This window comes from Luteipulveratus halotolerans, from assembly GCF_001247745.1.
Lineage (GTDB): Bacteria > Actinomycetota > Actinomycetes > Actinomycetales > Dermatophilaceae > Luteipulveratus > Luteipulveratus halotolerans.
In genome coordinates this window covers 3669614-3896792 of record NZ_LAIR01000002.1, presented here as the reverse complement: position 1 = coordinate 3896792, position 227179 = coordinate 3669614, and the positions used below count along the sequence as shown (strand labels likewise).

Genomic DNA, 227179 nt, shown 5'->3' with positions numbered 1-227179 from the left:
CGAGTTCGCGACGGCCACCGCGCCCGACGACCTCAAGGACTCGGAGTGGCGCGGGTTCACCCTCTCGACCTTCCGCGAACGCCGATCGCCCGAGCTCGCGTACGACGAACCGCCTCAGGTCTGCCCGGTCCACTTCGTCACGCTGCCGGCGTCCGGCGTGTGCGACGACTGCGGCTGACCGCGTTCGGTCACGGAGCGGGCCAGCGCAGGCCGAGCGCCTCCCACCACGGGAACGGGGCCGCCACCGTCCCGATCCGCTGGTACGCCGACGCGGAGCCCGCCTCGGCCTGCACCATCGGCCCGGTCGGCTGCCCGAACAGCACGGCCGCCTCACCGGCAGCGTCCGGTCCGGCGATGTCCTCGGCACGCGGGTCCTCGCCCAGCTCGTCGATCGCCGCGGTGACAGCGGCCGTATCAGTGGGGTCGGCGTTCAGGACGTAGCGGCGATGAACCTCGCGCACCACGCCGCCGTCGGCACTCGCCACCAGCCACAGCGCGCCGTACTCGTCGAAGTCTGCCGCGACCACCAGCCGGGCCCGACCGGCGTCCGCGACCGCCGGCAGGAGCAGGTCCCAGTCATCCGGCGCATCGGCGTACGCCGCGTGCCGACTCCACCCGCCGGCGAGGTGCTCGTCGTACAAGTACCTCGTCACCGCAGCGATCGTCGCCGGTGCAGCGAACGTGCTGCCAGGCTCGATGTCGACGACGTACGCCAGCGCGTGGGTGCCCATGCGACCTCATCGTGGCAGCCCGGACACGACCTCGTGATGCCTGCGCTGTCAGTGGTCGACCGTAGTTTGCTATCGCGCTGCAGCCGGCAGCCGCCAGGGCCGACCAGGGGGTAGCCCATGAACACGTTCGTCTGGCCCACACTCTCGGGCGTTGTCAGCGGTGTCATCGTCTTCTTCATCACCCGCTTCGCCACGCACAGTGGTCCGCCACCTGACCGTGGTCGCGGGAACTTCACCGTCGTTGGTGACGGCAACACGATTGATGCCAGCACCCACACCTCGCTCACCCAGCAGATCCAGCACGTGAAGTATGTCCAGCAGTCGCCGAGCGCATCCGGGCCGAGCAGCGATGACGAGACCTGGGCGCTGATGATTCTGACCGCCGTCGGCGCTGTGGTTGCCGCCATCCTGTTCCTGCTCGTGTGGCCGATCGCGCTCGGTGCGCTGCTCGGGGCAGCCATCGGCCTGCTGTTCGCAACGTGGTCAATGCACCGCATCACCGCTGCCGGCATCGGTGCGCGGTGGACTACCCTCGCGGCATCAGCCGTGTCCGCACTGACCGTGGCCGCGGTCGCCTACCTCACCCCGCGAACGCCTTGGGGGTCCTCGCCAGGTGAGATCACGAAGCGCGTGGCCATCCAGTATCCCGACTTCGGCGACGGAATCTCCGGCCGTTGGTCCGTGATTCGTGCGCACTCTTCGGAGGTTGTGCAGCTGCTCGGATGGGGTGACATCACCAGTCTCGCGGCTCAGGCCGTCGCGGTTGCGCTGTGCCTCGTGCTCCTCGGCCTCGATCTCTACCGGCTCCTGCAGTGGTGGTCCTTCCGCAGAGTCGGCTACGGCATGTCGACTTCGCCAAGAACCGTCGTCCGTGCTGCTGACGTCATGCGCATGTCACCCCGGGTGCTCATCGGAGCTCTCTTCCTTGGGGCGATCGCTGCTGGGCTCGCTTCTGGGGCGCCGACGACCTGGATGAACGACAAGGCACACCAGCCGATCGTGCCTATCGACGGTGCGACCGGCCCGTAGCAGCGCCACCGGGTAGGAGGAGTCGGTGGCGGGGCGGCGTACGGCGGAGGATCCTGGAGGCAGTGAAGGGAGCCGGCCATGCGCGCAGCCGTGTTCGACACCTACGGCCCACCCGACGTCGTCCGCGTCGAGGAGGTCCCGTCGCCACGACCGCACGCCTCGCAGGTGCTCGTCCGCGTCGTGGCGACCACCGTGTCGGTCGGCGACGCCCGCATCCGAGGGTCCCGCTTTCCCCGTGGCATGACCGCGCCCGCCCGCGCGATGTTCGGCGTACGCCGGCCGCGCCGTCACGTGCTCGGCGGCCCGTTCTCGGGTGTGGTCGAGGCCGTCGGGACCGACGTCGACGACTACGCGGTGGGTGACGAGGTGTGTGGCATCAGCCCGTTCAGGTCGATGGGCGCACACGCCGAACTCGTTGCAGTACAAGCGAATCGGCTGGCACGAAAGCCCGACGATGTTAGCCACGACGATGCGGCCGGCGTGCTGTTCGGGGGTACGACCGCGCTCACCTACCTGCGCGACAAGGCGTCCGTACGCCGCGGCCAGCACGTCCTCGTCAACGGCGCGTCGGGGGCGGTGGGCAGCAACGTCGTCCAGCTCGCGAAGTACTACGGCGCGACCGTCACCGCGATCACCAGCGCCACCAACCTCGACCTGGTCACGAGCCTCGGCGCGGACACCGTCGTCGACTACACCCAGACACCGCCGACGCAGATCGAGGGCGAGTACGACGTCGTGGTCGACACCGTCGGCAACGTCCCGGCCGCGACGTGGAAGCGCCTCCTCACCCCGGGCAGCGGCCTGCTCCTGCTCGTCGTCGCCGACCTGGCCACCACGATCCGCGCCACCGGCAACGTCAAGACCGGCCCGGCGTCCGAGCGCCGCGAGGACGTCGAGATGCTGCTGCGCCTGCTGGAGGCCGGGCGGCTGCAGGTCGTCATCGACAGCACCTACGACCTCGACCAGGTCGCCGAAGCGCACGCCCGCGTCGACACCGGCCACAAGGTCGGCAACGTGATGCTCCGTCCATGACGCACGCGGCCGGCGGAGCCCGGCGGTCGGCGTACACGCGACGAATCCCGTCTGTTCGGCAGCGCATGGACTGCCGGACAGACGGGACTCGTACGCAGGTCGCCTTGGTTTCGACACGGCCCTCGGTCAGCGCCTCGGACCGGCTCAACCCAGCGGGGTGCGGCTCAGCGGAGTGACCGGTCAGGACAGGAGTCGCTTCCAGGTCTCGGGGCCGGGGTAGCCGTCGGCGTCCTTACCGCGCCAGCCCTGAGCCTTCTGGAACGCCTGCACGTTGCGCCGGGTGTACTCGGTGAACAGCGTGCCCGCCTGGTAGCCGTCACCGTCGTTGTACTTGGTGTAGCCCTTGCGGATCAGACCCTGGTCGAGCGTCTTGACGGCCGGGTGCTTCTTGCCGATCTTGAACGCCGACCGGCCCGGGTACGCCGGCACGGTCGGGCCCCCGCCGCCACCGCCGAGCTTCTTGGCCATCTCGCGGTAGAGCTCCTGCCCACGCCCGTCGACCCAGCGGCCGAGCGGCCCGCCCGGGCACGCGGTGGCCGTGTGGTCCTGGTGGCCGGTGATCTTCAGCGCCTTCTTCTTGCCCATCGCGCCGTGCGAGTGGCGGTACAGCCACTCCAGCGACGCGAGCGCGGCGGCCGACGGCTTCTGGTTGCCGCTGATGTGCAGCTGGACGCCGATCGAGAAGTCGTTGGCGCCGTACGTCGCACCGGACTTGTAGTCGTACCCGCGGGCCTGAAAGATCTCGCCCTTCTGGGTGATGATGAAGTTGTAGAGGATGCCGGCGTTCTTGGGGTCGGCCTTGTGGTCGCGATCGATGCTGCGCGGCACCTGAGGTCCGCTGTCGCCGCCGCCCGTGGCGCCGTGGTAGTGCACGACGAAGTGGGTGATGGCGGCCTTGTTCAGCCGCGGCGGACCGCCGGCCTGCCAGCCGGCGAAGCCCCAGGCTGAGCGGCTGATGATCTTGTGGCTCGGCGCTGCGGACGACCACACGGCCGGTCCGGCGACAGCGGTGGCGGCCGCGCCGACCGTCCCGATGCCGGCGATCTGCAGCAGCCGACGACGGCTCAGCTGGGTGTTCTCGGTGGTGCTCATGACGTGCCCTCTCGTGGAAGTGGTGGGGCGCGGTGCCGCAGACCCTGACGTCCGCGGCACCGCGCTGCTGCGGGGTGGATCACTCGCGGGGGAGACCCTTGACGCCCTTGCTCTGCAGGAAGTCGTGGCCGTCGATCTGCTTGCCGCTGCGCTCCACCTGGAAGTGCAGGTGCTGACCGCTGGAGTTGCCCTGGTTGCCGACGTTGACCAGGTTCTGACCGGCCTTGACCTTCGTACCGCGCTTGAGCGAGGACGGCAGGTCCTTGGCGTACCAGTGGGCGTAACCCATCCGGATGCCGCCGCCGCAGTTGACCCACAGGTAGTTGGTGGAGCCGGTGACGCCGTACGCGTTGCGGTTGGCGTAGGTGCGGTTGATCGCGATGCTGTCGATGGTGCCGTTGCACGCCGAGCGGAACTTGCCGTTGAAGCCGGAGTAGTCGACGGCACCGTGGTAGCGGCCACTCGAGTAGTACGCCCGCGCCGTGATGACGGCCGACGACGGGACGGGCGAGGCCCACTTGCCGGACGGCGCCGGGTTGTGGCCACCGCCGCCGCCCTTGCCGATGCGGTGCGAGGCGTTGTTGTTGTAGACCGCGGCGGGCAGCTTGCCCTTGGCGCCGGGCTTCACGGTGACGGACCGACCGGCGTACCCGGAGTTGAAGTAGATGGTGACCGGCTTGTTGGTCTTGTTCCAGAAGCCGCCCGCGTCGTTCTTGATGCACTTGCCGTGGCCCTTGGCCTTGCCCTTGAAGTCGTAGCAGCTCGGCTGGGTCGTGCCGTAGTCGCCGACCGAGGAGGTGAAGTCGGACCAGGCGCCCTTGAGGTCGGAGTTGAAGTTGTAGCAAAACTCGCCCTTCTCACACTTGCCGTTGCGGTCGGCGGCCTGTGCGGCGGAGTGGCCCGACACCGCGGCGAAGCCGCCTGCCGTGAGAGCGAGAACGCCGAGGCCGGTGAGTGTGCGGTGCTTCATCGAACGCATGGGGTGGTTCCTTTCGGGTCGAGCCCGTCCGTGGCGGTCACGTCGAGCGGCTGGCAGGAACACTGACGACGGCCGGAGCCCGTCCGGCACCACCGAATGCGGTTCGGACGACAGCGGACGACGTCAGACCGCGTCATCTCGCGGGGAACACCACCGCTGTCAGATGCGTCAGACGCCAGGAATCCCGCCGATCTGACAGACGAGGTACGACGATGAGCAGCCCCAGCGCCGCCCGCACCGCCGCGATCGAGGAGTTCGTCGCGCGCCTGGTCCAGCTGCGCGAGGACGCCGGCCGACCGTCGTTCCGGACCATGGCTGTCCGCTCGGGCGCCATCTCGCACGCGACGATGCACGACGCGGTTCGAGGCGCCCGGATGCCCTCGTGGGAGACGACGGTCGAGTTCGCCAAGGCATGCGGAGCCGACCCGCGCACCCTGCGCGCCGACTGGAAGCGGATGGACTCCGTCGTACGCGCCGCGCAGGTCCGCAGCGGCCCTCAGTCCGTGGTCGTCCCCGAGCCGCAGGTGGGCGACCCGGCACCCGCCGCGCCTGCAGACATCGAGCCGGCACCCGCCGACCCCGCGCCCGACACCACGGCTTCGGGCACCGCGGCACCGGAGGCGCCCAGCGAGCCGGCCGGTCGGCGTTCGGTCTGGACGCTGGTCGGCGTCGCGCTCCTGGCCGCCGCGCTCACGCTCGTGGCATCGCTCGGCGTCTCGGCGCTCACGCGCGGCGACGGCCCGGCGCCCGCGGCGGCGTACATCGCACCGACCGCAGTGCCGACGGCCACGCTCGCAGGCGGCTGTCCCGGCAACGGTCGCACGACGGGCGCGCACATGCCGCGGGTCGCGGGTGACAAGGGCGCGTTCGTCAGTGATGTGACCGTGCCCGACTGCTCGACCCAGCCGCGTGGCCGGTCGATCGTGAAGACGTGGCGCCTCAAGAACGCGGGCTCGGTCGCGTGGACGGGCCGGTTCCTGCAGCGCATCAACTCCGGCGAGGGCTCACGCTCGTGCCGTGCCCCCGACCGCGTCGCGATCCCCGACACCGTCCCCGGCGCGACCGTCGACGTGTCGGTCACCGTCGCGACGCCACACCAGAGCGCCACCTGCTTCGCGCGGTGGATGCAGACCGACAGCCACGGCAACTTCACCTTCCCCGACCAGCGGCCGTACTACTACTCCTTCTTCGTGCGCTGAATCTCCCTCGCGGTCACCGGGTCTCGATACGGCTCGCCCGGGGGGCTCGCCTACTCGACCAGCGACATCGCTGGCGGAGGCCGTATCGAGACCTGCGCAGACCCCGCCGGTCGAGTAGGCCGGAGCGCTAGCGGAGGCCGTATCGAGACCCGCAAAATTCTTTCCGCGCGGGTGTCGAGAACGCGAGGATGGCTCCGTCCCCGGTACGAGATGCGGCACCGCGTCGCACCGGACACCAGGAGGAAGTCATGGCCAAGTACCTGCTGCTCAAGCACTACCGCGGCGCCCCGGCCGCCGTGAACGACGCCCCGATGCACGAGTGGACGCCCGAGGAGATCGACGCCCACATGCAGTACATGGCCGACTTCGCCCAGCGCCTGCAGGGCACCGGCGAGTTCGTCGAGGAGCACGCGCTCGCGATGGCCGGCACGTTCGTCCGCTACGACGGTGAGGGCAAGCCGCCGGTCACCGACGGGCCGTTCGCCGAGACCAAGGACCTCATCGCGGGGTGGATGGTCATCGACGTCGACTCCCAGGAGCGCGCGTACGCCCTGGCCGGTGAGCTGTCCGCCGCGCCCGGCAAGGACGGCAAGCCGATCCACGAGTGGCTCGAGGTGCGGCCGCTGCTCAGCGAGCAGCTCGTCAGCACCGACTGACGCATGGACGCCGACCGGCTGCGTGACCTGATCCCGCAGGTGATCGCCGTCGTCGTACGCCGGGGCGCCGACTTCGCGTCCGCCGAGGACGCCGTGCAGGACGCGCTCGTCCAGCTGCTGCGCACCGATGACGAGCCGCGCGACCCCAAGGGCTGGCTCGTCACGGTCGCGTGGCGCAAGTTCCTCGACGCGACCCGGTCGGAGTCGGCCCGGCAGGCGCGCGAGCTGCGGGTGCACACCGAGCCGCCGCCGGGTCAGGCCGTCGACGTGGACGACACGCTGCCGTTGTACTTCCTGTGCGCGCACCCGTCGCTCACGCCCGCGTCAGCGGTCGCACTGACGCTGCGTGCGGTCGGCGGTCTCACGACGAAGCAGATCGCCGAGGCCTACCTCGTGCCGGAATCGACCATGGCACAACGGATCTCGCGTGCGAAGCGCACGATCGGCGACCACCGCCTCGACGAGCCCGGCGACGTCGGTGTCGTGCTGCGCGTGCTCTACCTGGTGTTCAACGAGGGCTACTCCGGTGACGTCGACCTCGCGGCCGAGGCGATCCGGCTGACCCGTCGCCTGGCCGCGCAGCCCTCGCTCGCGGGTGAGCCCGAGGTGCGCGGCCTGCTCGCGCTGATGCTGCTGCACCACGCGAGGCGGGCGGCGCGTACGACGGCCGCGGGCGCGCTCGTACCCCTCGCCGAGCAGGACCGCACCCGCTGGGACACCGCGCTCATCGCCGAGGGCGTCGTCGTGCTGCGGGGCGCGCTCAGCCAGGGCAGGCCCGGTGAGTATCAGGCACAGGCGGCGATCGCGGCGCTGCACGCCGACGCGCAGACGGCGGACGAGACGGACTGGCCTCAGATCGTCGAGTGGTACGACGAGCTCGCCGCCCACACCGACAGCCCGGTGGTGCGGCTCAACCGGGCGGTCGCGATCGGCGAGGCCGACGGACCGGACGCCGGTCTGGCGGCGCTGGCCGAGGTCGACGAGGCGACACCGCGGCGGACGGCTGCGGCGGCGTACCTCACCGAGAAGGCGGGCGATCGGCGTACGGCTGCGCGGTTGTACGCCGAGGCCGCGGCTGCCGCGACCAGCGTCGCCGAGCGCGACCACCTCACGAAGCAGGCGGCCCGCCTGCGCCACCGCGCGGACTGAAGGCCGCTGCGCGCGTCAGCTGTCGGTCTGTGGAGCGCCGAGCGCAGAGCGCTCAAGCGCGGCCATACCGAGCGGCAGGCCGAGGACGAAGAGTGTGTTGAGTGCGATCACGAGCAGGCAAACCCCCAGGTTCATGACACCAGCGTGACAGGGGGAGGTGTCCAGGAGAAGAACAGCGGGCTATGGCAGTTCTCGCATCGAGAACGGCGACACGATCGCCCGGTTGCGTCGTCTCATCAGCCGTGGGGCACAGCCACGGGGCGTGCCGGGATGCGCTCGGCGGTCAGCTGGGGGAAGGCTGTTCGCCGGGCGTGCGCCCGGTCGCTCGGTGCTCGGTCAGGCGGCGGCCGAGCGATGTGCGCCAGCGGCGATGGCCGGCTCGGCGGCCGTGGTGATCTCGGTGGTGGTCGGCACCTCGGCGTCACGCGGACGCTCCTGAGGTGGCGACAGCGCGGTGCGTTCGAGCGCGGCCAGCCCCAACGGCAGCGCCATCATCACCGCGGTGTTGAGACCGATCAGCAGAAGACTTTCCCCCAGACTCATGCGCTTTAGCATGCCACCAGAGTGTCGACTTGAAAATACCTTAAATGTGACTTGAATCACTTTCTTCACGCCGGAGCGACCAGGTGTCGAGGGGTCAACGCCTCGGCCTTGAACGCGCGGTGAAGCGCGTACGAAACCTGTCTGGCCGGCAGTGCATGGAGTGCCGGACAGACAGGTTTCGTACGACGGGGCCGGCTCAGTCGGTCAGGCGGGCTGCCGCCGCGGCACGAGCATCACGATGACCGCAGCCGCGACCGACGCCAGGGCACACACCGCGAACAGCTCGCGGTACGCCGTCAGCGACGGCACCGCGAAGTGGCCGAGGATGACCGTGTCGGCGGCGAGGATGCTGCCGCCGATCGCACTGGCGAGCGAGCTGCCGAGGCTGCGGAACAGCGAGTTGAGCCCGTTGGCCGCCGCGATCTCGGACGGCGGCGTGTAGGCGTTGATCAGCGACGGGATCGCGGCGTAGCCGATGCCCGTACCGATGCCGACCACCGTCGCGCCGACGATGACCTGCCACAACGCGTCGGACAGCACGATGCGCATCAGCCAACCTGCCGCGACGATCACGGCACCGAGCGCCAGGGTGAACGGCGCACCGCGCACCTCGATCAGCCGGGCCGCGACGGGCGACAGCGCGAGCATCGCCAGACCGGAGGGCAGCAGCGCGAGCCCGCCGACGAGCAGGCTCGACCCGAACCCGTAGCCGCTCGACCCGGGCGCCTCGATGAACGACGCCGTGCCGATGAACGACGCGAACAGCGCGAACCCGAACAGGACCGACGCGAGGTTGGTCAGGATGATCGGGCGGCTGCGCAGCGCGGTGAGGTCGACGAGCGGGTCGGTGATGCGCAGCTGGGTCCAGCCGAACACGAGCAGGACGACCGCGGCGGCGGCGATCAGACCCCAGACGCGCAGCGAGCCCCAGCCCCCCTCGGCGCTCTGCGCGAGCGGGAGCATCAGGCAGACCAGACCGACCGCGAGCAGACCGGCACCGACGAGGTCGACCCGACCACCCGTACGGACCGTCGACTCGGGGACGACCGCGAGGATGCCGACGAACGTCGCGGCTCCTGCGGCCGTCGTGATCCAGAACAGCGCGTGGAAGTCGGCGTGCTCGGCGACGAAGCCCGCGAGCGGCAGGCCGAGAGCGCCGCCGACCCCGAGCATCGCGCTGATGAGCGCGACCGACGAGCCGACGCGCTCCTTGGGCATCAGGGTCGCGAGCAGGCTGATGCCCAGCGGGATCGCCGCGGCCGACGCGCCCTGGACGGCGCGGCCGACGATGAGCAGGGCGACGTTGTCGGTGAGCGCCGTGATCAGTGAGCCCACGGTGAGCGCGCCGATCGCGACGAGCAGCATCAGCCGCTTGCCGAACATGTCGCCCAGTCGCCCGAGGATCGGCACGGTCACCGCAGCGACGAGCAGGGTCGAGGTGAGCAGCCAGCTGACGGTGCTGGCGCTGGTGTCGAGCTCGGCCGGCAGCGTGCCGAGCACGGGCACCTCGACCAAGCCATGGGAGCCGTCTCGCCGCTGGACTGACGCGCTGGTCTAGGCTCGCCGCGGGTCCAGGACGTCCGTCCCCCTCGTGCGTGCGGGCCTGCCAGAGTCGGGGGACACGGCGAAGTTCTGGCGTCCCACCTGCTCTCCTGTCCCACGGGCGCGACCTGCTCAGGAGACCTCGGCCATGCGCGTACGCGTCCTCGGACCAGTCGCGGTGTACGACGGCACGGCCTGGCAGCGTCTCGGCGGCACCAAGCTCGGAGCCGTCCTGTCCCGGCTCACCGCAGCGCAGGGCGGTGTCGTCTCGGTCGACCAGCTGATCGCCGACACCTGGGGTGACCGCGCGCCGCGCAGTGCGACGACCCAGATCCACGGCTACGTGCTGCGCCTGCGCCGGATGCTCGACGACCGCGAGGGGCGGCTGCTCGCGACGGTCCCGCCCGGTTACCGGCTCGACCTCACCGCCGACGACGTGGACGCTGCGGCGTTCCGGGTCCTGGCCGAGCGGGGCACGAGAGGCTGCGCGGCGGCGATCACGTCGAGGCCGCCCGGCTGCTCGCCGAGGCCCTCGACCTGTGGGACGGCGCATCGGCGTACGACGACGTGCCCGCGCGGGACGCCGTCCGTGCCGAGGTCGACCAGCTCGCCGAGGTGCGACTGACCGCGCTGGAGGCACGCGTCGAGGCCGACATCCGGTGCGGGCGCCATCGTGAGCTGGTGAGCGAGCTGCGCCGCCACATCACCGAGACGCCGTTGCGCGAAGAGCTGTGGCGCCAGCTGATGGTGACCCTGTGCCTGAGCGAGCGGCCGGCGGAGGCGCTGCAGGAGTACCAGCGACTGCGCACCACGCTCGTCGACGAGCTCGGCATCGAGCCGGGCCCGACCCTGCAAGAGCTGCACCGGCAGGTCCTCGCCGGCGAGGCGCTGGTCGTGACGCCCGCTCCCGCCGACCAGGTGCCCGCGCCGCTCTCGCCGACCTCGCCGCCCGAACCCCCGCCGCCGCTGTCGGTCCAGGTGCACCCCGTCCACCAGCTGCCCGCCGACGTCCCCGACTTCACCGGTCGGTCCGGACAGCTCGACCTCGTCCTGCACCAGCTGCGCCGTTCGGAGGCCGATGACCGTGCGCGGGTCGTCGTCATCCATGGCGCGCCCGGCACGGGCAAGTCAACGCTCGCGGTCCGCTGCGGACGTGCGCTCGCCGACGACTACCCCGACGGCCAGCTCTACCTCGACCTGTCGGGTACGGCGGCGTGCCCGCGGCGGCCGGAGGATCTGCTGGCCGAGGTGCTCAGCGCGTTCGGGGTGACCGGCACGGCCGTACCGCCGGGGCTCGAGGCGCGCGCCGCGCTCTACCGCTCGCTGATGACGCAGCGTCAGCTGCTGCTCGTGCTCGACGACGCGGGCTGCTCCGAGCAGGTCGAGCCGCTCATGCCGCCGCCCGGTCACGGCGCGCTGCTCGTGACGACGCGCTGGCAGCTGGCCGACCTCGTGGGTTCGCACACCGTCGACCTGCACCACCTGTCCGAGGCCGAGTCCATCGACCTGCTCGGGCGCATGATCGGCACCGAGCGCGTCGAGCGCGAGCCCGACGAGGCCGCCGCGATCGCCCGGGCCTGCGACCACCTGCCACTCGCCCTGCGCATCGCCGGCGGCCGGCTCGCGAGCCGCCCGTCGTGGTCGCTGCGGGTGCTGCGTACCCGTCTGGAGGACGAGTCCGGTCGCCTCACCGAGCTGCGGCTCGGCAGCCTCGGCGTACGGGCCAGCCTCGAGCTGAGCGTGCGCCAGCTGCCCGCCGACGCCCTCCGCGCGTTCAGGCTGCTCGGCCTCATCGGCCCGCACACCGTCCCCGGCTGGGTCGTGGGTGCGCTGCTCGGCCGCCGCCCCGACCACGTCGTCGACCAGCTCGTCGACGCCAACCTGCTGCGCCTCATGAGCTCGGACGTCAACGGCCAGCCGCGCTACCGCCTGCACGACCTGGTGCGCGCGTACGCCGTCGAGGACGCCGAGCACATCCCTCTGGCCGACCGACGTGCGGCCGTCGAACGGCTGCTCGCCACCTGGCTGGACATCGTCGACCGTGTCGTCGAACGCCTGCCTCCGAGCCTGGCGCAGCCGCCGTGCGGTGTCGCGCCTCGGATGTCTCTGCCGGGGGACGAGGTCGAGACGCTGTTCGACGACCCGGTCCACTGGTTCGACGCCGAGCGGCTCGCACTCCTGGGCGCCATCGAGCTCGCGGCCGAGTGGCAGCTCGGCGACGCGTGCTGCGAGCTCGCCGCCAGCGCCGCTCCCTACTTCGACCACCGCGCCCTCCTGGAGGACTGGACGCGCAGCCACGAGATCGCGCTGCGGGTGTCGCAGGACCACGTCGTCGGGCAGGCGATGCTGCGCCGCGGCCTGGCCCAGGTGCAGATCTACCGCGACGACTTCCCCGACGCGATCGCCAACCTGCGCCGAGCCGCGACGCTGTTCACAGCCGCGGACGACACCCTCGGCATGGCTCTGTCCGTCGCCGGCCTCGCCACCATCGACCGGTTCCTCGGCCGCTACGACACCGCCGAGACCTACCTGCGTGAGGCACTCGACCTCGCGATCGCCGCTGACGACGGCCGGCACCTGGAGGCGCAGCTGCGCAGTGCGTACGGGATGCTCCTGCTCGCGCAGGGCCGACCGGTCGAGGCCAGGCCGTGGTTCGACCAGGCCCTGATGATGTGCGTCGACCTCGGTGACGAGCACCGCGAGGCCGTCGTGCTGCGCGAGGTCAGCCGGCTGCACCACCAGCTCGACGACTCCGACACGGCCCTCGCCTGCCTCGACCGGGCGCTGGAGATCCTCACGGTCCTGCGCGACGACCGCTGCATCGCCTACACCCTCGTCCGTGCCGGGCAGATCCACGTCGACCGACGTGATGTCGTCCGCGCCCAGATGAGTCTGACGGGCGCGGCGCGGCTGTTCCGTCGCCACAGCACCCGCGGTGACGAGGCCGAGTGCTGGCGCCTGCTCGCCCAGCTGGAGGCCGACACCGGCGACGTGGCCGCGGCGTCGTCGTACCTCACCCGCACCGCCGAGCTGTGGCGTTCGATCGGTGCGGACGAGCAGGCCGACGAGGCCGAGGCGGCGTTGCACGCGTTGCCCTGACCGGCGGCCCGCCTCCCGGCCAGGGAGCACGGGAGGCGGCCCTCGTGCCGCCGGTCAGGAGTCAGTGGTCAGCCGCAGTGCGTGTCACGCGCGATGAAGCGGCTGCCCGAGATCTCGCCGCCCCAGTCGATGCAGTGACCGGCCGACGGGTCGGAGTAGACCGGGCCGGCGTACGACGAGTACGAGCCCTCGTCGTCCCCGTCCCACGTGCTGTGCGACGACAGCCCGACGACCGCGACCATCCAGACCTTGGCGCCGGCCGTGTTGCGCACGGTGACCACACAGTTCCTGGTGCCGTTGTAGGTCAGGAAGACCGTGCCGCCCGTGACGGCGTGCTGGTCGACGACCCGATAGCCGCTTCCGCAGACGCCGTTGTAGGTCGCGGCCGACGCCGACTCGGCGCCCAGACCGACCATGCCCGCACCGATCGCGCCCGCTGCGAACAGCGTCGCCCCGGCCTTCTTCATCCGTGAACCCATCGTGCCCTCCCGAGTGTGTGTTCCCCTGCCCGCCGGACCGTCCCCTCAGGCAGTCCGGCGGGTCGGCTGTGAACCGATGGGACCACCGTGGCGGGCAGGGCTACATCGGCACGACATCCGAGATCGCTCTCAGGAGGGGTGACCCTTGCCAGCACGAATGCGCTTGGAACGCAACGGAATTCGTCGTACGACGGTCAGCGCCGCCAGGTCACGTGGGTGACCTCCGGCGTCGTACGGCTCGACACCGGCTTCAGCTCGATCTCGCCGACGCCGTCGAAGATGCGCACGCCGTCGCCGACCGTGATCGGCAGGATGTGCAGGCTGAGCTCGTCGATCAGGCCGGCCCTGAGGTACTGGTTGATCGTCGTCGCGCCACCCATGACCGCGACGTCGCGGTCGCCCGCTGCCTCACGCGCCCGAGCGAGCGCAGACTCGATGCCGTCGGTGACGAAGTGGAACGTCGTACCGCCCTCCGTCTCGATCGGCGCGCGCTCACGGTGGGCGAGCACGAAGACGGGAGCGTGGTACGGCGGGTCGTCTCCCCACCAGCCTTTCCAGTCCAGGTCCCAGTCACCGCGATCGGGCCCGAACATGTTGCGGCCCATCACGAAAGCACCCGCGTCGACGATCGCGTCGACCTCGGCCTGATGGTCGGCGGTGCGCTCGAACATCCAGACGTCCATGCGCTCGCCGATCTGGTTGCCGAACGGACGCTCCTTCGTCTGGTGATGGCCCGCAGCAATGCCGTCGAGCGAGACCGACAGGTTGGCGCACACGCGTTGACTCATGGACCTACCTCCACAGACCGGGCGGCCGGGCGCCGCCCCTCATGATCACCACGAACGGCGGTCGCCGGTTGCGACAACGCGGACATGGCCGTTCTCGCGGGGTTCGGGGCCGCGGACGCGGCAACGGGTGTCGAAATGCGCGGTATGGCGCGCATTCCGACACCCGCGGTGAGGGAAGGACTGCCCCCGCGTCAGGCCTCGGGCGACGGCGAGCAGCTGTCGCCCCGGTCGCGCACGCGTCGTTCGATGGCGGTCGCCAGCTCGACGAACGCCGTCTGGTCCTCGGAGGTCATGCCCTCGGTCGTACGCCGGTCCAGCTCGGCCCACGCCTGCTCGACGCGTTGCTCGAGAGCTCGGCCCGCATCGGTGAGCGTGACGACGGTGACCCGGCCGTCCTGCGCGCTGCGAGCCCGCGTGACCAGGCCGGCGTCCTCGAGCCGCCGGACGGACTTGGCGATCGTGGAGTGGTCGACCGCGAGCGCCTCGCCGAGCTGACGCTGAGAGCGACCGTCGTGGTCCCACAGCTCCATGAGCAGGATCTCCTGACCGGGGTGCAGGCCGAGGTCACGCAGCAGGCAGGCCATCATCGCCCGGTGCGCGCGAGCGACCACGAAGATCGCGTTGCTGACCGGGTGCCGGTCGCAGACGCGCTCGCCGTCGCTCATGGCAGGTCCTCTCAGCTGGTGGTCAGCGCAGGGTAGTCGACGTAGCCCTCGTCGCCGCCGCCGAAGAAGCTCGCGCGGTCGGGTTCGTTGAGGTCGGCCCCTGTGCGCAGCCGGTGTGCCAGATCGGGGTTCGCGAGAGCGCGAGCGCCGATGCTCACCACGTCGGCCAGGCCCGCGTCGACGTCGTCGGCGATGGTGTCGCGGTCACGGCCGGGACGGTTGACGATCAGCGTGGTGGGCCACAGCTCACGGATCTCCTTGAGGAAGGCGTCGTCACCGTGGTGCATCACGTGCAAGTACGCCGGTCGCAGCGGTGCGATGCCGGCGATCAGGTGCCGGTAGACCTCGCGGCTCGTCTCGCCCTCGTCGATGCCGGCGTGGTCGACGCCACCCTCAGCCGGGGCCGGCGAGATGCGGATCGCGGTGCGGGCGGCGCCGATCTCGTCAACGACCGCACGGACCACCTGGATCGCGAACTGCGCTCGTGCTGAAGGAGATCCGCCGTACTCGTCGGTGCGCGCATTGGACGCCTCGGCGAGGAACTGCTGCACGAGATATCCGTTGGCCCCGTGGATCTCGACCGCGTCGATGCCGGCGTCGACGGCCCGTCGGGCGGCCTGTCGGAAGTCGTCGACGGTCGCCCGGACCTCGTCGGTGGTGAGGGCACGCGGTTCGGGGGCGTCCTTCATCCCCTCGGCCGTGAACATCTGAGTACCGGACGCGATCGCCGACGGCGCGACGGACTGGCGGCCGTGCGGGGTGTTGTCCGGGTGCGAGAGCCGGCCGGCGTGCATCAGCTGGACGACGAGGTGGCCGCCCTCGGCGTGCACGGCATCGGCGACCTCGCGCCAGCCGCGGACGTGCTCGTCGGTGTGCAGTCCGGGCGTGAGGAGGTAGCCCTGACCGTCCTCGCTGGGCTGTGTGCCCTCGGTGATGAGCAGGCCCAGCGATGCGCGCTGGGCGTAGTAGCGGGCTGCCGACGGGCCGGGTGTGCCGTCGGGGAGTGCGCGGTCGCGGGTCATCGGAGCCATCGCGAGGCGGTGCGGCAGCTGCATCGCTCCCACGGTCGTCGGGGTCCAGAGGAGGGTCATCGGCCAGTCCTTCCATAGATGTGTTGCCAGCCACCAGATATATCTGTGGTCGGCCACCTTTTATTCCAGGACCCTGCGACCCGCCCTCCGACGACGGGCGTACTCTCGCCTCCGGCCACACCTGTAGGGAGGAATCGTGCCCGTCGAGGCGAAGCGAGATCACGCCGTGCTCCGTGCGATCCAGGAGCGCATCCGGGCCGGCAGCACACCCACCGCACGCACCGACGGGATGCGGGTCGTGCTCTCCATCGAGGGCGGCGGCAACCGCGGCGTCATCGCCGGCGGCATGGCTGCCGTGCTCGACGAGGCCGGGCTGCTGCCGGCGTTCGACGCGGTCTACGGCTCGTCCGCGGGCACGCTCACCGCGGCGTGGCTGCTCAGCGGCCACATCGACGCCGGGCTGGAGGCGTGGACCGACCCACCGTCGTACGCCCGTGCGACCCGGCGCACCAACGTCCTGCACGGCCGCCCGCCGTACGACGTCGAGTGGCTGATCGAGACCTACTACGACCAGACGCTGGGCCTGGACGCCGACGCGATCCTCGCCAACCCGATCAGCCTGCACCCGCTCGCCACCGACGCCGCCACGGGCGCGTCGTGCGACCTCGGCCCGCTCGTCCACGACAAGGCGTCGCTGCACCTCGCGATGCGCGCGAGCTCCGGACTGCCGATCCTCGCCGGGCGACCGCTGGCGTTCGGCGGTCGCCGCTTCCTGGACGCCGGCCTGTCCGAGTCGATCCCGCTCGACACCCCGATCGCGGCCGGCGCCACCCACGTGCTCGCGCTCGCGACGCGTCCGCGCGGCAGCCTGTCCAACGACTCACGTGCGGTGCAGTGGATCACCGACCGGTGGATGCGCCGGCACGCGCCCGGAGCCCGAGAAGCCTTCTTGCAGCGCAACTCTCGCGCCGGAGAGGTCGCCGCACGCCTCGAGCAGTACGCCGTCGACGCCTCGACCGACCCGGCCGTCCTCACGGTGCGACCGGGCGAGCAGTCACCGCACGTCGGTCGCGGCGAGACCGACCCGGCTGCGATGCGCGGTGGCGCCGACGCCGGGGTCGACGCGATGCGACGGGTCATCGCCCACCTCGGCTGACCCGGTCCGCCCGGACACCTCGCCTGTCCTGACGGACATCTGCGCAGGAACGGAGATGAGTCCGGGCGCGCGGTGCGCCACGCTGGAGGCACTCTTCGGCGAAGGAGCCTTCCGTGGTGGATCTGCTGCAGCCCGACGACGCCGGGTACGACGACGCCCGCCAGGTCTGGAACACCATGGTCGACCGTCGGCCGGCGGTGATCGCCCGGTGCGGTGGCGTCGACGACGTGCGTGCCGCGCTGGCGTACGCCCGCGAGCGCGGCCTCGAGGTGGGCGTGCGCTGCGGAGGACACAGCATCGTCGGCCACGCCGTTCCTGACGGCGGCGTGATGCTCGATCTGACGCCGATGGGCTCCGTGCGCGTCGACCCCGAGCGCCGTCGGGCGTGGGTCCAGGGCGGTGCGCTGCTCGGGGCTCTCGACGCCGCGACGCAGCCTCACGGTCTCGCCACGACGGCCGGCAACGTCTCGCACACGGGTGTCGGCGGGCTCACGTTGGGCGGCGGAATGGGTTGGCTCGCAAGGAGATTCGGGCTCTCGTGCGACAACGTGGTCGCATTCGAGATGGTGACCGCGTCGGGTGAGGTGGTGCGGGCCTCGACCGACGACAACGCCGAGCTCGCCTGGGGTCTGCGTGGTGGCGGAGGCAACTTCGGCGTGGTCACCGAGTTCGAGTTCGCTCTCCACGACACGGGCACGCAGGCCTTGAGCGTCGAGCTGGACTTCGCCGCCGAGGCCGCGACCGGCGTACTCCGCACCTGGCGCGACCTCAGCGCCGAGGCGCCACGCGAGGCGACGTACGCCGCCACCGTCGCCGGCGGTGTGGCGACCCTCGGGTTCGTGTGGGTGGGCGACGTCGACGCCGGGCAGGCACACGTCGAGCGGCTGCGGGCGCTGGGGACGCCGACCGCCCGGAGGGTCGTGCCGCAGTCGTACGTCGACCTGCAGCGTCGTGACGACATGACGCGCGGCCACACGTTCCGGCGCTACTGGAAGGGCCACTACTTCCGCGAGCTGTCCGACGGGGTGATCGACGCGTTCGTCGCCCATCACCCCGAGGTGGGCGCGAGCCTGCAGCAGTACGGCGGTGCGATCGCTGACGTGGCCGACGACGCGACGGCGTTCAGCCAGCGCGATGCGGCGTTCGAGTACGTCGGTGCCGCGCGCTGGACCGACCCCGCCGAGGACGAGCAGCGCATCGCCGACGCGCGCGAGTCCGCGGCACGATTGTCGCCGTACGCGTCCGGGGTCTATGTCAACGCGCTCGCCGACGAGGGCGCGGCCGGCCTGACGCGGGCGTACCCGCCGGCCAATCTCGACCGGCTGCGCGCGCTCAAGACGCAGTGGGACCCGGACAACGTGTTCCACCTCAACCAGAACATCCCGCCCGCCGCCGGCTGAGCCGCCGAGCCCAGCGTCCCTTTGAGGAAGCGTGAGCTGGTGATCACGCTTCCTCATATTGAGCTGCACAGGACAGCCGGTCGCGGGGGTCTGGTCCGGGCCGCGGTCGCGTGGTTAGGCTCGGGCGCATGGTGTGGAGTCCTCTGGAGTGGCCGGTGCTCCGGCAGCTGCGCTCCGGTGACCGCTACGGCCGAGGACCAGCCGTGCAGTCCGCGCACACCCGCGCGACGCAGCCGCGTACGGCCACCGCCGACCGGGCCGTGCAGAGCATCTGCCCGTTCTGCGCCGTCGGGTGCGGGCAGAAGGTCTACGTCAAGGACGAGAAGGTCGTCCAGATCGAGGGCGACCCCGACTCGCCGATCTCGCGCGGACGCCTGTGCCCCAAGGGCTCGGCGAGCGAGCAGCTGGTCAACTCGCCCGGGCGCCAGACACAGGTCCTCTACCGCGCGCCGGGTGCGAGCGACTGGGAGCGCCTCGACCTCGACACCGCGACCGACATGATCGCCGACCGCTTCGTCGAGTCGCGTCGCCGCACCTGGCAGGACCACGACGAGCACGGTCGGCCGCTGCGCCGCACGATGGGCATCGCCTCGCTCGGGGGAGCCACCCTCGACAACGAGGAGAACTACCTCATCAAGAAGCTGTTCACGGCGGCCGGCGCGATCCAGATCGAGAACCAGGCGCGTATTTGACACTCCGCCACAGTCCCCGGTCTGGGGGCTTCCTTCGGACGCGGTGGAGCCACACAGCCGCTGCAGGACATGGCCAACGCCGACTGCATCGTCCTCCAGGGCGGCAACATGGCCGAGGCGCATCCTGTGGGATTCCAATGGGTTTCGGAAGCCAAGGCGCGCGGGGCCCGCGTCATCCACGTCGACCCGCGCTTCACGCGTACGGGCGCCGTCGCTGACAAGCACGTCCCGATCCGCGTCGGCACCGACGTCGCACTGCTCGGTGGGCTGATCAACTACGTCCTCACCCACGACAAGTGGTTCCACGACTACGTCGTCGCCTACACCAACGCGGCCACGATCATCAGCGAGGACTTCCGCGACACCGAGGACCTGGGCGGCCTGTTCTCCGGCTTCGACCTCGAGACCGGCCAGTACGACCACAGCACCTGGTCGTACGCCGACGGCGACTCCACGCCCGATCCCAGCTCAGAGCACGGCGCCAGCAAGGCGGCGCGCGCGGCAGGTGACACCCACGGCAGCGGCGGCCCGCCGATCGGCCAGGGGCACGTGCACCGCGACGAGACGTTGCAGCACCCGCGCACGGTGTTCCAGATCCTCAAGCGGCACTACTCGCGCTACACGCCCGAGATGGTCCGCGACCTGTGCGGCATCAGCCTCGACGACTTCGACTACCTCGCGCGCTCGGTCACCGACAACTCCGGCCGCGAGCGGACGACGTGCTTCGCGTACGCCACCGGCTGGACCCAGCACACGCTCGGCGCGCAGTTCATCCGCACCGCCTCGATCCTGCAGCTGCTGCTCGGCAACATCGGGCGCCCGGGCGGCGGCATCATGGCGCTGCGCGGCCACGCCAGCATCCAGGGCTCCACCGACATCCCGACGCTGTTCAACCTGCTGCCCGGCTACCTGCCGATGCCCAAGGCGGGCGAGCACGACACGGTCGAGGACTACCTCACCAAGGTGCACTCCAAGCAGGAGAAGGGCTTCTGGGCCCACGCCGACGCCTACACCGTGAGCCTGCTCAAGGCCTGGTGGGGCGACGCCGCCACCGCCGAGACCGGTTGGGCGTACGACTACCTGCCGCGCCTGTCCGGTCCGCACGGCACCTATCAGACCGCGATGGGCATGCTCGCCGACGAGGTCGAGGGCTACTTCGTGCTCGGCCAGAACCCCGCGGTCGGCTCGGCCAACGGGCGGATGCAGCGGCTCGGTATGTCCCACCTGAAGTGGCTGGTCGTGCGCGACCTCAACATGATCGAGTCCGCCACCTGGTGGAAGGACGGCCCCGAGATCGCCTCGGGCGAGCTGCGCACCGAGGACATCGACACCGAGGTGTTCTTCCTGCCGGCGGCCACGCACGTCGAGAAGGCCGGCTCGTTCACGCAGACGCAGCGGCTCGTGCAGTGGCGCCACCAGGCGGTCGAGCCGCCGGGCGAGTGCCAGAGCGAGCTCGACTTCTTCTACGAGCTGGGCCGACGCATCCGCGCGCGCCTCGCCGACTCCACCGACCCGCGCGACCGGCCGCTGCTCGACCTCACCTGGGACTACCCGACCGACGACCTCGGTCGCCCCGACCCCGAGTCGGTGCTCGCCGAGATCAGCGGCCGCCACATCAGCGGGCCGGACGCCGGCAAGCCGCTGTCGTCGTACACCGAGATGAAGGCCGACGGCTCGACCATCGGCGGGTGCTGGATCTACACCGGTGTCTACGCCGACGGCCACAACCAGGCGGCCAACCGCGAGCCGAACGGTGGCCCCAATCCTGTTGCGCCGCAATGGGGTTGGGCGTGGCCGGCCAACCGTCGCCTCATCTACAACCGCGCGTCGGCCGACCCCGAGGGCCGGCCGTGGAGCGAGCGCAAGAAGTACGTGTGGTGGGACGACGAGCAGTCGAGGTGGGTCGGCGACGACGTGCCCGACTTCCCCGAGACGCTCGCACCGTCGGCGCGGCCGGAGCCGGGCATCGGTGGGCCAGAAGGACTTTCGGGCGACGACCCGTTCATCATGCAGTCCGACGGCAAGGGCTGGCTGTACGCCCCGACCGGCCTGGTCGACGGTCCGCTGCCCACGCACTACGAGGCGCAGGAGTCTCCGGTCACCAACCTGCTCTACCCGCAGCAGCAGAACCCGGCCCGCCTGGTCTACCCGCGCGAGGACAACCTCGGAGCCCCGAGTGGTGACGAGTTCGGTTCTGACGTCTACCCGTTCGTGTTCACGACCTACCGGCTGACCGAGCACCACACGGCCGGCGGCATGAGCCGGTGGCTGCCCTACCTGTCCGAGCTGCAGCCCGAGCTGTTCTGCGAGGTGTCGCCGGCGCTGGCCGCCGAGCGCGGTCTGGAGCACGAGGGCTGGGCGACGATCATCTCGCCGCGAGCGGCCATCGAGACGCGGGTGCTCGTGACCGACCGGATGCGCCCGCTGCCCGTCGGCGGGCACACGGTGCACCAGATCGGCCTGCCCTACCACTGGGGTGTCGGCAACGACGCGATCGTCACCGGTGACGCCGTCAACGACCTGATCGGCGTCGCGCTCGACCCCAACGTGCAGATCCAGGAGTCCAAGGTCGGCTCGTGCGACATCGTCCCCGGCCGTCGCCCGCGCGGTGCCGCGCTGGAGCAGCTGGTCGAGTCGTACCGTGAACGCGCCCGCGTCACCGTCCGCACCGGCAGCAAGCACGTGACCGACCCGGAGCGTGAGGGTGTCGCTGAGCCGGGCGACCGTCGTACGGACGGGGCCGGTCGTACGGACGGGAAGGAGTAGCGCATGGGACATCTGTCCGGACCGTCGAACCCGAGCGCCGACGCCCACTGGCCGGCGTACGAGGCGCGCAAGGGGTTCTTCACCGACACCTCGATCTGCATCGGCTGCAAGGCGTGCGAGGTCGCGTGCAAGGAGTGGAACAAGAACCCGCGCGACGGCGACCTCGACCTGACCGGCATGTCGTACGACAACACGGTCGCGCTGGGTGCGAGCACCTGGCGGCACGTCGCGTTCATCGAGCAGGACCAGGCGCGCATCGAGACCGCTCGGGCATCAGGAAGAGCGTTGGTGGACCTCGGCATGCCGCAGGTACGCGAAACCGCTGGTCGAGCAGGCGAGCCCCCCAGGGCGAGCCGTATCGAGACCACCGCAACCGCGAGTGCCGAGTCTCCCTCTGTCGCACCGGGTTTCGACACGTCCTCGGCTAGCGCCTCGGACCGCTCAACCAGCGTGGTGATGGACACGCCGGAGTTCCGGTGGCTGATGGCCTCGGACGTGTGCAAGCACTGCACCCACGCGGGCTGCCTCGACGTGTGCCCGACCGGCGCGCTGTTCCGCACCGAGTTCGGCACGGTCGTCGTGCAGGACGACGTCTGCAACGGCTGCGGCACCTGCGTCGCGGGTTGCCCGTTCGGTGTCGTCGAGCGCCGCAGCGACGGCACGGCCGCACCGACCACCCGCCAGGGCGAGCGCAAGGGCGAGCAGCCCGACGTACCCAAGCGTGGTGTCGCTCAGAAGTGCACGCTCTGCTACGACCGACTGCTCGACGACGAGACACCCGCGTGTGCCAAGACCTGCCCGACGACGTCGATCAAGTTCGGCGACCACAACGATCTCGTTGCTGCTGCTCGTGATCGGGTCGCCGAGCTGCACGCGCAGGGCATGACCGAGGCGCGCCTCTACGGCGCCAACGAGCGCGACGGCGTCGGCGGCACCGGCTCGGTGTTCCTGCTGCTCGACGAGCCCGAGGTCTACGGCCTGCCGCCCGACCCGCGTGCCTGCACCGCCGACCTGCCCACGATGTACAAGCGCGCAGGTATGGCTGCGGCGGGCATGGTGGCCGCAGCAGCGCTGTCGTTCATAGGGATTCGTTGATGAGCACGTCCGAGTACGACTCGCTCCGCCCGCCCGAGCCGCCCCGGCGCAAGCGCCGCCCGGGTGGCCCCGGCCGTCGACGCCGCCCCGGTCGCCACGCCGGCGGCGACGGCAGCCGCGAGATGCTGATGGTGCCGGAGGCCGAGTTCACCTCGTACTACGGCAAACCCGTCGTCAAGCCGCCGCCGTGGGAGAAGGAGGTCGCTGCGTACCTCTTCCTCGGTGGCGTCGCCGGCGGCTCAGGTCTGCTCGGTGCAGGTGGCCAGCTGACCGGGCGACCGACGCTGGCGCGCAACGCCCGCTTGTCCGCCCTGGCCGCGGTGTCGCTCGGTGGCGCCGCGCTGGTCAAGGACCTCGGCCGGCCCGACCGCTTCTACAACATGCTGCGCACGTTCAAGGTGACCTCGCCGATGAGCGTCGGCTCCTGGATCCTGACCGCGTTCAGCGGTGGTGCGGGCATCGCGGCGGTGTCCGAGCTCGACCGACTCACCGGTTCGCGGGCGCCGCTCGGTCCGCTGCGCACCGTGCTGCGCGTCGCCGAGGGGCCGGCCGGGCTGGGAGCCGCGGTCTTCGCGGGGCCGCTGGCGGCGTACACCGCGGTGCTGCTCGCCGACACCGCCGTGCCGACCTGGAACCACACGCACCGCGACCTGCCGTTCGTGTTCGTCAGCTCGGCGAGCCTGGCGTCGGCGGGGCTGGCGATGGTCACGACGCCCGTCGCCGAGACCGGGCCGGCGCAGCGGATGGCCGCGCTCGGCGTCGTCGGTGACGTGGTCGCGACCCGGCTGATGGAGCGGCGCATGGACCCGGTCGCCGCCGAACCGCTGCACCACGGCCGACCCGGCGCGATGCTGCGCTGGTCGGAGCGGCTGGCCGTGCTCGGCGGGGTCGGAGCGGTGCTCGGCGGACGGTCGCGGGCCATGGCTGCTGCGTCGGGGGCGGCGCTGATGGCGGCGTCGGCGCTGACGCGGTTCGGGGTGTTCGAGGCGGGCATCGCCTCGGCCAAGGACCCGCGCTACACGATCGAGCCGCAGCGTCGCCGCCTCGAGGCCCGCCGCGCGGCCGGCATCACCGACGACTCGATCACCACCGGCCCGACCGCTGGTTGAGCCGAGTCGCTGGTTGAGCCGGTCGAGCCCCCAAGGGCGAGACCGTGTCGAAACCGCGGTGCGGCGCGGGGAGACTCTCCCTCGCGGTTGCCGTGGTTTCGACACGGTCTCGGCTAGCGCCTCGACCGGCTCAACCAGCGGGGGCGGCTCAACCAGCGGGGCGGCTCGACCGGCTCAACCAGCGGGGGGGGGGGCGATAACCGGGTGCGGTTGCGCGTCGACCGGAGTTACATCGAGGGCATGCCCATCACGCTGCACACACCCACGCCGGCCTCTTTGGCCGACGTCGTCGATGCCGTCGCGACCTGGCAGGTCGAGGGCGCGCCCGTCCAGCTGCACTCGGGCGACCTCGGCTGGGCATGGCGCTTCGGCGCGGACAAGCTCGCCGGCGAGCTGCGCGTCTGGCGGCGCGACGGCGAGGTCCTCGCGGCCGGCATGGTCGACCACGACGACGGCGTCATGCGCCTGGCGATCTCGCCCGCCGTCGACGCTGACGAGGAGTTCGCGGCGCAAGTGGTGGACGACCTGACCGACCCGGCCCGCGGCGTACTCCCCGAGGGCCGCGCGTCCGTCGAGGCCCGCGCCGGCACCGCCCTGCGAGCGCGGCTCGACAGCGAGGGCTGGACGGCCGACGAGCCGTGGACTCCGTTGCACCGCAGCCTGGCCACCCCCGTCGAGGACTGCGGGCTGCGCATCGCGTCGCTCGACGCCGATCATGCCGACGAGCAGGTCGTCCAGGACCGGGTCGCGGTGAACCTCGCGTCGTTCCCGACCTCGACGTTCACGGTCGAGCGCTGGCGCACGATGGCGGCCACACCGGCGTACCGCAGCGCGCGCTGCCTCGTCGCGTACGACGATGCCGACCACGCGGTCGCCATGACCACGGTGTGGTCGGCCGGGCGCGGACGGCCCGGCCTGATCGAACCGCTCGGCGCCCACCGCGACTTCCGCGGCCACGGGCACGGTCGCGCCATCACGATCGCCGCGGCCGCCGCGCTGCGGGAGATGGGTGCCTCCAGCGCCACGGTCTGTACGCCGGCCGCCAACGTCGGCGGTGTCGCGGCGTACGTGTCGGCCGGGTTCACCCGCCAGCCCGACTCGACCGACTTCCGCCGACCGGCCTGACCTGCCTGCCGCGGTCGACAGAGTCGGTCGCGGGCTCGATGGGGGTCCTCCGGAGAAGCGCACCATGGTTGCGCGTTTCCGCAACGTGGTTGCGCATCGTGGGGAGCGTCTCCCGCTCGGTCACGGGGTTTCGACACGGTCCTCGGCTAGCGCCTCGAACCGGCTCAACCAGCGGGTTGGGCGCCCGCGCTCGCCTCCTCGACCAGCGGGTGGCCGAGGTCAGTGGATCTGGATGCCGGAGCCTTCGACCGTGTGGCCGATCACGGGGTGACCGGGCAGCTCGCCGACGACCAGGAGCCCGCCCGAGGTCTGCGCGTCGGCCAGCAGCAGCAGGTCGTCCTCGGTGACGTCGTCCGCCGTACGCAGGTGCGGGCGTACCCAGTCGAGGTTGCGCTGCGTGCCGCCGGACACAAAACCTCCGGCGAGCGCGTCGAGCGCACCCTCGACCACGGGCACCGCCGACCGGTCGATCACAGCACCGACGCCCGACGCGCGGCACATCTTGTGCAGGTGACCGAGCAGCCCGAACCCGGTCACATCAGTCGCAGCACGGACGCCGGCTGCGAGCGCCGCCTCGGACGCGGCGCGGTTGAGCGTGGTCATCAACTCGACGGCCTGCGGGAAGACGGCGCCCGTGCTCTTGTGCCGGTTGTTGAGCAGACCGACGCCGATCGGCTTGGTGAGCGTGATGGGCAGCCCCGGCAGGGCCGCGTCGTTGCGTAGCAACCGGTCGGGTGCGGCGATGCCGGTGACGGCCATGCCGTACTTCGGCTCGGGGTCGTCGACGGTGTGGCCGCCGATCACAGGACAGCCCGCCTCACCCGCGACCGCGAGGCCGCCGCGCAGCACCTCGGTCATCAGCTCCATCGGCAGCACACCGCGCGGCCAGCCCATCAGGTTGATCGCGACGACCGGCCGGCCGCCCATCGCGTAGACGTCGGAGAGCGCGTTGGCCGCGGCGATGCGGCCCCAGTCGTAGGCGTCGTCGACGACCGGCGTGAAGAAGTCGGCGGTCGACAGCACGGCCAGGTCGCCCACGCGCACGGCCGCTGCGTCGTCGCCGTCGTCGAGGCCGACCAGGATGTCGTCGCCGACCTGACCGGTCAGGCCCGCGACCGCGTCCTCGAGCTCGCCCGGCGGGATCTTGCAGGCGCACCCGCCACCGTGCGCGTACGACGTCAGCCGGCCCAGCTCGCTCGTCACCGTCATGGGCCCACGCTAGACACGAGCCGCCGCACCGGCGTACACCCGTGTCGAGAAACGAGACCCGGCTCCGACGTACCCATGACACCGCCACCGCGAAGGAGCACGGCGTGAGCACCTGGTGGGCGCAGAAGCTGATCGTCGAGTACGAGCAGGCCCGCGGCGTGCGCGGCGCCGGAGCCCGGCCTGACGGCACGTTCAGCGGTGGCGCGAGCAAGCGCGTCGGCGCCCCGGTCGCCGAGCTGTTCCGTGCGGTCACCGAGGCGAGCGAGCGCGAGCGCTGGCTGCCGGGCGTACAGCTCACCGAACGCACGGCCACCGCGGGCAGGTCGGCCCGGTACGACGTGTCGGACGGCTCACGGATCGCGTTCACGATGCGGGCCCTCGGCGACGACCGCGCGGAGATCGCGGCCGAGCACGAGCGGCTGCCCGACGCCGAGGCCGCCGCACACGCGTGTCAGGCGTGGAAGGACCGCCTCGCCACGCTCAAGGCCGTGGTCGAGAGCTGAACCTCACCTCGTCGTCCACCACGCCGCCCGTTAGTTTGGGTCGCGGAGGCGTCAGGGTTCCTGGTGGGCCCCCCGGTCTTCAACACCGGTGAGGCCGAGTATCTCGGCCTGGCGGGTTCGATTCCCGTCCGCCTCCGCCAGCTCTTCCCCGTACGCCGCCGAGGAGGTCCCGTGACCGAGGTCGACCCACGGCGGCTCATCCCGCGCACCGACCAGCTGCTCGCGCACGACGAGGTGCAAGCAGCGCGACAACGCTTGGGCGACAACGCCGTTCGCCAGATGGTGCGCGAGGTCCAGGAGCGGGCCCGCCTGGGCGAGCTGCCGCCGCACGAGGTCGAACCGGTCGTGCTCGCGGCGGTGAGCGCGCGGCGTACGACGTCGCTGCGGCCCGTCCTCAACGCCACCGGTGTCGTCGTCCACACCAACCTCGGCCGAGCTCCGTTGTCGGATGCGGCGGTCGAGGCGCTGGTCGCGGCGGCGGGCTACGTCGACGTCGAGCTCGACCTCGCCACCGGCACGCGGTCGAAGCGCGGCGTGGCTGCGCGCGCAGCGGTGCTCGCCGCCTGCCCGGCGGCCGAGGACGCCCTGGTCGTCAACAACGGCGCGGCGGCGCTGGTGCTCGCGACGACCGCGTACGCCGCGGGCCGCGAGGTCGTCGTCAGCCGCGGTGAGCTGATCGAGATCGGCGCGGGGTTCAGGCTGCCCGACCTGATCGCGTCGACGGGCGCGCGGCTGCGTGAGGTCGGCGCCACCAACCGCACCCACGTGCGCGACTACGCCGACGCGCTCGGCCCCGACACCGGCTGCATCCTCAAGGTGCACCCCAGCAACTTCCGGGTCGAGGGGTTCACGGCCGAGGCGACGATCGCGCAGCTGCGACCGCTGGCCGACGAGGCCCAGGTGCCGCTGATCGCCGACCTCGGCAGCGGCCTGCTCGCGCCCGACCCGCTGCTGCCCGACGAACCCGACGCCGCGAGCGCGCTCGCCGCCGGTGCCGACCTGGTGATCGCGAGTGGTGACAAGCTGCTCGGCGGCCCGCAGGCCGGGCTCGCGATCGGCCGGGCGGACGTCGTCCAGCAGCTCGCCAAGCACCCGCTCGCGCGTGCCGTGCGCGCGGACAAGCTGGCCCTGGCCGCGCTCGAGGCGACGCTCACGGCCGGGCCGCCACCCGTCGTACGCGCCCTGCACGCCTCCAGCGCGTCGCTGCGTGAGCGCACCGCGCGCCTTGCCAGCGCGCTCGACGCACCCCTCGTCGAGCACGACGGGCGGGTCGGCGGAGGCGGGGCACCCGGCGTACCCCTGCACGGCTGGGCCGTCCGACTGCCGGCGTCACTGGCCGCGCCCCTGCGGCTGGGCGATCCCGCGGTCGTCGCCCGTACGCACGACGGTGCCTGCCTGGTCGACCTGCGCTGCGTGCCCGAGGCCGACGACGAGCGCGTGCTCGCGGCGGTCCGCGCGGCTCTCGACGTATGACCTCGTACGTCGTCGCCACCGCCGGCCACGTCGACCACGGCAAGAGCACGCTGGTGCGCGCGCTCACGGGGATGGAGCCCGATCGCTGGGAGGAGGAACGCCGACGCGGCCTGACCATCGACCTCGGCTTCGCGTGGACGACGCTGCCGTCAGGGCGGGACGTGGCGTTCGTCGACGTGCCGGGGCACGAGCGGTTCCTCGGCAACATGCTCGCGGGCCTCGGGCCGGCGCCGGTCGTGCTGTTCGTGGTCGCTGCTGACGAGGGCTGGCAGGCGCAGTCGAGCGACCACCGAGACGCGGTGGCCGCGCTCGGCATCGAGCACGGGCTGGTCGTCATCACGCGCGCCGACCGGGTCGCCGACGATGGCGCGAGCGCGCTGGCGCAGGCTCGGGTCGAGCTCGCCGAGACCGGTCTGCGCGACGCGGCGGCGGTCGTCGTGTCGGCGGTCGCCGGTGCCGGTCTGGACGACCTGCGGTCAGCGCTCGACCGCGTACTCGCTTCTCTCCCCACGGTTTCCGCGACCGGTCGCGTCCGACTCTGGGTCGACCGCGCGTTCACGATCACGGGCAGCGGCACGGTCCTCACCGGCACCCTGACCGGCGGCACGCTCGCGGTGGGCGAGCGGCTCGACGTGCTCGGTGCGGACGGCCCGACGCCGCTCACGGTGCGCGGTCTGCAGAGCCGCGGCTCGGCGTACCCGTCGCTCGGCCCGACCAGCCGCGTCGGTCTCAACGTGCGGGGCGTGGCGGCCGATGACGTGCACCGCGGTGACGCGCTCGTCACGCCCGACGCCTGGCCGGTGACGCTGGTGGTCGACGTACGCAGGGTGGCTGGGTTCACGTGGAACGACGCGCCCGAGCACTTGACGGTGCACGTCGGGACGGCGGCCGTTCCGGCGCGGCTGCGACCGTTCGGCGACGACCACGGGCGGCTGACGCTCGACCGGGCGCTGCCGCTCGTGCTCGGCGACCGCCTGGTGCTGATGGACCCGGGCCGCCGCGCCGTCGTCGGGGGAGCGCTGGTGCTCGACGCCGACCCGCCCGCGCTGACCCGCCGGGGTGACGGCGTACGCCGGACGACCGCGCTGGCCGACCTGCGACCCGAGGGCGACGTGCTCGCCGAGGTCGCGCGGCGCGGCGTGGTCGAGGTGACGACGCTGAGCCGGCTCGGACTCGCGACCGACGTCTGCCCGGCGGACGTCATCGCCGTCGACGGCTGGTGGGCGCACCGACCGGCGTACGACGCCTGGGCCGCCCGGCTGCACACCGCGCTCGACCGCCTGCACACCGACGACCCGCTCGCGCCCGGCCTGTCCCGCGGTGCCGTACGCGACCTGCTGGGTCTCCCGTCCGACGCGTTCGTCGATGCCCTGGTGCGCGACGGAGGACTGGAGCAGGAGGGCGGTCACGTCCGGCTGCCGGGACGGGCCGGCGGGCTGGGCGCGGCGTCGTCGGCCGTCGCAGCGGTGGAGTCGCGGCTGCGCGACGAGCCGTTCGCGGCGCCCGAGGCCGACGACCTGACGTCGCTCGGACTGGGTGCGCGCGAGCTGGCAGCGGCCGAACGCCTCGGACGTCTGCTGCGCCTGGACGGCGGGGTCGTGCTGCTGCCGAACGCGCCCGCCCTGGCGATGCGGACGCTCGCCACGCTGCCGCAGCCGTTCACCACCAGCGGCGCCCGGCAGGCGCTCGGCACGACCCGTCGGGTGGTGATCCCGCTGCTGGAGCACCTCGACGGCCGCGGCTGGACCCGTCGCATCGACGCCGGCCACCGCGAGATCGTGCGCTGATCGGGCGGGCGCTGCTGTGCGCGCGGCGCTCCGGTTGGACTCGGCGTGCTCGGCGGAGGCGCGCGTCAGGGTGGGGGCCGCCGAGCGGTGTGCACTGGTTCGCGACATGAACCACGCGCGCGGTTGGCTCACCACCCGAACCAGTGCACAGCATCCGGCCACCCCTGCCTCGACCAGCAGCAAGGCGCCGCAGCCGGCCAGGCGCCGCGCGTCAGATCCAGCTCGGCCGTTCCGCAGCGCAGAACCGGGGCTCTGGACCCCGGTTCTGCCCAGCGCTCGACGAGTCAGAGGTCGGCGTACCGCGCGCGCACGACCGCGTAGACGCCGTACGCCGCGAGCCCGAGGGCGACGACGGTCAGGAGGTACGGGCCGAACGCCTGCTCGCGCAACGTGCGCAGCGCTCCGTCGAGACCGCTGGCCCTGCCCGGCTGCCGCTGAACACCCGCGACACCGACGAGGACGGCCACGAGCACGAGCACCGCCCCCTTGGCGACGTGACCGACGACGGCCAGCCACTCGACCGTCGTACCGGGGTGCTCGACGAGATCGTCGTGGAACGACCGGCGAATTCCCTTGGCGCAGTAGTAGATCCCGACGCCCGCGATCACCAGTGCAACCACGACGATGAGCGCGCGGCCACCGGTGTGCTCCATCAGCCGCCCGGTCAGCGTGGTGCTCTGCGAGCTGCTCGACCGGCCCGAGCCGCGCGCGAACGAGATCGCCCCGAACGCCAGCGCGACGTAGACCGCGGCCGTCGCCACCGACTTGCCGGAGGCGAGTGCCTCGTCCTTGGCGTCGCCGCGCCCACGCTGCGCGAACGCCTCGACCAGCTCGACCACCGCGAGCGCCAGGACGCCGACGGCCCCGACCCACAGCACGACCTTGCCGGCGGTGCTCTGGGCGAGCAGACCGAACGCCCCCGACTGGTCGGCGTCCTGCGGCGTGCTCGTCCACGCGACGCGCAGCGCGATGAAGGCGATGAGCAGGTGCAGCAGACCCGCCATCACGAAGCCGAGCCGGGCCACGTGCCCGAGCCACGGGCTGCGCACCGCCTGCTGCGCCGCGTCGGCCGCGCCGCTCGCGGCAGCCTGTACACGTGCGTCCGTCATCGCCACCTCGCTCATCGATCACGCGGTCCGGCCGCGATCCGCAGGTGAGCATAAGGCGCGGCGGGGACGCCCGCGCGCGACTCAGCCGGTCGGCGTACGAGCGGGGTCGCGTCGCGCGAGCACCTCGACCACGACCGGGGCCGCGAGCTCGATCGCGAGCAGTGCGTCGTGGAAGCGGTGCGGTCGCCCGAGCGTGGCACGGGTGGCCAGCCGGCCGACACCGCCCAGGGCCATCAGGCCGGCGAGCACACGCATGCGACCCAGGTCGGGCTCAGGGCCGGACGCGGCGTCGAGCCAGCCCAGGCCGTAGCCCGCGAACACCGGCCCCATGAATCGCACGTGCGAGTCGACGGTGGCGTCGGCGCCCATCCCGGGCTCGGCACGTGTGCCCCCGAGCAGCTGCACACCTCCGATCGCCGCACACGTCCAGCCGGTCAGGCGTCCCAGGTTCCTCAGAGCTGACATGCCCTCCACACTGGCACCGCGACCGGTGAGCGGGCATCACTCGTACGAGCGAGGTCGACGCGACCGCTCGCAGCCGCCTCGTACGAGCGACGCCGCCTCAGCGGTGGGCGACGACCTTGACGACGTTGCCGTCATGGTCGCGGAAGAAGAACCGGTGGACACCCCACGGCTCGTCCGTGAGCGGGTGCACGATCTCGAGCCCGGCCGCAACCGCCCGGTCGTGGACCTCGTCCACCTCGGCGGCCGTCGCCATGCCGATGCTGAGGGTCGGCCTGGAGTGCGCCGAGGCGTCCGTCGCCATCACCTGCAGCTGCACCGCGGGCGCGTCGGCCGGGCCGAGGTTGGCCACCCAGCCGAGGTCCATGCCCACCTCGAGGTCGAAGAGCCGTCGATAGGTCTCGCCGGCGCGAGCCACGTCAGCGACCGGCAGATCAGGAACGATGCGCGTGACACCCATGGACCCAACGTACGAGCGGCCGGACTCTCCGCACCACGCGAAAGGCCCCGGTCATCGGCCGGGGCCTTTCGTCGTACATCGCGTGCGCGAGGGGGGATTTGAACCCCCACGCCCTTTCGGACACTGGCACCTGAAGCCAGCGCGTCTGCCGTTCCGCCACTCGCGCGAGTGCCGCCCTAGTCTGCACTGTCAGGCGCTCGAACACCAAACCGAGACCGTACAACGACGCGATCGCGGCCTGAGATGTGCGCCGAGCGGGCGGTTCTCAGATCGTCCGACCAGCGGGCGACGAACACGCGGAACCTCAGGCGTCCCACCGTCATCGGAGACCGCGGACAGGATGGGTCGATGCGCCTCACGGCTCAGGGCCAGGAGCGGCAAGTACCATCCAGTGACTGACCAGCAGGCCGGCCGCCGCGCCAGCCTGCCCGCGCACGGATCCGCGAAGGAGGGACCTGATGGGACTGTTCGACAAGCTCGAGCGCAAGCTGGAGCAGACCGTCAACGGCGCCTTCGCCAAGGCGTTCCGCGCCGAGGTGCAGCCGGTCGAGATCGCGAGCGCGATGCGCCGTGCCATGGACGACCGCGCGTCCAGCATCGGCAAGAACCAGCGCCCGATCGTGCCCAACGTGTTCTCCGTCGAGCTCAGCGACACCGACTTCGGCCGGCTCACCGCCTATCGCGACGAGCTGTCCGACGAGCTCGTCGCCTCGGCGCTCGAGCACGCCGAGACCCAGCGCTACACCCCGGGCGGGCCGGTCGCGGTCACCTTCCGACGCAGCGAGAGCCTCGAGACGGGCGTGTTCCGCATCCGCCCGTCCACGGCCAAGAACGTCGAGGGGCTCCAGGACGACGACGGCCTCGACGACCCCGCCCGCGACCCCGACCTGCGCTCGCCGCTGGAGTCCGGCACCGCCCTCCCGCTGCCGGGCGCCGAGCGCCCGCAGCAGTACGACCAGCAGCCGTACGACGACCGCGCACCGTACGACGACCGCGCCGCGGCCGCATCGAGCTACTCCACCGAGCAGGCGCCGCAGTACGACACCCAGCAGCCCTCGTACGACGTCCCGCAGCCGACCCACGACAACCGGTTGCCGCAGTACGACCAGCCGCACTACGAGCAGCCCGCTCCGCCGCCTCCGCCGCGCAAGCGACCGCAGGACCGGCCGTGGCTGGACATCGACGGCGAGCGCTACCCGATCATGTCGGCGATGACGATCATCGGACGCGACGACGACGCCGACGTCATCCTCGACGACCCCGGGATCTCCCGGCACCACAGCGAGATCCGCGTGACGCACGACGGCCCGCACCTCGTCGTCACCCTCAAGGACCTGGGCTCGACCAACGGCACCTTCGTCAACGGCGACCCGATCAGCAGCGCCCGTCTCCTCGACGGCGACCGCATCACCGTCGGCCGTACGGCCATGACCATTCACATAGGGGGACGCCGGTGAGCGAGCTCACCGTCACTGCGGTTCGACTCGGACTGCTGGCGCTGCTCTGGGCCTTCGTGTTCAGCATCGTCGGCGTCCTCCGCGGTGATCTCTACGGCACCCGCGTCGTCGCGCGTCGCGGCGGCGGTGCTGCACCGACCCGGCAGGAGGAGCGCCGCCAGCCGCGCGCCATCCGCAAGGGCCCGACACACCTGGCCGTCACCGAGGGCTCGCTGCGCGGCACGACCCTGCCGCTGACCGACGCCGGCGTCCTGATCGGACGCAATCCGGAGTGCGCACTGGTTCTGTCGGACGACTTCGCCTCAGGACGGCACGCGCGCATCTATCGTCGCGACGACGGCTGGTACGTCGACGACCTCGGCTCCACCAACGGCACGTTCGCCGGCAACCAGCGCGTCGCCCAAGGTTTCAAGCTCGACGTGGGTTCTCGCCTGCGCATCGGGCAGACCGTGCTTGAGCTGAGGAAGTAGACGACGCATGCCGATCGCGCTGCACTACGCGGCCCGCACCGACCTCGGACTGGGGTCCAAGAGCCGCAACGAGGACTCCGGGTACGCCGGTCCTGACCTGCTGATCCTCGCCGACGGCATGGGCGGGCACGCCGCCGGTGACGTCGCCAGCTCCACCGTCGTCGGCGAGCTCGTCGACCTCGACGGCGAAAACCTCGGTGCGGACGACGCACTGCTCCAGCTGGGCGAGGCCGTGCGCCGCGCCAACGACCGGCTGCGCGACGAGATGGACGCCTCCGAAGACCTGGAGGGCATGGGCACCACGCTCATCGCCATGCTGCGCAGCGGCACCAAGCTGGCGCTGGCCAACATCGGTGACTCGCGCGCGTTCATGATGCGTGGCGGCACGTTCAGCCAGATCACCAAGGACCACTCCTTCGTGCAGGCCCTGCTCGACGAGGGCCGCATCACCCCGGAGGAGGCCGAGCACCACCCGCAGCGCTCGCTCGTCACCCGCGTGCTCACGGGGCGCGACGACGACATCCCCGACCTGTCGCTGCGCGAGGCACAGATCGGCGACCGCTACCTCCTGTGCTCCGACGGCCTGTCCGACTACGTCGCGGGCGCCACGATCGAGGACATCATGCGTCACGGCGGCACCCCCGCCGAGACCGCCGACCGGCTGATCGCGATCGCGCTGCGTGCGAGCACCCGTGACAACGTCACCGTGGTCGTCGCCGACGTCGTCGACCAGGCCGAGCCGGTCCACAACCAGCCGCAGGTCGTCGGTGCCGCCGCCGCCCGCCACACGGCCGGCGACCACGCGGTCGAGCCGGCCGCCGCGCCTCAGACCCCCGCCGAGAAGGCCGCCGCGCTCAGCCGCGAGGCCAACACACCGGCGTACGACCAGCAGCCGCCGCACGGCAGCGGTCCGGCCGGCCCGCAGCTCGCCGAGGAGGGCCCGCGCAAGCCGCGGGCCGCCTGGTTGCGGTGGGGCGCCCTCGGCGGCGTCATCGCACTCGCCCTGCTGGTGGCCGCGTTCGTCGGCTACCGCTGGAGCCAGCAGCAGTTCTACGTCGGTGAGCAGGGCGGCCTCGTCACGATCTACCAGGGTGTGCCGCAGGACCTCGGCCCGATCTCGCTGCACTCCGTCGACAGCAAGACCGACATCGCCGTCTCCGACCTGCCGTCGTTCTACCGCGACCGTGTCGACGGCACGATCAGCGCGAGCGACCGCAACCAGGCGATCGGCATCGTCGAGGACCTGCGCGTCGAGATGGTGAAGTGCCAGATCGGCGCCGCGGACGGGAGCGCCTGCACCCCGTGAGCACCGTCACCACCCATGCCACCAAGACCCGCCGCAACACCGAGCTGGTCCTCCTGGCGTTCGCCATCGGCATCGTGCTGCTGGCCTACGCCAACGTCGGCATGGCCGTCGACGACACCGTCCCCGCCGACCTCGGCACGCTCGGCATCGGCGTCGGTGTGCTCGCGCTCGTCTTCCACCTGGTGCTGCGGTGGCGCGCGGCGTACGCCGACCCGCTCCTCCTGCCCATCGCGACCCTGCTCAACGGCCTCGGCCTGGTGATGATCCATCGCCTCGACCTCGCCGACGGCAAGTCGATCGGCGAGGGCTCGGCCCTCAAGCAGCTCATGTGGAGCGGCCTCGCCTGCGTCGTCGCCATGGCGCTGCTCGTCGCGATCAAGGACCACCGGCGGCTGTCGCGCTACACCTTCACCCTCGGCCTCGCCGGTCTGTTCCTCCTGCTGCTGCCGCTCGTCCCGGTGATCGGCAAGAACATCAACGGCTCACGCATCTGGATCGGGTTCGGCCCGTTCAGCCTGCAGCCCGGTGAGATCGCCAAGATCCTGCTGACGATCTGCTTCGCCTCCTACCTCGTGCAGACCCGCGACGCGCTGTCGCTGGTCGGCAAGCGCGTCCTGGGATTCCCGCTGCCCCGAGCACGCGACCTCGGCCCGATCATGATCGCCTGGCTCGCCTCGCTCGGCGTCCTGGTGTTCCAGAAGGACCTCGGCTCCTCGCTGCTGTTCTTCGGCCTGTTCGTCGCGATGCTCTACGTCGCCACCGAGCGCCGCGCCTGGATCGCCATCGGCCTCACGCTGTTCGTCGTCGGCGCCGTCGTGGCCTGGAAGCTCTTCGCCCACCTGCAGGAGCGCGTCACCCTGTGGCTCGATCCGTTCGCGCCCGGCCAGAGCGACCAGGTCGCCAAGGGCCTCATGGGCATGGCCGCCGGCGGGCTGTTCGGCACCGGCCTGGGCCAGGGCCACCCCGACGAGACCTACTACGCCAACTCCGACTTCATCATCACCAGCTTCGGTGAGGAGATCGGTCTGATCGGCGTGATGGCGATCCTCGTCCTGTACGCCCTCATGGTCGAGCGCGGCCTGCGTACGGGCATCGGCGCCCGCGACGGGTTCGGCAAGCTGCTCGCCACCGGCCTGGCGTTCTCGCTGGCCCTGCAGGTGTTCGTCGTCGTCGGCGGCGTCACCCGCGTCATCCCGCTCACGGGTCTGACCACGCCGTTCCTGTCGATGGGTGGTTCGTCACTGCTCGCCAACTGGGTGATCGTGGCCCTGCTGCTGCGCATCAGTGATCAGGCCAGACGCCCCGTCGTCGACGAACGCAGCAGCTCGGTCGGCCAGGACGAGACCCAGGTGGTGAAGACCCGATGAACACCCCGATCCGACGCATCGGCATCGTGGTCGCGGCGATGTTCTGCGCCCTGCTCATGTCGAGCACGTTCATCCAGTTCGTCCAGGCCAAGGACCTGCAGGAGCGGCCCAACAACCGCCGGACCCTGCTCGCGTCGTACAGCAAGGAACGCGGCTCGATCCTGGTCGGCGGTGACGCCGTCGCGGTCTCCAGCGAGACCGACGACCAGTACAAGTGGCAGCGCAAATATCCCAAGGCCAAGATGTACGCCCCGGTCACCGGCTACTACTCCTTCACCTACGGCAAGAACGGCGGCATCGAGCGCACCAACGACGACGAGCTGAGCGGCAGCTCGGACAGCCTGTTCTACCGGCGACTCGTCGACGTCGTCACCGGTCGTCCGCCGGCCGGTGCGTCGGTCGAGACCACGATCGACCCGGCCGTGCAGAAGGCCGCGTACGACGCCCTCGGCGACCAGCGCGGTGCCGTCGTGGCGCTCGACCCCAAGACCGGCGCGATCCTCGCGATGGTGAGCAAGCCGTCGTACGACCCCAACCTGCTCGCCAGCCACGACCTGCCCTCGGTCTCCAAGGCCTGGACCAAGCTCACCTCCGACGAGCGCAACCCGATGGTCAACCGGGCGATCGGCGGCGACCTCTACCCGCCGGGCTCGACGTTCAAGCTGATCACCGCGGCCGCCGCGCTCGAGTCGGGCAAGTACACCCCCGAGTCCGAGCTCGACGCCCCGGCCGAGCTCGACCTGCCGCAGACCACCGTCAACCTGCCCAACGTCACCGGCAAGGAGTGCGGCCCCGGCGGCAAGGACAACCTGGCTCACGCGCTGAAGATCAGCTGCAACACCGCGTTCGGCTCGCTCGGCATGCAGCTGGGCCAGGACGCGCTGCGCGAGCAGGCCGGCAAGTTCGGGTTCGGGCAGTCGATCCGCGTCCCGATGCGCGTGACGCCCAGCACCTTCCCCACCTCGCTCAACCAGCCCCAGCTCGCGCAGTCCGCGATCGGGCAGTTCGACGTCCGGGCGACGCCGATGCAGGTCGCGATGGTCAGCGCGACGATCGCCAACGGTGGGAAGGAGATGACGCCGTACCTCGTCAAGAACGTGCGCGACAGCGACCTCGACGTCATCGACTCGACCGACCCCAAGGAGCTCGGCAAGCCGATCTCCGGCGACACGGCCAGCAAGCTCACCGAGATGATGCAGGGTGTTGTCGACGGCGGCTCGGGCCGCAAGGCCAAGATCCCGGGGATGAAGGTCGCCGGCAAGACCGGTACAGCACAGACGGCGAAGGGCAAGGCCGCCGACGTATGGTTCACCGGGTTCGCGCCCGCTGACAACCCCCGCGTCGCCGTGGCCGTCGTCGTCGAGGACGGGGGAACCATGGCAGACGAGGCAAGCGGAGGCATCGTGGCAGCACCCATCGCCAAGAAGGTCATGGAGGCGGTGGTCTCCAAGTGAGCCAGCCCGCGAAGGACACCACCATGGGTGGGCGCTACAAGCTCACCGACCGGATCGCCGCCGGAGGCATGGGCGAGGTCTGGAAGGCCCGCGACGAGATCCTCGGCCGCACCGTCGCCCTCAAGGTGCTCAAGTCGGGCCTCACCGACGAGACCGGCTTCACCGAGCGGTTCCGCAACGAGGCCCGCCACTCGGCGGCGCTGACGCACGGCAACATCGCCCAGGTCTACGACTACGGCGAGGACGACGGCACCGCCTACCTCGTCATGGAGTTCGTGCCGGGACGCCCGCTGTCGAAGATCATCGAGCAGAACGCGCCGATGTCGCCGATCGACACCGTCGAGCTGCTGAGCCAGGCCGCCGCCGCCCTGCAGGCCGCCCACAAGAACGGCCTGATCCACCGCGACGTCAAGCCGGCCAACATCCTGATCGACCCCGAGGGCACCGCCAAGCTCACCGACTTCGGCATCGCCCGCGCCGTCGGGGCGGCCGCCATGACCAAGACCGGTGAGGTCATGGGCACCGCCCAGTACCTCGCGCCCGAGGCGGCCATCGGCCGGCCCTCGACCAACCTGTCCGACGTCTACGCGCTCGGTGTGGTCGCGTACGAGATGCTCGCCGGCCGCCGGCCGTTCGAGGCCGAGACCGCGGTCGCGCTCGCCCTGGCCCACGTCAACGAGCCGCCGCCGCCGCTGCCGCCGTTCGTCCCGCCGACGATCCGCGCGGTCGTCGCGGCGTCGCTGGAGAAGGACCCGTCGCGTCGTCCGCAGAGCGCGGCCGAGTTCGGGCGTGCGCTGCGCCAGGCGCTGCGTGACGCCGACCGCATGGGCATGCTGCGCCAGGGTCCGCCGCCGCGCGGTCCGCAGGGTCCGGGTGGTCCCGGTACGCACACGTCCGGCCCCCAGCAGACCGGCGCCTCGTCGGGTCCGCAGCGTCTCGGCCCGCCCTCGGGTCCGCACCGCACGGGTCCGCCGTCGGGTCCCAACCCGCAGACCGGTCGGTCCTCGGGTGGCAACCGTCAGGTCGGACCGCCGTCCGGCCCGCAGCACGTGGGTCCGCCGTCGGGCCCCAACCCGCAGACCGGCCGCTCCTCCGGTGGCAACCGTCAGGTCGGACCGCCGTCGGGGCCCAACCCGACGGGCGCCCGGCCGTTCACCGGCCAGGGCGCGTCCCACCCCAACACCGAGCAGGTCACGCGGTCACGCCTGAAGACCAAGCCCGAGTCCGTCGACGAGCAGCGTCGCCGTGAGATCGAGGGCGACCACTCCGGTCCGACCGGTCTGATGCGCAACAAGGGCGTGCTCATCGGCGCCGGCATCGGTGCGGTGCTGCTGATCGGCCTCATCATCCTGCTGCTCAACCTCGGAGGCGGCGACCCGGGCAACGACCCGACGTCGCCCCTGACCGGTCCTGGTGGAACTCCGCTGCAGACCGGCCCGTTCAAGACGCCGTTCACCCCGGTCGACTGAGCGGACTGACATGAAGGAGAACCAGTGAGTGACAGTCCCCGGGTGCTCGGCGGCCGCTATGAGGTCGGCGAGCTCATCGGTCGAGGCGGGATGGCCGAGGTGCACCTCGGCCACGACACCCGCCTCGGTCGGCAGGTCGCGATCAAGATGCTGCGGGCCGACCTGGCCCGCGACCAGACGTTCCTGACGCGGTTCCGCCGCGAGGCACAGTCCGCGGCCGGCCTCAACCACCACGCCATCGTCGCGGTCTACGACTCCGGCGAGGACGGCTTCACCGAGACCGGTGGTGCGCGCCTCGACATCCCCTACATCGTCATGGAGTACGTCGACGGCAAGACGCTGCGCGAGATCCTCAACGAGGAAGGTCGCCTGGCTCCCGACGAGGCGGCCCGCATCACGATGGGCATCCTGTCGGCGCTGGAGTACTCCCACGACAAGGGCATCGTCCACCGCGACATCAAGCCCGCCAACGTCATGGTCACCCGCGGCGGCAGCGTCAAGGTGATGGACTTCGGCATCGCCCGCGCCCTCGCCGACGTCGGCGCGACGATGACCTCGGCACAGGCCGTGGTCGGCACGGCGCGCTACCTCTCACCCGAGCAGGCGCAGGGCGAGAAGGTCGACGAGCGCTCCGACCTCTACTCCACCGGGTGTGTGCTCTTCGAGCTGCTCGCGGGCCGTACGCCGTTCGTCGGCGAGCCGGTCAGCCTCGTCTACCAGCACATCCAGGACCAGCCCGCGGCGCCGTCGGCGTACGAACCGTCCGTCCCGGACAACCTCGACGCCGTCACGCTGCACTCGCTGGTCAAGGACCGCGACCACCGCTACCAGTCGGCGGCCGACTTCCGCTCCGACCTGCAGGCTGCCCGCACGGGGTCGCCGATCAGCGAGGGTGCTGCGGCGACCGTCGCGGCTCTGAGCGTCGACCCGACCGAGTCGCAGCGTCGCCGCCCCGAGGCCATGCCGCCGCCTGTGCCGGCGCGCCCCGACCAGACGGCCGACATCGCCCAGCACGCCGAGCGCCCCCGGCGTATGGGCCTGTGGGTCGTGGCCGGCCTGGTCGCACTGCTCGCGATCTTCGGGATCGGCTACGCGTTCAACAGCGGCAGCGACGATCCAGCAGCCGGTACCAAGACGGTGCCCAGCGTGGCGCAGATGCCAGAAGAAGCCGCCAAGAAGGCGCTGTCCGACGTCGGCTTCCAGGTGCGGTCCCAGCCGGGAGCCAACGCCGCGCCGGCGGGCACCGTCTTCGGTCAGATCCCCCTGGGCGGCACGACGGCCGCAGACGGCTCGACCGTCACGATCCAGGTGTCGACGGGCCCGGCCGCCGTCCAGATGCCCGACGTGCGCGGCAAGACCGAGTCCGAGGCCCGCCAGGCACTGCGTGACGCCGGGTTCACCGACGACCAGATCAGCATCGGCGAAGAGCAGGACGACACCCAGTACCTCAAGGGCCAGGTCGCGAGCACGACGCCCGCTCAGGGCACGTCGGTGCAGAAGAGCCAGAGGATCACGCTGCGCATCTCGACCGGCATGATCAAGGTGCCTCAGGGCCTGGACGGCATGGACGCCGGACAGGCTGCGGTGACGCTGTCCAAGCTCGGGCTGAAGTCCGAAGAGGTCCAGCGCGAGGTCAACTGGGAGGGCAACCTCGGCAAGGTGCTCGACCTGTCGCCCAAGGAGGACGAGCTCGTCCCGGTCGGCTCGACCGTCAAGCTGTTCGTCGGGCGGACGCTCAAGGTCAGCCCGGCCCCGACGCAGTCGACGCCGCAGCCCGGCGGCAACCCGGGCAACGGCAACGGCAACGGCAACGGGAATGGCAACGGCAACGGCGGCAACCCGGGCAACGGCAACGGCACCTCGCCCACGCCGTCGACCCAGCCGACGAGCGACCAGCCGTCGTCCACCTCCGCGCCGTCCTCGACGTCGGAGGCGCCCAAGCCGACGCCGAGCGCCAGCACGCCGCCGCCGTTCCCGATCCCCTGATCGGGCCTCGGCACACATGAAGGGCGGTGGTCACCTACGCGAGGTGACCACCGCCCTTCGTCGTACGCCGTGTGCCGGCGCCGCCCGCGATCAGCGGCGGGCGTGCGCGGGACGCCGCAGCGCCGCACGCGGGGCCTCGACGACCGAGGCCGGCATGATGCGCATGAGCGCACCGACCGAGCCGGCGATCGCGAAGGCCGCGAGCAGGACCCAGACCAGGCCCATGGGCGTGAAGGCGAACAGGCCCGCGCCCGCGCCGAGGCCGGTGGCGGCAGGGGGACCGAGAGGGTTGTGGTACATCGGATCTCCTTGGTGTGGTGGGTTTACCAGGTGCTCTTCGTCCGCAGGAGGGCGGCGAAGAAGGCGCGGGCCTGCACGTACTGCAGGGTGATGTCGTACGGCATCTCGATGACGAGGACGCCCGCGAGCAGCATCTGCTTCGGGCCGCGGGCGCTGACGGTGATGACGCGTTCGAGGATGTAGACGACCGTGATCGCGAGCCAGAACGCCGCGATGTTGACGGAGCCGGTCGCGACCGCCAGCACGATCGTGGCGAGGTAGAGCGCGGTGACGACGATGCCGAGGCCGCTCCACCACTGCAGGAACTGGTACTCCGCGGTGTAGCGCGTCAGCCCGTAGTGGTGGTTGTTCTCGATGGCGCCGCGCTTCCAGCGGAACCGCTGCTTGCGCAGGTCCTCCCAGGTCTCCATGACCTCGGTACGCAACGCACACTCGGGCGGGGCGATGATCCGGTAGCCGAGGTGCAGCAGCGCGAACGTCAGCTCGTTGTCCTCGGTGAGCGCCTTGGTGTCGTAGACGTGCGAGACACGGCCGGTGTCCGGGATCCGGCCGGTGGACCGCCCGCGGACGACGTCCTTGAGGCACTGGGCCGTGAAGACCGTCGCCGTGCCGGTGAGCACGAGGGTGCGGCCGCCCTTGCGTGCGACGTCGCGGGCGTAGCGGGCGTACTCGTTGCGCTGGAACATCCCGACGAGCCCGCCGCCCTCCTTACCGAGGAAGACACCACCGACGGCGTGATAGCCCTTGTCGACGTAGCGGAGCGCGTTCTCGAGGAAGGCCGCGTCGAGGGCCGAGTCGGCGTCCATGACCATGACGGTGTCGAGGTCGCGCAGGTGCTGCAGGTGCAGGTCGAGCCACTGGTTGAGGCCGCCGGCCTTCTTGTGCCGGTTGTCGACCGTCTCGAACACCTCGGCGCCGGCGGCGCGTGCGAGCTGGGCGGTGTCGTCGGTGCAGTTGTCCGCGATGACGACGACGCGGTCGGGCTGCACGGTCCGCTCGTGCAGGCTGGCGAGGGTCTCGGCGATGGGTGCGTGCTCCGCACCGGCCGCGTGCCGTCCGACGGCCTCAGTACGCCGTCGGGTGCCCTCGTTGTGGGCAGGGATCAGGATCGTGAGCATGGTGGTCTCCGCGTGACGGGCTCGCCCGAGGCGAGGTGCGTCAGCGCACTCCGATCAGCTGGCCGACCGCGATGTAGTTCTGCACCGCGGGTGTGACGTGAGGCTGCTGGCGGCAGGTGACGAGCAGCAGCCGACCGGCCGTCGAGGCGCCGGGCTTGCCCCACACCTGCGCCATGTAGGGCAGCGCCTCCTTGGAGGGCGCGTGCACCGCGTTGATCCGGTAGACCAGCCAGCGGTCACCGCTCGCCTGGGTGCGGACGTACACCTCGTGCCCGACGAGCTGGTCGCCCTGGACGTAGAGCCGGTTGAACGCCGTGTCGATGTCCTGGGACGAGTGGCCCGCGATGACGGTGAGCGCGCCGGCGGAGGTGCCGGGCTGGGTGAAGTCGGAGCAGCCGAACACGCCCCCGAAGTCAGGTCCGCTGTGCGGTGGGTCGATCACGCGACGGCAGCCGTCGAGCCGCTTCACCGGCGTACTGATCGTGCGCTCGGGGTCGTCGTCGGGGATGTAGATCTGGGTGGCCGGCGACGGCGGGATCGAGGCGGCGGCCTGCTCAGAGGCGCGCGGCGTCGGGCCTGCCACGACGGGGACGACCTCCGGTGCTGCCAGCCGTGGTTCGGGCAGCGACTCGTAGGTGGGGGCCTGCTGGCGCTGGTACGCCCACGCGAGCAGCACGACGAGCACCCCGACGAAGACCGCCGCCATCAGGCGTAGCGGCCACCGACGTGGCGTGTAGGTGCGGCGGGAGGCCCTGCTCTCCAGCGTCTGGCTCACAGCGTTGTCTGTCCTCAGTCCCCGAGTGATGACAGTTCTGAGAGGCGGGTCCCCGTTGTCCCAGCGCTCTCGGCCGAGGACGAGGCTATACAGAGTCTTTACCTAGGTAAAAAAACTGAGAGGGGGTTCTTTCGAAAGAACGACCCCTCAGTAATAAATACTGCGCCCGTCACCCGGCGTGGTGATGAACGAGCGGGGCCAGCCCGCGCGAGCGCTCGACCGCGCCCTCGTCGCCGCAGATCTGCAACCAGGTGGCGAGCATCCGGTGGCCGCCCTGGGTGAGCACGCTCTCGGGGTGGAACTGCACCCCGTGCAGAGGCAGCGTGCGGTGCTGCACGGCCATGATCACGCCGGTGTCGGTGCGACCCGTCACCTCGAGCTCGTCCGGCAGCGACGCCGGCTCGATCGTCAGCGAGTGGTAGCGGGTGGCGGTGAACGGTGACGGCAGCCCCTCGAGCACGCCCGCGCCGTCGTGATGGACCTGCGAGGTCTTGCCGTGCAGCAGCTCGGGCGCTCGGTCGACGACACCGCCGAGCACGACACCGAGCGCCTGGTGGCCGAGGCACACCCCGAGCATCGGCTGCGAGCGCTCGGCGCACGCCTCGATCATCGCCATCGACACCCCGGCCTCCTCGGGTGTGCCAGGCCCGGGAGAGATGAGGACGCCGTCGTACGCCGCCCCCTCCGCCGCGGTCACGGCGTCGTTGCGGACGACGGTGCACTCAGCACCGAGCTGCTGGAGGTAGCCGACGATGGTGAAGACGAAGCTGTCGTAGTTGTCGACGACGAGGATGCGCATGGACGGGCTCACTTCGCAGGTTGGGCGTGACGCAGGTTGAGCGAACCGGAGTACGCGGGGAAGTCGGCGTCGACGGTCTTGGCGTCGTAGGTGACACCGGCGAGGTCGGCCCGCGCCCGGTAGTCCTTGACGTCGAGGTCGTTGTCGAGGCCCTTGACGAGGGTCGCGGGGTCGCCGATCGCCGTGATCGTGAACGGCGGGGAGTAGACGCGGCCCTGCAGGAGCAGGGTGTTGCCGACGCAGCGCACGGCGCTGGTCGAGATGACCCGCTGGTCCATCAGCATCATCGACGTGGCGCCGGAGTGCCACAGCGCGTTGACGACGGCCTGGACGTCCTGCTGGTGCACGACCAACCAGTCGACGTTGCCCTCCTCGGGCAGGTCCTTGACCGTGCGGCGCGAGTCGTCGAGCGTGACCTTGACGCCCTTGCCCTTGACCGGCGTCAGGCCGGCCTGCGGTGCGATCGCGTCGGCACGGCTGGCGGCGGCCCGCAGCTCGCTGCTGCCCGGTGCGTTGCGCTCGGACAGCTGCTCGATCTCGGTACGCAGGCCCTGCGCGTCGTGCTGCTGCCCGAGGACCTTGCGGTTGGCCTCCTCGACGACACCGGCGAGCGAGACCTGCCCCGGCCGCAGGTCGGTGCCCTTGGACACCGACGCGCTGATGCCGAACAGGAGGCCGGCCGCAGCGGCGGCGAGCGGCACGACGTACGCCCAGCGGCTGCGCCGGGCGGGAGGCGTGGTCGCCATGGCAGTCAGGGCTCCGATTCGTGGTGCTCGGGGTCGGGCCGTCGCGGCGTCGGCGCTGCACCGGGTGTGACCACCGCTGCAGCACGGCTTCGCAGGAAGGCCGTGTGAACTACGCTCTAGCCTAACCGCCGACCCCGTGCGCACCCGTGTGCGTCTGCGGATCTGGTCTGGCAGTCACATCGTTCCCACACCGAAGGAGTCAGGGCGTGAGCACGTCCGAGGACCACGACAAGGCCGGCACCGGGACGGGCGCTGACGACGCCGCGTCCACGACCTCGTCGAGCACGCCCGCCGGCAAGGCCAAGGCCGCCAACACGGTCGGCGCGAGCAAGGCCGGTGCGAGCAAGGCCTCGGCGTCGGCCAAGGCCGCCTCCGACAAGGCCGCCGACGACATCGCCAAGGGCAAGGAGCCCCGGACCCGGCGGGGTGACCGCCCCGAGAAGGTCCCGGGTGGCCCGAGCTCGACGCTGTTCAAGGTCGTCATGCTCGGGCTGATGGTCGTCGGTCTGATCTGGATCGTCGCCTTCTACCTCGCGAGCGGCGACGCCCCGATCCCGGGCATCCGCTACGGCAACCTCGCCATCGGCTTCGGCCTGATCATGGCCGGGTTCGTGATGACCACCCGCTGGCGCTGACCGGCGGCGTACGACGAAGGCCCACCTCCTGCGCGGGAGGTGGGCCTTCGTCGTACGCGGTTGTCCACTGCTCGTCCACCGGTCGTCACCACGTTGTCCACATGGTTATCCACAGGCAGTGGATAAACCACACGGGTGTAACTCCCACAGGCGGGGAAAAGCTGTGGATAACTCGGCTCAGCCGCCGAGCATCTGGGGAGACAGGGTGACGGCGTTGTAGCGCAGGATCGCCAGGCCGACGAGCACGACCAGGACGCCGGCGAGCGCGCCCCAGTGGTACTCGCGCCGCTGGCGCCCGAGCGCGGCGATGACGGCCGCGACCGCCGCGCCCGTGATCGCGCCGCCCAGGTGCGCCTGCCAGGCGATCCCGCCGACGAAGAACGGGATGGCGGCGTTGATCGCGATCATCATCAGCATCGGCGTGACCTCACGCCCGAGGTGACGGTTGAGCACCACCACGGCCGCGAACAGCCCGAAGACCGCGCCCGAGGCGCCGACCGTCGGGGTGAACCACCCGCCGGGATAGCTGTCGGCGTCGTGGGGGACCGAGGCGAGCAGCTCGTACCCGACCGAGCCGCCGACCGCCGCCACGAGGTAGAGCGCCACGAACCGGGCGCGCCCGAGGAGCGGCTCGAGGTACTGGCCGCAGATCCACAGGGCGTACATGTTGAACAGGATGTGCATCACCTGCGTGGGCGAGTGCACGAACGCCGCCGTGACGAAGCGCCACGGCTCGTCCTGACCGAGGACGGGCACGAAGGCCAGCTCCTCGGTGACGCGGTCGTCGACGAGCTGGCCGAGGTAGACCAGGACGCACGCGACGATGATCGCGATCGTGACGACCGGCCGTCCCGTCGCGGCCCGTCCGCCGAACACGCTGCGCGCGACCGGTGCGGAGCGCTGCTGCTCCTTGACGCAGTCGACGCAGTGGTAGCCCACCGCTGCCGGACGCTGGCACTCACCGCACGCAGGGCGGCCGCAGCGCTGGCAGGTGGTGTACGACTCGCGGTCCGGGTGTCGAGGACACACCGGTGGTGTCGCAGCGGGCGGTTCGGAGGACGAGCCGGTCGGAGACGACATGAGACTTCTCGGTCAGGCCTGGACGGTGACGCGCTCGATGACCACCGGCTCGACCGGCTTGTCCTGAGCACCCGTACGCACGGCGCCGATCTTATCGACGACCTCACGGCTGGCGGCGTCGGCGACCTCACCGAAGATCGTGTGCTTGCCCTGCAGCCACGGGGTGGCGCCGGTGGTGATGAAGAACTGCGAGCCGTTGGTGCCGCGGCCGCCACGCTTGCCGGCGTTGGCCATGGCCAGGATGTACGGCGAGGCGAAGTTCTTGTCGGGGTGGATCTCGTCGTCGAACTCGTAGCCCGGACCGCCGATGCCGATGCCCTTGGGGCAGCCGCCCTGGATCATGAATCCCGGGATGATGCGGTGGAACGTCAGGCCGTCGTAGAACGGGGTCGGGTTGGTGCGGCCCGCGTCGTCCTTGTACTCCTTCTCACCGGTGGCGAGACCGACGAAGTTGTCCACGGTCTTGGGCGCTTCGTTCGGGAACAGGGTCAGGTTGATGTCCCCGTGATTGGTGTGCAGCGTCGCATTCATGCGGCCAGTGTTTCACGCGCGGGCACCCCTCCTACGGGTGAGCGGAGTCCTACCGTCGGGCGATGTCGCCGAGGTGTACGACGGGCACTCGCGCCGGCATGACGACCACGCTGTCCTTCCTGCCCCGTCCCGCGTCGGGGCGGCTCCGCTCGCTGTGGCGGTCGGTGCACGCACCCGTCCCCGGCGTACCCGCGTGGGCCGTGCGGTCGGCGTACCTCATCCAGCTGGCGGTGCTGCCGAGCTGCGTGTGGCGGATCGTGGCGGTGACCTTCCACGTGCCGCTGATGAACGACACCGGCGCCAGTCGCCAGGAGATGTCGGGCGACCTGCCGTGGTGGTTCCCGATGGAGCTGTACGTGATCGTCCTGTCGCTCGCCACGGAGGTCTTCGCGTTCGCGGCGTACGGGCTGATCGCCCGGTGGGGTGAGGTGTGGCCGCGGTGGGTGCCGGTCCTGCGGGGGCGGCGGGTGCCGATCTCGCGCGCGGCGGGCATGGCGGCGCTGGGGGCGATCGCGCTGACCGTGCTGTGGGGCTGGACGATCGTCACGACGCTGTTCGGCGAGACGATCAACGGTCAGCCCGAGTCGCCCGAGAGCCCGTTCTACGAGTTCGGCTGGCGGTACGTCGTGGCGTTCGCGTCGTACCTGCCGCTCATCGCCTGGGGGCCGCTCCTCGCGGGCTTGACGGTGACATATGTTCGCCGTCGCCGCGCGCACTGACCTCGCGCCGTGGTCCGTCGCGTCGTGGGAGGCTGCCTGCCGATCACCACGACCGAGGACCGTCATGACCACTCCTGTCGCTCACAACACGCACGGCGAGGGCTGGCACCTTCGCCTCAAGCGCCGTCACCTGCCCAAGGTGATCTGCTTCTTCGCCGGGCTCTGCTTCCTGCTGCTCGGCGTGTTCTCGTACAAGGAGGCACTGCAGAACCGGTGGTTCGGCGTGCCGATCGCACTCCTCGGCGTCATTCTCATGGTGCTGCCGTTCGGTGGTCGCCCAGCGCCGATGTCCGCCCGGCAGCACCAGCACGGTCTGCTGATCCCGACCCGACCCCCGAGCCTGCGGCGGGTCATCGCGTACGGCATCTTTGCGGGGCTCATGCTCTCGCTCGCCGCGGTGTCAGTGGCGATGGTGGTCGTGGACGGTGAGTACGGCGCGATCTTCGGCGGCATCGTCCTGCTGCTGATCGGTCTGCTCGCGTCCGCCGCCTGCCTGGGTGGGATCAGGTCTCGTCGCGCACCGGACCAGGGTCTGCTGCTGACTCCGGACGAGGTCGTGCTGCTCCGCCAGGAGCGGATGAGCGTGCCGTGGAGCGACGTGACGGGATTCCGTGATCATTGGAGGCGCTCGGTCGGGCGCGGCGTCTACAACACCGCGGACGACCAGGTCGACAACTGGCTCACCGTCGTACGACGACCCGGCGCTGCCGCAGACGCTCCGCCGGACGTTGCGTCACTGCTCTCCGGAACGTCAGACCCGTCGCTGGACGCAGCGACCGTCGGCATGGACCCCTACCTGGCGCTCGCGATCGCTCGGTTCTACCTGGACCACCCCGAGGCCCGGGCCGAGCTCGGCTCACACGCTGCTGTGAGCCGCAGCGATGCGATCGCCCGGATCACCTCGTCACAGGCCGGCTGACGCGCGGTTGCGGACGCCGCCTGGCCGGGCTCGACCCCGACCAGGCAGTATGGGCAGGAACCCACGACAGGCGAGGAGGACTCATGCCGTTCCGCAAGTCCCGTTCAGATCAGGTGCGCGACAAGGCCGACGACCTCACCTCGGCCGCCGTCGACGTGCTCGACTCCGTCAAGGAGAAGGTGGCCCCTCTCGTCGAGGACGCCGTCGACCGAGCCGCGCCGGCCGCGAAGTCGGCCCTGGACAAGGCCAAGGAGACCGCAGCCCCGGCCGCCGAGCGCGCCAAGGAGGCGGCCCAGCCGGCCGTCGACCAGGCGTCCGCGAAGGCCGACAAGGTGGCGGCCAAGGCTGAGAAGGCCGCCGCCAAGGCCAAGGACAGCGACGCCGCCGACAAGGTTGCCGCGTTCGCCGCTCCGGCCAAGAAGAAGGCTGCCAAGGCCGCGAAGGCCACCGCTCCGGCCCGCGACAAGGTCGCCGCTGCCGCAGCCCCTGCGGTCGAGAAGGCGCAGGACGCCGGTCTCACCCGCGAGCAGGCGCACGCGCTGTTCTCGGACGAGTGGCTGCCGCGCATCCAGCACGCGATCGCCGCTGCCGGCGCCGCGTCGACCGCTGCGGTCGCCAAGCTGCCCGAGCCGGCTCAGGACGCGGTCGCCAAGGTCGCGCCGCAGGTCGTCAAGCGCAAGAAGAAGGGCAAGCTCCTGATCGCGCTCGGTGTGCTCACGCTCGCCGGCGCGGGCGCGCTCTACTACCAGGGCCAGCAGAAGAAGAAGGCCGACCCCTGGCAGCAGGCCACGCCCAACCAGGACCCCACCCCGGTCAACCCGACCCAGGCCAGCACCGCTGACCTCGTCGGCGACACCGAGCGGGCCGCCCAGGCTGAGCTCGCGGGTCCGGGTGGCGCCACCCGGGGTCGCCACTCCGCCGGCTGACCGTCCTTCCCCGTACGCCGACAGGCCCGTCTCCCGCGAGGGAGGCGGGCCTTCGTCGTCTCCCGGCAACTGGTTGAGCGGGGCGGCCTCTCCGCTGGTTGAGCCGGGCGAGCCCCATCCGGGGTCCCTGCGAAGTATCGGAGCGAGGAACGAGCGGAGGACTTCGTGGGGTGGAGGGCGAGCCCGTGTCGAAACCATCGCGACCGCGGACGGACGAGTCTCCCTGCGACTCACCAGGTTTCGACACGCCCCTCGGCTAGCGCCTCGGGTCGGCTCAACCAGCGGGAGGACCGCCGGGTCGGCTCAACCAGCCGGAACTTCCTGGGTCAGGAGGGGGTCTCGTCGCGCAGTGTGCACTGGTTCCAGGTGAGCCAGCCGTGCCAGTGGTTCACCACACGAACCAGGGCACACTCCTCACCGAACCCCTCCTCAACCCGCATCGCAGCCGAGGGCCGAACCCGCCGGTCGACCAGCGGAGGGGCGGCTACTCGTCGATGCGGGAGGCGACGGTGACGAAGGCGGCGAGCACCCGGCGTACCGCGAGACGCTCGGCGCGGTCGGGTCGCAGCACCGCGAACACGTGGCGCCCGGTCGGGATGTCAGCGAGCGGACGCAGCACCAGCGAATCCGTCTGGGGCGTGGTGAATCTCGGCAGCACAGCCACGCGATGGCTCGACGCGACGAGTGCCTCGATGAGGCGGTTGTCGCGCAGACGTTGGCTGATGCGCAGGTCGGCTCGGGTCTTGCGGACGATCGCCTGCAGCACGGCGTCGAACGGGTAGCCGACGAGGACGCCGATCCACTCCTGATCGACGAGATCCGTTGCGGTCACGTGTGATTGGCGTGCAAGCGGGTGGTCGGCGGCCATCGCGATGTCGAGCGGTTCGCGCACCAGACGCTTGGTCACCAGGCCCGCAGTCCCGGCCGGGGCACGGCTCGTCATGCTGTGCGCGATCACGATGTCGTGGTCGATCACCTGCGCCCCGAACTCGACCTCGGCGATGTCGATGTCGTTGCAGCGCACCGTGATCGGCAGGTCGGCGAGCTCGTCGAGAACTCCGGGCAGCAGGAAGGTCGCGGCACTCGGCAGCGCAGCCACCGCCACCGAACCCGTTGCCACACCACGGAACTCGTCCCACTCCGACTGCGCTCGCTCGAGCGCGGTGGCCACGTCACGGCCGGCTCGCGCGAGCACGCGGCCGGCCTCCGTGAGCCGCAACCCACGCCCTGCCGGCTCGACGAGAGGTACGCCGAGCTCACGCTGGGCGGTGCGCAGCTGCTGGGAGACCGCAGACGGCGTACGACGGGTGGCCGTGGCGACGGCCGTCACGCTGCCGCGGTCGTCGAGCTCGCGCAGCAGCTCGAGGTGTCGCGCGTCCATGAAGTAACCCTAAATGGTGTGTGCAGATCTTTTCGCTTGTCCTGCAGAGTCTGGCGCCGGACGCTGGACGCATGCCCACCCGCCACCGCCTGCTCGCGATCGCCGTCGCCGCGATCTGGGGAGTCAACTTCCTCGCCATCCACGCGTCATTGGAGCAGTTCCCTCCGTACTTCCTGGTGGCCCTGCGGTTCGCGCTGATCGCCGTGCCGACGATCCTGCTGGTCCCGCGGCCGGACGTGCCGCTGCGCTGGCTGATCGGCTACGGCCTCGGGTTCGGGACGCTGCAGTTCCTGTTCCTCTACTGGGGCATGGCCAGCGGGATGCCGACCGGGCTGGCGTCACTGGTGCTGCAGGCGTCCGCGCCGTTCACGGTCGTGCTGGGCGCGACGTTCCTGCGCGAGCGCGTGAGTGGGCGGCAGGTGCTCGGCATCCTGATCGCCGTCGCGGGGCTGACTCTCGTCGGCGGCAGCCGGGCCCAGGTCGCCGACATCACACCGTTTCTGCTGACGCTGGCGGGTGCGTTCGGATGGGCGATCGGCAACGTCTGCAGTCGGCAGGCCAAGCCGCAGAACCCACTGCACCTGACCCTGTGGATGTCGGTCGTGCCGCCGCTGCCGATGCTCGCGCTGTCGGTCGCAGTCGAAGGGCCGGACGAGATCGCGGACTCGTTCACCGGCTGGGGTTCGAGCACGGCCGTCTGGGCGCTGGTCGGTCTCGCGTACACCGTCGTGATCGGCACGATCGTGGGATCGGGCGTGTGGACGTGGCTGATGGCGCGTCACCCGGCCGGCGTGGTCGCGCCGTTCTCGATGCTCGTCCCCGTCGTCGGCATGTCGACCGCGTGGCTGGTGCTGGGTGAGTCGGTGAGCGTCGGCGAGCTCGCCGGCGGCGCGGTGGTGATCGCCGGCGTACTCCTGGCGAGCACCACGGCTCGTCGGGTACGCCGACCGCCCATCTCTCCCGAGCCGGCCACCTCCCCGGTCGCACCACCCACGCCCGACCTCGCGCGCCGATAGTGGCCGGAAGGAGGAGCGGTCAGGCGATGTCGCGACGGTAGTACGCCGCCCACCCGGCTCCCACGAGTGCGGCGGCGACCGCGGTCAGCACCACGAGCGGCGTCCACGACATGTCGGCGCCCGGCAGCAGCGGCAGGTGCCGGAACGGCGACACGTCCATGACCGCGTCCGGCACGTCGAGCAGCGGTGCGATCCACACCATGAACAGGCAGACACCGACCGCGGCCCACCCGGCGACCGTCAGGCGCGTACTCAGCCCCACGCCGAGTACGCCGACGCCGATCACCACCCACATCGCCGGCACCTGGGCGAGCGAGGCGCCGACGAGCGGGAGGAAGCGATCGCCGTCGCCGGTGGTGACGAGGTAGCCGAGCCCGATCGTGACGCCTGCGACGAGCATGATCACGACCGCGCCACCGAGCGCCCAGAGCAGGTGCTGCCCGAAGTAGCGCCCGCGCGGTGTGGCGGTCGCGAGGACGAGCTCGCCGCGGAACTCGTTCTCCTCCAACGCAACTCGGTTGATCGCGGTCACGCCATGGATGACCGCGATGACAGCCGCGATCGGCGTGATCGCCCCGAAGTAGGTGTCGATCAGGGCCCCGCCGCCGCCCATCTTCTGCAGGATGTCCTGGCCGTTGGCGTTGTCCTTGAGCAGGTCGAGGATGCCGTCGGCGATCGCGCCGATCGCGAACCCCCACACCGCCATCCCGACCGCCCAGCCCATCAGCGAGCCGCGCTGCAGCCGTGCGGCGAGCGCGCCCATCGAGGCCATCCGACCGCGGGCCGGCCCGAGCCGAGCAGGGAACATCGACGCCGTCAGGTCGCGGCGGTTCTCCAGCGCGAGCGCCACACCGGCGAGCAGGAGCGTCGCCGCCACCGGGAGCGCGACCACCCAGACCCGGTCACCGGCGTACGGGCGCAGCTGCTGGGCCCAGCCGATCGGCGACAGCCACGACAGCTACGACACGGAGGGCGAGCTGTCACCGATGGCACGCACGAGGTACGCCGCGCCGACGACCGCACCGCCGATGCCACGAGCCGCGCGGCTGCTCTCGGTCAGCTGGGCCGCGACCGCCCCGACGCCGGCGAACACCATGACCGTCAGCGTCGTCGCGGCACCGGTCAGCACCGAACCCGTGGCCGGCTCGCCCTGACCGAGCATGCCGAGTGCGGTGAGGACGCCCGCGAGCGCGCCCCAGGCGAGGGCGGTGAGCAGCGCGGCGACCAGCGATGCGTGCCGGCCGAGGACGCCTGAGCGCAGCAGCTCGAGGCGGCCGGACTCCTCCTCGGCGCGGGTGTGGCGGACGACGGCGAGCATGCCGACGATCGCGGCCACCGTGGCGGTGAAGCCGAGCACGCGCCAGGAGGTGAACCCGCCCGGAGTCGACAGGTCGTACGCCGGTCCGTAGATCGCGAGCAGGGACGGGTTGCCGGCGACGTCGGCGGTCGCGCCCGCACGGTCGGCGGCGGTCGGGTAGAGGCTGTCGTACGCGCCCACGGTCGCCAGCGGGAACATCACCAGGACGAGCGCCCAGATCGACCACCACCAGCGGTCGCGGCGCAGCTGGAGGCGCATCAGATGGCGTACGCCGAACGCCGCCCCACCGCTGGTCGAATCACGTGGGCGTGGCTCGTCTTTCACGAGGGAGAGCGTGCTCATGCGGACACGTCCTCGCGGGTCGTGTAGTGCGACAGGAACAGCTCTTCGAGGCTCGGCGGCGTACTGGTCAGCGAGGTCAGCCCCGCCGGGGTCAGCCGCTCCAGGAACCCGCCGACGTGCTCGCCGTCGACATGGGCGGTGAGGTGCGGCCCGTCGACGACCAGGTCGCGTACGCCGGGGAGCCGGTCCAGCCCGTCCGGCACCTGACCGGTGACGGTGGCGCGGACCTGGGTCGAGGTGAGGTGGCGCATCGAGTCGAGCGAGCCGGACTCGACCGTGCGCCCGGCCTTGATGATCGACACGCGATCGCACAGGTGCTCGACCTCGGACAGGATGTGGCTCGACAGCAGCACGGTGCGCCCGCGGTCCTTCTCCTCCTGCACGCACTCGCGAAACACGTTCTCCATCAAAGGATCCAGGCCGCTGGTGGGCTCGTCGAGCAGCAGCAGCTCGACGTCGGAGGCGAGGGCAGCGACGAGGGCGACCTTCTGCCGGTTGCCCTTGGAGTAGGTGCGGCCCTTCTTGCGCGGGTCGAGCTCGAACCGCTCCAGCAGGTCGGCCCGGCGCTGCTCGTCGAGGCCACCGCGCAGCCGGCCGAGCACGTCGATGACCTCGCGGCCGGAGAGGTTGGGCCACAGGTTGACGTCGCCGGGGACGTACGCGAGGCGTCGGTGCAGGGACGCGGCCTCGCTCCACGGGTCGCCGCCGAGGAGTCTCACGGTGCCGGAGTCGTGGCGTAGCAGGCCGAGCAGGACGCGGATGGTCGTGGACTTGCCGGCGCCGTTGGGGCCGAGGAAGCCGTGCACCTCGCCGGTGGCGACCTGCAGGTCGAGGCCGTCGAGGGCGTTCGTCGCGCCGAAGGTCTTGGTGAGGTCGCTGACCTCGATCGCAGTGCTCATGTCCTTGACGCTACTCCGCTTTCACGTTTTTGTGAAAGTTCTGAACACATCAAAGTCGTGTCAAGATGGCCCCATGCCGAAGTCCCAGGCCCCCGACGCCGATCGCGCCCGCTTCGTCGACGACCTCGGCGAAGAGCTGTCCCGCAGCGGCATGCCCCGGATGCCGGCTCGCGTGTTCGCGGCGTTGTCCGCCGATGACGAGGGCCAGATGACCGCGGCCGAGCTGGCTGACGCCCTGCAGTCGAGCGCCGGCGCGATCTCCGGGGCGGTGCGCTACCTCGAGCAGGTCGACATGGTGCGCCGCAGTCGCCCGGCCGGCAGCCGGCGCGACGTCTACGCCCTCAGCAACGACATGTGGTACGAGGCGCTCGTGCACCGCGGGTCGGTCGTCGAGCGGTGGCGCGACGTGATGTCCGACGGAGCCGAGCGCCTCGGACCGGCCACGCCGGCCGGCGTACGGATGGCGATGATGGCCGACTTCTTCGACTTCCTGACCGAGGAGATGCCCGCGATGCTCGAACGCTGGCGCGAGCACCGCGCCCAGACGTACGGCACCTGAGCAGCACCGCCGGTTGAGCCGCCGCTGCCGTCCGGCCATCGACCCCGCGCGCCGATAGTGCGAGCCTGCACGTGTCCGGATGCTCTGACAGGTGCAGGCTTGCACTATCGGCCGGGGCAGCCGGGCCGGTGACACGGGCTCACGGATGCGGAGCCGCCCCCTGGGTCAGCCTTCCCAGATCGGGCGCAGCTCGATCGTCTCGCCCGGCCCCGAGAACGCCGCCACGACCTCCTCGGCCCGCTCCTGGCTCGCCACGTCGATCAGGAAGAACCCGGCCAGGTGCTCCTTGGCCTCGGCGTACGGGCCGTCGGTCGCCACCGAGCGTCCACCCTCCCAGCGGTAGAGCCGCGCGGTCGCCGGATCGCCGAGCGCCTGCCCGCCCTGCAGCTCACCGCTCTCGCTGAGCTCGGTCAGCATCGCCTCGAACGCCGCGTTGCCGGCCTCGCGCTCAGCCTGCGACCTGGACTGCTGCTCGGGGACGTAGTCACCGGTCGGGTGGCCCCACGGCTGCGGGTTGGAGTGGATCAGGATGACGTACTTCATCGGGTGCTCCTCGTGTCGCGGACGACCGTTGCGGCCATCTCACCAGCAACGTCGGACCCGCGCACTCGTCCTCGACATCCGACTACCCCGCCCGAAGAGTCACCACCCCGGGTGAGATGACCGGGCACCTCACCCGGGGTGGTCGCACGGTCAGCGGGGTAGTCGGCTCCGGCTGGACTCAGACGCGGTCGTGCTCGGCGTACCGGTCGAGCGTGTCGAGCCGGCGCGGCTGGGTGACCACGGCGTCGTCCGGCAGCGGCAGGAACGAGCCCGGGTCGAGCAGCGCGACCTGGGTGCCGTCGAGCTGCAGCCGGCGGACGAGCTCGGCCAGCATCCGGCGCGCGACGCCATTGGTCGAGGCGACCCGGCGCAGGTCGAGCACGAACCCGGCCACCGGGTCGCCGTCGGCGACGATCCGCAGCACCCGCTCGGCGCCGCTGAACTGGATCGACCCCTGCAGGCTGACCACGCGCACGAGCGACCCGTCGGGCCCGCGCAGGGTGCGGTCGCGGCGTACGGTCGCGCGGGCCGGCTCGGGCGCCTGCATGATGTGCATCCCCATGTCGGCGGACATGCGCGTGCACAGCCGGACGCCGCGCGTGCTGTTGCCGTGGGCGTCCAGGCGCGGTGAGAACGTCGCGATGCCGACCTGGCCCGGCAGCACACCGAGGATGCCGCCCGAGACACCGCTCTTGGCGGGGAAGCCGACGGTCGACATCCAGTCGCCGGCCGCGTTGTACATACCGCAGGTCATCATCACGCTGAGCACCTGCCGGACCACCTCGGGCGGCAGCACCTGCTTGCCGGTCATCGGCTGTCGCCCGCCCGAGCCGAGCGTGGCCGCCATCATCGCCAGGTCGCGGGTGGTCACCGAGACCGCGCACTGGCGGGTGTAGCCGCTGACCACGTCGAGCGGCTCCTGGTTGATCACGTCGTAGCTGCGCAGCAGGTTGGCGATCGCGAGGTTGCGGTAGGCGGTCTCCATCTCGGACGCGCACACGCCCTCGTCGACGTCGAGCTCGCGGCCCGCGCAGTCCGACATCAGCCGGTGGATCCGGGCGAACCGCGCGTCGGCGTCGTCACCCGGCTCACCGACGAGCGCGTGGGCGGTGAGGGCGCCGGCGTTGATCATCGGGTTGAGCGGGCGGCGCGAGTCGCTCTCCAGCGACAGCTCGTCGAACGCCTCACCGCTCGGCTCGACGCCGACCCTCTCGAGCACGTGGTCCAGGCCGTGCTCCAGCAGCGCGAGCGCGTAGACGAACGGCTTGGAGATCGACTGGATGGAGTACGCGGCGTCGGCGTCTCCCGAGGCGTACAGGTGGCCGTCGACGGTCGAGACGCAGACCGCCAGCCGCTCGGGATCGGCCGCCGCGAGCTGCGGGATGTAGTCGGCGGGTGCACCGTCGTCGTCACCGCACGCGCGCAGGATCTCGTCGAGGTAGTCGGGGACGGGCGACTTCATCGGCCGGCCTCCGTGCTCGTACGCCGGCCTCTGGCGCCGCCCGTACGCCGGTCGCTCGCGTCTGCGGACCCGGCTCGTTGGTCGAGGGCGTCGATCCCGTCGAGGAAGAGCGTGATCCCGAAGGCGAGCTCGGTCTCGTAGAAGTCGGCGTCGTCGTCCTCGAAGTCGGCCTGGGCGCCGGCGAGCGCGGGGAAGCGCTCGGGGTCGACGAGCTCGGCGAGGCGGCGGCCGTACGTGCGGGCGGCCTCACCGGCCTCGGGGTCGGCGCCGGGCATGACGCCGAGCTGGCGGCTGGTGCGGAAGAAGTTGCGGACGTAGCCGTCGAGGGCGAGCAGGCTGGAGAGCTTCTGCTGCTCGGTCAGGCTCGTCGGCGCGAGCGCGCGCAGGCCGGAGTCCATCCAGCCGAGCGCGTTGGGAGTGATCGGTGGGCCGTTGAACGTCACGTCGGCCGACCACGGGTGGCGCTGGCAGGCGGCCGAGACTCCGCGCGCCCAGGCCTCGACGCGGCGGCGCCAGGGGCCGCGTTCGACGGCGGCGAGGTCGGGGTCGCCGTACGCCAGGTCGATCATCACCGACGTGAGCTCGTCCTTGGAGTCGACGTAGCGGTAGAGCGACATAGTGGTGAGGCCGAGCTCGGCGGCGACGGCCTTCATCGAGACGGCGTCCAGGCCCTCGCGGTCGGCGAGCGCGACGGCGGCGGCGCCGATCTCGTGGATGGTCCGCGTCGGGCGTGGGCCGCGCCGACCGCTCGGCTCGTGGCCCCACATCAGCTGGAGGTAGCGCGGCATCGGGGGCAGCTCGGGGGCCTTCTCGGACATGGTCGCCAGCCTAGATCGAATTACTGCTTGCGCGATACACGGTTGTGGGCGTACTTTCTGTGTATCGCATACATGTGTATGTCATACACAGAAAGGCCACGGCCATGAGCACCACCAGTCCCACCCGAGCAGGACGCCGCGAGTGGATCGCCCTCGCCGCCCTCTGCCTGCCGATGCTGATCGTCGCCATGGACGTGTCGGTCCTGTTCTTCGCGGTGCCGTTCATCGCCGAGGACCTGCAGCCGAGCGCCACCCAGCAGCTGTGGATCTTCGACATCTACGGGTTCGTGCTCGCCGGGCTGCTGCTCACGATGGGCGCGCTCGGTGACCGCATCGGGCGCCGGCGACTGCTGCTGATGGGCGTCGCGGCGTTCTCCGTCGCGTCCGGTCTGGCCGCCTGGTCGACCTCGGCCGAGATGCTGATCGCCGCACGCGCCCTCATGGGGGTCGGCGGCGCGACCCTGATGCCCTCGACGCTGGCGCTGGTGCGCACGGTCTTCCACGACCGCACCCAGCGCGCCAAGGCCGTCGGCATCTGGTCGGCCGTCATGGCCGGTGGCGTCGGCCTCGGACCCGTGCTGTCCGGCGTACTCCTCGAGCACTTCTGGTGGGGCTCGGTCTTCCTGATCAACGTGCCCGTGATGCTGCTGCTCCTGCTGGTCGCACCGCGGCTGCTGCCGGAGAGCCGGGCCACCTCGCCCGGGCGGCTCGACCTGCTGAGCACGGCGCTGGTGCTCGCGTCGGTGCTGCCGTTCATCTACGGCGTCAAGGAGCTCGCGGCCGACGGCTGGTCGGTGCGGGCCGTGGTCGCGGTGGTCGTGGGTACGACGGTCGGCTGGCTGTTCGTGCAGCGCCAGCGCACCGCCGCCCACCCGCTGCTCGACCTGGACCTGCTGCGTCGGCCGGGTCTGCGCGGATCGGTCGCGGTCAACGTCATCGCCCAGGCCGGTCTCGTCGGCAACGCGATCCTGCTGACCCAGTACCTCCAGCAGGTGCTCGACAAGGGGCCGCTCGAGGCCGCGCTGTGGAGCCTCGCCCCGTCGCTCGTCGTGGGTGGTGTCGGGCCGATGGCGGCCGGGCTGGCTGCGCGGTTCGGTCGGCCGCACGTGATGGCGGTCGCGCTGTGTGTGGCGGGTGTCGGGTTCGTGAGTCTGCTTGTGACACAGGCTGATTCGCCCGCCTGGGTGTGCCTGATCGGAGCGACCCTCGCCGCCGGCATCGTCACCGTGGCCACGCTGGTCACGGAGTACGTCGTCGGCACCGTGCCCGCCGATCGAGCGGGCACCATCTCGGGGTTCCTGAAGACCTCGACCGAGCTGGCCGGTGCTCTCGGCATCGCGGTGCTCGGGTCGCTGCTCAACGCCGGCTACCGGCACGCGTTCTCGCTCCCGGCGGGTGTTGCGCCGGAGCACGCCGGGCACGCGTCGGACACGCTCGCCGGTGCGTTGGCCGTGTCTCAGCAGGTGCCCGGTCAGGCCGGTGAGGCGTTGGCGGTAGCCGGCCGGTCGGCGTACATGACCGGTATGCACTGGGGTGTCATCGCCGCCGCGGTGCTCATGGTGATCGGTGTGGTCGTCGCCCTGACCCGCCTGCCGCGCGGGCTCGACCCCGCCGCCGACGCCGAGCCCGCCGAGCTCGCTGCCCGCTGACCCGGACGCCCGGTCGGCCGACGCCGCTGGTTGAGCCGACCCGCTGGTTGAGCCGGGCGAGCCCCCAGGGCGAGCCCGTGTCGAAACGCGGTGACCGCGTGCACCGGTTTCGACACGGGCCTCCGCTAGCGCTCCGGCCCGGCTCAACCAGCGAGGGCGGCGGCTCGCCTGCTTGCCCGCCAAGTCATGGGGTCAGCGGTCCCTGTGCACTGGTTCGTGTGGTGAGCCACCGCCGATCACTGGCTCACCACGCGAACCAGTGCACACTCCTCTCCGAACTCCTGTCGACCGACGCCCTGACCCGAGACCACGGTGACCGCGCACCTGGTCTCGATACGCACTGCCCCCGCCGGGCCGCGCCTATGCTTGCGGCTTCATCTCTCGCACGGGGACACGGCACCACAAACGCCGGCCGGCCACATGAACACTCTGCAGCTCCGGTACGCGATCGTCGATGACGCCGTCACGTTGCGGCCGCTCATCGACGGTGCCGACCTACTCGACGACTACAGCAACAGCCAGGGTCGAGATCCGAATCACCTATTGCCCCCGCTGTCGACGCGACTCTTTCCTGCCCGCGGTGCTCACCGCGTGATCATCGGCGTCTGCTCTTGCGGAGAGACGGGCTGTGGGTCGCTCGAGATGTCGATCCGCCGATCTGGCAAGGAGGTCCTTTGGGAGCCTGTCGAGGCGACCAAAGACGAAACCCTGCGTCGTTCGTACCAGTTCGACCTGCACGCGTACCTCGATGCCGTTGACGGCGCCGCCAGCGATCCTCCTGCCGGCGAAGGCGTGGGCCGACGCGTCGCTCGCGACGTGCGGGTGCGTCTCGGCATGTACGACCAGCGGTACGAGTCGATGACGATGTTCCATCGGGCCACGATCGACTGGATCTCCGCGTGGCCGTGGAACAGCCCGGTCGTCAAGGCGTCAGTCACCTCGAGCGCTGGGCAGTCGGTGCACGAGTTCACCCTGCAGCGCGACGAGTCGGAAGACAGGTTCGCGGCCCGGATCGCCACGGAGCTGGCTCGCCTCCGGCTACCGACTGATCGCTAGGTGCCCACTCACCTGCCCGTGCGGCTCGCCGAAACCGCCGGTCGAGTAGGGCGAACGGGTGACGCTCACGTCGGAGAACCCGCCCGCCACGACGTCGGCCTCGATCTGCGCAGGGTCGTGATAGCCGTGCGGGATGCGTTCGAGGAACTGCGGCGGGTCGTCCATCATGGCGCGCAGCCGCTCCATCAGGATCCGCGCGAACGCGTGGCTCTCGGCGTCGTCCCAGACCACGAGCACGAGCCGACCACCGGGCCGCAGCACGCGCCTGAACCCGGCGTACGCCAGCGGACGGTCGGGGAAGAACATCGCCCCGAACTGGCAGGCGACGACGTCGTACGAGGCGTCGGGGTAGGGCAGGTCCGTCGCGTCGCACAGCTCCCAGGTGACGTTGGGGGCGCAGCGGTTGCGGCGGGCGTAGTCGAGCATGTCGGGGCTGATGTCGGTGGCCGTGATGCGTGCGCCGGGGAGCGCGGCGGCAATCGCGACGGTCGCGCGTCCGGTGCCGCACGCCAGCTCGAGCACGTCGCGCGGCTGTGACTCCGCGACGAGGCGGGCGGTGACCGCGGCGAACGGCACGAACACCGCAGGCGCGAAGCACGCGTCGTACCGGCGGGCCACATCATGGGTGAACGGCTGAGTCATGGCTGGTCCTCTCAGAGGTGAGGAGCCGCGCGTGGGGGAGAGTGATACCTGCGTTCAGGCGGAGTCGAGGACCGGCCGGATCTCGATGGTGTAGCTCGACGGGAGGTGGCGTACGAGCTCGAGGACGTCGCCGGTCGCGGGCGCCTCGACCTCGTAGTAGCCGCCGAGCTGATCGGTGGCCCCGGCGTAGGGGCCCTGCGTGACCGCCTGGTGCGCGCCGGCGAACCGCACCATCGTGGCGTCGGCGCCGCCGGTCAGAGCGTTGCCGCCGACGAGCCGACAGCCGGGGCGCTGGTCGACGGCATCAGCGAACGCGCGGTGCTGTGCGTAGTACGACCCGCGCTCGGTCTCGCTGAGACTGCCCCAGCCCACAGTGCCGAACATCAGCACCACGACCCTCATTCGCCTTCGTCCTCACTGCTCCTGCCTGCCCTGTCGCCGCCGCGATTCTCCCACCAGAAGCGCGCGCTGGTCCCGCGTACGACGGCACAGGTCGTGCCCACCCGCTCGACGGTGCCGGTGCCCCGAAACGACCCGCACTTTGCGAAACGTTCCGCTGATCCGCGGGTCGTTTCGTGATCGCCGGGTCGTTTCGGGGCACCGTACGACCCTCGGGCGTGCGTCTGACTCCGTACGCGCAGGGTCGTCCGCTCCGAGAAGGGTCGGCTAGATCTGGTTCTTGAGGATCGGACGGCCGAGCAGGTACTCGACCAGTGCGCGCGGCTCGATCCAGTCGTCGAGGCTGATGCTCGTGTCGTCATGACAGGCGAGCAGCGCCGCGGCCGCCAGCCGGGCTCGATGTTCGAGGAGCGAGCGCTCTCGGAATCGAGCACTCACGCGCAGCATCGCGATCTCATCGCGGTGGTCGGTCGTGCGGTAGCCGGTCGCAGCTGTGCCGATGAGTCTGAGTGCCATGCGTCATGAGTACGCCGACCGGTCCAGCGCGTCAGCTCCCGTAGCTGAATCGCAGCTCAGCTCGCACGATGCTCGACCCAGTGATCAGCGAGCCAATTGACCTGGGCATCAGTGAGTCTCGTCTGCAACTCATGGTCGTGCAGCGATGCGTACTGGTCATAGCTCTCGAGCTCGTCCGATACATCGATACGGAGATCGCTCGGGTTGACCGCCAAGGAGCCGTCGTCGAACAGCCGATGAATGTCCCGCCTCAACAGCAGACCGCCGTGTTCGTGGTGCACGCCGAGGTTCGCGTAACTGTAGAGGTGGCCTGCTTCAAGAACGCGTGGAGGGGCGCTGCCAGTGAACGCGCATGTCGTTCCTTGGACGTCGAGCAAACGGGCGCGGAACTTCTGCTGTCCGCGACGCACCCGCACAAGACGCAGATGGTGGCCTTGGGCGAAGTTGATATCGGGCGCCCTTTGCGCCACGCGATCAACCGCGGCGTTCGCTCCGCGAGCCAGTAACGCCCCCTCGAAGGCAGACCACTTCAGCGGCCGCATACTGTCGATGCTCTTCGGCTTCTCGCACAATTCACGCAACTCATGCCGAGCGAGGGTGCCCTCCAGCGGAGTCCAGGCCGCATCATGTCGCGACTGGTACTCGGTGACCTGCTTGACGATGACGGTCGGCTCGTCGAACTCGTTCTTGCAGTTGCTACACCTGAAACGAGGCTCTTTCCTCGCTCGTTCGTGGATTGCTGCCATCGCGCATCTAGGGCAGCGGAAGAGCTGTTTCTCGATTGTTCGCTCGATGATGTCCTCGATCACAGAAGTACCGAGCAGACGCCCTTTTTCCCAGATGGCAATCGGATCACCGACCTTGAGATGTGCGTACTGGTGAACGGTACTGTCCCAGGTGTAGTACACATCGGACTGGTCGTCATATCCGGCGTTGCCTCCATGCCCCCGGTTCTCGCCGGCAGCCATCAGCAGCCAGGCAGAGACACCCTCGGACTCGGACATGCGCACCCTTTCGTTGAATCCGATGCTCCCACGCGGCCGCCTCGTTTGGCACAGGGAGCGGGCCCCTTCGGCCGACGAAAGCCCCGACGGTTGGTGGGGGTCTCGTCAGCGGACGGGGTGGGGTGGGCGAGAGGTGGGGGTTTCGACGCACTGTCAGCGGGGGTCGAGGTCGATGCGGAGCAGGCGCGGGTCGTACTCGGACACGCTCTTCCCCATCCGCGCGAGCACGCTGAACCGCGCCCGGATGTCAGGGTCCATCGGTCGCAGCGTCGCCGCGCCCGTGCGCCAGGTGCGCCCGATCTGCAGGCGCACGTGCGGGTCGGCGGCGATGTTGCGCGCATAGTCGGCGCGCTCGCCGTGCACGCAGATCAGCCACGCGACGTCGCCGTCGATCGGGCCCTTGGCGAGAGGCACGCGACGCGGCAGCCCTGACCGCCGGCCGGTCGTCTCGAGCGTCACCATCATCGGCACCCACGGTGCCAGCTCGAGGTTGCGCGGGTTCGCCTTGCGCCAGATCCTGCGTGCCCGTTGCGGATCCATGCTTCGACGGTACGCCGGTGGGTCGGGATGGTCATCGCGGTCGCGTTGGTCTCGATACGGACTCCGCTAGCGCTCCGTCCTACTCGACCAGCGGAGGTGGCTGGCTCAGTCGGCGGTGGTGGCGAAGCCGTCGAGGACGGCCTGGCCGAGCGTCTGCGTCGCGGTCATCGGACGCACCATGACCGTGAACTCCTCGATCAGGCCGGACGGGCCGATGTTGAGCATGTCCATGCCGTGAATCTCCTTGCCCTGCACTGTCGCTCGGAAGATCAGCACGTCCGCCTCATGCGCGTCCGCACCGGCGAAAGCCGGCTCGACCTGCCCGGCCAGCGCACCGACGTACCGGAAGTCCTCGAACGTCCGCAGCAGCACCCCGAACAGCTCGACGACAGCGGCCTTGCCCTCGAACGGCTGGAACTTCACCGGGCTGTAGAGCCGGACATCGTCGTGCAGCGTCGCGGCCATCGCGTCCAGATCGCCCGCCTCCACGCCGGCACGGAACGCTGCAGCTGGGTCAGAAACATGATTAGTCATATTCTTGAGTATGCTGGATGTCGACGTCGAACGGAAGGGAAGCCCCATGGCCCTCAAGCACGCCGTGCTCGCCGCACTACTCACCGGCGAGCTGAGCGGCTACCAGCTGGCGAAGGCGTTCGACGTCGGAGTCGCCAACTTCTGGCACGCGCTGCCGCAGCAGTTGTACGCCGAGCTCGGCCGCCTCGAGCACGCCGGCCTGATCGAGGGTCGCGAGGTCGTCCAGGACAGCCGCCCCAACAAGCGCCTCTTCACCGTCACCGAGAGCGGCCACGCGGCGCTGCAGGCGTACGTCGACGCCGGCGCCAAGCCGTCGTTCATGCGCGACGACCTCGTCGTCATGGTGCACGCGGTCGACGGCGTGGACCCCGCTACGGTCGTCGAGAGACTGGACGAGCGAAAAGCGTTTGCAGAGGCGAAGATTCGCTTGTTCGACAGTCTGCTCGACCAGATGCGCGGAGACCGGAGCGAGGACGACTTCCTCGCCACGAGCGACCGCATCGGCCCGTTCCTCACCTGTCTGCGTGGCCGGACGTTCGAGCGCGAGAACGCCGACTGGTGCGACCGCGCCGCGTCGATCATCAAGCGTAGGAACCGAATTCATGCCTGAGTACTCGCGCTACCTCGCCCTCGGCGACAGTCAGACCGAAGGCCTGTGGGACGGCGACGACACGACCGGCGTACGCGGCTGGGCCGACCGCTCCGCCGAGCACCTGGCAGCAACGAATCCCGTTGTCGCGTATGCCAATCTGGCGGTTCGCGGCCTGCGCGCGCATCAGATCCGGGAGACCCAGCTCGACGCAGCACTCGCGCTGAAGCCCGACATCGCCACGGTCGTCGCCGGCATGTACGATCTGATCCGACCGTCGTACGACGCCGATGCGGTCACCGCCGACCTCGAGGTCATGTTCAAGGCGCTCCGCGAGTCGGGAGCCGTCGTGGCCACCTGCACCTTCCCCGACGTCGGGCGCATCGCTCCGCTCGCAAAACCGTTGCGCGGCAGGGTGATCGATCTGAACGAGCGCATCCGCAGGCTTGCGCGCCAGTACGACGTGCACGTGCTCGACGCAGAACCACACGCTGCCGTGACCGACGCCCGGATCTGGGCGAGCGATCGTCTGCACGCGAATTCCCTTGGACACCAACGGATCGCAGCGGGCATGGCCGAGGCCGTCGGACTGCCTGGCTTCGATGATGCGTGGACCAGGCCGCTCCCACCGGCGGCGCCGCAGCGTCTTCATGATCGGATGATCGTCGAAACCCGTTGGCTGGCAGGGTTTTTCGGGCCGTGGATCGTACGCCGCGTGCGCGGCCGGTCGTCGGCTGATGGCCGCGTCGCCAAGCGCCCTGAGCTGGCTCCCGTGGACGTGGCACCGGGTTTCGACACGGGCCTCGCCTAGCGGCTCGTCCCGGCTCAACCAGCGGAGGCCAGCTCAACCAGCGGGTTGGGCGAGGTCGTCGATGACTTGGGCGCCCGGCAGGCCCGCGAGGAACGCACCCGTCACGAACAGCTTGCTCCCGCGGATGCCGCTGCCGATGACCAGCTCGGGCGCGTCGGCGACGGCGCGGTCGACGTACACCGGCCAGCCGTCGGGCAGCCCGACCGGCGTGATGCCGCCGTACTCCATGCCGGTCAGCGACACCGCCTCGTCCATCGGGGCGAACGAGGCCTTGCGCACGTCGAGCAGGCGCTTGATGACACCGTTGACGTCGGCGCGCGTGGTCGCGAGAACCATCGCGGCGGCGTACCTCACCTCTCCCGCACGCTTGCCGGCCACGACGACGCAGTTGGCCGAGGCGTCCAGCGGTGAGCCGTACGTCGCGCAGAACGCCGCGGTGTCGGCCAGCTCCAGGTCGATCTCGGCGACGGCGACGGGCTGGTCGCTGCCGGTTGCCGCGAGTGCCTGCGCGACGGGAGGCGCCAGCAGGTCGGTACGCCGGTCGGCGGGCTCGAGGGTCAGGTCTCCGGCGATGGTCCAGGTCGTCACCGGTTCAGGTTAGGCGGGTTCGTACGACGGCCGGCCGGGTCTCCCCTCCTGTCGCCTGGTTTCGACACGGTCCTCGGCTAGCGCCTCGGACCGGCTCAACCAGCGGAAGGCTCGACCGGCGGGGAGCCGGACTCGAGCGGCGGGGCGGACTAGGGTCGAGCGCATGAGCGACCAGGGCGACCGGACGACGTACGTGCTCGTCGACGGCGAGAACATCGACGCCACGCTCGGCACGTCCATCCTCAGCCGGCGACCCCAGCCCGAGGAGCGCCCGCGCTGGGACCGGGTGCTGAAGTTCGCCGCGGACCGGTGGCATCAGCCGGCCAAGGGGCTGTTCTTCCTGGCGGCCAACGGCGAGCTGCCGATGTCGTTCATCCAGGCGTTGACGGCGTTGGGGTACAAGCCGATCCCGCTGTCGGGTGGCCCCCACGAGAAGGTCGTCGACATCGCCATCCAGCGCACCATCGAGGCGCTGGCCGAGCGCGACGCCGACCTGATGCTGGTCAGTCACGACGGTGACTTCCTGCCGCAGCTCGAGGACGTCTGCGACGGGCGCCGGGTGGGGCTGATCGCGTTCCGCGAGTTCCGCAACGCCGGCTTCGTGGCGCTGGCCGACCAGGGGCTGGAGTTCTTCGACCTCGAGTACGACGTGGGCGCGTTCAACACCAGCCTCAAGCGCATCCGCATCATCCCGATCGAGGAGTTCGAGCCGCTCGACTTCCTCTGATCGCTCCCGTCGAGCCGGAGATCTGCCCCGGCGAGAGGGGTCGGGGGACCGCTGTGCACTGGTTCGTGTGGTGAGCCGGCGCACAGGCTGGTTCACCAGGCGAACCAGTGCACAGCGTCCGCCCGACCCCCTCCTCGTGCCCGACCGGTCGACCCGAAGACGCGATGCGGCTTGCTGTTTCGGCAAGGTTTGTTGCCCGTCCGTACGCCAGGGGCGCACTCTCGTCGGGAAGGTGCGGCCGGCGTACGACGACCGGTCGCCGATGAGAGCGACGCTCAGGAGGCGCACGATGACCTACGACAACGCCCAGCAGTTCTGGGACGACTTCTACGGCGAACGCGACGCGGTGTGGAGCGGCAAGCCGAATGGCCTTCTGGTGGAAGGGGTTTCGGGCCTCGAAGTCGGGACCGCCCTCGACCTCGGCGCCGGCGAGGGCGCTGACGCGATCTGGCTGGCCGAGCAGGGATGGGCGGTCACCGCCGTCGACATCTCCGACGTCGCGCTCGACCGTGCGCGTGGCCACGCAGCGGGCGCCGGGGCAGACATCGTCGGTCGGATCGACTGGCAGCAGTGCGATCTCGACCAGGGTTTCCCCGAGGGTGAGTTCGACCTGGTGTCGGCGCAGTTCCTGCACTCGCCGATGGAGCAGCCCGACGAGCGGGTTCGCATCCTGCGACGGTCCTCCGCTGCCGTCGCGCCCGGGGGAGCGCTGCTGATCGGCAGCCACGCCGGCTGGCCGGTCTGGGACGACGGCGGGCCCGACGAGCGGCCTTCGCACCGCAGCGAGGCGATGCGCAAGGTGAGCGGCGGGCACGACCACTACGAATTCCTGTCGACGGCTCAGCTGCTGGGGCACCTCGCGCTTCCCGAGCAGGTCTGGACGGTCGCACTCGACCAGGAGATCTCGAGCCCGTTCGTCTCCGACGGCCGCACCGGCACCCGCTCGGACTCGATCGTGCGCCTGCACCGGCGGTCATCGCTGGTCGAGTAGTCCAAGCACACCGCTGGTCGAGTAGCCCGGAGCGCTAGCGGAGGGCGTATCGAGACCAGGTCCCGCACAGGGAGACCCCACCCTCGCGGCTACGGAGGTCTCGCGGCTCGCCCTGGGGGCTCGCCTACGGCGTCCGGGTCGGGCCTGCGACAGCAGCCGCCGGAGCCGCCCGTCGAGCTCGAGTCGGACTCGCTCTTGGAGCACGCCGTCAGGGAGCAGGCGAGCGCGACGACGCCGGCCGTGGCGACCGTACGCAGTCCCGGGTGGCGTCGCGATGTGGTGGTGCCGAGCATGTGCACTCCTAGGACACGGGATGGGCGGGCCCGATCCTGGCGTCGTGTGATGCGCGCCACATCGAGCTCCCGTCTTTTTACAACGTTGGCACGTCGTTGTAAAGCGATCCACCACGTTGTTACGCTGCGCGAAACATCGAGGCCCGCTGCGCAGGACGACGCGTCGCCTCCCGGAGGTGCGCATCGCGAGGAGGGGCTCATGGTGGCCACGCTCAAGGACGTCGCCGAGCTGGCCGGCGTCTCGGTCAAGACGGTGTCCAACGTCGTCAACGGTTACGCGTTCGTCCGCGAGGAGAACCGCGTCAAGGTCGAGGCCGCGCTCGCCCAGACGGGCTACCGGCCCAACCTGGGCGCCCGCAACCTGCGCCGCGGCCGCACCGGGTTCCTGGCCCTGGTCGTCCCCGACCTCGGCATCCCCTACTTCGGCGAGCTGTCCGGCCTGGTCATCACCGCCGCGCAGACCGGCGGCTGGAACGTCCTGATCGAGCAGACCCGCGGTGAGCGCGACCGCGAGCTCGACAGCATCCACTCGCTCGGACCGCACTTCGTCGACGGCGCGATCGTGAGCCCTGAGGGCCTGCTCGCCGACGACCTGGCCGACCTGCCCGACGGCTTCCCCGTGGTGCTGCTCGGTGAGCAGACGGCCGGATTCACCCACGACCGCGTCGCCATCGACAACGTCGCCGCCGCCCGCGCCGCCACCCAGCACCTCATCGACCTGGGTCGCACCCGCATCGCGCTCATCGGTGACAACCCCCGCCGTGCGACGGCCGCCCAGCGCAAGCAGGGCTACACCGAGGCCCTCGCGGCCGCGGGCCTGCCCGTCCACGCGGTGGCCGGCGCCGACAGCTTCCACCGGCACGACGGCGTCCTCGCGATGCGGTCACTGCTCGCCGGTGACGACCGCCCCGACGCGGTGTTCTGCTGCAACGACCTGCTCGCCGTCGGCGCCCTGCACGAGGCGGTCAGCAGCGGGCTCGACGTGCCGGGCGACGTCGCGATCATCGGTTTCGACGGCTCGGACGAGGCGCGCTACAGCCTGCCGCCGCTGAGCACGATCGCCCCCGACAAGGAGGCGATCGCGACCAACGCCGTGCGGCTCATCGGCGAGCGCGGGCAGCGGGCCGAGGGCGCGTCGTACGCCGAGGTGCAGGCCCCCTTCGTGCTGGAGGCCAGACAGAGCACGACCGGCGTACGCGAGCCGTAGCCCGTCGTACGCCGGTCGCGTCGAGAGTGGGTGTCAGCCCTGGTTGGACCCGCCCTGCTGGTTCTGCAGCTTCTCGAGCTGGCGAGCAGCCGCCTCGCGACCGCCGAGACCGAACGCCAGCGCCGCCGCAGCAGCAGCGCCGACGACCACGGCACCGAACGCGAGGTTGACGACCGAGTCGGCCAGGCCCATGTACTTCAGGCCCATCGCGGCGAACAGGCCGATGGTCGCGAACTTCACGATCGTCGCCGTCTGACCCTCGCCGACCGTCTTGGCGATCAGGTTGGCGATGACCACACCGACCGCGATGACGACCGCACCGAACAGCACCCGACCACCGAGGCTGAGCACGGTGTTGAGGATGTTGGTGATCTCGGGGAAGTTCAGCATCTTGGTGGCGGCGATGCCGAAGAACAGCACGATCGCGACCTGTGCGACCTTGGCGCCGATCGCGGCGACGTCACGGCCCTGGGTGTCGATGCCGATGCCCTCGACCGCACGCTGGACGCCGAAGCCGCGCAGCACCTGCTCGAGCAGCTGGCCGACGATCTTGGCGATGATCACGCCGATGCCGAGCAGGATGCCGGCGCCGAGGATGAGCGGGATCGCGTCGAGGATCTTCTGCAGCATCTCGGTGGCGGGCTCGGAGATCGCCTTGATGCCGAGGGCGTCGAACGCCGCGATCGAGACGACGGCGAGGACGACGACGAACAGCACCTGGCCGACGATCGTGGAGATCTTCAGCTGGTTGCCGTCGCCCTGAGGAGCCGAGCCGGCGACCGAGGCGCCCTCGCGGGAGCCGGTCTGGGCAGCAGCCTGACCCGAGCCGCCGAGCTCACTGGACGCCTTGGCGTTGAGCTTGTCGGCGAACCGGTCGACGCGTGCAGCCTGCAGTGCGGTGACCACGAGCTCGCGGACGATCTTGGCGAGCACGAAGCCGATGAAGAAGATCAGGCCGGCGGCGAGAATCTTCGGGAGGGCGCCGAGAATGTCATTGAGCATGCCCTGGATCGGGGTGACCGCACCGTTCAGCTTGAACAGGTTGAGGACCGCGATCAGGCCGAACAACCAGACCACCAGGGATCCGATCGAGCCCAGTGACTGGGCCAGCGGCGGCCCGTCGGTCTGCTTGTTGAGGAAGGACACCTTGCTGAGGACCTTGGACAGGAGACTCTTGACGATCTTCGCCAGAATCCAGGTCACGACGAGGATGATGACCGCGTAAGCCGCGTTCGTGATCATCCCTGACCAGTCGAAATCGTCACTACTCACGTGCTTCTCCGTTCGCAGGGGAATGGAATGGCTGTGATCCCGCTCGAACGTAGTGGAGGTTGTGATAGGGGTTCAAGGGTGAGTTGAATGAGGTCACACAGGTCACAGACGACCAAGGCCGTCCCACCCGCACGGATGGGACGGCCCTTCTCACGTCATTTCTCAGGCCGAGAAGCGGCGTGAGCGATCAGGCGAAGGTCTCGCCCTTCTCGGCCTTGGCGACCAGCGAGGCCGGCGGCTCGAACTGCGGGCCGTACGCCGCAGCCAGCTCGCGAGCGCGCGCGACGAACCCGGCCACGCCACCGTCGTACTGGTCGATGTACTGCGCGACGCCACCCGTCCAGGCGGGGAACCCGATGCCCATGATCGAGCCGATGTTGGCGTCCTCGATCGAGCGCAGCACGCCCTCGTCGAAGCACTTCACCGTCTCGAGCGCCTCGGCGAACAGCATCCGCTCCTTCATGTCCTCGAACGGGATCTCGGTCGTGCCGCCGAAGTTCTCGACGAGGCCCGGCCACAGCCCGGTGCGCTTGCCATCGGCGTAGTCGTAGAAGCCCGCGCCGCCGAGCTTGCCCTTGCGGCCGTCGGCGATGAGCTTGTCGACGATGCCGTACGCAGGGTGCTGGAAGAACTCCTTGCCCTCGGCCTCGTAGCCCGCCTGGGTCTCCTTCTGGATCTTGCTCATCAGGGTCAGGTTGAGCTCGTCGGCCAGCTGCAGCGGCGCGGCCGGGTAGCCCGCCTGCTGACCGGCCTGCTCGACCGAGGCCGGGTGCACACCCTCGCCGACCATCGCGATGGCCTCGTTCATGAACGTGCCGATGACGCGGCTGGTGAAGAACCCGCGGCTGTCGTTGACGACGATCGGCGTCTTCTTGATCTGCTGGGCGATGTCGAACGCCTTGGCGAGCGTCGCGTCGGAGGTGTTGTCACCCGCGATGATCTCCAGCAACGGCATCTTGTCGACCGGCGAGAAGAAGTGCAGGCCGATGAAGTTCTCCTGCTTCTTGACGCCCTCGGCGAGACCGGTGATCGGCAGCGTCGAGGTGTTGGACCCGAGTACGGCGTCGGCGTCGACGACGTCCTCGATCTCCTGGAACACCTGGTGCTTCAGGTCGACGCTCTCGAAGACCGCCTCGATAACCAGGTCGCAGCCCTTGAGGTCGGCCGGGTCAGCGGTCGGCGTGATCTTGGCGAGCAGCGCGTCGGCCTGCTCCTGGGTCGACTTGCCGCGCGAGACCGCTTTGTCGACAAGGGTTGTGGAGTAGCCCTTGCCGCGCTCGGCGTTCTCCTGCGAGACGTCCTTGAGGACGACGTCCATGCCGCCCTTGGCGCAGACGTAGGCGATGCCCGCACCCATCATGCCGGCGCCGAGAACACCGACCTTGGTGGCGGTGAAGCGCTCGAATCCCTCCGGACGGCTGCCGCCGCCGTTGATGTGGTTGAGGTCGAAGAAGAACGCCTTGGTCATGTTCTTGGCGATCTGACCGGTGGCGAGCTCGGTGAAGTAGCGCGACTCGATCACGTGCGCGGTGTCGGCGTCGACCTGCGCGCCCTCGACCGCCGCGGCCAGGATCGCCCGCGGCGCGGGGTAGTTCGCACCCTTGAGCTGCTTGCGCAGGTTGGCCGGGAACGCCGGCAGGTTGGCCGCGAACGACGGGTTGGACGGCGTACCGCCCGGGATCTTGAATCCCTTGACGTCCCAAGGCTGTACGGCCTCCGGGTTGGCCTTGATCCACGCCTTCGCGGCGGGCACGAGCTCGTCGACCGAGCCGACGACCTCGTCGATCAGACCGATCTCTCGGGCCTTGTCGACCTTGTGGCGCTGGCCCTGCAGCAGCACGTTCATCAGCGCGTCGGCGATGCCGAGCAGCCGCACGGTGCGTACGACTCCGCCACCGCCGGGCAGCAGACCGAGCGTCACCTCGGGGAGACCCAGCTGAACGCCCTTGACGTCAGCGGCGATCCGGTGGTGGCAGGCCAGTGCGATCTCGAGGCCGCCGCCGAGCGCCGCGCCGTTGATGGCGGCGACGACGGGCTTGCCGAGGGTCTCGAGCGTGCGCAGATCGGCCTTCAGAGCCAGGACGCCGTCGTAGAACTCCTGCGCCTGGTCGGGCGTGGTGGCGATGAGGTCGTTGAGGTCGCCGCCGGCGAAGAACGTCTTCTTGGCGGAGGTGATGACGACACCGGCGATGTCGTCCTTCTCGGCGACCAGGCGCGCGACCGTCTCCTTGAGGGAGGCGATGAACGCGGCGTTCATGGTGTTGGCGGACTGGGACGGGTCGTCGATGGTGAGGACGACGATGCCGTCGGCGTCCTTGTCGTACTGGATGGTGCTGTCGCTCATGGCGTGAATTCCTTTGGTGTGCAAGAAGTTCGGGGCGCTCAGACGCGCTCGACGAGGGTGGCGACGCCCATGCCGCCGCCGATGCAGAGGGTGACGACGGCACGTCGCGCGTCGCGGCGCTCGAGCTCGTCGACGACAGTGCCGAGGATCATCGCCCCGGTCGCGCCGAGCGGGTGGCCCATCGCGATGGCGCCGCCGTTGACGTTGAGCTTGTCGTCGGGGATGCCGATGTCGCGCTGGTACTTCAGCACGACCGATGCGAACGCCTCGTTGATCTCGAACAGGTCGACGTCGTCGGCGGTGATGCCGGCGGTCTTGAACAGCTTTTCGGTGGCCGGGGTCGGGCCGGTCAGCATGATCGTCGGGTCGGCGCCACTGGTGGCCGTGGCGACGATGCGCGCACGGGGCGTGAGACCGAGGTCCTTGCCGACCTGCTCCGAGCCCACGAGCACAAGGGCCGCGCCGTCGACGATGCCGGACGAGTTCGCAGCCGTGTGAACGTGATTGATGCGCTCGACCTGGTGGAACTTCTGCAGGGCCACCGCGTCGAACCCGCCCATGTCGCCGATCGTGGCGAACGACGGCTTGAGCTGACCGAGCGACTCGACGGTCGACTCGGGCCGCATGTGCTCGTCCTTGTCGAGGACGACGAGGCCGTTCTGGTCGACCACGGGCACGATCGACTTCTCGAAGTAGCCGTTGGCCCACGCCTTGGCCGCCGCCTGCTGCGAGCGGACGGCGTACGCGTCGATGTCCTCGCGGCTGAAGCCCTCCATCGTGGCGATCAGGTCGGCACCGACGCCCTGCGGGACGAAGTAGGTGTCGTAGTTGGTGGCCGGGTCCATCGCCCAGGCGCCGCCGTCCGAACCCATCGGCACCCGCGACATCGACTCGACGCCGCCGGCGATGACGAGCTGGTCCCAGCCGGAGCGGACCTTCTGCGCGGCGGTGTTGACGGCCTCCAGGCCGGACGCGCAGAACCGGTTGAGCTGGACACCGCCCACGGTGTCGGGCAGGCCGGCCGCGAGCGCTGCGGTGCGGGCGATGACCGAGCCCTGGTCACCTACCGGCGAGACGACGCCGAGGACGAGGTCGTCGATGCGGTCGACCTCGAGGGACGGGTTGCGCTTGCGCAGCTCGTCGACGAGGCCGACGACCAGGTCGACCGGCTTGGTGCCGTGCAACGACCCCTTCTTGCCTCGTCCGCGCGGGGTGCGGACGGCGTCGTACACGAATGCTTCGGTGCTCATGGGAGCAGTTCCTTCCAGGTGGTCCTTCGGGCCGTACGTTCGAGTATCCGCACCCTGTTGACAGAGTGTCAATAGGACCTCCACGATGAGCACACGCGCGAGGTGAGGAGTGCCATGACCGCCACTCAGATCACGTACGACGTCGCCGACCGCACCGCGGTGATCACGCTCGACCGGCCCGAGGCACGCAACGGCTACACGGTGCAGATGGCCGACGAGATCGCCCAGGCGCTGGCCGAGGCCGAGGGTGACACCGGCGTACGCGTCGTCGTCCTGACCGGTGCCGGCGACGACTTCTGCGTCGGCGCCGACCTGAGCAGCGGTCGCTTCACGTCACCCGGCGAGGGCTCGGCGGGTGACTGGGTCGAGCCGGCGAGCCGGGTGACCCGGCCGATGTACGAGCTCCACAAGCCGGTGATCGCTGCCGTCCGTGGCGCCGCCGTGGGCGTCGGCTCCACCGTGATCCTCCCGGCCGACTTCCGGATCGCCGCCGACGACAGCCGTTTCGGGTTCGTCTTCGCCCGACGCGGCATCTATCCCGAGGGCGGGTCGACCTGGTTCCTGCCCCGCCTGGTCGGACTCGGCAGAGCCACCGACTGGATGATCAGCGGCCGCCTCATCGCTGCCGACGAGGCTCTCGCGTCGGGCCTGGTGACCGAGCTGCAGCCTGCTGACCGCGTGCTCGACCGGGCCCTCGGGCTCGCGGCCGAGCTCGCCGACTCGGTCGCGCCCGTCTCGGTCGCCGTCATCCGCCAGGCTCTGCGGCAGATGAGCGCCCTGCCGTCGCCGCAGCCGGCGTTCGACCTCGACTCGCAGCTCATCGCCGGATGCGGCGCGAGTCCTGATGCAGCCGAAGGCATCAGCTCGTTCCTCGAACGACGCGCGCCGCACTTCCCGCGTCGCGTCCCCGACGACCTGCCAGACTTCCTCCCGTGGTGAGCCGAGAGCCCGCGACGCGAGTTCGGCTCGAGCCGGACGAGCGGCGGCAGCAGATCCTGCGGTGCGCTGTGCGCGTGTTCGGTGACCGCCCGTACGCCGCGGTGTCGACGCAGGACATCGCCGACGCCGCCGGAGTCACGCGCGGTCTGATCCACCACTACTTCGGCACCAAGCGCGGGCTCTACCTCGAGGTGGTGCGCGCGATGGTGCTCATCCCCGAGGGCGAGCGGCCGAGTGCCTCCGGGTCCTTGCGCGAGCGCGTCGAGGACGGCGTCGAGTGGTTCCTCGGCGTGGTCGACCGTCATGCGCAGGCGTGGGTCGCGCTCGCCGGGGCCGAAGGGCTGGCCGGTGACCCCGAGGTCGAGCGCATCCTCGCGGAGGCCGACGACGACGTCGCCCGGACGGTCCTGACCCTCATCGACCCGAGCTCCGATCCCGCCGGACGCGACCGTGAGCGCGCCGTGCTGCGGGTCTACTCCCAGCTGTGCAAGGGGGCGGCGCGGGAGTGGGTCCGCGAGAAGGCCCTCGACCGCGACCAGGTGCGCGTGCTGCTCGTCGAGACGCTGATGACGTTGGCCGAGGTCGTGCTGCCTCGGCTGGACGAGCCGGGCGGTCGCGGTGAGCACCGGTCGTCCGCGGGCGGCTGCGATGGGCGGTCCCGGTCGACGAGCCCGAGCAGGTCAAAGACGTAGGACCGCTCTGCATCGGTTAGCAACAGCACCGAAGCGAGGGATTCGGCGACCTGGTAGGACACGCTGATCTCACGACCCTGCTCAAGCGAGGAATACCAGGAGATGCCGATGCCCGCCAGGACCGCGACCTCCTCGCGACGCAGACCAGGGGTGCGCCGCCGCCGACCTGTCGTGGAGAAGCCGACGGCGTCCGGCGCGATGGAGGCCCGTTCGCGTTTGAGGAACTCGCCGAGCTCTGCGCGACGGCTGGGAGAGACAGTCATCATGGCACGGGCCGTCAGCGAGCGGCGGCGGTCTGGCCGGCGTGGATCGGTTCGTCCGCGTCCGTCTTGCGGCTCGCCTCGCGGACACCGATGAGGAACGCGACGACCGCGAGCACACCTCCCGCGGCACAGACTCCGGGCCACCCGCGCTGCGAGTACGCCGTCGCCGCGACCGCTGCGCCGATGGCGCCACCCACGAAGTAGGTGCTCGTGTAGGCCATGGTCACCCGACCGCGCGCACCCGGCCCGGCGCCGAAGATCGCTGCGAGGTTGGACACCTGCACCCCCTGTACACCGAGGTCGCAGTAGCGTGCCGGCGATCACAGCGGCCAAATGGCGGCCGCCGCCGATGGCGAACAAGACCCAACTGGTCAGCACCGTCATCAGCAGACCGATCGTGACGACACGGCCCCGGCCCTGGTCCAACAGCGGCCCGACGACCCGGGCTCCGGCCGCGCCGGCCGCGCCGAGCAGTCCGAAGGCCCCGATGGCGCTAACGTCGTAGTGGTAGGGGGGCTGCGTAAGGCGCAGCGCGATGCACGACCAGAAGGCGCTGAATCCCGCGAAGGTGAAAAATCCGAGCAGGCACCGGCCGCGCAGCACCGCGTTGGAACGCGTCAGTCCTGCGACCGACGCGAGCAGGCTGAAGTATCGGACCGGGGCGCGCTGGGTCGAGTCGGGCAGCCACAGCCAGACCACCGCGACGAGCACGGTAGCGACCGCCGCGGCCGCGGCGAAGGTGCCTCGCCAGCTGTGCGCCGCGCTCGCAGCCAGTGACCCGCCGGTGCGCGCGAGCAGGACCCCGACCAAGACCCCGCTCATGACCTTGCCGGTGACCGCGCCCCGCTGCGCCGGCGCGGAAAGGGTGGCCGCATGTGCGACCAGGATCGGCGCACCAACGGCGCAAACCGCCATCGCCCCGCCCAGCACGAACAGCGGCCACAGCGCCGTGGTCGCCGCCGACAACGCCTGGAGCACCGCAACGAGATGGAATTCGGTTGTGCTTCCCCAAGTCGTTCCGTCGTGACTTCGTGCCTACCAGCCGCGCTCGGCGAGGCGGTGCGGCTGCGGGATGTCGTCGACGTTGATGCCGACCATGGCCTCACCGAGGCCGCGCGAGACCTTGGCGATCACGTCGGGGTCGTCGTAGAACGTCGTGGCCTTGACGATCGCCTCGGCTCGCTGAGCCGGGTTGCCCGACTTGAAGATGCCCGAGCCGACGAACACGCCCTCGGCACCGAGCTGCATCATCATCGCCGCGTCGGCCGGAGTCGCGATGCCGCCGGCGGTGAACAGCACGACCGGCAGCTTGCCGGCCTCGGCGACCTCCTTGACCAGCTCGTACGGCGCCTGCAGCTCGTTGGCCGCGACGAACAGCTCGTCCTCCGGCAGGTTCTGCAGGCGACGGATCTCCTGCCGGATCTGACGCATGTGGGTCGTGGCGTTGGAGACGTCACCCGTGCCGGCCTCACCCTTGGAGCGGATCATCGCCGCACCCTCGGTGATGCGGCGCAGCGCCTCGCCCAGGTTGGTCGCACCGCACACGAAGGGCACGGTGTACTGCCACTTGTCGATGTGGTTGGCGTAGTCCGCGGGCGTGAGCACCTCGGACTCGTCGATGTAATCGACGCCGAGGCTCTGCAGCACCTGCGCCTCGACGAAGTGGCCGATGCGGGCCTTGGCCATCACCGGGATCGAGACGGCCTCGATGATGCCGTCGATCATGTCGGGGTCGCTCATGCGCGAGACGCCGCCCTGAGCACGGATGTCGGCCGGGACCCGCTCCAGCGCCATGACGGCCACCGCACCGGCGTCCTCAGCGATCTTGGCCTGCTCGGGCGTGACCACGTCCATGATGACGCCGCCCTTGAGCATCTCGGCCATCCCGCGCTTGACGCGCGCTGTGCCGGTGCCGGTGCCGGTGGTGGAGATGTTGGTTGTCATCAGAACTCCTCATCTAAGTCGCCCTTGCGCCTACTTGGACGCGAGCGCCAGCCGCGCGCTCAAGGCAAGGAATGACACCGCGAAAGTCTTCGTGACAGCCCGAAGGACCGCAGGACGCGAGACAATCAGGTGGCGAATCCGAACTGCCGCAAGACAGTAGGCAGCGAAAACAACGAACGTAACGACCATGAAAACGAAGCCGAGGAATATCATTCGGAAGAATGTGTTCGACGAGTTCTGCGGAATGAACTGGGGTAGAAACGCAAAGAAGAATATAGTGAGCTTAGGGTTCAAGAGATTGATGAGGACCGCACGGCGTATGACCTGCAGTACCGGCGTCTTGTCCGCTTCCTGGGAAATCATCAGACTTCCATCATCACGCCACATTTGGATTGCGAGGAATACCAAATAGACGACGCCCGCATACTTCAGGATCAGAAAAGCTTCGTGACTTGCATAGAGCAGTGACGCCAGGCCCGTGACTGCGGCTGCGAGGTGGGGAATTATGCCCAACGTGCAGCCGAACGCCGCTACCATGCCGGCCCGCGTTCCTCGGGATATCGACTCAGACAACGTGTAGACGGCCCCGGTCCCTGGGATCGCTGCAATCACCAGGGACGTGATGAGGAAACTTAGACTCAAGGATCAATCCTTAACATTAATAGCGTCGGCCCCAACGAGGCCGGGGCAAGTACGTACAGAGACCGCAGATGGATTCGAACCAACGTGCGCCGCTTTGCAGGCGGCTCCCTGACCACTCGGGCATGCGGCCATACGTGTTCCACTTATCCGTTCGCCCGCTGCGCGAAGCTGAACACAGTTGTCGCCAAAGGATGGCCGAAGTCGTTCGCCCCCTTCGTCGCGACCTTCCCGCTGACGACGTGGCCACGCTACGCCGGTCAAGTTCCCAACCCAAGGACTCCGGTGAGTTTTTACTGTCTCTTGACTGAGATGACGGGTCCAGTTAACAAGCCACGCAGCACACTGTTTACGCTTGAATAGTTCGAACGATCGGCTACAGCGAACACTGCGTTATGTGTGTCCGTTCGCGAACGTCGCTCGCATCCACGCAAGCGAACTTGCTCGACACACGCGACGCGACCACACGGACGGCGGCGGCAGCTGTGCGCAGATGCTGGGCCAGTGGACTACATCCGGCGAGGATCTGCGTCTGGGCATAATCAAGGCCGCTCCCCGGGGGAGCGGCCCGTGGGACGCTCCATTAGCTACCGCCTGAGGTCGGCGCTCACGGTCGCAGCCCTGGGACTCGCCCATCGCGTGACTACGCACGCAGGGTCAGGATGTCCGCGGATGCATCGAGCACTCCGACTGAGGTAGCCAGTCCCGCCTTGTGCAAGTACGTGAACGCTCTGAAACCGCAGACGCGGTGGGGACTGCTGCACGAACAGGTGACATCTGATCTGGCTTGCCCGTGAGGGTGGCCTGGAAGGATGTTGCTGTGCCTAAGCCCTACCCCCGAGAGTTTCGTGATGATGTCGTGCGCGTCGCCCGAGGTCGTGAGCCGGGTGTGACGCTGGAGCAGGTCGCCAAGGACTTCGGTGTCCACCCGATGACGTTGAACAAGTGGTTGCGCCAGGCCGCGATCGATGATGGCGACAAGCCGGGCACGACCACGGCTGAGTCTGCTGACCTGCGGGAGGCCAATCGGCGGATACGGCTGCTTGAGCAGGAGAACGAGGTGCTGCGCCGGGCGGCGGCTTACCTGTCTCAGGCGCATCTGCCGGGAAAAGGCTCTACCCGCTCGTGAGTGAGCTGGCCGCTGACGGGATTCCCGTGACGGTCACGTGCCGGGTCCTGAAGCTCCACCGTCAGAAGTATTACGCCTGGCTGGCCAGTCCGGTCACCGGTCGTGAGCTGCAGGCGGCCTACCGGGCCAACGCGTTGTTCGATGCCCACCGTGATGATCCGGAGTTCGGGTACCGGTACTTGCTTGTGGAGGCCGCCGGCGCGGGTGAGGTGATGACGCCGCGCACGGCGTGGCGGATCTGTTCGGCGAACGCGTGGTGGTCGGTCTTCGGCAAGAAGCGCGGCAGCCACGGCAAGAAGCCCGGGCCACCGGTGCACGATGACCTGCTCGCTGGTCAGGACGAGCACGGTGTGATCCGGCACTCCTTCACCGCCGCCGCGCCGAACCAGGTGTGGCTGACCGACATCACCGAGCACCGCACTGGTGAGGGGAAGCTGTACCTGTGCGCGATCAAGGACGCCTGCTCCGGGCGGATCGTGGGCTACTCCATCAGCGACCGGATGAGGTCAGCCCTCGCGGTCGCAGCCCTGGACTCGGCCGTCGCGCGGCGACGCGCGCAGGGGCAGGACGTCACCGGGTGCATCGTGCACTCCGACCGCGGTAGCCAGTTCCGCTCACGCAAGTTCGTGCACGCCTTGAACCAGCACGCTGACCGGGTCGATGGGCCGGGTCGGCGCTGCCGGTGACAACGCCGCGATGGAGTCCTTCTTCGCGCTGCTGCAGAAGAACGTCCTGGACCGCCGCACCTGGGACACCCGCGAAGACCTGCGGATCGCGATCATCACCTGGACCGAACGCACCTACCACCGACGTCGACGCCAAGACCGCCTCGGCCAGTTGACCCCCATCGAGTACGAGACCATCATGACCACGCCAGCCGATCAGGCGGCATGACTACCAACTGTCACCTGTTCGTGCAGCAGTCCCGTTCGAGGTTGGTCCTAGGGGCGCAAGAGGAGTAGAACAACAACGAGGGCCAGCAGCAGTCCGACCGTCTGAGCTGCAGTGGCCCAGAGCCATCCGACACGCAGCTTCTCGTTTGCGTGCTCCTGTTTGGTGATCGCGTTGATGATGGCTTCGCACTGAGAACGGCGGATCTGCTCGTTCGGTGCGTCCCAGAAATCAAGCCACTTGTTGAGCTCCTGGGCGGCCATTGCAGCGACGCCGCCGTTGACCGCGACCTGGTACAGCGAGATTGCCAACGCAGCGACGAGGAGCAACGCAGCGATCGCGAGCAACCACCAGCCGTCCAGTGAGAGTGATGTTCTTCCTGCTGCCGTAGCTGCCGCGCCGAGCACGACTAGCGGAACGGTTGCAGAGGTTTGAAAGCGACCAAGGCGGGTGAGATGTCGTTCAAACCTAGCGAGTTCTATCGCGTGCTGGGCTACGAGGAACTCCGTGATCACGATGCCGTTCTCGGCCGCACTGACCTCAGGGTCCACCGGAGGTCGGCGACGGCGCCCGAGTACCCCGATCACTTAGAGCGGTGGTCCTTGTTCTGACGCTGTGACGTCCGCTCACCCTTCTTGAGGGTTGTCTCCGTCGGAGGGCCAGGCCGGCGGACAGGTTCGTTGCGTCGTTCTTCCTTCGGCTTGTCAGTCATCATGGCCTCGCTGTCCGGGTTTCATGGAGCCGTCCTGGCGGCTGAGCTTCAGCGTCATCCCAGTGGGAGGCCCCGCGGGCTCGACGACCATCTTGGCCGTCGTGGGCTCGTCACTCTTGTTCGCCGACTCTGCGTTGCTCATATGGTCATCTTGCCCCTGAACGCAGACCAAAGCACGTGGGAGAGCGCCATGCCAGAGAAGATCACCGCGCGGCCGAGCGGGCACGACGCCGCCGCGAGGTCGATTCGGTGCGGCACAGCACGGAGATGGACGGCGGATCTCGCACCCAGGAAGCGCACGACGACCAGGAGGCCTACGTGCGTGGTGAGCTGACGTTGGTGGACCTGGCAGAGCGCGCAGACCGCGACTATGGCCGCTGCGGCGGCACCGTCAACGTCTGGCTCAATGCCGAGACGTGAGCCGACCATCGGCGGGGTCCTAACGGACAGGAGTTGAGTCGGTGCGGCGCGCTCTATCGTTCGTGCATGAGTGAGTGGCGCCCGGGGGAGCGGAAGCGACAGCATGCGTTGGAGGGGCCGTTCGACGGGGTGCCGAAGCACCTAGTCCTGCCGCTGTATAGCTGGTGCGAAGGGAGGCTCGCGGGGAAAGACGACCTTCTCGAGGAGTTGTACGTGTACCTCCGGATCCCGGGGTACGGCTACACACGCTCAGATCTCCGTAAGTTCCTGGGCGCGGCAGCTACGGAGCCCTGTCACCTCCTGCTCGACATTCTCGAGTTCTTGATCGAGCATTCGAGCCGCTGGAGCTCTCCGGTCGCGCCTCAGAGCGTGGAAGATCTAGACGAGCTGCTGGCACGGGGGAACTCGCTCTTTCGGGTAGCGGACGACCGAAGCGGGCTCCAGATGCGCGTCTTGCCGGCCGTCAAGGACGAGGTCCAGAAGGTCGTCGACTCAGCAACGGACACGTCCGCAGGTGAACACCTCGCCGCCGCGTGGGGAGCGGCGTACGCGCGAACCCCGGACCCCGTGAAGTCCTACAGCGAGAGCATCAAGGCTGTGGAGGCCGCCATGGCGCAGCACATCTCGCCGCAGAACAACAAGCAGACACTCGGAACCATGATCAGGAACGTCTCCGACAAGCCGACGAAGTGGACCTGCGTGTTGCCGTCGAGCGATTCGTCGAGCGGCGTTCAGCTGGTGCTCGCCCTGATGACGACGTTGTGGAAGGGCCAGACGTCGCGGCACGGCGGCATCGACCCGACGGATCACGAGACCCCTGATGAAGCGCGCGCGGCGGTACACCTGGCCGCCACCCTTGTGCAGCTCGCAACGAGCGGGGCGTTCCGGCCATCCGGTTGACATAATCGAAATTATCGGCGTATCTCATACGCAGTTAGTCGCGTGCCTGCGGCCTTCTACGTCACTCCCAGGTCGGCCCGGATGGCTCGTTGGAATCGGGTCATGGCGGCGTCGTACGCGCGCCAACCAGGCGTCGCCTTGGGGCCGGTCTGACTTACGGCAGACCCAAGCGCGGAGACTGCGTCGGAGGCAGCTTTCCGTGCCTCGTCTGATCCGTAGAGATCCACCATGGCCTGCTTGCGGGTGATCTCGTCGATGGTCGGCGTTGCCCCTTGGGCCCTCAGCGGCTCGTACCGCAGCGCAAATTCGAACCGCTTCGTCGTGTCCATGAAGTCGACGTAGGCGCGCTCGGCTCCCTGGCGGTTTGCCTGGTCAGTGTCATGGGCGTAGCCGGACAGCGCGATCACGACAGAGGCCGCCGCGACGACGAGGGCGCCGAGCACAGCCGAACCCGCGCTGATCAGAGCGAGTCGAAATGGCGAGGTCATCGCGCCAGGCCGCCCGCACTCGGCACCTTCTGTGTCCGGCGAGGCCGACCCTCGAGTGCCGCTCTCTTCGTCTGGGCTCATCGCGGGCTCGCTGGACGTTGTCAGGACTGCGGTCGACGCCCCGGGGTGTACTCGCGCATCTTGTCCGGCTGTGACATCGCCCGCTCGAGCGCGTCGACGACCTCGGGCGCGGCCAGGAAGCGTGCCTGCGCTTCGGTCATCACCGTGGCCGGCTCGAGCACGATCGTGCCGTCCTCGTGGGTGTAGGCCAGGAACCGCTGCGTGTCACCAGCCACCTTCTTCAAGCTCACTCGACCGCGCGGGTCCAACTCCAGCAGTGTTGGTTCGGTTCCACTCATAGGCCAAACTATAGACCCAGTAACCCAAATTGGGCAATATCGTTAGTGCCCAACTGCCCTAATGGGGCAAAGGTCTGTTATGATAGGTGCTGTGAGCGTGAACCTGAGCATCGCGGATGAGGCGTACGACGTCCTGGACGGACTGTGGTCAGTGGACCCGCAGACCTGGGACAAGGTCGACTCGGCGCTGGAGACGCTGGCAGCAGACCCGACGTCGCAGGTGGTGCGCCGGCACCGGATCACCACCGAGCAGCACGGCGCGGTCTACGTCTTCGTCGTACCGGGCACCGACTACTCGGTGTTCTGGCGCCCCGAGGTGATCGACGACGCGATCTCGGTCTACTTGATCGCGAAGTGGAGCCCCACAGCCAAGTAGTCCCTTGAGGCACCTGGACCTGTTCGCAGGGTGTCGGTGCCGAGCAGATGTTCGCCGAGGTCATCAACGGTCGCCACAGCATCGGAGGCCGCCGACCCACCAGCATGAGCGGAAGTGAGTCATGACGACGAAGGTGAGTTACGGCGAGGCAGGGCGGCTCGACCGGGTGCTGGGCTGGGCCCGCGGTGTGGTGGGTAAGGCCCTGCGGGTCGTGCGTGGGCGGCAGACTCGGCGCGTGAGCGATGACAGCGATTCCGCGGCCGAGCTTGAGCGTCGACGTACGTCACTGCAGCAGGTGGGTGACACGGTGCTGTACGACCTGATGCGCGAGTCGTGCACTCAGCTTGGCGGCACGTACGTGCACTTGAGCAGGCTCGAGGAGCGGGCCGGCGGTGACGGGACCCGATGGGATCAGGCTGCGATGCTGCTGGACGATGACGCCGAAGCGATCGGCGCGCGAGACCGTGACGCGCAGGTCGAGGCGATCCTGCACTGGGACGCTGAGCGTCAGCGCCTGGCCGCCGTGCACGGCCTGTGAGCCCGGAAGACCCCTACCGGTCCGAGCTCAGCGGCCAGGAGCTGCAGCACGAGTGGTCGAGATACGTCCGACCCCGTGCGCTGCGGAAGGCGGCACCGAGTGAGGAACCGGTGATGGTGCTGCTCGGTGGGCAGCCCGGTGCGGGCAAGTCGCAGGCCACGAAGGTGATCCGTGAGGATGCCCGTTTCCACTCCGATCAGCAGCTGACCGCGATCGAGGGTGACTGGTTCCGCCAGTTCCACCCCGACTACCCCGCGGTGATGAAGCACGACCGCTTGCGGATGCCGAGGTCACCGCGCAGGCCGCTGGCCGCTGGACCGGCATGGCCGTCGATGAGGCCCTGGCCATGCGTGCGTCGATCATCGTTGAGGGCACCTGGCGCAACGCGAGTGTCCCGATGAACGGCATCGCGAACGCTGCACAGCATGGGCACCATGTGCACGCGGTCGTGCTCGCGGTTCCACCAGAACAGTCGCGGCTGGGCACGGCCGATCGGTACTACGAAGCGGTCAAGAGTGGCGATGCGGCCCGGTGGACTCCGTCGTCAGCACACGACCAAGCGGTGGCGAGCCTGCCCAGCACCGTGCGTGCTGTCGCCGGCGACGAGCGAGTCTCCCGGTTCACGGTCATGAACCGTGCCGGGGAAGTCCTGTTCGACCAGGACGGCTGGACGCCAGACCGTGCTGACGCCGCGGTGTCGGCGTTCCAGCGCGGGACGGCGCGCAGCTGGACGTCAGCGGAGGCGAACGAATGGCTGCGCCGGTACGAGCAGCTGCGCGGGATGCACGAGCAGCACACCCCGAACCACCCGGACGCTCGAGCGACGTGGACGCAGCTCGGCACCCATGACCATGGCGTCGTCACCCGCCACCTAGACGAGGCGCAGCACCGCGAGCAGATGCAACGCATCCGGCAGGCAGCCTCGCCCGGGTCGATGAGGGAGCGCATCGCCCGCGCTCAGCGCGAGGGCCCCTACGTCGCGCCGCCGACGACGGCGTACGACCCGCGGCGACAGCAGGGCCGCGATCGCGGTCGAGGGCGTTAGCGTCGCGCCGCATCATCGACCGCTCAAGGCTGGCTACCACGAGCTTTCCGCTCTCGCAGATCTGACTCGGCCGCGAGGGTCAAGCGTGTGAAGGCGTTCTGCAATGAAACGGCGGCGCCCTCAGGGTCGGGCACGCGGAGAAGGACACCTACTAGGTCCTCTCCGCGTGCAAGCTGCTTGAGCATGTCACGCTCGGAGTCCGTCAAGGTGGCGAACGTGACGAGTGATCGCCGGGCTGCATCCACCACAGGGTCTCCTGTGTTTCGTATGGGATGGCCGACCTCATCAGCGCGAGCAACGGCCTCCGCCGCCGAGTCGTTGACTTGAATCGCGATGGCGGTCACGTCGTCCGATGTGTGCTGACTCGGCGTGCCATGAGCGAGGCGCGCGCGAGCTCGATCCTGTCGTTGACGCCGTTCGCGCTGAACGTGAGTCGTGCGGTCATCGAGGAGGGCGCCCACCGCCTGCTTGATGGTGTGGATCTCATCTGTCAGCAGTGCTAGCCGTGCGTCCTCTGGGCTACCGGTCGCGGTCAGCTCTGCTGACTTCAGCTCGACGCCGAAGCGTGACCACAGGGCGTTTCCCGTGAGCTCGGTGCTTTGGATGTGGAGGACCAGGTCGTCCAGTTCGGTGCGGAGGACCCAGGGGTTCAGATCTGGGTCGTACCACCAGGTGTTGATGGCTGATGTGTCGAAGGGCAGCTTCGTCCCCTTCTCGGCGAGGATCACGAGAGGTTTGTGGATGCTCGTGCGGACCCCCGCCTCGAACAACACGTTCGGGTTCAGTGTTGAGAAGTCGGCCAGCACAAGATCGGACTGGTCGAGGTGGCGGATGATGTCGGCGTGGATGAGGCCGGCCCCCTTGGAGGTGGGTGGGATCACGTCGTAGCCGGCCTTCTCAAGCGCCGGGCGAATCAGATGGTCGTGAACGTGCTGCCAGTGCTCGTCCTTGTCGCGGTAGGTGTCGCGGTGCTCCTCACGCATTGAGACCGGTCGCGCGACGAAGCACGTGGGCGTGCTCAATTCGTTTCCAGACCGGCGTCGGCTGACGGTGTGGCCGGCCCCGTCGGCGTGCCCGTTCGACGGCTCTTGGACTTGGCGCCGGCGGGCCTTCCTCCCCGACGGCTAGCAGGCTGACTGAATCCGAGCTGCTTGAGTTCGGCCGGTGTCCATCCGGCACGTGTGGCGTCGGTCGCAGGAGCGCCTTCCCCGGGATCTGATACAGAGCCGACCTGGTCCCCCGCGCACGCCCAAGCGGCCGCCGGGCGCGCCGAGAGCGCGCCCACCCGTGGCTGGTGGACGCGCTCTCACGACCTGTTCAACGGGTTGCCCTTTGCCGCGGCTCAGAGGGGAGTTCGGCCCCTTGCTAGAGCGCTACTTGAGTCGACCGAAACTCTTGACGAACCTTCTCCTCGTACTCGTCCAGGAGCGCCAAATCGTTCGCCACGATGAAAACAAATCCGATATCGAAGGTGTCGAACAAACTTCTTGGCGGCGCGGAAATATCACCTTTAGATACCGCAATCTTAAAGTCTTCGACGAAGGACAATCCTTGAAGACGATCGGCAGGGTCTTCCTCGAACCGGACATCTTCGTCGACCGCAAGAAATATTACTCGACCGGGCAATGTACGGGGTGGCAACTTCTTCGGGTCGACCCGATCTCCCGATGCTACGGAAATTTCAAGAGAAACTTGAGATACGCCATCGGTCAATCTCTCGGTAAAATTAGGATGGCCGCCACCGTGGGGCCTCAATCCAACTTCGACCATCAACCAATCTTGACCCGTATCAAAAACCTCGAAATGGAAGCATCCAACTTTCACACCCAGAGCATCGAGACATTTGCCAACATACTTGATTAATTGGTCATATCGCGGAACATCGCCCGAACTCAACCACGTCAACGAGCGATACGCAGGAGCCCCAAATACGAATTCCTTAACATACCTACCGATGGAAGCGATCGCAGGACCGTCTGGGCTCATTGCCCCATCGATCACGTATTCCGTGCCCGCTACAACGTGTTGCACCACCACGCGATCTGTAACAGAACCCATTGCATTCGTCTGGCTGAGAATTCTGCTCACATGAGCGCGCAACTCAGCCTTGGAAGAAACCAGCGATACCCCGTCAGAACCAGCACTGTTGGTCGGCTTGACGATGCAAGGCATATCAAGGTCGAGCAAATCAACCTCTGACACGTTCTGAATCATCCACGACTTGATGTGCGGCAAGCCTTGCTGACGCAGTCGTTCTTGCGCCAGGAACTTGTCAATTCGAGCTTGGCCTGCGACGTACGAGTTCCGCGGATTAATCCCCAACACCGACCGCACCTCGTCAGCCACGCGAACACCATTCTCGCCCGCGCATGAAACATACGACAGAGATGAATCGCACAGAAAATCTATATCCTCCGGGGCCCACCCCTCAGGATCTCTCGGAACGGTGCGATATCGAGCACCTGGGTAGCTCGACTCGAGCGCTGAAGCCTGTTCGCGGAATGACTCGGGAACTGGCTCAGTGACAGCGATCGAAACATCGCCTCCTGACTGATAAAATCTCGCCAGCAGAATCTCCCCGCTGCTGGTCGGGTCAACCATCAATACGCGGGTCATGCCGACTTATCCTCTTCCTCGAGGACGGACACCCGTCGCGTGTTTCCTAGGTCATCACCGACAAGATATATAGTCGTCCCTGACCGCGCGTACACAAACGGCATTCTGCGCGATGCTGGGCGAGGAAGCCTTGTCAGCGTCCGATGCCACGGGCATTCCACGGTCTCATCCTGAAGGCATCCTAGGCGCAGCGGCCCGCCACGATGGCGGCAGACCCCTTCATGTATTACCAAACGGCCCGTCCGATCACTACGCACGACGAACTCAACACCGTTGCTCGTCGTAAACGAGTTGTGTCCGACAGGCAACACAGTTACTGCCATTTCGCCGCGTCACCGATAGTGTAAATCTGGTACTTACATGAATCGGACAAAATGTCCGCGCCGTGCTGTCGTCTATTTCTGATTACCACGCCATCCCCAGGACCAAGGATCAGCTTGGATTCGAATCCCGAGAAGAAATACATCTCGCCCTCAATGATGTGACAGAGCTCGTCCTGATTATGGCAGTGTGAGTTCGAGAGCTCGTTGAAGTGTTCGTCAAGGTCTGCAACCGGAACACCACCGTCAGCCATGACCGCAGGCGCAATCTTCTTGTGCAGATCGAACAGATCTTGCTGAGAATCCATCCAGTCGATCTGGATAGCGAACTGAGTATCAAAGTCCACCATGATGTGTTCGTAGGCGAGAATTCCCCAGATCATATCTGGAATAATTTCTTCACCGAACTTATCGATCAAGGCGAGGCACACGTCGTTCTTCGCCATTCGTCCGTGATGATCGTCGATGTGGCAATGCTCGGAGAAATATTCGACGTCGCAACCAGGAAGAATTTCCGTCAACAATGATTGGGCGTGTTCGCAGAATTCGACCAAAGTCGTCTCGGTCATGACCAGGGCGCCGGCATACTTGAAGAAATTTCGATGTTCGGAGCCCAGATAGTGGAAGAAATTGTTTGCCGCGAGGGCTGTTGCCAGATAGTACTGCCAGTAGTAGTGAGCTTCGGAATTGAGATCGACGCTCTCGAGGGTGCGTTCGTAAAGGGTCGAATGCTTCTTTTCGTGCACGCCATAACCGTACTCGTCGATCAGGATCTTGAACCATTCAGATTGGATTGATCCGTAATTTCCCAGGATGTTCTTCATCATGGGCGATGATTCGGAAAGAAAATCTGGGGCAAACTGGATCAACCACATCCGGGCTGCCCGTTGCGGGTCCGAGCTGGATCGAATAGTTGAGGCCCAACTTGGTTCCTGAGACGTCTTTCCTGTCTTGGAATTCAGGAACTCGATGAAGGAGTCGCGATCCCAGTGTTTCGATACGTCAATCTCGGCATCCAGGTATCCGAACACATAGTTTTCCAAGTCACTGCGGAACTGTCCTGCGAAGCTTCGTAGCTCTTCGTCGTAGAAGGCGTCGAAATCGTTCTTCCATCCTTCGTAAGGTGTTTGTGGCAGGAAAACGAGATCCTGTTCGTAGACGGTGGTCAGGACCCGCTGGGCCGCAAGCGCCTCGTAGTTCATGAAGTCGTTGCGCGCAAGCGGAGAGCCTAGATCGACGGGTCCAAGGGCCTGGGGCCGCAGCGAACGGTGGTACGGCCTGCCGGTGATCTCCCACGTGTCAGAGTCGGTGAAGAGCTCGTTCTCGGCGAACTTCCGGAGCGCATCGTTTGAATTGGTCATGCCGATGTCCTCATTCCCTGGTTGGTGCTCGACAACGTGCTTGCGCTGTCCTGCGATGCGTTTGCTAGTGGCCGAAGTCCAGTCGCGGCGAACTTCGTCTGGTCGTGAATTTCGAGCGACAGGATGAACTGTTGGTCAGCAGTAACCTGGACGGGCCTGGGAAGTGGGATAAAGGCCTGCATCCAATGCGAGAGAGTGCCGGGAGAATTCGACACCACTTCTCCAGCGCCGAGATCGAGTTCGAACCAAGCCACCACGCCATCGACGAGGGCGGTCTTCGTTGCGGTCACGGGGATCTTGTACGCCCCGTCACCGGGCGGCTCCTTCAAGAGATCGAGCGTGAACAGCTCCGCAGGCTGGCTACAGAACTCGTGCTGCCAGGTCTCGAGCCGAACTGGAAAGTGCCCTCGGGTTTGCAGACGGTTCAGCTCTGAAACATCGATACCTGATGCGGACGAGACCTCGTTGAGGCGTCGGATTTCAGGTGACGAGAGGAGGCAGCCAAGCAACGTTCCTCGCGCAGGGATGGCTTTGTATTTGCTCTCGAGAAGGTATTTTCGGGCATGACGTAGCGTGGGCAGGATACCCTCGCCGATGAGCGCACAGTCGAACGTCTCCGTGAGCAGGAAATTCTTGCGTTCGTTGGCGCGGAGGTTGATGTTTGTGGAATGCGTGCGATGTAGACTGATGTGCTCTTCTACGTCAGCGTTCGAAATCACACGCTGAGCAATTTGCGCCATTGCCTCATTGGCTTCGAATGCGTCTACGGTCGCTGCTCCGTTATCTCGAGCAATCAGACTCAACAGGCCTGTCCCTGCGCCGATATCGACAACTTTGTGTTCGCCGGACACTTGTTTCGAAATAGCTCGTGCGAACGACTCGTTCCGGCTCACATCATTGAGCATCGAGAAATGCCACTTCGGGATCTCGTTCATACGGTGTTGCCCCCTTCGTTCTGTGGATTGCAAGGTTCTTTCGGTAGAGGATGGGGAGGGTTCCCCAAATTCCGAATGACATTACGACCAACGCAACACCAGGGCTGGTAGCGAAAGTAACGATGGCAGCGAGTAGCCCGCCCAATGACATGCCGCCCCAGATGAAGAATCGGTGGACAGACGTCACTCGGGACATGAAGTTCTTGGGAGTAGCAATTTGCCTCACCGAGAGCGCGGTCGGAGCAAATATTCCGTCCCCGAGGCCGTGAAGTAGAAAGGCTGCCCCACAGACCCATGGGATTGCCGAAGTATTGCCCACTGCGACAGCGCCGAACGAGGCCGCAGCTGCGCCGATGGTGGCGAAGAGAGCACCGATCTGAAGTGTCCTGCGCGCCCCTGACCTCTTAGCTGATGACCGACCGATGATGCTGCCGAGTCCGTATCCAGCTGCGATCATCGATATTATTATCCCAACGGCTGAGACGCTGGCTTTCCCTGAATCCACAAGGTAGAGCGATACCGTAGTCTTGATGGCAGTTACGAAGATTATGTAATACGCTCCGCAGAGAATAATGGGATTTAGCCACCGATGAGTACGGACGAAATCTAAGCCTTCGCGTATAAGCGTTCCGGTTTTCTCAGTGGCTGTCTTCGGGGTGCTTGGCTTCTCATGTTTTGGGCGCCGAATGACGATAAACGAGAGGGCGGCGAGAAGCGACAACATCGTGACTGCAGCGACACTGCCAGATGGCGACAGCCATGCAATGAGTGCTCCCGCTGACGCGGGACCGATAACACGTGTTATGGAGTCGGAAAGCGCGAGTTTCGAATTTGCGCTGTAAAGATTGTCTCGGACTGCAAAGAGGTCCGGGAGAATGCTTTGAAAGGAAATTTGGAAGAATACGGCGATAATTCCGGATATCAGTACGAATCCCACGAAGAGGCTTGGGGAATCGCTCCACAGGTGCAGCCCGATGAACAGCAAAACTAGAAGCAGCGTTTGTCCGATAGCTGCGATGTTTACTGACCTGGTGTGGGATTTGCCCTCGAGCCATACCCCGGCGTTGAGTCCGAATATCAAATACGGGACGAAATATAGAAATGTTACGAATTGCCCCGTGGTGACTGACGCACCAGTCTGGGTGACGAGTAGAAGCGGGATTGCGAACGAGATGAACTGTTCGACGTATAGCGTGGCGGTGCTGCCCAGCCACAATTTGTAGAAGGAGCTCCAATCTTCACTGCGTGTGTCTGTGCGGAGCCGTTCGGTCGTCATAATCCCCTTGGCCGTGTCACCCCGGTTCGGAGCTGGCCGTTGTCATGAACTGATGGAGGCGGTGGTCGGACTGTGAAGTGTCCTCGCGGCCCGGGCAAAAAGTCGCCCCGATCGTTGATTAGTACTTCGCGGTCCTATGGAGCCCTGAGCCCTGGCAGCCGACTGTATTACGGGTGACAAGGCCCACTCAAGGACTTGTCACCAAAATGTACGTGGCCTGAAGGTCAAGAAAAAGTAAAGATGCGGCAGTGGAGAAGTAAATACGGACATGTACGGGTCGTTTCGCTTGTCGTCAATATCTATGACAGGTAGAAAGGGTAATAAAGTTGAAATGTCAAGGTGTTGCCCTAGGCGGTGAGGCTTGTGGCCCGTCGCGGGTTTCTGGCTCAGAGCTGGTCCGTGCGCCTCTGTTTCCACGGCTCGATCCGCTCCATGACCGGTCCTGAGAGGCGATGGCCTCCTCCGCCGCCGATCTTGAAGATCACCTGGTCGACGATCAGCCACAGGCAGTGGCGGGTGTTTTCGATGAGGTATGTGCCGCCCCTGGGGATCGGGTCGCTGCGGTAGCCGTCACCGGCCATGATCGTGATCACCGGCCGAGGTCGTTGTTACGGCCTCGGCGTGGAGCGAGGGCGGACTTGGCGGGCTTGCGGGTGCGGTTGTCTGCCCGGATGCGAACAGCAGTGACCGACTCGGGTGTGGACCGGGAGAACGCGGCGCTGGCCTGCCGGCGCGCGGTCGCAGTCCTAGAGTCCACGGCCGTCAGGTCAGCACTCGACGCCCGGTCGTACACCGCAGGTCGCTCGGCCGGCTGGGAGGCCGGCGGCGCCGCTGATCGCCTGGCGCCCTCAGGCTGAGCCTGCTCGCTGTCGGGGCTGGGTGCCAGTGAGGCAGCGGTGGCGCGCAGCTCGGCCGCGGTCGTGGTGTGCGTGGCCGCGTTCTCGTCGTGCTGGTTGCGGGCGTACTCCTCATCCACGACGACCCGGTTGCGGGTGTCGGGGCCGAGGTCGGTCGGGTCAGCGGCGATGGCGTCCTAGCGTCGGCCTTCGTGCAGTCGGGCACGATCGTGCTCGAGGCCTCCCAGGTTGGCCTCCCGGTCGGCTTTCTCGAGCACTCCTGCCTGTCCTTCGCTGCGAGCAGCGGCGACGTCGCCGGACAGATCTGAGGCCAGGGTCTGCCACGAGGTGCCTGCTGCCCACTGCCGTTCGGGACGGTCGGCGGACAGCTCGGCACTGACGTGCTCCCATGCGGCTTGCCGGTTGGTGCTCGGGTCGCGACGCATGACCGCATCGACTGCGGCCGCCACCAGCTCGGGCTGGTCCTGGCGAGGGGCTGATGCCACATGTCGTGACGCGGCCTGGACCGCTTGCCACCGCTCGGTCGCGTTGTCGAAGGAGCGGTCGGTCAGCTCCTGGTCGATCAGGCCTGCCCCGACGGGCGGGAGCACGCTCGAGGGGACAGCCAGCTGGCCGGCCAGCCCGTCGCGGTTGCGCTGGTAGGCCTCGGCTGGGTCGCCCTCGGCGAGGGTGACCTGCCGGGTCGAGACGCCGTACGGCGCGAGCTGGGCCGCGTCGTGCTCGGCGGCCTTGCGGCGCGTCGATGATGCCGGGATCATCGCCACCACGCTTGAGCCGCCACCGGCCAGGCTCGGGGTGACGCATTGGTCCTCGCGGCTGCTGGGCCAGCACCTAGGGGTCGGGGATGCCACTGTGGCCCGCGCCTGGCGCAAGTACGGGGTCAAGCCGTGGCGGCGGGAGACGTTCAAGTTCTCCACCGACCCGGAGCTGGAGGCCAAGGTCCGCGACGTGGTCGGGCTGTACCTGAACCCGCCGGAGAAGGCGGTCGTGCTGTGCGTGGATGAGAAGTCCCAGATCCAGGCCTTGAACCGGACCGCGCCGATCCTCGCTCATTCGTCATGCGTTTGTGCAGGTCAGAGCCGGTACTGAGTTTCTGAACCAAGCCGGTCCAGTTCTTGGAACCGCTCTCGGTGGGCCGTTTGTACGGACCTCCAACATGGCTCTGACCAGGCACGATGCTGGCACCGAGAGGCTCCGGTGGCAAGCGTTCCCGCCCTAAGAACGGCGATTTCCCAGAACACCCGTCCGCGATCCTTAGACTCCTGGTATGACTGCGCTGTCATACGAGGACGTACGGAATCTGCCGCTACCGGACTTGGCAATTCGCTTGCTGGGCACCCTCGACGGTTCACCCAACTTCAACAACCTGATTCAGGGCTTCAAGCAGCGCGGCGGCTACAACGCCGAGCAGCCCAGGGACATCGACCGCTTGCTGGCCCGCCTGTCGGACGCTTGGTCGTGGCTCGAAGCGCACGCGCTTATCGGTCCCTCGTCACAGAACCCGCAAGGGTCTAACTGGCAGCGGCGCACCGCGTTGGGTGACGAGGTGTCCAACGACCCGAGCGCAGTTTCAAAGGTCTGGGCAGCCGAGCGTCTGGCTGGCGATCTGGACGACTCGCTGGCGTCAGCAAGGTCGAACTTCGCCCTAGGTGACTACGAGACGGCTTCTTTCGCCGCCATGAAGGCGGTAGAAGTCGAGGTTCGGCGCGTCGCTGGCCTTCCGAACGAGTTGGTGGGGGTCGCGTTGATGCGGAAGGCGTTCAGCCCGAAGGACGGTGTACTGAGCGACCCCGGGGCCGAAGGCGGCGAACAGCAAGCCACCGCTGACCTGTTCGCTGGAGCCATCGGAGCCTTCAAGAATCCTGCCAGCCACAGGGCGGTCAAGTTTGACGACCCGACCGAGGCTGCCGAGGTGATCCAACTTGCAGACCTCTTACTGAGGATCGTCCAACGGGCGGAGGAACGGTCCAACGACTGACCAACCGCGAGGTTCGCTGGCGCTCGCCACCAGACCGCTTGCGATACGGTCACCCTCCGAAGAGAGGGGCGCAATGGGCCACGCAGCCGGGTACTTTGCAGCGACGGAGATCAACAAGCGACTTGGCTTAGAGAGCGCAGACGACCTCTGGTCGTGGCTCAACAGCAGCGACCTCAGCCTGGCACCGATGTCGTGGCAACTCGACGCAGGGGAGAACCTCGTATTTCGAGGCCAGGCCAACGCTGCACACGGCCTCTCCTCCAAGTTGTACCGCGATCTCCGAGAGGGTCTCGCGGCCCAAGGGATCAAGAATTTCGGCGAGAAGGAGTTGGCAGAAGCCGAACGGGCTGTGATTGGGCTTGCGCGCGATGAGGGCGTTGGTCGCAACATGTCCGATGGTCAGTTGCTCGCGGTTCTTCAGCATCACGGAGTTGCTACACGCCTGCTCGATGTGTCCAAGGCTCCACTAGAGGCCCTGTTCTTCGCCGTCGATGATCACGCCGACCTAGACGGTCGGCTCTTCTGCTTCTTCCTCCACCCAGACAGTGCTGGCGCGACGCAGCGATTGCTGCTGTCCGATCCCGACCTGCCTTGGCACGGCTCGGCTCGCGGGAGGTACGCCAAGTCTGACTGGACCTCAACCGTGGCTCTGGTAGACGAGGCGAACCTTGATCCGCGCATGCACGCTCAACGCGGCGCGTTCCTCGTCGGTGGTTTGAACCGCCGCTACAAGGGGGATCGTTGGGCCTACCCTGGCCACGAGCCGACTGCCGCCGACTTGATGGAGATCAGCACACTGCGCGTCAACTTCTTGAAGGTGAGGACGGGGAAGCCCAACGCCAGTTACGCGGCGTCGGGCTGGACGATCCGCATCGAGGCTGCCTGGAAGTCAGACCTGCGGAAACGACTTCAAGACATCGACCCACCGATCACGTTCGATTCCATGTACCCGCCCGTCACCGAACTGCGGCGGCTCGCTGCGCGGGAAATACGAGGTTGGACACCACACGGCCCCTAACCCCGATCCTGAGTGCTCACGATTCTGAGGGCTCAGCCTCCCGACGCCCGCAGGCATCGCAGAGCATCAGCGACCCCTCGACCGGCTCACGCTGACAGGCGACGCACACGCTCTCCCCGCAGTGGTAGCACGTCATCATGGCGCTGTCGGCAAGGTCCAAGTACAGCCGGGGGTTCGCCGCCCGCAGTGCGGACTCGGTGGACTGGCAGCCCTCCGCGCAGCGCTCTCCAGCAGGCACGTCGCGGCGCTGCGGGAAGACGGTGCAGCGGGTGTAGCGATATAGGGGATCATGCGCCTTCGGGTCGGTGCAGCCGTTCGGGCATGGCCAGCACTGTGGCTTGATGGTCTCCGGGTTGCACGAACTGCACTGCCCAGCGGCTTGCCCGCGATGCTTAGAACACTCCTTGCGCAAGGGGAAGTCCTTCCCCGAGCGTGGAACGAGGTACCCCTCTGGCGTGTGTCGATAGGCGCAGTTGAAACAGGACACCTGCCCCGCCCAGTCGGTCGTCTCCCCGACCACCCGCCCGGTGGTTGGAGAGAGGGTCGCTCCGCACACGGTCGCGAGCCCGTCTGCGCTCACGTGCACCTTGCCGTTGCGCCACACGACGACTGTCATAAGGTCTGTCGAGCGATCCATGGTGACCTCCGTGTTCGAACTGCCCCGATCAAGGGGTATCACCAGGGACTGACAGCCGCTGCAAGGTGCTTCCACTGAGGTGTCGGAGTCCGGCGCGAGCGGCATCGCCTGGATGCGGGTTCGTCACTGCTAATGTCGGCGCAGCGTAGGCTCACGGGAGGAATGCTCATGGTCATCAACGAGGCTGTGTCGGGACTCCTGCTAGACGAACGCAACCCGCGCTTCCCTGAGCAGGTCAGCGGCCAGGACGAGGCGGTGACGGCCATGCTTGTGGATGCCGCACCCAAACTGGTGAACCTTGCCCAAGACATCGCGAACGAGGGGTCGCTGAATCCGACTGAACTCCCCGTCGTGGTTGAGGAGGATGGCGAGTTGGTGGTCGTTGAAGGAAACCGACGCCTTGCGGCGCTGAAACTCCTTCGCAATCCTGACCTTGCCACGGCGGCAAGTGAGCAGTTGGGAATTGAACTCGTCCGGCGATTCAAGGCGCTGCAACAGATCGGAGTTGGGCCGGACTCAATCGACGTGTTCAAAGCCGAGAGCCGCGAGGCCGCACGTCACTGGATTGAACTCCGCCACACGGGCGAGAACGATGGTGTCGGTGTCCTGGGTTGGCAGGCGTGGCAGACCAACAACTACCGTCGCCGGAGAGGGAGTCAGGCCGACCGGGCAACCCTGTTCTGCCAGGCCGTCGAGACGGACTTCGCCGGGGATGCCTCGCTGCTCAGTGACGTTGCCGCCGTGCGCCGAAATCGGCTCACCACGCTCGGTCGCTTGGTCGCGGACCCCGATGTGCGACGAGATTTTGGGTTCCTCTTCGACGGCGACGACGTGCTGTTTGAGTACGAGACTGAGGACCTCCGCCCAGGAATAGGTCGAATCTTCGGCGATCTGGCGGCACGTTCTGGCGTAACCGTTACCGACATCAAGTCAAAAGATCAGCGCAGGGCGTACATCAGCGAGCGCTCCGATGTGCTTCCCGACAGAGCGCGACGGCTGGCTGAGCCACGAAGTCCGGGCCAGCATCCGTTGCCACCCACGGGAGGCCAGGCCACTCGCTCCGGCACCACCGGTGGCGCGGATTCGGGAAGCGGCGAGGCATCTGGAAACGGAACTGGCTCTCAGGAGGACGACAGCGCTTCCGGCGCGGGCGAGTCGGAGAACAGGTCGGGCGCGGGTAGTGACGAGAAGCGCGGGCGCACACCACCGCCTGAGAACGTGATCTTCAAGTCGTTGAAGTTACCTCATGTCCACGTGAGGATTCGGGAACTCCTGGGCATGGCGCAGAGGATCAACATCAACGACGCTGCCCCGGTCTGCGGGATACTCCTGCGCGTCATCGTGGAACTGGTGATCACCGACGCGATCCAGTCGAGAGCGGTAACCGGAGCATCCGAAGGGGAGTCGCTGAAGAAGAAGATTCGCCACGCACTGCTCTCCATCGACCCCGAATGCCAGAATCCCACGAAGCGAGACAAGACGTTGGAGGCGGCATGGATCAAGTCTCAGGATAATGACGCGCTTGCCGTCCAGTCTCTTCATGCCTTCGTGCATAACGTGCACGGCCAGGCCGCGCCCACTGAGGTCCGGGCACTGAGTCTGACGTTCAGACCGCTCCTGGAGCGTTTGGATCAACTCATCGCGAGCAGTGCCAAGTGAGCCATCGTTACCTGAGTCCGCTGCGGTACCCAGGCGGCAAAGCCCGCGTTGCCCCATACTTGTCGGCGCTCATCCGCGCTCAAACTCCCCGACCCTCAATCTACGCCGAACCGTTCGCAGGCGGTGCTGGTGCGGCCCTCCGACTGCTAGTTGACGAGACGGTTCGCTCGGTCCGGATCAACGACCTATCTCCCGGCGTCGCCGCCTTCTGGCGCTGCGTGTTCGACCACACTGAGCCGTTCGCGCGGCTCATCGAGCACGCCACCGTTGACATCGACCGATGGCACGAGGCGCGGCAAGTCTTCGAGACCCCATCGGCACACGACGACTTGCAACTCGGGTATTCGACGTTCTTCCTCAACAGATGCAACCGCTCGGGCATCCTCACAGCACGCCCGATTGGAGGGTTGAACCAGACGGGAAAGTGGAAGATCGACGCACGCTTCAACAGGGCCGAACTGGCGGCGCGAGTCCGACTTCTAGGGCAGTATCGGCGTCGGGTGCAGGTGACACAGATGGATGGCCGCAGGTTCATGGAGGATATTGAATCGCTTGGATCGAAGGTCTTCGCTTACGTCGATCCTCCATACATCGTCCAAGGCGAAGACCTCTACCTCGACTCGCTTTCCTATAACGACCATCGACTCCTAGCAGATCATCTTCGTGGATGCTCAACTCCCTGGATGCTTACTTACGACGTGAGCGAACGAATAACGGAGGACCTCTATTCACGACTCAGGATGGCTCGTTTCGATATCGCGCATACTGCGCAGCGCCAACACATCGGATCGGAGGTAGTGGTGTTTAGCCCGCTGCTTGATGTGAGCAGCATCCAACTCCTGCGCGGAGCAAACGCGTCCTGGATATCGGCGTAGCCCCACTGATCTGGCTCAGTCGTGGAATCCGGTGACTGACGATGCGCGCCGACGCCTGAGACACCCCGCATCTGCGCAGCCTTCGTAGGTGATGATCTCGGGCCGCTCGGCGTCGTCAGGTAGGAGGGCGTCTTCGGCGTCCTCGTGTTCGATCTCGGCTTCGAGTCGCGCGAGCCAGTCCGGCATCGGCTGCTCAGGCGTCATCGAGGGGAAGCCGGTAGGTCGCAAGGCAGTTCCAGACGACGTACGGGTCGCGGCCCTGCGGGATCGCGTGCATCGCCTCGGTGCGGGCCTCCCAGTACTCCCGAAACTCTTCTAGGACGACGCCGACCGCACGGCGCACGTTCTCACGGGTACCGAGGATCGCGAACAAGATCAGTCCCGGCAACCAACCGCCGAGGATGCCCGCGCCCAGTCCGGTGAGGCCGCCGCCGACGACGGCCAGCGCCACGGAGTGTTCCGGATCGTTCGCGGCAGCCGTGACGAGAACGCTTGCGAGGAAGATCAACACAAAGATGCCGAGAGAGCCGATTGCCCAACTGGTCAGGAAGATCGCGACCTTGCTGCGCGGTCGGGAACCAGTGAGCGGCAAGACGGGCTGCACGTTCGGCAGGTAGCCGTTCTCCAGGAGGAACTCAAGGTCGGCGTCGATCTGGCCGTTCATCGCTCGGGCAGCACGGGCCACACCGAGCCCCTGCCCGACCGCACCGCCGACGAGCGTTGCCACTCCAGCGCCGAACGCGGCTTTAGTCGATGTCTGCATCAGGAACGCTTCGCTTCGATCACGAGCGGCTGGCCGTTGGCATCGGTCGCGGTGATCGTCATGGTGCTCGATCGCTGGTCCCAGGCAAGACCAAAACTGAGGTCGTCGTCGGTCGAGGAGTCGGCGGTGCCCTTCCAGGTCCACGGGAGTGTGCTCGGGACCGAACCTTCTGTGACTTGTTCGGGGACACCGGTCGCTGTCCCGACCGAGTTATCCCCAGTCCAGTTCACGATCTGGAGCGAGCCGCCCGCGTACTTCCAGGTGCCTTCCTCACCGTCTCGGTAGTCGGCGCTCCATGCGCCGTCCTTCACGGTCACGGTGAACGGGCTCCGCTCCGCATCAAGCGGGAACGAGATCGCCCACGAGCCTCGCAAGAACGCAGCGAGTGACTGCGCCGCGACAGTCGAGCCCGGTCCAGTCGAAGTGTCTTTGCCACATGCGCCGAGGACTGCTGCGCTCGTTGCTCCGATCACCCCGATTCCAAAACAGCGCAAGGCTTCTCGGCGTCCGAGAAGACGGGTGGCCTGGCTGAACTGACTCATGCTATGTAGCACCTCCGATGCGCAAGGACTGAACCTTCAGCAAAGCATCCTGTGCCGAAAAGTACAAGATGCTGTGCTGCGCATCTGCGACGGTCCCGGTGCAATAAGAAGGTGAATAAGCCGCGTCGCGCAGAGCCCGATCTGACCCGCCTCCGCGAAGTCTTTTTGTCCGAACGAGGACGGCATCATCAGACGTACGAAGAACTTGCCGACGCGACTGGGCTGGCCCGTCAGACGTTGCTCAACATCGCTTCTGGGAAGTACCACGGCGACCTGCGCACCTGGCTGCTGCTGGCGAAGACCTGGGGCGTGACCCTGGACACTCTGCTCGCCCCGGTGTGGACCTCGGATCAGTCCGGCTCTACCTGAGTCCCGACTCGTCGTGGCGCTTCCGATGACGGATCGACCAGCCGCACATCGAGCAACCGCTGCGCCATCGCGAAATAGGTCAGCGGCATGAGCAACTCGCCGCGGAGGTAGCGCCACATTTGCTGCCGTCCAATGCCCGCATGCTCCGCAAGGTCCTCTGGTAGCCAGTTGCGATACTGCAAGGCGTCACGCACGCCAACCACGACCAGGTGCTGCCACTGCGCCGCCTTCAGCAGGTCCTGCGCGTCGTGTGCGAGGTCAGCCCTCCAGGCGACCTCCTCGAACTGACCGAAGTTCTTCGGGGTCACGAGGAAGTCCCTTGGCCGGTTGCCCTTCTGCACACCAACAACGCTAGCCCAGTCGCCTCAACAAGGCCACCGGATGCCCTAGTCAGGCCGCCGGTCACCTCAGCCCGCCCGCCGGAGAATCCGTCCCGGCCACCGGAACCAAACACTCCGGGACTCGGCGCACCGACCAGCCCACCCTCGTGTCATGCAGGTACCGCTGACACCCCGTACTCGCTCAGTCTTTCGGCAGAGCGACCGGCCCGTCCCAGAGCCGCGCCCCGAACGCGCGTTCGGTGCGGGCTACCGTGATGGCGTCCGGCCACGCACGCCCGGTCAGAATCGCTTGCAACGTCGAGTAGTTGACTTCACTGCTTTCCGCAGCCGAGCGGATCGAGCCCTCCCCGATGGCCGTTCGAAGGTTGACGACGTAGCGCCGGACGGACTCGTGGATCGGATCGGCCACCGGCGCGGTCGGCCAGTCCGCGCTGATCTCAAACGGCTTCAGCCGCTCCCTGCGTCCCACGCCTCCAACCTAGACCGCAATGACGGTCCCCCGTGGGAGGCGCGAGTCCTTGTCATCCCCGACTGCTACAGTGGTCGTAGTTACGATCATCGCGACCGAGAGGTCTGGCAGGACGTGAACGACTTCGAGCCTCGATCCCTCACCGCCAGCGAATGGGCGGTTATCAGGGAGTTCGTGCGCACCACGATCACCGAGGCACAGCAACGCACCGAAGCCCGCTACCCCACCAGGAAGTTGATGGGAGCGCTCACCGCGCTCGCCCGCTGGGCAGTCCTCGTCGCCTGCCTACCCGTGGAGAAGTCGATCATCCTGCACCGCGACACGATTGCGGAGTACATCGCAAGAGGCTGCCCGACCCTCGCACCCACAAGCCAAGCAACCCGCCGCACGATGCTGCTGCGCATAGCAGAGGCCGTCCTGCCACCCGACGAGCGCGTTTCTCGCCTTCAGCCGGTCTACCGGGACAACCCCGCCCGACCCTACGAAGTCCACGAGCAAGTGGCGCTGCGCTCATGGGCGGTCGGGCAGACAACGCCGCAGCGACGCCGCGACTGTCGGACGATCCTGGCACTCGGCCTGGGAGCCGGACTCTCGACGCACGACATCATGGGCTTGCGCGTCCAGGACATCAAGGCGGACGACCACGGCGTCCTGATCACGGTCCGCGATGAGCGCGATGTTCCCGTGCTGTGGCAATGGGAGCAAGAACTCATCGACCTGATCGCAGAACGCGAAGGACAGCAATGGGCAGTCGGGCCTCAGCGAACTGTGACCACCAAGAACTGGTTGTGGAACTTCATCGCGACCGCGCGGCCAGAGGTCGGCGTGACGCCCACGGTCGGACGGATGCGCAACACGTGGTTGTTGCACCACATGGCGACCGGTACGCCACTTGGCCCGTTGGCAGCCGCCGCTGGACTCCAGACGTTCCGCACCATCGAGAAACTCTTCTCCTACCTCCCGCCGCCCACCCGTGACGAAGTGCGCGCAGCGATGCGACGACACCTGCGGAGCCTGTGAGGCCCCATGGCAAGGAAGTCCCGCACGAGCGCGACCCCGAGGGATAACGACTCCCTCGCGGCGCTGTTCGGCATGGACTTCTTCCCGAGCGAAGGTCCGGTCACGGGGGACGGGACCGGCCTGTTTCGGACGGCCCACAGGATCGTGGAGCATTCGGGCATCAGTGCCCTCATCGAGCAATGGACGCGTGCGGACCGTGGCGCACGCCGCCCAGGCCCGACGCCGATGCTGTCCGAGGTGCAGATCGTCGCGCTCATGCTGGTGCTCACGTTGAACCGTCGCCCACCGCTGTTCACCGAGATGCGCGACCTGATCCGCCAGGCCGACGCGCAGTCGCTGGCGATCCTCGACATCGTGCTTCCGGAGAGCCTGAGCGAGATGGCGCTGTACCACCGCGCGTACAACACCTATCGACGGCTCGTCCGGCTGATGAACCCCGAGCCGGGGTCGCTCTACCGGACGATGACCAAGACAGAGGTTGCAGATCGACTCGCGTCCAGAGACCCCGAGACCTCGCGGCTGCACCGCGAACGAGGCCACGCCTTCAGCAACGCATTGCTGTGGGGCACCTGGATGCTGCTGCCCCGGAAGGTGCGCCGCCAGTTCAAGGGCGACATCGCAGTTGATGCGACCGTGATCAAAGCGCCCGCACGGGGCCGAGGCCACTCCTCGCCCTGGTCATCTTCTGACCCAGAGGCAGGCTGGTACAAACGAGACGGCAACCACGACGGCAGCGGCACCTCGCGAGCCGCAACGACCTACCAACGCCGTTCGGACTCACTGATCTGGGGACGAGACCTGCACACCGCTGTCACCTACGGCGACGGCGTGCCCCTCGTCATGCTCAGCGCCACCCTCGACGTTCCAGGAAAGCGCCTGGCCGAGAACGCCCTCGCCTGCGTGGACGCGCTACGCAGCCGAGACCTGCCAGTCCGACACTTCGTCAGCGACCGCGCCTACCTGCCCGGAACCAAGGCGACAGACCTCGCGTTACCCCTCCGTGCTCGCGGCCACCGATTGGTGTTCGACTACGACCGCAGCGAGCACGCTCTAGGACGGCAAGCGGGCAGCGCGGGCGCGATCCTTGTCGAAGGCCAGTGGTACTGCCCCTCCATGCCAGAACCCCTCCAAGACGCCAGTATCGACTTCTTCCTCCGCGACGACGGCGATCCTCGCCGCATTAGCAAACAGACCTACGCCGAACGGCTGCGACAGCGCGAACCCTACGCACTGCACCACAAGGAACGCCCAGATTCCGATGGCTTCACCCGCTACCAATGCCCAGCAGTCGGGGCCTCGGCCACAGTGAAATGCCCGCGCAAGGAACCACACCCCGCCGCGCTGGATCGACCGCTCACCCGCATCCACCTCCCGCTGCTCGTCAACCCCTCCCCCAAAGTCTGCGAGCAGAAGACACTCACCATCCCGCCCTCTGCCGGAGCCAAGTACGAGCAGGCCTACCCCTACCGCTCACCCGACTGGCAGGCTCACTTCACCACTGGACGCCAGAGCGTGGAGTCGATGAACAAGTCCATCAAGGACGGCAAGTTCAGTCCCGTGGACGATGCCGAGTTGCGACCCCGACGCGGCTGGATCGCCCAGTTGATCAGCCTCGTCGTCATGATCGCCGCGACTAACGTCCGCAAGATCCTCAACTGGCTCTACGCACAGATCGGCGTTAGCCGCATCGCAGCCGCCCCAGTGCGACGCCAACGCCGCCGCGAAGCAACCAAGGGCTGGACCTCCGCTCCCAACGCACCGCCCGCCGCCGCGCAAGCCTGACGACGACGACCTCCCCTAGAGAGCACCCCCGGCGCGAGCATGCCCGGAAGTGGTCTGTAGGGGCTGCTCAGCCCACTCGCTGTGCCGTCAAAGGCCAGCGGACCGTCACGCTCAACCCCTCGGCACAGATGCAGAAGGCCGGATCGCCTCCTCAAGAGGCGATCCGGCTCATCTACGGGTTGCCGTACAAACGTAATCAGCCGTTTTATACAAACGACCCTCGGTGGAGGCGAGGGGACTCGAACCCCTAACCCCCTGCTTGCAAAGCAGGTGCGCTACCAATTGCGCCACGCCCCCGAGTGCCCGCGGCCTTGGTCAGGCTCGCGGGCACCAGGATCTTGCGGACCGGGACCTCGCGGCCTCGGAAGTCTGACTCAGATCAGCTGGCGGTCGAGCTGTTGCCGCCGATGACCTTCTCGCCCGGCTTGTCGCTGGCCTGGGCCCACAGCTCCTTGCCGGTCTTGTGCTGCTTGTACTTGGTGTTGGCAAAAGCAGCGGCGCCAGCCGCCGCGAGCACCATCAGGGCCTTCTTCATCTCAGGACTCCTCGTCACTGTGATTGAGCGGGACTGGCGGTGGTGGGCCTAACTGGACTTGAACCAGTGACCTCTGTCTTATCAGGACAGCGCTCTAACCGACTGAGCTATAGGCCCCTACACCGTCAGGCGCCCCCCGGCCGAAGCCGGACGGCGCGCGAGCACCGACTTTACCCCACGGGTCGCCGTGCTACCAAAGTGAGCACCGAGGGCAGCCATGAGGGTGCCGCTGCACCGAACTCCGCGGGGTTCCACGAGCCCGCTCCGGACGGCAGGACGCCCAGCAGGTCGATCGCGTCGTCGCTGGTCAGGTGCGCGAGGTTGGCGCGCTCGACCGCCGCAGGCTGCTGAGGGTACGACCCGACGATCACACCGCCGACGCGCAGACCGCGCGCACGCAATGCCTCCAGTGTGAGCATCGTGTGGTTGAGCGTGCCGAGCCCGGCCCGCACGACCACCACCACGGTCGCGTCGAGGTCGGCCGCGAGGTCGGCGAGCGTGGCGCGGTCGTCGTCGAGCTCGACCAGCAGTCCACCGGCGCCCTCGACGAGCACGTCGTCGGTCGACGGGTCGGCCAGCAGCCGGCGTACGGCCTGGGCGTGCTCGGCCACCGGCGGCAGCTGCCGCGACTCGACGGAGGCCGCCTGCACCGGGGCCATCGGCTCACGCAGCCGCACCCCATCGGTGACGGGTACGCCGGCGACGCGGCGTACGAACGGCAGGTCGCCCTCGTCGTCGTGCGCCACACCTGTCTGCACCGGTTTGTACGCGTGGACCCGACGGCCGGCCGCGGTGAGGGCCGACGCCAGGGCAGCGGTCGCGACGGTCTTGCCGACCTCCGTGTCGGTGCCGGTGACGACGATCGCCGGGCTCATCGGGCGCCGTCCCTTCCGGCCGAGTGCGCATGTCGCGTGGGTTGCGGACTCTCCGAACCAGCGCGACATGCGCAGTCGGCGAGGGCGGTACGCAGGTGGTGGGCGAGGCGCTGGGCGACCTCGTCCGCCTCGGTGTCGGTGATGGTGGCGCGGGCCGTGAGGCGCAGGCGTGAGACGCCGTCGGGCACTGAAGGGGGACGGAAGCAGCCGACGTCGATGCCCTCCCGCGCGAGCGCTACGGCGATGTCGGCCGCGACACGCGCCGACGGCATCGGCACCGACTGGACGGCGCCGTCGGACGGCTGCAGGTCTCGTACGCCCGCCAGGTCGCGGCCGTGATGCCGCAGCCGGCTGCACAGGTGCTCGGCGACGCGGAAGACCGAGCGCGCACGGTCCGGCTCGGCGAGAACGACCTCGGCCGCGGCGCATGCTGCCGCGGCCGCCGGCGGTGCGAGCGCCGTGTCGAAGATGAACGAGCGCGCCGTGTTGACCAGGTGCTCCCGTAGGACGGTCGGCCCGAGGACGACTCCGCCCTGGGCGCCGAGAGCCTTCGACAGTGTCGCCGTGACGACCACGTGGGGATCACCGGCGAGACCGAGCTCGTGGACGCGTCCTCTGCCGTCACCTCGTACGCCGAGCCCGTGAGCCTCGTCGACGACGAGGAGGGCGTCGTGGTCACGACAAGCAGAGACGAGGCCGAGCAACGGGGCGGCGTCGCCGAGCACGGAGTAGACAGACTCGACCAGGACGATCGCGCGAGCCTGAGAACGGTTGAGCAGCAAGGACTGTGCCGCGTCGACGTCCTGATGGGGGAACACCGACGTCTGCCCGCGGGCGAGCCGGGTGCCGTCGATGAGCGACGCGTGCACGTGCTGGTCGGACACGATGAGCGTGTCCGCGTCGGCGAGTGCTGTCACCACCGCGAGGTTGGCGGTGTAGCCCGACGAGAAGACCAGCGCGTCCGGCTGGTCGGTCAGTCGTGCGAGGGCGAGCTCGGCGTCGCGGTGGACGGGGAGCGTGCCACGCGCGACGCGTGACGCTCGGGCGCCGGATCCGTTGTCGTCCAAGGCTTCTCGCGCCGCGGTGAGTACGCGCCAGTCTCGCGAGAGACCGAGGTAGTCGTTGCTCGCGAGGTCGACGCGGGGCGGTCTGTTCGGCGGATCTGCCTGGCGGACAACGCCGTTCGCCTCGCGCTGGGTTCGCAGCGTGGCGAGGTGGGTCAGTGTGGACGGCGCCTCGGTCTCGATACGCCTCGCCCTGGGGGGCTCGGCTACTCGACCAGCAGATACCGGCTCGGCTACTCGACTGGCGGGATGGGGGCTCATCCGTGCACCTCCGCGACGGCGCCGATCATCGCAGCGCACGTCGTACGCAGGTCGTCGTCGGTGCTGACGTACGGGGGCATCGTGTAGACGAGGTTGCGGAACGGTCGCACCCACGCACCACGCTCGAGTGCGGCGCGCGTCACCGCGACGACGTCGACGGGTTCACGCAGCTGGATCACACCGACTCCTCCCAGCACGCGCACGTGGTCGACCGACGAAAGCGACTGCGCCTCATGCAGATTCGCGAGACCGCGTTCGAGCCGAGCCACGTCTCTCTGCCACCCACGCTCGATCAGCAGGTCGAGCGAGGCAGCCGCCACGGTGCACGCGAGCGGGTTGGCCATGAACGTCGGTCCGTGCAGCACTGCACCGAACTGACTGCGTTCGATGGTCTCGGCGACCGCGCCGGTGCACAGCATGGCGGCCAACGTCATATATCCGCCGGTCAGGGCCTTACCGACGCACAGGATGTCGGGTCGCGCATCCTCGCCGGCCCAGTCGGAGCCGAAAAGGGTTCCGGTACGGCCGAATCCGGTCGCGATCTCGTCGTGGACGAGGAGCATGCCGTGCTCATCGGCGACCTCGCGCAGCACGCGCAGGCAGTCGGCGGGGTAGGGACGCATGCCGCCTGCGCCTTGCAGGACTGGCTCGACGATGATGGCCGCACACGCCGAACCATGCTGGAACGCAACGTTTTTCACGGAGGCGGCCCATCGGCGTACGGCGTCGGAGGTGTCTCGGGTGAGGCCACGCACCTCGTCGGCCGAACGGGCGAGCGGAGGACGGTCGGCGAACACCTGGCGGGCCAGCACGCCGGGGAACGCCGAGTGCATCCCGTCGACCGGGTCGCACACGCTCATGGCCGCGAACGTGTCGCCGTGATAGCCACCGCGGATCGTCAGAAACCGTTGGCGCTCAGGGTGATTGGCCGCCGCCTGGTACTGCAGCGCGACCTTCATCGCGACCTCGACGGACACCGATCCGGAGTCGGCGAAGAAGACGTGCTCCAGGCCGCTCGGCGTCATGGCCACGAGGCGTTCGCCGAGCTCGACCGCCGGCGCGTGGGTGAGTCCCCCGAACATCGCATGGCTGAACCGGTCGAGCTGTGCGCGGGCCGCCGCGTCGAGGGCCGGGTGCCGATAACCGTGCACGACCGACCACCACGAGCTCATCGCGTCGACGACCGACCGGCGTACGCCGTCGTCACCGACCAGGTGCAGCCGCGGACCCTCGGCGCCCACGACCTCGTACGGCAGCGAGCCGCGCAGTGGGGCGTACGGGTGCCAGAGCAGGCCGCGATCGCGGGCGATCACCGAGCCGAGTGCTGTGGGGGCGGTCACACGACCGAGTGTGCCCCATCTCCTGAACGGTGTTCAATTCGGTCCGGTACGTCTGGCCCCAGTCTGACCGCGCTGGTTGATCCGGGCGAGCCCAGAGGCCGCTAGGACGCGAGCAGCCGCAGCAGCCGCGCGGTCTCGTCACGCAGGGCGTCACGAGCCGGGCCGAGGTACTTACGTGTGTCGACCAGCCGCTCATCGGCACCCAGCACCCGGCGTACGTCGCCCGTGAACACCGCGTTGAGGTGCGTCGCGATGTTGACCTTGGTGAGCCCTGCGCGCAGCCCGCGCACGATCTCGGCGTCGGGCACACCGGACGACCCGTGCAGCACCAGCGGCACCGGCACCGCGTCACGGAGCCGCGAGATCAGCGTGTGGTCGAGCCGAGCGCTGCGCTCGGTCATCGCGTGCGACGAACCCACGGCGACCGCGAGCGCATCCACGCCGGTGTCGTCGACGAACGCAGCCGCGTCGTCGGGGTCGGTGCGGACGCCGGGCGCGTGCACGCCGTCCTTGCCGCCGACCTCGCCGAGCTCGGCTTCGACGGAGACGCCGGCCTCATGACAGCGCGCGACGACCTCGGCCGTGACGTCGCGGTTCTGCTCGTCGGGCAGCGTCGACCCGTCGAACATCACCGACGTGAACCCCAGGTCGACCGCCTGCCGGACCAGCTCGGTGTCGGTGGCGTGGTCGAGGTGGACCACGCAGGTGGCAGGCGATGCCTCGGCCAGCACCCGGGTCGCGGTGCCGATGCCGAGGAGCGACCCGTGGTAGCGCGCGGCGTTCTCGCTGATCTGGAGCACGACCGGTAGTCCGGTCTCCTCAGCGGCCGCGATCAGGCCGTGCGCGTGCTCGAGCTGGACGACGTTGAACGCGCCGACGCCCCGTCCCGCGGCGCGGGCCTGCACCAGGACGTCGTCGAGACGGGCGAGGGTCATGCGTCTCCTTCGATGAGGTCGTGCATCAGTCGTTCGGCCAGCGCCACGTCGATCTCGCCCGCGACCGGTCGGATGACTGCGGCGGCCGACCAGGCGACGGCGCGGCGCAGCAGCCGAGAGGTGTCGAGCCCTTCACCGAGACCCGCCGCGAGAGCAGCGACGGCGGCGTCGCCGGCCCCGGTCGGGTTGCCGTGCAACGGCTCGCGAGTCCTCGCCGTCCGGACCGTACCGTCCGCACCGAGCAGGAGCATCCCGTCCTCACCACGTGAAACCACGACGGCGCGAGCCCCGCGCCGCTGGAGCTCGTGCGCTCCGGTGAGTGGGTCGGTGTGGCCGGTCACCTCGCGCAGCTCGTCGTGGTTGGGCTTGATCAGATCGGGTTAGGCGTCGAGCGCGGTGAGCAGCGCGGGCCCGCCCGTGTCGATGATCGTGGGCACGCCGTGCTCGTGCGCCAGCCGGACCACATCGGCGTACGCCGCCTCCGGCACTCCCGCCGGCAGGCTGCCGGAGGCGACCAGCACCTCGGCGCTGCGGGTGAGCGCGCTCTCGAGGTCGGTGAGCACGCGCCGCCACTCGTCGACCGACAACGAACCGGGCTCATTGAGAACCGTTGCGCTGCCTGCGTTTTCGGCGATGACTGTGACCGTACGCCGGGTCGGCGAGTTCACGTGGGTCATCGCCTCGGCGACGCCTCGCGTCCGCAGATCGCCGCACAGCTGGTCTCCGACCGCGCCACCGACCGGGCCGTACACACCGGCGGCGTGGCCGGTCTGGCGCAGGACGGATGCGACGTTGACTCCCTTGCCCCCGGCGCGCTCGACGACGGACCGCACGCGATGGCTGGCGCCGACGTCGAGGTGGTCGACGGCGTACGTCACGTCGAGCGCGGGGTTGGGGGTGAGGGTGAGGATCACTCGACGGAGTCCCAGGCGAGGACGGCTGCACCGAGGCACCCGGCCCGGTCGAGCAGCTGTGAGGCGACGACCTCGGGCCTCCTGCCGAGCGTCATCCGCGCGTGCAGCGCGCGACGCAACGGATCGAGCAGCACCTCGCCGCTCAGCACCAGTCCGCCGCCGACGACGACGCGGTCGACACCGGTCGCGGTGAGGGTGACGGCGAGCACCTGCGCGAGCGCGTCGACGGCCTCGGTCCAGACGGCTCGGGCCTCGACCTCGCCCTCGACGACCCGGCGCGCGATGTCCTCGGCGGTGGCGTCGCGACCGGTCCGCTCGGTGTAGCGCCGCGCGATCGCGGACGCCGACGCGATCGTCTCGAGGCAGCCGCGCGACCCGCACGCACAGAGGGCTCCGTCGGCATCGACCACCGCGTGGCCGATCTCGCCCGCCCAGCCGCCCGCCCGCAGGAGGTGCCCGTCGACCATCGTGGCCGCGGCGATGCCGGTGCCGACAGGGACGAACAGGACGCTGTCGGTGCCGTGCGCCGCACCGAGACGCTGCTCGGCGAGCAGGCCGCCACGGACGTCGTGACCGATGCGGGTCGGCACCTCGAGCGCGTCGCCGACCAGCCGGCCGAGGGGCACGTCACGCCAGCCCAGGTTGACCGCGAGCACCGCGGTGCCGGTGTCGTCGTCGACGAGCCCGGGCACGACGACTCCGGCCCGGACGATCTTGACTCCCTCGACCCGGCCGCGCAGGTCGTCCAGCACCGGTCTCAGCGCACCGCCGGGATCGGTGCTGATCGTCGGCGGTGTCGGCACCGTGACGGCGGCGATCACCTGCAGCTGGACGTCGACGAGTGCTGCCTTGACGCGTGTGCCGCCGACGTCGAACGCTGCGACGGCCGTGGCTTCGGGGGCCTTCACGTCAGCTGCCCGGCGTGGTCAGGATGACCGAGCGGGTGAGGTGGCGCGGGGCGTCCGGGTCGAGCGCGCGCGCGGCAGCCCGCGCCAGGCACAGCCGGTGCACGCGGACGAGGTCGGCGAGCGGGTCGATGTCGCGGTGCTCGAAGCGGGCGCCGGTGCGGGCGACGTCGTCGGCGAGCCCGTCGGGCACCTGACCGAGCGCCCACGTCACCCGCCCGGTCGTGGCGATGCTGATCGGGCCGTGGCGGTACTCCATCGCGGAGTACGACTCGGCCCACGACTGGGTCGACTCGCGCAGCTTCAGGGCCGCCTCGTGAGCGAGCCCGAGCGTCCAGCCGGTGCCGAGGAAGGTGATCTGCTCGGCGTCGACGAGGTCGCCGACCGCAGTCGATTCGTCCTCGACGAGCACGGCACGGGCCTGCTCGACCGCGGGCGTGAGGTCGTCTCCGAGCGAGGCGCGCAGCAGCGCGATGGTCGAGGTCGCGAACCGCGTCTGCACGACCGACCGCTCGTCCATGTCCGGCAGTGTGATCGCGTGATCGACCAGGTCGATCAGCGGCGTGCCCTCGGTGGCGACGATCGCGTACGTGGGAGTACGGCCGCGCAGCGCCTCGGCGACACGGATCACCTCGGTCGTGGTGCCCGACCGCGAGAGCAGGAGCACGGCGTCGTACTGCCGGGCCGGCGGCAGCTCGGTGGCGGTGAAGGCGTCGGTCTCGCCCCGGCCGAGCTCCTCGCGGCGGGAGGCGTACGCCTGCGCCACGAACCACGACGTGCCGCACCCGACGACCGCGACCCGCGAGCCGTCGGCCGGGAGGCGGTCGGCGAGCTCGGGCGCCAGCCGGGCGGCCTTCGCCCACAGGTCCGGCTGGCTCGCGACCTCGTCGGCCAGGTGGGATGCACTGCTGTTCGTCGGCATGGCCGCCAATCTAGGCCAGCCCACCTGGTGCACGGCGGCCGTGGCCGGGGCGTCCGACAACGGCCCGGTGACCGCTGAGGTCACCGGGCCGTCGTACGGACGCGTGAGGGCTCACTCGTCGGACAGCGTGAGCTGCACACCACCGACCAGGGAGGCGCAGATGTTGTAGAGGAACGCCGACAACGTCGCGATCGCCGTGAGCAGCACGATGTCGATGACACCGATCACGACCGCCAGCGAGACCATCCGGCCGAAGCCGATGTAGTCCATCAGGTTGAACGACGAGCCGCCGGAGTCCGAGCTCAGCGTGCGCAGCATGTCCTGGACGTCGGAGAAGACACCCATGCCGGACAGCACCGTCCACAGCACGGCGACCATCACGACGCCGGCGATGGCAGCAGCCACCGACAGCAGGAAGGCGATCTTCATGACCGACCAGGGGTCGACCCGCGACATCGTGAGGCGGACGCGGCGGGGCGTCGCGCGACCGGGACGACGGGGGGCGGGCGGGCGCTGAGCCGCCGGGCGACCTGCAGCCGGCCCCTTGCCCTGCGGGCGGGGGCCCTTGCCGGGCTTGGCCGGCTTGGCGGGCTTGGCGGACGACTGCGCCGGACCGGTCGGCTGCGGCAGACGTGCCGCCGGAGCGTCAGCCTTCGCAGCCGGCTTGGCGGCTGCTTCGGTGTCTTCTGACGTGCTCACTCATCGTCTCCTGCCTCGCTGGACCCCCCAGACGACTCCGGCTCCGCGGGAGACGCAGTGTCCTCGGGGGTCGTTGACGCGTCCGACGGTACGCCATCGTCCACCTCTTTCTCGACCTCGCGCTCGGTGTTGCGGGCGACGGCGACGATCGAGTCGCCCTTGGCCGGGGTCGCGAACTGGACGCCCATCGTGGACCGACCGGTGCGGCGTACCTCGTCCACCCGCGAACGGACGATCTTGCCCTTCTCCATGACGACCATCACCTCGTCGTCTTCGGAGACCGTCAGCGCACCCACCAGGTCGCCGCCGCGGTCGGACAGCTGAGCGACCTTGACGCCGAGCGTCGCGCGACCCTTGGTCGGGTAGTCGGAGGCGGCGGTCCGCTTGGCGAGACCGTTCTCGAAGACGACGAAGACGTCCGGGTCCTCACCCTCGCGCACGACGTTCATCGAGAGCAGCTCGTCGCCGTCGCGGAACTTCATGCCCGTGACGCCGGAGGTCGCCCGACCCATCGGCCGCAGCGTCTCGTCGGTGGCGTTGAACCGCACCGACTGACCCTTGCGCGACACCAGGAGCACGTCGTCGCTCGAGCTCGCGAGGGCCGCACCGACCAGCTCGTCGCCGTCGCGCAGGTTGACCGCGATGAGGCCGCCCGAGCGGGGGGAGTCGTAGTCGGGGAGACGGCTCTTCTTGACCAGCCCGTTGCGGGTGGCCAGCAGGAGGTAGGGCTGGTCCTCGTAGTTCTTGATCGACCGGACCTGCGCGATCTGCTCACCCGGCTGGAACTCCAGCAGGTTGGCGACGTGCTGCCCCTTGGCGTCGCGCGAGCCCTCGGGCAGCTCGTACGCCTTGACCCGGTAGACCCGACCCAGGTTGGTGAAGAACAGCAGCCAGTTGTGGGTGGAGCTGGTGAAGAAGTGCTCGACCACGTCGTCACCACGCAGCTGGGCACCGCGCACACCCTTGCCACCGCGCCGCTGCGAGCGGTACTCGGTGGTCTTGGTGCGCTTGGCGTAACCACCGCGCGTGATCGTGACGACCACGTCCTCCTCGGGGATGAGGTCCTCGACGTTCATGTCGCCGTCGAACGGCACGATCTTGGTACGCCGGTCGTCGCCGAACTTGTCGGTGATCTCGGCGAGCTCGTCCTTGACGATCTGCCGCTGACGCTCCGGCTTGGCCAGGATGTCCTTGCAGTCGTCGATGAGCTCCTGCAGCTCGTCGTGGCGGTCGATGAGCTTCTGACGCTCCAGCGCTGCGAGCTGGCGCAGCTGCATGTCCAGGATCGCGCGCGCCTGGATGTCGTCGACACCGAGGAGCTCCTTGAGGCCCTCGCGGGCGACCTCGGCGCTGGAGGACCGCCGGATGAGGGCGATGACCTCGTCCAGCATGTCGAGGGCCTTGAGCAGACCGCGCAGGATGTGGATGTCGGCTTCGTACTTGTTGAGCAGGAAGGTTGTCCGACGCACGATGACGTCGATCTGGTGCTCGACCCAGTAACGGATGAACGCCGAGATCGGCAGCGTGCGGGGGACGCCGTCGACCAGCGCGAGCATGTTGGCGCCGAACGTCTGCTGCAGCTGGGTGTGCTTGTACAGGTTGTTGAGCACGACCTTGGCGACGGCGTCGCGCTTGAGCACGATCACCAGGCGCTGGCCCGTACGACCCGACGTCTCGTCGCGCAGGTCGGCGATGCCGGCGACCTTGCCGTCCTTGACCAGCATCGCGATCTTCTCGGCGAGGCTGTCGGGGTTGACCTGGTAGGGCAGCTCGGAGACGACCAGGCAGGTGCGCCCCTGGATCTCCTCGACCTCGACGACCGCACGCATCGTGATCGAGCCACGACCGGTGCGGTAGGCCTGCTCGATGCCCTTGTGTCCCATGATCAGCGCGCCGGTCGGGAAGTCCGGGCCGGGGATGATCTTGATGAGCTCCTCGAGCAGCTCCTCGCGCGTCGCCTCGTGGTGGTCGAGGAACCACTGCGCGCCGGCCGCGACCTCGCGCAGGTTGTGCGGCGGGATCTGCGTGGCCATCCCGACCGCGATACCGGCCGATCCGTTGACCAAAAGGTTGGGGAAGCGCGCCGGCAGCACGCTCGGCTGCATGGTCTTGCCGTCGTAGTTGGGCTCGAAGTCGACGGTGTCCTTGTCGATGTCGCGCACCAGCTCCATCGCCAGCGGCGCCATCCGGCACTCGGTGTATCGCGGGGCGGCAGCGCCGTCGTTGCCGGGCGAGCCGAAGTTGCCCTGACCGTCGACCAGCGGGTAGCGCATCGACCACGGCTGCACCAGACGCACCATCGCGTCGTAGATCGCCGTGTCACCGTGCGGGTGGTACTGACCCATCACGTCACCGACGACGCGGCTGCACTTGTTGTAGCCGCGGTCGGGGCGGTAGCCACCGTCGTACATCGCGTAGACGATGCGGCGGTGCACCGGCTTGAGGCCGTCACGCACGTCGGGCAGCGCACGGCTGACGATGACGGCCATCGCGTAGTCGATGTAGCTGCGCTGCATCTCGGTGTTGATGTCGACCGGGTCGACGCGGTTGCCGACCACGACACCGTTCTCGTCGACGACGGGACCCTCGCCCTCGGTGGGCGGCATGTCGTCAGTCATGAGTTCCCTTGTCCTTCATGCAGATTCGTACGACGGTCGCGGCCGGCTCCGGCCAGGGGCCCTCCGCCTGCGTAGCCATGTCAGATGTCAAGGAAGCGCACGTCCTTGGCGTTCTTCTGGATGAACCCGCGGCGCGACTCGACGTCCTCGCCCATGAGCACCGCGAAGATCTCGTCAGCAGCCGCGGCGTCGTCGAGGGTGACCTGGAGCAGGATGCGGTGGTCGGGATCCATGGTGGTCTCCCACAGCTCCTCGTAGTTCATCTCGCCCAGACCCTTGTAGCGCTGCACCGCGTTGTCCTTGGGCAGCCGCCAGCCCTTGGACTGGCCCTCCTTCATCAGCGCGTCGCGCTCACGGTCGGAGAAGGCGAACTCGTGCTCGTGGTTGGACCACTTGATGCGGTAGAGCGGCGGCTGCGCGAGGTAGACGTAGCCGGCCTCGATCAGCGGGCGCATGAACCTGAACAGCAGCGTCAGCAGCAGGGTGCGGATGTGCATGCCGTCGACGTCGGCGTCGGCCATCAGCACGATCTTGTGATAGCGCGCCTTGGTGATGTCGAAGTCCTCGCCGATGCCCGTGCCGAAGCCGGAGATGAGCGCCTGGACCTCGTTGTTGGCCAGCACCTTGTCGATGCGGGCCTTCTCGACGTTGAGGATCTTGCCGCGGATCGGCAGGATCGCCTGGTTGTGCGGGTTGCGCCCCTGCACCGCCGAGCCACCGGCCGAGTCGCCCTCGACGATGAAGACCTCGGAGATCGTCGGGTCGTTGGACTGGCAGTCCTTGAGCTTGCCGGGCAGACCGCCGGACTCCAGCAGGCCCTTACGACGGGTGGCCTCGCGGGCCTTGCGCGCCGCCATGCGGGCTGCGGCAGCCTGGGCCGCCTTGCGCACGATCGCCTTGCCCTCGTTGGGGTGCGCCTCCAGCCAGTGGCCGAGCTCGTCGCGCACCGAGGAGGCGACGAAACCGCGTACCTCGGAGTTGCCGAGCTTGGTCTTGGTCTGGCCCTCGAACTGCGGCTCACCGATCTTGACCGACACGACCGCGGTGAGACCCTCGCGGATGTCCTCACCGGTGAGGTTGTCGTCCTTGTCGCGCAGGAGCTTCTGCTGGCGGGCGAAGGCGTTGATCAGTGAGGTGAGCGCGGTGCGGAAGCCCTCCTCGTGCGTACCACCCTCATGGGTGTTGATCGCGTTGGCGTAGGTGTGGACCGACTCGCTGAACGCCGTCGTCCACTGCATGGCCAGCTCGACGGACAGCAGCCGCTCGGGGTCCTCGGCCTCGAACGCGATGACGTCCTCGTGGACCGGCTCGCTGCGCTTGGAGGAGTTGAGGTGCTTGACGTAGTCGATGAGACCGTCGTCGTAGCGGTAGGTGACGGTCTGCGGCTTCGAGTCGACCGTCTGGCCCTCGGCCGCGGCCTCGTCGGCCTCGCCCGCCTCGATCTCGTGGGGGCGCTCGTCGGTCAGCGAGATCGACAGGCCCTTGTTGAGGAACGCCATCTGCTGGAAGCGCGCCCGCAGTGTGTCGAAGTCGTAGTCGGTCGTCTCGAAGATGTCGCCGTTGGCCCAGAACGTGATCGTCGTGCCCGTGTCGCCGGGGTCGGTGGAACCGACGACCTCCAGCGGCGCCAGGCGCACGCCGTCGGCGAACTCCATCCGGTGCACGTCGCCGTCGACGCGGACCTCGGCGATGAGCCTGGTCGACAGCGCGTTGACGACCGAGGAGCCGACGCCGTGCAGACCGCCGGAGACCTTGTATCCGCCGCCACCGAACTTGCCACCGGCGTGCAGCTGGGTGAGCACGAGCTCGACCGTCGAGATGCCGTAGGCCTTGTTGATGCCGACCGGGATGCCGCGGGCGTGGTCGACGACCCGCACTCCGCCGTCGGCGAGCAGCGTCACCTCGATGGAGTCACCGTGGCCGGCCATCGCCTCGTCGACCGCGTTGTCGACGATCTCCTGCACCAGGTGGTGCAGACCGCGCGCGCCCGTCGACCCGATGTACATTCCGGGGCGCTTGCGTACCGCCTCCAGGCCCTCGAGAACCGTGATGGCGTCGGCGTCGTACGCCTTCTCCTCCTCGGGAGCACGCGGTGGCGCTGCAGGGGTGTCGGCAGCGGTCTCGCCGGCGCGGGTGATGTCGGGCGTCTCGTCGGGCGCGTCAGACACGGTGCTCCTTCTCGCACGTGGCGCACACCTGCAGGCGCAGGCGCAGACCACGCAGGTGGCGTGGATGAGCCCGCGCGACCGGGTCGGCCACGGCTCCGGCAGGAACCGTGGTCGATAGCGCACGGACCGTCGTCCAGTCTACCTGTCGACCGCACAGGAACGTGCGCGTGGAGGGCCCTGTGGACACGTGTCGCCACCGAACACACGCAGACGCGATAGGGGAATCACGACCCCACGTCCGAACGACTCTGCGCGCCGTTGGCTGGCGCGCGCCGGGCTCGGGCGCTCAGACGATGTAGACGACGGCCCGCTTGCCACCGCGACAGACCGTCACGTCACCGCCGTTGCAGCGCATGACGTAGTCCTTCTTGGTGGCGTTGCTGTAGGCGTTGACCGTGAACGAGCCCTTCGGCTTGTTCTTGCTGGAGACCGCGGCCGCGACGTTGAGCGCGAACGGGCAGGTCGTCGAGCGGGAGGCGCCGACGGTCTGGCTGCAGGTCTTGACGCCGCCGGGCAGCTTGGCGCGCTGGGTCTTGGTCGAGGTGGGGGACTGCGTGGTCGGCGCAGACGTCGAGGTCGAGGGGGTCGGCGTCGGGGTCTGGGTCCACGGCGCCGGGGTGGGGGAGGTCGGCACGTCGGTGCTGCCCTCCTCGGTCGTCGGGGTCGGGCTCGGCTGGGTGGCGGTCGCGCTGGGCAGTGGAGCGGGCGACTGCGCCTGGTCGTCGCCGCCACCCCGTGTGAACAAGAAGGCCGCGCTGAGCGCGATCACCGACAGCGCGATCACGGCGATCGGGGCGAGGATGCCGCCACGGTGACGCGGCTGCTCCTCGGTGACGTAGGCCTCGTCGTAGCCGTCGTCCTCCCGGAACAGGTCCTGCGCAGGACTCGCCGCGGCGTACGAAGGCTGCTGCAGGCCGTAGTCGCGCTCCTGGGTGTGGTCGTCGTCGTACGACGGCCCGCCGGCGGCGTACGCGGCCGGCTGGGTCGGGTGATCGGCGACCTCGCCCGGCCGGAACGCCTGGGTGGAGTCGGCGTCCGACTCCTGCTGGGCCCGGAACGGTGAGGCGCCACGCGCGTAGCCGCCGGGCGCCGCAGGCTGGCTGGGTGCTGCAGGCATCTGCGCCACGCGGGGCAGGTCGGTCTGGGTGGCGTCGGGATCATCAGCCGTCGGCCGGCCAACGCCTTCGGTGCGGTCGCCGCTCGGGCCCTCGGGTCGGCTCACAGTGGCTGTCTCTTCCTCACGTTGCGGTCGTTCTGTCGACTCCCCGACGAGCCACCGTACGTGCAACCGGGGAGCGAGGCACATCGAAAGCGTGAACGCACTCCACAACGACGCCGCTCACCCATAGGTGTCACGCGGTCCTCGACCGCCGTGGGTACGCCGCATCCCCCGGGACCACGACGGTGCGGCCGGGCCCACGACCTTCAGCTCGACCACGACCCCGGCGCCGACGATCTCCTCCATGCGCCCGAGGATGGTGCTGCTCATCCAGGTGAGCTGGGTCGCCCAGGCCGTCGAGTCGGCACGCACGGTCAGGATGCTGTCCTGGAACTGCGTCGGGGTCGCGTGCGATGCGACGTCCGGGCCGACGATCTCCAGCCATCGGCCCATGACGGCACCGGCGGCGACGTCAACTCGCCAGTCACGGTCGCGGACAAGTCGGTCGACCTGGTCGCCCACGGCGAGGGGGTCGCGACCGGCCTTGCTGCCGGTGCGCTCGTAGCGGCCGATGTCGCCGGCTCGCCGCTTGCGGATCGCGGGGGTTCCGGGGCGCAGCCCTCGGTCCCGGGCGGCACGGCGTACGCGAGCGAGAGCGGCGGTCGCGGCGTCGACCGTGTCCTCGGGCGCGACGTCGGCAGCGGGTGGCCCGGTCGTCGCGCGCTGCTCGACCGTCTCCCGCTCGTCGGGGGCGTCCCCGCTCGGTCGCGGCTCAGGCGGGTTCACGTGAAACCGACCCGAGGGTCACGTGGAAGGTCCGCCCGGTCAGCGCGGGCGGCACGTCGTCCGCCACAGCAGCGGTGACGAGCACCTGCTCGGCGTCCTCGACCATGGCCGCGAGCCGCTCCCGGCGACCGGCGTCGAGCTCGGCGAACACGTCGTCGAGCACCAGCACCGGATCCGTGCCGAGGTCGGTGCGCAGCAGCTGGAACGCCGCGATCCGCAGACCCAGCGCGAACGACCACGACTCACCATGACTGGCGTACCCCTTGGCCGGCAGGTCGCCGAGCTGCAGCAGAAGGTCGTCCCGGTGCGGCCCGACCAGCGTGATGCCGCGCTCGACCTCCTGCTCACGGACCTGCGCGAAGGTCTCCAGCGTCGCCTCACGCAGCGCGTCCTGCTCGGGCACCTCGCCGCCGGCGATGCGCGTGGCCATCTCGTCGTACAAGGACGAGCGGTACGTCGCCTGCGCGGCTCCGCGCCCGGCGCTCACCTCGTCGTAGGCCTTGGACAGGTACGGCGACAGGTCGTGCAGCAGCCGCAGTCGCGCGTAGACGAGAGACGAGCCGACCTCGGCGAGGTGGCTGTTCCACACGTCGAGCGTGTGCAGAGCGGCCTCGACCTCCTGCGGATCACGGTCGACGCGTCGACGAGTTCCCTTGCGCAGCAACGGCATTGCCGACTTCAGCAGAGCGTTGCGCTGCTTGAGGATCTTGTCGTAGTCCGACCGTGCTCCCGCCCAGCGCGGCTGACGGGCGATGAGCAGCTGGTCCAGGAACGCCCGTCGTTCGGACGGGTCGCCCTTGACCAGAGCCAGGTCCTCCGGCGCGAACAGCACGGTGCGCAGCGCGCCGAGGATGTCGCGCGGGCGGGTCAGGGGAGCGCGGCCGAGCCGTGCGCGGTTGGCCCTGCCGGGGTTGATCTCGAGCTCGACGACCTGCTCGCGCCCCTCCCGCACGACGGCCGCACGGATGATCGCCTGGCTCGCGCCGGCCCGCACGAGCGGTGCGTCCTGCGCGACGCGGTGCGAGGACAGGCTCGCGAGGTAGCCGGCAGCCTCGACGAGGTTGGTCTTGCCCTGCCCGTTCAGCCCCACGAACGTCGTGATGCCGGGCTGCAGCTCGACCTCGGCGGTGGGGTAGGAGCGGAAGTCCATCAACGACAGGTGACGCAGGTACATGTCACCTCATTCGTGCGTGCTCGGTCATCCTGCAGAGTCGTACGCCGGCGCCTGCCGTCCGCGGGCACCGCTGGTGCCGGAGCGGGGCCGGCCGCGCCGGCGTACGGGCCGTCAGTGCTCGCTGGCCTTCGCGCCGGGCTTGGCCTTGCCGTCCTGCTTGGGCTCGGCGGCGGGGCTGACCTCGGCCTGGCCCTCCTTCGGGCCGTTCCAGGGCTCCGCGCCGTGCTTCATCACCTCGTGCCCACCGAACTGGCCGCGCAGCGCGGCGACGGCCTGCATCTGCGGGGAGTTCTCCTGGCGCGAGGTGAAGCGGGAGAAGAGGGCGGCCGCGAGCACCGGCATCGGCACCGCGAGGTTGATGCCCTCCTCGAGGGTCCAGCGGCCCTCGCCGGAGTCGGTGGAGTACTGGCTGACGCCTTCCAGGTGCGGGGTCTCCTCGAGCGCCTTGACCATCAGGTCGAGCAGCCACGAGCGGACGACCGTGCCGCGCGTCCAGGCCTTGAAGCAGCCGTGGACGTCGTCCACGATGTCCTTGGCCTCGAGCAGCTCCCAGCCCTCGGCGTAGGCCTGCATCAGGCCGTACTCGATGCCGTTGTGGACCATCTTGGCGTAGTGGCCGGCACCGACCTTGCCGGCGTGGACGAACCCTTCCTCGCGCGGGCCCTCGGGTCGCAGCGCGTCGAAGATCGGCATCGCGCGCTCGACGTACTGCTCGTCGCCGCCGCACATCAGGCCGTAGCCGTTGTCCAGACCCCAGATGCCGCCGGAGACGCCGCAGTCGACGTAGCCGATGCCCTTGTCCTGCAGCAGCTCGGCGTTGGCCTGGTCGTCGGTGAACTTGCTGTTGCCGCCGTCGATGACCAGGTCGCCCTCGGCCAGCAGACCGGAGAGCTCCTTGACGGTCTCGCGGGTCGGGTCACCTGCAGGCACCATCACCCAGACCGTGCGCGGGGCGTCGAGCGTGTCGACGAGCTCCTTGAGGGAGGCGACGTCGCTGACCTCGGGGTTGCGGTCGAAGCCGACGACCTCGTGTCCTGCGCGGCGGATGCGCTCGCGCATGTTGCCGCCCATCTTGCCCAGACCGATCAGACCCAGCTGCATCGCCGATGCTCCTTCGCGCTCGAAAGGGTGTGTGCCGCTTGAGATGTCAGTGCTGACGGTACGCCGGGTTCAGCTGGCGAACCGGACGGGCATCAGGACGTAGCGATAGCTCTCGTCGGCGTCGCCGTCAGCCTCGGCCTGGCCCGACAGCACGGCCGGACGGCTGGGCTGGGTGAACGACAGGCGCGCGAACGGCGTACCGATGGCGCCCAGACCGTCGAGCAGGAACTGCGGGTTGAACGCGATCTCGAGCTCGGGGCCGGTGAGCGTCGCCTCGACGGCCTCGCTGGCCTGCGCGTCGTCGCCGGTGCCGGCCTCGATCGCGACCTGGCCCTCGCTGAACCGCAAGCGCACAGGGGTGTTGCGCTCGGCGACGAGCGAGACACGCTTGACGGCCTCGGTCAGCGCGGCGGTCTCGATGACCGACACGGTGTCGACGCTGGTGGGGAAGATCGAGGTGACCTTGGGGTATTCGCCGTCGAGCAGGCGCGTCGTGGCTCGCCGCTGACCGGCCTCGAACCCGACCAGGCCGTCACCGCCCGCTGCGGTGCCGAGCGCGATGTCGACCGAGCCGGACGCGCCGAGCGCCTTGGCGGTGTCGGACAGCGTGCGTGCGGGGATGAGTGCGACGTGGCTGGCGTCGGTGGCGCCGGGGTTCCAGGTGAGCTCGCGCATGGCCAGGCGGTAGCGGTCGGTGGCGAGGAGGGTGAGCTTCTCGCCCTCGATCTCGACCCGGACGCCGGTGAGGATCGGGAGCGTGTCGCCGCGGTCGGCGGCGATGGAGACCTGAGCGACCGCCTGGGTGAAGACGTCACCGGCGATGCTGCCGGTCGCATCCGGCGAGGCGGGCAGCGTCGGGTAGTCGTCGGTCGGCATCTGCTGCAGGCTGAAGCGGCTGGAGCCGCAGGTGACCTGGACCTTCGAGCCGTCGGTCGTGATCTCGACCGGCTTGCTCGGCAGGCTGCGCGAGATCTCGGCGAGCAGACGGCCGAGCACGAGCACCGTGCCCGGCTCGTCGACCTCGGCGTCGACGGTGACCTTGGCCGACACCTCGTAGTCGAAGGCGCTCAGCGTGAGCCCCTCGGCGGTCGCCTCCAGCAGGACACCCGCGAGCACGGGCACGGGAGGGCGAGGGGAGAGGCCGCGCACCGCCCAGGTGACGGCTTCGGCGAGTACGTCGCGATCGACCCGGAACTTCACGTCCACCGTCCTTGCCCTGTCGCGTCCGGTCGAGGCCCGGTACGCCGACGTCCGTCGTCTGAGTTGGTGTGCGGGCACGCGGAGCGGCCCGGAGCGGGGAAGCACCCGCGCCATGGAGCGGGTGCGAGCCGACCCTAGTCGGGTCGTGGGTGGCATTCCAACACGTCGTCCGCCCCTGTGGGGCGGCGGCCGCCCGATTCCTCGTCGTGCCCTCCATCCCCAGGTACGCGGGGCGGAGCGGAGCCAGTCGGGAAGGGTGATCGTCGTCGTAGCAGCTGTGGATTCTGTGGACAGCGGTCGCGCGGGCCGAGATCGCGCGGATCGCCGTTGTGCACAACGCTGTGCCGGAGCCTGTGGATAACTCGGCTTCCCTGGGGACAACCCCACCGGCGCACTGGCCGTCCCCAGGCTTTCGACCCGCGATCCACAGGTTGTACGCAGCCCTTGGGGGCAGTTGTGCCGTGTTCTGGGTGTGTCGGGTGATGAATGTGGGGCAGAAGTGCACGCATGTGCTGTGTGCACAGGCTTGTCCCCAGCCTGTGGATAACGTGGGTACACAGCGCGGAGGGGCCCGGAATGTCGGAGTTCCGTGGGTGTAGTTCCGCGTGTTGGTGCTCGATGCGCGCGCTCGATGCTCCGCTGGGCTCGGAACGTGTGATCCCGGTGTGCACATCCTGTCCACACGCTCGTCCCCAAGGTTGTCCCCAGGCTTGTCCCCAGCCTGTGGACAACCAGATGCGGGTCACCTTCGAGGTGCGGTTGAGTCGTGTCGCGCGCGCTCTGTCATGCCAGCCGGGTACGCCGACGGGCGCACCGACCGAGGTGGGTGCGCCCGGAGAGCGGGAGAGACCGTCGTACGACGGCGTGTGAGGCGAGGAGCGTCAGCCGGCGGCTGCGCGGGTGATCTGACCGGTCAGCTCGGTGATCTGGTCGTAGATCGGGCGCCGCTCACCGATGAGCTGGCGGATCTTGCGGTCGGCGTGCATGACCGTGGTGTGGTCGCGTCCGCCGAACTGCTGGCCGATCTTCGGGAGCGAGAGCTCGGTGAGCTCGCGGCACAGGTACATCGCGATCTGGCGTGCGGTCACGAGCGTGCGCGAGCGGGACGAGCCGCACAGCTCCTCGACCGAGACGTGGAAGTACTCAGCCGTCTTGGTCATGATCAGCGTCGCCGTGATCTGACTGCTGCCGGCGCTCGGGACGAGGTCCTTGAGCACGTAGCCGGCGACCTGCTGGTCGACCGGCTGCTGCGACAGCGACGCGAACGCCATGACGCGGATCAGCGCGCCCTCGAGCTCGCGGATGTTGGTGGAGAACTTGCTCGCGATCAGCTCGAGTACGTCGTCGGGCACGTTCATGCGCTCGGCGATGGCCTTCTTGCGCAGGATCGCGATCCGTGTCTCGAGATCGGGCGGCGTGACGTCGGTCTGCAGACCCCACTCGAAGCGCGAACGCATCCGGTCGGCGAAGCCGCTGAGCTTCTTGGGCGGCTGATCGCTGGTCAGCACGATCTGCTTCTCGCTGTCGTGCAGCGCGTTGAACGTGTGGAAGAACTCCTCCTGCGTGCCGTCCTTGCCCTGCAAGAACTGCACGTCATCGATGAGGAGCACGTCGACGTCGTCGCGGTAGCGCTTCTGGAAGCTGCTCGCCTTGTCGTCGCGGATGGAGTTGATGAAGTCGTTGGTGAACTCCTCGGAGTTCACGTAGCGCACCCGCATGCTCGGGTAGAGGTTGCGCACGTAGTGGCCGATGGCGTGCAGCAGGTGCGTCTTGCCGAGCCCGGAGTCGCCGTAGACGAACAGCGGGTTGTACGACTTCGCCGGCGCCTCGGCCACGGCGAACGCAGCCGCGTGCGCGAACCGGTTGCTCGCGCCGATGACGAACGTGTCGAAGGTGTACTTCGGGTTGAGCCGAGCGTCGGTGACCGGCTCGACCGGCGGCCGGTTGGAGGCACGGACCGGTCGGATCAGGGCGGGCGCCGGCGTACCGGCCTCCTCGGCATCGGTCTCGGCGACCTCGTCCTCCCCGATGCCGGCGTCCTTGGCCTCGGCGCTGGCGCTGACGGTCTGCTGCAGCTGGGGGTCGACGGTGACGGCGAGTCGTACGTCACGGTCGAGCAGCCGACTGAGCGCGCTCGAGACGGGCTCGCGCAGAGACGTCTCGAGGATGTCCTTGGTGTGGTCGAACGGGACGGCGAGCAGCGCGGTCTGGTCGACGAGGCCGACGAGACGGGTCAGGCGCAGGAAGGCTCGGTCACGAGCGGCGATGCCCGTCTCCTCCAGCGCCATCACGGTGGAGTGCCACACATGGGCCAGGTCGGGCTTGTCCTCGCTCACCTGTCGTGCTCCCCTCCGTGGCGTGTGTGGCTGTGCTGCTCCAGCGAACCTAGACTAGGCAGGCGATCCACAGGCTTATCCACAGGCTGTGTACGAAGAGGTGGAGCGAGTCGGAGGCCCGACGCTAACAACATCCTGGAGCCCGAGGCAACATCGCGGACCGCCTGATTTCTCGCCGACTTGTCCTGATGTCGGCGTGTCGGGTCGAGCCACGGCGCCTGCGGGTGTCTGATGCCAGGTTGGCCCTAGCCGTCTCGGTTTGACCCTCGATCCGGCGTACCCGTATCGTTGACGCGGCCGTGCCTGCCATGGCCGTTTTCGCATGCTCACGGTGCGCTTGCTGTGCCGCAGTCTCCTGGCGAGATTGTGCACGAGCGCACGGTGGGCTTCCGACAGCGGCCGTGACTGGGGCCGTACGACGCCTCCCGGCGTCAACCAGACCACCTTGGCTGTGGCGGCGAACCGCCCGCTCAGCCCGATCGACCGGAGAACGCCGTGAGCAAGCGCACCTTCCAGCCCAACAACCGTCGCCGCGCCAAGAAGCACGGCTTCCGCCTGCGTATGCGCACCCGCGCCGGCCGCGCCGTGCTGGCCTCGCGCCGCTCCAAGGGCCGCGCCCGCCTGTCGGCCTGATCGCGCGGCGTCGCGCGGTCGTGGCTGACGACGTCAAGGCGCCTCGTGCTCCCGGCGGCTCACCGACTGCGTACGCCCTCCGACTTCAGGTCGGTTCTGCGCGGTCGACGGGACCGGACTCGGGTCCCTGCCGCACGGTCGGGCGGACGTCTGCTCGTCCTGCACGTCGCGCGGTTGGCCGATGACGACTTCGCCGACGCGCGAGAGGAAGCCCTCCCGCGCGTCGGCTTCGTCGTATCCAAGGCCGTCGGCGGCGCGGTGGTCCGCAACCGCGTCAAGCGGGTCCTGCGACACCGCGCCGGCGCGGTCCTGGACCGGCTGCCGGCAGGGGCGGGCCTCGTCGTACGCGCCCAGCCTCCTGCTGGCCGGGCCTCGTCGCCCGAGCTGGTCGCCGAGTTCGACCGCTTGCTCGACGACGTCCTGCGGAGACTGCGATGACTGAGACCTCGCAGGAGCGTCGCACCCTCGGCGGCACCGCAGCCCTACCCCTGATCTGGATGGTGCGCCTCTATCAGCGCTTCATCTCACCTCTGACTCCGCCGAGCTGCCGGTTCACGCCGAGCTGTTCGGCGTACGCCGTCACCGCGCTGCGCCGCTTCGGCCCGTTCAAGGGGACCTGGTTGGCCGTACGCCGTGTGCTGCGGTGTCACCCCTGGAACCCCGGCGGCGTCGACCACGTTCCGCAGCGTGGACCACGGTCCACACCTCATCCCTCGCCCTCGCACCACCCGCACTGAGGACCTTCATGATCGACACACTTCTGTTCCCGCTCGAGTGGTTCGTCGCGACCATCATGGTCGGCTTCCACAAGGCGTTCACCTTCATCGGGCTGCCGTCCGAGAACGGCTGGACCTGGGCGCTGTCCATCGTCGGTCTGGTCATCGTGCTGCGGATCCTGCTCATCCCGCTGTTCGTCAAGCAGATCAAGTCCTCGCGTCGGCTGCAGCTCATCCAGCCCGAGATGCAGAAGATCCAGGCCAAGTACAAGGGCAAGAAGGATCAGGAGTCTCGGCAGAAGATGACCGAGGAGACGATGGAGCTGTACAAGCGGACGGGCACCAACCCGTTCGGCTCCTGCCTCCCGATCCTGCTGCAGAGCCCGTTCTTCTTCGCGCTGTTCCGGGTGCTGCACGGTCTGCCGCAGATGGCGGACGGTCGCAAGGAGCCGCTGGGCCCGCTGACCCAGGAGCTCGCGCGTCAGGCCGAGAACTCCACCCTTTTCGGGGCGCAGCTGTCGTCGACGTTCCTCAACTCCGACGGTGCGGCGGCCAAGATCGTCACGATGGTCCTGATCGTGCTGATGTCGCTGACGACGTTCACCACGCAGCGCCAGCTGATGACCAAGAACATGCCTGCGGCGGCGCTCGACAACCCGATGGCCAAGCAGCAGAAGTACATCATGTACCTGATGCCGCTGATCTTCTTCATCACCGGCCCCAACTTCCCGATCGGTGTGCTCATCTACTGGCTGGTCACCAACCTGTGGTCGATGGGTCAGCAGTTCTACGTCATCCGCCGTATGCCGGCTCCCGGTTCCGCGGCCGAGAAGGCCCTCGAGGAGCGCAACCGCGCGAAGGGCCGTGAGACCAAGAAGCTCACGGTGCCGGGTCTGAGCAAGGACGACGACGCCGACGGCGAGTCCTCTGACAAGCCGAAGCCCACGGGCGCACCCGGCCGGACCACCGCCTCTGGTCAGCAGGCCGGCAAGACCGGCGGCCAACGGGTTCAGCCCAAGCGCAACACCCCACGCCGCAAGCGCTGAGCGCCGGCCCCTCTCCGCACTGCCTACAACTGGAGTACCTGTCTCATGACTGATCAGCACACACCCGAGGTCGACGAGTCCGTCGAGCCCACCGCCACTGCCGACGCGACGTCCGTGGAGGTCGGCGAGAGCGAGGCTGCCGAGGGCGACGACACCGCGAGCACGTCCGATGCCGCGACCGACCTCGAGCACGAGGGTGAGATCGCCGCTGACTTCCTCGAGACGCTGCTCGACATCGCCGATCTCGATGGCGACATCGACGTCGACATCGAGGGTGACCGCGCGTCCATCTCGATCGTCGACAGCGAGGACGGCCGCGTTCCTCGTCGCCTCGTGGGCGCGGACGGCAAGGTGCTCGAAGCCCTGCAGGAGCTCACCCGTCTCGCCGTTCAGGCGGAGACCGGCGAGCGTACGCGCCTGATGCTCGACGTCGCAGGTCACCGAGCCGACCGGCGGGCTGCGCTCGTCAAGGAGGCCGAGGCCGTGGTCGAGCAGGTACGTGCGTCCGGCGAGAAGGCCCCCATGGACCCGATGTCGGCGTTCGAGCGCAAGGTCGTGCACGACGCCGTCCTGGCTGCCGGGCTGTCGTCGGAGTCCGAGGGTGTCGAGCCGCGTCGGTACGTCGTGGTTCTTCCCGCGAGCTGATCTGCGCGTTTCACGTGGAACCGGATGAGACCGGGGCCCAGGTCTCGGCGCCTCCGGCCCCTGATCAAGCCCAGCAGATCCTGGGTGACAGGTTGGATCTGGCTGCGGCCTACGTGGCCCACCTGGCAGACACCGGAGTGACGCACGGTCTCATCGGCCCGCGCGAGGTGCCGCGACTCTGGCAGCGTCACGTCCTCAACTGCGCCGTCATCGCGCCGGCGTTCGAGGCAGAGGCTTCTGTCGCCGACGTCGGTGCCGGCGCGGGACTCCCGGGCCTCGTCCTGGCGATCGCCCGGCCGGACCTTCGCCTGGTCCTGGTCGAGCCCCTCGAACGCCGTACGCGGTGGCTGCAGTCCGTGATCGATGACCTGGGGCTGGACAATGTCGAGGTCCGTCGTGCGAAGGCAGAGCAGCTGTGGGGCACGTTGGCCGTCGATGCTGTGACGTCCCGGGCGGTCGCGCGCCTGGGAGAGCTCGCCCGCCTGTCGCTCCCGCTGTTGCGGCCCGGAGGCACGATGATTGCTCTGAAGGGCGAGCGGGCGACGACGGAGCTCGCGGAGGACGCCGAGATCCTGGGGCGCCTTCGAGTCGCGGATACCGCCGTGGAGATCTACGGTGAGGGGCAGGTCGATCCACCCAGCACGGTCGTCGTGCTGCGTGTCGACGGCATGGCGCCCCAGCTGCGCACGCCCGTGGGATCCGGGCCGGCGCAGAGTGCCGAGAAGAAGCGCGCCAAACGTGCTCAGCGACGGCAAGGTCGACGCTGAGCGAGAGCTGAGAGAACGGAGCCGCGAGGTGCAGATGACAACGGCAACGCCTGTCGGATGGCAGGTCGAAGCGCCCGCGCAGTCGCCCGCCCCGCTGGGTTGGCCGGTGCTGACGGACGAACCGTCCGCAGCGGATCCGTCCGATCCGAGTCGTACCGAAGATCCGGGCGACACCATCCGGCCACTTCTTCGCCCGGCAGCGCGCGGAGCGACCGAACCAGGTTCGGAGACCGTTGCTCTGACAACCGGTCAGCAGGCAGACCCGGCGACAGAGACATCGAGCGCCCACGCGCCCGCGGCTGATGCAGTTTCCCGTGAAACATCCACCCCCAGCATCGAGACGAGCGACAACGACGTGAGCGACATCCAGCCCAGTGCGCCTGTCGAGGAGGCGCCCGCTGGCGAGAACGGGGCGGAACCTGTGAGCCCCAGGCACGACGAGACGGTGCCGACTGCTGACGACGGATCAGAGACGCCGATCGCCAGTGCGCTCGAGGACCAGGCGCGTCGACGCTCGGCGATCGCATCGACGCGCATCGAGCGCCCGGACCGCACCCGCGTCATGACGGTGGCCAATCAGAAGGGCGGCGTGGGTAAGACCACGACGACCGTCAATGTCGCGGCTGCGTTGGCTCAGGCCGGGATGCGGGTCCTGGTCATCGACATCGACCCGCAGGGCAACGCGAGCACCGCGCTCGGGATCGACCACCATGCCGAGGTGCCTTCGGTCTACGACGTGGTCGTCGACGGCAAGCCGCTGTCGGGCGTCGTCCAGGAGTGCCCGGATGTGGCCGGCCTGTGGTGCGCACCTGCCACGATTGATCTCGCCGGCGCGGAGATCGAGCTCGTCTCGCTGGTCGCCCGTGAGCAGCGGCTCAACCGTGCACTGCTGGCGCACCTCCAGGAGCTCGGCGACAGTGCGTACGACTACGTCCTGATCGACTGCCCACCGAGCCTGGGGCTGCTGACCGTCAACGCGTTCGTCGCCGCGCAAGAGGTCTTCATCCCGATCCAGTGCGAGTACTACGCACTCGAGGGCCTCAGCCAGCTGCTCAACAACATCGAGCTGATTCGGGCCCACCTCAACCCCGAGCTCGAGATCTCGACGATCCTGCTCACGATGTACGACGGCCGCACGCGCCTGTCGGCCCAGGTGGCGGAGGAGGTGCGTACGCACTTCCCCGAGCGGGTGCTGCGGAGCACGGTGCCGCGGTCGGTCCGCATCTCCGAGGCCCCGAGCCACGGCCTGACCGTGATGACGTACGACCCGGCGAGCAGCGGCGCACTGTCGTACGCCGAAGCCGCCACCGAGCTGGCGCTGCGCGGAGCACCGCAACGCGCGTAGCCCGTCGACGTCGTTCGGAATCACAGCGGTGGTGTTTCACGGGAAACACCACCGCTTTTCTGTGTCCAGCAGGGCCTGCTCCTGGCGCGCACGCAGCGCGTCGTTCGCGCGCACCTGGGCGAGAGGACGGGTACGCGGGCAGTAGGGTTGGCGGTGCGCCGGGCGGCAGACCGCCTGGACAAGGCACGTCGGGACATCGTCCCGGTCAGTAACTGGAGGCAGTGTGAGCGACAAGCGGCGGGGACTCGGTCGAGGACTGGGAGCGCTGATCCCCAGCGCACCGGCGGGGGCGAACCGCCCGAGCGACGTGTTCTTCAATGACCGCAGCGCCGAGCGTTTCACGGGAAACGACGCAGCTGATGCGGCAGCGGGGACGTCCACCGCGGTGATCGACGCACCGCGTCCGAGCTCGCCCGAGAAGGCGGACGAGCAGGAGCACGCTCCGAAGGACACAGACTCCGGTCAGGAGCAGGGCAGCACGCCCGGCTCGGAGAGCGCGGTCCAGGAGGGCGCCGCGAGCGACAACCGTGAGAACGCTGCGCCGGAGACCGCGGTGGTCAACGAGCACGACGCGGCGGAGGAGCCCGCTGCGACCTCGTCGGACGCCTCGAGTCTCACCCCCGTGCCGGGTGCAGAGTTCGCCGAGATCGATGTCAACGACATCCGTCCCAACCCGAAGCAGCCACGGCAGGTCTTCGACGAGGACGAGATGGCCGAGCTGGTGCACAGCATCGGCGAGATCGGCGTGCTGCAGCCCATCGTGGTGCGCCCGGTGCCTGCGGCCGAACGCGAGGCCGACGGTGAGGGTCGTGCCTACGAGCTCATCATGGGTGAGCGTCGCTGGCGGGCGAGCAAGGAAGCCGGCAAGGCCACGGTTCCCGCGATCATCCGCAGCACGACCGATGACGACCTGCTGCGCGACGCCTTGCTCGAGAACCTGCACCGCGCTCAGCTGAACCCCCTCGAGGAGGCGGCTGCCTATCAGCAGCTGCTCGACGACTTCGGCTGCACGCACGACCAGCTGGCCGGCCGGATCGGCCGTTCGCGTCCGCAGATCTCCAACACGCTGCGCCTCCTGAAGCTGCCGCCGCTGGTGCAGCGTCGTGTCGCGGCCGGAGTCCTGTCTGCTGGGCACGCCCGCGCGCTCCTCGGCCTCGCCGACGGCGCCGCCATGGAGCGACTGGCGCAGCGCATCGTTGCGGAGGGTCTGTCGGTGCGCACGGTCGAGGAGATCGTCGCGCTCGGCGGCGACCACGAGAAGGCGTCACGTCGTACGTCGCCGCGCATGGGCAACCGGCACCCGCACCTGGAGGACATCGCGTCACGACTCTCGGACCGGCTCGACACACGGGTCGCCATCTCCCTGGGCAAGCGCAAGGGCAAGCTGACCGTCGAGTTCGCCTCGGTCGACGACCTGGACCGCATCGTCCAGCAGCTCGGGATCGAACGCTCCTGACCGCAGGTGCGGTCCGTGCGACGCGCCGCCGTCGCGAGCTACGACCCACACGGCTGGACCGCCGAACAGCGTTGAGTCGCAACGACGTTCAGCGACCACGGCGGTAGACACAGAAGTGGCCCCCACCTGCGGGTGGGGGCCACTTCGTCGTACGAGGATCAGGCGATGAACTCGTCGAGCTCACGCACCAGCTTGGGCTTGGGGAGCGCGCCCACGAGGGTCTTGACGACCTCACCGTTGACGTAGACGTTCATCGTCGGGATGCCGGTGATGCCGTACTTGGCCGAGGTGGCCGGGTTCTCGTCGGTGTTGAGCTTGACGACCTCGATCTTGTCGGCATGCTCGGTGGCGATCTCCTCGAGGATCGGCGCGACCGCACGGCACGGCCCGCACCACTCGGCCCAGAAGTCCACGAGGACCGGCTTGGGGTTCTTCAGGACGTCGGCCTCGAAGGTCGCGTCAGTGGTCGGCTTGGTTGCACCCATGGGTGTCCTCTCTCGGGTTGAACTTCAGACAGTGGCGGGAACGGAGTCTTCGGCTGCGCCTCCGCGCTCACGCTCGGCCTCGGGGTCGAGCGTCGCGAGGAAGCGCTCGGCGTCGAGGCTGGCGGCGCAGCCGGAACCGGCGGCCGTGATGGCCTGTCGGTAGGTGTGGTCGACGAGGTCGCCGCAGGCGAAGACGCCGTCGAGGTTGGTTCGCGTGGAGCGTCCCTGGACGAGGACGTAGCCCTCATCGTCGAGCTCGACCTGGCCCTGGACGAGCTCGTTGCGCGGGAGGTGGCCGATGGCGACGAACACGCCGGTCGTGGCGAGCTCGCGCTGCTCACCGGTCACGGTGTCGCGCAGCGTGACGCCGGAGACCTTCGCGTCGCCGTGGATCGCGGCGACCTCGCTGTTCCAGGCGAAGCTGATCTTGTCGTTCGACGTGGCGCGCTCGGCCATGATCTTGGACGCGCGCAGCTCGTCACGCCGGTGGACCATGGTGACCGACTTGGCGAACCGCGTCAGGAAGGTGGCCTCCTCGACCGCCGAGTCGCCGCCGCCGACGACAGCGATGTCCTGGTCGCGGAAGAACGCGCCGTCACAGGTGGCACACCAGGAGACGCCGTGCCCGGAGAGGCGCTGCTCGTCCGGAAGGCCGAGCTCCTTGTAGGCAGAGCCCATGGCCAGGATGACCGCGCGGGCGCGGTACGTCTGACCGGATCCGTCGGTCACGGTCTTGATCGGACCGGTCAGCTCGACCGACTCGACGTCGTCACGCACGAGCTCGGCACCGAAGCGCTCGGCCTGGGAGCGCATCTGCTCCATCAGGTCCGGGCCCATGATCCCGTCGGAGAAGCCCGGGAAGTTCTCGACGTCGGTGGTGTTCATCAGCGCGCCGCCGGCGGTCACCGACCCCTCGAAGACCAGCGGCTCGAGGTTAGCGCGGGCGGCGTACACCGCAGCGGTGTAGCCCGCAGGACCAGAACCGATGATGATCAGGTTGCGCACCTGGTCGCTGGCTGTCGTCACGAAGGTCCTCCGGTGGTGTCGTGGGGCGTGGCAATGAGCGTTGGGGCGCGTACTGGCCTCAACGAATCGTAGGCGGTGCCCATTCCCCGCGCCGCACGGCACGGGAGGGCGGTCTGCACACAGGTACGCCGGCTGCGCGCGGAGCGCAACCGGCGTACCAGAACGTGCTGCCGGGTCAGGCGAGCTGGGTCGGGCCGGCGATCTTGCCCTGACCCTGGGTGCACTGGCGTGAGAACACCCAGGCGTTGCTCTTGCCCTTGTCGGTGATGACGACGATCACGGCCGGCTTGCCCTCGTAGCTGCCGAGGTCGGCCGAGATGTGGTCGGCGGTCAGAGCGCTCGAACCGACCTTGAGGCAGTCGAGCAGTCCGGGCGCGGTGGCGATCGGGCCCAGGGCGACGGACTCGGCGCGCGTCGGGTCGATCGAACCGGTCTGCGACTTCAGCGCGACGGCTTCGGTGGCGAGGCCGGCGGCGGTGTAGGAGCGACCGGAGTTCTGGATGCTGACCTTGTCGAACGGGTTGCTGCTGCCGTTGCTCTGCGTGGCCGCGGGCGGCTGCGCAGCGGGGGGCGGGTCGTCCGAGTCGCTCTTCATGGCCTGGGAGACACCCAGCGCACCCACCGCGATCGCGGCGGCTGCGCCGAGGCCGGCCACAGGGGCGAGCCAGCGGCGGCGACCGCGTGAGGTGTCGGAGACGGGGCTCGCGCCGTCGGCCGACGCAGTCTCGGACGTGCGCCGCCCGATCAGCGGCGTGACGTTGTCGGATGGGGTGCCGGCGCGGGACGCCTGCTCCTGAGCGAGAGCGGACTGGATCCGTGCCATGACGTCGTCAGGCATCGGACCCGGGTCCGGCAACGAGGACAGCACCTCGCGCACCCCGGTGGGGTCGTCTTCGGCATCGACACGGCCCGGCGTGGTGCCGGCGCGGGACGCCTGCTCCTGTGCAAGTGCGGACTGGACCCGTGCCATGACGTCGTCAGGCATCGGACCCGGGTCCGGCAACGAGGACAGCAGGTCACGCACCCCGGTCGGGTCGTCGTCGAACGACGAGGGACCCCCAGGGTTCTGTGGTGCATTCACTGTCAACCTCCGGCATAACCGTCGACGAGAGCGGTGGCTCTCGACGTCTGGCCCCTGTGAACCGCCTGGCGGGCAGGCGGCAGCAAGGGCACGACATGAGTAGGACGACGGATGTCGAGGAGGGGTTCCGCCCAAGTCAAAGAAATTTTTACTACTTGGGAACGAGTGGATCTACGGAGGTGGGCCAACATCAATCGGTCCTGCGACGCGACGGTACGCCGACCGGTTCCGTCCTCGGGTGAGGACGCGCGGGGCGGCGTACGAGGGCGGCTCCAGACGCGAACCGCCGGTGCCCGAGACAGCGGAGGGCACCGGCGGTGAGGACGATCAGGAGCGTCAGCGCGGCAGGGGATAGCCCTCGCCGTGCTTGTCCCGGAGCAGCTCGGCGAGGGCCGACCGGCCGCGGGCGCAGCGCGACTTGATGGTGCCCTCGGCCACCTCGAGCACCTGGGCGGCCTCGGCGACGCTCATCCCGTGCATGTCGACCAGCGTCAGCGCCATGCGCTGGCCCTCGGGGATCTTGGTCAGTGCTTCCTGGACGTCGAGCTTGACGTCGACCGCGCCGTGGTGGTCGTGGCGGTCGGCCATCTCGTACTCGGGCAGCTCGCTGGTCGGCTTGATGCGGCGCAGCCGGTCGAGGCAGGCGTTGACGATGATGCGGTGCAGCCAGGTGGTCACCTGGGAGTCGCCCCGGAAGGACTCAGCACGGCGGAAGGCCGAGATGAACCCGTCCTGCACGGCGTCTGCAGCGAGCTCGGGGTCGCGGCAGGTGCGCAGGGCGACGGCCCACATACGGTCCTTGTGGCGGCGGAACAGCTCACCGAAGGCGTCGGGGTCACCGGCACAGTGCTGGGAGAGCAGGTCGCGGTCGGAGCGCTCGGCGAGCGCGTCGAGCTGGGTCATGAGGACACCTTGATCTCACTGATCTGGTCACGGAACTCGTCGCCGCTCTCCTGAGCGAGCTTGGTGATCCAGACGATGACGTACCGGCCCTTGACGGGCTGAGCCGCCGTGGCGGTCTGCTCGCCGGAACCGCTGATCTTGCCGAGCTCCTGGGCGTCGCGCAGACGCTTCTCGTCGGTGACGTAGACGGTCATGTCACTGGACGCGGAGCCCTTGAGCGTGACGGAGACGCTGCGGACGTCCTGGGCCTCGCCCAGGTTGAGCATCAGGCCCACGCCGGACTTGAGCCTGCCGAAGGTCTCGGACTTGTAGATGTAGCTGCGCCACGCCGTCTCCGGGTCGCCGTCGATGGCCTTGAACGCGAGCTCGTTGTGCTCGTTGCCTCGGCCCTCGGGGTCGAAGCCGCTGATCGACTGCACCGTGATCGGGCCACCGGCAGGTGTCGTGGACGTGGAGGGCGGCCGCGAGGACGTCGAGGGCGCGCTCTGGCTGGAGGTCGCAGAGGGAGCGCTCGTCGCGGCCTGGTCGGGCTCGTCGTCGCCGGGGCTGAACAGGTTGCGCAGGCCGAAGAACGCCAGGATGAGCGCGATGGCCACGACACCCGCGACGATCGCCAGCGCGAGGCGGCTGCTGTCGCGGTCGGGCTCCTCGCGGCCGGAGTTGAGCAGCGGCAGCGGCGGCTCGAGCTCTTCGTAGTCGTCGTCCTCGTCGATGCGGCTCGGCACCTGCACCGGTCGGTAGGCAGCCGTCGCGTCGCGGTCGAGCTCGGGGCGCCGGCCGACCATCGTCGGGTCGTCGTCGGTGCCCGCGAAGGTCGCGACGGTGGTCTCGTCGTCATCGGTCGTGCGGGGGCCGGAGGCGCGCTCCTCGGAGTACGACGCCGCGCGGCCGGCGCTCGCACCCGCGGCGGCACCGACCGCGGCACCTGCGGCGGCCTTGCCGTGGGCCGGTCCCGCACTCGTGGCCCCTGCCCGCGAGCCGGTACGGCCGGCCTGAGGGGTCTTGCCACCGACACCGAACACCTGTTCGGACGACCAGGGTGACAGCTGGCGGGCGAGCTCGCCCGGGGTGAGCGGGCCCTCGTCGTCGTTGAGGGTCGTCCGGGCGAGCGTGTCGAGGTCGCCCGGCACCCCGGACACGAGCTCGGTCGGGCCGGGCAGCATGCCGTCGGCGCGCCGCTCGGCCTGGGGAACTCCGGGGACGTCGTCGGGGCCGGGCCAGTGGCCGGTGAGACCGGCGTACGCGACCTTGACCAGGGCGACCACGTCGTCACGGGAGGCGTTGGAGGACTGCTCGTCGTCACGGCCGTCGAGGGCGGCGCCGATGGCGACACCGGACACCTGGATCGAGCCGTCACGAGCGCGCAGCACGTGGTGGGGCGTGAGGATCAGGTGGTGCAGCCCGCGGGCACGAGCGGTCTCGAGGCCGGAGGCCGCCTCACCGATGACCCGACGGACTTCTTCGGCCGGGAGGGTGTCCTCGCGCAGCAGGGCCGCGACGGAGGACGCGTGATGGACGGCCTCCTCGACGACGAACGAGACCTCGTCATCGGTGCCGACGTCGAGCACACGCACGAGACGGTGGTCCTCGACCCCGGCCACCCGACGTGCGGAGTCGAGCGCGGCGGCGGCGTAGGGGTGGTCGGCGGCGAAGCAGGTGATCGTGACCTCGCGCCCGAGGGTGGTGTCCGTGGCGATCCACTGCTCGACGTCGTCGCGGCTGGAGAGCGCACGGCTCAGCTCGTAGCGGTCACCGAGCGTCGCGCCACGGCTGATGCCCTCCACACATACTCCTCGTCATCACGCGGTCGCGGTCGAACCGGCAGGTCTACGGGTCGTACGCCGGCACGGAAGTGTCCCGCAGCATCCTAGGCGAGTCGGGACGGACATCGCGGATCGGTGATCAGCGGCGTGCCAACCTTCCGAGTCGGCGTGTCACCGGGCTCACGAGGTCGTCGATCTCGCGCACGTGCAGGCGTCGGGAGAAGTAGACGTAGACGACCAGGAACAGGCTGCCGCCGAGCACCAGCGCGACGATCGCGCCGAGCCGGCCGCTGAGGACGAGATCGCAGCCGAGCACGACGGGGACGGTCACGACCCCGGCGATCACGGAGGCCACGAGCAGGCGGACGTAGGTGCGGATGACGTCGTGGATCATGACCCGGCCGACCTTGCGCTGCAGCCAGCGGAACCCGATGAGCCCCTGGGCCAGGTTGCTGATCGTGAGCGACAGGCCGACGCCGATGCCCATGTAGTGATCCGGGATGAACAGGCAGCCGAGCGTGATGACCGCCGCGACGATCGTGCAGACGACCTGCATCTTGAACGGCGTCTTGGCGTCCTCGTAGGCGTAGAACACGCGCTGGACCAGCACGCACAGCCCGAACGCCGACAGGCCCAGCATCATCGAGATCATGAACGACCCGATGGCCCACTGCTGGCTCACACCGAACAACGACCCGACGAGCGGGTAGCCGAGCACGAAGGCGCCGACCGTGCACGGCACGGTCGCGACGGCGGTGAGGCGCAGGCCCTGGCGCAGGTCGCGGCGTACGAGGGCGTGGTTGCGGACGTTGGCAGCGCGGGCCATCGCGGTGAACAGGGCGGTCACCAGGCTGACCGTCACCAGCGAGTGGGGCAGCATGAACAGAAGGAAGCCCTGCTCCTGGGCCGCCTTGCCGGGCTCACCGTTGCCCTGGGTGTTGAGGACGTTGGTCGTGATGAGCAGGCCGAGCTGCTGCAGGATCACGGCCGCGAACGCCCACAGCGCCACCTTGGACGCCGAGCCCAGGCCGACGCCACGCCACTGGAAGCTCGGGGTGAACCGGTAGCCGTCGCGCCACAGGGGCACCACGAGACAGACCGCCTGGACGACGATGCCGAGGGTCGCCGACCCGGCGAGCAGCCAGACCATCGAGGAGTCCCAGCCGGTGACCTCCGGCCCGTGGGCTCCCCACCCGGGAGTCTTGGCCAGGAAGGCGACCAGGCCGGCGATGGCGATGACGTTGGCCAGCGCCGGCGACCACATGAACCAGCCGAACCGGCCGCGGGCGTTGAGCACCTGACCGAAGAGCGCGTACAGGCCGTAGAACAGGATCTGCGGCAGGCAGATGAGCGCGAAGGTCGTGCCGAGCTCGAGCCGGTCGCCGGTCGCTCGGGTGTCGTACATCCGGTAGACCAGCGGAGCGGCCGCCATGAAGATCACGGTGACGATCACGAGCAGCGTCATCGCGAGGGTCAGCAGCCGGTCGGTGTAGGCCTTGCCACCGTCGGCGTGCCGCAGGCTCTTGGTGATCTGCGGGACGAGCACGGCGTTGATGACACCGCCGGCGAGCAGCAGGTAGATGATGTTGGGCAGCGTGTTGGCGGTGCTCCACACGTTGGCGGAGACGCCGGTGCCGATCGCCGCGACCTGCAGCGACGCCCGCACCATGCCGAGGACGCGGGACACCAGCGTGCCCGAGGCCATGAGCGCGCTGGCCTTGCCGAGGCTCGCGGTCGAGGTGGGGGCGCGCTTCTCGTCGGCCCCACGGTCGCCGACCTCGGCCTCGCCGACGCGGCTCGCACCGGGCGCGCTGTCAGCAGAGCGGCCGAGCGGGATCGGGATGCTGATCTCGGCATCCGCCGGATCGGCCGGCGCCGGGCGGTCGTACCCCTCACGGACCTCGCGCAACGCCTTGCGCGAGGGCAGGAACTCGGTCGGGTCGTCCTGCCAGAGATCGGGGGCGGCACCGGTGGGCGACCCGTCGTCGTACGCGACCTGGCCGTCCCACGGGTTGCGCTCGCGCTCGGCGACGTCCTCGGCGATCCACGAGGAGTACTGGTCGCCGATGCTGCCCGGCATCTCGGGGATCACGGCCGGTCGGCGTACCTCCCGGGCGTACATCTGACCCAGGCTGGGGCGGTTGCGTCGCTCGGACCCGGCCTCAGTCATCGTCCCCCTCGGTCGGCTCCGGAACGTCGTCCGGCAGCGGCATGGCGGTCTCGGCGCGCGGCCCCTTCCGCAGACTGCGGAAGAGGCCGACAACGAAGATCAGGCCCGCCACCATACCCAGGACCCAGTAGATCCACGTCGCCGTGGGACGCACGTTGACCTTCAGCTGGACGGACTTGCCGCGCGCCTGGCCGAGCGGCGCACCGCCCGGCGTCGTGAGCGAGGCGTCGACCTTGACGGTGCCGGCCGCGACGGCCTCGACCGGGACGCGGACCGTCGTGCGGCCGCCCGCAGGCAGCGAGAGCGGGGTCGGCTGGCGCTTGACCCACAGCAGTCGTTTGCGCGGTGTCACCACCAGCTGCACGTCGCGCACGGGGCGGGCCAGGTTGTTGACGACGGTGATGTTGAGCATGCCGGAGTTGGCGAAGAAGTTGACGGTCGAGGGGCGTACGGCGACCTGCTGGGTCAGGGAGTCCAGTGCGGTCGTGTCGGCGTCGAGGACCGTGCCGTACGCCGTCGCCTGGCCCCGCCAGCGGGTCGACCCGAGCTCGTCGAGTGCGCGGTCCCAGCCGGTGGTGACATCGGAGGAGTCGACCAGGATCGTCCCCATGCTGCGCACCACGGAGCGGTTGTGGCCGACCACGTCGTTGCTGCTCGGCGTGATCGGTGAGCGCTGCGTCGGCACCGACGGACTCTGCCGAGACGACACGGGCGACGCGCTGCGGTCGGCGCTCGCGGTCTCCTTGAGCAGCGACGCGGTCGACACGGTGCGCAGCCAGGGCACACCACGGCCCGCGCCGACGAGGCGCGCGAGCTGGGCGGGTGAGGCCTGACCGGTGCGGGGAGCGAGCATCAGCATCGACCGGTGCTCGGACGGCTGCTGCTGATAGGTGGACAGCGTCTCGGCGAGCCAGCGCTGCTCACGCAGTCCGGGATCTCCGCCTCCGGCGGCCGCGAGGAACGACAGGGGCTCGTCGTAGGTCAGCACCGGCGTGCCGTCACGCAGCCGCCGGCCCGACTCGCTCGTCGTACGCCGCTGCTCACCGGTCAGCTGACGCGTGCTGAGCAGGGTGGGGGGCTGCGTGCCGCGCACCTGCTTCCAGGTGCTGATCAGACTGAACAGCGTGCTCTGGTTGACGTCGCTCGCGGGCCACAGCGGCATCGTCGTGCCGAGCTCGCGCAGTGTCGAGGACAGCGGCTGCTGCAGGTGGGTGCGGACCTGAGCAGCGCCGCCTGAGCCGTGCAGCGCGGTGAGGTCGGGGTCGCCGTACGGCAGGAACCAGACGGGTTGCGTCGAGCGCGTGCTGGCCAGCCGGTCGCGCAGCTCGGCGGCCAGGCCGGCCACGGTCGTGGCGGGAGCGGGCTCGGCCTCGTCGTCCTCGCTCGTCGAGGATGACGAGGACGAGCTCGTCGAGGGGGTGGCTGCGGAGGTGCTGCCGCTCGGGGCGGGGGTGGGCGTCGAGCCGGTCGTCGGTGTCGAGGACGGGTCGCTCGCCGTGGACGTCGACGAGCTCGTCGGGCCCGCGGACGTCGACGACGACGAGGTCGAGGACGTGCTGCTGCTCGTCGTCGGGGTGGGTGTCGGCTCGGGCCGGGCCCGCACGGTCAGGTCGGCGGCGCCGGGCGGCTCGAGCAGGGTCGGGTCGACCAGCCAGGTCACCGGCTGACCGTCGAGCGCGTCGAGGGTCTTGGCGATCGCGGAGTCGGGGCCGATCGCCCGGCGCCACGCCGCCAGCCGCTTGTCGCCGGACGGACCGAACAGGTCGGGGTCGGCGGGCAGCGTCAGAGGCACGACCCAGCCGACGTCGACCGGCCGCGAGATGGTGCCGCCGACCCACTCCAGGTAGGTGTGCTGCACACCGCGCACCGAGCCGCTGGTGATCGACGGGCCGTCGGTGACGGTCAGCGACGTCGGCAACGACGCGAGGTTGTAGCTGAAGGGCAGCGCGCTCGCCGGCACCCGGATCGTGAAGGCCGCCCGACCGCCGGGTGGCAGCGGCCGGCCGAGACCGGTGGAGGCGACGGTCTGGGCGGCGTCGAAGCCCTCACCACTGCGCCCCCACCGGTCGACGCGCTCGCGGGTGTCGAGCGGGTCGTCGACGATGCCGGCGTGGACGACCGGGGCGGCGACCGCGGACGTGCCGGTGTTGTGGACCGTGCCGGTGAGGACGACGCCGCTGCCGGAGCGCAGTACCCGCGGGGTGCTGCTGGCCAGGCTGACCGCGACCGACTGCGACCGGGAGGCGGCGGGAGAGGCGGCGGCCTCGGCGTACGACGGGGGCGTCACCCCCGCGAGAGCCGGCAGCAGGACGAGCAGGACGGTGAGGACGACACGACGCAGGAAGGTGCCCTGAGGGCGAGCGGAAGGGCCGTGCGCCCCGGCACGTCGCGACGTCACGAGAGATCAGGCGGTGCCGGCGAGGCGCATCCAGGCCATCTGGGCGATGCGGCGCTCGTTGGGGAAGGTCAGCTGCTCGTGCACGCGCTCGAGCCGGAACCAACGGGCGTCGATCGCCTCGTGGTCGGGGTCCTTGTCAATGGTGATCTCGCCACCGAGGGCCTCGAGCAGGTAGTGATGGACCATCTTGTGGATGCGGTGGCTGGGCGTGCTGAACCAGTAGTCGATCGTGCCGAGGGTGACGAGGGCGCGACCGAGGATGCCGGTCTCCTCCTCGACCTCGCGGACCGCGGTCTCGACCAGGGTCTCGCCGGGCTCGACGTGGCCCTTGGGGAGGCACCACTCGAGCCGTCCGGCCCGGTTGAGGCGAGCGATGAGAGCGATGTACGCCGCGCCGCCGCGCACGTCGATCACCACGCCTCCCGCCGATGTCTCCTCGACCGCCGCGAGGCGTCGCGCAGTGCGACGTCGGGGCGGGTAGAGGCTCATTGCGTCACTGTAACGACCTCCGCTCGGATGCGCCCGGGTGTCGTGCGTCGCAGTGTCGAACCTGTGATCCCGCGCTGTGCCGACGCGGGCCTCGCAGCGCCCGTCGGGGGGCATGGCTCGTGACCGCCTACCCTGGTGCGGTGTCCACGCCGCCTCTTGCACCACTGCTTCAGCGTGCGACCGCACACCTGGCGCCCGTCATGCCGTTGCTCACCGAGCTCGGCGAGCTGTTCACCGGCGCCGGCCACGAGATCGCCCTGGTCGGCGGCCCCGTCCGCGACGCGTTCCTCGGCCGCGAGTCGCCCGACATCGACCTGACGACCTCCGCCTCGCCCGACGAGACCGAGGCGCTGCTCAAGACCTGGGGCAGCGCGACCTGGGACATGGGTCGGGCGTTCGGCACCATCGGTGCTCGCCGGGGCGCGACCGTCGTCGAGGTCACGACCTACCGCGCCGACGCGTACGAACCCGAGTCGCGCAAGCCCGTCGTGGCGTTCGGGACCTCGCTCGAGGAGGACCTGGTCCGTCGCGACTTCGCCGTCAACGCGATGGCGCTGCGGCTGCCGTCGATGGAGTTCGTCGACCCGTACGACGGCCTGGCCGACCTGGCCGAGCGCCGTCTGCGTACGCCGTCCGCCCCCGAGGTGTCTTTCTCCGACGACCCGCTGCGGATGATGCGTGCCGCCCGGTTCGCGGCCCAGCTGGGGTTCCACGTGGAACCGTCCGCCGAGGCGGCCATGCGTGACATGGCCGACCGTCTGTCGATCATCTCGGCCGAGCGGGTGCGCGACGAGCTGACCAAGCTGCTGCTCGCGCCGTCGCCGCGTGCCGGGCTCGCGCTGCTGGTCGAGACCGGGTTGGCCGACCAGGTGCTGCCCGAGCTGCCGGCTCTCAAGCTCGAGGTCGACGAGCACCACCGCCACAAGGACGTGTACGAGCACTCGCTGACCGTGCTGGAGCAGGCCATCGCGCTGGAGGGGCCCCGCACGGTGCCGGGTCTCGGTGCCGTCGAGCCCGTGGCCGCGCCCGACCTGGTCCTGCGTCTCGCGGCGCTGCTGCACGACATCGGCAAGCCGGCGACGCGCACGTTCGAGACGGGCGGCGGCGTCTCGTTCCACCATCACGAGATGGTCGGGGCCAAGATGACGCGAAAACGACTGCGAGAGCTGCGTTTTGACAAGGACACCGTCAAGCAGGTGTCGCGCCTCGTCGAGCTGCACCTGCGGTTCCACGGCTACGGCGGCGGCGAGTGGACCGACTCGGCCGTACGCCGCTACGTCACCGATGCCGGCCCGCTCCTGTCACGGCTGCACCTGCTGACGCGTTCGGACACCACGACGCGCAATCGCCGTAAGGCAGAACGACTTTCGCGCACGTACGACGACCTCGAGGCCCGTATCGCGAAGCTGCTCGCCGAGGAGGAGCTCGCCGCCGTGCGGCCCGAGCTCGACGGCAACCAGATCGCCGAGACGTTGGGAATCAGACCAGGTCCGGTGCTCGGCCGTGCGTACAAGCACCTGCTCGCGGTGCGGCTCGACCAGGGTGTGATCGGCGAGGACGCCGCGCGCGCCGAGCTGCTCCGCTGGTGGAGCGAGCAGCCCGAGTCCGCTGATGTCTGAACGGTTTTCGGCGACCGACCGTTGACGCATCACGTCGCGACCGTCGCCGTGGCCGGTGCCGCAGCGGTCGTCGTACGACGGCCGGTGACGTAACCCGCGACGGCGAGGCCGGCGTACAGCACACCGAGTGCGACCCATGCCCACCAGCCGGCGGCGACGACCGACGCGACGAGCACCGGGCCGAGCATCATGCCGACCGACTGCGCGGCGCCGAAGAACCCCTGGTAGCGGCCCATCGCGCGCTCGTCGGCCAGCTCGTAGCCCAAGGAGAACCCGGCCCCCGAGGTGAGGATCTCGCCGACCGCGTGCACGAGCCCGCCGGCGATCAGCACCAGCGAGGCGACGACGGCACCGGCGCTCGGGGCAAGGGCGTACGCACCGCACGCGGACGCGAGCAGCAGGCCGCCGCGGAGGAAGCCGGACGCCGCCGTTCGCGGGTTCTCGAACCCGCGGTTGAGCCGGACCTGCAGCAGCACGATGACCGCCGTGTTGAGGGCGAGCAGGACGCTGACGAGCACCGGCGGCGCGGACGTGCGGGTGACCAGCCAGACCGGCAGGCCGACCTCGACCACCGCGAAGTGTGTGACGACGGCGCCGTTGATCGCCGCCGTCGCGAGGTAGCGGCGGTTGCGCCACGGCGCGAGCACGTCATCGTCTGCCGCGACCACCGTCTCGGCCGTCGTGACGACACCGGCCGGAGAGGGCCGGTCGGCCGGGACCCGGACGGCGGCGTACGCAGCGAAGAGGTACATCAGCGCCGCGAGCGTCATGGCCCACCGGAACGTCCCCGCCCGACCGTCGGCCAGCACCAGCGCGGCGAGACCGGAGCCGAGCCCGATGCCGAGGTTGGTGGCGACCCGCATCTTCGCCCGTGCGGGTGTGCGGTCCGCGCCGGTGAACGCACGGGCGAGCAGCGTCTGGCGGGCGGTCCAGCAGCCGCGGCTCATCGCGGCCTCGATGCCCGCGAGCACGGCGTAGACCCCGATCGTGTCGCACCACGGGAGTGCGGCCAGCGCGGCGCCCTCGACCAGCAGGGCGAGCACCATCAGCGTGCGCGCCGGCCACCGGTCGGAGGCCAGCCCCGCGACGTACGTGGCGATCACACCGACGCCGCCCGCGACGGTCAGTGCCAGGCCGACGGCCTGCACGTCCAGACCGACCACCTGGGTGAAGTACAGCGCCCCCACCGCGAAGAACACGCCGCGCCCGGACATGCTCACCAGCTGGATGACGATGAGCAGGCGCAGCACGTGCTGCGATGCCGAGGCGGTGGAGGGCGGGGACGAGGTCGTCGGAGATGTCACGTCAGCAGCGTCGTCCGCCGGCGCGCTGCCCGGAATGCATGTAGCGTGCGGCTACATGCTGGAGTACGTGCTCGGCCCCCGTGACATGACGGAGATCCGTTTCGGCATCTCGCCCCTGACCCAGCTCACGCTGTCGTTGCGCGTGCTGCGCGATCCCGGACGTTTCCCGCTGCACCTGCCGTGGGTGTCCGAGGTCCGGCCGCTGTGGGGTGACCTGGACCTGCCGATGCTGTCTGCGCTGGTCGACCCCGAGCGCGGCTGGGTGCCGGACATGCTCACGCCGCGCCCGTCGGGTCCGCTCGTGTCACTCGACGACGAGCTCGAAACCGTTGCAGCACAACCGATCTCACGTCTGCGCGGCGAGCTGCACAGTCTCAACAGCGACCTGCCCGAGCCCGCACGCGGACGCGGCGACGCCGTACGCCGACGCCTCGTGCGGGCGTTGCGCGCGTGGTGGGACGCGTGCCTGCAGCCCTACTGGCCGCGACTTCGTTCGCTGCTCGAGGCCGACATCACCTATCGAGGGCGGCAGCAGGCCCAGCTCGGCACCGCCGGCATGATCAACGCGCTGAGCGAGCGAGTTTCGATGAACGACAACGTGATTCGCATCCACAGCGGTGGTGATCCTCGGATGAGGCGCGTGCACGTCGAGGACCTCGGTGGGCTCACGCTGGCGCCGACGGTGTTCAACAGGTTCGCGAGCGTGCCCTACCGCGACGACGAGCCGCCGACGATCGCCTACAACGCTCGCGGTCAAGGCACGCTCTGGCTGCCCGAAACCCGTGATCCTGCAACGCATTCCGAGCTGGCAGCGGTCATCGGACCCGTACGCGCCCATCTGCTCGTGGCGCTCGCCGAGCCCGCATCGTCGACCGATCTCGCGCGGCGGCTGCGCGTGACGACCAGCGCGGTCAACCAGCAGCTGCGAGCGTTGTACCGCGTCGGACTGGTCGGGCGGGAGCAGTACGGCCGGAGCGTGCTCTATCGCCGCAGCCACCTCGCCGATCGCCTGGTGGCAGGCAGCATCGCGCAGGAGGCCGCGTCGTGATCGAGCTGTCGGTCGAGGGCGCGGGCCTCGGCAGAGCACGATTCGTCACCGACCCGCTGTGGGAGACCGTCGCGAGCCTGGCCGCGCTCAACCTGCCGACGGGACGGGTCGTGCACCGCCGCCTGGCAGAGCTCCGCGAGCAGGTGGCACCCGATGACCTGCGGCTGCTCACCGACGTGTGCGGCGACCACGAGTGGTTGCCGGATTTCGTGACGCCCCAGCCCGATCCGCGCGCCGGAGGCGATCCTGCGGACCAGTTCCGACGCATCGTGGACATCGCCGACATGGACGTCGCCGCGGCTGACCTCGCAGACCTGGGCGGGCGGCGTACGGACTCCGTCACCGTGTCGATGGGCGCCGGTGAGGCCGGCGAGGGCGGTGCGGCTGAGCGTGGTCATGAGTACCCCTTCCGTGGTGCGGTACGCCTGTCGCCGGCTCCACGGTTCGGCGACACCCGAACGCTGTGACCGGGCTGTGACCGGCCGTCAGCCGGGGATGATCTTGCTCGCGGGCGGTTCGGTGACGCGGACGGGATCTCCGGCGTCCTCGATGGTCACGACGGCGGTGGACCCGGTGACCAGCGCCGTGAAGTCCGCGAACGGCATCGTGGTGGAGCGGCCCGTGAACGTGTGCCCCTTGCCGGTGATGGTGGCCGAGTCGAGGGTGCCGTTGGGGTGCAGCTGCACTGTGATCGGTGCGCGACCGGCGAGGCTTCCGCGCAGCGTGGCGTCCTTGCGCAGGATGCTCGTCATGCCGAGCAGGTTGAGCGCCGCGGGTGCCGAGATCGTGCCGCGCAGGGTCAGGCCGTCGTCCGACACCGACGTCGCGACCACCTCGTCGAGCCCGGTCGGCACGGGTGTCGACGGGGCGAGCGCGCCGAAGGCCTCGACGGCGACGCCGTGCTCACCCATGGTCTCGGAGGTGAACTTCATCCAGCGGCCGTGCCGCTTGCCGGTCCAGGAGGCCGAGGTGAGGTACGACGCCTCCGGGGTCTGCACCAGCGTCGACTCGGTCGGCCCCGAGCCGTCCGGCTGGTGCATGGTCACCCGAACCCGCGCCCGCTGCTGCTGTGCGTCGATCCGCACGTCGCGCTCCTGGCTGAACGTCCCGCCCGGCTCCGTGCTCGACGTGGAGACGGTGAAGTGCGAGGTCCCACGCTCTCGCACCGTCCGCAGCGCCGACTCGTAGCGCCGGCCGGCGTGGTGCAGCTCGATGTCGGACGTCGTGGCGGCCGCCGCGGGTGAGGCGGTGCTCGCGGGAGCGTTCGAGGTGTCGGAGCCGCAGGCGGTGAGGAGCGAGGCGGAAAGGGTGGCCGCCAGGAGGTACGGGAGTCGAGTCACGGGCCGCGAGCGTACGCAGGTTCGCGGCCCGACACGTCACGGTTGCCGAACTGGGGTCCTCACCGTGTCCGAGAGCAGCCGACCCTCGACGGTGCGTCCGACCCTGTACGTGCGGAGTCGTACGCACCGCCCGGGGTCGGATCCGCGACGGTGCGCCCACGCGAGAACCCCGTGGCCGCAACGGGATTCGCGCAGCCACGGGGTTCGTACGCCGACCGGTCAGGCCGAGGGCACCGCGCGGACCGACGAGACCGTCGTACGCCGGGAGCGGCTCAGCAGCAGGACGACGCTCACCGCGGCGGCCACGAGCGTGCCTGCCGCGATCAGCAGGGCGAGCTGCATGCCGTCGACGAAGGCCGCGTGCGCCTGCGCCTGCACCGGACCGCCGATGTGGGTGGCGACCGCGACCGACTCGCGGGCCTTCTCGGCGATCGGGCCGGGGAGACCGGCGTTGTCGATGCCGGCCCGGTAGGTCGCGTTCAGGACGCTGCCGATGACTGCGATGCCGAGCGCGCCGCCGAGCTCACGGGCCAGGTCGTTGACCGCGGAGGCGACACCCTGCTGCGAGGCGGGCAGCGCGTCGGTGATCGCCGCGGTCGCCGGCGTCATGGCCCAGCCCATTCCGAGACCGAGCGGCCACAGGCCGACGGCCAGCACCCAGTACGACGTCGAGGTGTCCGCGGTCGACAGGACGGTGAGGCCGACGGCGGCGAGCACGAGCCCGAACCCGCACAACCGGGCCTGGCCGAGGCGGGGCGCGATCTTGGGCGCGGTCCGCGCGGCCGGCATCAGGCCGAGCGGCAGGGGCAGCAGGCTGAGGGCGGCGACCAGAGGGCTGTCACCGCGGACCAGCTGGAGGTACTGCAGGAACGCGAAGATGAACCCGAAGAAGCAGAAGAACTGGGCGGTGAGCGACAGCGACCCGGCGGCGAACGGCGCGCGCAGGAAGTGCCGCGGGTCGATCAGCGGGCGCGCGGTGCGGGCCTCCCACGCGATGAACGCCGCGAGCACGACGACGCCGACGGCGAGCCCGCCGAGCGTGTGGGCCGACAGCCAGCCGTGCGTCGGCGCCTCGATCAACGCGTAGACCAGGACGCCCAGCCCCGCGACCGACAGCACGGCGCCGACGACGTCGCGCGACGCCTCGTCGGGAGCTGACGACTCGGGGACGACACGGGCCGTGCCGACCAGGGCGACGGTGGCGAGGACGACGTTGATCCAGAACACCGAGCGCCACGAGAACCACTCCAGCAGTGCGCCCGACAGCAGGAGCCCGAGCACGGCGCCGGCCCCGGCCACCCCGCTCCAGACCGCGACGCCACGGACACGTTCGGCGGGCGGGAACGTCGCGGTGATCGTCGACAGCGTGGCCGGCATGACCAGCGCGGCGCCGACCCCGAGCAGGGCCCGGAAGGCGATCAGCGTCGACGGCTCCGAGGTCATGGTCGCGCCGAGCGAGGCGACCGCGAAGACGCTCAGCCCGGCGAGCAGCATCCGGCGTCGGCCGAACCGGTCGCCGAGTGCACCGCCCGGCAGGAGGAGCGCGGCGAACGTCAGCGCGTACGCGTCGACGATCCAGGACAGCTGTGTCTGGCTCGCGCCGGTCTCGCGGGCGATGTCGGGGAGCGCGACGTTGACGGCCGCGACGGCCGAGACGACCGACATGAGCGCGAGGCAGACGACGGCGAGGACGGGACGGTGGCCTCTCATGGCCATCACCTCCACGGGGTGGGTTCGGCGGTGTGCGATGCCCCACCGTGCGGCGCGCCCGGCGTACAATTCAACGGTGACGAATAAACGTGGCCGGGGGCGGCCGGCGGGTAAGCCCGACACCAAGGGCCACATCGCTCGTACGGCGCGGCAGCTGTTCGTCGAGCACGGCTACGCCGCCACCTCGATGCGCGCCGTCGCGCGGGCCGCCGAGGTCGACCAGGCCCTCATCGGCTACCACTTCGGCAGCAAGGCCGGCCTGTTCAGCGCGGCGCTGGCCGTCAACCAGGTGCCCGCGACGATCCTGGACCAGGCGCTCGCCGGCGACCCGACGACCGCTCCGGAGCGGGTGCTGGCCGCCGTCCTGCACGCCTGGGACGACCCGGAGTTCGGCGGCGCACTGGCCGAGATCATCGGCGCGGCCTTCCGTGACGCCGACCTGATGCGCACGATGCGCGAGTACATCAGCGCCGCCATCGGGCAGCGCCTTGTCGAATTTCTCGGCGGCCCGGACGCTCGCGCACTGGCCACGGCCTGCGAGGCGGTGCTCGCGGGACTGATCTTCAGCCGCTACCTGATCCGCATCGAGCCGATCGCGTCACGCTCGTCCGCCGAGGTGGTGCGCGACGTCGCGCCGGTGCTGCGCGTCGCGATGGGCGGGCCCGGTCGGCTCGCCCGATTGCGCCCCACCAGCACCGCTCGCCACTGAGATCACGTCCGTTCCGAGCGACCGCTCAGTGCGCGAGATGACGGTGGGCGAAACCGGCGTGTCCGACGTACGTTGGTGATATGGCGCCGATGGTCCGGGCGGCGACATTGCGCGGACTCGTTCCGCTCGTGGAACGCCTGGGGGGACATCCGGACGAGCTGCTCGACCGGTTCGGCATCCCCGCACACGCGCTCGCTGCCGACGACGGCCTGGTCTCGGTCGCGGCGCACAACGCCATGCTCGAGGCCGCGGCCTGTGAGTTCGACTGCCCCGACCTCGGTCTGCAGCTCGCTGACGCGCAGGACCTCGGGATCATCGGTCCGCTCGCCGTCGCGATCGACGCCTGCGACACGCTCGCCGAAGCCCTCGACCGCGTCTCGGACGTGATGTTCGTCCACAACCCGCAGCTGCGCGTCGCGCTGACCGCCGATCCGCAGCACGAACCCGGCGTCATCGCGCTCACCTACCGCAAGCGCACGGAGCACTACTCGCCGCAGGGCATGGAGTTCGGGCTCGGCGTGATCCACCGGGTCACGCGGGCGCTGCTGCGCGACGACCTCGGCCTGCAGTCCGTCGAGATCCCGCACGACCCCGTCGCAGCGCCCGACCGGTACGACGAGTTCTTCGGCGTACCCGTCCGATTCGGCTGCGACCTCGGAGGTCTGCGCGTGCACGAGCGCGTGATCCACGCGCAGTTCCACCGCGCCGGCGAGGCCATTCGCGAGGTGGCCTCGGGCTATCTCGCGGCAGTGCACGCCCTCGACGAGCACCCGGTCACCGACCAGGTCCGTCTCGCGATCGCCGAGGCGCTCGGGGCCGGCTCGGTCGAGGTGGCGAGCACCGCACGCCTGCTCGGCATGCCGCAGAACGTGCTGCGGCAGCAGCTCGCCGCCGAGGGCACGTCGTACGGGCGCGTGCTCGACGACGTCCGCCGTGAGGAGGCGGAGCGGTTCATCACGGCGACCGACATGTCGTTCGGCGACGTCGCGGCGCTGGTCGGGTTCAGGGGGTCGTCGACCCTCTCGCACGCCGTGCGTCGCTGGTACGGCATGACTCCGCACCAGCTGCGCGACCAGCGACGCGCGCCGATCCGCGGTCTGCGCGCCGTCTGACCCCGCACAGCAGTACGCCGGGCGGCGGGTTCACGTGGAACCAGCCACCCGGCGTACGGCCGGCGACAGGACGGATCAGGCGGGCTCGGGCTCGAGCACCATCTGCTCGGTGGGGTCCTCGACGACCGACTCCTGCGGTCGACGTGGGCGCATCACGACGAGCACCAGCACCAGCGCGGCGGCGAGCAGTGCGGCCGCGACGCCGAGGCCGCGGTCGGCGCCGGTGACGAAGATGTCCTTGGCGTCGGCCGACGACGCGGCAGAGGTCGCCGCACCGTCACCCGCGGTCGCGAACACCGTCACCAGGACCGCCAGGCCGACCGACCCGCCGAGCTGCTGCGTGACGTTGACCAGGCCCGAGGCCACACCGGCGTCCTTGGGGGCGACGCCCGCGATCCCCGCTGCGGTCAACGGCACGAACGCCGTGCCGTTGCCGAGCGCGAAGACCACCATGCCGACGATGAGCTCGCCGTAGGTGCTGTGGGCGTCCATCTGCGACAGCAGCAGCAGACCGATCGCCGACAGCGCCATCCCGACCGCCATCACCAGACGCGACCCGAACCGCTCGACGAAGACCCGTGTCGCGAGCTGGGAGGAGATGAAGATCGTCACGGGGAACGGGATGAACGCGAGGCCGGTCCTCATCGCCGACCAGCCGAGCACGATCTGGAAGTACTGGCTGAGGAAGAAGAACGACCCCATGCTGCCGGCCACCAGGAGCAGCCGGGCGACGTACGCCGTGGAGCGCTCGCGGTCGGCGAACAGGTGCAGAGGAGTCACCGGCTCCTTGACGCGCCGCTCGACCGCGACGAACGTCGCGAGCAGCAGCAGGGCGACGGCGAACGACACGCGCGCGCCGTTGTCGGACCAGCCGTCGGCCGCGGCGCGGATGAAGCCGTAGACCAGCGCGGTCATACCGACGGTGGACAGCACGGCGCCGAACACGTCGAAGCTCCCCCGACGGGTTTCGTTGTGCGGCAGAGCAATTCGTGAGGCGACGAGGACAACGGCACCGATCGGCACGTTGACGAACATGACCCAGCGCCACGAGACGTACGACGTGAGCACGCCCCCTGCGATGAGGCCGACGGCCGCACCGCTCGCCGAGACGACGGTGTAGTAGCCGATGGCGCGGGTGCGCTCCTTGGCGTCGGAGCAGAGCGACATGAGGATGGCCAGCGCGGAGGGCGCGACCAGGGCGGCGCCGACGCCTTGTGCGGCGCGGGCGGCGAACAGCTGACCCGGTGCGGTGGCGAACCCACCCAGGAGCGAGGCAGCGGTGAACAGGACCATGCCTGCGGCGAAGACCGAGCGGCGACCGAACAGGTCGCCGGCGCGCGCGCCGAGCAGGAGGAGGCCGCCGAACGCCAGCGTGTAGGCGTTGACGACCCAGGACAGGTCAGCAGGGTGGATGTGCAGGGCCTGCTGCATGTCCGGCAGCGCGATGTTCACGATGGCGGCGTCGAGCACGATCATCATCTGGGTGACGAGCACGACCGCCAGGGGAAGCCACGTGCGCTGTCGCGCGGAAGTGGCGAGGTTCATCAAAGGTGTCCTTCCCGGATGAGGGAGTACCATGGTTGTTGAAACGGAGATGGTCTCCGTCTGGTGGCGAGGTCCGGTCGACAATCGACCGGAGGGCGCCTCCGGATCGAACAATGCGGAGGGTTCCTCCGTTTTGCAAGAGGTGGGTGACGTCGTGGTCCCGTCTGCGGGCAAGACTGCGGAGAAGGTGGCCGAGACCCCGGCCGCCTCGACAGGCGAGTGCAAGCCGATGCGCGCCGACGCAGCGCGCAACCGCGACAAGCTGCTCAAGGTCGCCACCCAGACCTTCACCGACAAGGGCGCCGACGCCTCGCTCGACCACATCGCCAAGGCCGCGGGCGTCGGCATCGGCACCCTCTACCGCCACTTCCCGACCCGCGAGGACCTCGTGATGGCGGTCTACTCCCGCCAGATCGACGCTCTCGAGGAGCGCTCGCACGAGCTGCCCGCTCAGCACGACCCGGTCGAGGCACTGCACGAGTGGATGCGCGGCTTCGTCGACTACTACGCCGTCAAGCAGGGCATGGTCACGCTGCTGCGCTCGATGATGCAGTCCAGCCCTGACGCGTTCGCCGAGGCCCGAGGTCGCCTGCGCGCCGCCACCGAACGCATCCTGCAGCCGGCCATCGACGCCGGCGGCATCCGTGGCGACGTCAGCGCCGAAGAGCTGTTGCGCGCGCTCGGCGGCATCTGCCTCTCCAGCGGCACCCCGGCCGGTGCGACCGCGTCCGCGGCCAGCACCATCGCGCTGGTCGACCTCGTCTTCGACGGACTGCGCTACGGCGCCCCCTCCGCTTCCTGACCGCGCCGCCCCTCCCGTACGCCGGCGGCGTTCGACACCGTGCTTCGCTGACGGTCAGGACGAGACAGCCCGGAGGGCTCCCGATCGCGCACCGCGCAGGCGGTTGACGGCGTCGGTCGACGCGTCGTCGTCGGGCACGAGCACCGTGATCGTCTGCTGGTCGCCCGGTGCGAGCTCGAGGCGCTCGTGGGCGAGCCTCAGCTCGCCCACCTGCGGGTGCAGCCACCGCGTGACGCCGGCGCTGTCCGGGGCCCGACCCGCCGCAGCCGCAAGCCGATCGGTGAAGTGCGCACCGACGGTCCGGGCGAGGTCGTCGATGAAGGCCTGGACGTACGGGTCGGCGTGCCCGAGCCCACCACGCAGCTGCGCGATCGTCTGCTCGGCGACGTGCGCCCAGTCGGGGAAGGCCGTCGTCGCACGCTCGTCGGTGAGGGTGTAGGCGAACAGGTTGGGCCGCTCGGAGTCGAGCACGCCGAGCGGCGCCGCGAGCTTCGCAAACGTCGAGGTGTGAGCCAGGATGTCGCCGATCCTGTTGAGCACCAGTGCAATTCCGGGTTCGAGCTGATCGATGACGGCGAGCACCGGTGGGCGTACGACGGTCGTGGGCTCCGGTGCACGCGAGCACGCGGCGCCCGTCCCGAACTTCGACAGCTGCCTGAGGTGCATCCGCTCGGCGACCGACAGGTGCAGGGCGTCGCTGAGCGCGCCGATGACGGCCTGCGACGGGTGCCGGTCGCGGCCCTGCTCCAGCCGCACGAGGTAGTCGACGCTGATGTCGGCAAGCACCGCCAGCTCCGAACGCCGCAGGCCAGGCGCGCGCCGTCGTTCACCGGCAGGGAGGCCCACGGCCGCTGGTGGGGTCGCGTCACGCCGTGCCCGGATGAAGGACCCCAAGGCGTTGTCGCTCATGCTCTCGACCGTACGACGGTCGGACGGCCTCGTCGTGGCCCTGTCAGGGCCAGCCTCGACGCGGCCTTCCTCGCGGGTGGCCTGCGGTCCGACGGTGGTGCTCATGACCCAGACAACACCGACACGTTCCGACTCCATCCGGCCCGCTCAGGGCAGGCCGCGTCTCGCCGTCATCATCGCCAGCGTCCGGCAGGGTCGCTTCGCCCCGGTCGTCGCCGCCTGGACGCAGGCTCGGGTCGCCGAGCACAGCGGGTTCGAGGTCGACGTGATCGATCTGGCCGACGAGTACCTCCCGCTCGAGCTCGCGCCCGACTCACCCGTCGTCCTCGGCGAGGACTACCCACGGCCGCCGCAGATGGCCCGCCTCACTGCGCGCCTCGACGCAGCCGACGCGTTCCTCGTGATCACACCGGAGTACAACCACAGCTTCCCGGCGTCCATCAAGGCTGCGATCGACTGGCACTTCACCCAGTGGCAGGCCAAGCCCGTGGCGTTCGTGTCGTACGGCGGCCACGCCGGTGGCGCCCGCGCGGTGAACCACCTGCGCCAGGTGTTCACCGAGCTGCACGCGGTGAGCATCCGCGACGGCGTCGCGTTCCCGATGGTCTACCGGGTCTTCGACGAGGACGGTCAGCCGACCGACCCGGAGGTGGGCCGCGCCGCGAAGGTGATGCTCGACGAGCTGGCGTGGTGGGCGCGCGCGCTGCGGACGGCGCGTGAGGAGACGCCGTACGCGTGGTGAGGGTCTGTCTCAGGTGAGGACGACGAGGACGTCGCCCTCCTGGACGACATCGCCCGGCTGCACCCGCACCTGCGAGACCGTGCCGGCGAACTCGGGCACCACCGGGATCTCCATCTTCATCGACTCCAGCAGCACGAGCTCCTCACCGGCCTCGACCTGCTGGCCGACGGTGACATGGACCTGCGCGACGTTGGCGACGAGGTCGGAGGCGATCTCCTGGGTCTTCGTGACGGGCATACGACCCATCCTGCCCCCAGCGGGTGGTTACGCGCGCGTAGTGCCGAACGGTCGAGGCGCCGAGGCGCCCGGATCTGACGACGGTCCGGCATGCTGATCGGCGACGCAGGTCGACGGGGAGGCATGGGTGGACACCGAGACGCATACAACCGAGAGGCTGAGCGCGGCGAGGACCGGCCTGACCAGGCTGGGGCACCCGGCCGTGACCGGCAGCATCATCGGTGCAGCGGGCGCCACCGCGTTCGTCCTGGTCAACCGTTCCGAGCTGGCCGCACCCTGGCCGCTGCTGGCGTTGATCGCGTGGGCGGTGCTGCTGGCGGCGGCCGCCTGGGCCGTGCTGCTCCGGCCGAGGCGCCTCGCCGACCCGACGCCTCCACAGCCGCGCGCCCTCGCGGTCTACGTCGGCTGCGTGGTCGGCATGCTCGTGCTGATCGCAGGCGGCCACGCCGTCGTACGCAGCCTGGACCATCCCGGGCTCCAGCCCGCGGTCGTCGCGCTCGCCGTGGGACTCCACTTCGTGCCGTTCGCCGCGACGTTCGAGGCGCCGATCTTCACCCGTCTCGGCTGGTCGGTCGCCGCGCTCGGCGTCATCGGCCTCGGGTGGGGCTGGGCCTCCGGTCCGGCCGCTGCTGCGGCAGCGGCCGTGTTCGCCGGCCTGGTGATGCTCGCGTACATCGCGCACGCAGCGTGGTCCGATCGGGTGGCCGACTGACTCTCAGCGGTCGGTACGGCTGCCGGTGGCGAGGGCGCCTGCCCCGGCGACGAGGGCGAACGCTCCGAGAGCCGCGAGCGGCACCAGCGCCGCGCCGGCGTCACCGCCCAGCTGATCGGTCTGCACGCGCGGACCCGAGACGGTCGTGGCTGTTCGCGACGGGCTCGGTGTCTCGACCGAGGTCGCTGCAAGGCTGTGCGAGAAAGGGCCGAGTCCTGTGTGGTCCCAGTCGGATACGGCTCCGACCTGCCCCACCGGCGGGCTCGCGCCGGCGCCCGAGATGCCGGCCAGGGCCAGCGGCGCAGCCAGTGCGACTGCGGCTGCCAGCCTGCGTGCGGTGCTCATCTGTCTCCTTGCGCATGTGTGCGGCGCGCAGGCGCCCCGAGTCGTCCGCAGGAGCGTGGCAGCACCCTGTTCCTTCGCGCGACCCGGAGGCCGATGTTGACAGGGCCAGTCACGTTCCGCGGTGGAACGAGCCCGCTGGTCGGCCCATCGGACCTCATGTGCGCCGACCGGCGCGCTGCAATTGGGGGAGGAAGCATGGGACAGCGCAAAACCAGAGAACGACGTCGTACGAACGGGCCGACGACCGCACAACGCGTGGGGGTGGCGGTGCTCGGCACACTGCTCGCCGGCAGTGTCGGCGCGGGGGTCGTCCAGCACCAGCAGGCCGAGGCCGCAGGCGGCGCATTCGCCGCCGACTTCGTACCCGGTGAGCGAGGACCCGACAACCACCCGATCGAGCAGCCCGAGCCGGTCCGCGATCCGGTGTGCCGACCGGGCAAGACGCAGCCCACCGGGGGCATGACGCCGGGCGAGATCGAGGTGAAGTTCCCGACCGAGGTGGCGCCGTCCGGCCCGTCGGGCACCCCGGGCAAGGCGTCGGGCAGCGTCAGTGCCGCGCTCATCGGCCAGGCCACCATCGACCCGGCCCAGCTCGAGGGCGACGGCACCGAGACCCAGAAGGCGTCGATCTCGGTCGACGAACGCCTCACGGTGGAGGGCAAGGCGCAGCTGCGCAAGGTCGACGTCAAGGGTGAGGTCTACACCGGCAACAAGGTCACCTACAGCGTGCAGAGCCAGGCCGGCAAGCTCGCCGACAACCTCGCGCCGCCGCCCAACCCGCTCGACCCGGGCGCCATGCCCAAGGGCACCGCGGTCGGTCTCGACCAGCAGTACTACGTCGGTGCGGGACTCACCGCGAGCTACGAGGGCATCGTCGGCAGCAACGAGTACGCCGTCGGCGACGGGGTGACCACCTCGATCACCAAGACCGACGACAAGACCGTGCGCGTGCTCTACGGGCCGGCCGACTTCGTCTCGAGCCCGACCTTCCTCGGCATCGGCACCCTCGACTACAACATCGGGTTCCTCGACAACCGCACGCTGGTCGACAAGCACGTCGTCCAGGCGGAGTTCGACATCAGCACGCCCGAGGGCAAGGACGGCTACTACCGCATGGTGTTCGCCGGCACCGCCCCCCAGCAGGACGGGCCGGGCATCAGCAACGTGTCCGACGTGATGGGGCTGGAGTACGCGCGCCGCAACGGGATTCAGGTGCAGGCCGGAGACGTCAAGGGCAGTGCGACCCAGTCCGGTGAGGACCTGTCGTACATGGTCACGAGGTACGCCGACGGCCGGCAGATCGACGACGTCAGCTATCGCATCGACGACAACACGATGGTGCGGCACGACGTCTACCAGTCCAACGGTGAACGTGACATCGACGCGTCGACCTACCAGCTGCGACTGCGCAACTCCGACGCCACGGCGCTGCAGGTCTACAACAAGCACTACGGCGGCAACGACATGACGCCCGTCACGACCAACCAGAACTTCGTGCTCGAGCTGTCGCCGCGGGAGTTCGGGACGATGCGGTGGAACGCCACCTCGATCCTGCGAGATCGCGTTGTGGCACAAGGAGATTGGCCCTACGACCCCGAGCTGCAGCGGAGCCCGAACAACGCCGACGTTGACGCCTGGATCGAGCGGATGTACCGAGAGGACAAGCGCTACCGGGTCGAGGGCCTCGCGGCTGACCCGGACGCGCGCAACGCGCTCGCGATCCATGACGCGCCCAACGACATGAGCATCCTGCGGCTGATGTGGAAGGGCTCCGGCGGCCACTGGTCGCCCTTCGGCTCACTCGACTGGCTCGGCAGCTGGAACATCGCGGTCGCCAAGCACTTCGGAGGCGACGAGACCCACCAGGGCGTCGGCAACGCGATCTGCGTCAAGCCGGCGGGCGTGCCCGACTGACGCCCCGCCGTACGACGCGCGGTCCGGTGGGTGCAGGCCCGCCGGACCGCGCTCCGGCCGAGCCGCGCCCCCCCCCGGGGAGGACTCGCGAGCCTGGCCGCTCGCGAGTCCGTGGCCCCGCGCGGACGGGGCAACTGGCGTACGGCTTGAGTCCTCCCCGGGGGGCGCCTGTGGATGACCACCAGGGTCGGGCGGACGCCTCGGGCACGCTGCAGCCATGGCCACGAACGCCCTCGACCGCATGATGACCGAGCTGGGTGGCGCGGCGACGTACGGGCAGCTGCGGACGATCGCGTCCAAGCGCGCCATCGGACAAGCCGTGGACACCGGACGACTCATCCGCCTAGCCCGAAACCGTGATGCGACAAGCGAACTCGCTGAGCACGCGGCGTCCGCACACGGCCTCTCAGGCACCATGAGTCATGGAAGTGCCGCCGCCCACTACGGCTGGTCGATGAAGCACGAGCCGCAGATCCCCGTCGTCACCGTGCGCCCGAACCGCCACCTCACGCGCGACCAGCAGTGCGGCGTCCGCACAGTCTGGCGTGACCTGTCGAGCGCCGAGAGGTCGGGCGCGGTGACCTCGCCGCTGCGCACCGTCGTCGACTGTGCGCTCACGATGCCGTTCGACGAGGCGCTCGCCGTCGCCGACTCCGCGTGCCGTGCGGGTGACGTCGACGAAGACACCCTGATCGAGGCCGCAGGCCGGGTGAGAGGACGTGGCGCCCGCCAGGCTCGGCGGGTGCTGCGGGAGTCGACCTCGCTCGCGGCCAACCCGTTGGAGTCGGTGCTACGCGCGATCGCTCTCGACGTCGCAGGTCTCGATGTGAGCCCGCAGGTGCAGATCTGCGAGCCGGGCGTGTGGGCTGTCGTCGACCTGGCCGACGTCTCGCTCGGCCTGGTGCTGGAGGCCGAGGGGTTCGCGTTCCACGGCACCAGGAAGGGGTTCGAGAAGGACTGCGAGCGCTACTCCTCGCTCACCTGTCTGGGCTGGCTGGTGCTGCGCTTCACCTGGAAGCAGGTCATGCGGCGACCGGACTGGGTGCGGGACCGCATCGCCGACGCCGTACGACTGCGGGGCGCGGGCCTCCCAGGAGGACTCGCGAGCCCGGCCACGCGCGCGGCCGCGGTACCGCGCGGGCGGAGCGACCGGCGTACAGCGTGAGTCCTCCCGCAGGGCGTCCTTCGGTGAAGGCCCGGTCGGCGACGCGGACCTCCACTGCGGGGCCGCGAAGCGAACCCGACCTCGGTGGGAGCGCGCGAAGCGTGACCGGCAGGATGGTCCGGACTGAACGATGAGAGGCGGAGGCATGAGGTTCGTGCGGGAGTGGTCGGCGCGCTGGCGCTGGTGCTCAGCGGGTGCGGCGGAGGCGATGGGCCGTCGGTGCGGTCGGGCCCAGCGGCTGCCGCTCCCGGCTCGGCGTCGACACCTGCCCGTCCGACCCCGCACGACGGCCCGCCGTCGTCGAACGCTTCTGCGGCGTCCGGCTCGGCCGGGCCAGCCGCGGCGGCTCCCGACCCGTCCTCGGCGTACGACTGGAAGGGCTGGAAACAGGTCAGCAGCCTGCAGTGCGGTGACTCCGGTTTCGTGTCGCGCCTCGGCCGGCTCGACGGCGGCGCTCGCTGGGTCGTGTGCGAGGAGTTCGCCGACGGCAGCTACACCTACCGCGGGCCGGGCGTCGACGCCGCGAGCACGGTCACGCTGCGCCAGGGTGAGCTCAAGGACATCAGCGACTACACCTTCCGCGGCGAGGGCGGCGTCACGATCAGTCTCGCGACCAGCACGGGTGCGGAGCGCTTCACCGTCAGCCGTGACGGCACGACGGTGCGACAGGAGGGCATGACGTTCGCCGACAGTCCGTGACGACGGACGGCGCGAACGCAAGACCGGCCCCTCCGAGGAAGGGCCGGTCGGCGTACGGCGTTGTGCCGCAACGGAATTCGCGCCTCTCAGCGCGAGTTGACGGGGTGCGTCAGCGCTCCTCGGTGCCCGCGATGAAGGCCTCGAGCTTGGCGCGACCCTCGGTGTCCTCGCGCTGCTCCGGCGGGGACTTCATGAGGTACGACGACGCGCTCAGGAGGGCGCCGCCGATGCCGCGGTCCTTGGCGATCTTGGCCGCACGGATGGCGTCGATGATGATGCCGGCCGAGTTGGGGGAGTCCCAGACCTCGAGCTTGTACTCCAGGTTGAGCGGCACGTCACCGAACGCGCGACCCTCGAGACGGACGTACGCCCACTTGCGGTCGTCGAGCCACGCGACGTAGTCCGACGGGCCGATGTGGACGTTCTTGTCGTCGATCTTGCCGGCCAGCGGGCCGTTGAGGTTGGACGTCACGGCCTGGGTCTTGGAGACCTTCTTGGACTCCAGGCGCTCGCGCTCGAGCATGTTCTTGAAGTCCATGTTGCCGCCGACGTTGAGCTGGTACGTGCGGTCGAGCACGACGCCGCGGTCCTCGAACAGCTTGGCCATCACACGGTGGGTGATCGTCGCGCCGACCTGGCTCTTGATGTCGTCACCGATGATCGGCACACCGGCGTCCTCGAACTTCTTGGCCCACTCGGGGTCGGACGCGATGAAAACGGGCAGCGCGTTGACGAAGGCCACACCGGCGTCGATCGCGCACTGGGCGTAGAACTTGTCAGCCTGCTCCGAGCCCACCGGCAGGTAGGACACGAGGACGTCGACCTTGGCGTCCTTGAGGGCCTGGACGACGTCGACCGGCTCGGCCGCCGACTCCTCGATGGTCAGCGCGTAGTACTTGCCGATGCCGTCGAGGGTGTGGCCACGCTGCACCTCGACGCCCGTCGTGGGCACGTCGGCGATCTTGATCGTGTTGTTCTCCGAGGCGTTGATGGCCTCGGACAGGTCCTTGCCGACCTTCTTGTCGTCGACGTCGAACGCTGCGACGAACTCGACGTCGTTGACGTGGTAGTCACCGAACTGCACGTGCATCAGTCCGGGCACGGAGCCCGAGGCGTCCGCGTCCTTGTAGTACTCAACACCCTGCACGAGCGAGCTCGCGCAGTTGCCGACGCCAACGATGGCGACGCGTACGTTACCCATGGTTTCTCCTTGAATTACCTTGCGGGTCAGTGGAATTCGTGATGTCTGTGGTCTCGCTGGTCGAGCCGGACCCACCGCTGGTCGAGTAGCCCGGAGCGCTAGCCCCACCGCTGGTCGAGTAGCCCGGAGCGCCAGCGGAGGGCGTATCGAGACCCGGTGCCGTCCGGGGAGACCCGTACGCCGTGCGCTCGGTCTCGATCAGCTCGTTGAGCCAGCGCACCTCGCGTTCGGTCGACTCCAGCCCGTGCCGGTGCAGCTCGGCGGTGTAGGCGTCGATGCGCTCGCGCCGCTCGCGGCTGACCGCGCGCGCGGCGTCGAGGCGCTCCTCGAGCCGCGACCGGCGGCCTTCGAGGATCCGCAGCCGGACATCGGAGCTCGCCCGCCCGAAGAACGCGAAGTGGACCCCGAACGTGTCGTCCTCCCACGCGGCCGGGCCGGACTGGCCGAGCAGCGCCTGGAACTGCTCCTTGCCCTCGGCGGTCAGCTCGTACGTGATGCGCGCCCGCCGCCCGGGTCGACCGCCGGCGCCCACAGCGGGGGCCTCGGTGATCCAGCCGCGCTCGACGAGGGTGCGCAGGCACGGGTAGAGCGAGCCGTACGAGACCGCCCGGAACGCGCCGAGCACGGTCGACAGCTGCTTGCGCAGCTCGTACCCGTGCAGCGGTGACTCGTGGAGCAGCCCGAGCACGGCGAGCTCGAGCACGGCCGCGCGGCGCGACGTACCAGCCATGCGGCCCTCCCCAGGTCAAGGTGACAAACTGCGTCTTCGTCAGTCGAACCGTAGCACGGATATATCGACTCGATACATCGTCCTGACCGGTGCGCGCGCAGATGCGATCACGGGTGATGACAACCTTCGTTCCGGACCGAACGTCCAAGACGCGGGGTTACCCTGGTCGGCCGGGCCGTCGTACGCCGCTGTTCACCAGGCCCCCGGTCGCCCTCCGGTGACCCCGGCAGCCCGCCCCCACGGGCTGCGCCGCGCGCCCGAGTCCCCACGGGCCGCGTCCGACGTACAGGTACGAAGAGGTTCATTCAGTGACGGACACCCCCGGCCCCCGGGCACGCCGCCGCGCCGCGCAGGCCACGGCATCGGACTCCCCGCGGACGAGCTCGGCCGGCTCCGGCCGCTCAGGCGGCGGCTCCGGCCGACCCGGCGGAGGCGGCAGCGGACGGTCCGGCGGACCCCGTCGCCCCGCGGGCGGCAACGGACGACGTCAGCACGGACTCGCGTACAAGATCGTCACGCGCACCATGCTCGGGCTCTTCAGCCTGTTCGTGCTCGGACTCGTCGCGCTGTTCGTGGTCTACCAGCGCACCGACATCCCCAAGGCCAACGCCGAGGCGCAGCAGCAGCAGTCGATCCTCTACTACGACGACGGCAAGACCGAGCTCGCGCGCTTCAACAGCACGACGCGCGAGAGCGTCACGATCGACAAGATCCCCGACCACGTGCAGCACGCGTTCCTGTCTGCCGAGGACCGCGACTTCTACAACAACCGGGGCATCTCGCCGACCGGCATCGTGCGGGCGTTCTGGACCAACCTGCGTGGCGGGTCGAAGGCCGGTGGCTCGACCATCACCCAGCAGTACGTCAAGAACTACTTCCTGACCCAGGACCGTACGGTCACCCGTAAGTTCAAAGAGGTCATGATCTCGCTGAAGATCGACCAGAAGATGTCGAAGGACCAGATCCTCGCCGACTACCTCAACACGATCTACTTCGGGCGCGGCGCGTACGGCATCCAGGCGGCCTCCAAGGCGTACTTCAACAAGGACGTCAGCCAGCTCAACACCAGCGAGGGCGCCTTCCTCGCCTCGATCGTCAACTCGCCCAACCGCCTCGACCCGGCCCGCGGCCCGGCGTCGGCCAAGCTCGTCAACCAGCGCATGGTGTACGTGCTCGACGGCATGGTCAAGAAGGGCTGGCTGCCCGAGTCGGAGCTGTCCAAGCAGAACTTCCCGATCGTGCAGCCGCGCAAGGAGAAGTCGACGATCCCGGGGCCCCTCGGCTACGTGCGCGAGCAGGTGCGCGACGAGCTCGTCGAGAAGATCGGCCTGTCCGACACCGACGTCGACAAGGGCGGTCTGAAGATCACGACGACCATCAACAAGCAGTCGCAGGACGCGGCCGTGCGTGCCGTGCAGGACCACATGCCCGAGGGATCCAAGGACCTGCACGCCGGGCTGGTCGCGCAGCGCCCCGGCACGGGCGAGGTCGTCGCGATGTACGGCGGTTCGGACCCCACCAAGGAGCGCGACAACGCCACCGGCCAGCTCATGCAGGGCGCCTCGAACTTCAAGGTGTTCGGTCTGATCGGCGGCCTGCAGGACGGTATGACCCTCGACAAGACGTACGAGGGCAAGTCGCCCATGAAGTTCAAGCAGTACATCACCGAGAAGAACCCCAAGGGCGAGGTCACCAACTTCGGCGACAAGAGCTGGGGTCGCATCACGCTGCGCAAGGCCACGGCGTTCTCGGTCAACACCGTCTTCCTGCAGCTCAACAAGGACATCGGCCCGGCCAGGACGGCGGCCGTGGCCGAGGCCGCCGGCATCCCGGAGGACCGGCTGACCGCGGCGAACGGTGACACCTCGATCTCCAACATCCTCGGGACGCCGTCCGTGCACGTCATCGACATGGCGACCGCGTACAACACGATCAACGCCCAGGGTGTCCGCGCCGACGCGCACTTCATCAAGAAGATCACCAGCACGACCGGCAGCTACACCTACGCCGCGAAGCCCAAGACGAGCAAGGCGTTCGACAAGGACGTCGCGCTCAACGCGATCAACGCCATGCAGGGCGTGGTGAAGGAGGGCAGCGCCAAGACGGCGCTCGAGGGCTTCGACCGTGATGCGGCCGGCAAGACCGGTACGTCCAACGGCAACATGGCGCTGTGGTTCAGCGGGTTCACCCCGCAGCTCACGACGTCGGTGGGCATGTTCAAGTCCTCCGACGGCGGCCGCACCATCCAGCAGCTGACCGGCCCCGAGGGTGACGGTCTGACCGGTGGCAAGTACCCCGCGGAGATCTGGAAGGCGTTCATGGAGGCCGCGCTGCAGGGGCAGCCGGCACCGAAGTTCCCGCTGCCGCCCGGCATGAAGCCGACGTTCACCCCGACCCGGACCGAGACGCCGTCGCCCACCTCCACCGAGGAGGAGTCGACGCCGTCGCCGACCGAGGAGGAGACGAGCGACGAGCCGAAGGAGACCGAGACCTCCACGCCCGAGCCGACGCGCACCCGGACCTCGACGCCTGAGCCGACGCGCACCAGGACCGAGGAGCCCCGCCCCACCAAGACGCGGACCCAGACCGAGCCCCCGCCGGACCCGACGACCGACGAGCCGTCCCCGACGTCCAGCAAGACCAAGGGCGGACCCAACTGGCCGCTCCCGTAGGGCGTCGTCGTGGGCCGAGAACCGCATGAACCCGATCAGCGCATGCTGACCATGCTCGCTGCCTAGACTCGCCGCCATGCCACGTACGCCGGTCCGCCTCGCCGTGCCCAGCCGCGGTGATGGTGTCGTCGCCCAGGCCTGCGAGGTGATCGGCGGAGTCGTGGGTCGGTACGCCGGCGTCGGTCGTCGACCGTGGACGTTCGCCGCCGCGCTGCTGTCGGCCGCCGCCAGTGTCTTCGTCGCCCTCGGTGTCCTGCAGAAGAACCACTGCGTGCGCTCGGGCTGGAGCACGCCCGGGTCGCTGTGGCGCGCCTGCTACTCCGACCTGCCGGGTGCGGTCACGGCGCAGCACCTGTCCGACCCGTGGGCCACGGGCGGTCCGGGCGAGTCGCAGCCGGTGCTCACGGCGTACCTCACCTGGCTCGTCCGGCTGCTCACACCCGAGGGCTCCGGCCTGGTCGAGCAGCGGTTCTACTTCGCGGCCGCCGCGATCGTGATCGTGCTGCTCATCGCGGTGACCGTCGCCGCCGTCGCGGCGACGTTGCCGCGCAGCCCGTGGGTCGCGGCGCACGTCGCGCTCAGCCCGGTGCTGATCACGGCGAGCCTGATGTCCTACGACATGCTCGGTGTGGCGCTGATGGCGCTCGGCGTCCTCGCCTGGACCCGTCGTCACCCGCTCATGGCCGGCACGCTGCTCGGCGCGGCGACGATGGCGCGCACCTTCCCGGCGGTCGTCATCGTCGCGATCGCGCTGGTCGCCTGGCGTGAGCGTCGCCAGACCGCGCTGTGGCGGGTGCTCAGCGGTGCCGTCGCCGCGATCGCGGTCGGCCTCATCCTCGGCTGGGCGGTGGGTGGAGACCCGCTCGCGTCGTACCAGGTCTGGTCCGACCAGAGCGCCGGCTACGGCTCGTCCTGGCTCGTCGTCCAGATCGCCGGCCTCGATCTGCCGGCCGCCGCGCTGACCGCGCTCGCCGTCATCGGCTGGGTGCTGGCGCTGGTCGTCGGCGTCTATCTCGCCACCGATCGTGAGCGCAACCTCGACGTCGCGCACCTGTCGCTGGTGATGCTCGTCGTGGTGATGGTGACCGGCAAGAGCGTGTCGGTGCAGAGCGCCCTGTGGCTGCTGCCGCTGATCGCCCTGTGCGGGCTGCGCTGGCGCGACCACCTGGTGTGGGCCGGCATCGAGCTCGCGAGCTTCGCGGCGGTGTGGATGTACGCCGGCACGTCGTTCAACGAGAACCGCTCGCTGCCCGGCCCCGCCTACGCCCTGCTCACCGTGCTGCGGCTGCTCGCCTGGATCGGCCTGGCCTGGCAGGCGGTGGCGACCCAGCGCCGGCTCGACGAGGGCGAGGCACTGCCGCCGACCGGCGTACGTCGACCGATCCTGTCGGCCGCCGATTAGGCCCGGGCGGGCCGCCGCCGATATCCTCGTGCGGTTCCCGGTGTACGCCGGACCCACTCCTGTGGACAACGCCCGTTCGTCGGTGCCACCTGGCATCGTGAGGGGCGTAGGTCACAGCGGTGGGTCTCGTCCGTCGTCGACACGACGGTCGGTGCCCGGGAGCAACGCTGCAACCCTCCTGTCACGGAGAGACCGTGACCGCCCAGACCAAAGGAGGTGGGTTCACGCATGCGTCAGTACGAACTCATGATCATCCTCGACCCCGAGCTCGATGAGCGCACCGTCCAGCCCTCGCTGGACAAGATCCTCACCGTCGTCAGCAAGGACGGCGGCAAGGTCGACAACGTCGACATCTGGGGTCGTCGCCGCCTGGCCTACGACATCAAGAAGAAGGCCGAGGGCATCTACGCGGTCGTCACCATGACGGCTGAGTCGGCCACCGCCAAGGAGCTCGACCGCCAGCTCGGTCTCAACGAGACCATCCTGCGCACCAAGCTCCTGCGCGTCGACGCCTAAGTCCTCTCGACTCACTCCACGACCCTCAGAAGGGGAGCACGCCCATGGCTGCAGGCGACACCGTCATCACCATCGTCGGAAACCTCACCCAGGACCCGGAGCTGCGGTTCACGCCGTCCGGGGCTGCGGTCGCCAACTTCACCGTTGCGTCGACGCCGCGTCAGTTCGACCGGCAGACCAACGAGTGGAAGGACGGCGAGACGCTGTTCATGCGCTGCTCGGTGTGGCGCGAGGCGGCTGAGAACGTCGCCGAGTCCCTCGGTCGCGGCACCCGCGTCGTCGTCACCGGCCGCCTGGTGTCTCGTTCGTTCGAGACCAAGGAGGGCGAGAAGCGCACCGTGATGGAGATGCAGGTCGACGAGGTCGGCCCGTCGCTCCGTTACGCCACCGCCAAGGTCAACAAGACCCAGCGCGGCGGCGGAGGTGGCTTCGGTGGCGGCCAGCAGGGCGGCGGCTTCGGCGGCAACCAGGGTGGCGGCCAGGGCGGCCCGCAGGGTGGCGGCTTCGGCGGCAACCAGGGCGGCGGCCAGGGCCAGCAGGACGACCCGTGGGCGACCCAGCCGGCCGGTGGCCAGCAGGGTGGCGGCGGTCAGCAGTCCGGCGCACCGCAGGGTGGCGGCCAGGGCGGCTGGAGCACCGGCCCGTCCTACGACGAGCCCCCTTTCTGACGATCAGTTCGGCGACCGGCTCCCTGAGCCGGCCCGCCCACCCAGACCAATCAGCTGTCCCGAGCTGACGCTCGGGCTCTCATCCATAAGGAGAGCACCACGATGGCCAAGCCCGTTGTGCGCAAGCCCAAGAAGAAGGCCAACCCGCTGAAGGCGGCGAAGGTCGAGAACATCGACTACAAGGACACCGCGCTGCTGCGCAAGTTCATCTCCGACCGCGGCAAGATCCGCGCTCGTCGGGTGACCGGTGTGTCCGTCCAGGAGCAGCGGCTCATCGCCACCGCGGTCAAGAACGCCCGCGAGATGGCGCTGCTGCCCTACTCCAGCTCGGCTCGCTGAGCCTCACGCGAGAGAGAAGGAACGAGACATGAAGGTCATCCTCACCCACGAGGTGTCCAAGCTGGGCACGGCCGGTGACGTCGTGGACGTCAAGGACGGCTACGCCCGCAACTTCCTGCTGCCCCGCAACCTGGCCACCCCGTGGACCAAGGGCGGGCAGAAGCAGGTCGAGGCGATCAGCAAGGCCCGCGAGACCCGCGCCGTCAAGACCCTCGAGGAGGCCCAGTCGATCAAGGGCAACCTCGAGCACGCCAAGGTCAAGGTCGAGGCGCGCGCCGGTCAGTCCGGTCGCCTCTTCGGCGCCGTCACCACCGCCGAGATCGCTGACGCGGTCAAGGCTGCGGGCGCCGGCGACATCGACCGCCGCAAGGTCGAGATCGGTCAGCCGATCCGCAGCACCGGCGCCTACGAGGTCCAGGTCCGCCTGCACCCCGAGGTCTCGGCCACGCTGAAGCTCGACGTCGTCGCGGCCAAGTAAGGCCCCGTCGTACGACACCGGACGCCCGGTCCCGCATATCGCGGGGCCGGGCGTTCGTCGTACCCGGGAATGGTCAGGCCGATGCGCTGACAGCAATTTCTGGAAGATGTATTCACGGTCATCTCGCCATCCGTATCGCGTCAGGGAATGGTCAAAAATGGATGAAGAGACCCGCGTTTCGTGGGAGCGCCGGTCTCGCATGGCGGATGAATTTGTCGCGCGTTCAACGATCCTTCCCGAATGAGACGGAACTCACTTCCGTGGAATCCTGGTGATTTCAGGCAACTCCCGGCACGTGAGCATCCGGACGTCTCTCAGTGCGAGATAGGCCCCCGCCCAGACTTGTTTTCCAAAGCCTGTGGCGAAATATCGTCCACTGTGACGGCCTGGGGAGAAGGTGGGCCGCCACAGCAACGCTTCTGGAGGGGAACAATGTCTACAAGCCTGATTTTTGCGGCGACACCAACGGCATGGTCGGACACCGTGTCGAGCAAGGATCGACACCGCACCGGGCTACTGCCTGAATCGCTGGTGTCGCGGCTGGCGTCGAGCTACGCGGATCTACCTCGAGACCCGCACATGCGATCGGGTGATGATTACCGCTACCGCGCTTTTGCTCAAGGCAGCGTGATCAATGGCCGCATCGAGTGGGAGAGCGAGGCGACGTTCGAGCAGGCCGCGGACATCAACGCATACGCCGGTGGACAGAAGCGGTCGTTTGCGCCGATCCGCTCTGATGTTCTTCGTGACGTCGTGGAGGTCGTCGATCACCTCCGTGAAGACGTGATCGGTGTCGAGTCCGACGCACTGATCGGCGCCCATCAGATCCGCGTCATCGCCGGCGACGGAGTCACTGGGCTGCCCGCGCCGGAAGGCGTGCATCAGGACGGCTTCGACATTGTTGCGACCTGCGTGATCGGCTTGACCAACGTGTCGGGGGGCGTCACGACGTTGACCACCGACGCAGCCGGTCAGCACGTCGTGGCGCAGGAGTCGCTGGGAGCACGCGAGTACGCCGCCTTCGACGACCGCGCACTCTTCCACTACGTCTCTCCGGTGAATGCACTGGTGCCTGGCCAGACCCATCGTGACGTCCTCGTCCTGACGTTCACGTTGATCTGATGGAGACCTACACCATTCAGGAGTGGCTGTTCCGCGAGGCTGCTGGGCGCTACGACGTCGACCTCGCCGAGAGCGGCGTCCTGCGCCAGACCGTCGGGGACGTCGAGATCGACCCCGCGTGGGACCTGGACTACACCTTGGACCATGGCAGCGACGAGCTACGCGACGCCCTGCACACGGCGTACGACCCGTCGGTGGACGACGACGTGCTCGTCTCGACCGGTGGCCAGGAGGCGTTGTACCTCCTCTACCGGTCCGCCCTCTCCGTCGGTGACCACGTGGTGACCCAGAGCCCGGGATGGCAGCAGGCCTGGGCGGTCCCCCGCGAGATCGGGTGCGATGTGACCGCTGTACGGGTGACGCCGCGCGAGTGTCCCGGGACGGCGATGGCGAGCGCGGTCAACGCCAGGACTCGCATGGTCGTCCTCACCAGCCCGCACAACCCGCTGGGGACAAGGATCTCCGCCCAGGGGTCGGCTGAGCTTCATCGCCGGTGCCAGGAGGTCGGTGCCCTCCTGGTCGTCGACGAGGAGTACATGCACGACTACCGGTCGTCCTTGGTGCACCTCGGTCCTGGCGTACTTGTGGTCAGCAGCCTCTCCAAGATGCACGGCATGCCTGGGCTTCGGACGGGGTGGGCGATCGGGCCACGCGACGTCATCGCCGGGATGCGCAACTACAAGCGGTTCACCACGGTCTGCAACTCCGTCCTGTGCGAGCGCATCGCAGCACGTGCCGTTCTGGAGACACCCCGCCACCTGGCCAGGTTCGACTCGCTGCACGGCCCTGGTCTGGAGCTGCTCGAAGACTGGGTCGCCACGCGGGCGGAGCAGCTCACGCTCGTGGAGCCCCAGGGCACTCCGTTCGCCTGGATCGAGCTCGCGTCGGGTGACGCCGACGTCATCGCCAAGACCGCGCTGGTCGACCACAGGGTGCTCGTCATGCCCGAGTCCGTCTTCGCGCCCCCGGATGCTGGTCCGAGCCGGGCGTTGCGGGTCACTTTCGCGCGGCCGCTACCGGTGCTGCGCGCCGGCCTCGGCGCCCTGACATCGGTGCTGGACGATGTCCGCGGCTGAGACTCGGGCCGGGTTTCGGCACGACTCCGCTGACGCCCTGCGCACCACCATGCCCGTGGCCATGGGGTACGTCCCGTTGGGTGCCGCGTTCGGGGCCCTGGTCGTGCAGTCCGACCTCCCGTGGGCAGTCGCCCCGGTGACCGCTCTCCTGGTGTTCGCGGGTTCCTTGGAGTTCTTCCTGGTGAGTCTGATCCTGACGGACGCCGCGCTGTCAGCGGTGGCGGTGGCGACCGTGGCGATCAACTTCCGGCATGTCTTCTATCCGTTGTCGTATCCCACGCATCTGCTCCGGTCCTGGCCCCAGCGGTTGTACGGCGCCTTCGCCCTGACCGATGAGACCTATGCGGTGCTCTCGACGGGGGCGCGTCCGGTCACGGCGCGGCAGGTCCTGCTGATCCAGGTGTTCTCGCACGGCTACTGGGTGGCGGGCGCACTCCTGGGCGTCATGGTCGGGCAGGCCCTGCCGAGCACGTTCCGAGGGCTCGACTTCGCGATCACAGGGCTGTTCATTGTGCTGGCGCTGGAGTTCTTCCTTGGACGCCGGCTCCCGCGGGTGCTCGTGTACGCGGCGGTTGCGATCCTTGCCGGCCTGATCATGAGTGACGCGTTTCTGCTGGTCGCGCTCACCGTGTATGTCGGTCTGTGTGTCGCGGACGTCTGCACGACGACGGACGACTCCGAGCTGATCGAGTCTCGGGAGAGGACGACATGACATTGGCGCACGCTCTGCCGGTGATCCTGGTGGCGGGGGGACTCACCTACGCACTTCGGCTGCTGCCCTTCCTGGTGGTGGACCAGATGCGCGGGCAGGAGCGCATCGAACGGCTCGGTCGACTGCTTCCCGGCGGCATCATGATCATCCTGATCGCCTACACGGTGGTCGAGCCGTCCACGCGGCTCGACCACCGTGCTCTGCTCGGTGCCTCGGTCGTCACGGCCGTGCTGCACGTGTGGCGCCGCAACCCGCTGATCTCCATCGGTGGCGGCGTCCTGGTCTACGCATGTATGGAGGCCTTGTGGTGACCGGCCAGCCCATTGTGGTGATCGACCCGCGATCGAGCGGACGGGATCTGGTCGAGGAGCTGCACCGCACGGGCAGCGACGTCACCGTGGTCCAGCCGCGCGAGGTGTACCGATCGACTCCGGGTCGGCCGGTCCCCGCACCGGGGCCGGAGATCCTGGCGGCCTGTGACCGCCCGGGTCGGTCGCCGGGCGAGCGTCTTCCAGCGATCGTCCCCGGATGTGAGCATGCCGTCACGATCGCCGACATCGCGGCGGCGCAGTGGGGTAGCCACCACAATGACCTGAACACCTTGGCAGCCCGCCGTCACAAGGTGGCCATGGCAGAGGCTGCTTCCTCCGCAGGAATCCTGACCCCATGGACCGTAGAGTGCCGTGATGTCGGTCAGGTCGCCCGTACGGTGGAAGCCCGGCCCGCACCCTGGGTCGTGAAGCCGTCCGACAGCGGTGGGTCCGACGGAGCACGCGTGTGCCGCAGCCTCGAGGAGGCCAAGTCCGCTGCCGCGGCGATCCTCGGGCAGACCACCCTGCTGGGTCACGTCGCTGACTCGCTCACCGTGCAGGAGTACCTCGACGGGGAGCAGCACTTCGTCAACACGGTCAGCGGTCCCGCCGGTCACGTGGTCACCGAGGTCTTCCGCTACGTGCTTGACGAGACGAGCGGTCACCCGGAGATCCGAGCGGCAGTGACCATGTCGGTCGACGACCCGCGGTCGGTGGCTGCGGTGGACTACGTCCTGCCCGTGCTGGATGCCGTGGGTTTTCGATGGGGCGCGTCGCATACCGAGGTGCGCGCGACCTCAGCGGGGACCCGACTGATCGAGTTCAACGGTCGTGCGATGGGACCCACTGTCCCGAGCCAGGTCTACCGTCGTGTCGCCGGGCATTCGCAGATCACCGAGCTCGCTGCCATGCTCCGCGACCCTTGGGCGTACCACCGCCCTCAGAAGCTCGCGGGGCGGCGCCTCGTTGGCTGGTACATGCTGGCTCCGCAGCACCCCGGGACGGTGACCGCTGTGGATGCGTCGCTTCTGACCTCGATTCGGGGCGTGACGGATGTGCGGGGTCTACCGCAACCCGGTCACCGCGTGACGACAGACAACAGAGTGACGACCGGCAGCTTCGGCATGATCTTCTTCGGCGCGGACTCCGACGCAGATGCCGACCGCATCATGACTGAGCTCCGCGAGCTCGAGCTCGCCGGGCGCGCAGTGCACATCGATCGCGAGGAAACCCTGGTATGACGACTGACACTCGACCGGATCGTCATGCCACCACTCGGCGTGGTGGCATCCCCAACCCGGTCAGTCCGACCGGGCTGGTGGCGCTCGCGGTGGTCGGCCAAGGCGTCGGCACGTCCGTCGTGGGGCACGAGGTGTCGACCGCACAGTCGGACACCGTGGTCTTCCTGGCCTTCGCCACGGCGGCGATCGCCGCCCTGAGCGCAGCCGTGGCGAGCCGAGCACCGCTCATGGTCGTCACGGTGCCTGACATCATCCGGCTCAACGTCTTCAGTGCCGGGGCCTTCGCGCTCTTCTACGTCGCGGCGACCATGACGCTGCCGTCCGCGGCCAGCGTGATCGAGACAGCGACCGCCCCGGTGCTGGTGGTGGCAGCCGGGCTCGTGCGACGGACGGACGGTGTCGCCGTCCGGCATCGTGTCATCGCCGCCGCCCTCAACGGGATCGCGTGTGTCTGGGCGGTCGTGATCGCGGTGCGGGCGAGCACGGGATCCGGACAGTCCTGGCTCCCGCCACTGCTGGCGCTCGCCGCCGGAGCCTGCGCATTGGGAGTCCTGACCACGACCCGCCGCCTGGTGCAGTCGGGCACTCCGACGACCGTCGTCAACGCCTGGAGATTTCACGGTTGCTGGTTGGCCAGTGGGATCGCCGTCCTTCTGAGCCCCGACGACCAGGGTGGCTCCCTCGCTCTGTGGCAGCTCCTGGCCTTGGGATTCTGCTGCATCACCGTCCCCATTGTGCTGCTGCAGTACGGAATCGGACGGGCAGAGGTCATGGCGTCGGCTTCGGTCATCGCGGTCCTCCCGGGCATCGTCCTGCTCACGGACGTCGCCTACGGCGCAGTCGACCTCCTCGTCCTCGGACCGGTCGTTCTGGCGGTCATGGCCGCGGGGGTGTCGCTCGTACCGGCCGGGCGCGGTCGATGAAGGTCGCCGTCGTCGGTGGTGGTGTCGCGGCTGTCGGCGCCGTCCACGTGCTTCAGACCATGGGCTTGCGTGACATCACCGTTCATTCGACGCACGCCTTGGGCGAGAGCCTGGCCTTCGCCCGCGGGCCAGGTAGGTGCAACACCTCGAGCGAGAGTAATCGTCCACTGACCGAGCTCTTCGAGCCGCAGAGCTCGGGGACGTCCGATGACTTCCCAGCACGGCACACCATCGGTGCGATGGTGCGACGCGCGGTGCGCAGGTGGCCGGACAGGCACCCGCGGGTCGCAGCACACGTGACCTCGATATCGCGCACCCACGACGAGCGGCTGACAGTTCGCGGTGTCACTCCGACACGCACGATGAGTACGTGGGGAGGCTACGACGCCGTGGTCACAGCGCGAGGTCTCAGCGAGCCACGGGTTCCTGCCGAGCTGTACGACATCGCGACCTTTGTCCCCACCGACCTCACGCCGTATCCGATGAACTGCATCCCGCCACGGGGAGTCATCGGCGTCGTGGGGGCAGGACTGTCTGCGCTGGAGGCAGCGGACTACCTGGTGACCGGAGGTGCGCGGGTCGTGCTCCTGTCACGAACGTCGGTCCTCCCGGCTGTACGCCGCAGCCTCCCGCTGGGAGCGGACCTGTCGGAGGACATGATGGAGATGGTCTCCAGCATCCTGTGTGGTGGTGGACCGAACGCAGCTCGCGACCTCCAGCGCCGTCTGCGGCGACGCGGACGGGCGTTCCCGGAGGACGACGAATGTACGGGCCTGCCGGGCCTCGCTCGGTCTGTGCAGCTGAGCGAGGGTGATCAGCCGTGGGAGAGGACCGTGGTCCCGCTGTGCCGCGCGACGAACGCATCGACGGCGCACGAGGTGGGCCGGCTCATCATGGCGGCGCCGCACATTGCTCGTCACGTGCAGGCGCTCCACATCGATCTCGCGAGTCGGCTCGCTGACCACTACCGCAGCGGTCTGCTGTCGATGGCTCCGTTGGCCGATCTCGGCACGGATGGCGACGACGTGCGCGTGAGTGCCGGCAGCAGCTCGGTCCGGCTGGACCGGATCGTGCTGGCCTGCGGGTGGAAGCGGCCCCGGGACCTGGTGGACGATGCCGACGTGTCCGTGATCGCGCTGGGAGCCGAGCCCGCGTCGGGGTTGGCCGTGCCCAACGCGCTCTTCGCGTTGGGCGACCAGCTGCGTGCCTTGCCGGGCAGGCTCGAAGCCGCTCGGCAGAGCGACCGGTCACGTGTCTCCGGGGAGGGTGTGGGTTCTCGACTCGTGGTGTGAACCTGGACGGCCCTTGGATCTGCGCCTGTGGTCAGGCCGTCGGGAGCGAGGCGCGCGAGACGGGGAAGTCGAAGTAGGTCTTCGGGAACCGCTCGGGCCGGTAGGTGAAGTGCCACCACTCGTTCTCGTAGTTGACCAGCCCCTGGGCGCTCAGCACGTTGACCAGCAGCTCGCGGTTGCGGCGCTGCTCTCCCGTGACAGCCGGGTTGGCGGTGTGCGAGAGCACGTCGAAGCAGTCGTACGCCGTGCCCATGTCGAGCGACTTGTCCGGGACCCGCTGCTCCTGCGGGCCGATGCACGAGCCGGCCGGGTGCGGGGCGTGCGGTGCTGGTACGGGCGGGCCGGCGATCGGCTGCACGGTGAGGTCGACGGTGCTGCCGCGGCTGTGGCCGGACTTCTCGGCGATGTAGCCGTCCTCGAACAACCGCGACTTGTCGACGTGCGGGTAGAACTCCGACTTCATCGTCTGGTCGGGCACGTCCTGCGCCCAGCGCACGAAGTGGTCGACCGCGGTCTGCGGGCGGTAGCAGTCGTACACCTTGAGCGTGAGGCCCTGCGGTCGCAGCACGTCCTGCGCTCGTGACAAGGCCTGCGCCGCCGGAGCGGTGAGCAGGCACATGGGGGCGCGGTAGGCATCGACGCGCTCTCCCATGAAGGTGTGCGGTGTGGCGTACCGGATCTCCTCGACGATCGTCGGGTCGACATCACGCAGCGCGACGAACTCCGGCGGCGCGGTCGGGGGAGCGGCGGACGAGCCGGCGTACGAGCCGCCGGGCGACGGTGCGGGCGCTGCGGTGGCGCTGGTCGTGGCGGACAGGGCGAGGGCGAGGCCGGCGACGAGAGCCGGCAGAGCACGGCGAGTCATACCGTCGTTCCTAGCAGGGGTTGCCCCGCTCGTACTGCGTTCGATGTTCCTGACCGTGTACGAGCTGCGTCAGGAACATCAGACGCAGTACGAGCAGCGCGAGCCGGCGCTCAGCGCACCGCGCCCGTCACCAGCCAGGCGTCCGACCGCGCTCGCCAGCCGAGGGCCACGAGCCGCAGAGCCATGAACGCCCCGAACGACCACCACAGCACGGTCAGCGTGTGCCCCGCGCCGCCGGACACGTGAGCACGCACGGTGAGCAGCACGGGCACGTACGCCGCGAGCACCGCCACCTGGGCGACCGCCAGCGCCACCCCGTCCCCGGCTCCGATGAGGACGCCGTCGAGCACGAACACCAGCCCGGACAGCGGCTGCAGCAGGGCGACCACGATGAGCGCCGAGGCGAGGGCGCGGCGTACGGACTCGTCGGACGTGAACATCAGCGGCAGCACCTGGTGCAGGGCGAGGACGACGACGGCGAGCAGGACACCCGCGCCGAGGCCCCACCACAGCATCAGCCGGGTCATGGCCCGCGTGCCGGAGACGTCGCCCGCACCGAGCGCCTGCCCGGTCATGGCCTGGGCGGCGATGGCGAGCGCGTCGAGCGCGAACGTCAGGAACCCGAACACCGTCATCGCGACCTGGTGCGCGGCCAGCGGCACGTCACCGAGGCCGGCCGCGACCCAGGTCGTGAGCAGCAGCGCCGCGCGCAGTGCGAGCGTGCGGATCAGCAGGGGTACGCCGCCGGCCGCGGCCCGCAGCACACCGGCCGGGTGGGGGCGCAGGGCAGCGTGCAGCTCGCGCGCCCGGCGTACGACGACGGTGAGCAGGCCGAGCGCCATACCGGTCTGGGCGATGACGGTGCCCCACGCCGAGCCGGCGATGCCGAGGTCGAGGCCGTAGACCAGCACGAGGTTGAGCACGATGTTGGCGCCGAACCCGAGAACCGCGGCGACCAACGGCGTACGGGTGTCCTGGAAGCCGCGCAGGACGCCGGTCGCGGCCAGTACGACGAGCATGGCCGGGATGCCCAGGGCGCTCACCCGCAGGTAGGTCTCGGCCTGGTCGAGCGCGTCGGCGGAGGCTCCGAACAGGGCGCACAGCGGTCGGGCCCAGATCGCGGTGGCGAGCGCCGTGACCGCTCCGAGGGCGACCGACAGCCAGACACCGTCGAGCCCGGCGGAGACGGCGGCGCGCTGGTCGCCGGCGCCCAGCCGGCGCGCGACCAGCGAGGTGGTGCCGTAGGCCAGGAAGACGTAGACGTTGGCGGCGGTCAGCAGGGCCGCGCTGGCGACGCCCAGACCGGCGAGCTGTGCGGTGCCGAGATGGCCCACGATCGCGGAGTCGGCCAGCAGGAAGAGCGGCTCGGCGACGAGCGCGAGGAAGGCCGGGACCGCCAGGCGCAGGATCTGCCGCGCGGGCGAGCGATACATGACGGTCACCGTAGAGGCCAGGTTGCAAACGTCTCACGATGCGAGACCACTTCGGCCCCACAGCACGCCTATGGAATCGCGGCGTGTCAGCGGAGGTCACGAAAGGGTAAATACCGCGCCATGGCGGGGGAAAGACAAATCCGACACGCCCGGGCGCAGGGCGGGCCGTTCTGGGCAGGTCGCGAAATCGGCTCGACCACTTTTCTGAGTCGAGTTGGAGAAGGCCTCCGGGTCAGCCATAGTCATTTGCCGTGCCACCTCGTCGGGGGACCTCGGAGGCACACCACGCGCCCGCCCAGGCGGGCGCGCGTTGATGTTCATGAACGACTTTGGAAGGTCCCTATGACTTACGCTCCTCGCCACCGCAAGGCCGAGCCCTCGCTCGCCGCGTCTGTGATCACCGGGCGTCACGGCAAGGTCCTCACCGGCGTTGCTCTCGCAGTCCCCACCGCGGTCGCCGGCCTGTCGGCTCCCGCCGACGCTGCGACCGCCCCGGTCGCACAGCCCGCTCAGGCGGCCACGGCCGCTCAGGCCTCGCAGGCTGCTCAGTCGGTCGCCGGCGTCGCCGCCACCGCTGCCGCACTGCCCACCCACTACGCGGGCGGCGTCTACGTCCTCCACCACGGTCACAGCGGCTCGCTGGTCAAGACCGTCCAGAAGCGCATCGGCGGCCTCTCCGTCGACGGCAGCTTCGGCCCCAAGACCCGTGCCGCCGTCAAGTCGTTCCAGGGCCGCAAGGGCCTGACGCGTGACGGTTACGTCGGCCCGAAGACCTGGCGCGCCCTCGGCGGCTACCCGGGTGGCTCGGCCTCGACCACCTCGACCCGCGACACCTCGACCACGGCCAGCCGCAGCACCACGGGTTCCAGCACCAACGCCCGCGCCGCGCAGATCGCCTACCGCTACCTGGGCATCCCGTACGTCTACGGCGGCTCCACCCCGAGCCAGGGCTTCGACTGCTCCGGCCTCACGAGCTATGTGTTCCGTCAGGTCGGCAAGGACCTGCCCCGCACGGCGCGCGCCCAGCAGGCCGCGGTCCGTCGCGTGTCCAGCCCGCAGGTCGGCGACCTGGTGTTCTACGGCTACCCGGCGCACCACGTCGGCATCTACGTCGGCAACGGCCAGATGATCGACGCCCCCAAGCCGGGCACGCGCGTCAACAAGCGCGCTGTCTACCAGCCCGAGGTCTCCAGCTACGGTCGCCCGTGACCGTGGCCTGACAAGCCCTCCACAGCGCACCCCCGGGTTCTCCCCGGGGGTGCGTTGTCGTGTGTACGGGCGCCGCGCGGACGCCGGTCACCGGGCCAGGTTGCACGCGTCTCACCATGTGAGAACGCGGCCGAGATGAACCCGTGCGCCTCTGCGGCGCGCGCCCGGTCGGCGTACGGCGCGTGACCGTTGGGAACGACAACGACGTAACTTGCCCCACCCGCCCCATCGGTACGCCGTGTCCCTTCTGGTCACACTGAACTCACCTTTCACATCGGCCCCACCTCGGGCATATTTGCGTCTGCCGTCCTCGTCGTCGGCAGCGCTCCCGGCCCCCACCGGGTCGCCGAGTGCCGACGGCGTTCATCGAAAGGGCTCCGGATGACCACCCACGCGCCGCAGCACCTGCGCCAGCGCCCGCGCCGCTCTCCTCGCCCCGGCCTGCAGATGCGCCGCGGAGTCCTCGTCGCCACCGGCACCGCCGTGGCCGTCCCGACCTCCCTGGGCAGCGTCCTCGCGGCCGCGCCCGCCCAGGCGGCCCCCACCGCGCCCACCCAGGCGCCGACCGCCGCGCCGAAGCCTGCGGCCGTCCGCACCGCACCCACCACGTCGGTCACGGTGCTGCGCTACGGCTCGCGCGGTGACCTGGTCAAGACCGTGCAGCGCAAGCTCTCGATCACCGTCGACGGCAGCTTCGGCCCGCAGACCCTGACCGCGGTCAAGAGCTTCCAGCGCAGCAAGGGCCTGCAGGTCGACGGTGTCGTCGGCCCCTACACCTGGGCAGCGCTCGGTGGCTTCCCCGGCACCGACGGCGGCGGTGACGAGCCGACCACCGGCTGTACGTCGTACGTCGTCCGCTACGGCTCCCAGGGTGAGGTCGTCGAGGCGGCTCAGAAGGCCCTCGGCATCCAGGTCGACGGCGACTTCGGGCCGTGGACGCTCGATGCGGTGAAGGCCTACCAGTCGCGCAAGGGCCTGCAGGTCGACGGCATCGTCGGCCCCAACACCTGGCGCTCGCTCGGCGGCTACCCGTGCGACCTCGACGCCCCGACCCGCCCGGACGGCGCGACCGGCCAGGAGGTCCTCGAGATCGCCCAGCGCTACATCGGCTACCCCTACGCGTGGGGCGGCGAGACACCCGAGACCAGCTTCGACTGCTCGGGCCTCACCCAGTACGTCTACCGCCAGGTCGGCATCTACATCCCGCGTACGTCGCTGGAGCAGTCCCGGTTCCGCGCCGGCGTCGGCCTCGACGACCTGCGCGTCGGCGACCTCGTCTTCTTCTACAGCCCGGTGCACCACGTCGGCATCTACGCCGGCGACGGCAAGATCCTCGACGCGTCCAAGCCCGGTACGACGATCTCGATCCACCGCATGTACACCGACCCGGTCAAGGCGATCCGTCTGCTCTGACTGCTGACCGACCGACGAACAGACCGACCACGCGCCCCCGCGCGTCGAAGGGAGCACGATGCGCACCGCTCAGCCCGCACCTCGCCACCTCAAGCAGCAGCCCGGCCGTCTGGCCGGGGTCCGACCGGTGGTGATCAGCAGAGGCGGTACGGCCGTCGCGACCGGTGTGGCCGTCACGGTGCCTGCCGGGCTCGGTGCCGTCGCGATGGCGGCCCCGGCATCGGCCGCGACCCCGCAGCTGGGAGGCCTGCCCGCAGCCGGTGCCGTGCCCACCGCGGCGCCGAAGGCCGCGCCCGCGCAGCCGAGCTCGTCGGTGGTCGTGATCCGTTACGGCTCGCGCGGTCCGGCCGTCAACGTCGTGCAGAGCCGCGTCGGAGCATCGGTCGACGGCCACTTCGGCCCGCAGACCCGAGCGGCCGTCCAGGCGTTCCAGCGGTCGCGCGGCCTTTCGCCCGACGGTGTGGTCGGGCCGGCGACCTGGCACGCCCTGGGTGGCTACTGGGACGGCAGCAAGGTCACCCAGCCCGAGCATTGCGACACCCTCAACGTGATCCGCTACGGCTGGGCCGGCGGCGTCGTCCAGGCGCTGCAGACCCGTCTGGACGTCGCACCGGTCGACGCGCGCTTCGGCCCGCAGACGCTCGAGGCGGTCAAGGCCTACCAGCGCTCGCGCGGCCTGGCCGTCGACGGTGTGGTCGGCCCGGCCACCTGGAAGGCTCTGGGCGGCTACCCGTGCAGCATGGGCGCGATCCCGCCGCCCGGGTCCGACGTCAACATCCCCGGTGAGGACGACGAGCCCGACAGCACCGCACCGATCGGCTCGCCCAACGCGGCGTACCGGATGCCCTACCCGGCCGGTGTCACCCACCGCATCAGCCAGGGCCCTGGCGGTCAGACCAGCCACCACACGGTCTACAACCGCAGCGCCATCGACATCGCGATGCCGTCCGGCTCGACGGTGACGGCGGCCCGCTCGGGCACGGTCTACCGGGTCGGCTGGACGTCGTACGGCGCCGGCAAGCAGATCATGATCAAGGACGCCTCGGGCCGCTGCCAGGTCTACGCGCACCTGTCGGAGTTCACGGTCCGCGACGGTGAGCACGTGAGCCGTGGCGAGCGCATCGCGCTGTCCGGCAACACCGGTGAGAGCACCGGCCCGCACCTGCACTTCGACGTCATCAGCTGCAGCAGCCTGCGCGCGCTGGGCCCGGTCTACACCTACGAGCGCGGGTCGTCCTACCCCGGCGGCACCTACGTGACCAGCCGCAACTGACGTTCTGGCGCCCCCTGGGGCCGGCCGGTGCGAGAGATCCCTTCCTCTCGCACCGGCCGGTTCTCGTTCCGGCAGAACCATCCACCCGCTGCGTGCGTCCATCTCTCGTTGACCCCGCGAGGTGAGGTAGGTACAGGCATGCGCGTACGACGGAGGGCGGCCCAGCTGGTCGCAGTGGTGCTGATGGCACTGGGGCTGATCGCGGTGGGCCCGGCGTCGTCGTACGCGTGCGCGTGCGGGGCGATGATCCCGTCCGACTCCGGTGCACGCTCGAGCGGTGAGCTCGGGCTCGTGCAGTGGGACGGCCGCACCGAGACCCTCGACCTGTCGATGGTGATCAACGGTCGCACGCGCGACGCCGCGTGGATCATGCCCGCCCCGAAGGACACGCGCGTCACGCTCGGTGAGAAGGCGTTGTTCGACCGGCTCAAGGAGGCGACCAAGCCTCGTGTCGAGAAGCGCTACCACTACGGGCCCGACTTCTCGTTCGGCGGCGACGGTGACGGCGCAGGAGCGGGTTCGGACGCAGGGGGTGCTCCCGGCGCCGCGGTCAGCGTCGAGGGCACGTCCACGGTCGGCCCGTTCCAGGTCACGACGCTGAGCGGCACCGACGGGTCGGCCGTCAACAGCTGGCTGACCTCGCACGGCTACCCCGCTCGGCCCGACCTGGTGCCGTCGCTGCAGTCCTACCTCGACCAGGGCTGGCGCCTGTACGCCGTGAAGCTCACGCCCACGGCCGGTCAGCTGCAGGGTGAGCTGTCGCCCCTGCGGATGACGTTCCCGGCGGCCAAGCCGGTCTACCCGATCCGGCTCTCGGAGCACGCCAAGGACTTCCAGAGCGTCGTGGTCTACGTCGCGGCGGCGCACCGGATGGACCAGGACCTGCCGACCGCACCTCGAGACGAAGCACCGGGCGTGGCGTTCGCGCGTTGGGTCGACCCGACGCTGCTCGACCCGACCCGCTCGTACCCCTCCGGTCAGCGGGTGTTCCTGACCAAGACGATGACCCACGCGGCGCCGGGTCAGATCGACGCCGACTTCACCTATTCGCGAGCCGCGGCCGACACCGAGTACCAGGAGGTCGAGTACGTCGACGTCGACCGCTCCTGGGTGAGCGAGCTGGCCATCGCCGTGGTGGGTCTGCTGGTGCTGCTGGGCGGCGTGGGGTGGGCCGTACGCCGCGGGCGTGGCCGACTGCGTACCCACAGCTGACGATCCACTGCCCACAACTTGGTGTGCACAGCCTGGGGATGGCGTTTGCGCAGGTCAGCGGGCCATTTGCAATCGTCATCGAGCGTTGTCCACAGGGTTGTCCACACGGGAGTCACATCGTTCGAGGCACTTCTGCACATCTTGTCCCCACGTTGTCCACAGGGGTGACGGGCGCCGTCTTGCCGTGGACCGCCCCGGCCTCGTAGCGTCGCCGGATGCGTCTCCCCGCAGGGGGTTGTCGGTGCTGGCTGATGTGATGCGTGTGTCGGATGTGACCGGGAGGTAGAGCGTGTCGATCGCCGAGCTCGAGGGCAGCTACGGCCCACCGCAGGACGGCGGCGGCCCGGGCGATGATCGCGTTCCGCCTCAGGACGTCCACGCCGAGCAGTCGGTCATCGGCGGCATGCTGCTGTCCAAGGACGCGATCGCCGACTGCGTCGAGGCGGTCAAGGGCACCGACTTCTACCGCCCGGCCCACGAGACGATCTGGGACGCGATCATCGACCTCTACGGTCGGGGCGAGCCCGCCGACGCGATCACGGTCGCCGACGAGCTGACCAAGCGCGGCGACCTCGCGCGGGCCGGTGGGCAGGCCTACCTCCACCAGCTGATCCAGGGTGTGCCGACGGCGGCCAACGCCGGCTACTACGCGCAGATCGTGGCCGAGCGCGCCGTGCTGCGCCGCCTGGTCGACGCGGGCACCCGCATCGTGCAGATGGGCTACACGCCCGGTGGCGGTGACGTCGAGGACATCGTCAACGCGGCGCAGGCCGAGGTCTACTCCGTCGCTGACCGCCGTGGGTCCGAGGACTACGTCCGGCTCGGTGAGGTCATCGAGGCGACGGCCGACGAGATCGAGGCGGCGTCGTCCAGCTCGGGTGAGATGACCGGCGTCCCCACCGGGTTCACCGACCTCGACACCCTGACCAACGGCCTGCACCCCGGTCAGATGATCGTCGTCGCGGCGAGGCCTGCCGTCGGAAAGGCGCTCGCGCTCGACACCCCGCTGCCGACGCCGACCGGTTGGACGACGATGGGCGACGTCGAGGTGGGCGATGAGCTGATCGGCGCCGATGGGCGGCCGACCCGAGTGGTCGCGGCGACGGACGTCATGACCGACCGGCCTTGTTACGAGGTCGAGTTCTCCGACGGCACAGTCATCGTGGCCGACGAGCAGCACCAATGGTTCGTGTCGGTCGATGGCGGTGCGCCGCAGGTGCTGACTTCGCTCGATGTCGCTCGCTGCGACGGCACGGTGACGGTCGACCGTACGCCGGTCGCCGGCTCGTCACTCGCGGCTGAGGTGTGGAAGGTCACCGCAGTCCGTCCCGTGGTGTCGGTGCCGGTGCGTTGCGTCGAGGTCGACAACGAGTCGCACCTCTATCTCGCGTCGCGCGCCATGATCCCGACGCACAACTCGACCCTCGGACTCGACATCGCAAGGGCAGCGTCGATCAAGAACAACCAGGCGTCGGTCATCTTCAGCCTCGAGATGAGCAAGACCGAGATCACGATGCGTCTCCTGTCGGCCGAAGCCGGCATCCAGCTGCAGCACATGCGCAAGGGCACGATGCGCGACGAGGACTGGACCAAGCTCGCCGCCACGATGGGCAAGGTGTCCGAGTCGCCGCTCTACATCGACGACTCGCCCAACATGTCGCTGATGGAGATCCGAGCCAAGTGCCGACGGCTCAAGCAGACCCACAACCTCAAGCTCGTGATCATCGACTACCTGCAGCTGATGACGTCCGGCAAGAAGGTCGAGTCGCGACAGCAGGAGGTCTCGGAGTTCTCGCGTGCCCTGAAGCTGCTGGCCAAGGAGATCGAGGTCCCGGTGATCGCGATCTCGCAGCTGAACCGTGGTCCTGAGCAGCGCACCGACAAGAAGCCCCAGATGTCCGACCTTCGCGAATCCGGCTCGATCGAGCAGGATGCGGACATGGTGATCCTGCTGCACCGCGAGGACTCGTTCAACAAGGAGTCCGAGCGTGCGGGTGAGGCCGACCTGATCGTGGCCAAGCACCGTAACGGCCCGACCGACACGATCATTCTTGCGTTCCAGGGCCATTACTCGCGCTTCACGAACATGGCTCAGAGCTTCTAGGACTCCTGTCCGCGACTGGCGCGGTTGTCGAGATGCAGCGAAGATTGGTCAGATCGACGTCTGTCCAAAGTAGGAGCCGTTTCGGCGCTGTCTGAGGTGAGCCTGACCGCGACCGCGCTGATCGTGGCGCCGGTCAGCATGCACCGGATCATGTTCAGGCGTCGGGTCCGCGACGATCTCGTCACGGCATCGGGTGTTCTCGCCCAGGTCGGCCTGGCCGTGCTGGCACTGGCGATGGTCGCAGTAGCGGCGTTGGTCTTCGCGGTCGTGCTGGGGCCGGGAGCGGCATGGTGGGCTGCCGCGCTCGCTCTCCTCGGCTTCGTGGGCCTATGGCTCGTACTGCCGTTGCGGATCCGGTCACGCGCGAGCCGTCAGGACATCGCGAGTTGACGAGCCACGTCGGTCCGTGGCACGCGGTGGCCGTCGGGTGGCTACTCCGCGCCCGTCACGTGGTGAGCAGCGCCCACCTTCTTGCTCTCGGGTGAGCCACGCTCGCGCAAGAAGATCGCGAACAGCGCCATCGAGGCCACCGCAAGGAACTCCGACTGCCAGTTCTGCAGGCTGCGGTCCCAGAAGTCGGGGTTGCGGACGTACTCCCACCAGCTCCACTTCGCGTAGCCCGCGCTGAGACGTTCCTCGTTGTACGCCGCCCAGCCGGCGACCGACTGCGCGAACCATGACCCGACGAACAGCAGTCCCATCGTCCAGCCGAGCGACCGGGCGTACCAGGCGCTGCGCCACCCACCGACGCGCGCCCAGCGGGGAGAGTCAGCGGTGGCGTACGCGCCGAGCATCTGCTCCTCGTCCGACTCGCGTCCCTCGGTGCCGAGCGCCTTGGACTCGGGCGAGCCCTTCTGCACCAGCCAGACCGTGAGGACGATCAGGAGGAAGAACTGGAGGTACTCGCTCTGCCAGTTCTCGGCGACATCGACCGCGAAGTCCGGGCCGGTCAGGTAGTCACCGAGCGAGACCTGCGCACCACCCTGGAGCGCTTCGCTCTGGTTGTACGCGGCGTGCCCGACGAGCGCCTGGCCCACCAGCGCGAGCAGGAAGAACCCCAGGAACGCCAGGGTCAGGCTGGAGCCCCGCAGCGACCTCATGCGCTCAACCCCGCCGCGACGACGAGGGCCAGCGAGAGCACGATGAACGCGAGCAGGCCGACGAAGAGACCGCGCACCGTGGCACCCCTTCCGCAGTGACGGGGCCGGCGATGGACGGACGACCCTCAGCGTGCAGCGACCCGGACGAGCTTGCGGTTGACGAACTCGGCCATCCCGTCACGGGCGAGCTCGCGTCCGTAACCCGAGCGCTTCACTCCTCCGAACGGTAGACCCGGCAGCGTCGTCCCGTGCTCGTTGACGTACACCATTCCGACGTCGAGCCGGGCCGCGACGCCGGCGGCCTTCTCGGGGTCATCGCTCCAGACCGAGCCGGACAGCCCGAACGAGGAGTCGTTGGCGATCTCGAGTGCCTCGTCGACGTCGGTCATGCGGTGCACCATGACGACCGGCCCGAACAGCTCCTCCGACCAGGCCCGCATGTCGGGCGTCAGGTCGGTGAGCACCGTCGGTGCGTAGAACGCCCCCGGACGGTCGAGGGGCGAGCCGCCCGTACGCACGGTCGCGCCGTGATCGACGGCGTCCTGCACCTGCTCGTGCAGGTCGTCCCGGGCGGAGGTCGACGACATCGGACCGACCCGGGTCGTCTCGTCGGTCGGGTCGCCGACCGTGGCCTGCTCGACCTCGGCGGTGAGCCGGTCGACGAACTCGTCGTAGATGTCGTCGGCGACGAACATCCGCTTGGGAGAGTTGCACGCCTGGCCGCAGTTGGAGAGTCGGGCGCGCGCTGCGGTCCTGGCCATCGCCCCCACATCGGCCGCGTCGAGCACAAGCATGGGGTCGGAGCCGCCGAGCTCGAGCACCGACTTGGTGAGATTCTTGCCGGCTGCCTCGGCGACGGACGCTCCGGCTGCCTCGCTGCCGGTGAGCGAGACGCCCTGGACGCGCGGGTCGGCGATGACGTCGGGGATCAGGCTGCTCGAGGCGAACAGGTTGATGTAGGCGCCGTCGACGAGGCCGGCCTGGTCGAGCACCTGCTCGATCAGTGACGACGACGCTGCGCAGATGCCCGCGTGCTTGAGCAGGATGGTGTTGCCGAGCATCAGGTTGGGTGCTGCGAACCGGGCCACCTGGTAGTACGGGTAGTTCCACGGCATGACACCGAGCAGGACGCCCACCGGCTCCTTGCGTACGACGCTGCGGATGGCTCCCTGTGCGTCGAGCTGCTCCTCCTCCAGCAGGTACGGGCCGTGATCGGCGTACCAGCGGTAGATCGAGCCGGCGAGCTGAACCTCGCCGAGCGCCTCCTTGAGCGGTTTGCCCATCTCGACCGCGATGGTGCGGGCGAGCTCGTCGGCGCGCTCGTCGTACAGGTCGGCCGTCCTGCGCAGCACCTGCGCGCGCTGCTCGGGAGCCGCCTCACGCCACTGGGTGTACGCCGTGTGTGCGCGCTCGACGGCGGCGATGGCGCCGTCCCGGTCGAGCTCGTTGAACGTCTTCTCGACCTCCCCGGTCGCGGGGTTCTCCGTGCGGTAGTTGGCCATGTCGTGCTCCTTCGCGTTGGTGGGTCGTCCCGGCCGTGCCCAGGCTCAGGTGGACGACGGCGGGTAGGGGTCGGCCTTCAGCAGCCGGGCCAGGTGGACGGCGTTGGCCGCGGCGACCGCGGTCGTCCCGGCGGTCTTCTCCGGCGTACCGCCCAGGTCGCGGTAGTCGGTGCCCTGCATCGCCTCGCCGTTCCAGTAGGTCACGCCCTGCGCCGGGATGGTGAACCCGACGTCGGAGAGCGCCTGGTAGAGCACGCCGGTGATGTGGTGGGCGCCGTCCTCGTTGCCGACGACCACACCGACGGCGACCGTGCCGAACATCGAGGGTCGGCCGTGGTCGTCGGTCTCGGACAGCTCGGCGTCGAGGCGTTCGAGGACGCGCTGGCACACGCTGCTGTGCTGGCCGAGCCAGGTCGGCGTCGCCACGACGAGGATGTCGGCCTCGGCGACCTGGCGCCGGATCTGCGGCCACTCGTCGCCGTCACCCATGTCGAGCTGTACGCCGGGCCGTACGTCGTGGTCGACGACGCGGACCAGGGTGCTCTCGACGCCCGGCATCGCGTCGAGCACCTGGCGGGCGAGCTTCTCGCTGCTGGACTCGGTCGGACTGGGACTCAGGGTCCACACCAGCGCGACCGCGCGCAGGACGTCGGACATGTCGGGCTCCGTTCTGCTCGTGAGGGATGGGAGCTGTGGAGGCTCAGGCCGACGGCTTCAGCAGGACCTTCGTCCAGCCGTCGTCGCGTCGGTCGAAGTGGTCGTAGGCGTCCGGCGCCTCCGCGAGGGGCACCTCGTGCGACACGATGAACGACGGTGCCGCCCTGCCGTCGAGGATCAGGTCGCGCTGCATCCGGTTGTAGCGCTTGACCGGCGCCTGACCGGTGCCCATCTGCTGGCCCTTGGTGAAGAACGTGCCGTAGTCCCAGCCGATCCGCCCCTCCTTCGCGCCGACACCCGGGGAGTCGGGGTCCTTCGGGACGAAGACGCCCACCACGCCGATGCCTCCGTGCACCTTCACGACCTGCACCAGGTTGTCGATGGTGAGCTCGGGGTGCTCGTCACCGGTGGAGTCGTGCGCCTGCCAGCCGACCGCCTCGACGCCGCGATCGACACCCTTGCCGCCGGTGGCGTCCATGATCTGCTGCACCGGGTCACCAGCGCTGAAATCGACTGGGGTGCAGTCGATCTCGCGTGCGAGGCGCAGGCGGTCAGGGTGCTGGTCGACCACGAAGACCTCCTGCGCGCCCATGATGCGGGCGCTGTGAGCGGCCATCAGACCCACCGGCCCCGCGCCCATGATCGCGACGCGGTCACCGGCCCGGAAGCCGGACAGTGCCACACCGTGCCAGCCGGTCGGGAAGATGTCGGACAGCATCGTGAAGTCGGTCTCGTGCTCGTCGCCAGGGGGCAGCGTCAGCAGGTTGAAGTCGGCGTACGGCACCCGCAGGTAGTCCGCCTGACCGCCGCGGTACGGGCCCATGTTGGCGTACCCGTACGCCGCGCCCTGCATGCCCTCCTGCGGGTTGGTGCGCTCGCAGAACGACGTCCAGCCCTCGTTGCACGACCGGCACGAACCACACGCGACGTTGAAGGGCACCGACACCCGGTCACCCTTCTTGACCCGGGTGACACCTGGCCCGACCTCCTCGACGACGCCCATGTTCTCGTGCCCGAACACCGTTCCTTCGTCGACGCCGGCGCGGCCCTCGTACATGTGCAGGTCCGAGCCACAGATGTTGGTGGTCGTGATGCGGACCAGTGCGTCGGTCGGCTCCTCGATGGATGCGTCCGGGACGTCCATCACGCTCAACGTCCGATCACCTTGGTATACAACAGCTTTCATGGCTTCCTCTCTGTGCGAAGAGTGCTTCTCGGTTGGTCTCAGCAGTGCGCGCCCTCGGCCTGAGCGACGGCGGACGGGTCGGTGAAGGTGCGGACGATCTGCGCGTTGAACGCCGGAAGGTCGTCCGGGTTGCGACTGGTCACCAGGACCCAGCCCTCGCAGGGGCAGACGAACACCTCCTGATCGGTCCACTCACCGCCCGCGTTGACGATGTCGGTCCGCAGGCTCGGCCAGCTGGTCAGTGTCTTGCCGCGCAGCACGTCCGCCTCGACGAGCGTCCAGGGGCCGTGGCAGATGGCGGCCACCGGTTTGCGGGCCTCGACGAAGGCCTTCACGAGCGCGACGGCTGCGGGCTGGAGCCGCAGCTGGTCGGGGTTGGTGGTGCCACCGGGCAGGACGAGCCCGTCGAAGTCCTCCTCCGACACCTCGTCGACGGTGGCGTCCACGGGGAAGGTGTCGCCCTTGTCCACGTCGTGGTGGAACGCCTGCACCGAGCCCGGCTCCGGTGCGATGAGCCGTGGTGTGCCGCCGGCGTCCTGCACGGCCTGCCAGGGCCCGGTCAGCTCGACCTGCTCCACTCCGGAGCCGGCCGTCAGGAACGCGATCGTCTGTCCTTGGATGTCGTCAGTCATGACCCCCGCCTACCCCGGGGTCCGGTCACTGACACGTGCTCGCCGGGATCAGCGGTCGTCCAGGTCGAGCCGCACCAGCGCGGCGGTCAGGCGGGCCAGGTCGTCCGACGGCACCAGGCGTGCGAGGGCGTCGCGCGCTGACGGCAACCCGGCCGCTCTGGCTCCGGCCCGCGCGCGGTCGTCGACGAACGGGCGCAGGGTCGGCCAGACCGCCTGCGCCTCACGGCAGAAGATCGCTGCGCCCGTCGCGCCGATCCGGGGGAACTCCTGCAGCAGGTCCTGGATCCGGTCGGCGTCACCGCCCGCCTCGTCGCGCAGGCGGCGCAGGTCGCCGTCGTACCGGTCCTGCAGCAGCTCAGCCATCTCGGAGAGGTGACGGGCGGTGCTCTCGTCGTAGCGTCGGTAGCCGCCGCGCCCGAGTGCGTCGACGCGCTGCTGCCAGGTGGAGTCGAGCAGGCCTTGCGGCGTACGCCAGCCCGCGTCGAACAGCTCGCGCGCGGCAGCGACGGCGGTCGCCGCCGGGATCGGCGCAGCGAACAGCATGGCGAGCACGAGCAGCTGGAAGAGCGGAGCAGGCTTGTCCTTCAACGGAATTCGAGCCTCCTCGGCGTACGTCGCGCCGTAGCGCTCCAGCACCGAGCGCACGGTCTCGTGGTGGTCGCTCATCCGTCTGCCTCCAGCTGCGCCTCTGCGCGGCGGACGCGGCGCACCTTGTGGGTCCCGTCGCACCACGGAGCCCGCGCCGAGCAGCCGCACACGCAGACCGCGACGACCGGTCGGCGTACGACGTGCTCCTCGCCTGCCGCGTCGCGCACCGTGTCGGCGCCCCGCACGAGCAACGGCCCGTCGGGGCACTGCTCGACGCTGACCTGACCCCGCCCGCTCACTGCGCCTCCTGCAGGACCCAGGCGTCGAGGTGGGCCCGGGCCGCACGCGTGTCGAGCTCGAGGCAGGTCGCGACTCCCAGCAGGACGTCATCACGCAGGCCGGGGTCGTCGGCGACGAGTGACCCGCAGATCGTCCGCGCCGCGAGCTGCTCGTGCACGGCGTCGGCCTCGACGTGCTCGTCGTAGTAGTGCGCGACGACCTCGGGCAGACCCAGCCGGCGTACGCCCTGGGCGATCCGCCGTGACGGGAGCGAGCTCGTCGCCTCGAACGCCGCCAGGTGGCCCATCGCCGCGCCGCGCAGCCGCCGGTGCAGCCCGAAGAGCGACATCGCGTTGTTGACCGCCAGGGTCTGCGCCGAGCACTCGTCGATGTAGGCGCCGTAGGTGCGGTCGAGCCCGGCCGCCTCCAGCGCATCACCGAACAACGTCGAGTGCAGGCCCGCGGCGCGGCCGGCGCCGTACTCGTCGTACTGCAGCTCGGCGAGCCCCACCTTGGCGGCTCCGTCGATGCGCGGCAGGACGAACGAGTGCGGGTCGGACTCCTTGAGGTGATAGATACTGCGCTCGCGCAGGTACGCGCACAGCTCGTCCCGGGTCGCGGTGCGGTGCAGATGGTTGGCCACCGACGGACCGTCGTCGGACGTCACGAGGGTGTCGATCGCCTCGATGACGTCAGCGCGGTCCGCGACCGTCTCGACCCGGGGACGCACCGCTTCTCGCAGCGCTGCCTCGACCGGACGCTCCAGGGCGAGGCGCCGGGTCAGCACGGCCGGGTCCCACTCCAGGTCCGGGTCGACGCTGTCGAAGCCGCGGTAGTGCAGCTCGTACAGCATCCAGAGCGCCACCTGCGCGTCATCGGACGCGAGCACGTCGTCAGGGACCGCCGGACCGCCGGAGCTCACGTGGCCGGTGAGGCACCGGACGACGTGCTCGCTCACCGGACCGCGGGGCGTGGGAAGCCTCATGCCCACCGACTACCCGGCAGCGCAGACCTCATGCATGGACCGACGCACGTTTCAGCACGAGCGCGGGTGGGAAGGGAGAGCGCAGCAGCCGACTCGAAGGAGGCCCGACATGTCCGCGTACACCGTCCCCGGCATGGACCGAGGCGAAGCCCAGCGCGTCATCGCGATCCTGCAGGAGCGTCTCAACGCCCTCAACGACCTGGCGCTCACGCTCAAGCACGTCCACTGGAACGTGGTGGGCCCGCACTTCATCGCCGTGCACACGATGCTCGACCCGCAGGTCGACGCCGTGCGGGGCATGGTCGACGTGACGGCCGAACGCATCGCGACGCTCGGCGGGTCACCGCAGGGCACGCCGGGCGCTCTGGTCGAGCAACGGGCTTGGGACGACTACGCCATCGGCCGGGCCGACGCGATCGACCACCTCGGCGCGCTGGACATCGTCTACGCAGGGCTCATCGAGGCGCACCGCACGGCCATCGCGGACACCGAGAAGCCCGACCCCGTCACGCAGGACATGCTCATCGGGCAGGCGCAGGCGCTGGAGCAGTTCCACTGGTTCGTGCGCGCCCATCTCGAGGACGCCTCCGGTGAGCTCGCGACCGCCTCGGCGGCGAGCGAGACGGAGGGCGCACGCACTGCGAGGCGCTGAAAACCCTTTCGTACCACCACGATCCGAACGAGGTGACGGCATGACCAACCACGCTGACCACGAGCAGACAGGCGAGCAGACCACCGCGCCCGGGAGCACCAGCGGCGTCGACGACACCGACGGCGGCCCCGCGTCGCACACCGAGGACGGCACCGGAGGCAACCGCAACGACGTCGCGAGCGGCGGCATCCCCGAGGAGGCCGACGACGCCCACCGCGACGACGACGCCCACCGCGACGACGGCCACGGCGACCCTGCTGTCGACCGGGCCCTCGCGGACCCGCTGCGTGACGACCGCGGCGTCGATGACCACGTCGGCGTCGACGACGACGCCGACGTGGCCGGAGGCGGCTGACCCACCGAGGTGTCACCTCCTCGCGAACGGGTAGCAGACCGGTATGACCGACGACGACGGACAGATCTCCGAGACGAGCAACCTGCGCGAGCGCGAGGACGAGAAGGGTCTGCAGACGGCCGAGGGCATCCCGCCTCAGCGCGATGCGCGCCAGGAGTCGCAAGGCCCGCCCGACGCCCACGGCGAGGCGGTCGACACCGAGGACGACGTGTGACCGTACGACAGCGCCACGTCTTCGTCCTCGGCCTCACCGACCTGCACGAGGGTGAGCTGTCGACGGTCCGCGACGACGACGTCACCTTCCACGGACTGCTCGACTACGACGCCCTAGTGAGTGACTCGGCGTACGACTTCGACGCGCTGCTGGACCAGGCCCGCGCCCAGCTCGCGGAGTTCGACGGCCCGGTCGACGCGATCCTGACCCACTGGGACTTCCCGACCTCGGTGCTCGGGCCGATGCTCGCCGCCGAGCGGGGCCTGCCGGCGCCGTCGCTCACGAGCGTCCTGCGGTGCGAGCACAAGTACTGGAGCCGCCTGGAGCAACGGGCCGCAGTCCCCGAGGTGGTGCCGGCGTTCACCGCGTTCGACCCGTTCGCGGATCGGCCGCTGGACCACATCGACCTGGACTTCCCGTTCTGGGTGAAGCCGATCAAGGCGCACTCGTCCAACCTCGGGTTCAAGGTGACCGACGCCCACGACCTCGATGCCGCGGTCGAGCAGATCCGTGCCGAGATCACCGGTGTCGGCGACGCGTTCGACCAGGTGCTGCGTCGGGTCGACCTCCCGCAGGAGCTGGGCGACGCGGGCGGCAGCACCTGTCTCGCGGAGGAGGTCGTCGAAGGCATCCAGGTCGCCCCCGAGGGCAGCATGTCGGGCGGGCACTACGCCGTCCACGGCGTCTTCGACATGCGCAAGGACAGCGACGGGCTGAGCATCCGCGAGCTGGACTACCCGGCGGCCACCGTGCCGCAGGAGGTCCAGCAGCGCTGCATCGACACGACCGAGCGGCTGCTGCGGCACATCGGCTACGACGACGCGTGCTTCAACGCGGAGTACATGTGGGACGAGAGCACCGACACGCTGCGGATGATCGAGGTCAACACCCGCATCTCGCAGTCGCACAGCGACCTGTTCGCGAAGGTCGACGGGCGCTCCAACCACCAGGTCGCCCTCGACGTCGCGCTCGGCAAGCGTCCGCGGATGCCGCACCGCGAGGGGCGGTTCGCGGTCGCGGCCCAGCACATGGTCGTCCACGACGAGGACGCCGTCGTACGCCGCGTGCCGGACGAGCGCGACCTCGAACGCATCGCCGACCGCTTCCCCGGCACGGAGGTCGCCGTCAAGGTGCAGCCCGGCGACCGACTGTCCGACCTGCCTCACCAGGACTCCTACCGCTACGTCCTCGCCACGGTGTACGCCGGTGACGCGTCGCGCGACGCGCTCGCGTCCCGTCTGGACCAGATCGAGCGGATGCTGACCTTCGATCTCGAGAACCGTTGAGCACGAAAGGAATTCATGACGACCCAGGTCGATGTGGACGCCGAGGTGAAGACGGTCGAGAACGTCTTCGTACCGCTGCGGGACGGCGAGCAGGTGGCTGCGCGGATGTGGCTGCCACGTGACCTGGCCGAGCCCGTACCGGCGGTCCTGGAGTACATCCCCTATCGCAAGCGTGACCTCACCCGAGGACGGGACGAGCTCAACCATCCCTACCTCGCGGCCCACGGGTACGTGTGCGTCCGCGTCGACCTGCGCGGCAGCGGCGACTCCGACGGCGTCCTGGTCGACGAGTACCGCGAGCAGGAGCTGCAGGACGCCGAGGACGTCATCGCCTGGCTCGCCGACCAGCCGTGGTGCGACGGCAACGTCGGGATGATGGGCATCTCCTGGGGTGGCTTCAACAGCCTGCAGGTCGCGGCGCGCCAGCCACCGGCGCTCAAGGCGGTCATGAGTGCGTCGGCGACCGAGGACCTCTACGTCGACAACATGCACTACATGGGCGGCTGCCTGCTCGGTGACAACCTGTCCGAGGCGACCGTGATGCTCGCGTTCAACAGCCTGCCGCCCGACCCGGAGGTGGTCGGCGACCGGTGGCGCGAGATGTGGCAGGAGCGGCTGCGCGGCAGCGGGCTGTGGCTGGAGACGTGGCTGTCCCACCAGCGCCGCGACGACTACTGGCGGCCGGCGTCGGTCGCCGAGGACTACGGCGCCGTCCAGTGCCCGGTCATGGCGGTCGGCGGCTGGGCGGACGGCTACACCAACGCGATCTTCCGGCTGATGGAGCATCTGCAGGTGCCGCGCAAGGGCCTCATCGGTCCGTGGGGTCACAAGTACCCGCACCTGGGTGTGCCCGGCCCGGCGATCGGGTTCCTCCAGGAGCTCGTGCGCTGGTGGGACCACTGGCTCAAGGGACGCGACACCGGCCTGATGGACGAGCCGATGCTGCGGGCGTGGATGCAGGAGAGCGTGCCACCGCGGGCGGCGTACGAGGACCGGCCGGGTCGCTGGGTCGCCGAGGACCAGTGGCCCTCCCGGCACATCGACGAACGGCCGCTGCAGCTGACGCGCACGGCACTCGTCGACGACGCACCCGCCTCCGAGCGTGCCCACGACCTGGCCGTGTGCTCGCCGCTGAGCGTCGGCATGTTCGCCGGCAAGTGGGCGTCGTACGCCGCCGTGCCCGACCTGCCGTACGACCAGCGCGAGGAGGACGGCGGAGCGCTCGTGTGGGAGTCGGAACCGCTGGACGCCCGCACCGAGGTGTTCGGCCGACCGGTGCTCGACGTGGAGGTGTCGGCCGATCAGCCGGTCGCCCAGCTCGTGGCGCGGCTGTCGGACGTCGCCGTCGGCGGGGAGGCGACGCGGGTGACGTACGGCGTGCTCAACCTGACGCACCGCGACTCCAGCGACGACCCGCGACCGCTGCAGCCGGGGGAGCGCTACCAGGTCGAGCTGCCGCTCAACGGCATGGCTCACGCCTTCCCGCCCGGGCACCGCATCCGCCTGTCGGTGTCGACGTCGTACTGGCCGCTGGTGTGGCCCGCGCCGCAACCCGCGACGGTCACCGTGCACCTCGCGTCGAGCGCGCTGCGGCTGCCCGTGCGCACGCCGCGCCGTACGGACGAGAAGCTGCGGACGTTCGACGACCCGGTCACGGCGCCCGAGTCGGCGGTGACCGACCTCGCGCCGAGCACCCACGACTGGCGCGTGACGCGCGATCTCGCCACCGACGTGTCGACGCTGGAGATCGTCAACGACCAGGGCGCCTTCCGGATCGACGAGACCGGCACGCTCGTACGCCGGTCGACGACCGAGTGGTACACGTTCCGCTGGGAGGACGTCACCTCCGTGCGGGGCGAGACCGAGACCGTACGCCGGCTCGAGCGCGGCGACTGGCGCACCGAGGTGACGACCCGCACGGTGCTCACCTGCACCGAGGCCGACTTCGTGATCACCGCGGACGTCGACGCGTACGAGCTCGACGACGAGCGCGGTCACCGACGCGTGCACGCGCAGAGCTGGCGCAGCACCGTCCCGCGCGACCTGGTGTGACCACCCGAGAACGGAGAGCACGATGACCTCGCTGTGGAACGACGGCCGGCCGCCGGTCGACTCCGACACCCTCGACCGTGACTCCTGCGACGACGTGGTCGTCGGGGCGGGCCTGACCGGGCTGATGAGTGCGCTGCTGCTCGCCCGCGCCGGCCGCGACGTCGTCGTGCTGGAGGCGCGGGAGGTGGGCGCGGTGACCACCGGCAGCACGACGGGCAAGCTGTCCGTGCTGCAGGGCACCACGCTCTCCGGCCTGCTGGCGCGTCATCCCGAGGACGTCGTCCGCGCCTACGTCGAGGCCAACCGCGAGGGACTGCACTGGTTGCTGCGCTACGGCGAGGACCGCGGTGTCCCGATGGAGCGTCGACCCGCCGTGACCTACGCCCCCGACAGCGGTCGCGGGCGCGAACGTGCGCGGGCCGAGCACGACGCCGCGGCGCAGGTCGGGCTCGGGGTCCGCTGGCAGGACGAGCTGCCCGTGCCGTTCCCGCACGCCGGCGGCACCGTGCTCGCCGACCAGGCGCAGCTCGACCCGTTCGACCTGCTGGAGCAGCTGGTCGCCGACGTCCGCGCCGAGGGCGGGGTGGTCGTGACCGGCGCTCGCGTGCACGGGGTGTCGAAGGTCGGGCGGCCGACGGTGCAGTACGGCGACGGCCGCACGCTGCGCTGCGACACGGTCGTGCTCGCCACCGGTACGCCGGTGCTCGACCGCGGGCTGTACTTCGCCAAGCTCACGCCGGAGCGGTCGTACGCCCTGGCGTTCGAGCACCCCGCCCCTCCCGAGCTGATGATGCTGTCGGCGTCCGGCCCGACGCGTTCGGTGCGCGACGCGCCCGGTTCGGCCGGGCGCCTGCTGCTCATCGGAGGCGACGGGCACGTGGTCGGGCGTACGCCGTCCGAGGCGGCGCACGTCGAACGGCTCCGGGCGTGGACGCACGAGCACTTCCCCGAGGCCGTCGAGACGCACCACTGGTCGGCGCAGGACTACCGCTCGCACGACGGTGTGCCGTACGTCGGGCGCCTCCCACGAGGACACGGAAACATCTATGTGGCAACGGGATTCGCGAAGTGGGGCCTGACCAACGCCGTGGCTGCGGGACTCAGCATCGCGGCGGACGTCCTGGGCGGCCGGCTGCCGTGGGCGGACCGGTTGCACCGGCGTGTCACGCGACCGTCGTCCGCCCTGAACGTCGTGCGGACCAACGCTGGGGTGACGGTGGCTGCGGTGCGGTCGACGCTCGACGCCGAGCTACGACCGCTGCCGGACGAGGTCCCGGACGGCAGCGGTGTCGTCGGGCGGGCCGACGGCGTCCCGACCGGGCGTGCGTCCACGGACGGTCAGTCGTGCGCCGTACGCGCCATCTGCACCCACCTCGGCGGCACGCTGACCTGGAACGACGCGGAGCACACCTGGGACTGCCCCTTGCACGGGTCGCGTTTCGACGCTCGCGGAGACATCCTCGAAGGCCCGGCGACCCGGCGGCTGCGCACGTACGACACGCGCTGAGGCGGTGTCAGCGCCCTCCCTCCTGGGTAGTGAACGGGCATGACGATCATGCGAACAGGCTTGGGAGACATCGCAACCCATGGGTTCGGCGAGTTGACGATCGACGCGGACCCGCGTCTGCTGCAGCCGCGGTCCTGGACCGTCGTGCAGGCGACCTGGGCCGAGCAGCTGCTCGCGACGGCGCCGCCCGGAGCGGTGCTGGACCTGTGCTGCGGTGCCGGTCAGATCGGCCTGCTCGTCGCGCACCGGACCGGTCGTCGCCTGGTCGCCGTCGACCACGACCCGGTCGCCGTTGCACAGACGCGCGAGAACGCCGTACGTGCCGGCCTCGCCGAGCGGATCGAGGTGCGCTGCTGTGGGGTCGAGAGCGCGCTCGACGCGTCCGAGAGCTTCGCGGCGATCATCGCGGACCCGCCCTGGGTCACGCACGCAGAGGTGACGCGGTTCCCCGAGGACCCGCCGGGAGCGATCGACGGTGGCAGCGACGGCCTCGGCATCGCGCGACGGTGTGTCGAGGCCATGGCTCAGCACCTCAGGCCCGGTGGCCACGGGCTGCTCCAGCTCGGTAGCAGGTCGCAGGCCTGGGCACTCGACATCCCGAAGGCGCTGACACGCAAGGAGATTCGCACGTACGACCGTGGTTGCCTCATGCGGTTGGACCGGCGCTGACGCACCACGGTGCGGTCACGCCGGTGCGGCAGCCGCAGCCACGTGCGTCCTCCACCACTGGACGGTGTGCCCCAGGCCGTCGCGCCACGGCGTCCTGGCGTGCCAGCCGAGCTCACGCTGTGCGAGCGTCGTGTCGGGCCGGCGGACCTGCGGGTCGTCGGCCGGACGCTCGATGTGCACGATGTGTGACGTCGAGGCCGTCGCCTCCACGACGTCGCGTGCGATGCGCAGCACGGAGCGCTCCTCGGGGTTGCCCAGGTTGAGCGGGCCGGGGTGGTCGGTGACGCCCATGGCGAGGACGCCCTCGACCAGGTCGTCGACGTAGCAGACCGACCGGGTCTGCATGCCGTCGCCGGCCACGGTCAGCGGCTCGCCGGCGAGGGCCTGCCGGATGAAGTTGGGGATCGCCCGGCCGTCGTCAGCCCGTAGTCGCGGGCCAAAAGTGTTGAAGATCCTCACGATTCCCGTGTTGACGTCCTCGGTGCCGCGGTACGCCGTGGCGAGGGCCTCGGCGTACCTCTTGCCCTCGTCGTACACACCGCGGGGGCCGACCGGGTTGACGTGGCCCCAGTACGACTCGGGCTGAGGGTGCACCTGCGGGTCGCCGTAGACCTCCGACGTCGAGGCGAGGACGAAACGAGCGCCCTTGTCCTTGGCGAGGCCGAGCGCGTGCCACGTGCCGATCGCGCCGACCTTGAGCGTGTGCAGCGGCAGCCGGAGGTAGTCGGCCGGTGAGGCCGGTGACGCGAAGTGCAGGACGAGATCGACCGGGCCCGGCACGTGGACGAAGTCTGTGACGTCGCAGCGGATCATCCGAAACCGCGGATCCTGTTGGAGGTGAGCGACATTCGCGGGCGACCCCGTGAGGAAGTTGTCCAGGCAGATCACTTCTGCCCCTGATCTCAGGAGGGCTTCGCACAGGTGGCTGCCGACGAAGCCGGCTCCACCGGTGACGACGGCGCGGTGCACGTCTCTCGTGGTCGTGGGCGATCCCGACATCGCAGTCCTCCTGACGGCGTACGGCTGCTGCCTCGACCGTCAGTACCCCAGGGCCCGTGCAGCAAACGGGCCGACGCAGAAGCGGTGAGAGACGGTTCACCCGCAGCGGCCCGGGTAGTGGATGACACATGCGTGTGCTTGGTGTGAACGCGGTGTTCCACGACCCGTCGGCCGCTCTGGTGGTCGACGGGCGGGTCGTGGCGGCTGCGGAGGAAGAGCGGTTCAGCAGACGCAAGCACGGCAAGCGCCCCGTGCCGTTCGCGGCCTGGGAGCTGCCCGAGCAGGCGATGCGCTGGTGCCTGCAGGAGGGCGGTCTGCGGGCCCACGACCTCGACGCCGTCGCGTACTCCTTCGACCCCGCGCTGACCCTCCCGGCGGACGAGCTGGGGCTGGACGACCCGTGGGACCACCTGCGCCGGACGTACGCGGCGAACGCGCCGGGCTTCATCGCCGAGGCCCTGCCCGGCCTCGACCCGGAGCGCGTGCGGTTCGTGCCGCACCACGCGGCCCACGCCGCGTCCGCCGGTCTGCTCGACGTGCACGGTGGCGCACCCGACCCCAGCGTCCTGGTCGTCGACGGTCGCGGCGAGCGCGCCTCTCACCTGGCCGGTCAGTACGACCGTGGTCGCCTGACCACGCTGTCCGCCCAGGCGCTGCCGGACTCGCTGGGTCTGGTCTACGAGTCGCTCACCGAGCACCTGGGCTTCCTGCGGTCGAGTGACGAGTTCAAGGTGATGGCGCTGGCGTCGTACGGGACACCGCGCTACGTGGACGCGCTGCGGGACTGGGTCCACGGCACCGGTGACGGCGGTTTCCGAGCGCGCCCCGCCGACTGGGCGCAGTGGGCGCCGCGTCGGTCACCGGGGCAGGAGGACTGGGAGCCGGCGCACGCCGACCTGGCCGCGTCGCTGCAGCGCTGTGTCGAGGACGCCCTGCTGGACGTCGTCACCTGGCTGCACCGGCAGACGGGCGCGCACCACCTCGCCATGGCAGGCGGCACAGCGCTGAACTGCGTTGCGAACACTCGCATCTGGAGCGAGGGACCGTTCGAGCACGTGTGGGTTCAGCCGGCCGCGGGGGACGCGGGCACGTCGCTGGGCGCCGCACTGCACCTGATCGGGGAGCAGAGCCGAGGCGAGGAGCTGCCGGTCGCGTTCCCGACCGCTGCCCTCGGTCGCTCGTGGTCGGACGACGAGCTCAGCGCTGAGCTCGACCGGGCGCGCGTGCCGTACGAGACCCCGCACGACCTGCCCGCGGTGGTCGCCGACGTGCTCGCGGCCGACGGTGTGGTGGCGTGGTTCGACGGGCGCAGCGAGCTCGGGCCGCGGGCGCTGGGCCAGCGTTCCCTGCTCGCCCACCCGGGCCACGAGGACAACCTCGACCGGCTCAACGCGGTCAAGGGGCGCGAGCACTTCCGACCGGTCGCCCCGATGGTGCTGCAGGACCGCGCGGCCGAGATGTTCTCGCGCGGACCGCTGCCGAGCCCGTACATGCTGTTCGTGCACGACGTCGACACCGCGTGGGCGGCGCGGATCCCGGCGGTGACCCACATCGACGGGACGGCCCGCGTGCAGACGGTCGACCCGCAGGTGCTCCCGCGGCTCGCGGCCACGATCAGCGCGTTCGCCGACCGGACCGGTCTGCCGGTCGTCGTCAACACCAGCCTCAACACGGCGGGACGGCCGATGGTCGACACGCCCCGCGACGCGCTGGAGCTGTTCGGGTCGGCCCCGGTCGACCTGCTCGTGCTGGGGCCGCACGTCGTCCGCCGCGCCCACGCCTTCGAGGAGGTGAGCGCATGAGCACCGCCGTGCGCACGCGCGACCTCGACCCGGCGTACAGCATCGTCGTGCCGACGCTCGGACGCCCGAGCCTGCACCGGCTGCTCACCGTGCTCGCCGCTCAGCAGGGCCCCCAGCCTCAGCAGGTCGTCATGGTCGACGACCGCCCGCAGCCGGAGGACGACCTGCCGGTGCCGGCCGGTCTCGCCGAACGCACCCACGTCGTCGTGGTGCGCTCGTGGGGCCGCGGCCCTGCGGCCGCGCGCAACCTCGGCTGGCGCCTGACCGAGGCCGAGTGGGTCGTGTTCCTCGACGACGACGTGCAGCCGGTGGGCGACTGGACCGGCGACCTGATGCGCGACCTCTCCGCGACGCCCGCAGTCGCCGCCGGCAACCAGGCGCGCATCGAGGTGCCCGCACCACGGGACCGCGCGCTCACCGACTCCGAACGGTCCACCGCATCGCTCGCGGACGCTCGCTGGATCACCGCCGACATGGCGTACCGTCGCGTGGCCCTGGTCGAGGTCGGCGGGTTCGACGAGCGGTTCCCGCGCGCGTACCGCGAGGACGCCGACCTCGCGCTGCGTCTGCGCGACGCGGGCTGGTCGCTCGTCCACGGCGTACGGCTCACCGAGCACCCGCTGCGCGACCTGCCGTTCAGGGCGAGCGTGTCAGCGCAGCGCGGCAATGCCGACGACGCGCTCATGCGACGCCTCCACGGCCGACGCTGGCGCCGCCGTGCCGAGACCGGGACGGGGGCTCTGGGCTGGCACGCCGTCACCGCGGGCGCTCTCGTCGGAACGGCCGCCGCGGCCTCACTGCGTCGGCCGCGTGCAGTGCTCGCCTGCGGAGCCGTCTGGTGCGGGTCGACGGCGGCGTTCGCCGTACGGCGGATCGCGCCGGGGCCGCGTACGCCGGGCGAGGTCGCGCGCATGGTCGTCACCAGCGCGGTCATCCCGCCCGTCGCGGTGGCACAGCGGTTGCGCGGCGCCGTACGACACCGCGGTGCACGGTCGTGGCCGACGCCGGTCCGTGCCGTGCTGATCGACCGCGACGACACCTTGATCACCGACGTGCCGCTCAACACCGACCCCGAGCGGGTCAGCCCGATGCCGGGAGCCGTCGAGGCCGTCGCACTGCTGCGGCGCCACGGCATCCGGCTCGGCGTTGTCACCAACCAGGCAGCCGTCGGGCGTGGCGACATCAGCGAGCTGCAGATGCACGACGTCAACGCCGCTGTCGAGCGGCTGCTCGGCCACTTCGACACCTGGCAGGTGTGCCCGCACCGCGCCGACGAGCACTGCGCCTGCCGCAAACCCGCCCCGGGCCTGATCCGACGAGCCGCCCGCGAGCTCGGGGTGCCGACATCGTCCATCGCGGTCATCGGCGACATCGGCACCGACGTGACGGCCGCGCTGCGAGCAGGAGCGCGCAGCGTGCTCGTCCCCACCGACCGGACGCGACCGCAGGAGGTCGCCGAGGCGCCGGTCGTCGCCACCGACCTGAGCTCGGCGGCCGAGCTGGTCGTGCAGGGGCGAGTCCCGTGACACGTGTGCTCGCGGTCCGCCTCGACAGCGTCGGGGACGTGCTGCTGACCGGGCCGGCCGTCCGCGCGCTGGCCGCACACGGGGCGCACGTCGACCTGCTCGCATCGCCACTCGGCGCCGAGGCCGCGCGGCTGCTGCCGGGTGTGCGCGACGTGCTCGTGCACGACCCGGCCTGGTCCGGACCCGAGCCGGCCCCGCTCGACGCCGACAGCGTCGCCGACCTCGTGGCCACGCTGCGCGCTCGCGCGTACGACGTCGCGGTCGTCTTCACGTCCTACCACCAGAGCGCGCTCCCGGCGGCGATGATCGCCCGGCTCGCGGGCGTCCCACGGGTGGCGGGCGCCAGTGAGGACTACGCCGGCTCGCTGCTCGACGTCCGGCACCGCCGGGTGCCCGGCGCCGACGACGACGGTGGGCCCGCCGGAGGGCACGAGGTCGAGGCGGCGCTCGCGCTCGCCGAGGCGGCCGGGTTCACGCTGCCGGCCGACGACGACCGCTGCCTGTCGGTGCGGGCGCCGGCCCACCGGCGTACGGACCTGCGCTCGCCCTACGTCGTCGTGCACCCGGGCTCGGCCGCGTCGACCCGTGGCCTCCCGCCCGAGCTCGCCCGCGGTGCGGTGCTCGCACTCGCCGCGGCCGGCTACCAGCTCGTCGTGACGGGTGCGGCGTCCGAACGCGCGCTCGCCGCGCAGGTCGCGGGGCGCGAGGCGGTCGACCTCGCCGGCACGACCGACCTCACCCAGCTGGCCGGCGTCCTCGCCGGCGCCGACGCCGTCCTCGTCGGCAACACCGGACCCGCCCACCTCGCGGCAGCCGTCGGTACGCCGGTGGTCTCCCTCTTCGCCCCCGTCGTACCCGCCGCGAGGTGGGCGCCCTGGGGCGTCCCGACCGTGCTCCTCGGCGACCAGCACGCGGCGTGCGCCCTCACCCGAGCCCGTACGTGCCCGGTCGCGGGTCACCCGTGCCTGTCCGGCGTCACCGTCGGCCAGGTCGTCGACGCCGTCGCCGACGTCAGTGCGAGGAGGCAGCCGTGCGCGTCCTGATGTGGCACGTCCACGGGTCCTGGACGACGTCGTTCGTGCGGGGGCAGCACGAGGTGCTGCTGCCCGTCGTACCGGACCGCGGCCCCCAGGGGCGTGGTCGTGCGCGGACGTGGACCTGGCCGGAGCGCGCCCGCGAGGTGGCACCCGAGCATCTGCGTGACGCCGACATCGACGTCGTCGTGCTGCAGCGACCCGAGGAGGTCCGCTGGTGCGAGGAGTGGACCGGTCGGCGTCCGGGACGCGACCTGCCCGCGGTCTACGTCGAGCACAACACGCCGCCCGACCCGGTCGGCACACCCCACCCGGTGGGCGCCGACCCCGACCTCGACGGCATCCCGATCGTGCACGTCACGGCGTTCAACGCGATGGCCTGGGACAACGGCTCAGCGATGAACCTCACCATCGAGCACGGTGTCCCGGATCCCGAGATCCCTTACGCCGGAACGGATCCCAGCCTCGCAGCAGTCGTCAACGAGCCCGTACGCCGGTGGCACGTCGCAGGGACCGACCTGCTCATCGGACTGGCGCGCTACATCCCGACGCACGTCTACGGCATGGGCATGGAGGCCCTCGCGCACCGTGCTCGACAGGCCGGTACGCCCTGCCTCGCCGGACGCCTGCACGAGGACGTGCCGCAGGAGCGGATGCACCAGCAGCTCGCCCGGCACCGTGCGTACTTCCACCCGTACCGCTGGACCAGCCTCGGGCTCTCGCTCATCGAGGCGATGCTGCTCGGCATGCCCGTGCTCGCGCTCGCGACCACGGAGGCGCCGGTGGCGGTCCCGGCCGGCGGCGGCCTGGTGTCCAACGACCCCGTCCGACTGCTGGCCCGCGCCCGCTACTGGATGGAGGAGCCGGACGCCGCGCGCACCGCCGGCGCCTGCGCACGCGAGCACGCGCTCGACCACTACGCCCTGCCCCGGTTCCTGGCCGAGTGGGACGCCCTTCTCAAGGAGGTAACCCGATGAGGATCGCCATGATCTCCGAGCACGCCAGCCCGCTGGCGACGCTGGCCGGAGCCGACGCGGGCGGGCAGAACGTCCACGTCGCCGCCCTGTCGCTCGCGCTCGCCGCGCGCGGGCACGAGGTGAACGTCTACACCCGCAGGGACGCGCCACCTCACGAGCAGGCCGAGCGCGTCGCCCTCGGCGACGGCGTGACCGTCGTGCACGTGCCGGTCGGTCCGCCGCGGCCCGTGCCCAAGGACGAGCTCCACCCGTTGATGGACGACTTCGGCCGGTGGCTGCAGGACGACTGGCGTCGCAGCGGACGCCCCGACGTGGTGCACGCCCACTTCTGGATGTCCGGGCTCGCGGGCCTGCAGGCGTGCCGGGCGGCCGACGTGCCCTTCGTCCAGACCTTCCACGCGCTGGGTTCGGTCAAGCGGCGGCACCAGGGCGCGGCGGACACCAGCCCCGCCGAGCGCATCGACTGCGAGCGCGTCGTCGCGACCACGGCCGACGTCGTGATCGCGACCTGCTCGGACGAGGTCTGCGAGCTGCAGCAGCTCGACGTCCCGACCGAGCACGTCCGCGTCGTACCGTGCGGCGTCGACACCGGGCTCTTCCGCCCCGCGCCCCGGGACGGCGAGCGGCCGGGTACGGGGCACGGGACCGTGCTGCTGTCGGTCGGGCGCCTCGTCGAGCGCAAGGGTGTCGAGACGTCCGTCCGAGCGCTGGAGCACCTCCAGGACGCCGAGCTGCTCGTGGTCGGCGGACCGTCGTCCGGCGCAGTGCACGACGACGCGGAGGTGCGCCGGCTGCGGCGCGTGGCCGACGAGGTCGGCGTCGCGGGGCGGGTGCACTTCGTCGGGTCGGTGCCGCACGAGCAGATGCCTCAGCTGTACCGCTGCGCGGACGTCGTGCTCGCCACGCCCTGGTACGAGCCGTTCGGGATCACGCCGGTCGAGGCGGCGGCGTGCGGTCGACCGGTCGTGGGCACCGCGGTCGGTGGCCTCCTCGACACCGTCGTGGACGGCCGGACGGGCCGGCTGGTCTCACCGCGCGACGAGCGTGCGGTGGCGCAGGCGGTCGACGAGATCGTGCACAGCGCCGAGGGCGCCGATGCGTGGGGCGCCCGGGCCGCGCGACGTGCGGCCACCCGCTACGACTGGGGCGTGGTCGCCGAGCAGACCGAACGTGCGCTGCACCAGGCGGTCCGTCGGGTGCGCCGCCGCACCCCGACTGCTGCTCGTGAGACGACCTCGGACTGGGTCCGGCGGCACCGGCACGAGCTCACGAGCGGGATGGAGTCGTTGGAACGGCAGTCGGCGACGATCGGGCTCTGGGGCACCCGGCTCGCCCAGGTGCTGCGTGGTGACGGGCGTCTGCTGGCGGCGGGCAACGGCGGCAGCGCCGCTGAGGCCCAGCACCTGACGGCGGAGCTGGTCGGCCGGTTCGTCGACGAACGCCGGCCCCTGTCGGCGATCTGCCTCAGCGCCGAGACGTCCAGCCTGACCGCGATCCTCAACGACTACGGCGCGCAGGAGGTGTTCGCGCGGCAGGCCGAGGCCCATGTGCGACCGGGCGACATCCTGATGCTGCTCTCGACCAGCGGCCGCAGCCCCAACGTCCTGGAGGCTGCGCGTCGGGCCCGTGGTCGAGGTGCCCAGGTCTGGGCGATGACCGGACCGGGCCCCAACCCGCTCGCTCGCCTCGCCGACGAGGCGGTCGTCGTGGACGCCGGTTCGACCGCGGCGGTGCAGGAGGTCCACCTCGCGGTGGTGCACGCGTTGTGCGCGGCGGTCGACGCCGCGCTGCAGGGTCCGCGGGCGCCGGGTCGGTCGACCGACGCTGACGACCAGGCCCCGCACGCCGTCGAGGTGCCGGCGTGATGCGGCGGCGCGAGCAGCACCTCGTGGTCGTCGGTGACGTGCTGCTCGACCGCGACCTGTGCGGCCACGTCGACCGGGTGTGCCCGGACGCGCCGGCGCCCGTCCTCGACGTCGACGACACGTGCGAGGGACCGGGCGGTGCTGGACTCGCAGCCCTGCTGTGCCGTACGCCGGGCACGCGGGTGACCCTGATCGCCCCCTTCGCGGACGACGAGCCCGGTCGGCACCTTCGTGCTGCGCTGGACGCCGCCGGGATCGACGTCGTACCCCTCGCCCAGTCGGGTACGACCCGGGTCAAGACCCGGCTGCGTGCCCGGTCGCACTCGGTCGCCCGGGTCGACGAGGGCGGTCCGGCCAGCCCTGCGGGTGGTGAGCTGCCGGCGCGCGCCGCGGACGTCGTACGCACCGCCGACGTCGTGCTGGTCGCCGACTACGGCGCGGGGACGACGGCGCACGCGGGCCTGCGTGAGCTGCTCAGCGCCCGCACCGGCGGACGTCGCCCCGGGCTCGTGGTGTGGGACCCGCACCCGCGCGGTGCTGACCCCGTCCCCGGCTGCGCGGTGGTGACCCCGAACCTGTCGGAGGCGACACGCGCCGTGGGTGACGATGCGACGCCCGCCGAGCTCGCGCGGACGCTGCGCGCTCGCTGGCAGGTCCAGGCCGTGTGCGTGACGGCGGGAGGTGAGGGAGCGTGGCTCGCGACCGCCTCGGCCGAGCCGTTCTTCGCACCGACCACCGCAGACGCCACCGGTGACTCGTGCGGCGCGGGAGACCGGTTCGCGGCGACTCTCGCGCAGCAGCTCGCACGCGGCGCGTCACCGGCGGAGGCGACGACCGCGGCCGTCGCACGCGCGACCGACTGGGTCCGCGCCGGAGGCACCGAGACCTATCGCGCGGGCTCGCACGCGCCCGACCCGACTCCGCAGGCGTCGGCCGTCGTCGCCGACGTCCGGGCCCGCGGCGGCACAGTGGTCGCGACCGGAGGCTGCTTCGACGTCCTCCATCCCGGCCACCTCGCCTCGCTGCAGGCGGCGCGCGCACTCGGCGACGCCCTCGTCGTCCTGCTCAACTCCGACGACTCGGTACGCCGGCTCAAAGGCCCCGGCCGACCGGTGCAGACCGTGGGCGACCGGGCCGAGGTGCTGCGGGCCCTGGCCGGCGTCGACGAGGTCGTGGTGTTCGACGGCGACGACCCGCGAGAGGCGTTGGCGACGATCCGCCCGGACGTGTGGGCCAAGGGTGGCGACTACGACGCGTCGTCGATGCCCGAGGCCGAGCTCGTCCGCAGCTGGGGCGGCCGCGTCGTGCTGCTGCCCTACCTGCGCGGCCGCTCGACCACCGGTCTGCTGCGCAGTCACCACCGACGTGAGGCCGGCACGCACTCCGGCTGAGCACGGACGAAGGGCCCGGCAGCGTGCTGCTGCCGGACCCTTCGTGCCTCAGGGGCTACTGGTCGAAGACGTCCTTGACGTCGTCGCCCTTGCGCTTCACCTGGGCCTCGACCTGCTCGGAGCGGCCCTGCTCCTTCTGCTCCTCGTCACCGCGGGCTTTGCCGGTGGCTTCCTTCGCCTTGCCCATGGCGTTCTGGGCGGCGTGCTTGGCCTTGTCACCGAGTCCCATGTCGGCCTCCTTCGGGGTGGTGAGTGACGCCGGTCAGGCCGGCGCGCTCTGGGTGAGCCGGGTGGCGATCAGGCGTTTGCCGTGCTCGGCGCCGCGGCGGCTGGCGTCCTGTGCCTTGCGCAGGAAGTCGGCCAGCTCCTGGTCTCCGGACTGCTCGGCGTCCGCGACGTACTGCTCGAGCCGCAGCGCGTTGCTCAGGCACTGCTCGGTGTACCAGATGACGTTGTAGTCCTTGTCCGGCGTGCCGGTGACATGTCCCGTCTCGGGGTTGGCGGTCATCGAGGGACCTCCTCTCGCTGGTCCGCGGTGGTTCCGCGGGCCTCTCGTGCCCTACCCGTCCTGCCCGCCGCCCATGCGTCCACCGATCGGTTCGGTGTAGACGCGCAGCCCGTCCTCGGGCGCGAGGCTGATCCGCTCGGCGAGCCGGTGCAGGGCGGCGTCCTCGACGGGCACGGCGATGGCGTGCAGCTCGCGGGTGAGCACGTCGAGCACCTCGGCTGTGGGCAGGCCGCGATGGCTGCGAGCCAGGCCCTCGACCACGCGCACCAGAGCGAGGGTCCGGTCGGCGCCGAGCTGCTTCATGAAGGGCTCGTTGAGGACGAGCCGGTCGGCGGTCATGACGCGCTCGCTCCCGTGAGCCGCTCCCACACCCGGTGGCGGCCCAGCAGTGCGAGCACCTCTGGCGTGACGGTGTCCGCGTTCTCGTCCACCACGACGCCGGGTGCGCTGCGGGGGATGCCTGCCGCGTCGAGCGCCGCCGATCCCGCGCCCCAGGCGCCGATCGGCTTCGCGTGCCGGAACGCCTCCTGCAGCAGGACGGCGATCCGCGGGTCGAGCGGTGCCGCTCCGGCGTCGCCGACCGGGTCGGCGTCCGGGGCGGGTGGCGGGCAGGAGGCCAGGAGCACGGCGTCCAGCTCGACCGAACGCGTCGTCGCGAACGTGCGCTGCACCGAGGTGCCGTCGACCTGCCCGCCGTGGGCGGCGATGACGAGCGGTACGAGCCCGTCGCCGATCGCACGACGTCGAACGGCGTCGACCTGACCGCGGTCGGTGTCCGTGTCGACGACGATGCCGACCACTCGCCCGGCGACCGGCCACTCCTGGCCGACCTGCGACAGGGCCGGGCTGGGCGGCATGTCCTGGGCCCGCTGGACACCCACGTCACCGGTCGGGCCGCGGCTCGGGACGTCCAGGCCCAGGCCGCGCGCGACGCCGGCGCACAGGTCGGCGTCGATTTCGGCGAGGACACCGAGGTAGCGCTCCTTGATCGCCTCCTCGTAGCAGCGGCCGAGCTCGAACGTGTACGCCCGGATCGTGTGCTCCTGCTCGACCGGGCTGAGGCTGCGGAAGAACATCCGCGGCTGGGTGAAGTGATCGGCGTACGACGCCGGGGACTCCCGCACCTTGTGGCCCTCCGGCACGGTGGCCGCCACCTCGGTGAGCGCCTCGACGTCGGCACCGGCGAAGAACGGGCACCCGCCGTCGAGCGAGTTGGGCTTGTACGGCGCCGCGCCGGAGTGCACGGCGTCCTGGTGCCAGCCGTCGCGCAGCATGTCGTTGACCGGCGCGTGCGGGCGGTTGATCGGGATCTGGGCGAAGTTCGGTCCGCCGAGCCGGGTGAGCTGGGTGTCGAGGTAGGAGAAGAGCCGGCCCTGCAGCAGCGGGTCGTCGGTGACGTCGATGCCGGGCACGAGGTGCCCGGGGTGGAACGCCACCTGCTCGGTCTCGGCGAAGTAGTTCGTCGGGTTGGCGTCGAGCGTCATGAGCCCGACCGGCTGAACGGGCGCGAGCTCCTCGGGGACGACCTTGGTCGGGTCGAGCAGGTCGATGCCCTCGAAGGTCTGCTCAGGAGTGTCCGGGAAGACCTGGATGCCGAGCTCCCACTGCGGTGGGGCGCCGGACTCGATCGCGTCGGCGAGGTCGCGCCGGTGGAAGTCGGGGTCGACGCCGTTGACCAGCTGCGCCTCCTCCCACACCAGCGAGTGGACTCCGAGCCGTGGCTTCCAGTGGAACTTCACCAGCGACGTGCCACCGGACGCGTCGACCAGGCGGAAGGTGTGCACACCGAAGCCCTCCATCATCCGGTACGAGCGGGGGATGCCTCGGTCGGACATCTGCCACATCACGTGGTGGCTGGCCTCGGTGTGCAGGCCGACGAAGTCCCAGAAGGTGTCGTGCGCACTCTGCGCCTGGGGGATCTCGCGGTCGGGGTGGGGCTTGGCGGCGTGGACGACGTCGGGGAACTTGATCGCGTCCTGGATGAAGAAGACGGGGATGTTGTTGCCGACCAGGTCGAAGACGCCCTCGTCGGTGTAGAACTTCGTCGCGAACCCGCGGGTGTCCCTGACGGCGTCGGCCGAACCACGTGAGCCGACGACAGGGGAGAAACGAGTGAACACCGGGGTCTTGACGTCTTTGCCGAGAAACGTTGCGCGACAGACGGATTCGGCGTTTCCGTAACCGACGAAGACGCCGTGCGCGGCCGCCCCGCGGGCGTGCACGACGCGCTCCGGGATCCGCTCGTGGTCGAAGTGCATGATCTTCTCGCGCAGGTGGTGGTCCTGCAGCAGCGTCGGGCCTCGTGCGCCGGCCTTCAACGAGTGATCGGTGTCGCGCAGTCGGGCACCCTGCGCGGTCGTGAGGTGGGCACCCTGCTGGCCGACCTGCTCCGGTCCAGTCGACGTCTCGGCGCCGGTCGGCGTACGCGTGGCAGGTGAGCCCTGGTCGTGCTTGGGCTCGGCCGGCTCGCGTGGTTCGGTCGGCTCGCGCACCGTGGGTGGCTCCGAGCCCGGGGCGCCCGGCGCGGGCGGCTCGATCGCGTCCTGCGCGGCGTGCACGGCCTCGGTGGCCGCGCGCTTGACCTTGTCGGCGCCCTGCCGGACGGCGTCGGTGGGATCCATGAGCAGCTCCTTGCGAGTGGGGTTGGTCAGCCGAGCTCGTGTCGGGCCCGGTCGAGGTTCTGCGCGAACGTGAGCGAGCCGTCGCTGTCCTCGGCGAGATGGGGGACGCGCCGCATCCGGTCCACCATCACGCGGACCTCCTCGTCGCTCACGACTCCGTGGTACGCCGGCAGCTCGCGGTACTCCTCGGCCTCGGCGTGCGCTCGGATCGCCTCGGACAAGGACGCGAATCCGTCTGAGAACTCTGGGGACTCGAGGTCGAGCGACTCCAGGTGGGCGAGCGCGTCGGCGGCGTCCACCTCTTCGGCCACGCGGTCGCTCACGACGGTGAGGTCCTGCGAGGACTCCGCACGGGCCACGCCGTGCATGCACGTCTGCTCGGCCGCCTCGTGCGCCGCGAGGAACGCACGGAACTGCTCGAACGCCTCGACGCGCAGCGGTCCACCAGAGGTGCGGACGGCCTGCATCATGGCCGTGATCTGACGGTGCTGATGGTTGAGCTCGGCCTTCAGCTCGTGCAGTGGTGTGGTGGACACCCTGGCCTCCTCGGGTCCGATGACCTGAAGGGGTTACCCGTCCCGCAGCCGGGTATGCGCACTGTGGCCACAGCGACCTGAGGCCGGGCCGAACGCCAGAGCCCGCGCCGTCGTCGTACGCACCGCCGAACCGCCCGAGGGGGCGTCACCGTTGTCCCAGCCACCGTCGTCCAGCCGCAGGCTCCTCGGGCGTCCGGTGCGTGACGGCGAGGGGCGGTTGCTCGGGCACGTGCACGACCTGCTCGCCGATGCCGAGAGCGGGATCGCCGACTGGATGGTGCTCGACGGGCCGGCGCTCGGGGCGTTCCGCGCCGTGCCCCTCGCCTGCATCCGCCGGCGGCGCAGCGGCGTGGACCTGACGGTGACCTACCGCGACGTCATGGCCTCACCGCGCCTGGACGACCTGCGTCTGGACGCCGAGCACGAACGCCGGCTGCTGGCGTACTGGGAGCACGCACGCCGCCGGGACGTCGGTCACGACGGTTGAGCCGACGCCGCAGCGGGTAGGTCGCACGGACCGGAGCCCGCACCGGCGTGCGCTCCTCGACGACCGAAGGCAGGTAGCCATGAACGACGCGACCGTCGGCGCCCGCGCGGCGCAGATGCCGACGAACCCCGAGGGCGGCTTTCCCGCCCAGCAGCAGGACCTGCCGGGCCGGACGCGAGACATGGACCCCGTACCGGATCACGGCGAGCAGACCTACCGAGGATCGGACCGGCTGAAGGGGCTGCGGGCCCTGATCACCGGCGGCGACTCCGGGATCGGGCGTGCGGTGGCGATCGCGTTCGCCCGCGAGGGCGCCGACGTCGCCCTGTCGTACCTGCCGGAGGAGCAGCACGACGCCGAGGAGACCGCGAGCTGGGTGCGCGAGACGGCGCAGACCGTCGTCCTGTGCCCCGGCGACCTCACCGACCGTGACACCTGCCGGGACGTGGTGGAGAACGCCGCCGACGGACTCGGCGGCATCGACGTGCTCGTCAACAACGCCGGCGTGCAGTGGGCGCGCGACGAGGGCCTGGAGGACCTCAGCCCGGAGCGGATCGACCGCGTCCTCAAGACCAACCTCTACGCGTTGCTGTGGCTGACGCAGGCCGCCCTGCCGCACCTGCACGAGGGCGCGAGCATCATCAACGTCAGCTCGATCCAGGCGTACCAGCCCTCGACCAGCCTGCTCGACTACGCGGCCACCAAGGCCGGCATCAACAACTTCACCGTCAACCTGGCCGCCGAGCTCGGCCCGAAGGGCATCCGGGTCAACGCCGTCGCGCCCGGGCCGATCTGGACGCCGTTGCAGCCGGCGACGCAGGACGAGGAGAAGATCGAGGCGTTCGGGGCGGACACGCCGCTCGGGCGTGCGGGGCAGCCGGCCGAGTGCGCGTCGGCGTTCGTGTTCCTGGCGGCTCCGAGCGAGGCGAGCTATGTCTCAGGCACGGTCGTGGGCGTCACGGGCGGGAAGCCGGTCTTCTGATCGGGCACGGCCCTCGGCGAGGTAGGCGAGCCGACGCAGGCTCTCGATGTTGCGCCAGCCGAGGGCCGCGTCGCGTACCGGCCGCAGCACCAGCAACGGAGGACCGCCGTTGACCTGCTCGTGCAGCGTGACGCGTGAGCCGACCCCGTCGCGCTCGCAGGTGATCTCGACCCGGGCCTGACCCATGGGCCACCCCCGCGCGGTGAGCACCAGGCGTCGACCGGGCTCGACCTCCTCGACGGACGTCGTGTCGCTCACGAGCGCCGGCCAGGCGCCGACGGAGTGGTGGATGCGCCGGCCCTCGCCCGGCCAGCCGTGGTCGACGGCGCGGACGCGCGCCGCACCGACGACCCACTGCGCAAAGCTCCAGCCGTCCGCGAGCACCGAGAACACGTCGTCGGGCGAGCAGGCCATCTTCCTGGTGGTGGTACTCATGCCCTGGAGGTACCCACCCGAGCGCCGACGACGCAGACGCTCGCCGACGTCGGCCTGCGGGCCTCGATCAGGGGGTGGCGGTCCGTCGTTCGAGCAGGACGGTGTCGCGCCACACGCCGTCGAGCCGGGCGATGCGGCTTCGTACGGCGAGGGTGCGGAACCCCGCTGCGTGATGCAGCGCGATGCTCGCGCGGTTCTCGGGGAAGATCGACGTCTGCAACGTCCACAGACCCCCGGCGTCCGCCTCGGTCACCTGGCGGTGCAGCAGGGTCTTGCCGACGCCGCGACCACGCGCCGACGCGGCGACGTAGACCGACGTCTCGGCGACCCCGGAATAGCACGCACGGGACGACGTAGGGCTCGCCGCGGCCCAGCCGACGACGGCGCCGTCGATCTCGGCCACCCACCGATGTCCCTCCAGCCACTTGTCCACGAGTACGCCGACCGGCGGCGCCTCCGTCTCGAACGTCGCGTTGCGGGTCGCGATGCCCTCGGCGTAGATGTCGCGGACCGTGCGCAGGTCCGTGGTGAGCATCGGCCGTGTCGTCACGTCGTCCGGGAGATCGCTGGGGCAGCAGGGCTTTTCGAGCATCGTGCCCATCACGACGTCGGCCGCGTGGGGGAGACCCGTGCAGCAGGCAGGGTTGACGGTCACGACGCTGGAGGTGCCGACCTTGTCGACGACGACGAAGCCGACATCGGCGAGGCGGCGCACGTGGTGCGAGCAGGTCGACTGGCTGATCCCGAGCCGGGCGGCCAGGTCACCGACGCGCGCAGAGCCGGTGGGGCTGCTGGCGACGGCGTGCAGCAGCCGGACGCGGGTCGGGTCGGCGAGCGTGCTGAACCAGCCGGCGTACGTCTCGGCGGTCGCGACATCCAGCGTGGACGACGGGGCGGGCCTGCTCACAGTCACGGCCCGATCATACATCGATGCGCATCGATTGACTGGTTAGACATCGGTCGATACAGTCCGAGTATCGATGTCCCTCGATCATAGGATTCCGCCATGGAGACCCTGCCCCTCGTCGTGATCGGAGCCGGTCCCACCGGCCTGGCCGCGGCCGCCGACGCTCAGCAGCGCGGCATGTCCGTGGTCGTCCTCGAGAGCGGCGACCGAGCGGGAGCCGGTGTGCGCGAGTGGGGCCACATCCGGCTCTTCTCCCCGTGGTCGGAGCTCGTGGCTCCGGCTGCGCAGGCGCTCCTCGAGCAGCACGGCTGGACGTCCCCGCGCCCGACGTCGTACCCGACCGGACGAGACTGGGCCGAGCTCTACCTTCGGCCGCTGGCCGACGCCCTCGATGGCACCGCTGAGGTCGAGATCCGTTGTGGCACAACGGTGGTCGGCGTCTCCAGGCGAGGCCGCGACCGCGTCGTCGACTCCGGGCGCGACGGCGAGCCGTTCGTCCTTCAGGTCCGGACCGCGGCAGGCATCGAGCGTGTCATGGCGCGGGCGGTCATCGATGCCTCCGGCACCTGGGGCGGCCCGAATCCCCTGGGGGGGGGAGACGGGCTTCCGGCCATCGGCGAGCGCGCAGCCGCAGACCGGATCGCCTATCGCGTGCCCGATCTGCGTGACGAGACGGTGCGTGGCCGGTACGCCGGCCGGCACGTCGTCGTGGCCGGCACCGGTGCGTCCGCGCAGAACGCCCTGATCGAGCTGGCCGCGCTCGCCGCGAACGCACCGGGCACGCGGGTCAGCTGGGTGGTGCGCCGGTCCTCGGCGAAGGGTGCGTTCGGTGGTGGCGACCGCGACCAGCTCGTCGCCCGTGGCGAGCTCGGCACCAGGGCGCGCGGCGCCGCCGCGTCGGGGGTGGTCACGACGGTCACCGGCTTCCGCACCTGCGAGGTGAGCGTCGCGGGCGACGGTCGGCTTTCGCTCATCTCGTTCGACGGGCAGCAGGTCACCGACGTCGACGAGGTCGTCGCCGTGACCGGCTTCCGGCCGGACCTCAGCATGCTCTCCGAGATACGCCTCGACCTGGACCCCGTGCTGCAGGCGCCGCGTGCGCTGGCGCCGCTGATCGACCCCAATGTGCACTCCTGCGGGACGGTCTACCCGCACGGCGCCCAGGAGCTCGGTCAGCCCGAGGTCGGGTTCTACCTGGTGGGCATGAAGTCCTACGGTCGCGCGCCCTCGTTCCTGGCGCTGACGGGCTACGAGCAGGTCCGCAGCGTCGTCGCGGCGATCGCCGGCGACCACGAGGCCGCCGAGCGGGTCGAGCTGACCCTGCCGGAGTCCGGGGTGTGCGGCGGTTCGGGCCTGTTCGACGAGCCTGGCCAGGCCGACGCGCAGGCGGGCGGATGCTGCGGTACGCCCGCATCCGAAGGGCTCCTCACGATCGGCACCGCACCCCCGCGATGACGCTACGGGCGTCGTGCCCGGACGACGGCGTCAGGCGGTCAGGTCGCCGATGAACGAGCCGAGCCGGTCGAGCGCTCCGTCGACCGAGCGGTAGTAGACCCAGGTGCCGCGCCGCTCGGACTCCACCAGGCCGGCCTCGCGCAGCTTCTTCAGGTGGTGCGACACCGTCGGCTGAGAGACGCCGACGTCGGGGAAGTCGCACACGCAGACCTCATCGGGCGAGGTCGCCAGGCGCACGAACAGCCGCAGCCGCACCGGATCGGCCAACGCCTTCAGCAGTCCCGCCAGGTGCTCGGCATCCTCGGCGCCGAGGGCGCGCCCCGGGGTCGTCGCGCACGCCTCATCGGCCAGGGGGAGGGAGATGCGCTTACCTGCCGTGGTCGCGGTCATCCCGCCATATTGACAAGTATCGATGCACTGCGCAAGCATGCTCCTGCATCGACATTCGTCTATTCAGGAGGTGGGTTGTGGCCGCCGCGCCCAGCGATACCGAAGCGATCACCCGCAAGCTGTCCACGGCGGATCGGTTCCTGCCGGTCTGGATCGGTGTCGCGATGCTGGTCGGGATCCTTCTCGGCAAGACGGTGTCCGGGCTCGACGATCTGCTCAGTGCCGTCGAGGTCGAGGGCGTCTCGCTGCCCATCGCCCTCGGGCTGCTGGTGATGATGTACCCGGTGCTGGCCAAGGTCCGCTACGACCGCCTCAACACCGTCGCCGGCGACCGCCGACTGCTGGCGTCGTCGCTGCTGCTCAACTGGGTCCTCGGCCCGGCGCTGATGTTCGCCCTCGCCTGGATCTTCCTGCCCGACCTTCCGGCGTACCGCACCGGTCTGATCATCGTCGGTCTCGCGCGCTGCATCGCGATGGTGATCATCTGGAACGACCTCGCCTGCGGCGACCGCGAGGCGGCAGCGGTGCTGGTCGCGATCAACTCGGTGTTCCAGGTCGTGATGTTCGCGGTGCTCGGCTGGTTCTACCTGTCGGTGCTGCCCGGCTGGCTCGGCCTGGAGCAGACCGACCTCGACGTCTCGCCCTGGAAGATCGCCGCATCGGTGCTGGTGTTCCTCGGTATTCCGCTGCTGGCCGGCTACCTCTCGCGTCGCCTCGGCGAGCAGGCCAAGGGACGCGACTGGTACGAGTCGACGTTCCTCCCGCGCATCGGCCCGTGGGCGCTGTACGGACTGCTGTTCACCATCGTGATCCTGTTCGCGCTGCAAGGCGACCAGATCACCAGCCACCCCGGCGACGTGGCCCGCATCGCGCTCCCGCTGCTGGCCTACTTCGCCGTGATGTGGGGCGGTGGCTACGCGCTCGGCAGGGCGAGCGGGATGTCGTACGAACGCACCACGACTCTGGCGTTCACCGCCGCCGGCAACAACTTCGAGCTCGCCATCGCCGTGGCGATCGCGACCTTCGGCGTCACGTCCGGTGAGGCCCTCGCAGGCGTCGTCGGTCCGCTCATCGAAGTGCCTGTTCTCGTCGCCCTCGTCTACGTCTCGCTCGCCCTGCGCAAGCGATTCCCGCACCGACCCGACACCCGTCACGACGACGTCCTGTCGTCCGCACGCACCTGACCTCGACCCGCACCACCTCTCACCAGGGGAGTCATGAGCACTGCACCCCAGACCGATGACTACGCCCAGGTCATCGACGACCTGACGTACAAGTACGACGGTGTCTTCTCTCGCGAGTCGATCACCCAGGCCGTCGAGGCCGCCCGTGCGCGCCTCGAGCCGGTCTCGAAGGTCCCGAACTTCCTGCCGATCCTGGTGCAGCGGTTCGCGACCGAGCAGCTGACTGCTGCCGCGCAGGCCTCGGGCACGATCGCCAAGCCGGTCCCGGAGATCCTGTTCATCTGCGTGCACAACGCCGGCCGCTCTCAGATGGCTGCAGCCCTGGCCGAGCACCTCGCGCCCGGCAAGGTGCACGTCCGCTCAGCAGGATCGAAACCGGTCGACCAGGTCAGCCCGGTCGCTCTCGAAGCGCTGGCCGAGCGCGGCATGACCCTCACCGAGGCCTACCCCAAGCCGCTGACCGACGACGTCGTGCACGCCGCTGACGTCATCGTCACCATGGGCTGCGGCGACACGTGCCCGGTGCTGCCCGGCAAGCGCTACCTCGACTGGGACGTCGCCGACCCCGAGGGCCAGTCCATCGACAAGGTCCGCGACATCCGCGACGACCTGCAGTCACGCGTCGCCGCACTGTTGCGCGACCTCAACATCTGAATCCGCCTCAGTCACAGGAGAACTCGCATGTCCGACAAGCCCTCCGTCCTGTTCGTGTGCGTCCACAACGCCGGCCGGTCGCAGATGGCCGCCGGCTTCCTGCAGCACCTGTCCGGCGGCGCCGTCGAGGTGCGCTCGGCCGGGTCCGAGCCTGCCGATCAGGTCAACCCGTCCGCGGTCGAGGCGATGCGGGAGGTCGGCATCGACATCACTGCCGAGACGCCGAAGGTGCTCACGACCGAGGCCGTGCAGGCCAGCGACGTCGTCATCACGATGGGCTGCGGCGACACCTGCCCGTTCTACCCGGGCAAGCGCTACGAGGACTGGGTCCTGGAGGACCCCGCCGGCAAGGGTGTCGAGGCCGTGCGCCCGATCCGCGACGAGATCCGCGGCCGCGTCGTGGCTCTGATCGAGTCGCTCGACGTCCCGGTGCAGGAACAGCCCTGACGTAGAACGTCCGCGCCACGATCGCCCTGGCCGCGCGGCCTCACCACCGTCCTCACATCAGTCGGCGCAGCACCCGGGCGCCGACCCGACGGCCCAGACGGTTGCCGACGCGCCAGGCGGTGCCGACCGGCGTACGCCGCAGGTCCTCCTGCCGCGACCGGTCGAGGGCGCTGCGGTCGAACGAGCCGTGACAGCCGTGGTCGCCGGGTGCGGGGTCCCAGAGGTTGCCGCCGGGTGGGCGCTCGCGGTCGGTCTGCTGGCTGTCGACGCCGGTGCTCCCGAGCAGCAGGTCCATCGAGCCGGGCAGGAACCTGTCGGCGACCAGGGTGCGCGTGGTCGTGAACGACACCTCGACCGCGCGCTCGCCGGTGCGGGCGGCGTACTGCACGGCTCGGGCCGCGACCTCGGGCTGATAGATCGGGGGCACCGGCATCGGCGCCTGGTCGAGCAGGTTCGCGCACATGTCGAACTGGGGCGTGTTCATCGCGGGCAGGTTGACCTCGCTCACCGTGACCGCGCTGTGCTCGTGCAGCAAGTCGGCGCGCAGCGAGTCGCACAGGCCCTGGACCGCGTGCTTGCCCGAGCAGTACGCCGACTGCAGCGGGATCCCTCGGTACGCCAGTGCGCTGCCGACCTGGATGATGCGGCCGCGGTCGCGAGGACGCATGTGCCGCAACGCTGCTCGCGTCCCGTGGGCCGTGCCGCCGAGCACGACGTCGACGACCCGGTCGAAGTCGTCGGCAGGGACGTCGGCGAACGTGCCGAGCACCGTGACCATCGCGTCGTTCACCCAGACACCGATGGCGCCGAGCTCGCGTTCGACCCGGTCGGCTGCCTCGTCGACGGCGTGCTGGTCGGTGACGTCCACCCGGAGCGCCAGGGCCGGTACGCCGGCCGCCCGCAGCTCGTGCAGCGTGGCGTCGAGTGCGTCCTGCCCGCGCGCGAGGACCGCCACGGGGTGGCCGTCGCGGGCGAACGCGCGGGCACAGGCACGACCGACACCGGACGTGCCCCCGGTGATCACGACGGTGTCCTTCACGGCGACCTCCATCGGCTCGGACCTGGATGCGTGAGGCGGGCGTGCGCGAGTGCTGCCCGCGCGGCGTTCGAGCCGCAGGCGCCGTGCACCCCGCCACCCGGGTGGGCGGCCGCCGACGCGAGGTAGAGACCCGCGACGGGCGTCTCGGCCCGACCGAGTCCGGGGACGGGGCGGAGCACCAGCTGCTGGTGCAGCGACGACGTGCCGCCGTTGATCGCGCCGTCGACGAGGTTGGCGTCACGTGCCTCCAGATCGGGCGGCGTGAGCACGCGTCGCGCCCGGACGTGTCGCGCGAGGTCGGGTGCGTGCTCGGCGATGCGCTCCTCGATCCGATCGGCGAGGTGCTCGCCCGCACGAGCTCCCCACGAACGCCCTCGGGGCACGTGGGTGTACGCCCACAACGACTCACCGCCCGTCGGCGCGCGGGAGGCGTCCGCGGCGGCCATCTGACCCATCACGAGGTAGGGCCGGCGGGGCAGGTGACCGGCGCGGATCTCGACGCGCGAGCGCTCCACCTCGGCGACCGAGTCGAGCAGGTGCACCGTGCCCGGCGTCTGCGGTGGCGGGTCCGTCCAGGGCACGGGTGCGTCGAGGGCCCAGTCGACCTTGACGGTCGCCGGGTCCCACTCGAAGCCGCGCATCGAGCGCCACAGCGACGTCGGCAGGTCGTCCCAGCCGACGAGCCCGCCGTACAGCGCGGGTGCGCTGACGTCGGCGAGGACCGCCCGCCGCGCCGGCACCGTCTCGTCGGTGCTCGTGCGTACGCCGACCGCCCGCCCCTGCCGGACGACCACGGACTCGACCGGTGTCGACGTACGCAGGACGCCGCCGTGAGCGCGCAGGCGGTCGGTCAGGGCCTGCGAGAGGGCGCCGGCGCCGCCGCGAGGGACCGGGAAGCCGAGCTGCTGGCCGAGCATGACCAGCAGCCAGCCCATCAGGCCCGAGCCCGGCGCGGACATCGGGATGTCGGCGTGCCCCGCGTTGCCGGCGAGCAGCAGGCCGGGCGCGCGCCCGCCGAACGTCGACTCCGCGAGGTCCCACGCCGGCGCCACCAGGCGGCGTACCAGCTGTCGTCCTCCGTTTCGGGCGAACGGACCCGCGAGGGACAGGCCTGCGCGGACCGGAGGGAAGGGGCTGAGCAGGGCGCGGATCATGCCGTCGCCGACGGCATCCCACTGCTCGCACCACCGCAGCCACGCCCTGCCGTCGCCGGCGTGCTGCCGTTCCATCTCGTCGGCCGTGCGCTCCCGGTCGCGGTGCAGCATCGCCCAGCCGCCCTCGGCGTACGGCGTGCCGACGACCGCCGGGGCGTGCTCCCACACCAGCCCGTACGACTCCAGGTCGAAGCCGCGGATGACCGGCGACGCCGCGGCGAGCGGGTAGAAGGAGCTGAACGTGTCGTGCACGTACGCCGGGTGGACCGAGCGGTCGCTGTGCACGGCGCCACCGGGCTCGGGCTGGGCCTCGAGGACGACGACGTCCCAGCCGGCGTCGACCAGCAGGTTGGCGGCGACGAGGCCGTTGGGACCGGCGCCGACGACGACGGCGTCAGGCGAGCTCACGGTCGACCTCCCGCAGCCAGAGTCGGCCGTACGGCGCCAGCGCGAGAGCGAGGCGTCCGTCATGGACCCGGTGGCGCTCACCGGTCAGCGCATCGACGAGCACGTCCTGCGCGCCGAGCCGAGGGGGTACCGGGATGTCGACGAGCGTGTCCTCGTCGCCGAAGTGGTGGACGAACAACGTCCAGGCGCGACCGTGCACCAGCGCATGAGCCAGCACGCTCTCGGCGTCGTGCTCGACGATCACCGGGTCGCCCCACCCGACCTCGTGGCTGCTGCGCCGCAGCCGGATCAGGCGCCGGACGTCGGACAGCAACGAGCTCGGATCCTGTTGCTGCATCAGGACATTCACGTAGTCGGGCCCGTACGTGCCGGTGACCACCGGACGCGCGAGGTGCTCGGCCTCGGCCGTCGAGAAGCCGCCGTTCGGCCCCGGAGCCCACTGCATCGGCGTACGCACGGGCATGCGGTCCGGCAGGCTCAGGTCGTCGCCCATGCCGATCTCGTCGCCGTAGTAGAGCACCAGTGCGCCGGGCATCGACATCAGCAGCGAGTACGCCAGCCGCAGACGTGCCGGGTCGCCGTCCAGCAGCGGAGCCAGTCGGCGGCGAACTCCTCTGCCGTAAATACGCATTCGCGGGTCCGGGGCGAACTTCGCGAACACCTCGTCCTGCTCCTGTGGCGTCAGCCGGTCGATCGTCAGCTCGTCGTGGCTGCGCAGGAACGTCGCGAACTGGTTCATCGGCCCGAGGCTGAGTCGCTCGCCGAGAGCGCGCTCCAACGGACCGGCGTCGCTGCGGGCAAGAGCGAGGTACGTCGCCTGCATCAGCCCGAAGTCGAACTGCATCGTGAGCGCGTCGCCGCTGCTGCCGCCGAAGTAGGTGCGCATCGTCGGGTAGTCGAGGTTGACCTCGCCGAGCAGCATCGCGTCCGGCCGCACCCGGAGGGCGAGCTCGCGCAGCTGCCGCAGGTAGGGCCGCGGGTCGGTGCCCGCGCCGTCGGCGCCCTTGGCGAACAGGAACGGCACCGAGTCGATGCGGAACCCGGCGACCCCACACCGCAGCCAGCGCACCATCGCTGAGGCGATCTCGTTGCGTACCAACGGGTTTCCGAGGTTGAGGTCGGCCTGGTGCCGGTAGAAGTGGTGCAGGTAGTACGCGCCGGCGACGTCGTCGTACTCCCACACCGACGACTCGACCCCCGGGACGACGAGGTCGCCCGGGTCCTCCGGCGCGGGCTCGTCACGCCACACGTAGAAGTCGCGGTAGCGGCTGGCCGGGTCGCGCCGGGCCTGGACGAACCACGGGTGGTCGACCGAGGTGTGGTTGATGACGAGGTCGAGCACGACGCGGATCCCGCGGGCCGCCGCGGCACGCGTGAGGTCGCGCAGGTCCGAGACCGTGCCCAGACGCGGGTCGACCCCGAACAGCGCGGTCACGTCGTACCCGTCGTCACGGTCGGCCGTGGGAGCCAACGGCAGCAGCCACAAGCAGGTCACTCCCAGGTCGTGCAGGTGGTCGAGGCGGCGCGTCATGCCGGGCAGGTCGCCCTGCCCGTCGCCGTCGCTGTCCTGGAACGTCTGGACGTCGGCGCAGTAGATGACCGCGTCCTTCCACCAGGTGTCCGTCGTGGCACCTCCTGGGCGAGGCGCGGGCGCACTGCCCCGGGAGCCTTCGCGGGATGTCACGGTCACCTCGTCAGCCATGCAGTCGGACTACCCGGTCCTACGGCGGTGACACGTCCGACGGTTCGGCGGACGCCGCCCCGGGTAGGTGGTGCTCCGACCGAAGGGAGACTCATGAGCACTGAGACCAGCATCGGCACCGTCTACGTCACCGGAGGTGCGAGCGGGCTCGGCGCGGCGCTCGCCGCCGCCGTCGAGAAGCGCGGCGGCCGGCCCGCCGTCCTGGACCGACAGCCCCCTGAGAGCCCTCATCCGTACGAGCAGGTCGACCTCGCGGACAGCGCCGCTGCAGAGCAGGCGGTCGAGCGCCTCGTCGACCGCGTCGGGCCGCCGGACGCCGTGATCACCGCAGCCGGCACCGACGCCTGCGGCGGCCTCGGAACGGTGCCCGCCGAGCAGTGGGAGCACGTCGTGGCGGTCAACCTCTTCGGGACCGTCGCCGTGATCCGGGCCGCCCTGCCTCACCTGCAGCGGCGTCACGGCCGGGTCATCACCGTGGGTTCCTCGCTGGGGCTGCGCCCGGCGGGCGACGCCACGGCGTACTGCTCCTCCAAGTACGCGATCGTGGGCTTCACCCGGGCGCTGGCGATGGAGCTGGCCGGCACGGTCGGGGTGACCATGCTCGTGCCCGCGGGGATGCGGACGCACTTCTTCGACGGGCGGGACGAGCAGTACCGCCCCGCGGACGACGCACCGCTGATGGACCCGGCCGACGTGGCCGAGACCGCGATGTGCGTCCTGGTCCAGCCGCCCGGCACCGAGGTGCGCGAGCTGGTCATGACGGCCTCGGAGGAGCCGTCGTGGCCATGAGACGGCGCGCCCTGGTGCTGCGCGCCCTCGGCCTCGGCGACGCCTTGACCGCAGTGGCCGCGCTGCGGGGGCTGCGGAGGCTGCTGCCCGAGCACGAGATCGTCCTCGCAGGCCCCGAGGACGTCGGTGGCTGGCTGGCCGACCTCCGCGTGGTCGACCGGGTCCTGCCCATCGCAGGGCTGTCGACCGCCCTCGCCTGGTCGGGTCCGGCGCCCGAGGTCGCGGTCAACCTGCATGGGCGCGGCCCGGAGAGCCATCGCCGCCTGCAGACGCTGCGTCCGCACCGGATGATCGGCTTCGCCAACGGCGCGGCGGGCTTCTCGTGCGGTCCGGCCTGGCCCGGCGGGTTGCACGAGGTCGACCGCTGGTGCTTCCTGATGCGTTCTAGCGGTGTGGCGTGCTCGCCGCAGGACCTGCGCCTGCCCGTCCGCACCCGCCCGTCGGCGCGCCCGTACGTGCTGATCCACCCGGGCGCCTCGGCTGCCGCGCGTCGCTGGCCGGTGCACCGGTGGCACGCGGTCGTCCGGGCGATCACCCGGCACACCGAGGTCCGCGTGACCGGCACGTGGGGCGAGCGCCGGCTGGGACGCGACGTGACTCAGGGGCTGCGCGGCGCCCATGACCTGTGCGGACGGCTCGACGTCAGCGGTCTCGCCGCTCAGGTCGCCGGCGCCACCGCCGTCCTGAGCACCGACACCGGCATCGCCCACCTGGCGACGGCACTGGGGACACCGTCGGTCACGCTGTTCGGCCCGACCAGCCCCGTCCGGTGGGGTCCGAGCATCGACACCGCACGGCACCTCGTGCTCTGGCGCGAGGACGTGCCGACGCTCGCCGACCCGCACGCGATCTGCATCGACCCGCGGCTCGACGCGGTCGGCGTACCCGAGGTGCTGCAGGCGCTCGGTCAGGTCACCCGGCGACCGTCGAGCCGCGCCGCCGTGTCGTCGTAGCGGCCCGACGACGCTCCTCCAGCACCGCCAGCCGGCGGTCCAGCTCCGGGTCGACGACCGACCGCTCACGCACGATCCACGGGACCGCCGCAGCAGCCATCGCGAGCCCACGGACCACGGCCCAGCGTGAGCGGGTGCTGCGCGCGACGAACCAGGTCCACGACAGCGCCCGGCGCCACGGCCGGTGCAGCCACGCGGTGACCACCGTGTTGCGTACGCCGTAGTGCCGCAGGTGCGGGGCGCTCGCGCCGCTCGGGTGATGGTGCACGACGACTGCCGGGTTGTAGCGCATCTGCCAGCCGAGGCGGGCGAGCGGGACCGCGAGCGTCTCCTCCTCACCGCCGATGAAGAACCGCGCGTCGTAGCCACCCGCCTCCAGGAACGCAGCACGGCGTACGACGACGGCACCGGCCATGAACCCCAGCAGCACCGGCCCCGGGATGCCGTCGTGGTCGGGCAGCGGCGACTGCTCCATCTCGGCGCTGATCGGGTCGAGACGTTCCTGCTCACCGACGACGATGCGGGCGTTGACGAGACCCAGCGACGGGTGCGCGTCGAGCAGGGCGGCGGCTCGTGCCAACGATCCTTCGGCGTACCACTCGTCGTTCGCAGAACGCGACGTACGGCGTCCCGGCCAGACGCGCTCCGTCGTTGCGGGCCGCGGCGCCGATGTTGCGGCCCGCAGCACGCGACGGACGTCGTACGCCGCGAGCACCTGCGGCGTCCGGTCGCGCGACCCGTTGTCGACGACGATCAACGGCACGCCGTGCGCGATCAGCCGCTCCAGCACCGGGGCGAGCCGGTCGGCGCAGTCGTGGGTCAGCAGGACGAGCGTGACGCGCTGCTCCGGGGCCGTCACGGCCGCGGCTCGCGAACCACGATCCGACCCGCGTCCCACTCGACCCGCTCGACGTCGTCCCAGCCGACCGGCCGGGCGTGCCGGTGCACGGCGGTGACGATCCGGCGTACGACGGCCGGGCCGGACAGCTCGGGCGTGCTGTAGCCGAGAGTCGACCCGAGGGTGCGTGAGCCGACCAGCAGGCCGGTGACTCGCATGGGCCCGAGCACGTCGGTGCCCGCGTCGGTCGTGCTGGCCTGGACGTCGGTCACTCGTCCGAGCGGTCGACCGTGCTCGTCGGCGACCGACATCTGCAGCAGGTCGCCGACGGTGTGCACGTCGTCGCGCCGCGGGTCGACGCCCTCGGCGGACCACTCGTCGAGCGCCCATGCCGGCGGCTCGGTGGCCGGTTCGGGCCGGGCGTCACCGCGCGCGCCGGGGATGCGCGAGACGACGTGGTCGCGCAGCCAGTTCTCCAGCCCGAACGAGTCGAGGAGCACGTCACGCGCCGCCTGAGTCACCCGGACGTCGGAGCCGAGGCCGGTCACCTCGGTCAGGGGTACGACGGCCGGTCGCGGCGTCGGCGGCGCGCTGAAGCGGCGCCACACGGCACCCCACCACTGACCCAGCAGCCCGGGGTAGCGGCGTGCCAGCGCGCCCGGCCCGCTGATCACCGCGATCACGTGGAGCCGGCCGCCGTCGTCGGTCCGCAGCAGCAGGTCGTCGACCTTGCCGATCAGCCAGCCCTCGGGTCCGACCAGCTGGTGGTCGAGCAGCCGGATGACGACGCTCGTGTCGGCCTGCGTCACGGAGTGGTCCATCACTGACCGGCTTTCGTGAGGAGGATGAGCGGGATCGCGGCGAGCGACGCGGCGAGGACCGGGACGAGCAGGACGGTCGCCAGGACGTTGGCGAGGCGACCGTTGGCGTGCTCGCCCATGTAGGTGCGGTCGTTGGCGACGATGAGGATCGGGATGTAGGTCAGGGGCAGCGCGAGGGCGCTGAACACCACCGAGTACTCCGTCAGCATGATCGGGTCGACCGTGGTCAGCAGGGTGCCCGCCCCGCCGATGCAGCACATCAGCAGGACCAT

The 227179-nt window shown here is 69.8% G+C and carries 226 protein-coding genes, 5 tRNA genes and 5 pseudogenes (2 of these 236 cut by a window edge); 113 read left to right on the top strand and 123 right to left on the bottom strand.

Annotated features, from left to right (window positions below; translation table 11 throughout):
* Positions 1-178: the 3' portion of a hypothetical protein gene (locus VV01_RS19620; protein ID WP_050671372.1), read on the top strand. 194 nt of this gene lie to the left of the window's left edge; 178 of the gene's 372 nt are visible here — the last part of the coding sequence; its start codon lies off the left edge, out of view; its stop codon occupies positions 176-178.
* A gap of 10 nt (positions 179-188) precedes the next feature.
* Here the strand turns inward: VV01_RS19620 and VV01_RS19615 are convergent, their stop codons facing one another.
* Positions 189-731 carry a hypothetical protein gene (locus VV01_RS19615; protein WP_050671371.1) on the bottom strand — a complete coding sequence of 181 codons (543 nt, stop codon included), beginning with the start codon at positions 729-731 and terminating at the stop codon, positions 189-191.
* Positions 732-848: 117 nt separating this feature from the next.
* On the opposite strand from VV01_RS19615, the gene VV01_RS19610 reads away from it, so the two are divergent.
* Together VV01_RS19610 and VV01_RS19605 are read left to right on the top strand one after the other, a co-directional pair.
* Positions 849-1760, top strand: a complete 912-nt coding sequence (locus tag VV01_RS19610; protein ID WP_050671370.1) for a hypothetical protein — start codon at positions 849-851, stop codon at positions 1758-1760.
* Positions 1761-1838: 78 nt separating this feature from the next.
* Positions 1839-2792, top strand: a complete 954-nt coding sequence (locus VV01_RS19605) for an NAD(P)-dependent alcohol dehydrogenase (RefSeq protein ID WP_050671369.1) — start codon at positions 1839-1841, stop codon at positions 2790-2792.
* Positions 2793-2972: 180 nt separating this feature from the next.
* Here the strand turns inward: VV01_RS19605 and VV01_RS19600 are convergent, their stop codons facing one another.
* Both VV01_RS19600 and VV01_RS19595 read right to left on the bottom strand, forming a co-directional pair.
* The gene (locus VV01_RS19600; protein ID WP_050671368.1) at positions 2973-3884 is read right to left on the bottom strand and encodes a peptidoglycan-binding protein; all 912 of its coding nucleotides are present in this window, start codon (positions 3882-3884) and stop codon (positions 2973-2975) included.
* Between the two features lie 79 nt (positions 3885-3963).
* Positions 3964-4863 (bottom strand): M23 family metallopeptidase, encoded by a 900-nt coding sequence (locus VV01_RS19595; protein ID WP_050671367.1) that lies wholly within the window; start codon positions 4861-4863, stop codon positions 3964-3966.
* 212 nt (positions 4864-5075) lie between these two features.
* On the opposite strand from VV01_RS19595, the gene VV01_RS19590 reads away from it, so the two are divergent.
* The 3 genes from VV01_RS19590 (at position 5076) to VV01_RS19580 (ending at position 7867) form a co-directional block, all read left to right on the top strand.
* Positions 5076-6062 (top strand): NBR1-Ig-like domain-containing protein, encoded by a 987-nt coding sequence (locus VV01_RS19590; protein WP_050671366.1) that lies wholly within the window; start codon positions 5076-5078, stop codon positions 6060-6062.
* Positions 6063-6310: 248 nt separating this feature from the next.
* A complete protein-coding gene (locus tag VV01_RS19585) occupies positions 6311-6718 on the top strand; it encodes a YciI family protein (RefSeq protein ID WP_050671365.1) in 408 nt (135 codons plus the stop codon).
* Positions 6719-6721: 3 nt separating this feature from the next.
* Entirely contained in the window at positions 6722-7867 is a 1146-nt protein-coding gene (locus VV01_RS19580; RefSeq protein WP_050671364.1) for an RNA polymerase sigma factor, read from the top strand.
* 336 nt (positions 7868-8203) lie between these two features.
* Here the strand turns inward: VV01_RS19580 and VV01_RS19575 are convergent, their stop codons facing one another.
* Together VV01_RS19575 and VV01_RS19570 are read right to left on the bottom strand one after the other, a co-directional pair.
* The gene (locus tag VV01_RS19575; RefSeq protein WP_050671363.1) at positions 8204-8410 is read right to left on the bottom strand and encodes a hypothetical protein; all 207 of its coding nucleotides are present in this window, start codon (positions 8408-8410) and stop codon (positions 8204-8206) included.
* Between the two features lie 204 nt (positions 8411-8614).
* Positions 8615-9910 (bottom strand): MFS transporter, encoded by a 1296-nt coding sequence (locus tag VV01_RS19570; RefSeq protein ID WP_050671362.1) that lies wholly within the window; start codon positions 9908-9910, stop codon positions 8615-8617.
* Positions 9911-10100: 190 nt separating this feature from the next.
* Between VV01_RS19570 and VV01_RS19565 the strand changes: the two genes are divergently transcribed.
* Positions 10101-10577 carry an AfsR/SARP family transcriptional regulator gene (locus VV01_RS19565; protein ID WP_050671361.1) on the top strand — a complete coding sequence of 159 codons (477 nt, stop codon included), beginning with the start codon at positions 10101-10103 and terminating at the stop codon, positions 10575-10577.
* Positions 10469-13051: a BTAD domain-containing putative transcriptional regulator gene (locus VV01_RS19560; protein ID WP_231635351.1), complete on the top strand. Its 2583-nt coding sequence runs from the start codon at positions 10469-10471 to the stop codon at positions 13049-13051. Before VV01_RS19565 ends, VV01_RS19560 begins: the two co-directional genes overlap by 109 nt.
* Positions 13052-13119: 68 nt before the next feature.
* On the opposite strand, the gene VV01_RS19555 is transcribed toward VV01_RS19560, so the two are convergent.
* The 4 genes from VV01_RS19555 to VV01_RS19540 form a co-directional block, all read right to left on the bottom strand.
* A complete protein-coding gene (locus VV01_RS19555; RefSeq protein WP_071606458.1) occupies positions 13120-13530 on the bottom strand; it encodes a hypothetical protein in 411 nt (136 codons plus the stop codon).
* Between the two features lie 194 nt (positions 13531-13724).
* Positions 13725-14318 (bottom strand): dihydrofolate reductase family protein, encoded by a 594-nt coding sequence (locus VV01_RS19550; protein ID WP_050671358.1) that lies wholly within the window; start codon positions 14316-14318, stop codon positions 13725-13727.
* 191 nt (positions 14319-14509) lie between these two features.
* Entirely contained in the window at positions 14510-14983 is a 474-nt protein-coding gene (locus tag VV01_RS19545; RefSeq protein WP_050671357.1) for a MarR family winged helix-turn-helix transcriptional regulator, read from the bottom strand.
* Positions 14984-14994: 11 nt separating this feature from the next.
* Entirely contained in the window at positions 14995-16074 is a 1080-nt protein-coding gene (locus VV01_RS19540; RefSeq protein ID WP_050671356.1) for an alkene reductase, read from the bottom strand.
* Positions 16075-16210: 136 nt separating this feature from the next.
* Here VV01_RS19540 and VV01_RS19535 point away from each other — a divergent pair, with 136 nt between their 5' ends.
* From VV01_RS19535 to VV01_RS19505, 6 genes are all read left to right on the top strand, one after another.
* Positions 16211-17170, top strand: coding sequence for a patatin-like phospholipase family protein (locus tag VV01_RS19535; protein ID WP_050671355.1), 960 nt, complete (start codon positions 16211-16213; stop codon positions 17168-17170).
* Between the two features lie 113 nt (positions 17171-17283).
* Complete coding sequence (locus tag VV01_RS19530; protein ID WP_050671354.1) at positions 17284-18570, top strand: FAD-binding oxidoreductase; 1287 nt, start codon at positions 17284-17286, stop codon at positions 18568-18570.
* 128 nt (positions 18571-18698) lie between these two features.
* Complete coding sequence (gene fdh / locus VV01_RS19520; RefSeq protein ID WP_231635285.1) at positions 18699-22028, top strand: formate dehydrogenase; 3330 nt, start codon at positions 18699-18701, stop codon at positions 22026-22028.
* Between the two features lie 3 nt (positions 22029-22031).
* Positions 22032-23123: a 4Fe-4S dicluster domain-containing protein gene (locus tag VV01_RS19515; protein WP_050671351.1), complete on the top strand. Its 1092-nt coding sequence runs from the start codon at positions 22032-22034 to the stop codon at positions 23121-23123.
* On the top strand, positions 23123-24232 hold the full coding sequence (gene nrfD / locus VV01_RS19510; protein ID WP_050671350.1) for an NrfD/PsrC family molybdoenzyme membrane anchor subunit: 1110 nt from the start codon (positions 23123-23125) through the stop codon (positions 24230-24232). Before VV01_RS19515 ends, nrfD begins: the two co-directional genes overlap by 1 nt.
* 240 nt (positions 24233-24472) lie before the next feature.
* Positions 24473-25357, top strand: a complete 885-nt coding sequence (locus tag VV01_RS19505; RefSeq protein ID WP_050672041.1) for a GNAT family N-acetyltransferase — start codon at positions 24473-24475, stop codon at positions 25355-25357.
* A 219-nt stretch (positions 25358-25576) separates the two neighbouring features.
* On the opposite strand, the gene selD is transcribed toward VV01_RS19505, so the two are convergent.
* Positions 25577-26566, bottom strand: a complete 990-nt coding sequence (gene selD / locus VV01_RS19500) for a selenide, water dikinase SelD (protein WP_050671349.1) — start codon at positions 26564-26566, stop codon at positions 25577-25579.
* Positions 26567-26670: 104 nt separating this feature from the next.
* Between selD and VV01_RS19495 the strand changes: the two genes are divergently transcribed.
* From VV01_RS19495 to selB, 4 genes are all read left to right on the top strand, one after another.
* Complete coding sequence (locus VV01_RS19495) at positions 26671-27069, top strand: hypothetical protein (RefSeq protein ID WP_050671348.1); 399 nt, start codon at positions 26671-26673, stop codon at positions 27067-27069.
* A 44-nt stretch (positions 27070-27113) separates the two neighbouring features.
* Positions 27114-27209 (top strand) — tRNA-Sec (locus VV01_RS19490).
* A 31-nt stretch (positions 27210-27240) separates the two neighbouring features.
* Positions 27241-28542: an L-seryl-tRNA(Sec) selenium transferase gene (gene selA, locus VV01_RS19485; protein WP_050671347.1), complete on the top strand. Its 1302-nt coding sequence runs from the start codon at positions 27241-27243 to the stop codon at positions 28540-28542.
* Positions 28539-30329 (top strand): selenocysteine-specific translation elongation factor, encoded by a 1791-nt coding sequence (gene selB / locus VV01_RS19480; protein ID WP_050671346.1) that lies wholly within the window; start codon positions 28539-28541, stop codon positions 30327-30329. Before selA ends, selB begins: the two co-directional genes overlap by 4 nt.
* 284 nt (positions 30330-30613) lie before the next feature.
* On the opposite strand, the gene VV01_RS19475 is transcribed toward selB, so the two are convergent.
* The 4 genes from VV01_RS19475 to VV01_RS19460 all read right to left on the bottom strand — a co-directional run bounded on the left by VV01_RS19475 (position 30614) and on the right by VV01_RS19460 (position 32526).
* A complete protein-coding gene (locus VV01_RS19475; protein ID WP_071606606.1) occupies positions 30614-31438 on the bottom strand; it encodes a DUF1206 domain-containing protein in 825 nt (274 codons plus the stop codon).
* 81 nt (positions 31439-31519) lie between these two features.
* Positions 31520-31903, bottom strand: coding sequence for a DUF4345 domain-containing protein (locus tag VV01_RS19470; RefSeq protein ID WP_050672040.1), 384 nt, complete (start codon positions 31901-31903; stop codon positions 31520-31522).
* 97 nt (positions 31904-32000) lie between these two features.
* Entirely contained in the window at positions 32001-32360 is a 360-nt protein-coding gene (locus tag VV01_RS19465; protein WP_050671344.1) for a VOC family protein, read from the bottom strand.
* 83 nt (positions 32361-32443) lie between these two features.
* Positions 32444-32526: transfer RNA gene (locus VV01_RS19460), tRNA-Leu, on the bottom strand.
* 292 nt (positions 32527-32818) lie between these two features.
* Between VV01_RS19460 and VV01_RS19455 the strand changes: the two genes are divergently transcribed.
* The 7 genes from VV01_RS19455 to pknB are packed head-to-tail and all read left to right on the top strand — an operon-like array spanning position 32819 to position 41869.
* Entirely contained in the window at positions 32819-33817 is a 999-nt protein-coding gene (locus tag VV01_RS19455) for an FhaA domain-containing protein (RefSeq protein ID WP_050671343.1), read from the top strand.
* Positions 33814-34287 (top strand): FHA domain-containing protein FhaB/FipA, encoded by a 474-nt coding sequence (locus tag VV01_RS19450; protein ID WP_050671342.1) that lies wholly within the window; start codon positions 33814-33816, stop codon positions 34285-34287. The genes VV01_RS19455 and VV01_RS19450 overlap by 4 nt, the downstream gene beginning before the upstream one ends.
* 7 nt (positions 34288-34294) lie before the next feature.
* Positions 34295-35593: a PP2C family protein-serine/threonine phosphatase gene (locus tag VV01_RS19445; protein ID WP_050671341.1), complete on the top strand. Its 1299-nt coding sequence runs from the start codon at positions 34295-34297 to the stop codon at positions 35591-35593.
* Complete coding sequence (locus tag VV01_RS19440) at positions 35590-36960, top strand: FtsW/RodA/SpoVE family cell cycle protein (RefSeq protein WP_050672039.1); 1371 nt, start codon at positions 35590-35592, stop codon at positions 36958-36960. Before VV01_RS19445 ends, VV01_RS19440 begins: the two co-directional genes overlap by 4 nt.
* On the top strand, positions 36957-38414 hold the full coding sequence (locus tag VV01_RS19435) for a peptidoglycan D,D-transpeptidase FtsI family protein (protein WP_050671340.1): 1458 nt from the start codon (positions 36957-36959) through the stop codon (positions 38412-38414). Before VV01_RS19440 ends, VV01_RS19435 begins: the two co-directional genes overlap by 4 nt.
* Entirely contained in the window at positions 38411-39883 is a 1473-nt protein-coding gene (locus VV01_RS19430) for a protein kinase domain-containing protein (protein ID WP_157508962.1), read from the top strand. The genes VV01_RS19435 and VV01_RS19430 overlap by 4 nt, the downstream gene beginning before the upstream one ends.
* Before the next feature lie 24 nt (positions 39884-39907).
* A complete protein-coding gene (pknB, locus tag VV01_RS19425; RefSeq protein ID WP_231635284.1) occupies positions 39908-41869 on the top strand; it encodes a Stk1 family PASTA domain-containing Ser/Thr kinase in 1962 nt (653 codons plus the stop codon).
* Positions 41870-41959: 90 nt separating this feature from the next.
* On the opposite strand, the gene VV01_RS19420 is transcribed toward pknB, so the two are convergent.
* From VV01_RS19420 to VV01_RS19400, 5 genes are all read right to left on the bottom strand, one after another.
* Positions 41960-42169: a hypothetical protein gene (locus VV01_RS19420; RefSeq protein WP_050671337.1), complete on the bottom strand. Its 210-nt coding sequence runs from the start codon at positions 42167-42169 to the stop codon at positions 41960-41962.
* A 23-nt stretch (positions 42170-42192) separates the two neighbouring features.
* Entirely contained in the window at positions 42193-43287 is a 1095-nt protein-coding gene (locus VV01_RS19415; protein ID WP_071606457.1) for a glycosyltransferase, read from the bottom strand.
* A 40-nt stretch (positions 43288-43327) separates the two neighbouring features.
* The gene (locus VV01_RS19410; protein ID WP_157508960.1) at positions 43328-44062 is read right to left on the bottom strand and encodes a sortase domain-containing protein; all 735 of its coding nucleotides are present in this window, start codon (positions 44060-44062) and stop codon (positions 43328-43330) included.
* Positions 44063-44231: 169 nt separating this feature from the next.
* Positions 44232-44861, bottom strand: coding sequence for an aminodeoxychorismate/anthranilate synthase component II (locus VV01_RS19405; protein ID WP_050671335.1), 630 nt, complete (start codon positions 44859-44861; stop codon positions 44232-44234).
* An 8-nt stretch (positions 44862-44869) separates the two neighbouring features.
* Positions 44870-45607 (bottom strand): DUF881 domain-containing protein, encoded by a 738-nt coding sequence (locus tag VV01_RS19400; RefSeq protein ID WP_050671334.1) that lies wholly within the window; start codon positions 45605-45607, stop codon positions 44870-44872.
* Positions 45608-45813: 206 nt separating this feature from the next.
* On the opposite strand from VV01_RS19400, the gene VV01_RS23525 reads away from it, so the two are divergent.
* Positions 45814-46242, top strand: a complete 429-nt coding sequence (locus tag VV01_RS23525; RefSeq protein WP_157508959.1) for a cell division protein CrgA — start codon at positions 45814-45816, stop codon at positions 46240-46242.
* A gap of 177 nt (positions 46243-46419) precedes the next feature.
* Here VV01_RS23525 and VV01_RS19390 read toward each other — a convergent pair whose 3' ends face one another.
* Both VV01_RS19390 and VV01_RS19385 read right to left on the bottom strand, forming a co-directional pair.
* Positions 46420-47322: a rhomboid family intramembrane serine protease gene (locus tag VV01_RS19390; protein ID WP_050671333.1), complete on the bottom strand. Its 903-nt coding sequence runs from the start codon at positions 47320-47322 to the stop codon at positions 46420-46422.
* A gap of 12 nt (positions 47323-47334) precedes the next feature.
* A complete protein-coding gene (locus tag VV01_RS19385) occupies positions 47335-47853 on the bottom strand; it encodes a peptidylprolyl isomerase (RefSeq protein ID WP_050671332.1) in 519 nt (172 codons plus the stop codon).
* A 98-nt stretch (positions 47854-47951) separates the two neighbouring features.
* On the opposite strand from VV01_RS19385, the gene VV01_RS19380 reads away from it, so the two are divergent.
* The 3 genes from VV01_RS19380 to VV01_RS19370 all read left to right on the top strand — a co-directional run bounded on the left by VV01_RS19380 (position 47952) and on the right by VV01_RS19370 (position 50417).
* Positions 47952-48572 carry a hypothetical protein gene (locus VV01_RS19380; RefSeq protein WP_050671331.1) on the top strand — a complete coding sequence of 207 codons (621 nt, stop codon included), beginning with the start codon at positions 47952-47954 and terminating at the stop codon, positions 48570-48572.
* Between the two features lie 64 nt (positions 48573-48636).
* Entirely contained in the window at positions 48637-49491 is an 855-nt protein-coding gene (locus tag VV01_RS19375) for a hypothetical protein (protein WP_157508957.1), read from the top strand.
* Positions 49492-49574: 83 nt separating this feature from the next.
* Positions 49575-50417, top strand: a complete 843-nt coding sequence (locus VV01_RS19370; RefSeq protein ID WP_050671329.1) for a hypothetical protein — start codon at positions 49575-49577, stop codon at positions 50415-50417.
* A gap of 484 nt (positions 50418-50901) precedes the next feature.
* On the opposite strand, the gene VV01_RS19365 is transcribed toward VV01_RS19370, so the two are convergent.
* Entirely contained in the window at positions 50902-51798 is an 897-nt protein-coding gene (locus tag VV01_RS19365) for a LysR family transcriptional regulator (protein WP_050671328.1), read from the bottom strand.
* Between the two features lie 71 nt (positions 51799-51869).
* Here VV01_RS19365 and VV01_RS19360 point away from each other — a divergent pair, with 71 nt between their 5' ends.
* Complete coding sequence (locus VV01_RS19360) at positions 51870-52814, top strand: EamA family transporter (RefSeq protein WP_050671327.1); 945 nt, start codon at positions 51870-51872, stop codon at positions 52812-52814.
* Between the two features lie 19 nt (positions 52815-52833).
* Here VV01_RS19360 and VV01_RS22945 read toward each other — a convergent pair whose 3' ends face one another.
* The 3 genes from VV01_RS22945 to VV01_RS19345 all read right to left on the bottom strand — a co-directional run bounded on the left by VV01_RS22945 (position 52834) and on the right by VV01_RS19345 (position 55373).
* Entirely contained in the window at positions 52834-53691 is an 858-nt protein-coding gene (locus VV01_RS22945; protein WP_157508956.1) for a hypothetical protein, read from the bottom strand.
* 81 nt (positions 53692-53772) lie between these two features.
* Positions 53773-54474, bottom strand: coding sequence for a hypothetical protein (locus VV01_RS22940; RefSeq protein WP_050671325.1), 702 nt, complete (start codon positions 54472-54474; stop codon positions 53773-53775).
* On the bottom strand, positions 54471-55373 hold the full coding sequence (locus tag VV01_RS19345) for an ABC transporter ATP-binding protein (protein WP_050671324.1): 903 nt from the start codon (positions 55371-55373) through the stop codon (positions 54471-54473). Before VV01_RS19345 ends, VV01_RS22940 begins: the two co-directional genes overlap by 4 nt.
* A gap of 73 nt (positions 55374-55446) precedes the next feature.
* Between VV01_RS19345 and VV01_RS19340 the strand changes: the two genes are divergently transcribed.
* Entirely contained in the window at positions 55447-55932 is a 486-nt protein-coding gene (locus VV01_RS19340; protein WP_050671323.1) for a GbsR/MarR family transcriptional regulator, read from the top strand.
* 165 nt (positions 55933-56097) lie between these two features.
* On the opposite strand, the gene VV01_RS19335 is transcribed toward VV01_RS19340, so the two are convergent.
* The 3 genes from VV01_RS19335 to VV01_RS19325 form a co-directional block, all read right to left on the bottom strand.
* On the bottom strand, positions 56098-56475 hold the full coding sequence (locus VV01_RS19335; RefSeq protein WP_050671322.1) for a YciI family protein: 378 nt from the start codon (positions 56473-56475) through the stop codon (positions 56098-56100).
* A 178-nt stretch (positions 56476-56653) separates the two neighbouring features.
* On the bottom strand, positions 56654-57937 hold the full coding sequence (locus VV01_RS19330; protein ID WP_050671321.1) for a glutaminase: 1284 nt from the start codon (positions 57935-57937) through the stop codon (positions 56654-56656).
* Positions 57934-58755 (bottom strand): TetR/AcrR family transcriptional regulator, encoded by an 822-nt coding sequence (locus VV01_RS19325; RefSeq protein ID WP_071606456.1) that lies wholly within the window; start codon positions 58753-58755, stop codon positions 57934-57936. The genes VV01_RS19330 and VV01_RS19325 overlap by 4 nt, the downstream gene beginning before the upstream one ends.
* Positions 58756-58859: 104 nt before the next feature.
* On the opposite strand from VV01_RS19325, the gene VV01_RS19320 reads away from it, so the two are divergent.
* Together VV01_RS19320 and VV01_RS19315 are read left to right on the top strand one after the other, a co-directional pair.
* Entirely contained in the window at positions 58860-60404 is a 1545-nt protein-coding gene (locus tag VV01_RS19320) for an MFS transporter (protein ID WP_050671320.1), read from the top strand.
* 312 nt (positions 60405-60716) lie between these two features.
* The gene (locus tag VV01_RS19315; protein ID WP_157508954.1) at positions 60717-61460 is read left to right on the top strand and encodes a hypothetical protein; all 744 of its coding nucleotides are present in this window, start codon (positions 60717-60719) and stop codon (positions 61458-61460) included.
* Here the strand turns inward: VV01_RS19315 and VV01_RS19310 are convergent.
* The 6 genes from VV01_RS19310 to VV01_RS19285 all read right to left on the bottom strand — a co-directional run bounded on the left by VV01_RS19310 (position 61443) and on the right by VV01_RS19285 (position 65095).
* Positions 61443-62102, bottom strand: a complete 660-nt coding sequence (locus VV01_RS19310) for a class I SAM-dependent methyltransferase (RefSeq protein WP_050671318.1) — start codon at positions 62100-62102, stop codon at positions 61443-61445. The two genes, VV01_RS19315 and VV01_RS19310, sit on opposite strands and share 18 nt — an antisense overlap.
* A 54-nt stretch (positions 62103-62156) precedes the next feature.
* The gene (locus tag VV01_RS19305) at positions 62157-62504 is read right to left on the bottom strand and encodes a YciI family protein (protein WP_050671317.1); all 348 of its coding nucleotides are present in this window, start codon (positions 62502-62504) and stop codon (positions 62157-62159) included.
* 264 nt (positions 62505-62768) lie between these two features.
* Positions 62769-63017: a hypothetical protein gene (locus VV01_RS19300; RefSeq protein ID WP_050671316.1), complete on the bottom strand. Its 249-nt coding sequence runs from the start codon at positions 63015-63017 to the stop codon at positions 62769-62771.
* Between the two features lie 56 nt (positions 63018-63073).
* On the bottom strand, positions 63074-64021 hold the full coding sequence (locus VV01_RS19295; RefSeq protein ID WP_050671315.1) for an HNH endonuclease signature motif containing protein: 948 nt from the start codon (positions 64019-64021) through the stop codon (positions 63074-63076).
* A gap of 153 nt (positions 64022-64174) precedes the next feature.
* Complete coding sequence (locus VV01_RS19290) at positions 64175-64561, bottom strand: nitroreductase family deazaflavin-dependent oxidoreductase (protein WP_050671314.1); 387 nt, start codon at positions 64559-64561, stop codon at positions 64175-64177.
* Positions 64562-64666: 105 nt separating this feature from the next.
* On the bottom strand, positions 64667-65095 hold the full coding sequence (locus tag VV01_RS19285) for a nuclear transport factor 2 family protein (protein WP_050671313.1): 429 nt from the start codon (positions 65093-65095) through the stop codon (positions 64667-64669).
* Between the two features lie 46 nt (positions 65096-65141).
* Here VV01_RS19285 and VV01_RS19280 point away from each other — a divergent pair, with 46 nt between their 5' ends.
* Both VV01_RS19280 and VV01_RS19275 read left to right on the top strand, forming a co-directional pair.
* Positions 65142-65705 carry a PadR family transcriptional regulator gene (locus VV01_RS19280; RefSeq protein WP_050672036.1) on the top strand — a complete coding sequence of 188 codons (564 nt, stop codon included), beginning with the start codon at positions 65142-65144 and terminating at the stop codon, positions 65703-65705.
* Positions 65620-66495, top strand: a complete 876-nt coding sequence (locus VV01_RS19275; RefSeq protein ID WP_231635282.1) for an SGNH/GDSL hydrolase family protein — start codon at positions 65620-65622, stop codon at positions 66493-66495. Before VV01_RS19280 ends, VV01_RS19275 begins: the two co-directional genes overlap by 86 nt.
* A gap of 33 nt (positions 66496-66528) precedes the next feature.
* Here the strand turns inward: VV01_RS19275 and VV01_RS19270 are convergent, their stop codons facing one another.
* Positions 66529-67083 (bottom strand): YbaK/EbsC family protein, encoded by a 555-nt coding sequence (locus VV01_RS19270; RefSeq protein ID WP_050671311.1) that lies wholly within the window; start codon positions 67081-67083, stop codon positions 66529-66531.
* Positions 67084-67246: 163 nt separating this feature from the next.
* Between VV01_RS19270 and VV01_RS19265 the strand changes: the two genes are divergently transcribed.
* The 3 genes from VV01_RS19265 to VV01_RS19255 all read left to right on the top strand — a co-directional run bounded on the left by VV01_RS19265 (position 67247) and on the right by VV01_RS19255 (position 70301).
* On the top strand, positions 67247-67810 hold the full coding sequence (locus VV01_RS19265; protein WP_050671310.1) for an NYN domain-containing protein: 564 nt from the start codon (positions 67247-67249) through the stop codon (positions 67808-67810).
* 289 nt (positions 67811-68099) lie between these two features.
* Positions 68100-68801: a class I SAM-dependent methyltransferase gene (locus VV01_RS19260; RefSeq protein ID WP_050671309.1), complete on the top strand. Its 702-nt coding sequence runs from the start codon at positions 68100-68102 to the stop codon at positions 68799-68801.
* A gap of 492 nt (positions 68802-69293) precedes the next feature.
* Positions 69294-70301, top strand: coding sequence for a LacI family DNA-binding transcriptional regulator (locus VV01_RS19255; protein ID WP_050671308.1), 1008 nt, complete (start codon positions 69294-69296; stop codon positions 70299-70301).
* A gap of 33 nt (positions 70302-70334) precedes the next feature.
* Here the strand turns inward: VV01_RS19255 and VV01_RS19250 are convergent, their stop codons facing one another.
* From VV01_RS19250 to VV01_RS19240, 3 genes are all read right to left on the bottom strand, one after another.
* On the bottom strand, positions 70335-71573 hold the full coding sequence (locus VV01_RS19250) for a mechanosensitive ion channel (RefSeq protein WP_157508952.1): 1239 nt from the start codon (positions 71571-71573) through the stop codon (positions 70335-70337).
* A gap of 187 nt (positions 71574-71760) precedes the next feature.
* Positions 71761-73917, bottom strand: coding sequence for a 3-hydroxyacyl-CoA dehydrogenase NAD-binding domain-containing protein (locus VV01_RS19245; RefSeq protein ID WP_050671306.1), 2157 nt, complete (start codon positions 73915-73917; stop codon positions 71761-71763).
* A 38-nt stretch (positions 73918-73955) separates the two neighbouring features.
* Positions 73956-75167, bottom strand: coding sequence for an acetyl-CoA C-acetyltransferase (locus VV01_RS19240; RefSeq protein ID WP_050671305.1), 1212 nt, complete (start codon positions 75165-75167; stop codon positions 73956-73958).
* Between the two features lie 114 nt (positions 75168-75281).
* On the opposite strand from VV01_RS19240, the gene VV01_RS19235 reads away from it, so the two are divergent.
* Entirely contained in the window at positions 75282-76106 is an 825-nt protein-coding gene (locus tag VV01_RS19235; RefSeq protein ID WP_050671304.1) for an enoyl-CoA hydratase-related protein, read from the top strand.
* On the top strand, positions 76100-76798 hold the full coding sequence (locus VV01_RS19230; protein ID WP_071606455.1) for a TetR/AcrR family transcriptional regulator: 699 nt from the start codon (positions 76100-76102) through the stop codon (positions 76796-76798). Before VV01_RS19235 ends, VV01_RS19230 begins: the two co-directional genes overlap by 7 nt.
* Positions 76799-76809: 11 nt before the next feature.
* Here VV01_RS19230 and VV01_RS24980 read toward each other — a convergent pair.
* The 6 genes and pseudogenes from VV01_RS24980 to VV01_RS19205 all read right to left on the bottom strand — a co-directional run.
* A pseudogene (locus tag VV01_RS24980) lies at positions 76810-77061 on the bottom strand (helix-turn-helix domain-containing protein); the annotation flags it as partial.
* Between the two features lie 14 nt (positions 77062-77075).
* Entirely contained in the window at positions 77076-77339 is a 264-nt protein-coding gene (locus VV01_RS24040; protein WP_197275110.1) for a hypothetical protein, read from the bottom strand.
* Between the two features lie 85 nt (positions 77340-77424).
* Positions 77425-77976, bottom strand: a pseudogene (locus tag VV01_RS24975) (MFS transporter); the annotation flags it as partial.
* Between the two features lie 120 nt (positions 77977-78096).
* Positions 78097-79005 (bottom strand): pyridoxal 5'-phosphate synthase lyase subunit PdxS, encoded by a 909-nt coding sequence (gene pdxS / locus VV01_RS19215; RefSeq protein ID WP_050671301.1) that lies wholly within the window; start codon positions 79003-79005, stop codon positions 78097-78099.
* Between the two features lie 30 nt (positions 79006-79035).
* Positions 79036-79647, bottom strand: coding sequence for a LysE family translocator (locus VV01_RS19210; protein ID WP_050671300.1), 612 nt, complete (start codon positions 79645-79647; stop codon positions 79036-79038).
* 59 nt (positions 79648-79706) lie between these two features.
* Positions 79707-79777 (bottom strand) — tRNA-Cys (locus tag VV01_RS19205).
* 687 nt (positions 79778-80464) lie between these two features.
* On the opposite strand from VV01_RS19205, the pseudogene VV01_RS23520 reads away from it, so the two are divergent.
* Positions 80465-81667, top strand: a pseudogene (locus VV01_RS23520) (IS3 family transposase).
* A 47-nt stretch (positions 81668-81714) separates the two neighbouring features.
* On the opposite strand, the gene VV01_RS23515 reads toward VV01_RS23520, so the two are convergent.
* A complete protein-coding gene (locus VV01_RS23515; RefSeq protein ID WP_231635281.1) occupies positions 81715-82179 on the bottom strand; it encodes a hypothetical protein in 465 nt (154 codons plus the stop codon).
* Between the two features lie 374 nt (positions 82180-82553).
* Between VV01_RS23515 and VV01_RS23510 the strand changes: the two genes are divergently transcribed.
* Both VV01_RS23510 and VV01_RS24030 read left to right on the top strand, forming a co-directional pair.
* Entirely contained in the window at positions 82554-82796 is a 243-nt protein-coding gene (locus VV01_RS23510; RefSeq protein WP_157508949.1) for an antitoxin VbhA family protein, read from the top strand.
* 66 nt (positions 82797-82862) lie between these two features.
* Positions 82863-83696 (top strand): hypothetical protein, encoded by an 834-nt coding sequence (locus tag VV01_RS24030; protein WP_050671298.1) that lies wholly within the window; start codon positions 82863-82865, stop codon positions 83694-83696.
* 56 nt (positions 83697-83752) lie between these two features.
* On the opposite strand, the gene VV01_RS19180 is transcribed toward VV01_RS24030, so the two are convergent.
* Both VV01_RS19180 and VV01_RS19175 read right to left on the bottom strand, forming a co-directional pair.
* A complete protein-coding gene (locus VV01_RS19180) occupies positions 83753-84139 on the bottom strand; it encodes a hypothetical protein (RefSeq protein ID WP_157508947.1) in 387 nt (128 codons plus the stop codon).
* A gap of 146 nt (positions 84140-84285) precedes the next feature.
* The gene (locus tag VV01_RS19175; RefSeq protein ID WP_071606453.1) at positions 84286-84543 is read right to left on the bottom strand and encodes a hypothetical protein; all 258 of its coding nucleotides are present in this window, start codon (positions 84541-84543) and stop codon (positions 84286-84288) included.
* Positions 84544-84634: 91 nt separating this feature from the next.
* Here VV01_RS19175 and VV01_RS19170 point away from each other — a divergent pair, with 91 nt between their 5' ends.
* The 3 genes and pseudogenes from VV01_RS19170 to VV01_RS19160 all read left to right on the top strand — a co-directional run bounded on the left by VV01_RS19170 (position 84635) and on the right by VV01_RS19160 (position 86502).
* Complete coding sequence (locus tag VV01_RS19170; RefSeq protein WP_050671295.1) at positions 84635-84919, top strand: hypothetical protein; 285 nt, start codon at positions 84635-84637, stop codon at positions 84917-84919.
* 121 nt (positions 84920-85040) lie between these two features.
* Complete coding sequence (locus tag VV01_RS19165) at positions 85041-85457, top strand: hypothetical protein (protein WP_050671294.1); 417 nt, start codon at positions 85041-85043, stop codon at positions 85455-85457.
* Between the two features lie 113 nt (positions 85458-85570).
* Positions 85571-86502, top strand: a pseudogene (locus VV01_RS19160) (zeta toxin family protein).
* A 23-nt stretch (positions 86503-86525) separates the two neighbouring features.
* On the opposite strand, the gene VV01_RS19155 reads toward VV01_RS19160, so the two are convergent.
* From VV01_RS19155 to VV01_RS19135, 9 genes are all read right to left on the bottom strand, one after another.
* Positions 86526-87485: a hypothetical protein gene (locus tag VV01_RS19155; RefSeq protein ID WP_050671292.1), complete on the bottom strand. Its 960-nt coding sequence runs from the start codon at positions 87483-87485 to the stop codon at positions 86526-86528.
* 382 nt (positions 87486-87867) lie between these two features.
* Positions 87868-88848: an ATP-grasp domain-containing protein gene (locus VV01_RS22515; RefSeq protein WP_197275109.1), complete on the bottom strand. Its 981-nt coding sequence runs from the start codon at positions 88846-88848 to the stop codon at positions 87868-87870.
* A 266-nt stretch (positions 88849-89114) separates the two neighbouring features.
* Positions 89115-89441, bottom strand: coding sequence for a Rieske 2Fe-2S domain-containing protein (locus tag VV01_RS24970; protein ID WP_082221104.1), 327 nt, complete (start codon positions 89439-89441; stop codon positions 89115-89117).
* On the bottom strand, positions 89432-90799 hold the full coding sequence (locus VV01_RS19150; RefSeq protein ID WP_050671291.1) for an iron-containing redox enzyme family protein: 1368 nt from the start codon (positions 90797-90799) through the stop codon (positions 89432-89434). The genes VV01_RS24970 and VV01_RS19150 overlap by 10 nt, the downstream gene beginning before the upstream one ends.
* On the bottom strand, positions 90796-91734 hold the full coding sequence (locus VV01_RS23505; RefSeq protein ID WP_157508945.1) for a 50S ribosomal protein L11 methyltransferase: 939 nt from the start codon (positions 91732-91734) through the stop codon (positions 90796-90798). The genes VV01_RS19150 and VV01_RS23505 overlap by 4 nt, the downstream gene beginning before the upstream one ends.
* Entirely contained in the window at positions 91694-93010 is a 1317-nt protein-coding gene (locus tag VV01_RS22500; protein ID WP_071606448.1) for an MFS transporter, read from the bottom strand. The genes VV01_RS23505 and VV01_RS22500 overlap by 41 nt, the downstream gene beginning before the upstream one ends.
* 386 nt (positions 93011-93396) lie before the next feature.
* A complete protein-coding gene (locus VV01_RS19145) occupies positions 93397-93603 on the bottom strand; it encodes a hypothetical protein (RefSeq protein WP_050671290.1) in 207 nt (68 codons plus the stop codon).
* Positions 93600-93986 (bottom strand): hypothetical protein, encoded by a 387-nt coding sequence (locus VV01_RS19140; RefSeq protein WP_050671289.1) that lies wholly within the window; start codon positions 93984-93986, stop codon positions 93600-93602. Before VV01_RS19140 ends, VV01_RS19145 begins: the two co-directional genes overlap by 4 nt.
* 57 nt (positions 93987-94043) lie before the next feature.
* Positions 94044-94625, bottom strand: a complete 582-nt coding sequence (locus VV01_RS19135) for a hypothetical protein (RefSeq protein WP_157508943.1) — start codon at positions 94623-94625, stop codon at positions 94044-94046.
* Between VV01_RS19135 and VV01_RS19130 the strand changes: the two are divergent.
* The 5 genes and pseudogenes from VV01_RS19130 to VV01_RS19105 all read left to right on the top strand — a co-directional run.
* Positions 94600-94914, top strand: a pseudogene (locus tag VV01_RS19130) (IS630 family transposase); the annotation flags it as partial. The gene VV01_RS19135 and the pseudogene VV01_RS19130 overlap by 26 nt on opposite strands.
* Before the next feature lie 220 nt (positions 94915-95134).
* Positions 95135-95845, top strand: coding sequence for a TIGR02391 family protein (locus VV01_RS19125; protein WP_050671286.1), 711 nt, complete (start codon positions 95135-95137; stop codon positions 95843-95845).
* Positions 95846-95918: 73 nt separating this feature from the next.
* Positions 95919-96863, top strand: coding sequence for an FRG domain-containing protein (locus tag VV01_RS19120; protein WP_050671285.1), 945 nt, complete (start codon positions 95919-95921; stop codon positions 96861-96863).
* A gap of 805 nt (positions 96864-97668) precedes the next feature.
* Positions 97669-99159, top strand: coding sequence for a hypothetical protein (locus VV01_RS19110; RefSeq protein ID WP_157508940.1), 1491 nt, complete (start codon positions 97669-97671; stop codon positions 99157-99159).
* Positions 99156-100034 carry a DNA adenine methylase gene (locus VV01_RS19105; protein ID WP_050671282.1) on the top strand — a complete coding sequence of 293 codons (879 nt, stop codon included), beginning with the start codon at positions 99156-99158 and terminating at the stop codon, positions 100032-100034. Before VV01_RS19110 ends, VV01_RS19105 begins: the two co-directional genes overlap by 4 nt.
* Before the next feature lie 15 nt (positions 100035-100049).
* Here the strand turns inward: VV01_RS19105 and VV01_RS23500 are convergent, their stop codons facing one another.
* From VV01_RS23500 to VV01_RS19095, 3 genes are read right to left on the bottom strand one after another with little or no spacing between them, the layout of a single operon-like run.
* On the bottom strand, positions 100050-100238 hold the full coding sequence (locus VV01_RS23500) for a hypothetical protein (RefSeq protein WP_157508938.1): 189 nt from the start codon (positions 100236-100238) through the stop codon (positions 100050-100052).
* Entirely contained in the window at positions 100228-100797 is a 570-nt protein-coding gene (locus tag VV01_RS19100; protein WP_157508937.1) for a hypothetical protein, read from the bottom strand. The genes VV01_RS23500 and VV01_RS19100 overlap by 11 nt, the downstream gene beginning before the upstream one ends.
* On the bottom strand, positions 100797-101339 hold the full coding sequence (locus VV01_RS19095) for a hypothetical protein (RefSeq protein ID WP_157508935.1): 543 nt from the start codon (positions 101337-101339) through the stop codon (positions 100797-100799). Before VV01_RS19095 ends, VV01_RS19100 begins: the two co-directional genes overlap by 1 nt.
* A 111-nt stretch (positions 101340-101450) precedes the next feature.
* Between VV01_RS19095 and VV01_RS22495 the strand changes: the two genes are divergently transcribed.
* A complete protein-coding gene (locus VV01_RS22495; protein WP_231635280.1) occupies positions 101451-101708 on the top strand; it encodes a helix-turn-helix transcriptional regulator in 258 nt (85 codons plus the stop codon).
* Here VV01_RS22495 and VV01_RS19090 read toward each other — a convergent pair.
* Together VV01_RS19090 and VV01_RS19085 are read right to left on the bottom strand one after the other, a co-directional pair.
* Positions 101690-102049, bottom strand: a complete 360-nt coding sequence (locus VV01_RS19090) for a helix-turn-helix domain-containing protein (RefSeq protein ID WP_050671279.1) — start codon at positions 102047-102049, stop codon at positions 101690-101692. The two genes, VV01_RS22495 and VV01_RS19090, sit on opposite strands and share 19 nt — an antisense overlap.
* Before the next feature lie 181 nt (positions 102050-102230).
* Positions 102231-102518, bottom strand: a complete 288-nt coding sequence (locus tag VV01_RS19085; RefSeq protein WP_050671278.1) for a hypothetical protein — start codon at positions 102516-102518, stop codon at positions 102231-102233.
* Positions 102519-102632: 114 nt separating this feature from the next.
* Here VV01_RS19085 and VV01_RS19080 point away from each other — a divergent pair, with 114 nt between their 5' ends.
* Positions 102633-103538: a site-specific integrase gene (locus VV01_RS19080; protein ID WP_050671277.1), complete on the top strand. Its 906-nt coding sequence runs from the start codon at positions 102633-102635 to the stop codon at positions 103536-103538.
* A 6-nt stretch (positions 103539-103544) separates the two neighbouring features.
* Positions 103545-105320, top strand: a complete 1776-nt coding sequence (locus VV01_RS19075) for a hypothetical protein (RefSeq protein ID WP_157508933.1) — start codon at positions 103545-103547, stop codon at positions 105318-105320.
* Positions 105321-105544: 224 nt separating this feature from the next.
* Here the strand turns inward: VV01_RS19075 and VV01_RS19070 are convergent.
* The 20 genes from VV01_RS19070 to dnaA form a co-directional block, all read right to left on the bottom strand.
* Positions 105545-105617: transfer RNA gene (locus tag VV01_RS19070), tRNA-Ala, on the bottom strand.
* Between the two features lie 82 nt (positions 105618-105699).
* On the bottom strand, positions 105700-105855 hold the full coding sequence (locus tag VV01_RS23495) for a DLW-39 family protein (protein ID WP_157508932.1): 156 nt from the start codon (positions 105853-105855) through the stop codon (positions 105700-105702).
* A gap of 40 nt (positions 105856-105895) precedes the next feature.
* Positions 105896-105972: transfer RNA gene (locus tag VV01_RS19065), tRNA-Ile, on the bottom strand.
* A 53-nt stretch (positions 105973-106025) separates the two neighbouring features.
* Positions 106026-106730 carry a dethiobiotin synthase gene (bioD, locus tag VV01_RS19060; RefSeq protein WP_050671275.1) on the bottom strand — a complete coding sequence of 235 codons (705 nt, stop codon included), beginning with the start codon at positions 106728-106730 and terminating at the stop codon, positions 106026-106028.
* Positions 106727-107935: an 8-amino-7-oxononanoate synthase gene (locus VV01_RS19055; RefSeq protein WP_407942942.1), complete on the bottom strand. Its 1209-nt coding sequence runs from the start codon at positions 107933-107935 to the stop codon at positions 106727-106729. Before VV01_RS19055 ends, bioD begins: the two co-directional genes overlap by 4 nt.
* 116 nt (positions 107936-108051) lie before the next feature.
* Positions 108052-109395: an adenosylmethionine--8-amino-7-oxononanoate transaminase gene (gene bioA / locus VV01_RS19050; protein ID WP_050671274.1), complete on the bottom strand. Its 1344-nt coding sequence runs from the start codon at positions 109393-109395 to the stop codon at positions 108052-108054.
* 101 nt (positions 109396-109496) lie between these two features.
* Positions 109497-110330 (bottom strand): class II fructose-bisphosphate aldolase, encoded by an 834-nt coding sequence (locus VV01_RS19045; protein WP_050671273.1) that lies wholly within the window; start codon positions 110328-110330, stop codon positions 109497-109499.
* A complete protein-coding gene (locus tag VV01_RS24025) occupies positions 110327-110701 on the bottom strand; it encodes a PfkB family carbohydrate kinase (protein ID WP_269431154.1) in 375 nt (124 codons plus the stop codon). The genes VV01_RS19045 and VV01_RS24025 overlap by 4 nt, the downstream gene beginning before the upstream one ends.
* A 9-nt stretch (positions 110702-110710) precedes the next feature.
* The gene (locus VV01_RS24020; protein ID WP_197275107.1) at positions 110711-111244 is read right to left on the bottom strand and encodes a 1-phosphofructokinase family hexose kinase; all 534 of its coding nucleotides are present in this window, start codon (positions 111242-111244) and stop codon (positions 110711-110713) included.
* Positions 111241-112152: an ROK family protein gene (locus tag VV01_RS19035; protein WP_050671272.1), complete on the bottom strand. Its 912-nt coding sequence runs from the start codon at positions 112150-112152 to the stop codon at positions 111241-111243. Before VV01_RS19035 ends, VV01_RS24020 begins: the two co-directional genes overlap by 4 nt.
* Before the next feature lies 1 nt (position 112153).
* Positions 112154-113071 (bottom strand): SIS domain-containing protein, encoded by a 918-nt coding sequence (locus VV01_RS19030; protein WP_050671271.1) that lies wholly within the window; start codon positions 113069-113071, stop codon positions 112154-112156.
* Between the two features lie 111 nt (positions 113072-113182).
* Positions 113183-113770 carry a DUF3566 domain-containing protein gene (locus VV01_RS24525; protein ID WP_071606446.1) on the bottom strand — a complete coding sequence of 196 codons (588 nt, stop codon included), beginning with the start codon at positions 113768-113770 and terminating at the stop codon, positions 113183-113185.
* On the bottom strand, positions 113767-116388 hold the full coding sequence (gene gyrA, locus VV01_RS19020) for a DNA gyrase subunit A (protein ID WP_050671270.1): 2622 nt from the start codon (positions 116386-116388) through the stop codon (positions 113767-113769). The genes VV01_RS24525 and gyrA overlap by 4 nt, the downstream gene beginning before the upstream one ends.
* A gap of 80 nt (positions 116389-116468) precedes the next feature.
* Positions 116469-118556, bottom strand: coding sequence for a DNA topoisomerase (ATP-hydrolyzing) subunit B (gene gyrB / locus VV01_RS19015; RefSeq protein ID WP_071606445.1), 2088 nt, complete (start codon positions 118554-118556; stop codon positions 116469-116471).
* 286 nt (positions 118557-118842) lie between these two features.
* The gene (locus VV01_RS19010) at positions 118843-119778 is read right to left on the bottom strand and encodes a hypothetical protein (RefSeq protein WP_050671269.1); all 936 of its coding nucleotides are present in this window, start codon (positions 119776-119778) and stop codon (positions 118843-118845) included.
* A 117-nt stretch (positions 119779-119895) separates the two neighbouring features.
* The gene (locus VV01_RS19005; RefSeq protein ID WP_082221103.1) at positions 119896-120501 is read right to left on the bottom strand and encodes a DUF721 domain-containing protein; all 606 of its coding nucleotides are present in this window, start codon (positions 120499-120501) and stop codon (positions 119896-119898) included.
* The gene (gene recF, locus VV01_RS19000; protein ID WP_050671268.1) at positions 120488-121675 is read right to left on the bottom strand and encodes a DNA replication/repair protein RecF; all 1188 of its coding nucleotides are present in this window, start codon (positions 121673-121675) and stop codon (positions 120488-120490) included. Before recF ends, VV01_RS19005 begins: the two co-directional genes overlap by 14 nt.
* Positions 121676-121786: 111 nt before the next feature.
* A complete protein-coding gene (gene gnd / locus VV01_RS18995) occupies positions 121787-122776 on the bottom strand; it encodes a phosphogluconate dehydrogenase (NAD(+)-dependent, decarboxylating) (RefSeq protein WP_050671267.1) in 990 nt (329 codons plus the stop codon).
* Positions 122777-122845: 69 nt separating this feature from the next.
* The gene (gene dnaN, locus VV01_RS18990; RefSeq protein WP_050671266.1) at positions 122846-123976 is read right to left on the bottom strand and encodes a DNA polymerase III subunit beta; all 1131 of its coding nucleotides are present in this window, start codon (positions 123974-123976) and stop codon (positions 122846-122848) included.
* An 881-nt stretch (positions 123977-124857) separates the two neighbouring features.
* On the bottom strand, positions 124858-126312 hold the full coding sequence (gene dnaA / locus VV01_RS18985) for a chromosomal replication initiator protein DnaA (RefSeq protein ID WP_050671265.1): 1455 nt from the start codon (positions 126310-126312) through the stop codon (positions 124858-124860).
* Positions 126313-126807: 495 nt separating this feature from the next.
* Between dnaA and rpmH the strand changes: the two genes are divergently transcribed.
* The 8 genes from rpmH to VV01_RS18945 all read left to right on the top strand — a co-directional run bounded on the left by rpmH (position 126808) and on the right by VV01_RS18945 (position 132920).
* On the top strand, positions 126808-126945 hold the full coding sequence (gene rpmH / locus VV01_RS18980; RefSeq protein ID WP_050671264.1) for a 50S ribosomal protein L34: 138 nt from the start codon (positions 126808-126810) through the stop codon (positions 126943-126945).
* 45 nt (positions 126946-126990) lie between these two features.
* On the top strand, positions 126991-127383 hold the full coding sequence (rnpA, locus tag VV01_RS18975) for a ribonuclease P protein component (protein WP_050671263.1): 393 nt from the start codon (positions 126991-126993) through the stop codon (positions 127381-127383).
* Positions 127380-127682 (top strand): membrane protein insertion efficiency factor YidD, encoded by a 303-nt coding sequence (gene yidD, locus VV01_RS18970; protein ID WP_050671262.1) that lies wholly within the window; start codon positions 127380-127382, stop codon positions 127680-127682. Before rnpA ends, yidD begins: the two co-directional genes overlap by 4 nt.
* Positions 127683-127690: 8 nt before the next feature.
* Positions 127691-128707 (top strand): membrane protein insertase YidC, encoded by a 1017-nt coding sequence (yidC, locus tag VV01_RS18965; RefSeq protein ID WP_050671261.1) that lies wholly within the window; start codon positions 127691-127693, stop codon positions 128705-128707.
* A 45-nt stretch (positions 128708-128752) separates the two neighbouring features.
* Entirely contained in the window at positions 128753-129352 is a 600-nt protein-coding gene (locus VV01_RS18960) for a Jag family protein (RefSeq protein ID WP_050671260.1), read from the top strand.
* A 113-nt stretch (positions 129353-129465) separates the two neighbouring features.
* Entirely contained in the window at positions 129466-130119 is a 654-nt protein-coding gene (rsmG, locus tag VV01_RS18955; protein WP_050671259.1) for a 16S rRNA (guanine(527)-N(7))-methyltransferase RsmG, read from the top strand.
* Between the two features lie 238 nt (positions 130120-130357).
* A complete protein-coding gene (locus VV01_RS18950) occupies positions 130358-131464 on the top strand; it encodes a ParA family protein (RefSeq protein ID WP_407942941.1) in 1107 nt (368 codons plus the stop codon).
* 223 nt (positions 131465-131687) lie between these two features.
* The gene (locus VV01_RS18945) at positions 131688-132920 is read left to right on the top strand and encodes a ParB/RepB/Spo0J family partition protein (protein WP_050671258.1); all 1233 of its coding nucleotides are present in this window, start codon (positions 131688-131690) and stop codon (positions 132918-132920) included.
* Between the two features lie 158 nt (positions 132921-133078).
* Here the strand turns inward: VV01_RS18945 and trxA are convergent, their stop codons facing one another.
* The 8 genes from trxA to VV01_RS18905 all read right to left on the bottom strand — a co-directional run bounded on the left by trxA (position 133079) and on the right by VV01_RS18905 (position 143235).
* Entirely contained in the window at positions 133079-133405 is a 327-nt protein-coding gene (trxA, locus tag VV01_RS18940; protein WP_050671257.1) for a thioredoxin, read from the bottom strand.
* A gap of 24 nt (positions 133406-133429) precedes the next feature.
* On the bottom strand, positions 133430-134431 hold the full coding sequence (gene trxB, locus VV01_RS18935; RefSeq protein ID WP_050671256.1) for a thioredoxin-disulfide reductase: 1002 nt from the start codon (positions 134429-134431) through the stop codon (positions 133430-133432).
* 175 nt (positions 134432-134606) lie between these two features.
* Complete coding sequence (locus tag VV01_RS18930) at positions 134607-135512, bottom strand: hypothetical protein (protein WP_157508930.1); 906 nt, start codon at positions 135510-135512, stop codon at positions 134607-134609.
* 336 nt (positions 135513-135848) lie between these two features.
* Positions 135849-136415 carry an RNA polymerase sigma factor SigM gene (gene sigM / locus VV01_RS18925; RefSeq protein WP_050671254.1) on the bottom strand — a complete coding sequence of 189 codons (567 nt, stop codon included), beginning with the start codon at positions 136413-136415 and terminating at the stop codon, positions 135849-135851.
* The gene (locus VV01_RS18920; RefSeq protein ID WP_050671253.1) at positions 136412-138199 is read right to left on the bottom strand and encodes a protein kinase family protein; all 1788 of its coding nucleotides are present in this window, start codon (positions 138197-138199) and stop codon (positions 136412-136414) included. The genes sigM and VV01_RS18920 overlap by 4 nt, the downstream gene beginning before the upstream one ends.
* Before the next feature lie 118 nt (positions 138200-138317).
* The gene (gene murJ, locus VV01_RS18915; RefSeq protein ID WP_050671252.1) at positions 138318-140348 is read right to left on the bottom strand and encodes a murein biosynthesis integral membrane protein MurJ; all 2031 of its coding nucleotides are present in this window, start codon (positions 140346-140348) and stop codon (positions 138318-138320) included.
* A complete protein-coding gene (locus tag VV01_RS18910) occupies positions 140341-142746 on the bottom strand; it encodes a DUF6049 family protein (protein ID WP_050671251.1) in 2406 nt (801 codons plus the stop codon). Before VV01_RS18910 ends, murJ begins: the two co-directional genes overlap by 8 nt.
* A gap of 6 nt (positions 142747-142752) precedes the next feature.
* Positions 142753-143235, bottom strand: coding sequence for an NUDIX hydrolase (locus VV01_RS18905; protein WP_050671250.1), 483 nt, complete (start codon positions 143233-143235; stop codon positions 142753-142755).
* A 140-nt stretch (positions 143236-143375) separates the two neighbouring features.
* Between VV01_RS18905 and VV01_RS18900 the strand changes: the two genes are divergently transcribed.
* Complete coding sequence (locus VV01_RS18900; protein ID WP_407942927.1) at positions 143376-144854, top strand: CCA tRNA nucleotidyltransferase; 1479 nt, start codon at positions 143376-143378, stop codon at positions 144852-144854.
* A gap of 29 nt (positions 144855-144883) precedes the next feature.
* Here the strand turns inward: VV01_RS18900 and VV01_RS18895 are convergent, their stop codons facing one another.
* Positions 144884-146158, bottom strand: coding sequence for an MFS transporter (locus VV01_RS18895; RefSeq protein ID WP_050671248.1), 1275 nt, complete (start codon positions 146156-146158; stop codon positions 144884-144886).
* A gap of 55 nt (positions 146159-146213) precedes the next feature.
* Here VV01_RS18895 and VV01_RS18890 point away from each other — a divergent pair, with 55 nt between their 5' ends.
* Both VV01_RS18890 and VV01_RS18885 read left to right on the top strand, forming a co-directional pair.
* Complete coding sequence (locus tag VV01_RS18890) at positions 146214-147206, top strand: ArsR/SmtB family transcription factor (RefSeq protein WP_050672032.1); 993 nt, start codon at positions 146214-146216, stop codon at positions 147204-147206.
* Positions 147203-147673, top strand: coding sequence for a hypothetical protein (locus tag VV01_RS18885; RefSeq protein ID WP_050671247.1), 471 nt, complete (start codon positions 147203-147205; stop codon positions 147671-147673). Before VV01_RS18890 ends, VV01_RS18885 begins: the two co-directional genes overlap by 4 nt.
* Before the next feature lie 18 nt (positions 147674-147691).
* On the opposite strand, the gene VV01_RS18880 is transcribed toward VV01_RS18885, so the two are convergent.
* Positions 147692-148546, bottom strand: a complete 855-nt coding sequence (locus VV01_RS18880; protein ID WP_050671246.1) for a hypothetical protein — start codon at positions 148544-148546, stop codon at positions 147692-147694.
* Positions 148547-148765: 219 nt separating this feature from the next.
* Entirely contained in the window at positions 148766-150256 is a 1491-nt protein-coding gene (locus VV01_RS18875; protein WP_197275106.1) for an MFS transporter, read from the bottom strand.
* A 76-nt stretch (positions 150257-150332) separates the two neighbouring features.
* On the opposite strand from VV01_RS18875, the gene VV01_RS18870 reads away from it, so the two are divergent.
* Positions 150333-150965, top strand: a complete 633-nt coding sequence (locus VV01_RS18870; protein ID WP_050671244.1) for a TetR/AcrR family transcriptional regulator — start codon at positions 150333-150335, stop codon at positions 150963-150965.
* Positions 150966-151045: 80 nt separating this feature from the next.
* Complete coding sequence (locus VV01_RS18865; protein WP_050671243.1) at positions 151046-152077, top strand: AraC family transcriptional regulator; 1032 nt, start codon at positions 151046-151048, stop codon at positions 152075-152077.
* A gap of 75 nt (positions 152078-152152) precedes the next feature.
* Here VV01_RS18865 and VV01_RS18860 read toward each other — a convergent pair whose 3' ends face one another.
* Positions 152153-153622, bottom strand: coding sequence for an MFS transporter (locus VV01_RS18860; RefSeq protein ID WP_050671242.1), 1470 nt, complete (start codon positions 153620-153622; stop codon positions 152153-152155).
* 154 nt (positions 153623-153776) lie between these two features.
* On the opposite strand from VV01_RS18860, the gene VV01_RS18855 reads away from it, so the two are divergent.
* On the top strand, positions 153777-154424 hold the full coding sequence (locus VV01_RS18855) for a TetR/AcrR family transcriptional regulator (RefSeq protein WP_071606600.1): 648 nt from the start codon (positions 153777-153779) through the stop codon (positions 154422-154424).
* A gap of 54 nt (positions 154425-154478) precedes the next feature.
* On the opposite strand, the gene VV01_RS18850 is transcribed toward VV01_RS18855, so the two are convergent.
* The gene (locus tag VV01_RS18850; protein WP_050672031.1) at positions 154479-155333 is read right to left on the bottom strand and encodes a helix-turn-helix domain-containing protein; all 855 of its coding nucleotides are present in this window, start codon (positions 155331-155333) and stop codon (positions 154479-154481) included.
* 103 nt (positions 155334-155436) lie between these two features.
* Between VV01_RS18850 and VV01_RS18845 the strand changes: the two genes are divergently transcribed.
* Positions 155437-156075 carry an NADPH-dependent FMN reductase gene (locus tag VV01_RS18845; RefSeq protein WP_050671240.1) on the top strand — a complete coding sequence of 213 codons (639 nt, stop codon included), beginning with the start codon at positions 155437-155439 and terminating at the stop codon, positions 156073-156075.
* Between the two features lie 9 nt (positions 156076-156084).
* On the opposite strand, the gene VV01_RS18840 is transcribed toward VV01_RS18845, so the two are convergent.
* On the bottom strand, positions 156085-156312 hold the full coding sequence (locus VV01_RS18840; RefSeq protein ID WP_050671239.1) for a biotin/lipoyl-binding carrier protein: 228 nt from the start codon (positions 156310-156312) through the stop codon (positions 156085-156087).
* Positions 156313-156514: 202 nt separating this feature from the next.
* On the opposite strand from VV01_RS18840, the gene VV01_RS23485 reads away from it, so the two are divergent.
* Positions 156515-157024 carry a hypothetical protein gene (locus VV01_RS23485; protein ID WP_050671238.1) on the top strand — a complete coding sequence of 170 codons (510 nt, stop codon included), beginning with the start codon at positions 156515-156517 and terminating at the stop codon, positions 157022-157024.
* Between the two features lie 3 nt (positions 157025-157027).
* Here VV01_RS23485 and VV01_RS18830 read toward each other — a convergent pair whose 3' ends face one another.
* Positions 157028-157369, bottom strand: coding sequence for a hypothetical protein (locus tag VV01_RS18830; protein WP_050671237.1), 342 nt, complete (start codon positions 157367-157369; stop codon positions 157028-157030).
* Between the two features lie 195 nt (positions 157370-157564).
* On the opposite strand from VV01_RS18830, the gene VV01_RS18825 reads away from it, so the two are divergent.
* From VV01_RS18825 to VV01_RS18815, 3 genes are all read left to right on the top strand, one after another.
* A complete protein-coding gene (locus VV01_RS18825) occupies positions 157565-159283 on the top strand; it encodes a hypothetical protein (RefSeq protein WP_157508928.1) in 1719 nt (572 codons plus the stop codon).
* Positions 159284-159500: 217 nt separating this feature from the next.
* Complete coding sequence (locus tag VV01_RS18820; protein ID WP_050671235.1) at positions 159501-160448, top strand: DUF559 domain-containing protein; 948 nt, start codon at positions 159501-159503, stop codon at positions 160446-160448.
* Between the two features lie 162 nt (positions 160449-160610).
* On the top strand, positions 160611-161147 hold the full coding sequence (locus VV01_RS18815; protein ID WP_050671234.1) for a hypothetical protein: 537 nt from the start codon (positions 160611-160613) through the stop codon (positions 161145-161147).
* 109 nt (positions 161148-161256) lie between these two features.
* Here VV01_RS18815 and VV01_RS18810 read toward each other — a convergent pair whose 3' ends face one another.
* Together VV01_RS18810 and VV01_RS18805 are read right to left on the bottom strand one after the other, a co-directional pair.
* The gene (locus VV01_RS18810) at positions 161257-162348 is read right to left on the bottom strand and encodes an inositol-3-phosphate synthase (protein WP_050671233.1); all 1092 of its coding nucleotides are present in this window, start codon (positions 162346-162348) and stop codon (positions 161257-161259) included.
* Positions 162341-163078, bottom strand: coding sequence for a PadR family transcriptional regulator (locus VV01_RS18805; protein ID WP_050671232.1), 738 nt, complete (start codon positions 163076-163078; stop codon positions 162341-162343). The genes VV01_RS18810 and VV01_RS18805 overlap by 8 nt, the downstream gene beginning before the upstream one ends.
* Positions 163079-163386: 308 nt before the next feature.
* Between VV01_RS18805 and VV01_RS18800 the strand changes: the two genes are divergently transcribed.
* From VV01_RS18800 to VV01_RS18740, 13 genes are all read left to right on the top strand, one after another.
* Positions 163387-165750 carry a transglycosylase domain-containing protein gene (locus tag VV01_RS18800; RefSeq protein ID WP_050671231.1) on the top strand — a complete coding sequence of 788 codons (2364 nt, stop codon included), beginning with the start codon at positions 163387-163389 and terminating at the stop codon, positions 165748-165750.
* 76 nt (positions 165751-165826) lie between these two features.
* Complete coding sequence (locus tag VV01_RS18795) at positions 165827-167152, top strand: glycosyltransferase family 87 protein (RefSeq protein WP_050671230.1); 1326 nt, start codon at positions 165827-165829, stop codon at positions 167150-167152.
* A gap of 228 nt (positions 167153-167380) precedes the next feature.
* Positions 167381-167668, top strand: a complete 288-nt coding sequence (rpsF, locus tag VV01_RS18790; RefSeq protein WP_050671229.1) for a 30S ribosomal protein S6 — start codon at positions 167381-167383, stop codon at positions 167666-167668.
* Positions 167669-167712: 44 nt separating this feature from the next.
* The gene (locus VV01_RS18785) at positions 167713-168336 is read left to right on the top strand and encodes a single-stranded DNA-binding protein (RefSeq protein WP_050671228.1); all 624 of its coding nucleotides are present in this window, start codon (positions 167713-167715) and stop codon (positions 168334-168336) included.
* Between the two features lie 102 nt (positions 168337-168438).
* Complete coding sequence (gene rpsR, locus VV01_RS18780) at positions 168439-168675, top strand: 30S ribosomal protein S18 (RefSeq protein ID WP_013494395.1); 237 nt, start codon at positions 168439-168441, stop codon at positions 168673-168675.
* A gap of 28 nt (positions 168676-168703) precedes the next feature.
* A complete protein-coding gene (gene rplI, locus VV01_RS18775) occupies positions 168704-169153 on the top strand; it encodes a 50S ribosomal protein L9 (RefSeq protein WP_050671227.1) in 450 nt (149 codons plus the stop codon).
* Positions 169154-169585: 432 nt separating this feature from the next.
* Positions 169586-170275: a 2OG-Fe dioxygenase family protein gene (locus tag VV01_RS18770; RefSeq protein WP_197275105.1), complete on the top strand. Its 690-nt coding sequence runs from the start codon at positions 169586-169588 to the stop codon at positions 170273-170275.
* A complete protein-coding gene (locus tag VV01_RS18765) occupies positions 170275-171351 on the top strand; it encodes a pyridoxal phosphate-dependent aminotransferase (protein ID WP_050671225.1) in 1077 nt (358 codons plus the stop codon). The genes VV01_RS18770 and VV01_RS18765 overlap by 1 nt, the downstream gene beginning before the upstream one ends.
* A complete protein-coding gene (locus VV01_RS18760) occupies positions 171338-172063 on the top strand; it encodes an AzlC family ABC transporter permease (RefSeq protein WP_071606442.1) in 726 nt (241 codons plus the stop codon). Before VV01_RS18765 ends, VV01_RS18760 begins: the two co-directional genes overlap by 14 nt.
* Positions 172060-172374 (top strand): branched-chain amino acid transporter permease, encoded by a 315-nt coding sequence (locus VV01_RS18755; protein WP_050671224.1) that lies wholly within the window; start codon positions 172060-172062, stop codon positions 172372-172374. Before VV01_RS18760 ends, VV01_RS18755 begins: the two co-directional genes overlap by 4 nt.
* Complete coding sequence (locus tag VV01_RS24015) at positions 172353-173615, top strand: ATP-grasp domain-containing protein (RefSeq protein WP_157508926.1); 1263 nt, start codon at positions 172353-172355, stop codon at positions 173613-173615. Before VV01_RS18755 ends, VV01_RS24015 begins: the two co-directional genes overlap by 22 nt.
* Complete coding sequence (locus VV01_RS18745; RefSeq protein ID WP_050671222.1) at positions 173612-174538, top strand: hypothetical protein; 927 nt, start codon at positions 173612-173614, stop codon at positions 174536-174538. The genes VV01_RS24015 and VV01_RS18745 overlap by 4 nt, the downstream gene beginning before the upstream one ends.
* Positions 174539-174900: 362 nt before the next feature.
* Positions 174901-175830, top strand: a complete 930-nt coding sequence (locus VV01_RS18740; RefSeq protein ID WP_157508925.1) for a hypothetical protein — start codon at positions 174901-174903, stop codon at positions 175828-175830.
* Positions 175831-175861: 31 nt separating this feature from the next.
* Here VV01_RS18740 and VV01_RS18735 read toward each other — a convergent pair whose 3' ends face one another.
* Positions 175862-176695: a M15 family metallopeptidase gene (locus VV01_RS18735; protein WP_050671220.1), complete on the bottom strand. Its 834-nt coding sequence runs from the start codon at positions 176693-176695 to the stop codon at positions 175862-175864.
* 110 nt (positions 176696-176805) lie between these two features.
* Positions 176806-178128 carry an MATE family efflux transporter gene (locus VV01_RS18730; protein ID WP_050672030.1) on the bottom strand — a complete coding sequence of 441 codons (1323 nt, stop codon included), beginning with the start codon at positions 178126-178128 and terminating at the stop codon, positions 176806-176808.
* 342 nt (positions 178129-178470) lie between these two features.
* Between VV01_RS18730 and VV01_RS18725 the strand changes: the two genes are divergently transcribed.
* The 6 genes from VV01_RS18725 (at position 178471) to VV01_RS18700 (ending at position 185729) form a co-directional block, all read left to right on the top strand.
* A complete protein-coding gene (locus tag VV01_RS18725; RefSeq protein WP_050671219.1) occupies positions 178471-179337 on the top strand; it encodes a C40 family peptidase in 867 nt (288 codons plus the stop codon).
* Positions 179338-179718: 381 nt separating this feature from the next.
* A complete protein-coding gene (locus tag VV01_RS18720; protein WP_050671218.1) occupies positions 179719-180750 on the top strand; it encodes a C40 family peptidase in 1032 nt (343 codons plus the stop codon).
* A 58-nt stretch (positions 180751-180808) separates the two neighbouring features.
* Positions 180809-182023, top strand: coding sequence for a peptidoglycan-binding protein (locus VV01_RS24700; RefSeq protein ID WP_050671217.1), 1215 nt, complete (start codon positions 180809-180811; stop codon positions 182021-182023).
* A gap of 138 nt (positions 182024-182161) precedes the next feature.
* Entirely contained in the window at positions 182162-183235 is a 1074-nt protein-coding gene (locus VV01_RS18710) for a DUF2330 domain-containing protein (protein ID WP_071606441.1), read from the top strand.
* Between the two features lie 289 nt (positions 183236-183524).
* A complete protein-coding gene (gene dnaB, locus VV01_RS18705) occupies positions 183525-185339 on the top strand; it encodes a replicative DNA helicase (RefSeq protein WP_082221095.1) in 1815 nt (604 codons plus the stop codon).
* A gap of 96 nt (positions 185340-185435) precedes the next feature.
* A complete protein-coding gene (locus tag VV01_RS18700) occupies positions 185436-185729 on the top strand; it encodes a DUF6328 family protein (RefSeq protein ID WP_050671215.1) in 294 nt (97 codons plus the stop codon).
* 41 nt (positions 185730-185770) lie between these two features.
* Here VV01_RS18700 and VV01_RS18695 read toward each other — a convergent pair whose 3' ends face one another.
* The 8 genes from VV01_RS18695 to VV01_RS18660 form a co-directional block, all read right to left on the bottom strand.
* Complete coding sequence (locus VV01_RS18695; protein WP_050671214.1) at positions 185771-186439, bottom strand: DUF6766 family protein; 669 nt, start codon at positions 186437-186439, stop codon at positions 185771-185773.
* 125 nt (positions 186440-186564) lie between these two features.
* Positions 186565-187941, bottom strand: a complete 1377-nt coding sequence (locus VV01_RS18690) for an NAD-dependent succinate-semialdehyde dehydrogenase (protein ID WP_050671213.1) — start codon at positions 187939-187941, stop codon at positions 186565-186567.
* A 45-nt stretch (positions 187942-187986) separates the two neighbouring features.
* Entirely contained in the window at positions 187987-188598 is a 612-nt protein-coding gene (locus VV01_RS18685) for a flavodoxin family protein (RefSeq protein ID WP_050671212.1), read from the bottom strand.
* A 43-nt stretch (positions 188599-188641) separates the two neighbouring features.
* On the bottom strand, positions 188642-189742 hold the full coding sequence (locus VV01_RS18680) for a glutathione-independent formaldehyde dehydrogenase (RefSeq protein ID WP_331456478.1): 1101 nt from the start codon (positions 189740-189742) through the stop codon (positions 188642-188644).
* Positions 189743-189822: 80 nt separating this feature from the next.
* The gene (locus VV01_RS18675; RefSeq protein WP_050671210.1) at positions 189823-190416 is read right to left on the bottom strand and encodes a type 1 glutamine amidotransferase domain-containing protein; all 594 of its coding nucleotides are present in this window, start codon (positions 190414-190416) and stop codon (positions 189823-189825) included.
* Between the two features lie 48 nt (positions 190417-190464).
* Positions 190465-191082 (bottom strand): endonuclease, encoded by a 618-nt coding sequence (locus VV01_RS18670; protein WP_050671209.1) that lies wholly within the window; start codon positions 191080-191082, stop codon positions 190465-190467.
* On the bottom strand, positions 191079-191303 hold the full coding sequence (locus tag VV01_RS18665; protein ID WP_231635278.1) for a CDGSH iron-sulfur domain-containing protein: 225 nt from the start codon (positions 191301-191303) through the stop codon (positions 191079-191081). Before VV01_RS18665 ends, VV01_RS18670 begins: the two co-directional genes overlap by 4 nt.
* Positions 191300-192268, bottom strand: coding sequence for an iron-containing redox enzyme family protein (locus VV01_RS18660; protein WP_050671207.1), 969 nt, complete (start codon positions 192266-192268; stop codon positions 191300-191302). The genes VV01_RS18665 and VV01_RS18660 overlap by 4 nt, the downstream gene beginning before the upstream one ends.
* A 109-nt stretch (positions 192269-192377) precedes the next feature.
* Between VV01_RS18660 and VV01_RS18655 the strand changes: the two genes are divergently transcribed.
* From VV01_RS18655 to VV01_RS18630, 7 genes are all read left to right on the top strand, one after another.
* Positions 192378-192920, top strand: coding sequence for a Dps family protein (locus tag VV01_RS18655; protein WP_050671206.1), 543 nt, complete (start codon positions 192378-192380; stop codon positions 192918-192920).
* 40 nt (positions 192921-192960) lie between these two features.
* On the top strand, positions 192961-193275 hold the full coding sequence (locus tag VV01_RS18650) for a hypothetical protein (protein ID WP_050671205.1): 315 nt from the start codon (positions 192961-192963) through the stop codon (positions 193273-193275).
* 43 nt (positions 193276-193318) lie between these two features.
* A complete protein-coding gene (locus VV01_RS23480; protein WP_157508923.1) occupies positions 193319-193489 on the top strand; it encodes a hypothetical protein in 171 nt (56 codons plus the stop codon).
* The gene (locus tag VV01_RS18645) at positions 193486-194775 is read left to right on the top strand and encodes an ATP-binding protein (RefSeq protein WP_050671204.1); all 1290 of its coding nucleotides are present in this window, start codon (positions 193486-193488) and stop codon (positions 194773-194775) included. Before VV01_RS23480 ends, VV01_RS18645 begins: the two co-directional genes overlap by 4 nt.
* A gap of 15 nt (positions 194776-194790) precedes the next feature.
* Positions 194791-196827 carry a CocE/NonD family hydrolase gene (locus tag VV01_RS18640; protein WP_050671203.1) on the top strand — a complete coding sequence of 679 codons (2037 nt, stop codon included), beginning with the start codon at positions 194791-194793 and terminating at the stop codon, positions 196825-196827.
* A 22-nt stretch (positions 196828-196849) separates the two neighbouring features.
* Positions 196850-198334, top strand: coding sequence for an FAD-dependent oxidoreductase (locus tag VV01_RS18635; RefSeq protein ID WP_050671202.1), 1485 nt, complete (start codon positions 196850-196852; stop codon positions 198332-198334).
* 93 nt (positions 198335-198427) lie between these two features.
* A complete protein-coding gene (locus tag VV01_RS18630) occupies positions 198428-199003 on the top strand; it encodes a methyltransferase (RefSeq protein ID WP_231635277.1) in 576 nt (191 codons plus the stop codon).
* Positions 199004-199018: 15 nt separating this feature from the next.
* Here VV01_RS18630 and VV01_RS18625 read toward each other — a convergent pair whose 3' ends face one another.
* Complete coding sequence (locus tag VV01_RS18625) at positions 199019-200002, bottom strand: NAD-dependent epimerase/dehydratase family protein (protein ID WP_050671201.1); 984 nt, start codon at positions 200000-200002, stop codon at positions 199019-199021.
* A gap of 128 nt (positions 200003-200130) precedes the next feature.
* Between VV01_RS18625 and VV01_RS18620 the strand changes: the two genes are divergently transcribed.
* From VV01_RS18620 to VV01_RS18595, 6 genes are read left to right on the top strand one after another with little or no spacing between them, the layout of a single operon-like run.
* The gene (locus VV01_RS18620; protein WP_050671200.1) at positions 200131-201804 is read left to right on the top strand and encodes a carbamoyltransferase family protein; all 1674 of its coding nucleotides are present in this window, start codon (positions 200131-200133) and stop codon (positions 201802-201804) included.
* Complete coding sequence (locus VV01_RS24830) at positions 201801-203330, top strand: HAD-IIIA family hydrolase (RefSeq protein ID WP_050671199.1); 1530 nt, start codon at positions 201801-201803, stop codon at positions 203328-203330. The genes VV01_RS18620 and VV01_RS24830 overlap by 4 nt, the downstream gene beginning before the upstream one ends.
* Positions 203327-204373 carry a glycosyltransferase family 9 protein gene (locus VV01_RS18610; RefSeq protein WP_050671198.1) on the top strand — a complete coding sequence of 349 codons (1047 nt, stop codon included), beginning with the start codon at positions 203327-203329 and terminating at the stop codon, positions 204371-204373. Before VV01_RS24830 ends, VV01_RS18610 begins: the two co-directional genes overlap by 4 nt.
* Positions 204361-205341: a glycosyltransferase gene (locus VV01_RS18605; RefSeq protein WP_050671197.1), complete on the top strand. Its 981-nt coding sequence runs from the start codon at positions 204361-204363 to the stop codon at positions 205339-205341. The genes VV01_RS18610 and VV01_RS18605 overlap by 13 nt, the downstream gene beginning before the upstream one ends.
* Positions 205338-207206: a glycosyltransferase gene (locus VV01_RS24825; RefSeq protein ID WP_071606440.1), complete on the top strand. Its 1869-nt coding sequence runs from the start codon at positions 205338-205340 to the stop codon at positions 207204-207206. Before VV01_RS18605 ends, VV01_RS24825 begins: the two co-directional genes overlap by 4 nt.
* Entirely contained in the window at positions 207206-208597 is a 1392-nt protein-coding gene (locus VV01_RS18595; RefSeq protein WP_050671196.1) for a PfkB family carbohydrate kinase, read from the top strand. The genes VV01_RS24825 and VV01_RS18595 overlap by 1 nt, the downstream gene beginning before the upstream one ends.
* A 55-nt stretch (positions 208598-208652) precedes the next feature.
* On the opposite strand, the gene VV01_RS23475 is transcribed toward VV01_RS18595, so the two are convergent.
* The 5 genes from VV01_RS23475 to VV01_RS18575 are packed head-to-tail and all read right to left on the bottom strand — an operon-like array spanning position 208653 to position 212262.
* The gene (locus VV01_RS23475) at positions 208653-208826 is read right to left on the bottom strand and encodes a CsbD family protein (protein ID WP_071606439.1); all 174 of its coding nucleotides are present in this window, start codon (positions 208824-208826) and stop codon (positions 208653-208655) included.
* Between the two features lie 33 nt (positions 208827-208859).
* A complete protein-coding gene (locus VV01_RS18590) occupies positions 208860-209105 on the bottom strand; it encodes a hypothetical protein (protein ID WP_050671195.1) in 246 nt (81 codons plus the stop codon).
* 51 nt (positions 209106-209156) lie between these two features.
* A complete protein-coding gene (locus tag VV01_RS18585; protein ID WP_050671194.1) occupies positions 209157-209444 on the bottom strand; it encodes a hypothetical protein in 288 nt (95 codons plus the stop codon).
* Complete coding sequence (locus tag VV01_RS18580; RefSeq protein WP_082221094.1) at positions 209441-211726, bottom strand: catalase; 2286 nt, start codon at positions 211724-211726, stop codon at positions 209441-209443. The genes VV01_RS18585 and VV01_RS18580 overlap by 4 nt, the downstream gene beginning before the upstream one ends.
* Before the next feature lie 26 nt (positions 211727-211752).
* Positions 211753-212262 carry a hemerythrin domain-containing protein gene (locus VV01_RS18575; protein WP_050671193.1) on the bottom strand — a complete coding sequence of 170 codons (510 nt, stop codon included), beginning with the start codon at positions 212260-212262 and terminating at the stop codon, positions 211753-211755.
* Between the two features lie 196 nt (positions 212263-212458).
* On the opposite strand from VV01_RS18575, the gene VV01_RS18570 reads away from it, so the two are divergent.
* Together VV01_RS18570 and VV01_RS18565 are read left to right on the top strand one after the other, a co-directional pair.
* Positions 212459-212749 (top strand): hypothetical protein, encoded by a 291-nt coding sequence (locus tag VV01_RS18570; RefSeq protein ID WP_050671192.1) that lies wholly within the window; start codon positions 212459-212461, stop codon positions 212747-212749.
* 79 nt (positions 212750-212828) lie between these two features.
* On the top strand, positions 212829-213731 hold the full coding sequence (locus tag VV01_RS18565; protein ID WP_050671191.1) for an SDR family oxidoreductase: 903 nt from the start codon (positions 212829-212831) through the stop codon (positions 213729-213731).
* On the opposite strand, the gene VV01_RS18560 is transcribed toward VV01_RS18565, so the two are convergent.
* Positions 213687-214166, bottom strand: coding sequence for an SRPBCC family protein (locus VV01_RS18560; protein ID WP_050671190.1), 480 nt, complete (start codon positions 214164-214166; stop codon positions 213687-213689). The genes VV01_RS18565 and VV01_RS18560 overlap by 45 nt on opposite strands.
* A gap of 67 nt (positions 214167-214233) precedes the next feature.
* A complete protein-coding gene (locus VV01_RS24820) occupies positions 214234-215079 on the bottom strand; it encodes a helix-turn-helix domain-containing GNAT family N-acetyltransferase (RefSeq protein ID WP_050671189.1) in 846 nt (281 codons plus the stop codon).
* Between the two features lie 93 nt (positions 215080-215172).
* Here VV01_RS24820 and VV01_RS18550 point away from each other — a divergent pair, with 93 nt between their 5' ends.
* Entirely contained in the window at positions 215173-216528 is a 1356-nt protein-coding gene (locus VV01_RS18550) for an FAD-dependent oxidoreductase (RefSeq protein ID WP_050671188.1), read from the top strand.
* A gap of 30 nt (positions 216529-216558) precedes the next feature.
* Here VV01_RS18550 and VV01_RS18545 read toward each other — a convergent pair whose 3' ends face one another.
* Positions 216559-216918, bottom strand: coding sequence for an ArsR/SmtB family transcription factor (locus VV01_RS18545; RefSeq protein ID WP_082221092.1), 360 nt, complete (start codon positions 216916-216918; stop codon positions 216559-216561).
* Positions 216919-216995: 77 nt separating this feature from the next.
* On the opposite strand from VV01_RS18545, the gene arsB reads away from it, so the two are divergent.
* From arsB to VV01_RS18530, 3 genes are read left to right on the top strand one after another with little or no spacing between them, the layout of a single operon-like run.
* The gene (arsB, locus tag VV01_RS18540) at positions 216996-218102 is read left to right on the top strand and encodes an ACR3 family arsenite efflux transporter (RefSeq protein WP_050671187.1); all 1107 of its coding nucleotides are present in this window, start codon (positions 216996-216998) and stop codon (positions 218100-218102) included.
* A 33-nt stretch (positions 218103-218135) separates the two neighbouring features.
* Positions 218136-218756 carry an arsenate-mycothiol transferase ArsC gene (locus tag VV01_RS18535; protein WP_050671186.1) on the top strand — a complete coding sequence of 207 codons (621 nt, stop codon included), beginning with the start codon at positions 218136-218138 and terminating at the stop codon, positions 218754-218756.
* A gap of 27 nt (positions 218757-218783) precedes the next feature.
* The gene (locus VV01_RS18530; RefSeq protein ID WP_050671185.1) at positions 218784-219203 is read left to right on the top strand and encodes an arsenate reductase ArsC; all 420 of its coding nucleotides are present in this window, start codon (positions 218784-218786) and stop codon (positions 219201-219203) included.
* A 52-nt stretch (positions 219204-219255) separates the two neighbouring features.
* On the opposite strand, the gene VV01_RS18525 is transcribed toward VV01_RS18530, so the two are convergent.
* Genes VV01_RS18525 through VV01_RS18515 form a run of 3 tightly spaced genes read right to left on the bottom strand, consistent with a single transcriptional unit; the run spans position 219256 to position 223506 of the window.
* Positions 219256-220254 carry an SDR family oxidoreductase gene (locus VV01_RS18525; RefSeq protein ID WP_050671184.1) on the bottom strand — a complete coding sequence of 333 codons (999 nt, stop codon included), beginning with the start codon at positions 220252-220254 and terminating at the stop codon, positions 219256-219258.
* Positions 220239-221804, bottom strand: a complete 1566-nt coding sequence (locus VV01_RS18520; RefSeq protein ID WP_050672025.1) for a phytoene desaturase family protein — start codon at positions 221802-221804, stop codon at positions 220239-220241. The genes VV01_RS18525 and VV01_RS18520 overlap by 16 nt, the downstream gene beginning before the upstream one ends.
* Positions 221791-223506: an alpha-amylase family protein gene (locus VV01_RS18515; protein ID WP_082221091.1), complete on the bottom strand. Its 1716-nt coding sequence runs from the start codon at positions 223504-223506 to the stop codon at positions 221791-221793. Before VV01_RS18515 ends, VV01_RS18520 begins: the two co-directional genes overlap by 14 nt.
* A 93-nt stretch (positions 223507-223599) precedes the next feature.
* Between VV01_RS18515 and VV01_RS18510 the strand changes: the two genes are divergently transcribed.
* Positions 223600-224295, top strand: coding sequence for an SDR family oxidoreductase (locus VV01_RS18510; RefSeq protein ID WP_050671183.1), 696 nt, complete (start codon positions 223600-223602; stop codon positions 224293-224295).
* Positions 224292-225248 (top strand): glycosyltransferase family 9 protein, encoded by a 957-nt coding sequence (locus tag VV01_RS18505; protein WP_050672023.1) that lies wholly within the window; start codon positions 224292-224294, stop codon positions 225246-225248. The genes VV01_RS18510 and VV01_RS18505 overlap by 4 nt, the downstream gene beginning before the upstream one ends.
* Here the strand turns inward: VV01_RS18505 and VV01_RS18500 are convergent.
* The 3 genes in view from VV01_RS18500 to VV01_RS18490 are tightly spaced (at most 11 nt apart) and all read right to left on the bottom strand, a layout consistent with a single transcriptional unit that may run on beyond the window.
* Positions 225208-226107: a glycosyltransferase family 2 protein gene (locus VV01_RS18500; protein ID WP_157508922.1), complete on the bottom strand. Its 900-nt coding sequence runs from the start codon at positions 226105-226107 to the stop codon at positions 225208-225210. The two genes, VV01_RS18505 and VV01_RS18500, sit on opposite strands and share 41 nt — an antisense overlap.
* On the bottom strand, positions 226104-226895 hold the full coding sequence (locus VV01_RS18495; protein WP_157508921.1) for a hypothetical protein: 792 nt from the start codon (positions 226893-226895) through the stop codon (positions 226104-226106). Before VV01_RS18495 ends, VV01_RS18500 begins: the two co-directional genes overlap by 4 nt.
* 11 nt (positions 226896-226906) lie before the next feature.
* Positions 226907-227179, bottom strand: partial view of an NRAMP family divalent metal transporter gene (locus VV01_RS18490; protein WP_331456477.1) — the 3' portion only. The gene runs 612 nt beyond the window's last position; the window shows 273 of its 885 coding nt (coding positions 613-885); the start codon falls outside the window, past its right edge; it ends in the stop codon at positions 226907-226909.

Coding starts and splice junctions, on each gene's coding strand:
- VV01_RS18625 (WP_050671201.1), bottom strand. CDS start 200,002: ATGTCGGGATCGCCCACGACCACGAGAGACGTGCACCGCGCCGTCGTC.
- VV01_RS23480 (WP_157508923.1), top strand. CDS start 193,319: ATGACCGACGACGACGGACAGATCTCCGAGACGAGCAACCTGCGCGAG.
- VV01_RS18720 (WP_050671218.1), top strand. CDS start 179,719: ATGACCACCCACGCGCCGCAGCACCTGCGCCAGCGCCCGCGCCGCTCT.
- VV01_RS22500 (WP_071606448.1), bottom strand. CDS start 93,010: ATGACGACCGAACGGCTCCGCACAGACACACGCAGTGAAGATTGGAGC.
- VV01_RS19095 (WP_157508935.1), bottom strand. CDS start 101,339: ATGAGTCAGTTCAGCCAGGCCACCCGTCTTCTCGGACGCCGAGAAGCC.
- yidD (WP_050671262.1), top strand. CDS start 127,380: ATGACTGAGACCTCGCAGGAGCGTCGCACCCTCGGCGGCACCGCAGCC.
- VV01_RS19110 (WP_157508940.1), top strand. CDS start 97,669: ATGGTCATCAACGAGGCTGTGTCGGGACTCCTGCTAGACGAACGCAAC.
- VV01_RS18765 (WP_050671225.1), top strand. CDS start 170,275: ATGGAGACCTACACCATTCAGGAGTGGCTGTTCCGCGAGGCTGCTGGG.
- rpsR (WP_013494395.1), top strand. CDS start 168,439: ATGGCCAAGCCCGTTGTGCGCAAGCCCAAGAAGAAGGCCAACCCGCTG.
- gnd (WP_050671267.1), bottom strand. CDS start 122,776: ATGCAGCTGGGTCTGATCGGTCTGGGCAAGATGGGCGGCAACATGCGC.
- VV01_RS18770 (WP_197275105.1), top strand. CDS start 169,586: ATGTCTACAAGCCTGATTTTTGCGGCGACACCAACGGCATGGTCGGAC.
- VV01_RS19155 (WP_050671292.1), bottom strand. CDS start 87,485: ATGCGTGAGGAGCACCGCGACACCTACCGCGACAAGGACGAGCACTGG.
- VV01_RS19255 (WP_050671308.1), top strand. CDS start 69,294: ATGGTGGCCACGCTCAAGGACGTCGCCGAGCTGGCCGGCGTCTCGGTC.
- VV01_RS18960 (WP_050671260.1), top strand. CDS start 128,753: ATGACTGATCAGCACACACCCGAGGTCGACGAGTCCGTCGAGCCCACC.
- VV01_RS19585 (WP_050671365.1), top strand. CDS start 6,311: ATGGCCAAGTACCTGCTGCTCAAGCACTACCGCGGCGCCCCGGCCGCC.
- VV01_RS19120 (WP_050671285.1), top strand. CDS start 95,919: ATGGGCCACGCAGCCGGGTACTTTGCAGCGACGGAGATCAACAAGCGA.
- VV01_RS18825 (WP_157508928.1), top strand. CDS start 157,565: ATGGGACAGCGCAAAACCAGAGAACGACGTCGTACGAACGGGCCGACG.
- VV01_RS18635 (WP_050671202.1), top strand. CDS start 196,850: ATGACCTCGCTGTGGAACGACGGCCGGCCGCCGGTCGACTCCGACACC.
- rplI (WP_050671227.1), top strand. CDS start 168,704: ATGAAGGTCATCCTCACCCACGAGGTGTCCAAGCTGGGCACGGCCGGT.
- VV01_RS19375 (WP_157508957.1), top strand. CDS start 48,637: ATGACCACTCCTGTCGCTCACAACACGCACGGCGAGGGCTGGCACCTT.
- VV01_RS18755 (WP_050671224.1), top strand. CDS start 172,060: ATGACATTGGCGCACGCTCTGCCGGTGATCCTGGTGGCGGGGGGACTC.
- VV01_RS19290 (WP_050671314.1), bottom strand. CDS start 64,561: ATGGATCCGCAACGGGCACGCAGGATCTGGCGCAAGGCGAACCCGCGC.
- VV01_RS19610 (WP_050671370.1), top strand. CDS start 849: ATGAACACGTTCGTCTGGCCCACACTCTCGGGCGTTGTCAGCGGTGTC.
- VV01_RS24700 (WP_050671217.1), top strand. CDS start 180,809: ATGCGCACCGCTCAGCCCGCACCTCGCCACCTCAAGCAGCAGCCCGGC.
- VV01_RS19045 (WP_050671273.1), bottom strand. CDS start 110,330: ATGACCCTCGCCCGTCTCGACGACGTCCTGGTGCAGGCCCGCGCCGCG.
- VV01_RS19260 (WP_050671309.1), top strand. CDS start 68,100: ATGACCTACGACAACGCCCAGCAGTTCTGGGACGACTTCTACGGCGAA.
- VV01_RS18795 (WP_050671230.1), top strand. CDS start 165,827: ATGCCACGTACGCCGGTCCGCCTCGCCGTGCCCAGCCGCGGTGATGGT.
- VV01_RS18560 (WP_050671190.1), bottom strand. CDS start 214,166: ATGAGTACCACCACCAGGAAGATGGCCTGCTCGCCCGACGACGTGTTC.
- selB (WP_050671346.1), top strand. CDS start 28,539: ATGACCTCGTACGTCGTCGCCACCGCCGGCCACGTCGACCACGGCAAG.
- VV01_RS19475 (WP_071606606.1), bottom strand. CDS start 31,438: ATGACGGACGCACGTGTACAGGCTGCCGCGAGCGGCGCGGCCGACGCG.
- VV01_RS19300 (WP_050671316.1), bottom strand. CDS start 63,017: ATGGCACTCAGACTCATCGGCACAGCTGCGACCGGCTACCGCACGACC.
- VV01_RS18810 (WP_050671233.1), bottom strand. CDS start 162,348: ATGGGTAACGTACGCGTCGCCATCGTTGGCGTCGGCAACTGCGCGAGC.
- VV01_RS18675 (WP_050671210.1), bottom strand. CDS start 190,416: ATGACTGACGACATCCAAGGACAGACGATCGCGTTCCTGACGGCCGGC.
- VV01_RS19580 (WP_050671364.1), top strand. CDS start 6,722: ATGGACGCCGACCGGCTGCGTGACCTGATCCCGCAGGTGATCGCCGTC.
- VV01_RS18550 (WP_050671188.1), top strand. CDS start 215,173: ATGGAGACCCTGCCCCTCGTCGTGATCGGAGCCGGTCCCACCGGCCTG.
- VV01_RS18530 (WP_050671185.1), top strand. CDS start 218,784: ATGTCCGACAAGCCCTCCGTCCTGTTCGTGTGCGTCCACAACGCCGGC.
- VV01_RS19415 (WP_071606457.1), bottom strand. CDS start 43,287: ATGCTCACGATCCTGATCCCTGCCCACAACGAGGGCACCCGACGGCGT.
- selD (WP_050671349.1), bottom strand. CDS start 26,566: ATGACGGTGACGAGCGAGCTGGGCCGGCTGACGTCGTACGCGCACGGT.
- VV01_RS19600 (WP_050671368.1), bottom strand. CDS start 3,884: ATGAGCACCACCGAGAACACCCAGCTGAGCCGTCGTCGGCTGCTGCAG.
- VV01_RS18850 (WP_050672031.1), bottom strand. CDS start 155,333: ATGAGCGACAACGCCTTGGGGTCCTTCATCCGGGCACGGCGTGACGCG.
- VV01_RS19175 (WP_071606453.1), bottom strand. CDS start 84,543: ATGAGTGGAACCGAACCAACACTGCTGGAGTTGGACCCGCGCGGTCGA.
- VV01_RS19370 (WP_050671329.1), top strand. CDS start 49,575: ATGCCGTTCCGCAAGTCCCGTTCAGATCAGGTGCGCGACAAGGCCGAC.
- VV01_RS19390 (WP_050671333.1), bottom strand. CDS start 47,322: ATGTCGTCTCCGACCGGCTCGTCCTCCGAACCGCCCGCTGCGACACCA.
- VV01_RS19295 (WP_050671315.1), bottom strand. CDS start 64,021: ATGTCCGAGTCCGAGGGTGTCTCTGCCTGGCTGCTGATGGCTGCCGGC.
- VV01_RS22940 (WP_050671325.1), bottom strand. CDS start 54,474: ATGAGCACGCTCTCCCTCGTGAAAGACGAGCCACGCCCACGTGATTCG.
- VV01_RS18845 (WP_050671240.1), top strand. CDS start 155,437: ATGACCCAGACAACACCGACACGTTCCGACTCCATCCGGCCCGCTCAG.
- VV01_RS19595 (WP_050671367.1), bottom strand. CDS start 4,863: ATGCGTTCGATGAAGCACCGCACACTCACCGGCCTCGGCGTTCTCGCT.
- VV01_RS23475 (WP_071606439.1), bottom strand. CDS start 208,826: ATGGGACTCGGTGACAAGGCCAAGCACGCCGCCCAGAACGCCATGGGC.
- bioD (WP_050671275.1), bottom strand. CDS start 106,730: ATGAGCCCGGCGATCGTCGTCACCGGCACCGACACGGAGGTCGGCAAG.
- VV01_RS19310 (WP_050671318.1), bottom strand. CDS start 62,102: ATGACTCAGCCGTTCACCCATGATGTGGCCCGCCGGTACGACGCGTGC.
- VV01_RS18660 (WP_050671207.1), bottom strand. CDS start 192,268: ATGAGGCTTCCCACGCCCCGCGGTCCGGTGAGCGAGCACGTCGTCCGG.
- VV01_RS19340 (WP_050671323.1), top strand. CDS start 55,447: ATGCCGAAGTCCCAGGCCCCCGACGCCGATCGCGCCCGCTTCGTCGAC.
- VV01_RS18620 (WP_050671200.1), top strand. CDS start 200,131: ATGCGTGTGCTTGGTGTGAACGCGGTGTTCCACGACCCGTCGGCCGCT.
- VV01_RS18860 (WP_050671242.1), bottom strand. CDS start 153,622: ATGAACCTCGCCACTTCCGCGCGACAGCGCACGTGGCTTCCCCTGGCG.
- VV01_RS18565 (WP_050671191.1), top strand. CDS start 212,829: ATGAACGACGCGACCGTCGGCGCCCGCGCGGCGCAGATGCCGACGAAC.
- yidC (WP_050671261.1), top strand. CDS start 127,691: ATGATCGACACACTTCTGTTCCCGCTCGAGTGGTTCGTCGCGACCATC.
- VV01_RS19400 (WP_050671334.1), bottom strand. CDS start 45,607: ATGGCGACCACGCCTCCCGCCCGGCGCAGCCGCTGGGCGTACGTCGTG.
- VV01_RS19445 (WP_050671341.1), top strand. CDS start 34,295: ATGCCGATCGCGCTGCACTACGCGGCCCGCACCGACCTCGGACTGGGG.
- VV01_RS19240 (WP_050671305.1), bottom strand. CDS start 75,167: ATGAGCACCGAAGCATTCGTGTACGACGCCGTCCGCACCCCGCGCGGA.
- VV01_RS19455 (WP_050671343.1), top strand. CDS start 32,819: ATGGGACTGTTCGACAAGCTCGAGCGCAAGCTGGAGCAGACCGTCAAC.
- VV01_RS19030 (WP_050671271.1), bottom strand. CDS start 113,071: ATGCCGACGAACAGCAGTGCATCCCACCTGGCCGACGAGGTCGCGAGC.
- VV01_RS23505 (WP_157508945.1), bottom strand. CDS start 91,734: ATGAACGAGATCCCGAAGTGGCATTTCTCGATGCTCAATGATGTGAGC.
- VV01_RS19555 (WP_071606458.1), bottom strand. CDS start 13,530: ATGGGTTCACGGATGAAGAAGGCCGGGGCGACGCTGTTCGCAGCGGGC.
- VV01_RS18735 (WP_050671220.1), bottom strand. CDS start 176,695: ATGACTCGCCGTGCTCTGCCGGCTCTCGTCGCCGGCCTCGCCCTCGCC.
- VV01_RS19465 (WP_050671344.1), bottom strand. CDS start 32,360: ATGGGTGTCACGCGCATCGTTCCTGATCTGCCGGTCGCTGACGTGGCT.
- VV01_RS18830 (WP_050671237.1), bottom strand. CDS start 157,369: ATGAGCACCGCACGCAGGCTGGCAGCCGCAGTCGCACTGGCTGCGCCG.
- VV01_RS19550 (WP_050671358.1), bottom strand. CDS start 14,318: ATGAGTCAACGCGTGTGCGCCAACCTGTCGGTCTCGCTCGACGGCATT.
- VV01_RS18690 (WP_050671213.1), bottom strand. CDS start 187,941: ATGGCCAACTACCGCACGGAGAACCCCGCGACCGGGGAGGTCGAGAAG.
- VV01_RS18510 (WP_050671183.1), top strand. CDS start 223,600: ATGAGCACTGAGACCAGCATCGGCACCGTCTACGTCACCGGAGGTGCG.
- VV01_RS18760 (WP_071606442.1), top strand. CDS start 171,338: ATGTCCGCGGCTGAGACTCGGGCCGGGTTTCGGCACGACTCCGCTGAC.
- VV01_RS19165 (WP_050671294.1), top strand. CDS start 85,041: ATGACGACGAAGGTGAGTTACGGCGAGGCAGGGCGGCTCGACCGGGTG.
- VV01_RS19365 (WP_050671328.1), bottom strand. CDS start 51,798: ATGGACGCGCGACACCTCGAGCTGCTGCGCGAGCTCGACGACCGCGGC.
- VV01_RS19135 (WP_157508943.1), bottom strand. CDS start 94,625: ATGATCCCGGCATCATCGACGCGCCGCAAGGCCGCCGAGCACGACGCG.
- VV01_RS18515 (WP_082221091.1), bottom strand. CDS start 223,506: ATGGCTGACGAGGTGACCGTGACATCCCGCGAAGGCTCCCGGGGCAGT.
- VV01_RS18875 (WP_197275106.1), bottom strand. CDS start 150,256: ATGAGAGGCCACCGTCCCGTCCTCGCCGTCGTCTGCCTCGCGCTCATG.
- VV01_RS24830 (WP_050671199.1), top strand. CDS start 201,801: ATGAGCACCGCCGTGCGCACGCGCGACCTCGACCCGGCGTACAGCATC.
- VV01_RS19150 (WP_050671291.1), bottom strand. CDS start 90,799: ATGACCAATTCAAACGATGCGCTCCGGAAGTTCGCCGAGAACGAGCTC.
- VV01_RS24825 (WP_071606440.1), top strand. CDS start 205,338: ATGAGGATCGCCATGATCTCCGAGCACGCCAGCCCGCTGGCGACGCTG.
- VV01_RS18595 (WP_050671196.1), top strand. CDS start 207,206: ATGCGGCGGCGCGAGCAGCACCTCGTGGTCGTCGGTGACGTGCTGCTC.
- pdxS (WP_050671301.1), bottom strand. CDS start 79,005: ATGACAACCAACATCTCCACCACCGGCACCGGCACCGGCACAGCGCGC.
- VV01_RS19565 (WP_050671361.1), top strand. CDS start 10,101: ATGCGCGTACGCGTCCTCGGACCAGTCGCGGTGTACGACGGCACGGCC.
- VV01_RS19075 (WP_157508933.1), top strand. CDS start 103,545: ATGGCAAGGAAGTCCCGCACGAGCGCGACCCCGAGGGATAACGACTCC.
- VV01_RS19515 (WP_050671351.1), top strand. CDS start 22,032: ATGGGACATCTGTCCGGACCGTCGAACCCGAGCGCCGACGCCCACTGG.
- VV01_RS19420 (WP_050671337.1), bottom strand. CDS start 42,169: ATGTACCACAACCCTCTCGGTCCCCCTGCCGCCACCGGCCTCGGCGCG.
- VV01_RS19325 (WP_071606456.1), bottom strand. CDS start 58,755: ATGTCCGAGAAGGCCCCCGAGCTGCCCCCGATGCCGCGCTACCTCCAG.
- VV01_RS19345 (WP_050671324.1), bottom strand. CDS start 55,373: ATGAGCACTGCGATCGAGGTCAGCGACCTCACCAAGACCTTCGGCGCG.
- VV01_RS18840 (WP_050671239.1), bottom strand. CDS start 156,312: ATGCCCGTCACGAAGACCCAGGAGATCGCCTCCGACCTCGTCGCCAAC.
- VV01_RS19615 (WP_050671371.1), bottom strand. CDS start 731: ATGGGCACCCACGCGCTGGCGTACGTCGTCGACATCGAGCCTGGCAGC.
- VV01_RS19100 (WP_157508937.1), bottom strand. CDS start 100,797: ATGCAGACATCGACTAAAGCCGCGTTCGGCGCTGGAGTGGCAACGCTC.
- VV01_RS19285 (WP_050671313.1), bottom strand. CDS start 65,095: ATGACTAATCATGTTTCTGACCCAGCTGCAGCGTTCCGTGCCGGCGTG.
- VV01_RS19330 (WP_050671321.1), bottom strand. CDS start 57,937: ATGAAGTCGCCCGTCCCCGACTACCTCGACGAGATCCTGCGCGCGTGC.
- VV01_RS18805 (WP_050671232.1), bottom strand. CDS start 163,078: ATGGCTGGTACGTCGCGCCGCGCGGCCGTGCTCGAGCTCGCCGTGCTC.
- VV01_RS18865 (WP_050671243.1), top strand. CDS start 151,046: ATGGCGCCGATGGTCCGGGCGGCGACATTGCGCGGACTCGTTCCGCTC.
- VV01_RS18685 (WP_050671212.1), bottom strand. CDS start 188,598: ATGTCCGACGTCCTGCGCGCGGTCGCGCTGGTGTGGACCCTGAGTCCC.
- VV01_RS19265 (WP_050671310.1), top strand. CDS start 67,247: ATGAGCGACCAGGGCGACCGGACGACGTACGTGCTCGTCGACGGCGAG.
- trxA (WP_050671257.1), bottom strand. CDS start 133,405: ATGGGTGCAACCAAGCCGACCACTGACGCGACCTTCGAGGCCGACGTC.
- rpsF (WP_050671229.1), top strand. CDS start 167,381: ATGCGTCAGTACGAACTCATGATCATCCTCGACCCCGAGCTCGATGAG.
- VV01_RS19305 (WP_050671317.1), bottom strand. CDS start 62,504: ATGAGGGTCGTGGTGCTGATGTTCGGCACTGTGGGCTGGGGCAGTCTC.
- VV01_RS18670 (WP_050671209.1), bottom strand. CDS start 191,082: ATGAGCGACCACCACGAGACCGTGCGCTCGGTGCTGGAGCGCTACGGC.
- VV01_RS19545 (WP_050671357.1), bottom strand. CDS start 14,983: ATGAGCGACGGCGAGCGCGTCTGCGACCGGCACCCGGTCAGCAACGCG.
- VV01_RS19245 (WP_050671306.1), bottom strand. CDS start 73,917: ATGAGCGACAGCACCATCCAGTACGACAAGGACGCCGACGGCATCGTC.
- nrfD (WP_050671350.1), top strand. CDS start 23,123: ATGAGCACGTCCGAGTACGACTCGCTCCGCCCGCCCGAGCCGCCCCGG.
- VV01_RS18890 (WP_050672032.1), top strand. CDS start 146,214: ATGCTGGAGTACGTGCTCGGCCCCCGTGACATGACGGAGATCCGTTTC.
- VV01_RS23500 (WP_157508938.1), bottom strand. CDS start 100,238: ATGACGCCTGAGCAGCCGATGCCGGACTGGCTCGCGCGACTCGAAGCC.
- VV01_RS19405 (WP_050671335.1), bottom strand. CDS start 44,861: ATGCGCATCCTCGTCGTCGACAACTACGACAGCTTCGTCTTCACCATC.
- VV01_RS18785 (WP_050671228.1), top strand. CDS start 167,713: ATGGCTGCAGGCGACACCGTCATCACCATCGTCGGAAACCTCACCCAG.
- VV01_RS18590 (WP_050671195.1), bottom strand. CDS start 209,105: ATGACCGCCAACCCCGAGACGGGACATGTCACCGGCACGCCGGACAAG.
- VV01_RS18905 (WP_050671250.1), bottom strand. CDS start 143,235: ATGAGCCTCTACCCGCCCCGACGTCGCACTGCGCGACGCCTCGCGGCG.
- VV01_RS24030 (WP_050671298.1), top strand. CDS start 82,863: ATGAGTGAGTGGCGCCCGGGGGAGCGGAAGCGACAGCATGCGTTGGAG.
- VV01_RS18640 (WP_050671203.1), top strand. CDS start 194,791: ATGACGACCCAGGTCGATGTGGACGCCGAGGTGAAGACGGTCGAGAAC.
- VV01_RS18580 (WP_082221094.1), bottom strand. CDS start 211,726: ATGGATCCCACCGACGCCGTCCGGCAGGGCGCCGACAAGGTCAAGCGC.
- VV01_RS19380 (WP_050671331.1), top strand. CDS start 47,952: ATGACGACCACGCTGTCCTTCCTGCCCCGTCCCGCGTCGGGGCGGCTC.
- sigM (WP_050671254.1), bottom strand. CDS start 136,415: ATGACCCAGCTCGACGCGCTCGCCGAGCGCTCCGACCGCGACCTGCTC.
- VV01_RS18740 (WP_157508925.1), top strand. CDS start 174,901: ATGAGTACGTGGGGAGGCTACGACGCCGTGGTCACAGCGCGAGGTCTC.
- VV01_RS24970 (WP_082221104.1), bottom strand. CDS start 89,441: ATGGCAGTAACTGTGTTGCCTGTCGGACACAACTCGTTTACGACGAGC.
- VV01_RS19505 (WP_050672041.1), top strand. CDS start 24,473: ATGCCCATCACGCTGCACACACCCACGCCGGCCTCTTTGGCCGACGTC.
- VV01_RS19320 (WP_050671320.1), top strand. CDS start 58,860: ATGAGCACCACCAGTCCCACCCGAGCAGGACGCCGCGAGTGGATCGCC.
- VV01_RS18655 (WP_050671206.1), top strand. CDS start 192,378: ATGTCCGCGTACACCGTCCCCGGCATGGACCGAGGCGAAGCCCAGCGC.
- VV01_RS19235 (WP_050671304.1), top strand. CDS start 75,282: ATGACCGCCACTCAGATCACGTACGACGTCGCCGACCGCACCGCGGTG.
- VV01_RS18710 (WP_071606441.1), top strand. CDS start 182,162: ATGCGCGTACGACGGAGGGCGGCCCAGCTGGTCGCAGTGGTGCTGATG.
- VV01_RS19335 (WP_050671322.1), bottom strand. CDS start 56,475: ATGAAGTACGTCATCCTGATCCACTCCAACCCGCAGCCGTGGGGCCAC.
- VV01_RS18585 (WP_050671194.1), bottom strand. CDS start 209,444: ATGACCGCCGACCGGCTCGTCCTCAACGAGCCCTTCATGAAGCAGCTC.
- VV01_RS19385 (WP_050671332.1), bottom strand. CDS start 47,853: ATGAATGCGACGCTGCACACCAATCACGGGGACATCAACCTGACCCTG.
- VV01_RS18745 (WP_050671222.1), top strand. CDS start 173,612: ATGACGACTGACACTCGACCGGATCGTCATGCCACCACTCGGCGTGGT.
- VV01_RS18505 (WP_050672023.1), top strand. CDS start 224,292: ATGAGACGGCGCGCCCTGGTGCTGCGCGCCCTCGGCCTCGGCGACGCC.
- VV01_RS19360 (WP_050671327.1), top strand. CDS start 51,870: ATGCCCACCCGCCACCGCCTGCTCGCGATCGCCGTCGCCGCGATCTGG.
- recF (WP_050671268.1), bottom strand. CDS start 121,675: ATGTACCTGCGTCACCTGTCGTTGATGGACTTCCGCTCCTACCCCACC.
- VV01_RS18545 (WP_082221092.1), bottom strand. CDS start 216,918: ATGACCGCGACCACGGCAGGTAAGCGCATCTCCCTCCCCCTGGCCGAT.
- VV01_RS18820 (WP_050671235.1), top strand. CDS start 159,501: ATGGCCACGAACGCCCTCGACCGCATGATGACCGAGCTGGGTGGCGCG.
- VV01_RS19540 (WP_050671356.1), bottom strand. CDS start 16,074: ATGACCCTCCTCTGGACCCCGACGACCGTGGGAGCGATGCAGCTGCCG.
- VV01_RS18680 (WP_331456478.1), bottom strand. CDS start 189,742: ATGGACGTCCCGGACGCATCCATCGAGGAGCCGACCGACGCACTGGTC.
- gyrA (WP_050671270.1), bottom strand. CDS start 116,388: ATGACTGACGACATGCCGCCCACCGAGGGCGAGGGTCCCGTCGTCGAC.
- VV01_RS19280 (WP_050672036.1), top strand. CDS start 65,142: ATGGCCCTCAAGCACGCCGTGCTCGCCGCACTACTCACCGGCGAGCTG.
- VV01_RS19605 (WP_050671369.1), top strand. CDS start 1,839: ATGCGCGCAGCCGTGTTCGACACCTACGGCCCACCCGACGTCGTCCGC.
- VV01_RS18725 (WP_050671219.1), top strand. CDS start 178,471: ATGACTTACGCTCCTCGCCACCGCAAGGCCGAGCCCTCGCTCGCCGCG.
- VV01_RS19435 (WP_050671340.1), top strand. CDS start 36,957: ATGAACACCCCGATCCGACGCATCGGCATCGTGGTCGCGGCGATGTTC.
- VV01_RS19125 (WP_050671286.1), top strand. CDS start 95,135: ATGACTGCGCTGTCATACGAGGACGTACGGAATCTGCCGCTACCGGAC.
- VV01_RS18525 (WP_050671184.1), bottom strand. CDS start 220,254: ATGGAGGTCGCCGTGAAGGACACCGTCGTGATCACCGGGGGCACGTCC.
- VV01_RS19470 (WP_050672040.1), bottom strand. CDS start 31,903: ATGTCAGCTCTGAGGAACCTGGGACGCCTGACCGGCTGGACGTGTGCG.
- VV01_RS23495 (WP_157508932.1), bottom strand. CDS start 105,855: ATGAAGAAGGCCCTGATGGTGCTCGCGGCGGCTGGCGCCGCTGCTTTT.
- VV01_RS24015 (WP_157508926.1), top strand. CDS start 172,353: ATGTATGGAGGCCTTGTGGTGACCGGCCAGCCCATTGTGGTGATCGAC.
- murJ (WP_050671252.1), bottom strand. CDS start 140,348: ATGACTGAGGCCGGGTCCGAGCGACGCAACCGCCCCAGCCTGGGTCAG.
- VV01_RS19575 (WP_050671363.1), bottom strand. CDS start 8,410: ATGAGTCTGGGGGAAAGTCTTCTGCTGATCGGTCTCAACACCGCGGTG.
- VV01_RS18695 (WP_050671214.1), bottom strand. CDS start 186,439: ATGAGGTCGCTGCGGGGCTCCAGCCTGACCCTGGCGTTCCTGGGGTTC.
- VV01_RS19590 (WP_050671366.1), top strand. CDS start 5,076: ATGAGCAGCCCCAGCGCCGCCCGCACCGCCGCGATCGAGGAGTTCGTC.
- VV01_RS18535 (WP_050671186.1), top strand. CDS start 218,136: ATGAGCACTGCACCCCAGACCGATGACTACGCCCAGGTCATCGACGAC.
- VV01_RS18730 (WP_050672030.1), bottom strand. CDS start 178,128: ATGTATCGCTCGCCCGCGCGGCAGATCCTGCGCCTGGCGGTCCCGGCC.
- VV01_RS18650 (WP_050671205.1), top strand. CDS start 192,961: ATGACCAACCACGCTGACCACGAGCAGACAGGCGAGCAGACCACCGCG.